This window comes from Kitasatospora sp. NPDC023176, from assembly GCF_055560495.1.
Map to the genome: position 1 here is coordinate 1 of NZ_JBVHIP010000006.1, position 221,430 is coordinate 221,430.

216 protein-coding genes and 5 tRNA genes are annotated in these 221,430 nt (G+C 72.9%); 129 read left to right on the top strand and 92 right to left on the bottom strand.

The window, feature by feature from the left end; genetic code table 11:
- The first annotated feature begins 158 nt into the window (after positions 1-158).
- The 3 genes from ACZ3YL_RS11085 to ACZ3YL_RS11095 all read left to right on the top strand — a co-directional run bounded on the left by ACZ3YL_RS11085 (position 159) and on the right by ACZ3YL_RS11095 (position 1,604).
- A complete protein-coding gene (locus ACZ3YL_RS11085; RefSeq protein ID WP_188303118.1) occupies positions 159-566 on the top strand; it encodes a helix-turn-helix domain-containing protein in 408 nt (135 codons plus the stop codon).
- A gap of 2 nt (positions 567-568) precedes the next feature.
- A complete protein-coding gene (locus ACZ3YL_RS11090; protein ID WP_465656741.1) occupies positions 569-1,129 on the top strand; it encodes a hypothetical protein in 561 nt (186 codons plus the stop codon).
- 124 nt (positions 1,130-1,253) lie between these two features.
- The gene (locus ACZ3YL_RS11095) at positions 1,254-1,604 is read left to right on the top strand and encodes a DUF2516 family protein (protein WP_188303120.1); all 351 of its coding nucleotides are present in this window, start codon (positions 1,254-1,256) and stop codon (positions 1,602-1,604) included.
- A 60-nt stretch (positions 1,605-1,664) separates the two neighbouring features.
- Here ACZ3YL_RS11095 and ACZ3YL_RS11100 read toward each other — a convergent pair whose 3' ends face one another.
- Complete coding sequence (locus ACZ3YL_RS11100; protein WP_465656743.1) at positions 1,665-3,182, bottom strand: PP2C family protein-serine/threonine phosphatase; 1,518 nt, start codon at positions 3,180-3,182, stop codon at positions 1,665-1,667.
- A 239-nt stretch (positions 3,183-3,421) separates the two neighbouring features.
- Between ACZ3YL_RS11100 and ACZ3YL_RS11105 the strand changes: the two genes are divergently transcribed.
- The gene (locus ACZ3YL_RS11105) at positions 3,422-3,982 is read left to right on the top strand and encodes an O-acetyl-ADP-ribose deacetylase (RefSeq protein WP_465656998.1); all 561 of its coding nucleotides are present in this window, start codon (positions 3,422-3,424) and stop codon (positions 3,980-3,982) included.
- Positions 3,983-4,145: 163 nt separating this feature from the next.
- Here ACZ3YL_RS11105 and ACZ3YL_RS11110 read toward each other — a convergent pair whose 3' ends face one another.
- Positions 4,146-4,979: a methyltransferase domain-containing protein gene (locus tag ACZ3YL_RS11110; protein ID WP_188303123.1), complete on the bottom strand. Its 834-nt coding sequence runs from the start codon at positions 4,977-4,979 to the stop codon at positions 4,146-4,148.
- A gap of 227 nt (positions 4,980-5,206) precedes the next feature.
- On the opposite strand from ACZ3YL_RS11110, the gene mshA reads away from it, so the two are divergent.
- Both mshA and ACZ3YL_RS11120 read left to right on the top strand, forming a co-directional pair.
- Positions 5,207-6,574, top strand: a complete 1,368-nt coding sequence (gene mshA, locus ACZ3YL_RS11115; protein WP_411292884.1) for a D-inositol-3-phosphate glycosyltransferase — start codon at positions 5,207-5,209, stop codon at positions 6,572-6,574.
- Between the two features lie 78 nt (positions 6,575-6,652).
- Positions 6,653-7,165, top strand: a complete 513-nt coding sequence (locus tag ACZ3YL_RS11120; RefSeq protein ID WP_188303124.1) for a type III secretion system chaperone family protein — start codon at positions 6,653-6,655, stop codon at positions 7,163-7,165.
- A 33-nt stretch (positions 7,166-7,198) separates the two neighbouring features.
- Here ACZ3YL_RS11120 and ACZ3YL_RS11125 read toward each other — a convergent pair whose 3' ends face one another.
- The gene (locus ACZ3YL_RS11125) at positions 7,199-8,527 is read right to left on the bottom strand and encodes an MDR family MFS transporter (protein WP_465656747.1); all 1,329 of its coding nucleotides are present in this window, start codon (positions 8,525-8,527) and stop codon (positions 7,199-7,201) included.
- Positions 8,528-8,677: 150 nt separating this feature from the next.
- On the opposite strand from ACZ3YL_RS11125, the gene ACZ3YL_RS11130 reads away from it, so the two are divergent.
- Both ACZ3YL_RS11130 and ACZ3YL_RS11135 read left to right on the top strand, forming a co-directional pair.
- Positions 8,678-9,436, top strand: coding sequence for a phosphoglyceromutase (locus tag ACZ3YL_RS11130; protein WP_188303126.1), 759 nt, complete (start codon positions 8,678-8,680; stop codon positions 9,434-9,436).
- A 259-nt stretch (positions 9,437-9,695) separates the two neighbouring features.
- Entirely contained in the window at positions 9,696-10,292 is a 597-nt protein-coding gene (locus ACZ3YL_RS11135) for a lytic polysaccharide monooxygenase (protein WP_188303127.1), read from the top strand.
- A gap of 87 nt (positions 10,293-10,379) precedes the next feature.
- On the opposite strand, the gene ACZ3YL_RS11140 is transcribed toward ACZ3YL_RS11135, so the two are convergent.
- The gene (locus tag ACZ3YL_RS11140; RefSeq protein WP_188303128.1) at positions 10,380-10,559 is read right to left on the bottom strand and encodes a hypothetical protein; all 180 of its coding nucleotides are present in this window, start codon (positions 10,557-10,559) and stop codon (positions 10,380-10,382) included.
- 166 nt (positions 10,560-10,725) lie between these two features.
- Entirely contained in the window at positions 10,726-11,415 is a 690-nt protein-coding gene (gene phoU, locus ACZ3YL_RS11145; protein ID WP_188303129.1) for a phosphate signaling complex protein PhoU, read from the bottom strand.
- A gap of 305 nt (positions 11,416-11,720) precedes the next feature.
- Between phoU and ACZ3YL_RS11150 the strand changes: the two genes are divergently transcribed.
- Positions 11,721-13,151, top strand: coding sequence for a sensor histidine kinase (locus ACZ3YL_RS11150; protein WP_465656750.1), 1,431 nt, complete (start codon positions 11,721-11,723; stop codon positions 13,149-13,151).
- 2 nt (positions 13,152-13,153) lie between these two features.
- Complete coding sequence (gene phoP / locus ACZ3YL_RS11155) at positions 13,154-13,849, top strand: two-component system response regulator PhoP (protein ID WP_031069385.1); 696 nt, start codon at positions 13,154-13,156, stop codon at positions 13,847-13,849.
- Between the two features lie 160 nt (positions 13,850-14,009).
- Here the strand turns inward: phoP and ACZ3YL_RS11160 are convergent, their stop codons facing one another.
- Positions 14,010-14,702, bottom strand: coding sequence for a DUF461 domain-containing protein (locus ACZ3YL_RS11160; protein WP_465656753.1), 693 nt, complete (start codon positions 14,700-14,702; stop codon positions 14,010-14,012).
- Positions 14,703-15,126: 424 nt separating this feature from the next.
- Here ACZ3YL_RS11160 and ACZ3YL_RS11165 point away from each other — a divergent pair, with 424 nt between their 5' ends.
- The 7 genes from ACZ3YL_RS11165 to ACZ3YL_RS11195 all read left to right on the top strand — a co-directional run bounded on the left by ACZ3YL_RS11165 (position 15,127) and on the right by ACZ3YL_RS11195 (position 22,162).
- Positions 15,127-15,609, top strand: coding sequence for a CarD family transcriptional regulator (locus ACZ3YL_RS11165; protein ID WP_030244332.1), 483 nt, complete (start codon positions 15,127-15,129; stop codon positions 15,607-15,609).
- Positions 15,610-15,900: 291 nt separating this feature from the next.
- The gene (ispD, locus tag ACZ3YL_RS11170; protein ID WP_188303131.1) at positions 15,901-16,626 is read left to right on the top strand and encodes a 2-C-methyl-D-erythritol 4-phosphate cytidylyltransferase; all 726 of its coding nucleotides are present in this window, start codon (positions 15,901-15,903) and stop codon (positions 16,624-16,626) included.
- Entirely contained in the window at positions 16,616-17,107 is a 492-nt protein-coding gene (gene ispF, locus ACZ3YL_RS11175; protein WP_188303132.1) for a 2-C-methyl-D-erythritol 2,4-cyclodiphosphate synthase, read from the top strand. Before ispD ends, ispF begins: the two co-directional genes overlap by 11 nt.
- Positions 17,108-17,253: 146 nt before the next feature.
- The gene (locus tag ACZ3YL_RS11180; protein ID WP_188303133.1) at positions 17,254-17,649 is read left to right on the top strand and encodes a PPOX class F420-dependent oxidoreductase; all 396 of its coding nucleotides are present in this window, start codon (positions 17,254-17,256) and stop codon (positions 17,647-17,649) included.
- A 114-nt stretch (positions 17,650-17,763) separates the two neighbouring features.
- Positions 17,764-19,158: a cysteine--tRNA ligase gene (gene cysS, locus ACZ3YL_RS11185; protein WP_188303134.1), complete on the top strand. Its 1,395-nt coding sequence runs from the start codon at positions 17,764-17,766 to the stop codon at positions 19,156-19,158.
- Between the two features lie 136 nt (positions 19,159-19,294).
- Positions 19,295-20,287, top strand: coding sequence for a 23S rRNA (guanosine(2251)-2'-O)-methyltransferase RlmB (rlmB, locus tag ACZ3YL_RS11190; protein WP_465656756.1), 993 nt, complete (start codon positions 19,295-19,297; stop codon positions 20,285-20,287).
- A 246-nt stretch (positions 20,288-20,533) separates the two neighbouring features.
- A complete protein-coding gene (locus ACZ3YL_RS11195) occupies positions 20,534-22,162 on the top strand; it encodes a DoxX family membrane protein (RefSeq protein ID WP_465657000.1) in 1,629 nt (542 codons plus the stop codon).
- Positions 22,163-22,315: 153 nt separating this feature from the next.
- On the opposite strand, the gene ACZ3YL_RS11200 is transcribed toward ACZ3YL_RS11195, so the two are convergent.
- The 3 genes from ACZ3YL_RS11200 to ACZ3YL_RS11210 form a co-directional block, all read right to left on the bottom strand.
- Positions 22,316-23,137: a nucleotidyltransferase family protein gene (locus ACZ3YL_RS11200; protein ID WP_465656758.1), complete on the bottom strand. Its 822-nt coding sequence runs from the start codon at positions 23,135-23,137 to the stop codon at positions 22,316-22,318.
- Between the two features lie 77 nt (positions 23,138-23,214).
- Positions 23,215-23,658, bottom strand: a complete 444-nt coding sequence (locus ACZ3YL_RS11205; RefSeq protein ID WP_188304118.1) for a hypothetical protein — start codon at positions 23,656-23,658, stop codon at positions 23,215-23,217.
- Between the two features lie 178 nt (positions 23,659-23,836).
- The gene (locus ACZ3YL_RS11210; protein WP_188304117.1) at positions 23,837-24,934 is read right to left on the bottom strand and encodes an ABC transporter ATP-binding protein; all 1,098 of its coding nucleotides are present in this window, start codon (positions 24,932-24,934) and stop codon (positions 23,837-23,839) included.
- Positions 24,935-25,213: 279 nt separating this feature from the next.
- Between ACZ3YL_RS11210 and ACZ3YL_RS11215 the strand changes: the two genes are divergently transcribed.
- A tRNA-Thr gene (locus tag ACZ3YL_RS11215) sits at positions 25,214-25,287 on the top strand.
- Between the two features lie 39 nt (positions 25,288-25,326).
- Here ACZ3YL_RS11215 and ACZ3YL_RS11220 read toward each other — a convergent pair.
- The 5 genes from ACZ3YL_RS11220 to ACZ3YL_RS11240 all read right to left on the bottom strand — a co-directional run bounded on the left by ACZ3YL_RS11220 (position 25,327) and on the right by ACZ3YL_RS11240 (position 29,706).
- Positions 25,327-26,577, bottom strand: coding sequence for a sensor histidine kinase (locus ACZ3YL_RS11220; protein WP_465656761.1), 1,251 nt, complete (start codon positions 26,575-26,577; stop codon positions 25,327-25,329).
- A gap of 11 nt (positions 26,578-26,588) precedes the next feature.
- Positions 26,589-27,365 (bottom strand): response regulator transcription factor, encoded by a 777-nt coding sequence (locus ACZ3YL_RS11225; protein WP_188304100.1) that lies wholly within the window; start codon positions 27,363-27,365, stop codon positions 26,589-26,591.
- Entirely contained in the window at positions 27,362-28,213 is an 852-nt protein-coding gene (locus ACZ3YL_RS11230; protein ID WP_465656764.1) for a hypothetical protein, read from the bottom strand. Before ACZ3YL_RS11230 ends, ACZ3YL_RS11225 begins: the two co-directional genes overlap by 4 nt.
- Before the next feature lie 229 nt (positions 28,214-28,442).
- The gene (locus ACZ3YL_RS11235) at positions 28,443-29,252 is read right to left on the bottom strand and encodes a class F sortase (RefSeq protein WP_465656766.1); all 810 of its coding nucleotides are present in this window, start codon (positions 29,250-29,252) and stop codon (positions 28,443-28,445) included.
- Positions 29,245-29,706, bottom strand: coding sequence for a hypothetical protein (locus ACZ3YL_RS11240; RefSeq protein ID WP_465656768.1), 462 nt, complete (start codon positions 29,704-29,706; stop codon positions 29,245-29,247). Before ACZ3YL_RS11240 ends, ACZ3YL_RS11235 begins: the two co-directional genes overlap by 8 nt.
- A gap of 451 nt (positions 29,707-30,157) precedes the next feature.
- On the opposite strand from ACZ3YL_RS11240, the gene ACZ3YL_RS11245 reads away from it, so the two are divergent.
- Genes ACZ3YL_RS11245 through ACZ3YL_RS11255 form a run of 3 tightly spaced genes read left to right on the top strand, consistent with a single transcriptional unit; the run spans position 30,158 to position 33,025 of the window.
- Positions 30,158-30,298 carry a hypothetical protein gene (locus tag ACZ3YL_RS11245; RefSeq protein ID WP_188307609.1) on the top strand — a complete coding sequence of 47 codons (141 nt, stop codon included), beginning with the start codon at positions 30,158-30,160 and terminating at the stop codon, positions 30,296-30,298.
- A 42-nt stretch (positions 30,299-30,340) separates the two neighbouring features.
- Entirely contained in the window at positions 30,341-32,173 is a 1,833-nt protein-coding gene (locus ACZ3YL_RS11250; protein WP_465656770.1) for an ABC transporter ATP-binding protein, read from the top strand.
- 36 nt (positions 32,174-32,209) lie between these two features.
- Positions 32,210-33,025 (top strand): serine/threonine-protein kinase, encoded by an 816-nt coding sequence (locus ACZ3YL_RS11255; RefSeq protein ID WP_465656772.1) that lies wholly within the window; start codon positions 32,210-32,212, stop codon positions 33,023-33,025.
- On the opposite strand, the gene ACZ3YL_RS11260 is transcribed toward ACZ3YL_RS11255, so the two are convergent.
- On the bottom strand, positions 33,022-33,843 hold the full coding sequence (locus tag ACZ3YL_RS11260; protein WP_465656774.1) for a hypothetical protein: 822 nt from the start codon (positions 33,841-33,843) through the stop codon (positions 33,022-33,024). The two genes, ACZ3YL_RS11255 and ACZ3YL_RS11260, sit on opposite strands and share 4 nt — an antisense overlap.
- A gap of 224 nt (positions 33,844-34,067) precedes the next feature.
- Here ACZ3YL_RS11260 and ACZ3YL_RS11265 point away from each other — a divergent pair, with 224 nt between their 5' ends.
- From ACZ3YL_RS11265 to ACZ3YL_RS11285, 5 genes are all read left to right on the top strand, one after another.
- Positions 34,068-35,333: an MFS transporter gene (locus ACZ3YL_RS11265; protein ID WP_188305808.1), complete on the top strand. Its 1,266-nt coding sequence runs from the start codon at positions 34,068-34,070 to the stop codon at positions 35,331-35,333.
- A gap of 181 nt (positions 35,334-35,514) precedes the next feature.
- Positions 35,515-35,763: a hypothetical protein gene (locus tag ACZ3YL_RS11270; protein WP_465656776.1), complete on the top strand. Its 249-nt coding sequence runs from the start codon at positions 35,515-35,517 to the stop codon at positions 35,761-35,763.
- Between the two features lie 149 nt (positions 35,764-35,912).
- Positions 35,913-36,458, top strand: a complete 546-nt coding sequence (locus ACZ3YL_RS11275; protein WP_317621147.1) for a methylated-DNA--[protein]-cysteine S-methyltransferase — start codon at positions 35,913-35,915, stop codon at positions 36,456-36,458.
- 266 nt (positions 36,459-36,724) lie between these two features.
- Complete coding sequence (locus tag ACZ3YL_RS11280) at positions 36,725-38,146, top strand: family 2B encapsulin nanocompartment shell protein (RefSeq protein ID WP_188305805.1); 1,422 nt, start codon at positions 36,725-36,727, stop codon at positions 38,144-38,146.
- A gap of 175 nt (positions 38,147-38,321) precedes the next feature.
- Positions 38,322-39,371, top strand: a complete 1,050-nt coding sequence (locus ACZ3YL_RS11285) for a family 2 encapsulin nanocompartment cargo protein polyprenyl transferase (protein WP_188305804.1) — start codon at positions 38,322-38,324, stop codon at positions 39,369-39,371.
- Positions 39,372-39,465: 94 nt separating this feature from the next.
- Here the strand turns inward: ACZ3YL_RS11285 and ACZ3YL_RS11290 are convergent, their stop codons facing one another.
- Positions 39,466-40,506, bottom strand: coding sequence for an NAD-dependent epimerase/dehydratase family protein (locus tag ACZ3YL_RS11290; RefSeq protein ID WP_465656778.1), 1,041 nt, complete (start codon positions 40,504-40,506; stop codon positions 39,466-39,468).
- Between the two features lie 261 nt (positions 40,507-40,767).
- On the opposite strand from ACZ3YL_RS11290, the gene ACZ3YL_RS11295 reads away from it, so the two are divergent.
- The gene (locus ACZ3YL_RS11295; protein WP_465656779.1) at positions 40,768-42,105 is read left to right on the top strand and encodes a DUF1254 domain-containing protein; all 1,338 of its coding nucleotides are present in this window, start codon (positions 40,768-40,770) and stop codon (positions 42,103-42,105) included.
- 104 nt (positions 42,106-42,209) lie between these two features.
- The gene (locus ACZ3YL_RS11300; protein ID WP_188305801.1) at positions 42,210-43,565 is read left to right on the top strand and encodes a DUF1254 domain-containing protein; all 1,356 of its coding nucleotides are present in this window, start codon (positions 42,210-42,212) and stop codon (positions 43,563-43,565) included.
- On the opposite strand, the gene ACZ3YL_RS11305 is transcribed toward ACZ3YL_RS11300, so the two are convergent.
- Positions 43,562-45,382, bottom strand: coding sequence for a BACON domain-containing protein (locus ACZ3YL_RS11305; protein WP_465656781.1), 1,821 nt, complete (start codon positions 45,380-45,382; stop codon positions 43,562-43,564). The genes ACZ3YL_RS11300 and ACZ3YL_RS11305 overlap by 4 nt on opposite strands.
- A 250-nt stretch (positions 45,383-45,632) precedes the next feature.
- Between ACZ3YL_RS11305 and radA the strand changes: the two genes are divergently transcribed.
- Positions 45,633-47,156, top strand: a complete 1,524-nt coding sequence (radA, locus tag ACZ3YL_RS11310; RefSeq protein WP_188306271.1) for a DNA repair protein RadA — start codon at positions 45,633-45,635, stop codon at positions 47,154-47,156.
- A gap of 202 nt (positions 47,157-47,358) precedes the next feature.
- Positions 47,359-48,417, top strand: a complete 1,059-nt coding sequence (disA, locus tag ACZ3YL_RS11315) for a DNA integrity scanning diadenylate cyclase DisA (protein ID WP_188306273.1) — start codon at positions 47,359-47,361, stop codon at positions 48,415-48,417.
- 174 nt (positions 48,418-48,591) lie between these two features.
- Here the strand turns inward: disA and ACZ3YL_RS11320 are convergent, their stop codons facing one another.
- Complete coding sequence (locus ACZ3YL_RS11320) at positions 48,592-49,458, bottom strand: hypothetical protein (protein WP_465656783.1); 867 nt, start codon at positions 49,456-49,458, stop codon at positions 48,592-48,594.
- 214 nt (positions 49,459-49,672) lie between these two features.
- Between ACZ3YL_RS11320 and ACZ3YL_RS11325 the strand changes: the two genes are divergently transcribed.
- On the top strand, positions 49,673-50,590 hold the full coding sequence (locus ACZ3YL_RS11325; RefSeq protein ID WP_188302604.1) for an A/G-specific adenine glycosylase: 918 nt from the start codon (positions 49,673-49,675) through the stop codon (positions 50,588-50,590).
- Positions 50,591-50,643: 53 nt separating this feature from the next.
- Here ACZ3YL_RS11325 and ACZ3YL_RS11330 read toward each other — a convergent pair whose 3' ends face one another.
- Complete coding sequence (locus tag ACZ3YL_RS11330; protein WP_188302603.1) at positions 50,644-52,239, bottom strand: MDR family MFS transporter; 1,596 nt, start codon at positions 52,237-52,239, stop codon at positions 50,644-50,646.
- Between the two features lie 225 nt (positions 52,240-52,464).
- On the opposite strand from ACZ3YL_RS11330, the gene ACZ3YL_RS11335 reads away from it, so the two are divergent.
- Positions 52,465-53,097 (top strand): TetR/AcrR family transcriptional regulator, encoded by a 633-nt coding sequence (locus ACZ3YL_RS11335; RefSeq protein ID WP_465656786.1) that lies wholly within the window; start codon positions 52,465-52,467, stop codon positions 53,095-53,097.
- 256 nt (positions 53,098-53,353) lie between these two features.
- Here ACZ3YL_RS11335 and ACZ3YL_RS11340 read toward each other — a convergent pair whose 3' ends face one another.
- From ACZ3YL_RS11340 to ACZ3YL_RS11410, 15 genes are all read right to left on the bottom strand, one after another.
- Complete coding sequence (locus ACZ3YL_RS11340) at positions 53,354-55,705, bottom strand: immune inhibitor A domain-containing protein (RefSeq protein ID WP_223241687.1); 2,352 nt, start codon at positions 55,703-55,705, stop codon at positions 53,354-53,356.
- 274 nt (positions 55,706-55,979) lie between these two features.
- Positions 55,980-58,499 carry an ATP-dependent Clp protease ATP-binding subunit gene (locus ACZ3YL_RS11345; protein WP_188302600.1) on the bottom strand — a complete coding sequence of 840 codons (2,520 nt, stop codon included), beginning with the start codon at positions 58,497-58,499 and terminating at the stop codon, positions 55,980-55,982.
- 667 nt (positions 58,500-59,166) lie between these two features.
- Positions 59,167-59,517, bottom strand: a complete 351-nt coding sequence (locus ACZ3YL_RS11350) for a histone-like nucleoid-structuring protein Lsr2 (RefSeq protein ID WP_188302599.1) — start codon at positions 59,515-59,517, stop codon at positions 59,167-59,169.
- A gap of 91 nt (positions 59,518-59,608) precedes the next feature.
- A complete protein-coding gene (locus tag ACZ3YL_RS11355; RefSeq protein WP_188302598.1) occupies positions 59,609-60,145 on the bottom strand; it encodes an amino-acid N-acetyltransferase in 537 nt (178 codons plus the stop codon).
- A 9-nt stretch (positions 60,146-60,154) separates the two neighbouring features.
- Positions 60,155-60,607, bottom strand: coding sequence for a BlaI/MecI/CopY family transcriptional regulator (locus tag ACZ3YL_RS11360; RefSeq protein WP_188302597.1), 453 nt, complete (start codon positions 60,605-60,607; stop codon positions 60,155-60,157).
- Positions 60,608-60,856: 249 nt separating this feature from the next.
- Positions 60,857-62,413 (bottom strand): bifunctional lysylphosphatidylglycerol synthetase/lysine--tRNA ligase LysX, encoded by a 1,557-nt coding sequence (lysX, locus tag ACZ3YL_RS11365; protein WP_465656789.1) that lies wholly within the window; start codon positions 62,411-62,413, stop codon positions 60,857-60,859.
- A 104-nt stretch (positions 62,414-62,517) separates the two neighbouring features.
- On the bottom strand, positions 62,518-63,267 hold the full coding sequence (locus tag ACZ3YL_RS11370; RefSeq protein WP_188302595.1) for a hypothetical protein: 750 nt from the start codon (positions 63,265-63,267) through the stop codon (positions 62,518-62,520).
- A 140-nt stretch (positions 63,268-63,407) separates the two neighbouring features.
- Positions 63,408-64,193, bottom strand: a complete 786-nt coding sequence (locus ACZ3YL_RS11375; protein WP_188302594.1) for a type III pantothenate kinase — start codon at positions 64,191-64,193, stop codon at positions 63,408-63,410.
- Between the two features lie 47 nt (positions 64,194-64,240).
- Positions 64,241-65,209 (bottom strand): carboxylating nicotinate-nucleotide diphosphorylase, encoded by a 969-nt coding sequence (gene nadC, locus ACZ3YL_RS11380; RefSeq protein WP_188302593.1) that lies wholly within the window; start codon positions 65,207-65,209, stop codon positions 64,241-64,243.
- Positions 65,210-65,213: 4 nt separating this feature from the next.
- Positions 65,214-66,887 carry an L-aspartate oxidase gene (locus ACZ3YL_RS11385; RefSeq protein WP_188302592.1) on the bottom strand — a complete coding sequence of 558 codons (1,674 nt, stop codon included), beginning with the start codon at positions 66,885-66,887 and terminating at the stop codon, positions 65,214-65,216.
- Positions 66,888-66,902: 15 nt separating this feature from the next.
- Positions 66,903-67,382, bottom strand: a complete 480-nt coding sequence (panD, locus tag ACZ3YL_RS11390) for an aspartate 1-decarboxylase (protein ID WP_188302591.1) — start codon at positions 67,380-67,382, stop codon at positions 66,903-66,905.
- Positions 67,383-67,469: 87 nt separating this feature from the next.
- Positions 67,470-68,375 (bottom strand): pantoate--beta-alanine ligase, encoded by a 906-nt coding sequence (gene panC, locus ACZ3YL_RS11395; protein ID WP_188302590.1) that lies wholly within the window; start codon positions 68,373-68,375, stop codon positions 67,470-67,472.
- Positions 68,376-69,347 carry a Rossmann-like and DUF2520 domain-containing protein gene (locus ACZ3YL_RS11400; protein ID WP_188302589.1) on the bottom strand — a complete coding sequence of 324 codons (972 nt, stop codon included), beginning with the start codon at positions 69,345-69,347 and terminating at the stop codon, positions 68,376-68,378.
- Between the two features lie 75 nt (positions 69,348-69,422).
- Positions 69,423-70,112: a response regulator gene (locus tag ACZ3YL_RS11405; RefSeq protein ID WP_188302588.1), complete on the bottom strand. Its 690-nt coding sequence runs from the start codon at positions 70,110-70,112 to the stop codon at positions 69,423-69,425.
- Positions 70,113-70,193: 81 nt separating this feature from the next.
- A complete protein-coding gene (locus ACZ3YL_RS11410) occupies positions 70,194-71,423 on the bottom strand; it encodes a sensor histidine kinase (RefSeq protein WP_465656794.1) in 1,230 nt (409 codons plus the stop codon).
- 129 nt (positions 71,424-71,552) lie between these two features.
- On the opposite strand from ACZ3YL_RS11410, the gene ACZ3YL_RS11415 reads away from it, so the two are divergent.
- Entirely contained in the window at positions 71,553-72,587 is a 1,035-nt protein-coding gene (locus ACZ3YL_RS11415; RefSeq protein WP_188302586.1) for an SAM-dependent methyltransferase, read from the top strand.
- On the top strand, positions 72,584-73,753 hold the full coding sequence (locus ACZ3YL_RS11420; protein ID WP_188302585.1) for an NADH-quinone oxidoreductase subunit D: 1,170 nt from the start codon (positions 72,584-72,586) through the stop codon (positions 73,751-73,753). The genes ACZ3YL_RS11415 and ACZ3YL_RS11420 overlap by 4 nt, the downstream gene beginning before the upstream one ends.
- Before the next feature lie 57 nt (positions 73,754-73,810).
- On the opposite strand, the gene ACZ3YL_RS11425 is transcribed toward ACZ3YL_RS11420, so the two are convergent.
- Positions 73,811-74,632: a DUF3109 family protein gene (locus tag ACZ3YL_RS11425; protein WP_188302605.1), complete on the bottom strand. Its 822-nt coding sequence runs from the start codon at positions 74,630-74,632 to the stop codon at positions 73,811-73,813.
- Positions 74,633-74,881: 249 nt separating this feature from the next.
- On the opposite strand from ACZ3YL_RS11425, the gene ACZ3YL_RS11430 reads away from it, so the two are divergent.
- Positions 74,882-75,319: a hypothetical protein gene (locus ACZ3YL_RS11430; RefSeq protein WP_465656795.1), complete on the top strand. Its 438-nt coding sequence runs from the start codon at positions 74,882-74,884 to the stop codon at positions 75,317-75,319.
- A gap of 28 nt (positions 75,320-75,347) precedes the next feature.
- Positions 75,348-78,071 (top strand): toxin glutamine deamidase domain-containing protein, encoded by a 2,724-nt coding sequence (locus ACZ3YL_RS11435; RefSeq protein WP_465656796.1) that lies wholly within the window; start codon positions 75,348-75,350, stop codon positions 78,069-78,071.
- Positions 78,072-78,104: 33 nt separating this feature from the next.
- Here ACZ3YL_RS11435 and ACZ3YL_RS11440 read toward each other — a convergent pair whose 3' ends face one another.
- Together ACZ3YL_RS11440 and ACZ3YL_RS11445 are read right to left on the bottom strand one after the other, a co-directional pair.
- Positions 78,105-78,395, bottom strand: coding sequence for a hypothetical protein (locus ACZ3YL_RS11440; protein ID WP_188304355.1), 291 nt, complete (start codon positions 78,393-78,395; stop codon positions 78,105-78,107).
- Positions 78,392-78,673 carry a hypothetical protein gene (locus ACZ3YL_RS11445; RefSeq protein ID WP_188304356.1) on the bottom strand — a complete coding sequence of 94 codons (282 nt, stop codon included), beginning with the start codon at positions 78,671-78,673 and terminating at the stop codon, positions 78,392-78,394. Before ACZ3YL_RS11445 ends, ACZ3YL_RS11440 begins: the two co-directional genes overlap by 4 nt.
- Before the next feature lie 124 nt (positions 78,674-78,797).
- Here ACZ3YL_RS11445 and ACZ3YL_RS11450 point away from each other — a divergent pair, with 124 nt between their 5' ends.
- From ACZ3YL_RS11450 to ACZ3YL_RS11480, 7 genes are all read left to right on the top strand, one after another.
- Positions 78,798-80,090, top strand: coding sequence for an SUKH-4 family immunity protein (locus tag ACZ3YL_RS11450; protein WP_465656799.1), 1,293 nt, complete (start codon positions 78,798-78,800; stop codon positions 80,088-80,090).
- Positions 80,091-80,229: 139 nt separating this feature from the next.
- Positions 80,230-81,084 carry a glycerophosphodiester phosphodiesterase gene (locus ACZ3YL_RS11455; protein ID WP_465656801.1) on the top strand — a complete coding sequence of 285 codons (855 nt, stop codon included), beginning with the start codon at positions 80,230-80,232 and terminating at the stop codon, positions 81,082-81,084.
- Between the two features lie 130 nt (positions 81,085-81,214).
- Positions 81,215-82,177 (top strand): Ppx/GppA family phosphatase, encoded by a 963-nt coding sequence (locus tag ACZ3YL_RS11460; protein ID WP_188304359.1) that lies wholly within the window; start codon positions 81,215-81,217, stop codon positions 82,175-82,177.
- Between the two features lie 604 nt (positions 82,178-82,781).
- Entirely contained in the window at positions 82,782-83,585 is an 804-nt protein-coding gene (locus ACZ3YL_RS11465; RefSeq protein ID WP_188304369.1) for a sugar phosphate isomerase/epimerase family protein, read from the top strand.
- A gap of 46 nt (positions 83,586-83,631) precedes the next feature.
- Entirely contained in the window at positions 83,632-84,402 is a 771-nt protein-coding gene (locus ACZ3YL_RS11470) for a class I SAM-dependent methyltransferase (protein ID WP_465656803.1), read from the top strand.
- A 140-nt stretch (positions 84,403-84,542) separates the two neighbouring features.
- Positions 84,543-86,387, top strand: coding sequence for a dihydroxy-acid dehydratase (ilvD, locus tag ACZ3YL_RS11475; RefSeq protein ID WP_188304361.1), 1,845 nt, complete (start codon positions 84,543-84,545; stop codon positions 86,385-86,387).
- Between the two features lie 81 nt (positions 86,388-86,468).
- Positions 86,469-86,981, top strand: coding sequence for an EamA/RhaT family transporter (locus tag ACZ3YL_RS11480; protein WP_465656806.1), 513 nt, complete (start codon positions 86,469-86,471; stop codon positions 86,979-86,981).
- 6 nt (positions 86,982-86,987) lie between these two features.
- Here the strand turns inward: ACZ3YL_RS11480 and ACZ3YL_RS11485 are convergent, their stop codons facing one another.
- Both ACZ3YL_RS11485 and ACZ3YL_RS11490 read right to left on the bottom strand, forming a co-directional pair.
- Positions 86,988-88,331 (bottom strand): SCO2583/SCO2584 N-terminal domain-containing protein, encoded by a 1,344-nt coding sequence (locus ACZ3YL_RS11485; protein WP_188304363.1) that lies wholly within the window; start codon positions 88,329-88,331, stop codon positions 86,988-86,990.
- Between the two features lie 160 nt (positions 88,332-88,491).
- Entirely contained in the window at positions 88,492-88,941 is a 450-nt protein-coding gene (locus ACZ3YL_RS11490) for a hypothetical protein (protein WP_188304364.1), read from the bottom strand.
- Between the two features lie 168 nt (positions 88,942-89,109).
- Here ACZ3YL_RS11490 and proC point away from each other — a divergent pair, with 168 nt between their 5' ends.
- The 7 genes from proC (at position 89,110) to ACZ3YL_RS11525 (ending at position 95,565) form a co-directional block, all read left to right on the top strand.
- A complete protein-coding gene (gene proC / locus ACZ3YL_RS11495; protein WP_465656808.1) occupies positions 89,110-89,937 on the top strand; it encodes a pyrroline-5-carboxylate reductase in 828 nt (275 codons plus the stop codon).
- Positions 89,938-90,080: 143 nt separating this feature from the next.
- Positions 90,081-91,331, top strand: a complete 1,251-nt coding sequence (locus ACZ3YL_RS11500; protein WP_188304366.1) for an MFS transporter — start codon at positions 90,081-90,083, stop codon at positions 91,329-91,331.
- A gap of 50 nt (positions 91,332-91,381) precedes the next feature.
- Positions 91,382-92,578, top strand: a complete 1,197-nt coding sequence (locus tag ACZ3YL_RS11505; RefSeq protein WP_465656811.1) for an acetoin utilization protein AcuC — start codon at positions 91,382-91,384, stop codon at positions 92,576-92,578.
- A gap of 225 nt (positions 92,579-92,803) precedes the next feature.
- Positions 92,804-93,013, top strand: coding sequence for a helix-turn-helix domain-containing protein (locus tag ACZ3YL_RS11510; protein ID WP_045699258.1), 210 nt, complete (start codon positions 92,804-92,806; stop codon positions 93,011-93,013).
- 190 nt (positions 93,014-93,203) lie between these two features.
- Positions 93,204-93,302, top strand: a complete 99-nt coding sequence (locus tag ACZ3YL_RS11515; protein WP_003948845.1) for a 30S ribosomal protein bS22 — start codon at positions 93,204-93,206, stop codon at positions 93,300-93,302.
- Positions 93,303-93,452: 150 nt separating this feature from the next.
- Positions 93,453-94,550 carry an NAD-dependent epimerase/dehydratase family protein gene (locus tag ACZ3YL_RS11520; RefSeq protein WP_188304368.1) on the top strand — a complete coding sequence of 366 codons (1,098 nt, stop codon included), beginning with the start codon at positions 93,453-93,455 and terminating at the stop codon, positions 94,548-94,550.
- A 7-nt stretch (positions 94,551-94,557) separates the two neighbouring features.
- Positions 94,558-95,565, top strand: coding sequence for a lysophospholipid acyltransferase family protein (locus ACZ3YL_RS11525; protein WP_223242132.1), 1,008 nt, complete (start codon positions 94,558-94,560; stop codon positions 95,563-95,565).
- Positions 95,566-95,671: 106 nt separating this feature from the next.
- Here ACZ3YL_RS11525 and ACZ3YL_RS11530 read toward each other — a convergent pair whose 3' ends face one another.
- The 3 genes from ACZ3YL_RS11530 to ACZ3YL_RS11540 all read right to left on the bottom strand — a co-directional run bounded on the left by ACZ3YL_RS11530 (position 95,672) and on the right by ACZ3YL_RS11540 (position 99,750).
- Positions 95,672-96,967, bottom strand: coding sequence for a DUF5667 domain-containing protein (locus ACZ3YL_RS11530; RefSeq protein ID WP_465656814.1), 1,296 nt, complete (start codon positions 96,965-96,967; stop codon positions 95,672-95,674).
- 276 nt (positions 96,968-97,243) lie between these two features.
- A complete protein-coding gene (locus ACZ3YL_RS11535) occupies positions 97,244-98,065 on the bottom strand; it encodes an ECF subfamily RNA polymerase sigma factor, BldN family (RefSeq protein WP_188307914.1) in 822 nt (273 codons plus the stop codon).
- A 614-nt stretch (positions 98,066-98,679) separates the two neighbouring features.
- On the bottom strand, positions 98,680-99,750 hold the full coding sequence (locus ACZ3YL_RS11540; RefSeq protein WP_465656816.1) for an HAD family hydrolase: 1,071 nt from the start codon (positions 99,748-99,750) through the stop codon (positions 98,680-98,682).
- Between the two features lie 113 nt (positions 99,751-99,863).
- On the opposite strand from ACZ3YL_RS11540, the gene ACZ3YL_RS11545 reads away from it, so the two are divergent.
- From ACZ3YL_RS11545 to hemB, 7 genes are all read left to right on the top strand, one after another.
- Entirely contained in the window at positions 99,864-100,139 is a 276-nt protein-coding gene (locus ACZ3YL_RS11545; protein ID WP_465656818.1) for a glutaredoxin family protein, read from the top strand.
- Positions 100,140-100,326: 187 nt separating this feature from the next.
- Entirely contained in the window at positions 100,327-101,040 is a 714-nt protein-coding gene (locus ACZ3YL_RS11550) for a 3'-5' exonuclease (protein WP_465656820.1), read from the top strand.
- A gap of 107 nt (positions 101,041-101,147) precedes the next feature.
- Positions 101,148-102,044, top strand: coding sequence for a redox-sensing transcriptional repressor Rex (locus ACZ3YL_RS11555; protein ID WP_188309851.1), 897 nt, complete (start codon positions 101,148-101,150; stop codon positions 102,042-102,044).
- Positions 102,045-102,069: 25 nt separating this feature from the next.
- On the top strand, positions 102,070-103,410 hold the full coding sequence (locus ACZ3YL_RS11560) for a glutamyl-tRNA reductase (protein ID WP_188309843.1): 1,341 nt from the start codon (positions 102,070-102,072) through the stop codon (positions 103,408-103,410).
- Positions 103,411-103,451: 41 nt separating this feature from the next.
- A complete protein-coding gene (hemC, locus tag ACZ3YL_RS11565; RefSeq protein WP_465656822.1) occupies positions 103,452-104,456 on the top strand; it encodes a hydroxymethylbilane synthase in 1,005 nt (334 codons plus the stop codon).
- Positions 104,453-106,099, top strand: coding sequence for a bifunctional uroporphyrinogen-III C-methyltransferase/uroporphyrinogen-III synthase (locus tag ACZ3YL_RS11570; RefSeq protein WP_188309841.1), 1,647 nt, complete (start codon positions 104,453-104,455; stop codon positions 106,097-106,099). The genes hemC and ACZ3YL_RS11570 overlap by 4 nt, the downstream gene beginning before the upstream one ends.
- A gap of 76 nt (positions 106,100-106,175) precedes the next feature.
- On the top strand, positions 106,176-107,156 hold the full coding sequence (hemB, locus tag ACZ3YL_RS11575; protein WP_188309840.1) for a porphobilinogen synthase: 981 nt from the start codon (positions 106,176-106,178) through the stop codon (positions 107,154-107,156).
- Positions 107,157-107,218: 62 nt separating this feature from the next.
- Here the strand turns inward: hemB and ACZ3YL_RS11580 are convergent, their stop codons facing one another.
- The 3 genes from ACZ3YL_RS11580 to ACZ3YL_RS11590 form a co-directional block, all read right to left on the bottom strand.
- A complete protein-coding gene (locus ACZ3YL_RS11580) occupies positions 107,219-107,485 on the bottom strand; it encodes a hypothetical protein (RefSeq protein ID WP_188309839.1) in 267 nt (88 codons plus the stop codon).
- Positions 107,486-107,699: 214 nt separating this feature from the next.
- On the bottom strand, positions 107,700-108,044 hold the full coding sequence (locus ACZ3YL_RS11585; RefSeq protein WP_188309838.1) for a rodlet layer protein: 345 nt from the start codon (positions 108,042-108,044) through the stop codon (positions 107,700-107,702).
- A gap of 82 nt (positions 108,045-108,126) precedes the next feature.
- Positions 108,127-108,471, bottom strand: a complete 345-nt coding sequence (locus tag ACZ3YL_RS11590; protein ID WP_031063477.1) for a hypothetical protein — start codon at positions 108,469-108,471, stop codon at positions 108,127-108,129.
- A gap of 327 nt (positions 108,472-108,798) precedes the next feature.
- Between ACZ3YL_RS11590 and ACZ3YL_RS11595 the strand changes: the two genes are divergently transcribed.
- Positions 108,799-109,506, top strand: a complete 708-nt coding sequence (locus ACZ3YL_RS11595) for a hypothetical protein (RefSeq protein ID WP_465656826.1) — start codon at positions 108,799-108,801, stop codon at positions 109,504-109,506.
- A gap of 88 nt (positions 109,507-109,594) precedes the next feature.
- On the opposite strand, the gene ACZ3YL_RS11600 is transcribed toward ACZ3YL_RS11595, so the two are convergent.
- From ACZ3YL_RS11600 to ACZ3YL_RS11615, 4 genes are all read right to left on the bottom strand, one after another.
- Complete coding sequence (locus ACZ3YL_RS11600) at positions 109,595-109,981, bottom strand: hypothetical protein (protein WP_188309836.1); 387 nt, start codon at positions 109,979-109,981, stop codon at positions 109,595-109,597.
- A gap of 149 nt (positions 109,982-110,130) precedes the next feature.
- Positions 110,131-110,400 carry a chaplin gene (locus tag ACZ3YL_RS11605; protein WP_188309835.1) on the bottom strand — a complete coding sequence of 90 codons (270 nt, stop codon included), beginning with the start codon at positions 110,398-110,400 and terminating at the stop codon, positions 110,131-110,133.
- A 108-nt stretch (positions 110,401-110,508) separates the two neighbouring features.
- A complete protein-coding gene (locus ACZ3YL_RS11610; RefSeq protein ID WP_188309834.1) occupies positions 110,509-110,751 on the bottom strand; it encodes a chaplin in 243 nt (80 codons plus the stop codon).
- A 232-nt stretch (positions 110,752-110,983) separates the two neighbouring features.
- Entirely contained in the window at positions 110,984-111,187 is a 204-nt protein-coding gene (locus ACZ3YL_RS11615; protein ID WP_188309833.1) for a hypothetical protein, read from the bottom strand.
- Positions 111,188-111,318: 131 nt separating this feature from the next.
- Here ACZ3YL_RS11615 and ACZ3YL_RS11620 point away from each other — a divergent pair, with 131 nt between their 5' ends.
- Both ACZ3YL_RS11620 and ACZ3YL_RS11625 read left to right on the top strand, forming a co-directional pair.
- Positions 111,319-111,558: a chaplin gene (locus tag ACZ3YL_RS11620; RefSeq protein ID WP_188309832.1), complete on the top strand. Its 240-nt coding sequence runs from the start codon at positions 111,319-111,321 to the stop codon at positions 111,556-111,558.
- A gap of 244 nt (positions 111,559-111,802) precedes the next feature.
- Entirely contained in the window at positions 111,803-113,479 is a 1,677-nt protein-coding gene (locus ACZ3YL_RS11625; protein ID WP_317621510.1) for an RICIN domain-containing protein, read from the top strand.
- Positions 113,480-113,487: 8 nt separating this feature from the next.
- Here the strand turns inward: ACZ3YL_RS11625 and ACZ3YL_RS11630 are convergent, their stop codons facing one another.
- Complete coding sequence (locus ACZ3YL_RS11630; RefSeq protein WP_188309831.1) at positions 113,488-114,075, bottom strand: DUF4291 domain-containing protein; 588 nt, start codon at positions 114,073-114,075, stop codon at positions 113,488-113,490.
- Positions 114,076-114,230: 155 nt separating this feature from the next.
- Between ACZ3YL_RS11630 and ACZ3YL_RS11635 the strand changes: the two genes are divergently transcribed.
- The 3 genes from ACZ3YL_RS11635 to ACZ3YL_RS11645 all read left to right on the top strand — a co-directional run bounded on the left by ACZ3YL_RS11635 (position 114,231) and on the right by ACZ3YL_RS11645 (position 117,602).
- On the top strand, positions 114,231-115,517 hold the full coding sequence (locus ACZ3YL_RS11635; protein WP_465656829.1) for a glycosyltransferase family 39 protein: 1,287 nt from the start codon (positions 114,231-114,233) through the stop codon (positions 115,515-115,517).
- A gap of 63 nt (positions 115,518-115,580) precedes the next feature.
- Positions 115,581-116,069, top strand: coding sequence for a MarR family winged helix-turn-helix transcriptional regulator (locus tag ACZ3YL_RS11640; protein ID WP_188309829.1), 489 nt, complete (start codon positions 115,581-115,583; stop codon positions 116,067-116,069).
- A 93-nt stretch (positions 116,070-116,162) separates the two neighbouring features.
- Positions 116,163-117,602, top strand: a complete 1,440-nt coding sequence (locus ACZ3YL_RS11645) for a DHA2 family efflux MFS transporter permease subunit (protein ID WP_465656832.1) — start codon at positions 116,163-116,165, stop codon at positions 117,600-117,602.
- Between the two features lie 57 nt (positions 117,603-117,659).
- Here ACZ3YL_RS11645 and ACZ3YL_RS11650 read toward each other — a convergent pair whose 3' ends face one another.
- Positions 117,660-118,289 (bottom strand): hypothetical protein, encoded by a 630-nt coding sequence (locus tag ACZ3YL_RS11650; protein WP_411293105.1) that lies wholly within the window; start codon positions 118,287-118,289, stop codon positions 117,660-117,662.
- Between the two features lie 333 nt (positions 118,290-118,622).
- Here ACZ3YL_RS11650 and hemL point away from each other — a divergent pair, with 333 nt between their 5' ends.
- From hemL to ACZ3YL_RS11685, 7 genes are all read left to right on the top strand, one after another.
- Positions 118,623-119,951 (top strand): glutamate-1-semialdehyde 2,1-aminomutase, encoded by a 1,329-nt coding sequence (gene hemL / locus ACZ3YL_RS11655; protein WP_188309826.1) that lies wholly within the window; start codon positions 118,623-118,625, stop codon positions 119,949-119,951.
- A gap of 52 nt (positions 119,952-120,003) precedes the next feature.
- On the top strand, positions 120,004-120,654 hold the full coding sequence (locus ACZ3YL_RS11660) for a histidine phosphatase family protein (protein WP_465657003.1): 651 nt from the start codon (positions 120,004-120,006) through the stop codon (positions 120,652-120,654).
- Between the two features lie 150 nt (positions 120,655-120,804).
- The gene (locus ACZ3YL_RS11665) at positions 120,805-121,410 is read left to right on the top strand and encodes a TlpA family protein disulfide reductase (RefSeq protein WP_465656835.1); all 606 of its coding nucleotides are present in this window, start codon (positions 120,805-120,807) and stop codon (positions 121,408-121,410) included.
- Positions 121,407-122,195: a cytochrome c biogenesis CcdA family protein gene (locus ACZ3YL_RS11670; RefSeq protein WP_465656837.1), complete on the top strand. Its 789-nt coding sequence runs from the start codon at positions 121,407-121,409 to the stop codon at positions 122,193-122,195. The genes ACZ3YL_RS11665 and ACZ3YL_RS11670 overlap by 4 nt, the downstream gene beginning before the upstream one ends.
- 2 nt (positions 122,196-122,197) lie before the next feature.
- A complete protein-coding gene (gene resB / locus ACZ3YL_RS11675) occupies positions 122,198-123,994 on the top strand; it encodes a cytochrome c biogenesis protein ResB (protein ID WP_317621509.1) in 1,797 nt (598 codons plus the stop codon).
- Between the two features lie 3 nt (positions 123,995-123,997).
- Complete coding sequence (ccsB, locus tag ACZ3YL_RS11680) at positions 123,998-125,128, top strand: c-type cytochrome biogenesis protein CcsB (RefSeq protein WP_188309824.1); 1,131 nt, start codon at positions 123,998-124,000, stop codon at positions 125,126-125,128.
- A gap of 119 nt (positions 125,129-125,247) precedes the next feature.
- On the top strand, positions 125,248-125,655 hold the full coding sequence (locus ACZ3YL_RS11685; RefSeq protein WP_188309823.1) for a hypothetical protein: 408 nt from the start codon (positions 125,248-125,250) through the stop codon (positions 125,653-125,655).
- Between the two features lie 16 nt (positions 125,656-125,671).
- On the opposite strand, the gene ACZ3YL_RS11690 is transcribed toward ACZ3YL_RS11685, so the two are convergent.
- Positions 125,672-126,724, bottom strand: a complete 1,053-nt coding sequence (locus ACZ3YL_RS11690) for a ScbA/BarX family gamma-butyrolactone biosynthesis protein (RefSeq protein ID WP_465656840.1) — start codon at positions 126,722-126,724, stop codon at positions 125,672-125,674.
- Between the two features lie 351 nt (positions 126,725-127,075).
- Here ACZ3YL_RS11690 and ACZ3YL_RS11695 point away from each other — a divergent pair, with 351 nt between their 5' ends.
- The gene (locus ACZ3YL_RS11695) at positions 127,076-127,693 is read left to right on the top strand and encodes a ScbR family autoregulator-binding transcription factor (RefSeq protein WP_465656842.1); all 618 of its coding nucleotides are present in this window, start codon (positions 127,076-127,078) and stop codon (positions 127,691-127,693) included.
- Positions 127,694-127,789: 96 nt separating this feature from the next.
- Here the strand turns inward: ACZ3YL_RS11695 and ACZ3YL_RS11700 are convergent, their stop codons facing one another.
- The 4 genes from ACZ3YL_RS11700 to ACZ3YL_RS11715 all read right to left on the bottom strand — a co-directional run bounded on the left by ACZ3YL_RS11700 (position 127,790) and on the right by ACZ3YL_RS11715 (position 131,469).
- Positions 127,790-128,401, bottom strand: a complete 612-nt coding sequence (locus ACZ3YL_RS11700; protein WP_188309820.1) for a ScbR family autoregulator-binding transcription factor — start codon at positions 128,399-128,401, stop codon at positions 127,790-127,792.
- A 259-nt stretch (positions 128,402-128,660) separates the two neighbouring features.
- A complete protein-coding gene (locus ACZ3YL_RS11705) occupies positions 128,661-128,867 on the bottom strand; it encodes an acyl-CoA carboxylase epsilon subunit (RefSeq protein WP_188309819.1) in 207 nt (68 codons plus the stop codon).
- Positions 128,868-128,939: 72 nt separating this feature from the next.
- Positions 128,940-130,541, bottom strand: coding sequence for an acyl-CoA carboxylase subunit beta (locus ACZ3YL_RS11710; RefSeq protein WP_188309818.1), 1,602 nt, complete (start codon positions 130,539-130,541; stop codon positions 128,940-128,942).
- Positions 130,542-130,992: 451 nt separating this feature from the next.
- Positions 130,993-131,469, bottom strand: a complete 477-nt coding sequence (locus ACZ3YL_RS11715) for a PLD nuclease N-terminal domain-containing protein (RefSeq protein WP_465656845.1) — start codon at positions 131,467-131,469, stop codon at positions 130,993-130,995.
- A gap of 94 nt (positions 131,470-131,563) precedes the next feature.
- On the opposite strand from ACZ3YL_RS11715, the gene ACZ3YL_RS11720 reads away from it, so the two are divergent.
- Together ACZ3YL_RS11720 and mqnP are read left to right on the top strand one after the other, a co-directional pair.
- Positions 131,564-133,021, top strand: a complete 1,458-nt coding sequence (locus ACZ3YL_RS11720) for a menaquinone biosynthesis decarboxylase (RefSeq protein WP_465656847.1) — start codon at positions 131,564-131,566, stop codon at positions 133,019-133,021.
- Entirely contained in the window at positions 133,009-133,914 is a 906-nt protein-coding gene (gene mqnP, locus ACZ3YL_RS11725) for a menaquinone biosynthesis prenyltransferase MqnP (RefSeq protein ID WP_465657005.1), read from the top strand. Before ACZ3YL_RS11720 ends, mqnP begins: the two co-directional genes overlap by 13 nt.
- A 96-nt stretch (positions 133,915-134,010) precedes the next feature.
- On the opposite strand, the gene ACZ3YL_RS11730 is transcribed toward mqnP, so the two are convergent.
- Together ACZ3YL_RS11730 and ACZ3YL_RS11735 are read right to left on the bottom strand one after the other, a co-directional pair.
- A complete protein-coding gene (locus ACZ3YL_RS11730) occupies positions 134,011-134,766 on the bottom strand; it encodes an alpha/beta fold hydrolase (RefSeq protein WP_188305617.1) in 756 nt (251 codons plus the stop codon).
- A 127-nt stretch (positions 134,767-134,893) separates the two neighbouring features.
- Complete coding sequence (locus ACZ3YL_RS11735) at positions 134,894-136,120, bottom strand: FAD-dependent oxidoreductase (protein ID WP_188305618.1); 1,227 nt, start codon at positions 136,118-136,120, stop codon at positions 134,894-134,896.
- A 97-nt stretch (positions 136,121-136,217) separates the two neighbouring features.
- Here ACZ3YL_RS11735 and ACZ3YL_RS11740 point away from each other — a divergent pair, with 97 nt between their 5' ends.
- Together ACZ3YL_RS11740 and ACZ3YL_RS11745 are read left to right on the top strand one after the other, a co-directional pair.
- Complete coding sequence (locus ACZ3YL_RS11740) at positions 136,218-137,012, top strand: TetR/AcrR family transcriptional regulator (RefSeq protein ID WP_465656849.1); 795 nt, start codon at positions 136,218-136,220, stop codon at positions 137,010-137,012.
- 19 nt (positions 137,013-137,031) lie between these two features.
- A complete protein-coding gene (locus ACZ3YL_RS11745) occupies positions 137,032-137,400 on the top strand; it encodes a VOC family protein (RefSeq protein WP_188305620.1) in 369 nt (122 codons plus the stop codon).
- 66 nt (positions 137,401-137,466) lie between these two features.
- On the opposite strand, the gene ACZ3YL_RS11750 is transcribed toward ACZ3YL_RS11745, so the two are convergent.
- Positions 137,467-138,183, bottom strand: a complete 717-nt coding sequence (locus ACZ3YL_RS11750) for an MOSC domain-containing protein (RefSeq protein ID WP_188305621.1) — start codon at positions 138,181-138,183, stop codon at positions 137,467-137,469.
- A 66-nt stretch (positions 138,184-138,249) separates the two neighbouring features.
- Positions 138,250-138,996 carry a cyclase family protein gene (locus ACZ3YL_RS11755; protein WP_188305622.1) on the bottom strand — a complete coding sequence of 249 codons (747 nt, stop codon included), beginning with the start codon at positions 138,994-138,996 and terminating at the stop codon, positions 138,250-138,252.
- 91 nt (positions 138,997-139,087) lie between these two features.
- Here ACZ3YL_RS11755 and ACZ3YL_RS11760 point away from each other — a divergent pair, with 91 nt between their 5' ends.
- From ACZ3YL_RS11760 to ACZ3YL_RS11785, 6 genes are all read left to right on the top strand, one after another.
- Positions 139,088-139,762 (top strand): UbiX family flavin prenyltransferase, encoded by a 675-nt coding sequence (locus ACZ3YL_RS11760; protein WP_465656852.1) that lies wholly within the window; start codon positions 139,088-139,090, stop codon positions 139,760-139,762.
- A 119-nt stretch (positions 139,763-139,881) separates the two neighbouring features.
- Positions 139,882-140,340 (top strand): Lrp/AsnC family transcriptional regulator, encoded by a 459-nt coding sequence (locus tag ACZ3YL_RS11765; protein ID WP_030055719.1) that lies wholly within the window; start codon positions 139,882-139,884, stop codon positions 140,338-140,340.
- Between the two features lie 4 nt (positions 140,341-140,344).
- Entirely contained in the window at positions 140,345-141,352 is a 1,008-nt protein-coding gene (locus tag ACZ3YL_RS11770) for a threonine ammonia-lyase (RefSeq protein ID WP_188305624.1), read from the top strand.
- Positions 141,353-141,502: 150 nt separating this feature from the next.
- A complete protein-coding gene (mqnE, locus tag ACZ3YL_RS11775) occupies positions 141,503-142,666 on the top strand; it encodes an aminofutalosine synthase MqnE (RefSeq protein WP_188305625.1) in 1,164 nt (387 codons plus the stop codon).
- 115 nt (positions 142,667-142,781) lie between these two features.
- Positions 142,782-144,074, top strand: coding sequence for a L,D-transpeptidase family protein (locus tag ACZ3YL_RS11780; RefSeq protein ID WP_465656854.1), 1,293 nt, complete (start codon positions 142,782-142,784; stop codon positions 144,072-144,074).
- A 123-nt stretch (positions 144,075-144,197) separates the two neighbouring features.
- Positions 144,198-145,142: a beta-ketoacyl-ACP synthase III gene (locus ACZ3YL_RS11785; protein ID WP_465656856.1), complete on the top strand. Its 945-nt coding sequence runs from the start codon at positions 144,198-144,200 to the stop codon at positions 145,140-145,142.
- Positions 145,143-145,381: 239 nt separating this feature from the next.
- Here ACZ3YL_RS11785 and ACZ3YL_RS11790 read toward each other — a convergent pair whose 3' ends face one another.
- Complete coding sequence (locus ACZ3YL_RS11790) at positions 145,382-146,029, bottom strand: TetR family transcriptional regulator (RefSeq protein ID WP_188307623.1); 648 nt, start codon at positions 146,027-146,029, stop codon at positions 145,382-145,384.
- 425 nt (positions 146,030-146,454) lie between these two features.
- Between ACZ3YL_RS11790 and ACZ3YL_RS11795 the strand changes: the two genes are divergently transcribed.
- Complete coding sequence (locus ACZ3YL_RS11795) at positions 146,455-148,875, top strand: outer membrane protein assembly factor BamB family protein (RefSeq protein ID WP_465656858.1); 2,421 nt, start codon at positions 146,455-146,457, stop codon at positions 148,873-148,875.
- Positions 148,876-148,907: 32 nt separating this feature from the next.
- Here ACZ3YL_RS11795 and galE read toward each other — a convergent pair whose 3' ends face one another.
- Positions 148,908-149,894 carry a UDP-glucose 4-epimerase GalE gene (gene galE, locus ACZ3YL_RS11800; protein ID WP_188306897.1) on the bottom strand — a complete coding sequence of 329 codons (987 nt, stop codon included), beginning with the start codon at positions 149,892-149,894 and terminating at the stop codon, positions 148,908-148,910.
- Positions 149,895-150,174: 280 nt separating this feature from the next.
- On the opposite strand from galE, the gene ACZ3YL_RS11805 reads away from it, so the two are divergent.
- A complete protein-coding gene (locus tag ACZ3YL_RS11805) occupies positions 150,175-151,272 on the top strand; it encodes a S1C family serine protease (protein ID WP_465657007.1) in 1,098 nt (365 codons plus the stop codon).
- 136 nt (positions 151,273-151,408) lie between these two features.
- On the opposite strand, the gene ACZ3YL_RS11810 is transcribed toward ACZ3YL_RS11805, so the two are convergent.
- A complete protein-coding gene (locus ACZ3YL_RS11810) occupies positions 151,409-152,578 on the bottom strand; it encodes a sensor histidine kinase (protein WP_465657009.1) in 1,170 nt (389 codons plus the stop codon).
- Between the two features lie 338 nt (positions 152,579-152,916).
- On the opposite strand from ACZ3YL_RS11810, the gene ACZ3YL_RS11815 reads away from it, so the two are divergent.
- The 11 genes from ACZ3YL_RS11815 to htpX all read left to right on the top strand — a co-directional run bounded on the left by ACZ3YL_RS11815 (position 152,917) and on the right by htpX (position 164,014).
- Positions 152,917-153,333: an NADH-quinone oxidoreductase subunit A gene (locus ACZ3YL_RS11815; protein ID WP_188306895.1), complete on the top strand. Its 417-nt coding sequence runs from the start codon at positions 152,917-152,919 to the stop codon at positions 153,331-153,333.
- Positions 153,324-153,959, top strand: coding sequence for an NADH-quinone oxidoreductase subunit B (locus ACZ3YL_RS11820; RefSeq protein WP_188306894.1), 636 nt, complete (start codon positions 153,324-153,326; stop codon positions 153,957-153,959). The genes ACZ3YL_RS11815 and ACZ3YL_RS11820 overlap by 10 nt, the downstream gene beginning before the upstream one ends.
- Positions 153,956-155,104 (top strand): NADH-quinone oxidoreductase subunit C, encoded by a 1,149-nt coding sequence (locus ACZ3YL_RS11825; protein ID WP_465656862.1) that lies wholly within the window; start codon positions 153,956-153,958, stop codon positions 155,102-155,104. Before ACZ3YL_RS11820 ends, ACZ3YL_RS11825 begins: the two co-directional genes overlap by 4 nt.
- A complete protein-coding gene (nuoH, locus tag ACZ3YL_RS11830) occupies positions 155,101-156,060 on the top strand; it encodes an NADH-quinone oxidoreductase subunit NuoH (protein WP_411292987.1) in 960 nt (319 codons plus the stop codon). The genes ACZ3YL_RS11825 and nuoH overlap by 4 nt, the downstream gene beginning before the upstream one ends.
- Positions 156,057-156,614, top strand: a complete 558-nt coding sequence (locus ACZ3YL_RS11835) for a NuoI/complex I 23 kDa subunit family protein (protein ID WP_465656864.1) — start codon at positions 156,057-156,059, stop codon at positions 156,612-156,614. Before nuoH ends, ACZ3YL_RS11835 begins: the two co-directional genes overlap by 4 nt.
- The gene (locus ACZ3YL_RS11840; RefSeq protein ID WP_188306059.1) at positions 156,611-157,318 is read left to right on the top strand and encodes an NADH-quinone oxidoreductase subunit J family protein; all 708 of its coding nucleotides are present in this window, start codon (positions 156,611-156,613) and stop codon (positions 157,316-157,318) included. Before ACZ3YL_RS11835 ends, ACZ3YL_RS11840 begins: the two co-directional genes overlap by 4 nt.
- The gene (gene nuoK / locus ACZ3YL_RS11845; protein ID WP_188306060.1) at positions 157,318-157,695 is read left to right on the top strand and encodes an NADH-quinone oxidoreductase subunit NuoK; all 378 of its coding nucleotides are present in this window, start codon (positions 157,318-157,320) and stop codon (positions 157,693-157,695) included. The genes ACZ3YL_RS11840 and nuoK overlap by 1 nt, the downstream gene beginning before the upstream one ends.
- Positions 157,692-159,755, top strand: a complete 2,064-nt coding sequence (locus tag ACZ3YL_RS11850) for an NADH-quinone oxidoreductase subunit 5 family protein (protein WP_465656867.1) — start codon at positions 157,692-157,694, stop codon at positions 159,753-159,755. Before nuoK ends, ACZ3YL_RS11850 begins: the two co-directional genes overlap by 4 nt.
- A 101-nt stretch (positions 159,756-159,856) precedes the next feature.
- On the top strand, positions 159,857-161,413 hold the full coding sequence (locus ACZ3YL_RS11855; protein WP_465656869.1) for a complex I subunit 4 family protein: 1,557 nt from the start codon (positions 159,857-159,859) through the stop codon (positions 161,411-161,413).
- A 56-nt stretch (positions 161,414-161,469) separates the two neighbouring features.
- A complete protein-coding gene (locus ACZ3YL_RS11860; RefSeq protein ID WP_188306063.1) occupies positions 161,470-163,032 on the top strand; it encodes an NADH-quinone oxidoreductase subunit N in 1,563 nt (520 codons plus the stop codon).
- 118 nt (positions 163,033-163,150) lie between these two features.
- Complete coding sequence (gene htpX, locus ACZ3YL_RS11865) at positions 163,151-164,014, top strand: zinc metalloprotease HtpX (protein WP_188306064.1); 864 nt, start codon at positions 163,151-163,153, stop codon at positions 164,012-164,014.
- A 42-nt stretch (positions 164,015-164,056) separates the two neighbouring features.
- On the opposite strand, the gene ACZ3YL_RS11870 is transcribed toward htpX, so the two are convergent.
- Entirely contained in the window at positions 164,057-165,511 is a 1,455-nt protein-coding gene (locus ACZ3YL_RS11870; protein ID WP_465656871.1) for an aminotransferase-like domain-containing protein, read from the bottom strand.
- Here ACZ3YL_RS11870 and ACZ3YL_RS11875 point away from each other — a divergent pair.
- From ACZ3YL_RS11875 to ACZ3YL_RS11885, 3 genes are all read left to right on the top strand, one after another.
- Positions 165,510-166,421: a DMT family transporter gene (locus ACZ3YL_RS11875; protein WP_465656873.1), complete on the top strand. Its 912-nt coding sequence runs from the start codon at positions 165,510-165,512 to the stop codon at positions 166,419-166,421. The genes ACZ3YL_RS11870 and ACZ3YL_RS11875 overlap by 2 nt on opposite strands.
- Positions 166,422-166,598: 177 nt before the next feature.
- The gene (locus ACZ3YL_RS11880) at positions 166,599-167,024 is read left to right on the top strand and encodes a BlaI/MecI/CopY family transcriptional regulator (RefSeq protein ID WP_188307970.1); all 426 of its coding nucleotides are present in this window, start codon (positions 166,599-166,601) and stop codon (positions 167,022-167,024) included.
- 3 nt (positions 167,025-167,027) lie between these two features.
- The gene (locus ACZ3YL_RS11885) at positions 167,028-167,987 is read left to right on the top strand and encodes a M48 family metalloprotease (protein WP_465656876.1); all 960 of its coding nucleotides are present in this window, start codon (positions 167,028-167,030) and stop codon (positions 167,985-167,987) included.
- Between the two features lie 60 nt (positions 167,988-168,047).
- On the opposite strand, the gene mug is transcribed toward ACZ3YL_RS11885, so the two are convergent.
- The 7 genes from mug to ACZ3YL_RS11920 form a co-directional block, all read right to left on the bottom strand.
- Positions 168,048-168,590: a G/U mismatch-specific DNA glycosylase gene (gene mug / locus ACZ3YL_RS11890; protein WP_317620859.1), complete on the bottom strand. Its 543-nt coding sequence runs from the start codon at positions 168,588-168,590 to the stop codon at positions 168,048-168,050.
- A 68-nt stretch (positions 168,591-168,658) separates the two neighbouring features.
- A complete protein-coding gene (locus ACZ3YL_RS11895; RefSeq protein ID WP_465656878.1) occupies positions 168,659-169,657 on the bottom strand; it encodes a phosphatase PAP2 family protein in 999 nt (332 codons plus the stop codon).
- A gap of 148 nt (positions 169,658-169,805) precedes the next feature.
- Positions 169,806-170,885 carry an aminopeptidase P family protein gene (locus ACZ3YL_RS11900; protein WP_465657011.1) on the bottom strand — a complete coding sequence of 360 codons (1,080 nt, stop codon included), beginning with the start codon at positions 170,883-170,885 and terminating at the stop codon, positions 169,806-169,808.
- Between the two features lie 131 nt (positions 170,886-171,016).
- Entirely contained in the window at positions 171,017-172,363 is a 1,347-nt protein-coding gene (locus ACZ3YL_RS11905) for a dipeptidase (RefSeq protein WP_188302342.1), read from the bottom strand.
- A gap of 9 nt (positions 172,364-172,372) precedes the next feature.
- The gene (locus ACZ3YL_RS11910; RefSeq protein ID WP_188302341.1) at positions 172,373-172,810 is read right to left on the bottom strand and encodes a hypothetical protein; all 438 of its coding nucleotides are present in this window, start codon (positions 172,808-172,810) and stop codon (positions 172,373-172,375) included.
- A complete protein-coding gene (locus tag ACZ3YL_RS11915) occupies positions 172,810-174,342 on the bottom strand; it encodes an APC family permease (RefSeq protein ID WP_465656881.1) in 1,533 nt (510 codons plus the stop codon). Before ACZ3YL_RS11915 ends, ACZ3YL_RS11910 begins: the two co-directional genes overlap by 1 nt.
- 138 nt (positions 174,343-174,480) lie before the next feature.
- Entirely contained in the window at positions 174,481-175,956 is a 1,476-nt protein-coding gene (locus ACZ3YL_RS11920; RefSeq protein ID WP_465656883.1) for an MFS transporter, read from the bottom strand.
- A 139-nt stretch (positions 175,957-176,095) separates the two neighbouring features.
- On the opposite strand from ACZ3YL_RS11920, the gene ACZ3YL_RS11925 reads away from it, so the two are divergent.
- From ACZ3YL_RS11925 to ACZ3YL_RS11935, 3 genes are all read left to right on the top strand, one after another.
- Positions 176,096-176,749, top strand: a complete 654-nt coding sequence (locus ACZ3YL_RS11925) for an ArsR/SmtB family transcription factor (RefSeq protein WP_465656885.1) — start codon at positions 176,096-176,098, stop codon at positions 176,747-176,749.
- A 42-nt stretch (positions 176,750-176,791) separates the two neighbouring features.
- A complete protein-coding gene (locus ACZ3YL_RS11930; protein ID WP_188302337.1) occupies positions 176,792-177,280 on the top strand; it encodes a hypothetical protein in 489 nt (162 codons plus the stop codon).
- A gap of 147 nt (positions 177,281-177,427) precedes the next feature.
- Complete coding sequence (locus ACZ3YL_RS11935; protein WP_465656888.1) at positions 177,428-177,970, top strand: hypothetical protein; 543 nt, start codon at positions 177,428-177,430, stop codon at positions 177,968-177,970.
- Between the two features lie 101 nt (positions 177,971-178,071).
- On the opposite strand, the gene ACZ3YL_RS11940 is transcribed toward ACZ3YL_RS11935, so the two are convergent.
- The gene (locus ACZ3YL_RS11940; protein WP_188302335.1) at positions 178,072-178,560 is read right to left on the bottom strand and encodes a YajQ family cyclic di-GMP-binding protein; all 489 of its coding nucleotides are present in this window, start codon (positions 178,558-178,560) and stop codon (positions 178,072-178,074) included.
- Between the two features lie 217 nt (positions 178,561-178,777).
- On the opposite strand from ACZ3YL_RS11940, the gene ACZ3YL_RS11945 reads away from it, so the two are divergent.
- A tRNA-Tyr gene (locus tag ACZ3YL_RS11945) sits at positions 178,778-178,858 on the top strand.
- Between the two features lie 151 nt (positions 178,859-179,009).
- Here ACZ3YL_RS11945 and ACZ3YL_RS11950 read toward each other — a convergent pair.
- The 14 genes from ACZ3YL_RS11950 to ACZ3YL_RS12015 form a co-directional block, all read right to left on the bottom strand.
- Positions 179,010-180,401 (bottom strand): tyrosine-type recombinase/integrase, encoded by a 1,392-nt coding sequence (locus ACZ3YL_RS11950; protein ID WP_465656890.1) that lies wholly within the window; start codon positions 180,399-180,401, stop codon positions 179,010-179,012.
- Positions 180,401-180,586, bottom strand: coding sequence for a helix-turn-helix transcriptional regulator (locus ACZ3YL_RS11955; RefSeq protein WP_465656892.1), 186 nt, complete (start codon positions 180,584-180,586; stop codon positions 180,401-180,403). Before ACZ3YL_RS11955 ends, ACZ3YL_RS11950 begins: the two co-directional genes overlap by 1 nt.
- A gap of 257 nt (positions 180,587-180,843) precedes the next feature.
- On the bottom strand, positions 180,844-182,841 hold the full coding sequence (locus ACZ3YL_RS11960) for a YfjI family protein (RefSeq protein ID WP_465656893.1): 1,998 nt from the start codon (positions 182,839-182,841) through the stop codon (positions 180,844-180,846).
- Positions 182,838-183,125 carry a hypothetical protein gene (locus ACZ3YL_RS11965; RefSeq protein WP_465656895.1) on the bottom strand — a complete coding sequence of 96 codons (288 nt, stop codon included), beginning with the start codon at positions 183,123-183,125 and terminating at the stop codon, positions 182,838-182,840. Before ACZ3YL_RS11965 ends, ACZ3YL_RS11960 begins: the two co-directional genes overlap by 4 nt.
- Before the next feature lie 103 nt (positions 183,126-183,228).
- Positions 183,229-183,399 carry a hypothetical protein gene (locus ACZ3YL_RS11970; protein WP_465656897.1) on the bottom strand — a complete coding sequence of 57 codons (171 nt, stop codon included), beginning with the start codon at positions 183,397-183,399 and terminating at the stop codon, positions 183,229-183,231.
- Between the two features lie 200 nt (positions 183,400-183,599).
- On the bottom strand, positions 183,600-184,280 hold the full coding sequence (locus ACZ3YL_RS11975; protein ID WP_465656898.1) for a hypothetical protein: 681 nt from the start codon (positions 184,278-184,280) through the stop codon (positions 183,600-183,602).
- Entirely contained in the window at positions 184,280-184,714 is a 435-nt protein-coding gene (locus ACZ3YL_RS11980) for a hypothetical protein (protein WP_465656900.1), read from the bottom strand. Before ACZ3YL_RS11980 ends, ACZ3YL_RS11975 begins: the two co-directional genes overlap by 1 nt.
- Positions 184,715-184,730: 16 nt before the next feature.
- On the bottom strand, positions 184,731-185,486 hold the full coding sequence (locus ACZ3YL_RS11985) for a hypothetical protein (protein WP_465656902.1): 756 nt from the start codon (positions 185,484-185,486) through the stop codon (positions 184,731-184,733).
- Positions 185,487-185,630: 144 nt separating this feature from the next.
- Positions 185,631-185,807: a hypothetical protein gene (locus ACZ3YL_RS11990; RefSeq protein ID WP_465656904.1), complete on the bottom strand. Its 177-nt coding sequence runs from the start codon at positions 185,805-185,807 to the stop codon at positions 185,631-185,633.
- Complete coding sequence (locus tag ACZ3YL_RS11995; RefSeq protein ID WP_401079985.1) at positions 185,807-186,052, bottom strand: hypothetical protein; 246 nt, start codon at positions 186,050-186,052, stop codon at positions 185,807-185,809. The genes ACZ3YL_RS11990 and ACZ3YL_RS11995 overlap by 1 nt, the downstream gene beginning before the upstream one ends.
- Positions 186,049-186,171: a hypothetical protein gene (locus ACZ3YL_RS12000; protein WP_400672183.1), complete on the bottom strand. Its 123-nt coding sequence runs from the start codon at positions 186,169-186,171 to the stop codon at positions 186,049-186,051. Before ACZ3YL_RS12000 ends, ACZ3YL_RS11995 begins: the two co-directional genes overlap by 4 nt.
- Positions 186,172-186,318: 147 nt before the next feature.
- Positions 186,319-186,663 carry a hypothetical protein gene (locus ACZ3YL_RS12005; RefSeq protein WP_465656906.1) on the bottom strand — a complete coding sequence of 115 codons (345 nt, stop codon included), beginning with the start codon at positions 186,661-186,663 and terminating at the stop codon, positions 186,319-186,321.
- A complete protein-coding gene (locus tag ACZ3YL_RS12010) occupies positions 186,660-187,664 on the bottom strand; it encodes a DUF2637 domain-containing protein (RefSeq protein WP_465657013.1) in 1,005 nt (334 codons plus the stop codon). The genes ACZ3YL_RS12005 and ACZ3YL_RS12010 overlap by 4 nt, the downstream gene beginning before the upstream one ends.
- A gap of 94 nt (positions 187,665-187,758) precedes the next feature.
- Positions 187,759-188,037, bottom strand: coding sequence for a hypothetical protein (locus tag ACZ3YL_RS12015; RefSeq protein ID WP_465656908.1), 279 nt, complete (start codon positions 188,035-188,037; stop codon positions 187,759-187,761).
- Positions 188,038-188,507: 470 nt separating this feature from the next.
- Here ACZ3YL_RS12015 and ACZ3YL_RS12020 point away from each other — a divergent pair, with 470 nt between their 5' ends.
- Positions 188,508-189,356 carry a GntR family transcriptional regulator gene (locus tag ACZ3YL_RS12020; RefSeq protein ID WP_280675262.1) on the top strand — a complete coding sequence of 283 codons (849 nt, stop codon included), beginning with the start codon at positions 188,508-188,510 and terminating at the stop codon, positions 189,354-189,356.
- Positions 189,353-190,039, top strand: a complete 687-nt coding sequence (locus ACZ3YL_RS12025) for an HAD family hydrolase (RefSeq protein WP_465656911.1) — start codon at positions 189,353-189,355, stop codon at positions 190,037-190,039. Before ACZ3YL_RS12020 ends, ACZ3YL_RS12025 begins: the two co-directional genes overlap by 4 nt.
- Before the next feature lie 46 nt (positions 190,040-190,085).
- Here the strand turns inward: ACZ3YL_RS12025 and ACZ3YL_RS12030 are convergent, their stop codons facing one another.
- From ACZ3YL_RS12030 to ACZ3YL_RS12040, 3 genes are all read right to left on the bottom strand, one after another.
- On the bottom strand, positions 190,086-190,661 hold the full coding sequence (locus ACZ3YL_RS12030) for a hypothetical protein (RefSeq protein ID WP_465656913.1): 576 nt from the start codon (positions 190,659-190,661) through the stop codon (positions 190,086-190,088).
- Positions 190,662-190,665: 4 nt separating this feature from the next.
- On the bottom strand, positions 190,666-191,010 hold the full coding sequence (locus ACZ3YL_RS12035) for a hypothetical protein (protein ID WP_465656915.1): 345 nt from the start codon (positions 191,008-191,010) through the stop codon (positions 190,666-190,668).
- Between the two features lie 61 nt (positions 191,011-191,071).
- Positions 191,072-191,824: a TIGR04255 family protein gene (locus tag ACZ3YL_RS12040; RefSeq protein WP_465656917.1), complete on the bottom strand. Its 753-nt coding sequence runs from the start codon at positions 191,822-191,824 to the stop codon at positions 191,072-191,074.
- Between the two features lie 750 nt (positions 191,825-192,574).
- On the opposite strand from ACZ3YL_RS12040, the gene ACZ3YL_RS12045 reads away from it, so the two are divergent.
- The 7 genes from ACZ3YL_RS12045 (at position 192,575) to ACZ3YL_RS12075 (ending at position 202,862) form a co-directional block, all read left to right on the top strand.
- Positions 192,575-194,404, top strand: a complete 1,830-nt coding sequence (locus tag ACZ3YL_RS12045; RefSeq protein ID WP_188302273.1) for an APC family permease — start codon at positions 192,575-192,577, stop codon at positions 194,402-194,404.
- Positions 194,405-194,801: 397 nt separating this feature from the next.
- Positions 194,802-194,891: a K(+)-transporting ATPase subunit F gene (kdpF, locus tag ACZ3YL_RS12050; RefSeq protein ID WP_045693083.1), complete on the top strand. Its 90-nt coding sequence runs from the start codon at positions 194,802-194,804 to the stop codon at positions 194,889-194,891.
- A 1-nt stretch (position 194,892) separates the two neighbouring features.
- Positions 194,893-196,554: a potassium-transporting ATPase subunit KdpA gene (gene kdpA / locus ACZ3YL_RS12055; protein ID WP_465656919.1), complete on the top strand. Its 1,662-nt coding sequence runs from the start codon at positions 194,893-194,895 to the stop codon at positions 196,552-196,554.
- Positions 196,554-198,671, top strand: a complete 2,118-nt coding sequence (kdpB, locus tag ACZ3YL_RS12060) for a potassium-transporting ATPase subunit KdpB (protein ID WP_188302271.1) — start codon at positions 196,554-196,556, stop codon at positions 198,669-198,671. Before kdpA ends, kdpB begins: the two co-directional genes overlap by 1 nt.
- A 19-nt stretch (positions 198,672-198,690) precedes the next feature.
- A complete protein-coding gene (gene kdpC, locus ACZ3YL_RS12065; protein ID WP_188302270.1) occupies positions 198,691-199,320 on the top strand; it encodes a potassium-transporting ATPase subunit KdpC in 630 nt (209 codons plus the stop codon).
- Between the two features lie 172 nt (positions 199,321-199,492).
- Complete coding sequence (locus ACZ3YL_RS12070; RefSeq protein WP_465656921.1) at positions 199,493-202,165, top strand: ATP-binding protein; 2,673 nt, start codon at positions 199,493-199,495, stop codon at positions 202,163-202,165.
- Positions 202,158-202,862 (top strand): response regulator, encoded by a 705-nt coding sequence (locus ACZ3YL_RS12075; RefSeq protein ID WP_465656923.1) that lies wholly within the window; start codon positions 202,158-202,160, stop codon positions 202,860-202,862. The genes ACZ3YL_RS12070 and ACZ3YL_RS12075 overlap by 8 nt, the downstream gene beginning before the upstream one ends.
- Positions 202,863-203,143: 281 nt before the next feature.
- On the opposite strand, the gene ACZ3YL_RS12080 is transcribed toward ACZ3YL_RS12075, so the two are convergent.
- On the bottom strand, positions 203,144-204,412 hold the full coding sequence (locus ACZ3YL_RS12080; protein WP_465656925.1) for an amidohydrolase family protein: 1,269 nt from the start codon (positions 204,410-204,412) through the stop codon (positions 203,144-203,146).
- A 262-nt stretch (positions 204,413-204,674) separates the two neighbouring features.
- Here ACZ3YL_RS12080 and ACZ3YL_RS12085 point away from each other — a divergent pair.
- From ACZ3YL_RS12085 to ACZ3YL_RS12120, 8 genes are all read left to right on the top strand, one after another.
- Positions 204,675-204,747: transfer RNA gene (locus tag ACZ3YL_RS12085), tRNA-Thr, on the top strand.
- A gap of 43 nt (positions 204,748-204,790) precedes the next feature.
- A tRNA-Met gene (locus ACZ3YL_RS12090) sits at positions 204,791-204,863 on the top strand.
- Between the two features lie 83 nt (positions 204,864-204,946).
- Positions 204,947-205,111, top strand: coding sequence for a 50S ribosomal protein L33 (gene rpmG, locus ACZ3YL_RS12095; RefSeq protein WP_006604855.1), 165 nt, complete (start codon positions 204,947-204,949; stop codon positions 205,109-205,111).
- Positions 205,112-205,254: 143 nt separating this feature from the next.
- The gene (locus ACZ3YL_RS12100; RefSeq protein WP_188308290.1) at positions 205,255-205,713 is read left to right on the top strand and encodes a MaoC family dehydratase N-terminal domain-containing protein; all 459 of its coding nucleotides are present in this window, start codon (positions 205,255-205,257) and stop codon (positions 205,711-205,713) included.
- A gap of 5 nt (positions 205,714-205,718) precedes the next feature.
- Entirely contained in the window at positions 205,719-206,141 is a 423-nt protein-coding gene (locus ACZ3YL_RS12105; protein WP_188308289.1) for a MaoC family dehydratase, read from the top strand.
- Positions 206,142-206,286: 145 nt separating this feature from the next.
- Positions 206,287-206,829, top strand: a complete 543-nt coding sequence (locus tag ACZ3YL_RS12110; protein WP_188308292.1) for a TetR/AcrR family transcriptional regulator — start codon at positions 206,287-206,289, stop codon at positions 206,827-206,829.
- 86 nt (positions 206,830-206,915) lie between these two features.
- A complete protein-coding gene (locus tag ACZ3YL_RS12115) occupies positions 206,916-208,568 on the top strand; it encodes an MFS transporter (protein ID WP_465656927.1) in 1,653 nt (550 codons plus the stop codon).
- 62 nt (positions 208,569-208,630) lie between these two features.
- Positions 208,631-209,674: a UDP-N-acetylmuramate dehydrogenase gene (locus ACZ3YL_RS12120; protein ID WP_465656929.1), complete on the top strand. Its 1,044-nt coding sequence runs from the start codon at positions 208,631-208,633 to the stop codon at positions 209,672-209,674.
- Positions 209,675-209,690: 16 nt separating this feature from the next.
- Here the strand turns inward: ACZ3YL_RS12120 and ACZ3YL_RS12125 are convergent, their stop codons facing one another.
- Together ACZ3YL_RS12125 and ACZ3YL_RS12130 are read right to left on the bottom strand one after the other, a co-directional pair.
- Positions 209,691-210,746, bottom strand: coding sequence for an adenosine deaminase (locus tag ACZ3YL_RS12125; protein ID WP_188308286.1), 1,056 nt, complete (start codon positions 210,744-210,746; stop codon positions 209,691-209,693).
- A 140-nt stretch (positions 210,747-210,886) separates the two neighbouring features.
- Positions 210,887-212,134, bottom strand: coding sequence for a pyridoxal phosphate-dependent aminotransferase (locus ACZ3YL_RS12130; protein WP_188308285.1), 1,248 nt, complete (start codon positions 212,132-212,134; stop codon positions 210,887-210,889).
- Between the two features lie 286 nt (positions 212,135-212,420).
- Here ACZ3YL_RS12130 and ACZ3YL_RS12135 point away from each other — a divergent pair.
- The 11 genes from ACZ3YL_RS12135 to rplL all read left to right on the top strand — a co-directional run bounded on the left by ACZ3YL_RS12135 (position 212,421) and on the right by rplL (position 220,875).
- Positions 212,421-212,493: transfer RNA gene (locus ACZ3YL_RS12135), tRNA-Trp, on the top strand.
- 150 nt (positions 212,494-212,643) lie between these two features.
- The gene (gene secE, locus ACZ3YL_RS12140; protein ID WP_188308284.1) at positions 212,644-212,970 is read left to right on the top strand and encodes a preprotein translocase subunit SecE; all 327 of its coding nucleotides are present in this window, start codon (positions 212,644-212,646) and stop codon (positions 212,968-212,970) included.
- 207 nt (positions 212,971-213,177) lie between these two features.
- Positions 213,178-214,080 carry a transcription termination/antitermination protein NusG gene (gene nusG / locus ACZ3YL_RS12145; protein ID WP_188308283.1) on the top strand — a complete coding sequence of 301 codons (903 nt, stop codon included), beginning with the start codon at positions 213,178-213,180 and terminating at the stop codon, positions 214,078-214,080.
- Between the two features lie 164 nt (positions 214,081-214,244).
- On the top strand, positions 214,245-214,679 hold the full coding sequence (rplK, locus tag ACZ3YL_RS12150) for a 50S ribosomal protein L11 (RefSeq protein WP_188308282.1): 435 nt from the start codon (positions 214,245-214,247) through the stop codon (positions 214,677-214,679).
- A 76-nt stretch (positions 214,680-214,755) separates the two neighbouring features.
- Positions 214,756-215,478 carry a 50S ribosomal protein L1 gene (rplA, locus tag ACZ3YL_RS12155; protein ID WP_360494901.1) on the top strand — a complete coding sequence of 241 codons (723 nt, stop codon included), beginning with the start codon at positions 214,756-214,758 and terminating at the stop codon, positions 215,476-215,478.
- Positions 215,479-215,676: 198 nt separating this feature from the next.
- Positions 215,677-216,459 carry a hypothetical protein gene (locus ACZ3YL_RS12160; RefSeq protein WP_465656932.1) on the top strand — a complete coding sequence of 261 codons (783 nt, stop codon included), beginning with the start codon at positions 215,677-215,679 and terminating at the stop codon, positions 216,457-216,459.
- A gap of 104 nt (positions 216,460-216,563) precedes the next feature.
- On the top strand, positions 216,564-217,409 hold the full coding sequence (locus ACZ3YL_RS12165) for an SCO4651 family lipoprotein (RefSeq protein ID WP_188308279.1): 846 nt from the start codon (positions 216,564-216,566) through the stop codon (positions 217,407-217,409).
- Between the two features lie 105 nt (positions 217,410-217,514).
- The gene (locus ACZ3YL_RS12170; RefSeq protein WP_465656934.1) at positions 217,515-218,465 is read left to right on the top strand and encodes an SCO4651 family lipoprotein; all 951 of its coding nucleotides are present in this window, start codon (positions 217,515-217,517) and stop codon (positions 218,463-218,465) included.
- Positions 218,466-218,599: 134 nt separating this feature from the next.
- A complete protein-coding gene (locus tag ACZ3YL_RS12175) occupies positions 218,600-219,478 on the top strand; it encodes an SCO4651 family lipoprotein (protein ID WP_188308277.1) in 879 nt (292 codons plus the stop codon).
- Positions 219,479-219,837: 359 nt separating this feature from the next.
- Positions 219,838-220,401 (top strand): 50S ribosomal protein L10, encoded by a 564-nt coding sequence (gene rplJ / locus ACZ3YL_RS12180; protein ID WP_188308276.1) that lies wholly within the window; start codon positions 219,838-219,840, stop codon positions 220,399-220,401.
- Between the two features lie 90 nt (positions 220,402-220,491).
- Positions 220,492-220,875 (top strand): 50S ribosomal protein L7/L12, encoded by a 384-nt coding sequence (rplL, locus tag ACZ3YL_RS12185; RefSeq protein ID WP_188308275.1) that lies wholly within the window; start codon positions 220,492-220,494, stop codon positions 220,873-220,875.
- The last annotated feature ends 555 nt before the right edge of the window (positions 220,876-221,430 follow it).

Sequence of the window (221,430 nt, forward strand, 5' to 3'; positions counted from 1 at the left end):
CCCCCCCCCCCCCCCCCCCCCCCCCCCCCCCCCCCCCCCCCCCCCCCCCCGGCACCCACCCTCCCGAGAGCCCCCCGACCACCCCAGAACCCCCCCGGCCGCTTGCGGCCGCTAGCACTGTGCTTGCAATAGCAAGCACCCTCCTGCAAGCTACCCCCATGGCCTCCCTCAACGTCGCCTCGCTAGGCGAGTACATCCGCGAGCAGCGCCGCAACGCGCAGTACTCGCTGCGCCAGCTGGCGGAGGCCGCCGGTGTGTCCAACCCGTACCTCAGCCAGATTGAGCGAGGGTTGCGCAAGCCGAGCGCGGAGATCCTGCAGCAGATCGCGAAGGCGCTGCGGATCTCGGCGGAGACGCTGTACGTCCAGGCCGGGATCCTGGAGGAGCGGCGGGGTGAGGGCCTGGAGTTGCGGGCCTCGATCCTGGCCGATCCGCTGATCAACGAGCAGCAGAAGCAGGCGCTGCTCGCGGTCTACGACGCCTTTCTCAAGGAGAACGCCGCCTCGGCCTCCACCCTGACGACCGACGGCGCGGCCACCCAGAACACCCACCGGGAGGACCGGTAAGCATGCCGATCACCGACGAGATCAAGAAGACCCTCACCGACCCGACCCCGCTGTACGCCCTGGCCGGCGCCGGGGACCTCGCGTACGAGAAGCTGCGCGAGGTGCCGGGCAAGGTCGAGGCCCTGGCGGCGGACCGCCAGGGCGCGCAGGAGATGGCGACCGCCAGGCTGCAGGAGGCGCAGGGGCTGTTGGCCGGTGCGCCGGCCAAGGTCACCGAGGCCGTCACCGCGCTCCCCACCGATCTGAAGGTCCTGCAGGAGCGGGCCCAGGGCTTCGCCCTGCAGCAGGTGGCGCGCGCGGTCGAGCTGGCCGTCCGGGCCAAGGAGACCTACGACGAGTTGGCCGAGCGCGGCAAGGTCGTCGTCGACAAGGCCCGCCCGCAGACCGACCCCGCTCAGGCCGTCGACGCCGCTCAGGCCGTCGACCTCACCCAGGCCGTCGACCCCGCCTCGGAAGCCGTCCGGCCCGACGAGCCCCTCGACGCCGAGCTCGTGGACGAGACCGCCCCCGCCCCGAAGAAGCCCACCAGGGCCCGGAGGAGTGCCCCCGACGCCACGGAGTGACCCCTGCCCGCCGCCCCCCGGGGCACATCCGCCGGCGGCGGGACGTTCACACCGTGCGGGCGGCCGCCGTGCCAGGATGGGCGGCGGCCGGGGCGCAGCAAGCCGAGAGACGTAGGAGATCGCGATGACCGGAGTGTTCCAGATCCTGGCCTTTTCCTACCTGAACCCGTTCTGGTGGATGGCCGTGGCCATCCTCGGCTACAAGTTCTTCGCGCTGGTCGACGCGGCCACCCGCCGGGAGGACGCCTACCGGGCGGCGGACAAGAAGACCAAGGGGTTCTGGCTGGCCGTCCTGGGCATCAGCTTCGGCTGGGACCTGCTGTTCGGGGCGAACTTCCTCGGCAGCATCGGCACCCTGGCCGGCCTGGTGGCCTCCATCGTCTACGTGGTGGACGTCCGCCCCGCGATCAAGGCCCTGACCGGCGGCAGCGGCCGCGACGGCCGGAGCAACACCGGCCCGTACGGCCCCTGGTAGACGGAACGACGCCGCAGCCCGGGAGGGGAGTCACCCCTCCCGGGCTGCGGCGTGTCCGGCTCAGCCCAGAATCAGCTGCACCGGGTTGCGCTCCAGCAGCAGCACCGCGACGTCGTCCGTCAGCGCCCCGCCGTTCAGCTCCTCGACCTCGGCGATCACGCTGTCGACGAGTCGCCCCCGGGTGAGCCCGGCGGACTGGTGGTCGGCGATCAGGTCGGCGAGTCCGTCCTGGCCGAGGCGGCGTGATCCGGCTCCGACCCGGCCCTCGATCAGCCCGTCGGTGTAGAGCAACAGCCGCCAGCCGGGCTGGAGTTCGAACTCGTGGGCGGGCCAGGCGGCCTCCCCGTCGTGGCACGGCAGCAGGCCGAGCGCGGGCCCGGCGAGGTCGGCGGGCAGCGAGGTCGGGGCGTGGTCGCGGCCGAGCAGCATCGGCGCCGGGTGCCCGGCGAGGTAGAGGCGGACCCGTTCGCCGCTGCCGAGTGAGTCGAGTTCGGCGCTCCGGCCGCCGCCGGGTTCGATGACGATCATGCAGAGCGTCGCGAAGATCTCGTCGCTGCGCCGTTCGTGCTCCAGTACGTGCTGGAGGGTGGTGAGCAGGGTTTCGCCGGTGAGGCCGGCGAAGACCAGGGTGCGCCACGCTATCCGGAGGGCGACGCCGAGCGCGGCCTCGTCCGGGCCGTGGCCGCAGACGTCGCCGATCACGACGTGGACGGTGCCGTCGTCGGTGCGCACGGCGTCGTAGAAGTCGCCGCCGAGCAGGGCGCGGCGGCGGCCGGGACGGTAGCGCCGGGTGAAGGAGAGTCCGGCGCCGTCCAGCAGCGGGGTGGGGAGCAGGTGGCGCTGCAGCCGGGCGTTCTCCTGGCCGCGCAACTCGGCCTCGACCAGGCGCCGCTGGGACTCGTCGGCGCGTTTGCGTTCGACGGCGTAGCGCAGGGCGCGGGCCAGCAGCGGGCCGTCCGTCTCGTGCTTGAGCAGGAAGTCCTGGGCGCCCGCGGCGACGGCGGCGGCGCCGAGCTCGGCGCCGCCGGCGTCGGTGAGCACCACGACGGGGAGGTGCGGGGCGCGGCGGAGCAGTTCGTGCAGGGCTTCCAGGCCGTCCGAGGTTTCGCCGGCCTGGGCGGCCGGGGAGGCGAGGTCGAGCAGCACGCAGCCGAACTCGCCGCCGCGGGAGCGTCCGCGCCGGGTGGCGGGGGAGGACTGGGCGAGCAGCGGGGTGGCCTGTTCGAGGCCGCGGGCCCAGTGGATCTCGATCGAGGTGCCGCTGTCGGCGACCGCGGCCTTGATCAGTTGGGCGTCGGAGGCGTCGTCCTCGATGACCAGCAGCCGCAGTGGGGCGGGGGCGCCGTCGACGGGCCTCTCCAGGGGCGCCGGGGCGTGCGCGACCTCGGCGAGGTGGGAGGGGTGGCGCGTGCCGTGCGCGGTCCGGTGCGGCTGTGAGCGGGGGTGGGGTATCGGGGGAGTGGCCGTGGCCGGCCCGGTCGTCGCCTGGCGCGTACGGGCATGGCCGACGGGGGCGCCGTCATGGGCGCCCGGCAGGTCCGCGGCACCAGGTGCCCGCCCGTCTCCCGTTGCGGGCATCGGTGGTTCCTCCCTTTCCCCGACTGCGTAACGGCCGGCGTCCGTTCGCGGTGCCCGCCTGGCACCGCGCGTCGGGGAACTTCTCGCGACCATAACGTGATCTCCGGGGATATCTCTGGCCGACCGGCGCCGTTGTGGTTATTGCCACGCCGGTGGCGGGGTGGTGATCGGATTCGGACAACGGCTCGGATCCCGGTCCGGTGGCTGCCGGACGGGTCCGGGGAAGGGGGCAGGTGATGGTGACGCGGATCACCCTGATCGAGGGTGACATCACGGAACAGCGGGTGGACGCGGTGGTGAACGCCGCCAACTCGTCCTTGCTGGGCGGTGGCGGGGTGGACGGCGCGATCCACCGCAGGGGCGGGCCGCAGATCCTGGAGGAGTGCCGCCGGCTGCGGGCCTCGCACTGGGGCAAGGGGCTGCCCACCGGGCGGGCGGTGGCGACCGCGGCCGGGCGGCTGCCGGCCCGCTGGGTGGTGCACACCGTCGGGCCGGTGTACCAGGCGGAGGAGTACGGGGAGCGGGCTGGGCTGCTGGCCTCCTGCTATCGCGAGTCGCTGCGTACGGCGGCCGGGTTGGGCGCGCGCACGGTGGCCTTCCCGGCGGTGTCGGCCGGGATCTTCGGCTGGCCGCCGGCGGACGCGGCCCGGATCGCGCTCGGTACCGTCGCCGAGGTGCTGGGCGGCGGTGACGCGTCGGCGGGTGCGGAGCTGGCGGAGGTGCGGTTCGTGCTGTTCGGGGCGGAGATGTACGGGGTGTTCGAACGGGCTCGGGAGGAGCTGTTCGGGCCGGAGGGCTGACGACCGGCCGCGCTGCGGGGCTGGGCAGGGTGAGCACCGGGCGGCGTGTGGTGTCGCCGCCCGGCGGTCTCCATCGTGGCGTGACGAGACGTCAACGCGCCAGAGATATTCGATAACTCGTTCGAGTGAATGCGGTGGTTCGCTCTCCAGCGCGGGCGCGCGGCTACGGCGCGAGCGCCGTCCAGGGCAGCGTGACCTCGCCCTGCCGCCACCGCCCGCGCGCGTCCACCAGCGGCCAGCTGCCCGCCAGCGCCGTGCAGGCCGCCACCCAGCGCTGCCGCGCCCCGAACGCCCCGTACGGCGCGGCCGCCGCCCAGGCCCGGTCGAAGTCGGTCAGGAAGGCGTGCACCGGCCGCCCCGGCACGTTGTGGTGGATCAGCGCCTTCGGCAGCCGTTCGGCCAGGTCGGAGGGCTGGCCCAGGCCGCCCAGCCGGGCCGCGAAGGTCACCGTCCGGGGCCCCTCCGGCCCCAGCGCGACCCAGACGTGCCGCCGCCCGATCTCGTCGCAGGTGCCCTCGACCAGCAGCCCGTCCGGGGCGAGCCGGGCGCACAGCCGTTCCCACACCCCGGCCACCGCCGCCTCGTCGTACTGCCGCAGCACGTTGGCCGCCCGGATCAGCTGGGCCGGCCCGCCGCCGTCCAGCGGCACCTCGAAGCCACCGCGCCGGAAGGTGAGCAGCGGCGGCTCGGCGTACGGCAGCGCGGCCGCGACCCGCTCCGGCTCGATCTCGATCCCGACCACCCGGACGTCGGGGCGCACCGTGCGCAGCCGTCCGGCCAGCTCCACGGCCGTCCACGGCGCCGCGCCGTAGCCGAGGTCGACCGCCACCGGCGGCCGTCCGGCGGCGCGCAGCGCCCGGCCCAGGGTGTGGGCGATCCAGCGGTCCATCCGGCGCAGCCGGTTGGTGTTGGTGGTGCCCCGGGTGACCGTCCCGACCGGCCGTCCGGTCCGTCCGCGGGCGGGCGCGGCGGTCGCGGGGTCGAAGGAGGCAGCCATGCCCAGAAGGGTAGTCGGCGCCCGCCGGGCCGGTCGGACACCGTCCTGGCCTGCGCGGATGGCGGCCCGGACGACCGGTCGCCGGGACCGGGAATGCCGGACGACCGTGAGGTGGTTGGCACACTGGTGGTGATGTGTGCCCGGGACGGGGCAGCGCACACCGGACCTGTGGCGGCCCGTTCACGCGGACCGCCGAGACGGGCCGCACACGAGGAGGCTTCAGCCAGGTGATCCAGCACCCCGTCCGTTCGGTACGCCGTGCCCAGTCCGCCGCGCCCGCGCGCGGCCGGCTGCAGTCGCTCGTCCCGGGCCGTCGCCGCCCGCGCCGGATAGCGATGCTCAGCGTGCACACCTCGCCGCTGCACCAGCCCGGCACCGGGGACGCCGGCGGGATGAACGTCTACATCGTCGAGCTGGCCAAGCGCCTGGCCGAGCTCAACATCGAGGTCGAGGTGTTCACCCGGGCGATCTGCTCGGACGACGCGCCGACCGTCGAGCTGGCGCCGGGCGTGCTGGTCCGGCACGTCACCGCCGGGCCGTACGAGGGCCTGGTCAAGGAGGACCTGCCGGCCCAGCTGTGCGCCTTCACCCACGGGGTGCTGCGGACGGAGGCGGGCCACCGCCCCGGCCACTACGACCTGGTGCACTCGCACTACTGGCTCTCCGGGCAGGTCGGCTGGCTGGCCGCGCAGCGCTGGGGGGTGCCGCTGGTGCACACCATGCACACCATGGCGAAGGTCAAGAACGCCGCGCTGGCCGAGGGCGACACGCCCGAGCCCGCGGCCCGGGTGATCGGCGAGACCCAGGTGGTCGAGGCGGCCGACCGGCTGATCGCCAACACCACCGAGGAAGCCGCCGAACTGGCGCTGCACTACGCCGCCCGGCCGGACCAGCTGGCCGTCGTCCACCCCGGGGTCAACCTGGACGTCTTCCGCCCCGGCGGCCCGCGGGCCGGGGCCGACGCCCGGGCCCGGCTGGGCCTGCCGCAGGACGCCGCGGTGCTGCTGTTCGCCGGGCGGATCCAGCCGCTGAAGGCGCCGGACGTGCTGCTGCGGGCGGTCGCCGCGCTGCTGGAGAGCCGTCCGGAACTGCGCGAGCGCCTGGTGGTGCCGGTGGTCGGCGGGCCGTCGGGCACCGGGCTGGCCCGCCCGGAGAGCCTGCACAAGCTGGCCGCCCAGCTGGGCATCGGCGACGTGGTGCGCTTCCACCCGCCGGTCGGCCAGGCCCGGCTGGCGGACTGGTACCGCGCGGCGACGGCCCTGGTGATGCCCTCGTACAGCGAGTCCTTCGGCCTGGTCGCGCTGGAGGCCCAGGCCTGCGGCACCCCGGTGGTGGCGGCCGCGGTCGGCGGCCTGCCGGTCGCGGTGCGGGACGGCGAGTCCGGCACCCTGGTGCACGGCCACGACCCGCTGGCGTGGGCGCACGCGCTGGAGCCGTACGTCACCGACCCGGCGCTGGTGGCCCGGCGCGGCGCGGCGGCGGCCCGGCACGCGGCCGCCTTCGGCTGGGGCACCGCCGCGGCGACCACCGCCGAGGTGTACGCCGGCAGTCTGGCCCGCCCGGCCGGCCGACTGGCGGTGGCCCGCCGGCGCTGACCGCCCGTACGGGCCGGGCGGCCGGCCGCGCTCCCCGGCCCCTGACCCGAGGTCACGGCGCCGGGTAACGTCACCCCCATGGCAATCCGCACCAAGGACGAGGCCCTGACCCTCCTGCGCACCGCCCTGGACGACGCCGGGGTGGCCTGGGAGCCAGCCGCCACCGACCCGTACACCCTGGTGGCGGCCCTCCCGGGCACCCGCAAGCTGAGCACCACCTGCGCGCTGCGGGTCGGCGACCACACCCTGTCGGTGAACGCCTTCGTGATCCGCCGCCCGGACGAGAACCACGAGGCCGTCTACCGCTGGCTGCTGGAGCGCAACACCCGCCTCTACGGCGTCGCGTACGCGATGGACGCGCTCGGCGACGTCTACCTGGCCGGCCGGCTGCCGCTGGAGGTGCTCACCCCGGACGCCGTCGACCGGCTGCTCGGCACGGTGCTGGAGAACGCGGACGAGCCCTTCAACACCCTGCTGGAGCTGGGCTTCGCCTCGGCGATCCGGCGCGAGTGGGAGTGGCGCACCAAGCGCGGGGAGTCCACCCGCAACCTGGCCGCCTTCGCCCACCTGGCCGCCCCGGCCGCCGACTGACCGGCCGCCGGTCGGCCGACCCCGGCCGGGCGCTCAGGCGCCCGCCGGGGTCCTCTCGGTCCTCTCGGTCCTCTCGGTCCTCTCGGTCTCCGACGGGACCGCGACCACGGCCACGGTCCCGGTCCGGCGGCGCCCCGCCGCACCCGTACGGCGGGCCAGCACCACGTACCCGAGCGCGGCGGCCGTCCCGACCGCCCCGCAGACCGACCACAGCACCGCCGGACCGGCGTACTGCAGCAGCAGCCCGCCGCCCGCCGGGCCGAGGAGCGAGGCGAGCGACCAGGACAGCCCGTAGACGCCCTGGTAACGGCCGCGCCCGTGGGTCGGCGCCAGCTCGGCGACCAGGCCCATCATCACCGGGGTGTGGAGGATCTCGCCGACCGTCCAGACCGCCACCGAGAGCGCGAACAGCCAGGCCGAGGAGCCGGCCAGCGCGGCCAGCCCGAAGCCCCAGCCGGTGAGCAGGCAGCTGGCGATCAGCATCCCGGTCCGCGAGCGGCCCTCCATCCACCGGGTCAGCGGGATCTGCAGCACCACGATCAGCAGCCCGTTCAGGCCGATGACCAGCCCGTACTGGGTGGACGGGATGCCGGAGGCGCCCATGTCCACGGCCAGTGTGGTGCTGCCCTGCTGGAACACCAGGGCGACCAGCAGGGTCAGCCCGACCAGCGCCATGAAGGGGGCGTCCCGGAGCACGGTGAGCAGACTGATCCCCGGTTCGGCGGAGCCGTCGGCCGGCCCGGTCGGGGCCTGCGGCCGGGTCTCCGGGATCCGGATGAAGATCACCACGGCGCAGACCAGGGTGGTGAGGGCGTCCAGCAGGAACAGCGTGAGGTAGCCGTGGGTGGCGATCAGCCCGGCCGCGGCGGCGGAGAGGCCGAAGCCGATGTTGATCGCCCAGTAGTTCAGCGAGTAGGCCCGGACCCGGTCCTCGGCCGGGACGAGGTCGGCGATGATCGCCGAGGTGGGCGGCCGGGTGGCGTTGTTGCAGAGGCCGACCACGAAGGCCACCACCGCGATCGCCACCTGGCCGTCCATGAAGCCGAGCACGGTGGTGGACGCCGCGGTGCCGAGCTGGGCGGCGACCAGGGTGGGGCGGCGCCCGATCCGGTCGGTCAGCACGCCCGCGCCGATCGCCGCGATCGCCGAGCCGGCCCCGAACAGCGAGGCCACCAGGCCCGCGTAGGACGCCGAGTAGCCCCGTACGGTGGTCAAGTACAGGGCCAGGAAGGTGACGACGAACGAACCGAGCCGGTTCACCAGGGTGCTCACCCAGAGCCACCAGAACTGCCGCGGCAGCCCGCCCACCGTCTCGCGCACCAGTCTTCGGATCCGGGGATTGGCGGCCAGGGCGACGAGCATGTGGGGGCTCCCGAGGGCAGGCGTCCGCTGAGCGGCGCGGGCAGGCCCGGACAGCCGACGGATGTAAGCGGCAGATGGCAGTTGCACACATTACACAGCAGTCCAAGGTCCCCACCAGGGGTTTTCGGGCCCTCCACTAAGCTGGGCGCCATGGCTGACACGACGTACCGACTCATCCTGCTCCGCCACGGCGAGAGCCAGTGGAACCAGAAGAACCTGTTCACCGGTTGGGTCGACGTCGACCTCAACGAGAAGGGCGAGAAGGAGGCCGCCCGCGGTGGCGAGCTCCTGGCCGCCGAGGGCCTGTTCCCCGACGTGGTGCACACCTCGCTGCTGCGCCGTGCCATCCGCACCTCGCAGATCGCCCTGGACAAGGCCGACCGCCACTGGATCCCGGTCAGCCGTAGCTGGCGCCTGAACGAGCGCCACTACGGCGCGCTGCAGGGCAAGGACAAGGCCCAGACCCTGGCCGAGTTCGGTGAGGAGCAGTTCCAGCTGTGGCGCCGTTCCTACGACACCCCGCCGCCGGCGCTGGCCGACGACGCGGAGTACTCGCAGGCCGGTGACGCCCGCTACGCCGACATCCCGAGCGAGCTGCGTCCGCGCACCGAGTGCCTGAAGGACGTCGTCGAGCGGATGCTCCCGTACTGGTACGACGCCGTCGTCCCGGACCTCGCCGCCGGCAAGACCGTCCTGGTCACCGCCCACGGCAACAGCCTGCGCGCGCTGGTCAAGCACCTCGACGGCATCTCCGACGCCGACATCGCGGGCCTGAACATCCCGACCGGCATCCCGCTGGTCTACGAGCTGGACGCCGACTTCAAGCCGGTCGCCAAGGGCGGCCGCTACCTGGACGCGGACGCCGCCGCGGCCGCCATCGAGGCGGTCAAGAACCAGGGCAAGAAGTAGCCCGCTTGCCGCGAAGGCCCCGCTCCCGGTTCACCGGAGCGGGGCCTTCGTCGTTCAACCCGCTTGCATCGTGCGACAGTTGGGGCTCGGCTCAAAGTGGTTCAGACCATTGACGGGCGCTGCTGCCGACTCCTACCGTGAAGGCGCCGGGCTGGCGCAGGCATGCCAAGGATTCCCCCATGTCCCGGGCCGCCGCACCCCCAACGCGCGCGCGTCTGTGCCCCGGCGCACTCTCCATCCACCCCCACGGAGGAGCACCATGCGCACACGTCATCTGGTCGGGGCGGCCGTCGCCGCGCTGGCCGTCCCGCTCACCCTGGCCTTCCCGGCCCAGTCCCACGGCTACATCACCACCCCGCCCAGCCGGGCCGCGCTCTGCGACGCGGACGCGAGCGCCGTCCCGTGGGACTGCGGCGACATCCAGTGGGAGCCGCAGAGCGTCGAGGGCCCGAAGGGCTTCCCGGCCGCCGGGCCCTCCGACGGCACCATCTGCGCCGGCGGCAACTCCCGCTTCGCCGAGCTGGACGACCCGCACGGCGGGGCCTGGCCGACCACGCCGGTGACGGCGGGCCAACAGCTCACCTTCACCTGGAAGTTCACCGCCCGGCACGCGACCACCGACTTCGAGTACTACCTCACCAAGCCCGGCTACGACGCCGGTCAGCCGATCACCCGGGACAGCCTCGACCTGACGCCCTTCCTGACCGTCCCCTACGGCGGGAAGCAGGTGCCGAGCACGCTCAGCCACACCGCGACCGTCCCGAGCGGGCGCACCGGGCACCAGGTGGTCGTCGCGGTCTGGACGATCGCCGACACCGGCAATGCCTTCTACTCCTGCACCGACGTCCAGTTCTGAGGGTGCGGGCGGCTTCGACGCGAGGCGTCCCGGGGTGCACGGTCGTGCACCCCGGGACGCCCGCGGTCTCCGCCGCGGCGGACTGCCTCAGTGGCCGCCGCAGCAGCCGCCGTCGGCGCCGCCGCACTGGCAGGGCGCGCCGGACTGGCAGCCGCAGCCGCAGCCCGGGCCGCAGCCGCACCCGGCCGCGAGGACGGGCAACAGCTTCGGGGCGGGCGGCTCGACGGTGGTGTGGGCGGATGCCGGTCGGGTCGGGTTGGCCTTCATCGAGCTCTTCCCTCCTAGTGACGGGCGCACTCCGGTGCCCCCACCGTCGAGTGAAGCCGCCGTTCGGAGGGAGCGTCAACAGGCGCGCAGTGGTGGAACGTTCGGACATCCGTGCGCCCGCACCACCCTCGCCACAGGTTTACTCACCCCTGGGGGTGGGCGGGGCTCACTCAGCCCCAGCGGCCTCGGCGGCCTCGGTGGCGGCCACGAACTCGGCCACGTGCTCGCCGGTCACCAGGTAGACCACGCGCTTGGCGACCGACACCGCGTGGTCCGCGAAGCGCTCGTAGTAGCGGCCGACCAGCGTGATGTCGACGGCGGTCTCGATGCCGTGGTGCCAGCGGTCGTCGATCAGGTGCGACAGCAGCTCGCGGTGCAGGGCGTCGATCCGGTCGTCGTCCTGCTCCATCTCCAGGGCCTTGTCGACGTCCTTGGTGGCGATCACCAGGCCCACCTTGGCCACCAGGCGCTGGGCGAGCTGGCCCATCTCCAGAACGGTGGAGTGCAGGTCGGCGGGCACCGCCGACTCGGGGTAGCGCATCCGCGCGACCTTGGCGACGTGCCGGGCGAGGTCACCGCAGCGCTCCAGGTCGGCGCTCATCCGCAGCGAGGTGACCACGATGCGCAGGTCGGTGGCGACGGGCTGCTGCCGGGCGAGCAGATCGATGGCGCGGTTCTCGAGCTCGTGGTGGAGGTCGTTGATCTTCTCGTCGGCGGCGATCACGCCCTCTGCCAGCGCCAGGTCCGCGTCGAGGAGTGCGGTGGTGGCCCGGCCCAGGGCGGAGCCGACCAGCCGGGCCATCTCGATCAGGCTGTCGCTGATCGCATCGAGTTCCTCGTGGTACGCGTCGCGCATGTTCTCTCCTCAGTAGCTGTGTCGGTGGCGGTGCCGACCGGTCAGCCCGTCCGACCGCCGTTCCGGCGTCGGGCGACCGCTGCTGGTGGCGCGAATCGTACGCGCACACCCGAGACCGTGGCCGCTGTTCGGCACGGAGATCTCTCCCACACGGGCTGCATGGCCAACTCTGTGCCGTTCGGGCGACGACGCACGGCCGGTGCGGTGAATCGGCAGCTACGTGAAGGTGAATTCTCGGCAACGCATGGTCGATGCCTTGACTCAGCCCTTGGGGAGTGACCAGGCCGTGCGCTTACGCTGACCACATGGACGTGAATGTGGCCGCTGCCGCTGCCTGTGCCATAGCCGGGCTCGGCGTCGGCCTCACCGCCTCCATCGCCTTCCGCTGGAGCGAGCGCGAGCAGGCCAAGGGCAAGTACACCAGCGGCAAGCAGTACGGCCGGCACCAGACACTGGGCACCGGCAACCCGGAGCCCCCGCTGCCGCCGGGGGTCGACACCGTGCTCTCGGTGCTCCGCTCCTGCGCGATCGTGCTGGGCGAGGGCGACGAGGTGGTCAAGGCCAGCTCGGCGGCGTACGCGATGGGCCTGGTGCGCGGCGGTGCCGTCGCCGTGGACCAGATGCTCGCGCTGGCCCGGGCCACCCGCCGGGACGGCGAGATCCGGCAGGTCGAGCTGGAGGTGCCCCGCCCGGGCGCGGCCCGCGCGGCCGAGCCGCTCGCGGTCTCCGTCCGGGTCGCCCCGCTGGGCTCCCGGCTGGTGCTGGTGCTGGTCGAGGACCAGACCGAGCGCCGCCGGGTGGAGGCCGTCCGCCGGGACTTCGTGGCCAACGTCAGCCACGAGCTGAAGACCCCGGTCGGCGCCCTGTCGCTGCTCTCCGAGGCGGTCGCCGACGCGGCCGACGACCCGGAGGCGGTGCAGCGCTTCGCCGGCCGGATGCAGGTCGAGGCGACCCGCCTGGCCAGCCTGGTGCAGGAGATCATCGACCTTTCCCGGGTCCAGGACGACCGGCTGATGGTCGACCCGGAGCCGGTCGCGGTGGACGAGCTGATCGCCGAGGCGATCGACCGCTGCCGCCAGCAGGCCGCCGCCAAGCAGATCCTGATCGCGGCCGGCGGCATCGCCGGGCTCTACCTGCACGGCAACCGCGGCCAGCTCGCCGCGGCGCTCGGCAACCTGGTGGAGAACGCCGTCAACTACAGCCCGCCCCGCACCCGGGTGGCCATCGCCACCCGCCGGATCTCCAGCGCCGCCGCGCTCGGCGAGGCGGACGGCGAGCTGATCGAGATCTCGGTGACCGACCAGGGCATCGGCATCTCCGAGAAAGACCGCGAGCGGGTCTTCGAACGCTTCTACCGGGTCGATCCGGCCCGCTCCCGGCAGACCGGCGGCACCGGCCTCGGCCTGTCCATCGTCAAGCACGTGGCCGCCTCGCACGGCGGCACCGTCTCGGTGTGGAGCGTCGAGGGGCAGGGCTCGACCTTCACCATCCGCCTGCCCGCCGGCCAGGCCCCCGCCGACGACGACCTCGACGACGAGCTTGATGACGACCTCGACGGCATCGGCCACCTCGACGCCATCGACGACGACGAACCCCGCGACGAGCCCGGCGCCGGGCCCGCCACGGCACCCCGGACCCTCACCACGGACCGCACCGACCGTGCGGCCCGTTCGCTCCCCGCCGGGGAGCGGGAACAACCCCTGACAAAGACAACCCAGCTTGCCCCGGAGGCCTGATCGTGACCCGAGTACTGGTGGTCGAGGACGAGGAGTCGTTCAGCGACGCCCTCTCGTACATGCTCCGCAAGGAGGGCTTCGAGGTGGCCGTGGCCGCGACCGGCCCCGACGCCCTGGAGCAGTTCGAACGCAACGGCGCCGACCTCGTCCTGCTCGACCTGATGCTGCCGGGCCTGCCGGGTACCGAGGTCTGCCGCCAGCTCCGGGTGCGCTCCAACGTCCCGGTGATCATGGTGACCGCCAAGGACAGCGAGATCGACAAGGTCGTCGGGCTGGAGATAGGTGCGGACGACTACGTCACCAAGCCGTACTCCACCCGTGAGCTGGTCGCCCGGATCCGCGCGGTGCTGCGCCGCCGCGGCGAGGACGGCGGCGCGGGCGACAACGGCGGCGGCCCGGGCGCCCTGGAGGCGGGCCCGGTCCGGATGGACGTGGACCGGCACGTGGTGACGGTGGACGGCGCCAAGGTCGACCTCCCGCTCAAGGAGTTCGACCTGCTGGAGATGCTGCTGCGCAACGCGGGCCGGGTGCTCACCCGGATGCAGCTGATCGACCGGGTCTGGGGCGCGGACTACGTCGGCGACACCAAGACCCTGGACGTCCACGTGAAGCGCCTGCGGGCGAAGATCGAGCCCGACCCGGGCGCGCCGCGCTACCTGGTCACGGTCCGCGGCCTGGGCTACAAGTTCGAGCCGTAAACCGCGGTCCCGCGAAGACGCGGAAGGCCCCCGCCGACGACCGTCGACGGGGGCCTTCCGCGTGGCGTGCCACCCGCCGCGGACCGGGCGACCGGTCACGGGGACGCACGAAGCCTCCCGCCGGCCCCGGAAGGGCCTGCGGGAGGCGGGGTGCACCGGGTCAGTGCGCGGCCGGAGCCGTGGTGCCGGAGACCGGCGCGACCGGGGCACCCGTGGTGGCCGGCGTGGTGGCACCGGTCGCCGGGGTGGCCGGCGCGCCCGGGGTGGTGGCGCCGGTGGCCGGGGTGGCCGGGGCGCCCGCGGCGGGGGAGGCGCTCTTGGTGGGCGCGGCCGACGGGGTCGGACCGTAGCCCTGGTAGGGGCCCTTGTCCGAGTCCGGGCTGACGCCGGCCTGGGCGGCGACCTTCTGGCCGTCCTTGAAGGTGAACGTCGTGAGGGCGAAGCCGCCGACGTGGACGGAGGCGGAGCTGACGGAGGCGGACGGGTTGCCCTGTCCGCCGATCGCCACCGCGCCACCCGCCGGGATGACGATGCTGGGCTGCGGGGCGCCCGCGGCGTCCGCGAAGGTCGCGCTGGCAGTGCCGACGGTGATCGACTGCAGCTCGGCCGGGATGTTCGCCGTGTTGGAGATGTTCACGACCACGTTGGCGGGGCCCGTGTAGTCACCCGAGGCGCTGACCCCGGTGACGATCACGATGTTGTTCAGTCGGAGGTTCGTCCCAAGGGTCGCCGCCGCGTTGTCCGGCTTGATCTGCAGGGTGTCCGGCGTGTTGCTGGCGGCGCAGGAAGAAAGCGAGGCGATGGCGATGGCGGCGATGGCGGCGATGCTGCCGCGTCGAAGGCTGCGGCTCACGGCGGCGGCTCCTAGGTCACATGTCGACAGGTCAGGTCTCAGATTATCGACCTCACTTATGCGGTCCTCACGGGGTGGTCCCCGTGTCGCACTCCAGAGGCCCCTCGGGGGCCGGACGGCGGTACCGCCGGCATGAACCGATCATCGGGAGGACAAGCTTCGACCAAGATCGAATAACGATCCGGTCACGACCCGGGAAAGGGTGAAAGCTCAAGATCCAATCATGGCTGCAGGGGTGTTGCGCAAGGGTTTCGTCGGAGGTCGGAACCGCCTCCGACCTGCGGGAAGCCCCTGTCGAACATCGGTCGCAGCACGTCATGGGGGTCCTTGTCAAGCCCCGAGACCGGCCCTGACCTGCGAAAACGCCCTTCGGGTGGGCCGCAAGGCGTGTTATTCTGGAAAGCCACGGAAGGGGTCCTGTCACATGACGTTCAAGGTTGGCGACACGGTGGTCTACCCCCATCACGGGGCCGCGCTGATCGAGGCCATCGAAATTCGCCAGATCAAAGGTGTGGACAAGACCTACCTGGTGCTCAAGGTGCAGCAGGGAGACCTGACGCTCCGCGTGCCCGCCGAGAACGCGGAGTTCGTCGGCGTGCGCGATGTGGTCGGCCAGGAGGGTCTGGACCGGGTCTTCGAGGTGCTCCGCGCACCGTACACCGAAGAGCCGACCAACTGGTCCCGTCGCTACAAGGCGAACCTGGAGAAGCTCGCCTCGGGCGACGTTATCAAGGTCGCCGAGGTCGTGCGCGACCTCTGGCGTCGCGAGCGCGAGCGCGGCCTCTCGGCCGGCGAGAAGCGCATGCTCGCGAAGGCGCGCCAGATCCTCGTCAGCGAACTCGCGCTGGCGGAGAACACCAACGAGGACAAGGCGGAGACGCTGCTCGACGAGGTCCTCGCCTCGTAGTGCGGTCGGGCTGCCGCCCCATCGCCCACAGCGCCCGGTGCCGGCGTGCCGCTCCCAGGACGAACCGTCCGGGAGTGGTGCAGTGGCACTCCGGGCGCTGAGGCGTGTCCGGACGACGCCCCCCACCCGAGCCGGTCCAGGCCCTGCAAGACCGTTTCTGCGCAGTTGTGCGGCGGACAGTGGACCAGTGGTTCTTCGGAAGGGGCCCCCGCGCCCGCCGGGCACGCCATGGCCATACCCACTTCGCCGAAGGAGTGAAACCTGAACGCGTCAGGAGCAGTCGCAGCAGCAGTGGTGCCCGCCGCCGGACGCGGTGAGCGGCTGGGGCCCGGCGCCCCGAAGGCCCTGCGGGAACTGGGCGGAGTGCCGCTCCTGGTGCACGCCGTACGGGCCCTCGCGCGCAGCCGGGCGGTCGGCCTGGTCGTGGTCGCCGCGCCCGCCGACGGGGTGGCCGAGGTGGTCGCCCTACTGGACAGCCACGGGCTGGACGGCAAGGACATCCGGGTGGTGGCCGGCGGCGCGACCCGCCAGGAGTCCGTCCGGCTGGGCCTGGCCGCGATCCCCGAGGAGGTCGGGATCGTCCTGGTGCACGACGCGGCCCGGCCGCTCGTCCCGGTCGAGGTGGTGGACGCCGTCGCGGCCGCCGTCCGGGCCGGGGCTCCGGCGGTGGTGCCCGCGGTGCCGCTGGCCGACACCGTGAAGCGGGTCGAGCCGAACCCGGGCCACCCCGAGCCGGTGCTCGACACGCCCGAGCGGTCCACCCTGCGCGCGGTGCAGACCCCGCAGGGCTTCGACCGGGCCACCCTGGTCGAGGTGCACGCCAAGGCGCTGGCCGAGGAGTCCGCCGGCGGCGCCGACGCCCCGCCCGTCACCGACGACGCCGGACTGGTGGAGCGCTACGGCGGCACGGTCGTCGTGGTGCCCGGCCACGAGGAGGCGTTCAAGGTCACCCGTCCGTTGGACCTCGTGCTCGCCGAGGCCGTACTCGCCCGCCGGAGGGCCGCCGATGCCTACTGAGCCCCTGATCCCCCGGGTGGGGATCGGCACCGATGTGCACGCCTTCGAGGCCGGTCGCCCGCTGTGGGTGGCCGGACTGGAGTGGCCGGACGCCGAGTTCGGGCTCGCCGGGCACTCGGACGCCGACGTCGCCGCGCACGCCTCCTGCGACGCGCTGTTCTCGGCCGCCGGGATCGGCGACCTGGGCGCCCACTTCGGCACCGACCGCCCCGAGTGGGCCGGCGCCTCCGGGGTGAAGCTGCTCGGCGAGGCGGCCCGGCTGGTGCGCGAGGCCGGCTTCGAGATCGGCAACGTCTCGGTCCAGGTGATCGGGGTGCGGCCGAAGATCGGCAAGCGGCGGGCCGAGGCGCAGGCGGCGTTGTCCGGGGCGGTCGGCGCTCCGGTCTCGGTCTCCGGCACCACCACCGACGGCCTGGGCCTGACCGGCCGGGCCGAAGGGCTGGCCGCGATCGCCACCGCCCTGGTGTACGAACGGCGTTGAGCCCCCGTCGGTCGGTCGGCCGGAAATAGACCGGTGTTGACGGGTGTTCACCGGATGTCGCGGGGGCCCGAATCGGTAGGGTTCGGTCCGGGCCCGCGCGGAGCTCACCCTCGGGCCGGACCGCCGCCGACGAGAAGAGGATTTCGATGAGTGCCCAACTCTCCGACCGTGCCAAGGCGTTGATCGACGGCAAGAGTTTCGCCGTGATCACCACGATCCAGCCGGACGGCAGCCCCCAGTCCTCGGTGGTCTGGGTCAAGCGGGACGGGGACGACATCCTGTTCTCGACCGTCGAGGGCCGCCGCAAGCACCTCAACCTGGTGAAGGACCCGCGGGTCTCGCTGCTGATCAACCCGCCGGAGAACCCGTACGAGTACCTGGAGGTCCGCGGTTCGGTGGCGCTGACCACCGAGGGCGGCCGGGAGCTGATCGACGAGCTGGGCCTCAAGTACCGCGGCGAGGAGAAGTACGGCTACGACGGTCCGGACGACGTCCGGGTGGTCGTCCGGCTCTCGCCGCGCAAGGTGGTCGGCAGCATCTGACCGAGCCGGACCAGCCGTGATTCCCCGGGGCGGCCCCGCCGTTCCCCGGGGAACGTCCTGCCGTTCCCGGTTAATGTCGCGGGGCACCCCCCGCCGCCCACTACGCTTGACGCTGTGAGCATTCGTCTGTACGACACCAGCACCCGCCAGGTACGCGACTTCGTCCCGCTTGTACCGGGTTGTGTCTCGATCTACCTGTGCGGCGCTACCGTCCAGTCGGCGCCACACATCGGGCACATCCGGTCCGGGCTCAACTTCGACATCATGCAGCGGTGGTTCGCCTACCGCGGCTACCAGGTGACCTTCGTCCGCAACGTCACCGACATCGACGACAAGATCATCGCCAAGGAGCGCGAGCTCGGCACGCCGTGGTGGCAGATCGCGTACGAGAACGAGCGTGCCTTCAACGACGGTTACAGCGCGCTCGGCTGCCTCTCGCCCACCGTCGAGCCGCGGGCCACCGGGCACGTCCCCGAGATGATCGAGATGATGCAGGGGCTCATCGGGAAGGGCCACGCGTACGCGGTCGACGGCAACGTCTACTTCGACGTGAAGTCGTACCCCGACTACCTCGCGCTCTCCAACCAGAAGCTCGCCGACCTGCGCCAGCCCGAGGGCGACGGCGAGACCGGCAAGCGCGACCAGCGCGACTTCGCGATGTGGAAGGCCGCCAAGCCGGGCGAGCCGAGCTGGGAGACCCCGTGGGGCCGCGGCCGGCCGGGCTGGCACCTGGAGTGCTCGGCGATGGCCCACAAGTACCTGGGACCGGCCTTCGACATCCACGGCGGCGGGCTGGACCTGATCTTCCCGCACCACGAGAACGAGATCGCCCAGTCCAAGGCCTACGGCGACGACTTCGCCGCCTTCTGGGTGCACAACGCCTGGGTCACCATGGCCGGCGAGAAGATGAGCAAGTCGCTCGGCAACTCGGTGCTGGTCTCCGAGATGGTCCGCGCCTGGCGGCCGATCGTGCTCCGCTACTACCTGGGCGCCGCGCACTACCGCTCGATGATCGAGTACAGCGAGGACGCGCTGCGGGAGGCCGAGGCCGGTTTCGGCCGGATCGAGGGCTTCATCCAGCGGGCCGTCGAGCGCTGCGGCAAGGTCGACGCGGCGCCCGAGGTGCCGCCGGCCTTCGCCGAGGCGATGGACGACGACTTCGGCGTCCCGCAGGCGCTGGCCGTCGTGCACACCGCCGTCCGCCAGGGCAACAGCGCCCTGAACGCGGACGACAAGGAGAGCGTGGTGGCGCGACTGGCCGAGGTCCGTGCGATGCTCGGTGTACTGGGCCTCGACCCGCTCGACCCGCACTGGGCCGGGACGGAGCGCGGTGAGGACCTCCACGGCGTGGTCGACTCGCTGGTCCGTCTGGTCCTGGACCAGCGGCAGGCAGCGCGTCAGCGCAAGGACTTCGCCACCGCGGACGCCATCCGCGACCAGCTCGGCCTGGCCGGGCTGGTGATCGAGGACACCCCGTCCGGCCCGCGCTGGACGATCAACAGCCAGTAACCCCATCTGACGATCGGGGTGATGGGTGGGCCGTACCGAACCGGTGCGGCCCTCCCGCATGACGTAGCGCATGCCGTAGGCCGCCGCCGCACCGAGCGGGGCGGCCGGGCATGCCGGACAGACAGGAAGTACAGCCATGGCCGGCAACAGCCAGCGCAGGAACCGCCGCAACCCCGGATCGAAGAAGGGCGCGTCTGTCGGTACCGGCGGGCACAGCCGGAAGGCTCTGCAGGGCAAGGGCCCGACCCCGCCCGGCGCGGAGCGCAAGGGCCACCCCAAGCAGCGGGCCGCCAACGCCGCGATCAAGCGCGAGCGGGACGCCAAGGCCCGGGCCGGCATGCGCCGGGCCGGGGCCGGCGGCCGCGGCGGCCGCGGCGGCGCGGGCAGCGCCGAGCTGGTCTTCGGCCGCAACTCGGTGGTCGAGGCACTGCAGGGCGACGTCCCGGCCAACGCGCTGTACGTCCAGCAGTTCATCGACACCGACGACCGGGTCCGCGACGCCTTCCAGGCCGCCAACGAGCGCGGCATCCCGCTGATGGAGGCCCCGCGCCCGCAGCTGGACCAGATGACCGGCGGGATGAACCACCAGGGCCTGGTGCTGCAGGTCCCGCCGTACGAGTACGCCCACCCCGAGGACCTGCTGGCGGAGGCCTCCGACGCCGGCCAGGACGCGCTGATCATCGCGCTCGACGGCGTCACCGACTCGCGCAACCTGGGCGCCGTGGTCCGTTCCGCCGCCGCCTTCGGCGCGCACGGCGTGGTCATCCCCGAGCGTCGCGCGGCCGGCATGACCGCCGGTGCCTGGAAGACCTCCTCCGGCGCCGCGGCCCGGCTGCCCGTCGCCCGTGCCACCAACATGACCCGCACCCTGGAGGCCTACCAGAAGGCCGGCCTGATGGTGGTCGGCCTGGCCGCCGACGGCGAGGCCGAGCTGGGCGACCTGGAGCTGCTGACCGGCCCGGTCGTGATCGTCGCGGGCAGCGAGGGCAAGGGCCTGTCCCGACTGGTCTCGGAGACCTGCGACATGCGGGTGCGGATCCCGATGAGCGGTCTGACCGAGTCGCTGAACGCCGGTGTCGCGGCGGGCATCGTGCTCTACGAGGCCGCCCGACTGCGCGCCAAGCGCTGAGCACGGCGGGCGTACCGTCCAGCACATCGGACGCCGCGCCCGCAGGAGATCTTCTGAATTCTCCGCGATCCGAGTGAAAAGCGATCGGGCCCGACCGGGTCCGATCGCTTTTCTCATGATCACTTCAAGTATGCGCCGGACATCCACCCGAGAGAGTGTCCTAAGCGGCCGTCACCCGGTTAGACGGGCGTGGACGTGGACACCAGAACACCTCGGCGCCCCCTGTTCGGCGGCGGCAGCACCGGGATGGACGCGGGCCCCGGGCTCGACACCGTCAAGGTGCCGTCGGACCCCGCGCGCCTCAGCAACACCCAGGCGAGCTTCCGGCTCCGGCTCGGCACCCAGGTGGCGCCGCTGATCGAGGCCCCGGCCGGACTGCTGTCCACCGGCGCCGCCTTCGGCGACCCGTACGCCAACCAGGGCCTGATCCGCCGTCCGCTGGTCACCCCGCAGGTCGTCGTACCGGCCTCCGCCGTCCCGGCGCTGGCCGGCGCCCAGGCCGGGACCGCCGGCGGCGCACCGCGCCGCAAGGGCCGGGTCACCGCCGTCACCTGGACCGGCCAGGCGGCCCCCGGGGACCTCGCGGCCACCCGGCTGCTGGAGGCGGTACGGATCAACGGCGCCCCGGCGGGCGTCGACCCGGACGAGACGGACACCCAGGCGCTGCCCGCCTACGCCGGCGCCCGGAGCGTCCCCCGCCAGCCGCGCGAGGGCAGCGGCACCGCCACCGACGCCGGCGTCGGCCCGGTCGGCGAACCGCACGGCTGGACCCCGAGCGGCGAACTGCCCGAGGTCTCCGCCACCGCTGCCGCCGACGGCAAGCAGCCCTGGTACCCCGGCCGCCGGGTCGACCTCGGCCTGGTCCTGCTGCCGCTGCGCGCGGTGCTCGGCTCGCTCTCCGTCTACGCCGGGTTCAGCAAGCTCTGCGACCCGGTGTACTTCGACGGCGGCGAGCGCGGCTCGATGATGCGCTGGCTCTCCTCGCTGCACCCGTGGAAGGTCGCCGAGCCGCTGCTGGCCTTCGCGATGGCCCACCCGGTGGGCTCCGGCCTGGTGGTGTCGTTCACCGAGATCGTGGTCGGCGTGCTGACCGTCCTCGGCCTGTGGCAGCGGCTCGCCGCCGGGGCGGCGATGCTGCTCTCCGCCGCGCTGTTGTTCACCGTCAGCTGGCGCTCCGTCCCCGTGTACGACACCCCCGACCTGATCTTCCTCGCGGCCTGGAGCCCGCTGCTCATCGCCGGGGCGCCCTTCGCCTCGCTCGACGGGCGGCTCAACCTGGAGGCCTGGCGCCGGATCGGCGCGGGCGCGCCGGGCGCCCTGCGCCGCCGGGTGCTGCGGCGCGGCGCGGTGGTCACCACCGTCGTGGTCGGCCTGACCCTGCTGCTCGGCTCGATGCTGGGCGCGGCCGTCCGCACCAGCGCCCGGCCGCACCAGGCGCCCGGCCGCCCGGCCGGCGACTACGGCACCCCGGTCTGGCCGTCGGGCAGCCCCTCCGGCGCCCCCGGCGGCCAGGGCACGTCCACCTCGCCCCCGCCCGCCGCCCCGCGCCCGGCCACCCCGACACCGAGTGCCACCGCACCCGCCACCGCCCCCGCCAAGTCGGCCGGTGCCACGCCCGGCGGCAAGCACTCCGGCAAGGCCGAGACCGGCGGCTCCTCCCCGGCGCCCGCCGCCCCGCCCGCCGGCTCCGGCTCCGCGCCCGCCCAGCGCACCCCGGCCCCCGGCGGCTCGGGCACGGCGCCCAAGCCCAGCCCGAGCAACGGCTCCGGGCTGCTCGGCGGGGTGCTGGGCAGCGGGCCGGTGCTCGGCAGCGGACCGCTGGCCGACCTGTCCGGTGGGCAGTCCTCCCGTCCGGGGACGCCGACGGCCACCTGAGGCCGCCGGGCGCGCTACGGCCGGGTGCTCCGTGGGGGAGCACCCGGCCGTAGCGCTGTGCTGTGCGCGGCGGGGTGCGGCGTCGGGTGCGGCGCTGGGTCCCGCTGGGTCCCGCGGGACCCAGCGAGGTGCTCGCGGGGTGCTCGCTGCTCGTCAGCGGGAGCTGTCGCGGTAGGCCGCGAGCTCCTTGGCCGCCTCGGTGAGGTCCTTCGCGGTGTCGATCGCGCGCCAGTACACGCCCTGCGGCAGCTGGTAGCCCGCGAGCCGCTTGCTGCGGGCGAGTTGGGGGAAGGTGGTGCGCTCGTGGTCGCCCACGTCCGGCAGCAGGTCGGCGAACTCCGGGCTGAACACGTACAGGCCGGCGTTGATCAGGAAGGGCGAGGGCGGGGCCTCGATGAAGTCCAGCACGTTGCCGAACTGGTCGGTCTCCACGGCACCCCAGGGGATCCGCGGCCGGGCCAGCGCGAGCGTCGCCACGGCGTCCCGCTCGTGGTGGAAGGCGGCCATGTCGCGCAGGCTGAAGCGGGTCCAGATGTCGCCGTTGGTGGCGTACCAGGGCTCGTCCGGGCGGGGCAGCGCCTTCGCCGCGTGCTTGAGGCCGCCGCCGCGCCCGAGCGGCTCGGCCTCGACCACCGTGCGCACCCGCAGCGGCAGTTCCGCCTTGTCGAGCCACTCCTCCAGCACGTCCGCGAGATGGCCGCAGGACACCACGACATCGGTGACGCCCTCGGCGGCCAGCCAGGCCAGCTGGTGGCCCAGGATCGGCGTGCCCGTGCCCGGGATCTCGACCAGCGGCTTGGGGCGGTCGTCCGTGTAGGGGCGCAGCCGGGAACCCTGGCCGCCGGCCAGGATCACGGCCTGGGTGACGGGCGTCGTGGTCGGCCGGGTCTGGGACTGCGGGGCCTGCTGGGACTGCAAGGCCTGTTGGGACTGGGGGGACGTGAGGTCGGCGGCGGGGCCGGAGTCAGCGGTCATGCCTGAACAATAGGGCGCCCGGCGGGAGTTGCCGCCGTCCGTCGGTCCGTTTGCGGGCTGCGGTCAGCCGGCGCTCGTCAGCCGGCGATGCCCGCCGCGAAGGAGCCGTCGCAGACCGGGCGGGCGAAGGACCGGGCCCGCTGCACGTCGCCCTGGTACTTGCGCACCGCCGCCTTGCCCAACTCGGTGGCCAGCGAGGTGCAGTACGGCGTCAGCGCCGGCTGCTCGCGCATCGAGCGCTCCAGCAGGTCCAGCGCGGCGGACGGGTTCTTGGCGCGCAGCTCGTCCAGCAGTGCCACCCGCAGCGACTCCTGCGGGGCGAGGCCGTCCGTCGTGGTGGCGGCGGTGGTGGACCGCCCGATGCCGACGCCGTCGCCGCTGGACGCCGCCACGACCTGCTGATCGAGCGCGGTCGGTGGGGCCCAGGGGACCCGGGTCACGGCGAGGGTGCCGGTGGTCACCAGGACGACCGGCAGGGTCAGGGCGACGGTCTGGCCGATACGGCGCACAAGCTGCTTCACCCTCAGGAGAGTAGCGGTGGGTGCGGGCAGGATCGCCCTCCGTCACGCCATCGAGTGACACGGTGTCCGGGTTCGTCCCTGCACCGTGTTGACGTGGGGGTGTACGGACGGAGCCCGCCGGACCGGAGGCGGTCCGACGGGCTCCCCGTCAGCTGCCGGGCGGGCAGCCTCGGTCGCGTCAGTCGCAGACGCTCAGGCGCTGGCCGCTGCTGGTGGCGAAGACGTGGGTCTCCTGCGCGATCGGCACCACGTGGACGGTCTCGCCGCGGGTCGGGATCTGGCGGCCGGGCACCCGGACCACCAGCTCCTTGTCCACGCCGCCGATCTGGGTGGTGCCGTAGACGAAGCCGTCCGAGCCGAGCTCCTCCACCACGTTCACCGTCACCGCGACGCCCTCGATGCCGCCGGACGGGACGATCTGGAAGTGCTCCGGGCGGATGCCGACGATCACCGTCTTGTCGGTGCCGGCGCCGACCAGGTTCTCGCGCGAGATGTTGACCACCGAACCGCCGAACTTCACCCCGCCGTCCACCAGCGGCACCTCGACCAGGTTCATGGCCGGCGAACCGATGAAGCCGGCCACGAACAGGTTCGCGGGCTTGTCGTACATGTTGCGCGGGGTGTCGACCTGCTGCAGCAGACCGTCCTTGAGCACCGCGACCCGGTCGCCCATGGTGAGCGCCTCGGTCTGGTCGTGGGTGACGTACACGGTGGTGATGCCCAGGCGGCGCTGCAGGCCGGCGATCTGGGTGCGGGTGGACACGCGGAGCTTGGCGTCCAGGTTCGACAGCGGCTCGTCCATCAGGAAGACCTGCGGCTGGCGGACGATCGCCCGGCCCATCGCGACGCGCTGGCGCTGACCGCCGGAGAGCGCCTTCGGCTTGCGGTCCAGGTACTCGGTGAGGTCGAGGATCTTCGCCGCCTCCTCGACCTTGGTGCGGATGTCCGTCTTGTTCACGCCGGCGATCTTGAGCGCGAAGCCCATGTTCTCGGCGACGGTCATGTGCGGGTAGAGCGCGTAGTTCTGGAACACCATCGCGATGTCCCGGTCCTTCGGCGGCAGGTGGGTGACGTCCCGGTCGCCGATCCGGATCGCGCCGCTGTTGACGTCCTCCAGGCCGGCCAGCATGCGCAGGCTGGTCGACTTGCCGCAGCCCGACGGGCCGACCAGCACGAGGAATTCGCCGTCCGCGATCTCCAGGTCCAGCGCGTCCACCGAGGGCTTGGTCGCCCCCGGGTAGATGCGGGTCGCCTGGTCGTACGTGACAGAAGCCATGGTCGTTCTCTCCTTCACCGGCAGGAACGTGCCGGACGATCCGAGTAAAGGGGGTTCGTTCGTCTCCGCCGGTCCATCAGTGGTCTGAACCACCATCGGACCGGCTCCCGGCGACGCTACCTGCGCTCCCGTCGCTTGTCAGCCCCCATCGCCCCGATTCAGGCGTCGGTTCCATCACGCCCGCCCACCCCGCCAACCCCCGGATATCCCCCCACCCCACCACCCCGGCCCGGTAGACTGCCCCCGGTGCCGCCGTGATCCGTCGCGGACGGCCACCGTGCCTCCTTAGCTCAGCTGGCCAGAGCACCGCTCTTGTAAAGCGGGGGTCGTCGGTTCGAACCCGACAGGGGGCTCGCGTAGGAAGCAATGCGACCGGCGCCCGAAGGGCCAGCTCACCGGAGTGATCCGAGTGGGCTGGCCCTTCGCTGTTCAGCTGGCCGTGGTCGGCCCGGGGGGAGGGTGAGGGTGGCGAGGGCGCCGCCGTCGGGGTGGTTGGCGAAGGTGAGGGTGGCGCCGATGACGCGGGTGTGGCCGGTGGCGATGGTGAGGCCGAGGCCGTGGCCGCGGCCGCGTTCGGGGGCGTTGGTGCGGAAGCGCTGGGGGCCGTGGTGGAGGAGGTCGTCGGGGTAGCCGGGGCCGTGGTCGCGGACGGTGATGCGGCGGCCGTCGACGTGGAGTTCGACCGGGCTGGCGCCATGGCGGTGGGCGTTGACCAGCAGGTTGCCGAGGATGCGGTCCAGCCGGCGCAGGTCGGTGCGGACCTCCTGGCCGGCCGTGATCTCGACGGAGACGTCGAGGCCGGTGAGGGTGACGGTACGGCGGACCGCGCGTTCCAGCGGGACGGCGGAGAGGTCGGGGGACTCGACGTCGGCGTCCAGCCGGGAGACCTCCAGGAGGTCCTCGACCAGGGCGCGCAGGGCCTGGACCCGGTTCTGCACCAGTTGGGTGGGGCGGCCGGGCGGCAGCAGTTCGGCGGCGGTGACCAGGCCGGTGAGCGGGGTGCGCAGTTCGTGGGCGACGTCCGCGGTGAAGCGCTGCTCGTCGGCCAGCCGGCGGTGCAGGGTGCGGGACATCAGGTCGACGGCGGCGGCGAGGTCGGCTACCTCGTCCTTCCCGTCGACGAGTTCGCCGATCCGGGTGTCGGTGCCGCCGGCCGCGATGCCCCGGGCGGCGGTGGCGGCGGTGCGCAGTCGGCGGCTGATCCGGTCGGCGACGAGGACGCCGGCCAGCACGGTGGTGAAGACCGCGGCGACCACGGTGATCAGGATGATCCGGTCCAGGTCGGCGATCGCCCGGCGGTCCTGGGCGAAGTCCACCCGGACGGAGAGCACCCCGCCCTGGACCGGGCCCGCCGCCCACATCGACTCGCCCTGCTGGTCGGCCGCCAGCAGCGAACCCTGCCGGCCGTCGGCGGCGAGGCCGTGCAGCCGGGCGGGCAGGGCCGGGTCGTCCAGGGCGGCGCCGGGGGCGCTGATGCCGCGGCCGTAGTCGGTCAGGGCCGAGCCGAGGGCGGTGAGGGCCGCTGTGCGGGCCTGGTCGACGTGCTGACGGATCATCGCCTGGTGGACCAGCAGGCCGACGGCCACCGCGACCAGGACGGAGATGGCGGCGACGGCGGTGGCGATCTGGCGGCGCAGGGTCATCCGGCGCAGGATCATGCCGGGCGCCGCAGCTTGTAGCCGAAGCCGCGGACGGTCTCGATCCGGCCGGAGCCGATCTTGGCCCGCAGGCGCTGCACATGGACGTCCACCACCCGGGTGTCGGCGCCCCACTCGTAGTCCCAGACGCGCTCCAGCAGGGCGGAACGTTCCAGCACGATGCCGGGCGCGGTGGTGAACTCCAGCAGCAGGCGCAGCTCCGTGGGGGTGAGCGGGACGAGCCGGCCGTCCACCCGCACCTCCATGCTGTCGGTGTCCACCTGCAGGCCGTCGAAGTGGCGTACGGCGGTGGCGGCTTCGGCGGCCGGCGGGGTGTCAGGCCCGGACTGGGCGACCTGGGCGACCTGGGAGGCCGGAACGGCCGGGGCGGCTTCGGCCGGCGGGGCGACCCGGACGCGGCGCAGCACCGTACGGATCCGGGCGACCAGCACGGCGCTCTCGAACGGCTTGACCACGTAGTCGTCCGCGCCCGCCTCCAGCCCGGACACCACGTCCACCGGGTCGGTGCGGGCCGACATCATCAGGATCGGCAACTGGCTCTCCTCCCGGATCCGGCGGCAGAGGCCGACCCCGTCGAGCAGCGGCAGCATGACGTCCAGCAGCAGGAGGTCGGGGCGGACGGCGTGGAAGGCCTCCAGCCCCTCCAGGCCGTCGGCGGCGGTGGTGACCGGGAAGCCGTAGCGCTCCAGGGCCATCCGGGTGGCCTCCCGGATCACCTCGTCGTCCTCGACGAGCAGGATGTGCGGCTGGGCGGGGGCGGCTGCGGTGGTCATCGCTTCGCTTCCGGGGCGACGGCGGGGCCGGACGGCTGGGCGGTGGCCCGCGACGGATAGGGGAAGGGGACGCCCGCGGCCGGAGGCTGCTTCGGCCCGGCGGTGGGGCGGGCCGGGAACGGCACCTGGGCGGTGCCGGCGCCGGACGTCGGGTCGGCGGACGGGTCGGCGGGCGGGAGCAGGCCGACCCCCTCCACCTTCTTCTCGATCAGGGCGAGCCTGCTCCCGTCCCAGCGGTAGTGGCGGGTGGTGCGGGTGGTGTAGGTGGTCGGCTCGTACAGCCACAGGTCGCAGTCGATGGTCGCGGCGCTGAAGCGCTGGAGCACCTGGACCCGCAGGATCGGCAGGACCCGGTCGTCGGCGAGGGTGTAGACGTGCAGGACGACCGGCCCGGGGGTGGCGACGGCGGCGATCAGCTCGGGCCGCCCGTCGCCGGTGAGGTCGCGGAACTCGGGGGCCCGCGCCTCGCACTCGGTGCAGGATTCGAGCGCGCGCCGCTCCTCCGCGCTAACCCCCGGGTCCTTGGCGAGCAGGGTGCGGACGTCCACCGCGGTGAGGTCGTGCCCGGGGACGGTCACGTCGGGGACGGGCTGCGGCGGGGCCTGGGCGGCGGAATCGGTCGAGGAGGTGGCCGGCGGCGGTGCGGTGGCCAGGCCGGGCCAGAGCGGCTTGGCCGACGGGGACGGGCTGGGCGGGGCGACAGCCTGGCGCGGGCCGTCGTCCCGCAGGCCGCCGGGGGCGGGGCGGCCGAAGGCCAGTACGCCGAGGGCGGTCAGGGCGGCCAGCACGGCGAGGGCGGTCGCGGGCACGGCGGCGCGGCGGGGGCGGGGCGGGGTCGGTGGTGCCACGGTCGGTGCTCGTCCTCCTGGTTCGCCCCGGTGGTGGTCGTCGTGCTGGTGCAGCGGGTGGAGCGGGTCCGTCGTGACGGCTGTTCCGGTGGTAGGTCGCGCGGAGGGTGACCGGTGGTTCCGTTTCGGGTGAGCCGGGCCTGGCATGGCCCGCTCCGCCCCGACCTGCTCCGCTCCGCCCCGACCTGCTCCGCCCCGCCCTGACCCGACCCGGTCGCGCCGGGCCGGGTCAGGCCGGGTCCGCCAGGACGATGATGTTGTCCGTCCAGTGGCCGTCCGAGCCGATCCGCCCGCCGCAGGTGATCAGCCGGAGCGCGGGCCCGGGGGTGTCGCCGTAGACCGTGTCGGTGGGGAAGTGGTCCTTGGCGGCCTGGACCAGGCTGCGGACCGTGAAGTCCACGGTGCCGCCGTCCGCGCGCCCGATCCGGATCAGGTCGCCCGGGTGGAGTTCCGGCAGGCGCTTGAAGACCGCCGGGCCGTGCTTGGTGTCGAGGTGCCCGATCAGGACGGCGGGGCCGGACTCGCCCGGGGTGGGGCCGTTGCGGTACCAGCCGACCTGGTCGGCCTGGTCGGCGGAGGGCACCTGGACCGTGCCGTCGGCGTTCAGTCCCAGGCCGGTGACCGGGGCGTCCACCCCGATGGAGGGGATCAGCAGGTGGTCGGGCGGCGAGGCGGCGCGGGTGGGGGCACCGGTCGTCGGCGCCCCGGCGGGGGCGGACGCGGGGGCGGACGCGGCGGCCGCCGGGTCGTGGCCGGAGGTCTCGATCCGCACCACCGGGGTGTCCCGCCCGGACAGCGCGAGCGAGGCGCCGACGGTGAGGCAGAGCAGGCCGGCCGTGCCGAAGAGGGTCCGCTGCAGCAGGCTCGGGCCGCGCCGGGCGGCGCGCCGGCGCCCACGACCGGCCCGATCGGCGGTCTTCGCGCCGGTCCCTCGGTCGGTCCCCGCCGCCGGGGGCACCCCGGCGCCGCTTCCCCGCCCGGCCGGGTGCGGAGGAAGGGCGCCGGGGTGCCCGGCGGACTCGGGACGGGTGTCAGCCACGCGCGCCGGAACGGCGGCGCAGGAGGGCGAAGCCCAGCGCACCGGCACCGACGGCCGCGACGGCTCCGCCGCCCGCCAGCATCAGGCCGCTGCCGTCGGTCGCGGCCGAGCCGTCACCGGCCTGGGCGGCACCCTTCGGCACCTCGCGGACCTGCGGCTGGGAGCCGACGGGGGCGTGCGGCGGCGCGGGCGTGGCGACGCCCGCGGAGGCGCCCCCGGCCGCCGGGGCCGGCTGGCCGGGCTTGGCGGGGGCGGCGGACGGCCGGGCGCCCACCACAGCGCCGCCCGGGGCGGCGTCGCTGGGGCCGGCGGACGGCCTGGCGGGAGCCGGCTGCGGGCTCCCGTCGGCCCAGGCCTGTCCGCCGGTGACGACGGTCATCAGCGCGGCGCCGGTCAGGGCGCAGACCGCCAGCAGACGGCGGGCGGGCGAACGGTCGGTGCGGGTCCTGCTCATCGGGGGTTCTCCTTCGTGGCTCTGGTGAACGCTTCGGTGGCGAGACCGCGGCTCTCGCCGACGCCTGCGGCCGGTACGGCCCGTGAGGCCCGTGAAGCCCGTACGGCCTGTGCGGTTCGCCGTGCTCGTACGGCCGGTGCGTTGTCAGTGACGGTAGGAGGGCCGTGTCGCGGTCCCCGCCCGGTCGCGTTACGGTCGCTCATCGGCTGCGTAACGGTCTCCGGACCGACCGGAACGGCCTTGTGACGTACGCGGAACCGCGCCCGTGACGCACGCGGAACCGCGCCCGTGACGCACACGGAACCGCGCCCGTGACGCACACGGAACCGCGCCCGTGACGCGCACGGAACCGCGCCCGTGACGCACGCCGGCCGCGCACCCCGCTGAGCATCCCCGCCCGCCCGTGCGTACTTCCCGGTGTGGGGGCGCGACCGAGAGAAAGGTGGCAGTGATGAGCATCCTCGCCAACCTCCTGCCGGCGATGCGGCAGTCCCGCAAGGATCGCGGGAACGGCAAGGAGGACCGGAACACCGACAACACGACCGGCCGCGGCCGTCGTCACGGCCGCAGGAACAAGCACGGGCGGCGTTGACGACTGACGGACCGTTCCACGTTCCCGGGTCAGGACGAGCGCGTGTGGTCGCCGCGGCGGTCGACGGCTGTCGACACCGGTGACGGCGCCGGCCGGGCGGACCCGGTCGTCGCCGCCCCGGCGCCGGCCGTGCCGCTGCGGCGGACGTTCCGACGGTTCTGGCCCTACACCCGAGGGGGACGGCGCTGGCTGACCCTGCTGGTGGTGATCGTCCTGCTCGGCCCGGTGGTCGACGCGGCCATGGTCTGGCTGTTCAAGGTCGTCGTCGACGACGTGCTGGTGCCGCGCAGACTCGGGCTGTTCCTGCCGGTCGCGCTCGGCTACGCCGGGCTGACCCTGCTGGCAGGAGCCCTGGACTTCGCGGACGAGACGCTCTCCGCCTGGGTCAGCGAGCGCTTCCTGCTGGCCCTGCGTACGGACGTGTTCCGGCACCTCCAGGGCCTGCCGCTGGGCTTCTTCGAGCGGCGGCGGCTCGGCGACGTGCTGTCGCGGCTGACCGCGGACGTCGAGGCGGTCGAGACCTTCCTGCTCTCGGGCGTCCTGGACGCGGTCGCGTACGTCGCCGAGCTGGCCGTCTTCCTGGGGGTGCTGTTCTACCTGCGCTGGGACCTCGCGCTGACCGCGCTGGTGGTCGCGCCGCTGTTCTGGATCACGGCCCGGCGGTTCTCGACGAGGGTGAAGGCGGCGTCCCGGGAGCGGCGGCGCCGCAGCGGCTCGGTCAGTGCCCTCGCGGAGGAGACGCTGGGCAACATCGCGCTGGTGCAGGCGTACAACCGGCAGGACTGGGAGCAGGACCGGTTCCTGCGGGAGAACCTGGCGCGGTTCCGGGCGACGATGGCGGCCACCCGGCTGCGCGCCCTGTTCACGCCGATCGTGGAGCAGCTGGAGCTGGTCGGCGCGCTGATCGTCCTCGGGCTGGGCGCCTGGGAGTTGGTCCACGGCCGTCTCACCCTCGGCGAACTCCTCGTCTTCGTCGCCCTGTTGAGCCGGCTCTACAGTCCGATCCAGGGGATCGGGCGGCTCAGCAACGGCTTCTTCTCGGCCTCGGCCGCCGCCGAGCGGATCATCGAACTGCTCGACCAGCGGCCGCGGGTGGCCGATCCGCCGCGGCCGCTGCGCCCGGCCCGGGTGCGCGGCGCGGTGGCCCTCGACGGGGTGTGGTTCCGCTACCCGCACGCGGCCCGCGCGGCGCTGTGCGACGTCTCCCTCCGCATCGAACCGGGCGAGACGGTGGCGCTGGTGGGGGAGAGCGGGGCGGGCAAGTCGACGGTCGCCAAGCTGCTGCTGCGCTTCTACGACCCGCAGCGCGGCGCCGTCCGGCTGGACGGCGCCGACCTGCGCGACCTGGCGCTGACCGACCTGCGCGAGCACATCGCGGTGCTCCTGCAGGAGACCCTGGTCATCCACGGCACCGTCCGGGAGAACATCGCCTACGGCCGCCCGGACGCCACCGACGCGCAGATCGCGGCCGCCGCCCGGGCCGCCGACGCCGACGAGTTCGTCAGCCGGCTGCCGGACGGTTACGACACGGTGGTGGGCCGGCACGGGAGCCTGCTGTCCGGCGGCCAGCGCCAGCGGATCGCGATCGCCCGGGCGATGATCCGGGACGCGCCCGTCCTGCTGCTCGACGAGCCGACCACCGGTCTCGACCCGGAGTCGGGGCGGCGGATCCTGGAGCCGCTGGGACGGCTGATGGCCGGTCGCACGACGATCGTCATTTCGCACGACCTGCTGACCGTACGGAACGCCGACCGGATCGTCCTGCTGCGCGAAGGCCGCGTCGCGGCCTGCGGCAACCACCGCCACCTGCTCGCCCACGACGACGGCTACGCCCGGCTCGCCCGGGCCGCGACCCCGACCGAGGCCGCCCGATGAGCACGGAGGTCGCCCGATGAGCACGGAGGTCGCCCGATGACCGCCGTACGGCCACTGCCCGCCGGGGCGCCGATCGCCCCCGGCTACCAGGTGCTCGCCCACCTCTGCCGCACCGGCTGGCTGGACGTCTACGACGCCTGGAGCGAGGAACGGGACTGCCGCTGCGTGGTCAAGGTGCTCCGGTCTGACCACCGCCGCGACCGCGAACTGCGCGAACGCCTGCTCCGGGAGGGCCGCTGGCTGACCGAGTTCACCCACCCCCACCTGGTGCGCGGCTACGGCACCGGCGAACGCCCCCAGCCGTACGCCGTGTCGGAGACCCTCAGCGGCGAGACCCTCGCCCACCTGCTGGACCGGCGACCGCGCCGCCCGGCCGCCATCGACCTGGCCCTGCTCGGGCTGCAACTCATCTCGGCCGTACGGTACTTGCACGGAAAGAAGCTGCTGCACCTCGACCTCAAGCCGGCCAACATCGTGATCGACTGCCGCCGCGCCAAGGTGCTCGACCTCAGCATCGCCCGCCCGCCGGGCCCGGGCCGCCCGGGCATCGGCACGGTCGGCTACCTCGCCCCCGAACAGGCCTCCGGCGGCCTGTTCACCGCCGCCACCGACGTCTGGGGCCTCGGCGCCACCCTCTACGAAGCCGCCACCGGCGAACCGCCCTTCGACGGCCCGCCGTCGAGCCCGGCCACCCCGGTCTCCCGGCGCCGTCGCCTGCCCCGCCCACTCGCCGAGGCGATCGACGCCGCCCTCCACCTCGACCCGGCCCACCGGCCGACCCTTCCCCGACTGGCCGACACCCTGGACGACGTGCTCCCCCTGGGCCGCCGGGCGGTGCCACCGGACGCTTAGACCGTCCGCCGCCTCCCCGTCCCCGCCCGCAGTTGCCGGAGCGTCCATCCCTCCCCGAGCGTCCGGGTGTGGGCGGTGAACAGCTCGGCCGCGCGGCGGTAGGAGAGCCGGGCGCGGCCGGTGTGGGGGCAGCGGTCGGCGGCGGGGGTGCCGGCCGGGGCGCGGCGGTCGGTGAGGAAGAGCGGGCCGCCGGCGCGGCCGGCGATCAGGAGGGGGAGCAGCCGGGCGGCGCCGGGGCCCCAGTGGAGCGGGGCGCGGTCGGACCGGGGTCGGGTGTGGCGGCCGGGGAGGTCCAACTGGTCGGTGTTCAGGGCGAGTGCGGTCTCGATGGCGGCGCCGGACTCGTGCAGCAGGTGCCAGAGCGCCTGTTCGCGCAGGGGTGCCCGGCGGGCGAACAGGGCGCGCAGCTGCTCGGGGGCCAACGGGGCGGCGGCCTCGGGGAGTCGGGGCAGCGGCAGGGGGCGTAGTCCGGTGCTCGGGTCCCCGTCGATCCAGCCCTGGGCGCGCCACCAGGCCACCGCCGCGCGCAGGGTGGAGAGTTCGCGGTTGAGGGTGCGCGGGTCCGTGCCGGCCGCGCGCCGGGTGGCGGCGGCGCGCAGTCGTTCGGCGGCGTCGGGGTGGTCGAGCAGGGCGAGCGGCAGGACGGGCGGGCGGGCGCGCCGCCGTCCGGGGCCGGTGGGGGCGGGCCGGTCGGCGAGTGCCCAGGCCCAGGTGTCCAGTGCGATCCGGTAGATCCGCCGGGAGCCCGCGGCGAGCCCGGAGGCGGTCAGGTAGCGCTCGACGGCGAGGCCGTACTCGACCGGGGGGAGCTCTGTCACGATCGCCTTCTTCCGCAGTAAATGACCTGACCGGATGCCGTTCAAGGATATCCGGAAAGCGCAGTAAACAGCAGGTGGAAGCCCATATCTGAAGCGATTTACTGCGGCAGCCGTAAATGTCGCCACCCTTGATGCCGAAAGGCTCAGGTTTTTCGCCGGAAACCCTTGAATCCGATTCCCCCGCGCCCGCAGACTGACTGCCCATGGCAATGGACACCGAGGCAATGGACGCAGAACGGATCCCGGCCCGCCCGAGGCGCCTGGGAGCCCGTCTCGCCGTGCTGGGCGAGCGCGACTTCCGCCGGTTCTTCATCGGCTACACCACCTCCCTCCTCGGCTCCTCGATGGCGCCGGTCGCCGTGGCCTTCGCCGTCCTCGACGGCGGCGGGACGGGCACCGAACTCGGCTGGGTGATGGCCGCCCGGATCCTCCCGGTGGTGCTGGTGCTGCTGGCCGGCGGGGTGATCGCCGACCGGCTGGGCAGCCGCCGGCTGATGCTGGGCTCGGACGTCCTGCGCGGCCTGGTCCAGGGGCTGTTCGCCGCGCTGCTGGCGGCCGGGCACGCGTCGGTGGGGGCGATGGTCGCGCTGGTGGCGGTGTGGGGGATCGGTGAGGGGCTGTTCATGCCCGCGTTCGGCGCGATCGTGCCCGGTCTGGTGCGCCGGGAGGAGCTGCTGGCGGACGGCAACACCCTGCTGGGCCTGTCGCGTTCGGCGGCCACGGTGGCCGGGCCGGCGCTGGCCGGCCTGGTCACGGCGGTGCGGGGCCCGGCGGCGGTGCTGCTGGTCGACGCGGTCACGTACGGGGTCGGCGCGCTGGCGCTGGCCGGTCTCCGGCTTCCCGGGCGACCTGCGACGGCCGGCGCCCGGACCTCGATGGTCCACGAACTGCGGTCCGGCTGGTCGGAGTTCGCCGCCCGTCCGTGGCTGTGGATCACCACCGCGCAGATGGGCCTGTTCAACCTGCTGGTCTGGGCCCCGTTCCTGGTGCTCGGCCCGCTCACCGCGCAGCGCGAGCTGGGCGGTGCCCGGGCCTGGGGCCTGGTGATGGGCGTGTACGGGGTCGGCGCGGTGCTGGGCGGGCTGCTGATGCTGGGCCGCCGCCCCGGGCGCCCGCTCGCGGTGGCGACGGTGGCCGGGCTGGCCTGGGCGCTGCCCTCCGCCGCGCTGGCGGCGGAGGCGCCGCTGCCCTGGGTGGTGGCCGGCGCGCTGCTGGCGGGGGTCGGTTCGGCGGTCTGCGGGACGCTGTACGGCACCACCGTGCAGCGGTGGGTCCCGGCGCGGTTGCTGGGCCGGCTGACCTCCTTCGGGGCGCTGGGCTCCTTCGTCCTCGGCCCGCTCGGGCTGGCGGCGGCCGGTCCGCTGGCGGCCCGGTTCGGCACCGGCGGGGTGCTGCTGCTGGGAGCGGTCTGGCAAGTTGCTGCCGGGGCCGTAGTGTTGGGCGTACCGGCCGTACGGAATCGTCGCTGGGACGAGGGCCCGAGCACCTGACTCACCCCTCGGACGGCTCCGGGGCGCACCCCCGGCCACCATCGGTGCGGCCCACCGCGCACCGTGCCCGGCCGGCTCCGGAGTGCCGCCGGTCGCTCCGCCCACGCGTGTGTGCCTCCGCGGCGGGCGGGGTGGCCGGGTCGGTCGTACCGTGGGGGGTGGGGGTCAGAGGAGGTCGACCATGCCCGGTTCGCTCACCATCAGCCACCACCAGGCCCCGGCCACCCTGGACCACGCGGACGCGGAGCGGCTGGCCACCGTGCTGGCCGAACTGGCGTACCTGCTGGAGATCCCGGGGCCGAACCGGATCAACGAGGCACAGCTCACCGTGCTCTGCGAGGGCCGCGCGCCGGACCGCGCCGAACTGTCGCACTGGGCGAGGGCGCTGTCCGCCGAGCTGAAGGGGCAGCACCAGAAGGGGCAGCACTAGAAGGGGCGGCACCAAGGAACAGCGCCGGCGGGCCCGCCGGAGGCACGCCCCGTCCGCCGTACGATGGCGAACGGGGCGGACCGGCCGGTGCCGCACCCCGGTTGCCGGATCGGCCGGTGGCCGGCCCGGTGGAGGGTGGGGGCCCGAGCGTGTCGCAGTCCTGGTCGTTGTCCTGGCTGACCGTGCCGACCCCACTGCCGAGCGGTCCGATGCACATCGCGGTGACGCCGCTGGGCGTGGCGGCGGCCGGCTACGGCGGACGGGACGGCGAGGCGCCGCCGTGCACCGACCCGGCGAAGGTCGCCGCCGTCACCGAGCGGCTCGGCGCCTACCTGGCGGGCCGCACCAGGGACGTGGGCCTGCCGATCGACTGGAGCCTCAGCTCCGGGCCGCACCGCACCGTGCTGCGCACGCTCTGGGAGCAGGTGCCGTACGGCCGGACCATCACCTACGGCGAACTGGCCGCCCGCAGCGGGGTGTTCGAGGACGTCGCCGAACCCGGACTGGCCGCCCGGACGGTCGGGCAGATGATGGCGGCCAACCCGGTCGCCCTGCTGGTGCCCTGTCACCGAGTGGTGGCGGCGGACGGGATCGGCGGCTTCGGCGGCGGCCGGGTCGGGATCGACGTGAAGCGCTGGCTGCTCACCCTGGAGGGGGTGCTGGAGCCGACGCTGGACTGGAACGGCCCGCTGTAGCCGCCCCGCGCCGGGCGCGTACGGGAGGTGTCAAGAGGTGGCGCGGTCGGGGTGGTCGATGGGGGAAGATGGGGGCCGGCGTTGCGATGGTTTTCGAATGAATAGTCGAACACATATCGATCAGGTGATCTAGTCGTACTATTTGTTCGGTTATTCGGAACCACTCGAATGAGTGATTGCGGGACGCCCCCGAACGGGCCCACCATGAAGCTGCAACATGAATGTGCAAGGCGACGCTTTCATCGGGCATGCGAAGGGCTCCCCTTATGTCGACCGAAACCAATGCCGGAATTCCTGCGCCGGGCGCGCAGCCGGAGATCCGGCAGCAGCAGTCCCTGAGCACGGCGGGCGCGCGGAACCTCGCCACGACCACCAAGTCCGCGCCCCAGATGCAGGGCATCAGCCCGCGCTGGCTGCTCAGGATGCTGCCCTGGGTGCAGGTCTCCGGCGGTACCTACCGGGTCAACCGCCGCCTGCGCCACAAGGTCGGCCGTGGCCGGGTGAGTTTCGTCAAGACCGGTTCCGAGGTGCGGATCGTCCCGCAGACCCTGGCCGAGGTGCCGGTGCTGCGCGGCTACCAGGACGAGGCCGTGCTGGAGGAGCTGGCCGGCCGCTTCGTGCAACGGCAGTTCGACGCGGGGGACGTCCTGGTCACCGCCGGCACGCCGATCAGCGAGGTCTTCCTCATCGCGCACGGCAAGCTCGACCGGCTCGGCACCGGCAAGTACGGCGAGGAGACGGTGGTCGGCACCCTCGCCGACGGTGACCACCTGGGCGACGAGGCGCTCCAGGAGGAGGACGGCGCCTGGCCGTACACCGTCCGCGCCGCCACCTCCGGCACCGTACTGGTGCTCTCCTGGCCCTCCTTCCAGGAGCTGCACGACCGCTCCGAGTCGCTGCAGCTGCAGATCATGGAGTACCTGAACGGCTTCGAGCAGGCGCAGAACAAGCACGGCGAGGCCGCGATCGGCCTCTCCGCCGGCCACCAGGGCGAGTACGACCTGCCCGGCGCCTTCGTGGACTACGAGCTCAGGCCCCGCGAGTACGAGCTGAGCGTCGCCCAGACGATCCTCAAGGTCCACAGCCGCGTCGCCGACCTCTACAACCAGCCGATGAACCAGACCGAGCACCAGCTCCGGCTGACCATCGAGGCCCTGCGCGAGCGCCAGGAGCACGAGCTCGTCAACAACCCCGAGTTCGGGCTGCTGGAGAGCGCCGAGTACGACCAGCGGATCCAGACCCACTCCGGCCCGCCCACCCCGGACGACATGGACGAACTGCTCAGCCGCCGCCGCAGCACCAAGATGTTCCTGGCCCACCCCAAGGCCATCGCCGCCTTCGGCCGGGAGTGCAACAAGCGCGGCCTCAACCCGGGCACCGTCGAGGTCGAGGGCAAGCACGTCAACGCCTGGCGCGGGGTGCCGCTCTTCCCGTGCGACAAGATCCCGATCATCGGCGGGCACACCAGCTCGATCATCGCGATGCGCGTCGGCGAGGACAACCAGGGCGTCGTCGGCCTGCACCAGACCGGAATTCCGGATGAATACCAGCCGGGCCTCTCGGTGCGTTTCATGGGAATCGACGAGAAGGCCATCATCTCCTACCTGGTGAGCGCCTACTACTCGGCCGCGATCCTGGTCCCGGACGCGGTCGGCGTGCTGGAGAACGTGGACGTCGCGCAGCGCTGACGACGGGCCCCCGGCTCGGCCTCCGAGCCCGGAACCGCGCCGCCCGGCCAGGGGTACAGCCCCGGCCGGGCGGCGCGCCGCGGTGCGTACGGCCACCGGCCCGCCGCCCCGGCACCACCCGGCCGCCCGACGGGCCGGCCGTCCCACGACAGGCGCCCTACAGGGGGAGGAACCCATGACGAGCTCCACGCTGGAGCGGGACCACAAAGAGGGCCACGAGGCGGCCGACATCCTCGCCCGCGCCCGCGGACTGGTCGACCCGGTGCTGCGGGCCGCCGTCGACTCACTGCCCGGCACGATGCGCAAGGTCGCCGGCTACCACTTCGGGTGGTGGGAGGCGGACGGCACGCCCTCCGAGTCCTCCTCCGGCAAGGCGATCCGCCCCGCGCTGGTCCTCGCCGCCACCCAGGCCCTCGGCGGCACCCCCGGTACGGCCGTCGCCGCGGCCGCCGCGGTGGAGCTGGTCCACAACTTCACCCTGCTCCACGACGACGTCATCGACCGGGACGACACCCGGCGCCACCGGCCCACCGCCTGGCGGGTGTTCGGCACCACCGAGGCCATCCTGGCCGGCGACGCGATGCACTCCCTCGCGCTGCGCCTGGTCGCCGAGGACTCCCACCCGGCCGCCCGGGGCTCGATCCGCCGGCTCGCCGACTGCGTGGTCGAGCTCTGCGAGGGCCAGCAGATCGACTGCGCCTTCGAGCAGCGCAACGACGTCTCGCTCACCGAGTGCCTGGCGATGGCCGAGGCCAAGACCGGAGCCCTGCTCGGCGCCGCCTGCGCGATGGGCGCGCTGTACGGGGGCGGGTCGGAGGAGGCGGCGCGGGCGATGGACGGCTTCGGCCGCGAGATCGGCCTGGCCTTCCAGCTGATCGACGACCTGATCGGCATCTGGGGGGATCCGACGGTCACCGGCAAGCCGGTCGGCGCGGACCTCGTCGCCCGGAAGAAGTCGCTGCCGGTGGTCAAGGCGCTCGGCTCGGGCACCGCCGAGGGCGCCCGGCTCGCCGAGCTGTACTCGCTCGAACGGGCGCTCACCTCCGGGGAGTTGGCCCAGTGCGCGGCCGCGGTCGAGGCGGCCGGGGGCCGCGGCTGGGCGCAGGGCGAGTCCTGCGAGCGGATGGCCGCGGCGATGGCGCAACTGGCCGCGGCCGTCCCGGAGCCGGCCGCGGCGGACGAACTGCTGGCGCTCGCCGAGCTGGTGACCCGCCGCACCCACTGAGTGCGCCTCCGGAGCGGGAAGTCGGCCCGGCCGACTTCCCGCTCCGCGGCTTCGCCCGAGGCGCCGCACCCGGGGAGCTCCCCCCCCGGGAGTCTCACCCGTGCGCGGCCAACAGCCGTTGCTCCTTGGCCGGTTCGATGCCCTGCTTGAACGGCGCTCCCGGGACCAGCTTCCGCCCCTCGGCGTCGGTGTCCTCGGCCTGGCCCCGGGCGCGCAGCCACTCCCAGGTGTCCCGGGCGGTCTCCGCGAACGGACGGCAGCGCAGCCCGGCCGCCTCGGCGCGGGTGCTGTCGACCTGCCAGATGTACCGCCACTCCGGCAGGTCCGGCGCCCAGAAAGGGAGTTCGAGCCAGGGGGCGACCTGGTCCGGCCCCTCGGCGAGCAGCGCGGCGTCGTCGACCGGGACCAGCTCGGTGCCGGCCGCGCCCGCGATCTCCCGGCAGGTCTCCAGCCACTGCCCGAAGGTGAGCCGCCCGGGCGGCGCGGTGGTGATGTAGCGCCCCGCCGTCCCGGCCGTCAGCAGGTCGAGCCCGAAGGCGGCGAAGTCCCGCACGTCGATCACCTGGATGGTCCGCTCCGGATCGCCGGGCGCGAGTACCCGCCCGCCGCGGGCCATCCGCTCCAGCCACCAGGGCAGCCGGCCGCCCAGCTCGTACGGTCCGATCAGCAGCCCGCTGCTGAGCACCAGGGTGCGATCGGCGCCGAAGCCCGCCAGCACCGCGCGCTCGGCGCCCGCCTTCAGCTCGCGGCCGAACGGCTGGTCGGGCGGGGTGTCGGCGGGGCAGGGGAGGAGCGGGGAGTCCTCGCTGATCACCTGGGTGGCCCAGTCGGCGTAGGCGTGCACCGAGGAGACGAAGGTGTAGTGGTCGGCCCGTTCGCGCAGCAGTCGGGCGGAGAGCGCGGCCTGGGCGGGCTGGCGGGCGGAGGTGTCGACGACGGCGTCCCAGTGGCGGCCCTCGATCAGCCGGGCGAGGTCCTCGGCGCTGTCGCGGTCGCCCCGGACGGTCTCGACCCCGGGCAGGTCGGGGGCGCTGCGGCCGCGGTTGAAGGTGGTGACCTGGTGGCCGCGGGCGAGCGCCTCGGTGGCGTAGGCCCGTCCGAGAAAGGACGAGCCCCCGAGCAGGAGGATCTTCATACCGGCCAGCCTGTCCCCGCCGTACCACCCGTACGCCGGGGTTCGCGCTGAGCGGAGCGCCCAGGCGGAGTGCCCGCGCTGAGCACCCGCGCCGAGCACCCAGGCCGAGCACCGAGCCGAGGACCCGAGCCGAGGACCCGCGCCGAGCACCGAACCAGCCCCCACCCGGCCCCGGCGCCGCCCGACATGCCACCCTCATCCACCCCCCTTAGCATCCCAAATATACCGATCTGCCCTGATTCGGCCTGGGAGAGCGACAGCATGGTCAACCCGGCACTCGTCGATCCGGCCACCATCCGCGCGACCGCGGCCGAGGCCTGGATCCGCGCCCACCCCGTCCTGCGCAACTACCGCACCCTCTACGCCCAGGCCCTGGACGACGCGGACCCCGGCTACGTCGGCGGCTTCGGCGTCTTCCGCCACACCTCGCGGCCGGCCACTCCCGCCGACACCGACGCCGTCACCCCCGACAACGACACCCTCCCCTCCCGCGCCTGGCTCGACCTGCGCGCCGAGCCCTGGGTGCTCTCGGTCCCCTCCGACGCCGGCTACCGCGTCCTCGCGGTGCACGAACTCGACACCCTCCAGGCCGGGTTGATCGGCTCCCGGACCACCGGCCAGGAGGCCGGGGACTTCCTGGTGGCCGGCCCCGACTGGACGGGCGAGACCCCGCCCGGCATCGCGGGCGTGATCCGCACCGCCACCCGACTGGTCAGCGTCCTCGCCCACACCCGGCTCACCGGAAACAGCCCCGCCGAGCTCGCCGAGCTGCGGGCCGCCCAGGAGCAGTACCGGCTGCGCCCGCTGCACGAGTACACCGGCAGCCCGGCCCCCGCCCCCGCCCCCGAACCGGTCTGGCCGGTCTGGCGCGACGAGGTCCCGGACGGCGTCGAGTTCCTCACCTTCCTCGACTTCCTGCTCGGGTTCTTCCCGCTGACCGACCGACTCCCGCCGGCCGAGAGCGAGTTGCGCGGCCGCCTGACCGACCTCGGCATCGACGGCCGCGGCGAGTTCGAGCCCGCCGTCCTCCCGCTGGAGACCCGCGCCGAACTCGACCGGGGCATCGCCGACGGCCGCGCCCGGCTGACCCGCGCCGTCACCGAACTCCGTGACTCCGCAGGCCTGTTCGGCACCCGCGAGCAGCTGGGCGGGGACTTCCTCCGGCAGGCCGTCGCCGCCGAGCTCGGCCCGTACGGACTGCCCGTCGAGGAGGTCTGGTACGGCCGTTGGGCGGCGGACAGCGCGGGCCACCGCCCGCCGAACGCCGCCGACCGCGACTACCTGATCCGCTTCGCCCCGGACGCCCTGCCGCCGGCCCGCTTCTTCTGGTCCGCGACCGCGTACGCGCTCCCCGGGCACCGGCTGGTCGACAACACCCTGGACCGCTACTCGATCGGCGCCCACACCCCCGGCCTGGTCCGTGACCGGGACGGCGGCCTCACCCTCTACGTCCAGCACAAGCGCCCCGCCAACGCCGAGCACTCCGCCAACTGGCTGCCCGCCCCGGACGGCCCGTTCGCCGTCGTGCTCCGGATCCGCGGCCCGGAGGACTCCGTCCTGGACGGCCGCTGGCAACCCCCGCCGCTCACCCCGCGCTGATCCGCCGCCCGCCCCGCGCTGGTCCGCCGCCCGCCGCCAATGTCCAGCCAACGTCCAGCCCCCGTCCAGCCCCGCCCCGCTCCGACCCCGACGAAGGACCCCCGATGAACCTGCCCGAGCTGGAGGCCCTGGCCGCCGACGCCTACGTCTACGGCTATCCGCTCGTCGCCGGCCTCACCATGGTCGAGCGCTTCGCCAAGGGCGGCCTGGGCACCCTCCCGGCGGCGCCGTTCAACCACTTCAGCCACGCCACCCGGCTGGCCGGCCCGGCCGACCACTTCGTCTCGGTCAACAACGACACCATCTACTCGATCGCCCAACTGGACCTCTCCGAGGGCCCGCAGGTGCTGCACGTCCCGGACACCGCCGGCGCCTACTACGTGCTGCAGTTCCTCGGCGCCTGGACGGACAACGTCGCCTACCTCGGCAGCCGGGCCACCGGCACCGCGGCCCAGACCTGGCTGGTCGTCCCGCCCGAGTGGCACGGCACCGCGCCGGACCGGGACCGGGTGATCGAACTGCCCACCACCGTCGGCACGATCGTCGGCCGCTTCGCCTGCAACGGCCCCGGCGACCTGCCCCGGGTCAAGGCGCTCCAGGCCGGGCTCGTCCTGGAGCCGCTGGAGCCCGGCGGCCTGGTCGCCGGAGTGCCCGAGCCCGACCCGGACGTCCCCGAGCGGCTGGCCTTCTTCGAACGCCTGCGAGTGTGGATGCAGGCCTTCCCGCCGGCCACCCCCGACATCGAGTACCAGCGCCGCTTCGCCCCGCTCGGCCTGCTGGACGACGGCGCCTCGCCGTACCGCGCGGCCGCCGCGGAGTGGACCCTGGCGCTCGCCAAGGGCCTGGCCGCCGGGCGCGAACGGGTCGAGGACGCCACCCGCCCGCCCGAGGACCACCCGCTCGGCGAGTGGCGCTCCACGCTCCACCTCTTCGACTACAACATCGACCACCTGGGCCCCGGCACCCTGGACGACCCGGAGTGGCGCATCCCCGACCGCCGCGCCGCCTACCTCAGCCGCGCCGCCGCCGCCCGGGCCGGCCTCTGGGGCAACCACGCCTACGAGGCCTCGTACGCGATGACCTACGACGACTCCGACGGCCGCCCGCTCACCGGCGCCAACAGCTACACCCTCCGCTTCGAGCAGCCCCCGCCGGCCGAGGCCTTCTGGTCCGTCACGATGTACTCGGTGCCGGACTACTACCTGGTGGAGAACCCGATCGACCGCTACTCGATCGGCGACCGCACTCCCGGCCTGGTGTACGGGGACGACGGCTCGCTGACCGTGACCCTCCAGCACGAGCAGCCGGACGACCCGACGGCCGCCGCCAACTGGCTCCCCACCCCGCTCGGCGAGTTCCGCCCGATCATCCGGCTCTACCGGCCGAAGCCCGTCGTGCTCGACGGCACCTACCAGGTCCCGCCGATCCACCGCAGCCCTCCCGCGCAAGAGCAGGCCTAGCGCCCCGTCGCGGTGCCCGTCGGGTGCGGGGAGGCGCTCCCGGTCGGTGTCCCCGAGGGGCTCGGCGCTCCGGTCGGCGAGCCGGAGGGCGACGGCGCCCCGGTCCGGCTCGGCGTCGCCGTGGGCGTGGCCGTGGCCGACGACCCCCCGCCCGGTGTCGGCGGGGACGTCGACGGTGACGCGGACGGTGCTGCCGATGCGGACGTCGACGCGGGCGCCGAGGGCTCCGCCGAGGAGGAGGACCCGCCCCGGTTCTCCGGCCCGCCCTCCAGGGTGACCACCGCCTGGGAGGGTGGCAGCGCGATCCGGGCGGTCCAGTGGGTGGTGGGCGCGAGGGTCTCGTCCACGGTGACGATCACGGTGATCCGCTGCCCGGGCGCGAGCGTCCCCGCGTCGCGGCTGAGCCGGAGCCAGCCGGCGTCCGTCACGGCGTGCCAACGGATCTCCGTGGTGCCGGAGTTGGTGAGGGTGAGCACCGTCCGGCTGCCGTACTCCCCGGCCTCGACGGTGAGCAGTCCGGCCGGGGCCGGGTCGCTCGCGCCCGGGGCGGAGGCCCGTTCGACCGCGGGGGCCGGGGCGGCGACCAGGGTGGGGCTGCCGAGCGGGGTGGCGCCCCGGGCGGGCACCGGGACCAGTGGACCCTGGAAGGTGAGCCGCGGAAAGCCGGGAAGCAACGTTTCTGCACCGTTTGCTCCGCCCCCGCCACCCCCGCCCGCACCCGCCAGCTCCAGCCCCGGCATCCCCGCGCCCACCGCCGCCCCCGCGGCCACCCCCGCCGCCCACGGCTGCCCCGGCCGCTGCCCGGCGTCCCGCCCGGCCTCGTCCACCCGCACCGCCGAGACCGAGGCCGCCGACCCCGCCCCGCCACCGCCCCGGTGCCCGGCCCACAGCGCGACCACCGGCGCCGCCAGCACGGCCGCCAGCACCCCGGTGGTCACCACCCGCCGACGGACCGCCAGCCCCCGGCCCGCGTCCGGAGCCCGGTGCCGGGGGAAGCCGCCGTGGTCGAACCGCAGCCCCGGCTCGGCCGCCGCCGAGCCGCGCCGGCCCGTCGCCCCAGCCGGGGCGGGCCGCGCCGGCCCACCCACCGACGGGGGCGCCGCCAGCAGCGGCAGCCCCGACAGCCCCGCCGCACCCTCGGCCGCCTCCCCGGCGGCCACCCGCTCCGCCGTCCCCCGGCAGGTCGGGCACTCCACCACGTGCTGCACCAGCTCCCGCCGCAGCGCCGGGCCGAGCACCCAGTCCCGCCAGGACTCCGCCCCGGCCCCGCCCAGCCGGTCCAGCTCCGGGCAGCTGCCCACCCCGAGCACCAGCAGCGCCGCCCTGGTCCGGGCCACCTCGGCCTCGGCGGCAGCGAGCAGTGCGCGGGTCCGGTCGAACGGCAGGCCCACGACGGCCGCCACCTCCAGCGGGGTCAGCCGGTGCCGGACGGACAGCTCCAGCGCCTCGCGCTGCTCCGGGTCCGTACCGGCCGCCTCGGGCCAGGCGAGCGAGGCCAGCTCGCGTCGTCGCCGGATCGCCTCGGCCTCGGGCATCTGGTCGGGCCGGCCGGCCGCCCCCGGCCCGGTCCCGTCCGCCAGCCGCCGCAGGCAGCAGTACCGGGCCAGCGAGAACAGCCAGGCCCGCACCAGTCCGGGCTCGGCCAGCCGGGCGCCGTGCCGCCGGGCCAGCTCGCGGACATCCCGCAGGGCGTCGGTGGCCGCGTCGTGTTCGCACAGCACCGAGAGGCAGTAGGTGAACAGGCCGTCCACCTGCCGCTCGTACGCCGCGAGTACGGCGTCCGGCGCCCCGACGGGCCCAACAGTTCGCGTTGTCACCCGTCCGACGGTAGGGACACCGGGCGGCCCGTCCCCGCCATTCACCGCGTATGTACTTCTTTCGGGTAACAACATCGCCCATCTGTGTGGGCGCCCGGCATCCTCAGCCGCGAAGCACGGCCTCGAACGGCCGAGCACAGCCGAGAACGGCCGAACACAGCAGAGCACAGCCGAACACAGCAGAGAACGGCCGAGCACGGCGAAGCGCAGCGGACCACCGCTGTCACACCCAGCCGCTACCGTGGGCCGCATGCCTCCGCGTTCCAAGACCACCGCCAAGCCGCGCCCGGCCTACCGCTGCACCGAGTGCGGCAACCAGCTGCCCAAGTGGGTCGGCCGCTGCCCGGAGTGCAACGCCTGGGGCACGGTCGAGGAGTACGGCGCGGTGCCGATCCGCACCACCGCGGCCGGCCCGGTCAGCGCGCCGGCCCGCCCGATCGCCCAGGTGGACGGCCAGGTCGCGACGGCCCGCTCGACGGGCGTGCCGGAGCTGGACCGGGTGCTCGGCGGCGGTCTGGTCCCCGGCGCGGTGGTGCTGCTGGCCGGTGAGCCCGGCGTCGGCAAGTCGACCCTGCTGCTGGATGTCGCGGCCAAGGCGGCCACCGCCCAGCACCGCACGCTCTACGTCACCGGCGAGGAGTCGGCCGGCCAGGTCCGGCTGCGCGCCGACCGGATCGACGCCCTCTCCGAGCACCTCTACCTCGCCGCCGAGCAGGACCTGGGCGCGGTGCTCGGGCACATCGATGCGGTCAACCCCGGGCTGCTGGTCCTGGACTCGGTGCAGACCATCGCCTCCGCCGAGCTGGACGGCGCCCCCGGCGGCCCGGCCCAGGTCCGCGAGGTGGCGGGCGCGTTGATCCGGGCGTCCAAGGACCGCGGCATGGCCACCCTGCTGGTCGGCCACGTCACCAAGGACGGCCAGATCGCCGGCCCGCGCCTGCTGGAGCACCTGGTGGACGTGGTGCTGAGCTTCGAGGGGGACCGGCACGCCCGGCTGCGGCTCATCCGCGGGGTCAAGAACCGCTACGGCGCCACCGACGAGGTGGGCTGCTTCGAGCTGCACGACGAGGGCATCGTCGGCCTCGCTGACCCGTCCGGCCTCTTCCTGACCAGGCGTGACAAGCCCGTCCCGGGCACCTGCCTCACCGTCACCCTGGAGGGCAAGCGCCCGCTGGTGGCCGAGGTGCAGGCACTGATGGTGGATTCGCAGATCCCCTCCCCGCGGCGCACCACCTCGGGCCTGGAGTCGCCCCGGATCGCGATGATCCTGGCCGTGGTCGAGCGGCACGGCGGGGTGAAGCTCGGCAAGCAGGACATCTACACCGCGACGGTCGGCGGGGTGAAGCTGACCGAGCCCTCCGCGGACCTCGCGGTCGCGCTCGCGGTGGCCAGCTCCTCCACCGACACCCCGCTGCCCAGCAACCTGGTGGCGATCGGCGAGGTCGGTCTGGCGGGCGAGGTGCGGCGGGTGACGGGTGTGCAGCGCCGGCTGGCCGAGGCGCACCGGCTGGGCTTCACCCACGCCCTGGTCCCGCCGGACCCGGGAAAGGTGCCGCCGGGCATGAAGGTGGTCGAGGTGGCCGACATCGGTGAGGCGCTGCGGGCCATCCCGGGCCGCCGCCGGGCCGCCGCCAAGCCCCGCGCCGAGGCCCGTACCGAGACGCGTGGTGAGGCTCCGTCGGCCCCGCCGGCGCCCCGCGCGCCCCGGGTCCCGGCGTACCCGGACGAGCTGATGGACGGCTGGGAGCCGCTCGACTCCGACGAAGTGCGCTGACCCAAGCCCTGCCGAAGCCGCACGCAGTTAGACTTCCCCCAGTCTCATTGGCCAGAAGGCAGTACCGAAGCGGTACTGAGCGACAGAGCAACAGACCGCGGACCGGCGCACGGCGCGAGGCGCGCGGCACGGGGTCGACCGGAGGAGTCACGTGGCAGCCAGCGACCGGGGGGCGGACAAGGCCTCCCGTGAGGAGGCCCTGCTGCGGGCCTCCCTCACCGCCATCGCGCCCGGTACCGCGCTTCGTGACGGCCTGGAACGGGTCCTGCGGGCCAACACCGGCGGCCTGATCGTGCTGGGTTTCGACAAGACCGTCGAGTCCCTGTGCACCGGCGGCTTCGTCCTGGACGTCGAGTTCAGCGCGACGCGGCTGCGCGAGCTGTGCAAGCTCGACGGCGCGGTGGTGCTGGACAAGGACATCACCAAGATCGTCAGGGCCGGCGTCCACCTGATGCCGGACTCCACCATCCCCACCGACGAGACCGGCACCCGCCACCGCACCGCCGAGCGGGTCAACCGGCAGACCGGCTATCCGGTGGTCGCGGTCTCGCACTCGATGCGGCTGATCGCCATGTACGTCAACGGCACCCGCCGGGTGCTGGAGGACTCCACCACCGTCCTCTCCCGCGCCAACCAGGCGCTGGCCACCCTGGAGCGCTACAAGCTGCGCCTGGACGAGGTGGCCGGCACGCTCTCCGCCCTGGAGATCGAGGACCTGGTGACGGTCCGGGACGTCACGGCCGTGGCCCAGCGCCTGGAGATGGTCCGGCTGATCGCCACCGAGATCGCCGGCTACGTGCTGGAGCTCGGCATCGACGGCCGGCTGCTCTCGCTCCAGCTGGACGAGCTGATCGCGGGCGTGGAGCCGGAGCGCGAACTGGTCGCCCGGGACTACTTCCCGGAGCGCGCCGCCAAGAAGGGCCGTACGGTCACCGAGGTGCTGGCCGACCTGGAGGCGCTCACCCACGCCGAGCTGCTGGACCTCCAGACGGTCGCCAAGGCGCTCGGCTACTCCGGCTCCCCGGAGTCCCTGGACTCCGCCGTCTCCCCGCGCGGCTACCGCCTGCTGGCGAAGATCCCGCGCCTGCCCAACACGGTGATAGAGCGCCTGGTCGAGCACTTCGGCGGGCTGCAGAAGCTGCTCGCCGCCAGCATCGACGACCTGCAGACGGTCGAGGGCGTCGGCGAGACCCGGGCCCGCTCGGTCCGCGAGGGCCTGTCCCGGCTTGCCGAATCGTCCATCCTGGAGCGCTACGTCTGATCTGACGCGCGGCAGCCCGCGGACGGCCCCCGGAGAAACGCTTCCCCGGGGGCCGTCCCGCGTCTCCGCCCCCCTGGGCCGCTCAGCACCACCTCACGCCCCCCGGACCTGCCCACACCACCGGAGCCCCCGACCGCGCGGCGGTCGGGGGCTCCGTACGAAGATGACGAGCGCTCAGTTGTCCAGCCGGATCGAGGTCCGGGCGGACACCTTGTCCCCGGAGAGCCCGGTGAGCTCGGCGAGCACCACGTACGTCCCGTTCGGCGGCGCGGTCTGGTCGGCGGTCGCGCACTGCGGCTTGCTGCGGCTGCGGTCCCAGGTGAAGGTCTCGGTCTGGCTGCTGTTGGCCGGGATCTGCACCCAGATGTTGCCCTTGTCGGGCGGGCAGTCGCCGGAGGACCAGACCCGGTCGTTGTTGCTGCCGCTGCTGACGGTGATCACCGAGGCGGTGCGGCCCAGGTCCACCCGGCAGTTGGCGCCGGAGGAGTTCTTGACCGTCAGCGCCAGCTTCGGCTTGTCCTTGGCCTGGTAGGAGTTCTGGCTGCCGGCCAGCTCCAGGGCGACCTGCGAGGAGGAGCAGACCGGAAGCGCCATCACCTCGGGGGTGTTCACCGCCGGGGCGCCGCCGCCCTGGCCGCCGGACGCACCGGTCGAGCCGCCCGAACCACCCGGCGCCGGGTTGCCACCGGCTCCGCCGGAGCCGCCCGAACCGCCCGAGCCACCGGCCCCGCCAGCGCCGCCGCCGGTCGCGCCGCCGCTGAGCCCGACCTCGCTGCCGCCGCCGCTGGCGACCGGCCCGCCGCCGGTGCCGCCCCCGGCGGGGTGCGCCGCCGGGCCGCTCGGCGAGGCGCCCGGCGTGATCGCCTGGGCGGGTGTCTGGCTCTGGGACGGTACGGCCTGCGCGGCCTTGCTCGATGAGCCGCCGTCACCGCCTCCGCCCTGATCAGTCATCAGCCAGGCGATCAGCGCGACGACCGCCGCGACGGCGACGAGCACGACGACGCGCCGACGCCAGTAGATCGAGGCCGGCAGCGGTCCCACGGGTTGACGCAAAGAGGGCACGATCAAACTCTATGGGACTGTGTGTGGCGATTGACTCACCAACACCGCACAGTCGCCCCTTCTTTCACATGATCCGCCATTTGATCCGTTCGAGCGAGCCTCCGGATCCGGAGAACCGGGCGGAAACCGGCAGATCCGGAATCGTCATCTCCGCTTCGGTCGGGTCCCGTGGCCGTGGGAGGATCGAAGGGCCATGACTGCCATCACCGCCACCGAAGCCGCCACCGCGCCGCCGATGCCCCTGCCGCTGTTGCACTCGACCGTCATCGACTGGTACGAGGCCAGCAAGCGCGACCTGCCCTGGCGGACGCCCGACGCGTCCCCCTGGGCGGTCATGGTGAGCGAGTTCATGCTCCAGCAGACCCCGGTGAAGCGGGTGCTGCCCGCCTGGCAGGCCTGGATGACCCGCTGGCCCACCCCCGCCGACCTGGCCGCCGAGGCACCCGGCGAGGCGGTCCGGCTGTGGGGCCGGCTGGGCTACCCGCGCCGCGCGCTGCGCCTGCACGCGGCCGCCGTGGCGATCACCGAGCAGCACGGCGGCGAGGTCCCGGACGACCACGCCACGCTGCTCTCGCTGCCCGGGGTGGGGGAGTACACCGCCGCCGCGGTCGCCTCCTTCGCCTTCCGCCAGCGGCACGTGGTGCTGGACACCAACGTCCGCCGGGTCTTCGCCCGCGCGGTGACCGGCGTCGAGTACCCGGCCACCGCCACCACCGCCGCCGAGCGCCGCACCGCGACCGCCCTGCTGCCCGACGACGCCCCGACGGCCGCCACCTGGGCGGTCGGCGTGATGGAACTGGGCGCGCTGGTCTGCACCGCCCGCGGCCCGGAGTGCGGGGACTGCCCGCTGTTCACCGTCTGCGCCTGGCAGCGGGCCGGCCGCCCGCCGTACGAGGGCCCGGCCCGGCGCGGCCAGTCCTACGAGGGGACGGACCGCCAGGTGCGCGGCAAGCTGCTCGCGGTGCTGCGCGAGGCACACGGCACGGTGCCCCAGGCCCGGCTGGACGCGGTCTGGCCGGACGCGGTGCAGCGCGCCCGGGCGCTGGACGGCCTGGTCGCCGACGGTCTGGTCGAGCCGGTCGAGCAGGGCGTCTACCGCCTGCCCCAGTGAACGACGGCGCCCCCGGGAGGACCTCCCGGGGGCGCCGTGCGAAGCGGTGACCGTCAGACGGCCGTCGCCTCCAGCGAGGCCTCGGCCGGCTTCTCGCCGGTGCCGGCGCCGCGCAGCGGCACCTCGCGCAGGAACACCGCGGCGGCGATGGCGATCACGGCCACCCCGGCGCCCCACAGGAAGACGGTGTGCATGCCGTTGGACACCGCGTGGTGGTAGGCGTCCTGGACGGCCTCGGGCAGCTTGCGCAGCTCGGCCGGGCCCATCTGGCCCGGGTCCTTCGCCCCGCCGCCGGCCGAGGCCTGCTCGCCCAGCCGCGCGGTCATGGTGTCCTTCACCCGGTTGTTGAACAGGGCGCCGAACAGCGCGACACCGAAGGAACCGCCGATGGTGCGGAACAGGGTGGCGGTGGAGCTGGCGACGCCCATGTCCTTGAGCTCGACGCTGTTCTGGGCGACCAGCATGGTGATCTGCATCAGGAAGCCCATGCCGGCGCCCAGCACGATCATCCAGCAGGCCGAGGTGAAGCTGCTGGTCTCGGTGCCCATGGTGGAGAGCAGGATCAGGCCGCCGGTCATCACGATGGTGCCGATGATCGGGAAGATCCGGTACTTGCCGGTCTTGGTGACGGCCTGGCCGACCACGAGCGAGACGACCAGCATGCCGAACATCATCGGCATCAGCAGCAGGCCGGAGTTGGTCGCCGAGGCGCCCTGGACAATCTGCTGGTAGAGCGGCAGGAAGACGGTCGAACCGAACATCACGAAGCCGACCACGAAGCCGATGATCGAGACCAGGGTGAAGTTCAGGTTCTTGAACAGGCTCAGCGGCAGCATCGGTTCCTGGGCCCGCTGCTCCACGTAGCAGAAGGCGATCAGCGAGGCGACGGCGAGCGCGGCCAGGCCGAGGATCTCCTTGGAGCCCCAGGCGTACTGCTGGCCGCCCCAGGTGGTGATCAGCACGAGCGAGGTGATGCCGGTGGTGAGCAGCACGGCACCCGGGTAGTCGATCCGGGCGGTGTTGCGGACCTTCGGCAGCTTCAGGGTGACGACGACCACGGCGAGCGCGACGATCCCGAGCGGCAGGTTGATGTAGAAGGTCCAGTGCCAGCTCAGGTGGTCGGTGATGAAGCCGCCGACCAGTGGGCCGCCGATGGTGGCGAGGGCCATCACGGCGGCGAACATGCCCTGGTACTTGCCGCGGTCACGCGGCGGGACGAGCGCGCCCATGATCGACATGACGCCGACCATCAGACCGCCGGCGCCGAGGCCCTGCACGGCGCGGAAGCCGATCAGCTCGTTCATGTTCTGGGACAGCCCGGACAGCGCCGAGCCCACCAGGAAGATCACGATCGAGGTCAGGAAGGTGCCCTTGCGGCCGTACAGGTCGCCGAGCTTGCCCCAGATCGGGGTGGAGGCGGCGGTGGCCAGGGTGTACGCGGTGACGACCCAGGACAGGTGCTCGGCGCCGCCGAGGTCACCGACGATGGTCGGCATCGCGGTGCCGACGATCAGGTTGTCGAGCATGGCCAGCAGCATCGTGACGACCAAGCCGACCATCACGAGGCGGATCTCGCGGGGTGACCGCGGCTGCTCCTCCTCGGCCGTCTTGTCCTCCGGTACCGGGCCGGCGGTCTTGGACTGTGACATGGGGTGGGGTCTCCCGGAGGGGTGTTTCGGACGGGCAGCGGGCCTTGCGGCGGATCACTTACTTGACGCCCGGCTAGTTTATCGATCGTCGGCACGGTAGGTTGTTTCCTAGCCGGTCGTCAAGCCAGTTTTAGGACCGGGCGCCTGGGCAGGGAGAATGAGCCCGGGGCGGACACCACCCCGGAGTCCGCAGCAGTAGTCACCGACGCAGTCATGAGGCAGGCCATGGGCACTCCGCACAGCCCCCGCAGCGACACCAGGGCTCGCATCATCGAGGTGTCGTTGGAGCTCTTCTCGGAGCAGGGCTACGAGCAGACCTCACTGCGCGAGATCGCCGACCGCCTGGGCGTCACCAAGGCCGCGCTCTACTACCACTTCAAGACCAAGGACGACATCGTCCTGGGCATCGTCGAGCGGATGGCCGCGCCGATCGACGAGATCATCGCGTGGGGCCGGGAGCAGGCCTGGAGCCCGGAGATGCGCGATGAGCTGATCCGGCGCTACGCGGACGGGATGACCGAGCGGGCCCCGCTGCTGCGCTTCTTCCACGAGAACCAGCCCGCGCTGCGCGAGTCCCCGGCTGGGCTGGCCTTCCGGGACCGCGTGATCACCATGATGCAGCTGGTGCACGGCCCGGAGGCGGAGTTCCGGGACCGGCTGCGCGCCACGATGGCGCTGTTCACCGCCCACTCGGCGTTCTTCCTGCTCAAGCAGGACACCGCGGACTGCGGCGACGCCGAGAACGTGTGGGGCGAGAAGCTGCCGTCCGCCGACCTGGACGAGGCCCTCGAAGCGGCCCGCGAGGTCGCGCTGGAGATCAGCGGCCGGATCAGCCACCCCGCCCGCACCACCGACTGAGCAGCCTAGAACGCCGTGACGCCGTGCCCGGAGAGGTACGCGATCGGATCGTCAACCGGCCCGGTCCGGCCCGGCGCCCGGCCCGCCCGACTACTAGGCCCGGTCGTACCGCGCCGAAGCGCTGTGACGAGCGCCACCCGGCGGCGGGGTTCGAGCCGCCGCCGGAAAGCGTCCGGCCCGCCCCCGCGCGGTGGCGGGGACGGGCCGGACGGGGAGACTTCAGTGCCGCGCGATCACGGCCTGACCGTCAGGACGATCAGTTGTCGACCGGGCGGACCCGGATCCAGGTCTCCAGGTAGTTCGCGGACTCGTTCTCGACCTCGATGCTGGTGCCGGTCTTCGGCACGTCGACACCGCTGTACGGGTTGTCCTTCGACCACCACGACTTCAGGTCGGAGAACTCGTCGACGCCCTTGGACTTCGGGATGACCGTCTCGACGTCGGCCTTGTGCAGGGTCAGCGCCGGGACGCGACGCGAACCGAAGGTCGAGTCGAAGCCCTGCATGCGCGGGCGCATCAGGGTGCCGTCGGACCACTTGATCGGGGTCGGGTGCGAGTCGACCGGCAGCACCAGGCCGTGGCCCGGGTGGGCGCTGACGTTGTTGTCGGTCTGCGATTCGTCCCAGTACCAGATCAGCAGGCCGGGCTGGTACGAGTAGTGCTCGACCCAGCCGGGCTTGGCGGCCGAACCGAAGTTGTACGGGCCGGTCTTCAGCGTCTGGTCGAACGACACGTACTGCTTGTTCTCCGCGATGTAGTACTGCGCGTAGTCCTTGGTGTACGAGCCGCCGAAGCGGGTGAAGCCGGCGGCGGTCCAGCCGTTGTCGCCGTTCTCCACGTCGTCGCTGAACACGGTGGCGCCGTCGGCGGTCACCGCGATGTTGTCCGCCGCGAAGCCGCGGTAGTGCAGGCCGCCGTCGGTGGTGTTGTGGTAGCGGAACTGGATCTTCTTGCCGGCGTAGGCGTCCAGGTTGAACGACAGGTCACCCCAGGCGGCGGTGAGGCCGCTGAGGGCCGGGCGGCCGTTCTCCTTGGGGAGCGCGGCGCCGTTCCAGGTGCCGTCCACGACGGTCCAGGTCTTGCCGCCGTCGGTGGAGACCTCGCCGAAGGTGTAGTCGAAGTCCGGCTCCAGCTCGTACCAGGCCTTGGCGTTGATGCTGGCCTTGGTCTTGCCGGTCAGGTCGATGTCGCGGGTCAGCGTGACGTTCAGGTTGTCGGCGCTGCCGCTCCACCACTCGTTGTTGCCCCCGAAGGGCTTGTTGATGTCGGTGGTGATGCTCTTCTTCGGCAGGTCGACGATGAGCGCCTGCGGAAGGTTGGAGTTGTACTCCACCGGGCCGATGTGGTGGGTCGACTCGGTGCCGGCCTTGGCGCGGTCGGCCTTCAGCCAGCCGAGCTGGTACTTGCTCCAGGCGTCGAGGTCGTTCGGCATGTCGCCGATGCTGTCCTTGCCCTCGCCGAGCCAGGAACCGGAGGACATCAGCGACCAGAAGCCGACCGAGTTGTCGATGCCCTTGCCGGCGGTGTCGTAGAGGTCCGGCAGACCGAGGTCGTGGCCGTACTCGTGGGCGAAGACGCCGAGGCCGCCGTTCTCCGGCTGCATCGTGTAGTCGCCGATCCAGAAGCCGGAGTCACCGACCTGGACGCCACCGAGCTTGTTGTCGCCCGGGCCGGCCTGGCCGGTCAGGTTGCCGTAGACGTACGAGCGGTGGGCCCACAGGGCCTTGCTGCCCTGCTTGCCGCCACCGGCCGACTTGTCCTCACCGGCGTGCACGATCTGGAAGTGGTCGATGTACCCGTCGGGCTGGTTGAAGTTCCCGTCGTGGTGCGAGCCGTAGCGGTCCCACTGGTCGTACGAGGCCAGCGTCGCCTTGACCTGCTCCTTGGTCTGACCCTTCGCCAGCTGGTCCTTGTACCAGATGTCGACGGCGTCGCGGATCAGGTCCTGGGCGCTCGGGCAGACGTTGGAGCCGCAGTAGTCGGAGCCGTACCGGGCCTCGTTCCACGGCACCCGGACCCAGTCCGAGACCACGCCGTCGACCGAGTAGCGGCCCGAGGACTGCTTCTCGTAGAAGGTCTTCAGCGAGGGCTTGTCCTTGGCGAAGTACAGGTCCTGGTAGTGCTGCTGGTTGTAGTCGGCCTGCCAGGCGGTCGAGTTGTTCGTGGCGCGGTCCGGCGCCTCGATCTGGTTGTGCTTGGGGCCGGCCTCGCCGCCGTACTTGACCTTGCCGTCGGCGGTCTTGGTGGTGTTGTCGACCTGGTCGCCGAAGTCGACGAGGATCGTGAAGATCTTGTCCGTGCGCTCACGGGCGAGCTCGACGTACTTGTCCTTGCCGAGCTTCACGCTGGTGCTGCCGTTGTGCTGCTCGACCTGGGCGGTGCCGTTGAGCAGCTGCTCGGTGGCGGCCTTCTTCTCCGCATCGACCTTGGCGGTCAGCGGGCCCGGGATGTTGTGCTCGGTGTTGACGGACTGGACGGCGTCGGCGGGGTCCTTCGGGACCGGTGCCGAGCCGGACGCGACGGCGCTGCTCGGGAACAGGCCCGCGCCGAGCGTGACTATGACCGCCGCCGCGGTGGTGACCGCAGCGGCTCTCCTGGTGGTCTTCAAGGTTGTGACGCCCTCCCCGACCGAGCCGACTCTTGGCCAAGGCCCGGTAAACCAATATGAAAGACAGGTGGACGTCATTTGACCGAAGTGGGGCTGGAAAAGATAGACCTTGACCCTGACATGGGCACGGCGCTATGCTCGCCGATTTTCCGTCAGCTGATGCCCCGTCGGGAAGCGCCAGGTCCGGGCTGTGCGCGGCGGCCGGGAACGCACCGAGCCCCCGGCGCGAACGCCGGGGGCTCGGTGGCTGTGAAGTTGTCTGTTAAATGTTGGCTTACTTCGTCAGGTCCGGACCGGACGAGGCGACCGCGGCCGGGGTGTCCGCGACGGCCGACTTCTCCTCACCGCGGAAGGTGAACTTGGCTTCCTTGCCCTCGCCCTCCACGTCGACGACCACGATGTGGCCGGCCCGCAGCTCGCCGAAGAGGATCTTCTCGGAGAGGTGGTCCTCGATCTCGCGCTGGATGGTGCGGCGCAGCGGACGGGCACCCAGGATCGGGTCGTAGCCGCGCTTGGCCAGCAGCTTCTTGGCCTCGACGCTGAGCTCCAGGCCCATGTCCTTGTCCTTGAGCCGCTCGTCCACCTTGTCGATCATCAGGTCGACGATCTGGATGATGTCGTCCTCGGTCAGCTGGTGGAACACCACGATGTCGTCGACGCGGTTCAGGAACTCGGGGCGGAAGTGCTGCTTGAGCTCCTCGCCGACCTTCGCCTTCATCCGCTCGTACCCGGTCTGGGTGTCACCCGTGGCCGCGAAGCCCAGGTTGAAGCCCTTGGAGATGTCCCGGGTGCCGAGGTTGGTCGTCATGATGATGACGGTGTTCTTGAAGTCGACCACGCGGCCCTGGGAGTCGGTCAGGCGACCGTCCTCCAGGATCTGCAGCAGCGAGTTGAAGATGTCCGGGTGGGCCTTCTCGACCTCGTCGAAGAGGACGACCGAGAACGGCTTGCGGCGGACCTTCTCGGTCAGCTGGCCGCCCTCCTCGTAGCCCACGTACCCGGGCGGGGAGCCGAACAGCCGGGAGACGGTGTGCTTCTCGGAGAACTCGGACATGTCGAGCGCGATCAGCGCGTCCTCGTCGCCGAAGAGGAACTCGGCGAGCGTCTTGGACAGTTCGGTCTTACCGACGCCGGACGGGCCGGCGAAGATGAACGAACCGCCGGGGCGCTTCGGGTCCTTGAGGCCCGCACGGGTGCGCCGGATGGCCTGGGAGAGCGCCTTGATGGCGTCCTTCTGGCCGATGACGCGCTTGTGCAGCTCGTCCTCCATGCGCAGGAGACGGGACGTCTCCTCCTCGGTCAGCTTGAAGACCGGGATGCCGGTGGCGGTGGCCAGGACCTCGGCGATGAGCTCCTCGTTGACCTCCGCGACGACGTCCATGTCGCCGGCCTTCCACTCCTTCTCGCGCTTGGCCTTGGCCTGCAGGAGCTGCTTCTCGTCGTCGCGCAGGGACGCGGCCTTCTCGAAGTCCTGCGCGTCGATCGCGCTCTCCTTCTCGCGGCGCACGTCGGCGATCTTCTCGTCGAACTCGCGCAGGTCCGGCGGCGCGGTCATCCGGCGGATGCGCATTCGGGAGCCGGCCTCGTCGATCAGGTCGATGGCCTTGTCCGGCAGGAAGCGGTCCGAGATGTACCGGTCGGCCAGGGTGGCGGCGGCGACCAGGGCGGCGTCCGTGATGGAGACCCGGTGGTGGGCCTCGTAGCGGTCGCGCAGACCCTTGAGGATCTCGATGGTGTGCGGCAGCGAGGGCTCGGCGACCTGGATCGGCTGGAAGCGGCGCTCCAGCGCGGCGTCCTTCTCCAGGTGCTTGCGGTACTCGTCCAGGGTGGTGGCACCGATGGTCTGCAGCTCGCCGCGGGCCAGCATCGGCTTGAGGATGCTGGCGGCGTCGATGGCACCCTCGGCGGCGCCCGCGCCGACCAGGGTGTGCAGCTCGTCGATGAACAGGATGATGTCGCCGCGGGTGCGGATCTCCTTGAGCACCTTCTTCAGGCGCTCCTCGAAGTCACCGCGGTAGCGCGAGCCGGCCACCAGGGCGCCCAGGTCCAGCGTGTAGAGCTGCTTGTCCTTGAGCGTCTCCGGGACCTCGCCCTTGACGATCGCCTGCGCCAGGCCCTCGACCACGGCGGTCTTGCCGACGCCGGGCTCACCGATCAGGACCGGGTTGTTCTTGGTGCGGCGGGACAGCACCTGCATGACCCGCTCGATCTCCTTCTCGCGCCCGATGACCGGGTCGAGCTTGGCCTCGCGGGCGGCCTGGGTGAGGTTGCGCCCGAACTGGTCCAGGACCAGCGAGGTCGACGGGGTGCCCTCGGCGGGCCCGCCGGCCGTGGCCGACTCCTTGCCGCCGCTGGTCTGGTAGCCGGAGAGCAGCTGGATGACCTGCTGGCGCACCCGGTTGAGGTCGGCACCCAGCTTGACCAGGACCTGGGCGGCGACGCCCTCGCCCTCGCGGATCAGGCCGAGCAGGATGTGCTCGGTGCCGATGTAGTTGTGGCCGAGCTGCAGGGCCTCCCGGAGCGACAGCTCCAGGACCTTCTTCGCCCGGGGGGTGAAGGGAATGTGACCGGACGGGGCCTGCTGGCCCTGACCGATGATCTCCTCGACCTGCTGGCGCACGGCCTCAAGGGAAATCCCGAGGCTCTCCAGGGCCTTGGCGGCGACGCCCTCGCCCTCGTGGATCAGACCCAGGAGGATGTGCTCGGTGCCGATGTAGTTGTGGTTGAGCATCCGGGCTTCTTCCTGAGCCAGGACGACAACCCGCCGCGCGCGGTCGGTGAACCTCTCGAACATCGTTTATCGCTCCTCAGAGCGGTCGGGCAGTTCGGGGTCCGTCCCCGCCCTGTCCTTCCGCATGCTAGTCCCGCTCAGCGGCGCGGCCCACGGATTCACTCCCCGGTAGAGGAGCGAGATGCTGCGCGACCAGCCGACACCAATCCCAACCTGATGCTGGGAATCGGTGTTCCCACAGGTGGGCCGGATGCACCGGAAACCGCTACGCCATCGGCGAACAAGAGCCGCCGGGGCGGAGCCGGACCCTCTACGGCCGGTCGTACATGCTGCCCCTGGACGGGTCGAAGAACCCGTCCACCTGCATTCATACCCGGTATCGGGGTGGTTCTCGCGCAGTTTCCGCGGTGGCGGTGTTCGCCTGGCGAGAAGTCGGGCCGCAGGGGCGGTGGTTCGACGGCGGCCGGGGCCGGGCCGTACGCCGTCCCGGGGTGTCCGCGTTACCGCTTCGCCCTTACAGCGTTGCACAGCTCGTGATTGTTCCGCCGCCCGAGCCCGCCGCCTCGGCCGCCCGTGCCGACGCGGGCGCCGGTACCGGTGGCGCCGTGGTCGTCCGGGTGCACGCCGCGGGGCGCGGAGGTGTTCCCTCCGCGCCCCGCGCGTGTGTCGTCGGTGCCGTACGCGGTCGCCGGGGCCCCGCATCCGCTCCGGTGGGCCGGTGGCGCCGGGGTCAGGCCGCGTTGGCCTTGTCGTAGGCCTCGCGGACGGTGCTTGGCACCCGGCCGCGGTCGTTGACCTCCATACCCTGTTCCTTCGCCCACGCGCGGACCTTCGCGGTGTCGGGCGCGCTGCCGGACGGGCGTGCCGCGGCGCCGCGGCCCGGACGCCGGGTACCGGCGAGCCGGCCGCTCTGCTTGCGGCCCTTCTCCAGGTAGGGCGCCAGCAGACCGCGCAGCTTGTCCGCGTTGGCGCTCTTCAGGTCGATCTCGTAGGCAACGCCGTCGAGCGCGAACGTCACCGTCTCGTCCGCCGAACCGCCATCGAGATCGTCTTCAAGAATGACCTGCACCCTCTGTGCCACGGGCTTCCCTTTCCGCTAAACGACCCATTGCCTAAGGAAAGGAAAGCGCCTTTCTCCGGAAAACACAAACCCTTGACCGGCTCGGAGCCGCTCAGAGGTGCAGCAGCATGCGCGAGTTGCCCAGTGTGTTGGGCTTCACGCGCTCGAGGTCAAGGAACTCGGCGACACCTTCATCGTACGAGCGGAGAAGTTCTTCATAGACATCCGTAGCGATCGCCGCCGGGTCTGTCGTACCATCATCGGTTTCCTGGAGCTCCCCGATCTCGGCGAAACCGTGTTTCGCGAAGAACGGAACCTCGAACGTCAAGCAGAAAATCCGACGGACGCCCAGCCAGCGCGCGGTCTCCACCAGCTTCTCCAACAGCCGGTGCCCGATCCCGAAGCCCCGGCAGGAGGGATCGACCGCGAGCGTCCGGACCTCGGCGAGGTCCTCCCACATCACGTGCAGGGCCCCGCAGGCCACCACCACGCCGTTGTCGTCGCGTTCCGCGACCCAGAACTCCTGGACGGATTCGAACAGTGTGACTGTGGGCTTGTCGAGCAGAATGCCGTCGCGCGAGTAGGCGTCGATGAGCCCGCGTACGGCCCGTACGTCCGTGGTCCGCGCGCGGCGGATGGTGACCTCCATGGCGGGACGTTATCGCGTCGCGCCCGGCGCGGTCCCGCCGGTATCCGCTCCGCCGGTATCCGGGCCGTCCTCGGGGGATTCCGCGGCGGGCGGATCGGACGGGAAGAGAGCCGCCACCCGCAACGCGTCCCTGAGTGCCTCGCGCTGCTCCGGGGACATCAGGCCGAAGAAGTGGACCAGGGCCGCCGCGGGATTGTCACTGGTGGCCCAGGCGTCGTTCATCAGGGCCGCCGTGTACGCCTCGCGCGAGGAGACCGGTTCATATCGATAGGCCCGGCCGGCCCGCTCGCGGCGCAACCAGCCCTTTCTGTGCAGCTTGTCCAGGACGGTCATCACCGTGGTGTACGCGATTTCGCGTTCCGACTGCAGATCCAGGAGAACCTCGCGAACCGTCACCGGTCGGTTCCACCGCCACACCCGGGTCATGATGGCGTTCTCAAGTTCGCCGAGTTGCCGGACCATAGTCCGGCCAGGATAGGGAGTGAATGGGGCAAATCTTGTGAAGTGCGCCAAACCGGCGCGCCGCCACCCCCGGGAATCGGGAATGACGGCGCGCGGCGGTCGGGGCGGCTGACGGTGCCAGTCGATCAGTCCATGTCTTCCTTGGCCTTCTGGGCCCCGCCCTGGCTGCGGATGATCGCCCGCACCAGGAATCCGAAGCCGATCGCCATGACCAGCGGCGGCACGATCGCGCTGACGTAGTCCATCAGGTCACTCCTCCTCGGTCTTCTCCGCCGTCGCGGCGGAAGCCTTGGGTTCCGGCTTCACCAGCGGGAAGAGCACGGTCTCCCGGATGTTCTTGCCGGTCAGCAGCATGATCAGGCGGTCCACGCCGAGGCCCAGGCCACCGGTCGGGGGCATCGCGTACTCCAGGGCGCGCAGGAAGTCCTCGTCCACCTGCATGGCCTCGACGTCGCCGCCGGCGGCCAGCAGGGACTGCGCGGTCAGGCGGGCGCGCTGCTCGACCGGGTCGACCAGCTCGGAGTAGGCGGTGCCGATCTCGGTGCCGAAGATCACCAGGTCCCACTTCTCGGCCACGCCCGCGATGGAGCGGTGCTGGCGGGTCAGCGGGGAGACCTCGGTCGGGTAGTCCTTGATGAAGGTCGGCCGGACGGCGTTCTCCTCCAGCAGGCGCTCGACCATCTCCAGCACGATCTGGCCGTGGCCCCAGCTCTTCTCGAACGGGATGCCGTGCTCGGTGGCCAGCGCGCGCAGCTCCTCGACGGTGGTCTCCGGGGTGACCTCGGCGCCCAGGCGGGCGGAGATGCCCGGGTAGACGCTGACCTCCTCCCACGGCTCGGCCAGGTCGATCTCGTGCTCCACGCCGTGCGGGTCCACGCCCTTGATCACCGTGGTGCCCAGGGCGTCCCGGGCGGCGTTGACGATCGTCGCGCGGATCAGCTCGGCCTGGGTGTCGTAGTCGCCGTAGGCCTCGTACGACTCCAGCGAGGTGAACTCCGGGTTGTGGGTGGAGTCCGCGCCCTCGTTGCGGAAGTTGCGGTTGATCTCGAAGACCTTCTCGGCGCCGCCGACCACCAGCCGCTTGAGGTACAGCTCGGGGGCGATGCGCATGTACAGGTCGATGTCGTACGCGTTGATGTGCGTCTTGAACGGACGGGCGTTGGCGCCGCCGTGCACCGGCTGCAGCATCGGGGTCTCGACCTCGATGTAGCCGCGGTCCTCGTAGGTGCGGCGGATCGAGCGGACGACCTTGCTGCGCAGGTGCAGGATCTCGCGCGCCTCGGGGTTCACGATCAGGTCGACGTAGCGCTGGCGGACCCGGGCCTCCGGGTCGGTCAGGCCCTTGTGCTTGTCCGGCAGCGGGCGCAGGCACTTGGCGGTGAGCTCCCAGCGGTCCACCATCACCGACAGCTCGCCGCGCTTGGAGGTGATCACCTCGCCCTCGACGCCGACCTGGTCGCCGAGGTCGATGTCGGCCTTCCAGGCCGCCAGCCGCTCGGCGCCCAGCTTGTCCAGGGAGAGCATCACCTGGAGGTCGCCGCTGCCGTCGCGCAGGGTGGCGAAGCAGAGCTTGCCGCCGGTGCGGGAGAGGATCACCCGGCCGGTGATCCCGGCGCGCTCGCCGGTCGCGGTGTCGGGTTCGAGGTCCGGGTGCTTGGCACGCAGGTCCGCGATGGTGGTGGTACGGGGGAATCCGACCGGGTACGGGTCGACCCCGGCCGCCCGGAGCCGGTCCAGCTTCTCGCGCCGGACGCGCATCTGCTCGGGAAGGTCGTCGGTCGCGGGAACAAGGCTCTGATCGCTCACCCCACAAGGGTAGCCAGCCGTACACCGTGCTCCGTGACCGGATCGCACCGGAGGGGAGGCCGTCGGTTCGACGGCCTCCCCTCGCGGTCGGTGGTGCGGGCCGGTCAGCCGGTGCCGGTGGCGAGTTCGATCTCGTCGGGGGACTGCTCGGCCGGTGGGGCGGGGTGGGCCGGGGGCTTGGGGCGGCGGCCGAAGAGTTCGGCCGGGGTGGGCATCCGGTGCGGGCGGGGCGGGGTCTGCGCGGCGGCGGGCTGCTCCGGGCGGGAGTCCCGGGAGTCGGTGCTGCTCATCGTGGTCCGTCCTCCTACAGGGGTGGGGTGACTGCTCGGTGGTGCGGCGGGGTTCGGTACGGCCACCAGGTGGCGCGGGTGCCCGGTGGTGAGTGCGAGCCGCTCGCGGACGGCGGCCTCGGCCAGTGCGTGGCAGCGGCCGGCCAGTCGGGAGCGGCGGGCCCGTTCGCCGTGGCCGCAGGGCTGGCGGGACAGCCCGCGCAGTGCGGTGAGGTCCTCGGGGCCGGGCAGGTAGCCGTCGGTCACCGCCTCCTCCAGGCGCTCCAGGTAGCCGGCGGCACTGCCGGGGAGGGCGGCGCGGTAGCGGCCGAGGTCGGCGAGCAGGAAGGCGCGCAGTCGGCCGCCCTCCTGGACGGCCTCGTCGATCGCCTCGGTCAGACGCAGGGCGTCCTGGACGTCCTCGGCCCAGAGCTCGGCGCCCGGCCCGGCGAGCGCCGTCCGGTCGGGCACCTGGAGGTGGACGGGGACTGCGGGGTGCAGGGCTTGGGCGAGGGCTCGGCGCAGCACGCGGACTTCGTCGGCGCTGAAGGCCATGCCGCCGCGCGATCCGTGTGGCGTAGGCATGGGTTGACACTACGTGAGGAATATCCGATTTGTCGGTAACGTCGCGCGGAATTCCGCACGGTCGGCCCGCTGGAGAAACCTTTCGCCGAGCCCGTGGCGCTGCCCCGTACCCACCCGGGACTCCGCCCGCCGGGCGCCGCTCAGCTCGGCCGGTTGCGCTCGTACACCAGGCGCAGGCCGATCAGGGTGAGCCAGGGCTCGTGCTCGTCGATGGTGGAGGCCTCGCCCAGGACCAGGGGCGCGAGGCCGCCGGTGGCGATCACCTGGACGTCGTCCGGGTCCTTGGCCAGCTCCCGGGCCATCCGCTCGACCAGGCCGTCGACCTGCCCGGCGAAGCCGTAGAGGATGCCGGACTGCATGCCCTCGACGGTGTTCTTGCCGATCACGTTGCGCGGGCGGGCCAGCTCGATCTTGCGCAGCTGGGCGCCGCGGACGCCGAGCGCCTCGACCGAGATCTCGATGCCGGGGGCGATCGCGCCGCCGACGTAGTCGCCGCGGGCGTTGACGGCGTCGAAGGTGGTCGCGGTGCCGAAGTCGACCACGATGCACGGTCCGCCGTACAGGTGGTTGGCGGCCAGCGCGTTGACGATCCGGTCCGCGCCGACCTCCTTGGGGTTGTCCATCAGGACGTGCACCCCGGTCTTCACGCCGGGCTCCACGATCACCGCGGGGACGTCGCCGTAGTAACGGCGGGTCACCTCGCGGAGCTCGTGGAGCACGGCGGGGACGGAGGAGCAGATCGCCAGACCCTCCACCGCGGCGTCCCGGACCGCGGTGCGGCTGCCCGTCAACCCCTGCAGCAGCACCGCCAGTTCATCGGCCGTGCGGCGCGGATCGGTGGAGATCCGCCAGTGTTCCACCACTTCCTCGCCGTCGAACAGGCCGAGTGTGGTCTGGGTGTTGCCGACGTCGATGGTGAGGAGCACGGGGACGCTTTCTGCGAGTCGGGACGGGACTGCTCTCGACCTGACGGTCAGGCGCGCAGGTCCAGGCCGATGTCCAGGATCGGCGAGGAGTGGGTCAGCGCGCCCACGGCCAGGTAGTCGACACCAGTCTGGGCGACCTCGCGCGCGCTGGCCAGGGTCAGTCCGCCGGAGGCCTCCAGCTTCGCCCGGCCGGCCACCAGCGCGACGGCCTCCTTCAGCTGGTCGACGGTGAAGTTGTCCAGCAGGATGAGGTCCGCCCCGGCGTCCAGCACCGGCGGGATCTGCGCCAGCTCGTCCACCTCGACCTCGACCGGCAGCTCCGGGTACGCGGCCCGGACGGCCCGGAAGGCCTCGGCCACGCCGCCGGCCGCGACCACGTGGTTGTCCTTCACCAGGGCGGCGTCCGAGAGCGCCATCCGGTGGTTGGCGCCGCCGCCGCAGCGCACCGCGAACTTCTCCAGCGCGCGCAGGCCCGGGGTGGTCTTGCGGGTGTCCCGGACGACCGCGCCGGTGCCCTCCAGGGCGTCCGCCCAGGCCCGGGTCGCGGTGGCGATGCCGGACAGGTGGCAGAGCAGGTTGAGCGCGCTGCGCTCGGCGGTCAGCAGGTCGCGGGTGCGGGAGCGCACCGACAGCAGCACCTGGCCGGCCTCCACCCGGTCGCCGTCCTGGACGTGCCGCTCGACCTCGAACTCCTCCTCGCAGACCAGCGAGACGACCGCCTCGGCGACCCGCAGACCGGAGACCACGCCGGCTTGGCGGGCGGTGAAGTCGGCGGTCGCGACGGCCTCGGCGGGCACGGTGGCGACCGAGGTGACGTCCTCGCCGCCGGCCAGGTCCTCGGCCAGCGCCAGGGTGGCGATGTCCTCGACCTCGATCGGGTCCAGCCCGGCCTCCTCCAGCAGCTCGGCCAGCTGCGGGTCCAGGCCGGTCTCGTAGCCCTCGCCGTCCCCGCAGGCGCAGCCGTCGCCGCAGCCGCCCTGGTCGGCCAGGGGGAGTTCCTCGTGCGCGTGGGTCATGGTTCTACTGCTCCTCGGGGGTGCTGACGGGGTCGCCGGAGGCGGCGAGGGTGGTGATCAGGTGGCGCCGCCAGTGGGCGTCGTCGCGCTCGGGGAAGTCCTCGCGCCAGTGGCCGCCGCGGGTCTCCTCGCGCTGCGCGGCCGCTGCGACCAGGGCCGTGGCGACCAGCAGCAGGTTGGCGGCCTCCCAGGTCTCCACCCGGGGGTCGGCCGGCTTCTCCTCGGCCACGTGGGACCGCGCCTGCTCGGCGAGCAGGGCCAGCCCGGCCGCGGCCTCGGCCAGCGAGGCAGCCGAGCGCAGCACGCCCGCGCCGCGCGACATCAGCCGCTGGATCTCGGCGCGCGACTCGGAGGTCGGCAGCGGCACGGCCTTGGCGGCCTGCGCGGCGGCGACGTCCACGGTGCGCTCGGGCAGTTCGCCGGCCGCGTGCCGCTCGGCCAGGTCGGCGGCGATCCGCTCGGCGAAGACCAGGCCCTCCAGCAGGGAGTTGGAGGCCAGCCGGTTGGCGCCGTGCACGCCGGTGCAGGCGACCTCGCCGCAGGCGTACAGGCCCGGGACGGAGGTGCGGCCGTGCCGGTCGGTGCGGACGCCGCCGGCGGCGTGGTGCGAGGCCGGGGCGATCGGGATCGGCTCGGTGACCGGGTCGATGCCGTGGGAGCGGCAGGAGGCCAGGATGGTGGGGAAGCGGTGCTCCCACATCTCGGCGCCGAAGTGCCGCCCGTCCAGGTACATGTGGTCGGCGCCCTTCTCCTGCATGCGCCGGGTGATCGCCTTGGCGACGATGTCGCGCGGGGCGAGTTCGGCCAGCTCGTGCTGCCCGACCATGAAGCGCACGCCGTCGGCGTCCACCAGGTGGGCGCCCTCGCCGCGCACGGCCTCGGAGACCAGCGGCTGCTGGCCCGCGGCGTCCACGCCGAGCCAGAGCACGGTCGGGTGGAACTGGACGAACTCCAGGTCGGCGGCGGCGGCGCCGGCCCGCAGGGCCAGGGCCACGCCGTCGCCGGTGGAGACGGCCGGGTTGGTGGTGGCGGAGAAGACCTGGCCCAGGCCACCGGTGGCGAGCACCACCGCGCGGGCCCGGACGGCGCCGACGCCGTCGCGCTGGCCCTCGCCCATCACGTGCAGGGTCAGCCCCGCGGTGTGGCCCGCGGCGTCGGTCAGCAGGTCGAGGACGAGGGCGTGCTCGATCAGTTCGAGGTCCGGGTCGCTACGGACGGCGGCGACCAGGGCGCGGGAGACCTCCGCGCCGGTGGCGTCCCCGCCCGCGTGCACGATCCGGTGGCGGTGGTGGCCGCCCTCGCGGGTGAGCAGGATCTCGCCGTCCTCGCCGCGGTCGAAGGCCGCGCCGACCGCGATCAGCCGGCGGACGGCGTCCGGACCCTCGGTGACCAGGGTGCGGACGGCCTCCTCGTCGCAGACGCCGGCGCCGGCCACCAGGGTGTCGTCCAGGTGCTGCTCGGGGGTGTCCCCCTCGCCCAGGGCCGCGGCTATGCCGCCCTGCGCCCAGCGGGTCGAGCCCTCGTCCAGGACCGCCTTGGTGACCACCATGGCCCGCAGGCCGGCCTTGCGGACGTTGAGGGCGACGGTGAGGCCGGCGATGCCGGAGCCGACCACGACCACGTCGGTGGTGGCGGTCCAGCCCGGGGCCGGGGCGGTGAGGCGGTGGGTGACGGACATGACTCAGTGGCTCCTTCAGCGCGTGGCCGCGGTGGCCGCGCCGTCCTCGTCACGGTACGCGCCCCTGGCCTGGCGGCCGGGGGGTGCCCCCACGTCACCCCGGAGCAGTCCGGTGCCCTCCGGGGCATCCGCCGGGTCCCCGCCGAGGCCGGTGATCCGGTTGTGCTCGTCCACGAAGACGACCTTCGGCTCGTAGCCCTTGGCCTCGGCCGTGTCCATCTGCCCGTAGGCGATGAGTATGACCAGGTCGCCCGGGTGGACCAGGCGGGCGGCGGCACCGTTGATGCCGATCACGCCGGTGCCGCGCGGGCCGGCGATGGTGTAGGTCTCCAGCCGGGCGCCGTTGTTGATGTCGACGATGTGGACCAGCTCGCCGGGGAGCAGGTCGGCGGCGTCGAGCAGGTCCTCGTCCACCGTGACCGAGCCGACGTAGTGCAGGTCGGCCTGGGTCACGGTGGCCCGGTGGATCTTGGACTTGAGCATGGTGCGGAGCATTGCGGGTCACGCCTCCTGTGAGTGCATGCCTGAAGGGGGTTCTTACCGCCGGTGTTGCCGGACGGTTCTGTGCCTGGTGGTCACTGCCTAGCGGCAGATGACGTGGACGTTGTCGATCAGGCGGGTCGAGCCCACCTGCGCGGCGACGGCCAGCACCGCCTCGCCCTGGAAGTCGTCCGCCGCCTCGGAGAAGTCGTGCGGGTCGATCAGGGCGAGGTAGTCGAGGGTGACGCCCTCGGCGCCGTCCAGGACGGCGGAGGCGGCCTCGCGCACGGCCTTGGGGCCCTGCGCGGCGACGTCCCGGCCGGCGAACAGCGCCTTGGACAGGGTCAGGGCGTGGCCGCGCTCCGCCTCGGAGAGGTAGCGGTTGCGCGAGGACAGCGCCAGGCCGTCCTCCTCGCGGACGGTCGGCACGCCGACGATCTCGACGTCGAAGTCCAGGTCGGCGACCATCCGCTGGATGAGGGCCAGCTGCTGGGCGTCCTTCTCGCCGAAGAACGCGAAGTCCGGGTCGGTGATGTGCAGCAGCTTGGCGACCACGGTCAGCACGCCGTCGAAGTGGCCGGGCCGGGTGGCACCCTCGAAGCGCCCGCCCATCGGGCCGGCCGCCAGGCGCACCTGCGGCTCGCCGTTCGGGTAGACCTCGTCGACGGACGGCGCGAAGACCACGTCGGCGCCGTTCTCCTCGGCCAGCTTCACATCGGCGTCCAGGGTGCGCGGGTAGCGCTCCAGGTCCTCGGACGGGCCGAACTGCAGCGGGTTGACGAAGACCGTCACCGCGACCCGGCCGTCCCGGCCGACCTGCTTGCGGGCGGCCCGGATCAGCGCGGCGTGGCCCTCGTGCAGGGCGCCCATGGTCATCACCACGGCGTTGTCCACCGGCTGCTCGTCCGGCCAGAACGCGGCCTCGAAGTCGTCCACGGTGTGGGTGACCACGGCCCGGTGGACCTTCGGCGCCCGCTGGGCCTTGCTCGGCTGCTTACCGCGTGCCATCTAGCGCTTCTCCTCGTTCAGTACGTCCAGCAGCGCCGCCGCCGACGCGTCGTCGATCGTCCCGTTGGCGAGTGCCCGCTGCGCGGTGGCGCGGGCCATCGCGCGGTAGGCCGCCGGGATGTCCGGGGACACCGTACTGAGCTGCGCCAGGTGGCGCCGTACGGTGCCCGCGTCGCCCCGGGCGACCGGGCCGGTGAGGGCGGCGTCGCCGGAGCGCAGGCTGTTGTCCAGGGCGGCGCCGAGCAGCGGGCCGAGCAGTCGGCCGGGCTCGGCGACGCCGGCCGTGCGCAGCAGGTCCATGGCCTGGGCGACCAGGGTGACCAGGTGGTTCGAGCCGTGGGCGAGGGCGGTGTGGTAGAGCGGGCGGACCTCCTCGGGCACCCACTCGGGCTCGCCGCCCATCTCCACCACCAGGGCCTCGGCGACCGGTCGCAGCTCCTCGGGGGCGGTCACCCCGAACGGGCAGCCGGCCAGCCGGTCGAGGTCGACGGAGGTGCCGGTGAAGGTCATCGCCGGGTGCAGGGCCAGCGGCAGTGCCCCGGCCCGGGTGGCGGGCTCCAGGATGCCGACGCCGTGCGCGCCGGAGGTGTGCACCAGCAACTGGCCGGGGCGGACGGCGCCGGTGGCGGCCAGACCGGTCACCAGGTCGGCCAGCGCGTCGTCCGGGACGGTCAGCAGGACCAGGTCGGCGGCGGCCATGACCTGCGGCGGGGTGACGATCCGCACGCCCGGCAGCAGCGCGTCGGCGCGCCGGCGGGAGGTGGCGGACACCCCGGAGGCGGCGACCACGGTGTGCCCGGCCAGCTGCAGGGCGGCGCCCAGCGCGGGGCCGACCCGGCCGGTGCCGATCACGCCGACGGCGAGCCGGGCCGGGCGGTTGCCGGGGTCGTGGGGATCTCCGAAGGCCGGGTCGCCGAGGCCGTCGGCGAGCGGGGCGAACTCACCGGAGTCGGCGAAGTCGGACGAATCCATGTCCACCCTTGTCCTGAATGACCGTTCCGGTCCATCTGCGGGTACCGGACGTACCGCCCCAGTGTACGGGCGGAGCTAGTCGGAGGACCCGGCCCGGATCAGTCCGGCCTCGTACGCGAGCACCACCGCCTGGACCCGGTCGCGCAGCCCCAGCTTGGCCAGGATCCGGCCGACATGGGTCTTCACGGTGGCCTCGGAGAGCACCAGCCGGGCCGCGATCTCGCCGTTCGACAGGCCCTGGGCGACCAGCAGGAACACCTCCCGCTCGCGCTCGGTCAGCGGGCCCAGGACGTCCGGGCCGGGCGCGCTCTGCGGGGTGGGCAGCACCTCGGCGAAGCGGTCGATCATCCGGCGGGTCGTGGTCGGGGCGACCACGGCGTCGCCGCCGTGCACCGCGCGGATCGCGGCCACCAGCTCGGTCGGCGGGACGTCCTTGAGCAGGAAGCCGCTGGCCCCGGCCTTGAGCGCGGCGAAGGCGTACTCGTCCAGGTCGAAGGTGGTGAGGATGAGCACGTGCGGGGCGTCCGGCAGCGGGCTGCCGTCCTCGGCGAGGCAGATCCGGCGGGTCGCCTGCACCCCGTCCAGGCGGGGCATCCGGACGTCCATCAGGATCACGTCCACCTGCGTGTGCCGCAGCCGTTCCACGGCCTGGGCGCCGTCGCCGGCCTCGGCGGCGATCTCGATGTCGCCCTGCGACTGGAGGATCATCCGGAAGCCGGTGCGCAGCAGTTCCTGGTCGTCGACGAGCATCACGCGGATGGTCAAGGTGGCTCCTAACAGGGGAGGGGGGTTGGGGAGTGTCCAGCGGATCCTCGCCGGGGCCCGACGGAATCCACAAGACACTCCCTAGTGCGCCGTCTTGAGCGGGAGGACGGCGCGGATCCGGAAGCCGCCGCCGGGGCGGGGGCCCACGTCGAGGCTGCCGCTGACCATGCCGACCCGCTCGCGCATGCCGATCAGGCCGTGGCCCAGACCGTCCGTGCCGCCGGTGGCCAGCTGTTCGTCGGTGCTGCCGCGGCCGTCGTCCTCCACCAGGACGGCCAGCTCGCGTTCGCCGAAGTCGACCGCGACCCGGGCGTGGACGTCGGGGCCGCCGTGCTTGCGGACGTTGGTCAGCGCCTCCTGGACGATCCGGTAGACCGTCAGCTCGACGCCGCGCGGCAGCTCGCGGGGGTGCCCGGAGGTCGCGTAGTCCACCTGCAGCCCGGCCGTGCGGACCTGCTCCAGGAGGTCCGGCAGCTCCTCCACGCCCGGCTGGGGCACGTACTCCTCGGCGGTGTCCGCGGTGCGCAGCACGCCCAGCAGGCGGCGCATCTCGACCAGGGCCTGCCGCCCGGTGGAGGCGATCGTGCCGAGCGCCTCCTTCGCCTGCTGCGGGGAGTTGTCGAGCACGTAGGCGGCGCCGTCGGCCTGGACGATCATCACCGAGACGTTGTGGGCGACCACGTCGTGCAGCTCGCGGGCGATCCGGGCCCGCTCGGCCGCGACCGCCACCTTGGACTGGGCGTCCCGCTCGCGCTCCAGCCGGGCCGCGCGGTCCTCCAGCTCGGTCAGGTAGGCGCGGCGCACCCTGGTCAGCCGGCCCCAGGCCCAGCAGAGGATGAACGGGGTGCTCATCAGCAGGGCGTACAGCACCGACTCGCCGAACCCGAACGGGCGGGAGACGTAGTGCCCGGAGCCGGTGGAGACCGTCCTGGTCGGGTGCAGCCGCCAGAACTCCAGCGGCCCGGCGGCCAGACCGGCCACCAGGGCGAGCCGGGAGGTCCACTTCTGGCCGAAGGCGGCGCCGGTGTAGGCGAACACCAGGTAGGCGATGGCGGAGGCGCCCGGTTCGACGTCGGCGGCCACCTGGCCGAGGCCGATGCCGGCGGCGGTGGCCACGGTGACGTCGGGGAAGCGCCGGCGGAAGACCATCAGCAGCGGCAGCAGTACCGCGATCAGGATCTCGGAGTCGAGGAGCCAGCCGTCGTCGGGGTAGTTGCCGTTCGGCAGCAGGCCGAGGAGGAGTACGAACGACGCCCAGACGGCGTCGACCACCATGGGGTGACGGCGGAGCCAGGCGTTGAGTCGATGCACGTGTCCAGCCTAGGCAGTCGCACGAGGTGCCCAGGTCCGCCGGTAGGGCGATCCGTCCTACTCCGTAGGTCGGAGACGGGACGGCTCCGGTTGGGAGGGGTCCCCAGGAGCCGGGTAGCGTCGCGCCCCATGACGTGGATGCGCTGGGCGCCCGCCATGGAACGGGCCCTGTACGACCGGGACGGCGGCTTCTACCGCAGGCCGGAGGGCCCGGCCGGGCACTTCCGCACCTCGGTGCACGCCTCACCCCGGTTCGCCCGTGCGGTGGCACGACTGCTGCTGGAGGTTGACGCGGCCCTCGGCCGTCCGGAGGAGCTGGCCCTGGTCGACGTCGGGGCCGGGCGCGGGGAACTGCTGGCCGGCGTGCTGGCCGGACTGCCCGACGGGGTGCTCGCCCGGCTGCGCCCGTACGGCGTGGAGCTCGCGGAGCGGCCCGCCGGACTTCCGTCCACAGTCCTGTGGACGACGGAGCCGCCGCGCGGCGTGACCGGGCTGCTGTTCGCCAACGAGTGGCTGGACAACGTGCCGCTGGACGCCGGCGAGGTGGACGGGGACGGGGTGCTGCGCTACCGGGAGGTGGACACCGCGACCGGCCGGGAGCGGCTCGGCGACCCCGTCTCGGCGGCGGACGCGGCCTGGGCCGAACGCTGGTGGCCGGTCTCCGAGCCCGGGGAGGTGGTGGAGTTCGGGGCGCCCCGGGACGCCGCCTGGGCCCGGGCCGTGGCCGGACTGGACCGCGGACTGGCCGTCGCCGTCGACTACGGGCACACCGCGGGGCGGCGGCCGCCGTTCGGCACCTTCACCGGGTTCCGGGACGGCCGGGAGGTCGCCCCGGTGCCGGACGGCTCCTGTGACGTGACCGCGCACGTCGCGCTGGACGCCGTCGCCGTGCCCGGTCTCCACAGCCTGTGGACAACCCAGCGCGAGGCCCTGCGCGCACTCGGGGTCAGCGGTGGACGCCCGCCGCTCGCGCTCGCCTCCACCGACCCGGTGGCCTACCTGCGGGCGCTGAGCGGGGCCGGGGAGGGGGCCGAACTCACCGACCCGAGCGGGCTCGGGGCCTTCGGGTGGGTCCTGCAGGCCGTCCGCATGCCGCCCCCTGAGGTGTTCGAGAGGGCGGAAAGCCTGGAGCTGCCGCCGGGATGGCAGACTCTGGGGTCATGAGGGAGACCACGGTCGGCATCGGGGCGGGAGCCGAGAACTTCACCGGCGAGGCGGGCACCACCGACATGGTGCTCAACATCGGCCCCCAGCACCCGGCCACCCACGGCGTGCTGCGGCTGCGGCTGCTGCTCGACGGCGAGCGGATCGTCACCGCCGAGCCGGTGATCGGCTACATGCACCGCGGCGCGGAGAAGCTCTTCGAAGCCCGTGACTACCGGCAGATCATCATGCTGGCCAACCGGCACGACTGGCTCTCCGCCTTCTCCAACGAACTCGGCGTCGTGCTCGGCGTCGAGCGGATGCTCGGCATGGAGGTCCCCGAGCGGGCGGTGTGGGTCCGCACCCTGCTCGCCGAACTCAACCGGGTGCTCAACCACCTGATGTTCCTCGGCTCCTACCCGCTGGAACTGGGCGGGATCACCCCGATCTTCCACGCCTTCACCGCCCGCGAGGACCTCCAGCACGTGCTGGAGGAGGCCTCCGGCGGCCGGATGCACTACATGTTCAACCGGGTCGGCGGCCTCAAGGAGGACCTCCCGGCCGGCTGGCTCGGCCGGGTCCGCACCGCCGTCGCCACCGTCCGCTCCCAGCTGCCGGTCTTCGAGGAGCTCGTCCTCGGCAACGAGATCTTCCGCGCCCGCACCGCCGGCGTCGGCGTCCTCACCAAGGCCCAGGCCGAGGCCTACGGGGTCAGCGGCCCGATCGCCCGGGCCAGCGGCCTCGACTTCGACCTGCGCCGCGACGAGCCCTACCTCGCGTACGGCTCCGAGGAACTGCGGCAGGTGCTCACCGTCGTCACCCGCGAGGAGGGCGACTGCCTGGCCCGCTTCGAGTGCCTGCTGGAGCAGACCCTCAACTCGCTGGACCTCGCCGACGCCTGCCTCGACAAGATCGCCACCCTGCCGCCCGGCCCGGTCAACCAGCGGCTGCCCAAGGTGCTCAAGGCGCCCGAGGGCAGCACCTACGCGTGGACCGAGAACCCGCTCGGGATCAACGGCTACTACCTGGTCTCGCGCGGCGACAAGACGCCGTGGCGGCTCAAGCTGCGCTCGGCGTCCTTCAACAACATCCAGGCGCTGACCGAGCTGCTGCCGGGGACGCTGGTGGCGGACATGGTGGCGATCCTCGGGTCGATGTTCTTCGTGGTCGGCGACATCGACAAGTAGGGCCGGCCCGGCGAGGGGCCCGCACCGACCGGCAGGCCGGCCCCGGCGAGGGGGCCGTCAGTCCTTCTTGTTCTTCCTGACCGGGTCCGCCGGGTGCGGGGCCACCTTGCGGTCGCCCTTGGTGGCGATCCGCTCCTCGCACAGCCCGGCCAGCACCTCGTACGCCGCCTTGCCCATCAGCTCGGTGAGCTCGGGGCGGTAGCTGACGTACACCGGCACCGCGCCCTGGTGCGCGGCCGGGGCCCCGGTGCACCACCAGTGCAGGTCGTGGCCGCCCGGGCCCCAGCCGCGGCGGTCGTACTCGCCGATCGAGACCTGGAGGTAGCGGGTGTCGTCCGGGCGGTCGATCCAGTCGTAGGTGCGGCGGACCGGCAGCTGCCAGCAGACATCCGGCTTGGTCTCCAGCGGCTCGCGGCCCTCCTTGAGGGCGAGCGCGTGCAGGGCGCAGCCGGCGCCGCCCGCGAAACCGGGGCTGTTCACGAAGATGCAGGCGCCGTCGACCCGGCGGGTCTGGCGGTCGCCGTCCTCGTCCAGCATGGTGACGCCGCCGTCCGACCGGAGCCGGCCCTTGGCGTCGGTGCCCTCGGCGAAGTTCTCCCACAGCTCGGGCGTCAGCCGGGCCGCGTGCCCCATGACGCGCTTCTCGTCGTCCTCGTCCGAGTAGTGCGCGCCCAGCGTGCAGCAGCCGTCGGACTCGCCGCGGCCCTCGCGGATGCCGTGGCAGCCCTGGCCGAAGACGCAGGACCAGCGGGAGGTCAGCCAGGTGAGGTCGCAGCGGAAGACCTGCTCCTCGTCGGCGGGGTCGGCGAACTCGACCCAGGCACGCGGGAAGTCGAGCGGGACCTCGTCGCGCGGGATCTCGCGGCGCAGGGTCGGCATCGCGAGGTCGACGGGGGCGGGGGAGGCCTTCGGCTTCGCCTTGGCCTTCTTCTTGGACGTTTCAGCTGGTGCCACCCGGCAAGGGTAGAGCTTCCCGGGGGCGTACGGGCCCGTGGTCGCGCCCGGGGCGTGCCCGGGGCGTGCCCCGGGGGTGCCGTGAAGGCGGGGTGAAGAGGTCCGGTCGTCGGCGCCGGCAGGGGCCGGCGCGTGCCTAGGATGGCGGCCGGTCCGCTACGGGGAGGTACGGGGATGGCAGACGGCAGCACCGGGAAGTCCGACGGCGACGGCGGCTCCTTTGCCCTCAAGCCGTGGGAACTGCACGGCGAAGGGCGGGAGTTCGAGAAGCTCGGGCGCGAACTGGGCAAGGCCGTGGGCACCCTGGAGAAGGACCTCGCCGCGCTCGGCACGCCCTGGGGGACCGACCAGCCCGGCAGCGCCTTCGCCGCCGTGTACGGCCCGGCGCACGGCGAACTCCTCGGCGGGCTCAAGGCGTTGGCCGGCCAGGTCGGGGGCGTCGGCACCGGACTGCACACGATGGCCGAGCGGACCACCGACACCGACACCTCGACGGCGGACGGCTTCGGGGGCGGTCCCCGGCCGGCCGTGTACGCCGTCCCGGCGGCGACTTCGGGGCCGGGGGCAACCCCGGGGGCGGCGCCGGCCGTCCCCACGGACATGTCGGTCTGAACGGCCCGGCTCGAAGGGGGAGAAGCGCGTGTCCCGGAAACTGCCCGAGGAACTGGTCCCGCTGCTGGCCCGGACCGGCCACCCGTGGCCGCAGGCCGACGAGGAGGCCCTGCGCACGGCGGCCGCGCACTGGCGGGAGTTCGCCGCCGAGGCCGACCGGATCACCCGCCGCGGCGGCGAGTCCGCCCAGCGGGTCACCGCCGACAACACCGGCCACGCGGTCGACGCCTTCACCGCCTACTGGCGGACGTACAGCGACGGCGGCAAGGGCCGGCTGGCGGACGCCCACACCGCAGTCGGAGTGGTCGCCACCGCCTTCGACGCCGCCGCGCAGGCCGTCGACGGCGGCAAGGCCGAGATCATCGCCACCCTGCAGAACCTGGCCGCCGAACTCGAGCAGGCCCGGGAACAGGCCGCCAAGGTCCAGCAGACCGCCGCCGCGGTCTCCCGCAGCGCCGGGCGGACCGGACGGACCGGGGTGTTCGGCGGCCTGGAGAAGTCCGTCGCCGGCCTCGCGGACGACGTGAAGAACGCCGCCGCCGGCCAGGTCGCCGCAGGCGTCGAGGCCGTCGCGGTGGAGACCGCCGCCCTGAAGATCGCCGGACTGCTCACCGAACTCGGCCGCGGCATGAAGGACGCCCTGGCCACCGCGCTCAAGGACCCCGCCGCCGTCGCCCTGCTGCGGCTCGGCACCGCCGCCACGCCGGGCGTCACCACCGCCTCCTACCGCACCAAGGGCGGCTTCGACCCGCGCGCCGCCGGACTGCCCGCCGCCCTCGGCGAGCCCGGCGTGCTCGGGAAGGACGGCACCGGGCTGATCGTGCTCTCCGGACAGGACGGCAAGCCCCTGGTCGGCGTGCCCGGCCTCAGCGTCAAGCTCGACGACCACGGGCAGCCCGTCCTCGGCCCGGACGGCAAGCCGGTCATCCTGCGCTCCGACGGCACCCCGGTCGCCGACGCCGCCGGGCTGCTGGTGACGACCGGGCCGGACGGCAAACCGGTGGTGGGGGTGGCCGACCTGGCCGTCCGGCTGGACGAGCACGGGCAGCCGGTGCTCACCGACCAGACGGGCCGGGACCTGCACGGGCTGCCGGTGGCGGACCTGACCGACCCGCGCGGCCCTCGGGACCCTCTCGACCCTCGGGACGCTCGCGACCCGAAGGTGCCGGCGGTCGACCCGGCGGCTGCGCCCGTCGTGCCGTCCGTGCTCTCCGCTGTGGACCCCACCCTCGGCCAGGCCTCGGCCCCGGCCGCCGCTCCGGCGGTCGACACCGCCCCGGCGGCCGCGCCGTCGGGCCCCTCGTACACCGGCTCGCACCGGGCGGCGGCCGCCGACTGGTCGCCGCCCGCCCGGGACGACGGGCCGGTGGTCCGCGCGGTCGCCGCGCCCGGCCACCAGGGCGGCTCGGTGGCGGCGAACTGGTCGGACGGGGACTACCCGCTCCAGGCGCCCACGCACAACGGCGGCGGCGGTGGCGGCAGCGTGCCGGTGACCGTACGGACCGACTCGGTCGGCGCGCCGCCCGCGCCCGCCGCCCCGCTCTCCACCGGCGGCCCCGGCTACCACCCGGCGCCGGACGCGCCCCCGGTCGTCCGGCCGGTCGGAGTCGTCGGCGTGTCCGGACAGTTCGGCACCCCGGTGTACTCCGGCGGCTACCCGCCGGCCAGCCCGATCGGCACCGTCGGGCCCGGCCCGCTCGCGGTCGGCGGCGGGTTCCCCGCGCACGTGGCGGCGCCCTTCGGCAGCGGCATCGGTACCGGCCCGCCCGGCGCCGTCGTGGGCGGGACGCCCGTGGCCGGTGCCCCGGTGGCCGGTGCCCCGTTGGTCGGCGCGCCCGTGGTGGGTGCCCCGTTGGTCGGCGCGCCCCGCGCCCCGGTCGGCGCCGCGCCCCACCCGGGCACCGCCCCCGGCCCGGTCGGCACGCCGCAGCCCCCGGTCGAGCCGCCGATCGTCGGCACCACCCCGGTCATCGGCCGGCCCGAACCCCAGCACGCCGACGGCCGCCGCCGGGACACCGCCGCCACCCTCACCGACCCGACCCTGGTCTGGGGCGTCGTCCCGGTCGCCACCGCCCACGCGATGGCCCTCCAGCTCGCCCTGCGCGCCCGCCGCGGCCCGCTCGCCGACGACCCGGAGACCGGGCCGCGCACCATCGCGGACAGCCGCCCCTACGGTCTGCCCGGCGGGCTCGGCCCCGTCGACCCCGCGCACCAGGCCGAACTCGAACGCCGGGTGCCGGTCGACGAGGACGGCCTGCCCGTCCGCCACCCCGACCCGGCCGCCGGCGGCTGGGCCGAAGCCGTCAACGCCGGCGGTCACCGCGAACCCGGCCGGGCCAACAACAGCCTGGAGATCGCCCTCTCCGCCGTCGACACCTACACCGGCCGCCCCACCTGCGCGGCCCCGCGCATCCCCACCGAGGGCGACGCCGGCGAACGCGGCGCCCGCGACCGCGCCGAACGCGAACTCGGCGCCCCCTTCCGCGACCTCGGCGACGGCGGCCAGGCCTTCACCCGCCTCACCGACGAACTCCGCCGGGCCGGCCACGGTGCCCAGGCCGTCCTGCTCACCCTGGACGCCTACGGCCGCCCGCACGCCTGGAACGCCGTCAACCACCGGGACGCCGTCAGCTACCTCGACCACCAGCTCGCCCGCCACAGCCCCACCCCCCTCCACCCCGCCACCCAGGGCCTCTGGGCCATCGCCCTCAGCCCGGAAGGGCGGCCGCTGGACCTGGCGGCGGCCGGGTGATCGTGCTGGAACGATCGCGTCGCAGCGCCTCGATCAGTCCATGCGAAGAATGCGGGAGACGTAGATCCGCGGCGGATCCTGCTCTTCGTCCACCGCGTACTCCACCAGTCCCAGGTCGCGGCGCAGCGGTGCCGAGTGCATGCCAGGCCGGCCTGGCACCGGCATGCTCAGGTGGGGGACGGCGTTCTCGCGGACGTCGACGGGGAACGCCACGACAGCGGGGAACAGATCGGGTGCCGTGCCCGGGTCGTCGAGGAGCTCTTCCACGGCGGGGGAAAGGGTGATCGGATCATCCTCGTCCGGGACCTCGACGTGGTCGCTCACCCCGCGCCGGGCCGGCGCAGGACCGCGGACGCCGGGCTGCCGGGAGCGGTGCCGGACCGGAGGGCGGCGTGGATGCGGTCCCCCTCCGGGGCGCGGTAGAGCTGGGCACGCAGCCACCAGCGGCGAAGGACGCCGCCGATCGTCTCGTCATCGGCTTCTCCCGTCTCCCGGTAGAACTCCCTCCGCTGGGCCGGCGGGAGTGCGGCGGCGACGGCGTCCTGGGTGCGGGCGATGGGCTGGTGACCGTCGTGGTGGCCGTGCGGGGGTGCTGTGCTCATCGTTCCTCCGGAGGCTCTCTTCGGGCGGGACCGCTACCAGCGTCCTCCTCGGACGGAGTGCGCCGGTAGCCGGACGGGGCTGGATGATGGTGGGGATCGGAGTCGGTGTGACGGGGGTGGGCGGATGATCTCGCGGGCGCAGGCGGTGGAGGCGGGGCACCGGTGGATCAACGGGGATCTGCCGCAGGGGGCCGGGGCGGTGCGGCGGGTGTGCGCGCACGAGTTCGAGCTGGGGTGGGTGGTGTGGGCGGAGCCGCCGAGGCCGGAGGTGGATCCGCGGACGGGGGAGCGGCGGGCGCCCGGGGAGGTGGGGGCCGCGTGCGCCGTGGTGGACCGGGAGAGCGGGCGGTTCACCGTCTGGCCGTCCGTCCCGGTGGACGAAGTGGTCGGGCTCTACCGGGACTTCGTCGGCGCGGGCGGCCACGACCCGACCAGGCCGCCGGTCACCGGCCGGGGTGCCCGGGCCGAACTGACGTACCGGGACGGCGCCGACGGCACCCGCTCGCTGGCCCTGCGCTCGGCCGCCGGCCTGCCGCATCCGGCCCTGCGCGGCTGGTGGTGGCTGCGCGAGCAGGGCGTCGCGGCCGAGGACGTGCTCGCGGTGCGGACCGACCTGCGGCCGGCCGCGCTGCCCGGCGGCTACTGGGCGTACGCGCTGGCGGCCGAACTGCCGCACGCCCGGCTGGAGTCCGACCTGCCGTACGGTCCCCGCTTCGACCACCGGGCCTCCGCCGTAAGGGAGTTGCCCGCCGAGCCGGACGGGCCGGGCCGCAACCGGGTACCGTTCCCGCGGGCGGTGCCGCCGCTGCCGCAGGAACCGGACGCCGCCCTGGCGGAGCGGCTGGCCGGGCGGTTCGGCCCGGCGGGCGTGCAGCGCTTCGAGCCGGCGGACGTGGTGCGCGCGGAACTGCCCGGGGACGCGGCCGCGCTGCTGCTGACGGCGGGCGTCCCGAAGGCGGTGGACGGTTTCTTCGCGCTGCACCACCCCGGTGTCGAGGCGATCGCGGACGGCTCCCGCCCGGGCACCGTCCTGCCGCCGCTCGCCTCGCACCTCGCGGCGCTCGGCCTCGGCACCAGGGCGGCCGAACGGGAGCGGCTGGCGCTCGCCGGGCAGCTGGTGCTGGGTACGGACGGCTGGGCGCTGATCACCCTGGACTCCCGCCAGGGCGCCGTCCGGGCCGTCGACCCCGACGACGCGACCGCCCGCCACTGCAACGCCGACCTGCGCGCCTTCCTCCGCTGCCTGGAGCTGTTCGCCGGCTGGTGGCCCGCCCTGCGCGGACTGGACCCGGCCGCGGCGGGCCCGGCGGTGGACGTCCTCCAGCGGGGTCTGGCCCGACTGGACGGCACGGTCTTCGGCGATCCGGAGAACTGGTGGGCCGTCATCGTGGAACAGTTGTGGGACGGCCTGCTCTGATCCGGCCTCGGCCGGCACACCCGACCGGCCCGGGAACCGGACTTCGGTGCGCGGCTGTCAGAGGGATCATCGGAGACACCGGTCGGACCGGGCGGAGCCCGAACCGCCGCCACCGGAACACCAGTTGGAGCGCCGAGCCGTGACCGCCCCGCCCCGCGCCGCCCAGACGGCCCTCCTCGCCGCGCTCGCGGTCCTGGCCGCCGGGTGCGCCTCCGGCGGCCCCGCGCTGCGGGCCCGCGCCGCCGCCGCGCCGCCGGTGTGCGGGTCCCCGGTGGTGATCGGCCACCGGGGGGCGCCGTTCAACGCGCCGGAGAACACCATGGCCTCCTTCGAGACCGCCCTCGACCAAGGCGCCGACTGGCTGGAGACCGACGTCCAGACCACCCGGGACGGCGTCCCGGTGCTGATGCACGACCCGACGGTGGACCGCACCACCGACGGCAAGGGCGCCGTCGCCGACCTGACCGCCGCCCAGATCGCCGCCCTGCGGGTGACCGTCGGCCCCGGAGCCGCCCAGCCCGTCCCGACCCTGGCGGAGCTGCTCGAACGCCTCTCCGGCAGCGGCGCCACGCTGCTGATGGAGATCAAGTGGCAGCGCCCCGAGGACGTCGCCCGGATCGCCCGGATCGCGGCCGGCAGCCGGGCGCACGTCGTCCTCTACTCCTTCTCGGCCGACCACCTGCGCCAGGCCCACGCCGTGGCACCCGCGCTGCCGGTGGTGCTGATCCAGAGCGGCGGGATCGCCGAGGACCCGAAGGACCTCAGGCTGGACGGGATCGCCCTGGACACCGGCCTGGCCACCGCCGCCCGGATCGCCGCCGAGCGCAGGGCCGGGCGCGAGGTCTACGTCTGGACGCTGGACGGCGAGGAGGCCTGGCAGCTGATGACCGCCCGGGACGCCGACGGACTGATCACCGACACCCCGGGCCCGGCCCGCCGCTGGGTGGACGCCAACTGCCGTACCGAGCGCCGGGCCGGACCGCGCGGCCACTGAGCGACGCCGGCCGGACCCACCGGGACGCCACCCGCCGATCGCACCCGGAACGGTCGCGAACGACCGGGACCAGCGCTCATGCCGTCACGACCGATCACCTCCACGGCCGGATCGCGTAGCGTGGAGAGTTATGCGACTCGGTGTACTCGACGTAGGTTCCAACTCGGTCCACTTCCTCGTGGTGGACGCCCATCCGGGTGCCGCCCCGCTGGCCGCGTACTCCCACAAGGCCGAGCTGCGCCTGGCCGAGCTGCTGGACGGGACCGGCGCGATAAGCGAGGCCGGCGTCGAGCGGCTGGTCGGACACATCGCCTCCTCGCTGCGGGTCGCCGAGGACAAGGGCGTGGTCGACATCCTGCCGTTCGCCACCTCCGCCGTCCGCGAGGCTGCCAACGGCGAGCAGGTGCTGCGCCGGGTCGCCGCCGAGACCGGGGTCGAACTGCGGGTGCTCTCCGGGCAGGACGAGGCCCGGCTCACCTTCCTGGCCGTCCGCCGCTGGTTCGGCTGGTCCTCGGGCCGGCTGCTCAACCTGGACATCGGCGGCGGCTCGCTGGAGATCGGCTGCGGCCTGGACGAACAGCCGGACGTCGCCTGCTCGCTGCCGCTGGGCGCCGGGCGGCTGACCGCCCGCTGGCTGCCCGGGGACGTCGCTGACCCGGACGGGCTGCGCGAGCTCAGGCGGCACATCCGGGCCGAGATCGCCCACGTGGTCGGCGAGGTCTCCCGGCTCGGGCCGCCGCAGCACGCCGTCGCCACCTCCAAGACCTTCAAGCAGCTCGCCCGGATGACCGGCGCCGCCCCCGCCGACGCCGGCCCGTACGCCGACCGCCGGCTCACCCGCAGCGGGCTGTCCGCCTGGCTGCCGCGGCTGTCCACGATGACCGTCGCCGAGCGCGCGCAGATCCCCGGGGTCTCCGAGGGCCGGGCCAAGCAGCTGCTGGCCGGGGCACTGGTCGCCGACGCCGCGATGGACCTGTTCGGCCTGGAGGAACTGGACGTCTGCCCGTGGGCGCTGCGCGAGGGCATCATCCTGCGCGAGCTGGACGCCATGGACAGCCCCGCCGACCGCCGTCGGCCCGCGCTCACCTCGTAGGGCCCGCCCCGGCGCGAGCGTGCCGGTGGTCACTCCGCCCGGCATCCGACCCCGTTCGCGGCGTGCTCCGCATACGCTGTCTCCCGTGGTGCAACCAGCGGGCGAGGACGGAACGCAGGAGGGCCGCGCTCCCGGAGACGGGCAGCCGCGGCCGGAGAGCCCGCGCCGCCGGCTGGGCAAGACGGGACTCGGCAAGACGGGTCTGGGTACGGCAGGGCTCGGCAAGGCGGTCAAGGGCGCCACCGCGGCACAGGCCGCCAAGGCCACCAAGGCCGTCAAGGCCGTCAAGGCGGCCCAGCGCACCGCGAAGACGGCCGCCACGAAGAAGACGGCCGCGGCGAAGACGGCGGCGAAGACGGCGACGAAGAAGGCCGCCACCAGGAAGAGCGCCCCGCAGAAGACCGGCACGCAGCAGGCCGCCACCGCGAAGCCGCCCCACGGCGCCGCCCAGCCGCCGCCCAAGGAGACCCGCACCGCCCGGGCCGCCGGCGCCGCCAAGGCCGCCGTCCAGTCCGTCCGCTCGGTCAAGGCCGCCAAGCGGGATGCCGCCCGCCCGCCGCTGCTGCGCACCACCGACCGGCTGGTGCTGCCCCCGCACCCGACCCTGCACATCCCGGACACCAAGGTGGTGCTGTCCACCGCCTCGGTGTACCCGGCCAGCACCGCCGTCGCCTTCGAGCTGGCCGCGAAGCTCGGCTACGACGGGGTCGAGGTGATGGTCTGGAACGACCCGGTCAGCCAGGACCTGGAGGCCCTGCGCCGGCTCTCCGACGCCCACCAGCTGCCGATCCTGGCCGTGCACGCGCCCTGTCTGCTGATCACCCAGCGGGTCTGGACCACCGACCCGTGGACCAAGCTGGTCCGGGCCCGGGCGGCGGCCGAGAAGCTCGGCGCGAGCGCCGTCGTCGTCCACCCGCCGTTCCGCTGGCAGCGGCAGTACGCCCGGGAGTTCGTCGAGGGCATCAACCGGATGGCGGGCGAGACCGACGTCCGCTTCGCCGTCGAGAACATGTACCCGTGGCGCTACCGCGACCGCGAGGTGCTGGCGTACGCCCCCGGCTGGGACGTCACCGACGAGGAGTACCGGCACTTCACCATCGACCTCTCGCACGTCGCCACCTCCCGGATCGACGCCTTCGCCATGGTCGAGCGGATGGGCGACCGGCTCGCCCACGTCCACCTCGCCGACGGCAGCGGCTCCGGCAAGGACGAGCACCTGATCCCCGGCCGGGGCAAGCAGCCCTGCGCCGAACTCCTGGAGCACCTCGCCCGCACCGGCTTCGACGGCCACGTGGTGCTGGAGGTCAACACCCGGCGCTCCGCGTCCCCCGCCGAACGCGAGGCCGATCTGGCCGAGGCCCTCGCCTTCACCCGCCTGCACCTCGCGACCCCCTCGCGCGTACGCTGAGCCGTCGGGCCCGGCCGGGCGCGAACGTCCGTACGGAGGGGGAGAGATGGCGGAGCGTCAGGAGCGGCGGGAGATCGCCCTGAGCTTCGGCGGGGTCGCCTCCGAGTACGACCGGGGCCGCCCCGGCTACCCGGACGAGCTGTTCGACGCACTGGAGCGGCTGTGGGGCCGCCGCCTCAAGGGCGCCAGGGTCCTGGACGTCGGCGCCGGCACCGGCATCGCGACCAGGCTGCTGGCCGCCCGGGGCGCCGAGGTCGTCGCGGTGGAGCCCAGTGACGGCATGGCCGCCCAGTTCCAGGACTCCTCGCCGACCCTGCCGCTGGTCCGCGGCACCGGCGACGACCTGCCCTTCCACGACGCCTCCGCCGACCTGATCGGCTACGCCCAGGCCTTCCACTGGACCCGCCCCGAGCGGTCCGTCCCGGAGGCGATCCGGGTGCTGCGGCCCGGCGGCGCCCTCGCCACCTGGTGGAACGTGCAGGACGAGACCGTGCCCTGGGTCCGGGCCCGGGGCGAGCGGCTTGCCGCGGCCCTGCCCGACCGCTACCACGGCTACCGCGGGATCAGCAGCCACACCAGCCACTTCGCCCCGGCCGGCCTCGCGGTCGAGCGGGCGGCGCTGCGCTGGGAACGGCGGATCACCGTCGAGCACCTGCTCACCGACCTCACCTCCCGCTCCTACCTGGCCTCGCTCAGCCCCGAGGAGCGCGCGCCGGTGCTGGCCGTCGAACGGGAGGCCGCGCTCGCCGAGTTCCCGGACGGCGTGGTGGTCGAGCCGTTCGTCCTGGACCTCACCGTGGCCGTCAAGCCGAACTGACGCGCCGGGCCCGCCCGCTGCCCGCATCGCGGACGCCCCGTCCGCCGGCCGGACGGCGGGCGTAGGCTCGTACCTCACACGGCCCCCGCACCCTCCTCGCCGGCGGGGCGCCGGCGAGAGCCCCGAAGGAGTGGAGCACAGTGCCCGAGCTGAGGTCCCGTACGGTCACCCACGGTCGCAACATGGCAGGCGCCCGGGCGCTTCTCCGGGCCGCCGGCGTAGCCCGCGAGGACTTCGGCAAGCCGATCATCGCGGTCGCCAACTCCTTCACCGAGTTCGTCCCCGGCCACACCCACCTCCAGCCGGTCGGCCGGATCGTCTCCGAGGCGATCAAGGAGGCGGGCGGCATCCCGCGCGAGTTCAACACCATCGCGGTGGACGACGGCATCGCGATGGGCCACGGCGGCATGCTCTACTCGCTGCCCTCGCGCGACCTGATCGCCGACTCGGTCGAGTACATGGTCAACGCGCACTGCGCCGACGCGCTGATCTGCATCTCCAACTGCGACAAGATCACCCCCGGCATGCTGATGGCCGCGCTGCGCCTCAACATCCCGACCGTCTTCGTCTCCGGCGGCCCGATGGAGGCCGGCAAGGCCACCCTGGTCGACGGCACCGTGCGCCGGCTCGACCTGATCGACGCGATGTCCCAGGCGGTCAACGAGAGCGTCTCCGACGAGGACATCGCGATCATCGAGGAGAACGCCTGCCCCACCTGCGGCTCGTGCTCCGGCATGTTCACCGCCAACTCGATGAACTGCCTCACCGAGGCGATCGGCCTCTCACTGCCCGGCAACGGCTCGGTGCTCGCCACCCACACCGCCCGCCGCGCGCTGTACGAGAACGCCGGGCGGACGGTCGTCGAGATCACCAACCGCCACTACGGCCAGGACGACGCCTCGGTGCTGCCGCGCGCGATCGCCGGCCGCGCCGCCTTCGAGAACGCCATGGCCCTCGACATCGCCATGGGCGGCTCGACCAACACCATCCTCCACCTGCTCGCCGCCGCCCAGGAGGCCGAGCTGGACTTCGACATGCGGGCCATCGACGCCATCTCGCGCAAGGTGCCCTGCCTGGCCAAGGTCGCGCCCAACGGCTCGTACTACATGGAGGACGTGCACCGGGCCGGCGGCATCCCGGCCATCCTCGGCGAGCTGTACCGGGGCGGGCTGCTCAACGAGGACGTCCGGACGGTGCACGCCGACTCGCTCGCCGAGTGGCTCAAGACCTGGGACGTGCGCGGCGGTTCGCCCTCCGCCGAGGCCGTCGAGCTGTGGCACGCCGCGCCCGGCTGCAAGCGCTCCGCCGAGGCCTTCTCGCAGTCCGAGCGCTGGGACTCGCTGGACACCGACGCCGCCGGGGGCTGCATCCGCAGCGTCGAGCACGCCTACTCGGTCGAGGGCGGCCTGGCCGTGCTGCACGGCAACCTCGCCGAGGACGGCTGCATCGTGAAGACGGCCGGCGTGGACGAGTCGATCTGGACCTTCAGCGGCCCGGCGGTCGTCTGCGAGTCCCAGGAGGACGCGGTCGAGGCGATCCTCGCCAAGCGGATCAAGGAGGGCGACGTCGTCGTCATCCGCTACGAGGGCCCCAAGGGCGGCCCGGGCATGCAGGAGATGCTCTACCCGACCTCCTTCCTCAAGGGCCGCGGCCTCGGCAAGGCCTGCGCGCTGATCACCGACGGCCGCTTCTCCGGCGGCACCTCGGGCCTGTCCATCGGCCACGCCTCCCCGGAGGCCGCCTCCGGCGGCACCATCGCGCTGGTCGAGGACGGCGACGTCATCGCCATCGACATCCCGGGCCGGACGATCTCCCTGGAGGTCCCGGCCGAGGTCCTCGCCGAGCGCCGCCGCGCGCTGGAGGCCGCGGGCGGCTACCGGCCGAAGAACCGCGAGCGCCAGGTCAGCCAGGCGCTGCGGGCCTACGCGGCGATGGCCACCTCGGCCGACAAGGGCGCCGTCCGGGACGTCAGCAAGCTCGGCTGAACCCCGCCCGAGACAGGAGGAGCCGTCCCGCCCGGGACGGCTCCTCCTGCCATGTGTGCCGCCCGGGTGATAATCGACGATGTGAGCGAGCAGCCCCCCACCCCCGCCCCCAAGCCCGTCGGCGCCCCCGAGCCGGAGCCGATCCGCTTCTTCGGCACCAGCTGGGTCGACCGGGACAACGGCTACTGGCTGCGCCGGGTCGGCGTCTCGGCCGGCGCCCTGGTCGCCACTGCCGCCGCCGTGCTGGTGCTGCGCTTCGGCGTCGAGGGCGTCGCCCTCTCCGACAGCGGCGGCTTCCTGAACGGCCTGCTGACCGCCGCCATCGCGGTCTGCTCGATGATGGCCGTCCGGCGCACCTGGAAGGCGCTCACCGAGGGCAAGGACCAGCTGACCGGCTGGATGGCCGAGGACAAGTCGCTCGGCGCGGTCTGGCTGATCGGCGGGGTCGGCAGCCTGGCCGCCTACTTCGCCCGCAGCCTGGTCGAGGCCCCCGGCGAGGCGGTCGAGCGGGCCGCCCACCGCAAGGCCGTCGAGCAGTACGAGAAGCGCCGGGCCGGCCGTGGCGGCCGACCCGGCGGCAAGCGCAAGCGCTGACGGCGGTCAGCTGCGGCTGATGGTGCCGCACTCGCCCTTCTCCGAGAGGTCCCGGCTGCGGTCGTACGGATCGCTGGTCGGACCGGTCTGCTCGGGGTGGGGCCGGGCGAACTGGCGGAACTGCGGGTGCAGGAAGCCGTCGTAGATGTGGCAGAAGCTGTTGCCCACGTCCGACAGCGTCTTCTCGATGGCCGGCTTCTTCGGCTCGACCTTGTAGCGGTCCGGGTCGTAGAAGCGGTAGTCCTCGGTCCGGCGGACGATCGTCCGGGCCGTCCAGGTGTCACCGGTGGTGTCGGCGGCGCGGACCACCAGGTCCACCGGCTGGGCGGTGCCGCCCTGCCCGGCGGGCGGCTGCGGGGCGTCGGTGGCGGGCCTGCGCTCCTTGGCCAGCTTCTCGGCGTCGGGGCCCGGCTTCAGCGGGTAGACGTAGGTGAAGTCGGTGTGGACCAGGACCCCGCCGTCGCCGTCCCCCTCGTAGCCGATCCGGCCCTGCACCTTGACCACGTCGCCGACCAGCTGCGCCTCGCGCGGGTCGAAGCGGTTGAACCAGCTGGTCGGATCGCTGTCCTTGGAGGGGTGGTCGAACGCGGCGGTGGCGTTCTTCCGGTCCTCGCGTTCGAGCATCGCCAGCGCGGCGTCCGGGCGGGCGCCCCCGATCACCTTGGGGTCGAGGTAGCTCGCCGTCAGGTAGTCCTTGACCTGCCGCAGCTGCCCGGCGACCTCGTCGGCGGAGAAGACGCCGACGGCCTTGGCCTCGGGCAGCACGAAGGCCTCCGCGCCGTTCGGCCAGCCCTCGGCGGGGGAGCCGACCCAGGGGTGAGCGACGGTCGGCTGGTCGGCGGGGGTGGTCGGCGGCGCCGTGGTCGGCCTGGCCGTCTCCGGGGCGACGGTCGGGACGGGCGTGTGGGCGGCCGAGGAGCCCCGCCCGTAGGTGTCCGAGAACCAGGTGCGCAGCGCGTCGATGTTCAGCGCGGCGAGCAGCAGGGCGACCGTCAGCGCGATGAACAGCGGCGTGCGCCATTCGAATCCGCGCCGGCGCTTGGCCGGGCGCGGGTTGCCCCACGGGTCGACCGCCTGGAGCTTCGGCTTGCGGCCGAACCGGCGCTTGGCCGCCGCCGGGCCGTCGTTGACCGAGCGTCGGCCGCCCGGGTCGACGGGCGGGGTGTGCTTCCAGCGGGCGGACAGCATCCGGGTGCGGCCGGACTGTTCCTTGACGCTGGCGCTCCTGATGAACTCCTCGTCCAGGACGAGGTCGGCGAACGGGTCCTTCCCGCCCGCTCCGGACGGGTCGGACCCGCCCGGCTCACGGCCCTCGGAAGGGCGTGGTTCCGGATCTTCGACTATCGGCATCGCGCCAGTATGCCGAGGGGGTGTGACGATTCGTCGATCGGGGGCACACCTTGTGGTGAACCTGTGTTCGGAGCCTGAGGGTTCACCGGTGTTTGTCCGAAAACGTACCCCCGGTCAGAACGTCGCCGCGGTCAGAACGCACCCCCGGGTCGAGGGCGGCTCAGCCCTTGCCGCGGGCCTGCTTCACCGAGCCCACCACTCCGGCGATCGCCAGCAGGATGCCGGCCGGGAGCAGGGAGACGAAGAAGGCGCCGAACAGCCCGGCGTCGCCGAGGAACAGCTGCGCCAGCATGTTCAGCACCAGCAGTCCGCCGGCCGCCGGGAGGGCGGACTTCCAGGGGTGCGCCTCGGCCCAGCGGCGCAGCCGCCGCTCGGCGGTGTCGCGGCGAAGCTGGCCGCCCACGCTGCCGACCAGGAAGAAGAAGAACAGGGCCCAGCCGGCTGGTCCGGCCAGCATGCTCAGCGACCAGTTCCCGGAGATCGCCTCGATCCCCAGGGACGTCGCCCCCACCACCGCGCCGACTCCCGCGGCCGTCCGCCACGGGCCCACCGTCGCCGCGGCGACCGCGAGTTGCCGGTTCTCTCGTCGGGACATTCCGTCGTGTGCCATGGCTCCACGGTGCGCCCGCGCGGGCCGGGAGGCCATAGGGGAAACCCCCGAGTTTTCTCCCTAGGGGCAACGGGACCACCGGCCACCGGGGACCACGGACCGGACGGGCCCGACGGGCGTCGCCGCACAGTGCGAGGATGGCCGCAGTACCGAGGCAAGGAGCGGACCATGGGCAGCAGCGCAGCGCACGGGCGGAAGATCGCCTTCCTGGGCACCGGCAAGATCGGCGAGGCCCTGCTCTCAGGCCTGCTGCGGGCCGGTACGGACCCGTCGGACGTCCTGGTGACCGCTCGCCGACCGGAGCGCGCGGCCGAACTCGCCGACCGCTACGGCGTGGTCGCCGTCTCCAACGCCGAGGCCGCCAAGCTGGCCGACACCCTGATCCTGGCGGTCAAGCCGCAGGACATGGGCAGTCTGCTGGAGGAACTGGCCCCGCACATCAGCCCGGACCGGCTGGTGATCTCGGCGGCGGCCGGCGTCCCGACCGTCTGGTTCGAGGAGCGGCTGGCGGCCGGCACCCCGGTGGTCCGGGTGATGCCCAACACGCCGGTGCTGGTGGACGAGGGGATGAGCGTCATCTCCGGCGGCTCGCACGCGCGGGAGGAGCACCTGGCGCGCGCGGAGGAGATCTTCAGCTCGGTCGGCAAGGCGCTGCGGCTGCCGGAGTCCCAGCAGGACGCGGCCACCGCGCTGTCCGGCTCCGGCCCGGCCTACTTCTACTTCCTGGTCGAGGCGATGACGGACGCGGGCATCCTGCTCGGCCTGCCCCGGCAGGTGGCGCACGACCTGATCGTGCAGTCCGCGATCGGTGCCTCGGTGATGCTGCGCGACTCCGGCGAGCACCCGGTGAAGCTGCGCGAGGCGGTCACCTCCCCGGCCGGCACCACCATCGCGGCCATCCGCGAGCTGGAGAACCACGGGGTGCGGGCCGCGCTGCTGGGTGCCCTGGAGGCGGCCCGGGACCGCTCCCGGGAGCTGGCCTCCGGCGGGAAGTAGCCCGCGGGCACCGGCCGCGGAAGTCCTTGCACGACCCCTCCCGCAAAGGCGGCGCACCGCCTACGCTCTCGGCCAACATCGTTCTACCGGCCGGTAGCGGGGTCCGTACGCGGGCCAGCGCGGGCCCGTGCGTGGAGGTCCGTATGAGTGCCGCACCGCCCGTACCGCCCGGCCGTCCCGCCACGCCCCCGGTGGCGCCCGGCCTGCGCGTCGGGCGGGCCGCGCTCGCCGGCAGCTTCCTGCTGCAGGGCACCACCTTCGCGCTGCTGGTCACCTGCATCCCGGAGATCCAGCACCGGTACGGGCTGAGCGACGGACTGCTGCCGGTCTTCCTGGCCGCGGTGCCGATCCTGGCCGGGGTGGGCTCGATCCTCTCCGAGCAGCTGGTGAAGCGCACCGGCGCCCGGGCCGTGCTGCGGGCCGTCCAGCCGGCCGTCTGCCTCAGCCTGGCGGGCGCCGGGCTCGGCGACTCGCTGTGGCAACTCGCCCTCGCGCTCGGTGCGTTCGGGCTGCTGGTGGGGGCGCTGGACGCCAGTATGAACATGCTCGGCGTGGGCCTGCAGCACCGCTACGGCCGCTCGATCATGATCGGCTTCCATGCCGCGTTCAGCCTCGGCGGCATCCTCGGCGCGGCGATCGCGGGCCTCGGCTCGCACTATGACCTCGGGCTGCCAGTGCTGTTCGGCACGGCCGCGGCGGTGATCGCGCCGCTCGCGGTGCTGACCGGCACCCTCCCCCAGCCTTCGGCCGGGGGGACCCCCACCGCCGGCCCGGCCGAACTCGGCGACGCCGTCCGGGAGGCCGCGGCGGCCGCCGCCCGGTCCATCCCCTGGCGTCCGCTGCTGCCGCTCTGCCTGGCGATGGCCTTCGCCTACATCGCGGACGCCTCGGTCTCCAACTACAGCGTCAAGTACCTCACCGACGGGCTGGGCAGCCGCGAGGACCTCGCCAAGCTGTCCTACCTCGGCTACATGGTCGCGATGCTGCTCGGCCGGGCCCTGGGGGACCGCGCGGTGCAGCGCTTCGGCGCCGTCCCGGTGGTGCGCGGCGGCGCCGCGCTGGCCGCGCTCGGCTTCGGGCTGGCCGCCGTGGCACCCGCCCCCTGGGCCGGCATCGCCTCGTTCACCGTGCTCGGCTTCGGCATCTGCGCGATCATCCCGCAGGTGTTCGCGGCCGGCGGCCGGCTCTTCCCGGCCGACTCGGACGCCGCCGTGGCCCGGCTCAACCTCTTCAACTACGTGGGTTTCCTGGTCGGTTCGCCCCTGGTCGGGGCGATCGCCGCCGCCGGCTCGTACCGCTGGGCGCTGCTCGCCCCGATGTTGCTGGTGCTCGCGGTGCTGCCGCTCGCCGAGCGCTTCGCCCCCGCGCCCGCGGTCGCCCCCGCCGCCGCGTGACGGCGGGGGTTCGGTAGGGCCCGACGCCCCCACCCACTACGGTGGAGGCCATGCCCGAAGCCGAGCGTGACACCCCCTGTGGCCTGCACCTCTTCTGGGACGAGGCCGTCACCGCCTACGACTTCGGCCCCGGCCACCCGATGGACCCGACCCGGCTGGCGCTCACCATGCGCCTGGTCGAGGATCTCGGACTGGCCGCCGGGCCCGGGGTGACCGTCCGGTCCGCGCCGCCCGCAGGCGAGTCCACCCTGCGGCTGGTGCACACCGGGGAGTACGTCGAGGCGGTCAAGCACGCCGCCGCACACCCCGAGCAGACCGACCCCCGGCACGGGCTCGGCACCGACGACAACTGGGCCTTCCCGGCCGTCCACACGGCCTCCGCGCTGATCGCCGGCCAGTCGGTGGCCGCCGCCGAGGCGGTCTGGCGCGGCGAGGCCCCGCACGCCGTCAACTTCGCCGGCGGCCTGCACCACGCGATGCCCGGCAAGGCCTCCGGTTTCTGCATCTACAACGACCCGGCCCTGGCCATCGCCCGGCTGCTCGAACTCGGCGCCGAGCGGGTCGCCTACGTCGACGTGGACGTCCACCACGGCGACGGCGTCCAGGAGGCGTTCTGGAACGACCCCCGGGTGCTGACCGTCTCGCTGCACGAGCACCCGGCCACCCTCTTCCCGCAGACCGGCTGGCCCACCGAGACCGGCGGCCCCGACGCCCCCGGCTCCGCCGCCAACCTGCCGCTGCCGGCCGGCACCGGCGACACCGGCTGGCTGCGCGCCTTCCACGCCCTGGTGCCCGAGCTGCTCGCCGCCTTCCAGCCGCAGGTCCTGGTCACCCAGCACGGCGCGGACACCCACCTGGAGGACCCGCTCGCCCACCTCGCCGTCACCGTGGACGCCCAGCGGCTGATCGCCGAGGAACTGCACGAGCTGGCCCACCGGCTCACCGGCGGCCGCTGGGTGGCCACCGGCGGGGGCGGCTACGCCGTGGTGGACGTCGTCCCGCGGACCTGGACCCACCTGGTCGCCACCGCCGCCGGGAGACCCGTCGACCCGGCCACCGAGACCCCCGACAGCTGGCGCGCCGAGGTCCACCGCCGCACCCGCGGCCCGGCCCCGCTACGGATGACCGACGGCGCCCGGCCGGTCTGGCGCGACTTCGACGAGGGTTACGATCCGGCGGACCGACTCGATCAGGCCATCCTCGCCAGCCGCCGCGCGGTGTTCCCCCACCACGGTCTGCTGGCCTGAAACCGCCTCCCCGGCCACGCGCCGGACGGGCCGTGCGTACGCCCCCTGGGGCGATCCGCCGAGTGACTACGTACTGCAACGGTCCTATCTCTCACCGTACGAGGACTGCACCTCCCCTCTTCCCACTGGTACCACCCATAACTACTCTGGGGATACACGTGTGCCGGTGGAGTCACCGGAGGGGAAGCCGGTGCCTTGCACACGGGTAAGGGTCGGGTGATGGTCATGAGTTCCGTCGAGCGTCCCCTGCAGGAAGTCGTCTTCCTGACCGTGGCCGAGGTTGCCGCGGTCATGCGGGTGTCCAAGATGACCGTGTACCGGTTGGTGCACAGCGGAGAGCTGCCGGCCATCCGGGTCGGGCGGTCCTTCCGGGTGCCCCAGCAGGCGGTGCACGAGTATCTCAAGGAGTCCTACGTGCGGCTTGAGAGCGCGTAGCCGACGGGCGGGCGGGGGCGGGTCCACAGCCGTGGATCCGTCCCCGTTCGCCCCGGATTTCCCCCGAGTTTCCCGGTCACGGGGAGCGCGATTACGGCCCCGGCCACGCGGACGGTAGGCTAGGCCCTCACGTCAGTCGTATGGACTCCGTCTCTCACGGACGAGAGTCTCAGTGAGCGAGGGTTGTTCCGTGGGCTCTGTCATCAAGAAGCGTCGCAAGCGTATGGCCAAGAAGAAGCACCGCAAGCTTCTCAAGCGCACTCGCGTTCAGCGTCGCAACAAGAAGTAAGCGCCCCCGGCCGCGCCCAGCGCGCCCAGCGCTTCCACCGCCCGTCCTGGCCCTCGTGGCCAGGGCGGGCGGTGTCGTCTCCCGGCCCGGTGGCCCGGCGCGGTACGGTGCACGCAGGCCGCTCGGGCCGAGGGAATGGGGTGCAGCACCGTGGGCGTGGTCGTGCTCGTCACCGGCGTGGCACGCCATCTCGGTGCCCGTTTCGCCGCCGAGCTCCGCCGCCGGCCGGGGGTGGACCGGGTCGTCGGCGTGGACGTGCAGCCGCCCCGGCTGCCGGTCGAGGAGCCGGCCGGACCGGCCGCGCCGTACACCTTCCACCAGCTCGACCTGCGCCGGCCCGCGGTCTCCCGGGTGATCGCCGAGCACCGGGTGGACACCGTGGTGCACCTGAGCGTCAGCGCCACCGGACTGGGCTCCACCAACCGCTCCGCGGTGAAGGAGTCCAACGTCATCGGCACCATGCAGCTGCTCGGCGCCTGCCAGAAGGCGCCCGGGGTGCGCCGGCTGGTCGTGAAGTCCACCACAGGCGTCTACGGCTCCGCGCCCCGCGACCCGGCGGTGTTCAGCGAGCGGATCCAGCCGAAGGACCCGCCCGGCGGCGGCTTCGCCAAGGACGCGGCCGAGGTCGAGGGCTATGTGCGCGGCTTCGCCCGGCGCCGGCCGGACGTCGCGGTGACGGTGCTGCGCTTCGCCAACATCGTCGGCCCCGGCGCCGACACCCCGCTCAGCGAGTACTTCGCGCTGCCGGTGCTGCCGACCGTGCTCGGCTACGACCCCAGGCTGCAGTTCGTCCACGAGGACGACGCCGTCGCGGTGCTCTGCCGGGCCGCCGACGAGCCCGTGCCGGGCACCGTCAACACCGGCACCCTCAACGTGGCGGGCGAGGGCGTGCTGCTGCTCTCCCAGTGCGCCCGCCGGCTCGGCCGGCCCACCCTGCCGCTGCTGCTGCCCGCGGTCAGCTGGATGGCCGCGCTGGCCCGGCAGACCCGGCTGGTGGACGTCTCGCCGGAGCAACTGCGGCTGCTCACCCACGGCCGGGTGGTGGACACCACGCGGCTGCGGGAGACCTTCGGCTACCGCCCGGCGTTCAGCACCCCGGAGGCGTTCGCCGACTTCGCCGCCGCCCTGGACCCCGGCCTGCTGCCGCCCGAGCGGCTGGCCGCCGTCACCGACCGGCTGACCGCCCTGCTCGGCCCGGAAAGCCCTGCGACCGCCGTACCGAACCGCCCCCACCGCCCGAGGAGCTGAGCCCGCGATGAGTGCCGCCGCCGAGAACACGCCGGAGACGGCCAAGGTCATCCCGATCGAGTCCGCCCCCAGCTGGACCTCGCCCGAGGGCCCCGGCCTGGCCGACCGGCTCGCCGGGGCCGTCGGCGGGGCGCTGTCCGGGCAGCTCGGCCCGGCGGCCACCCGGCTGTTCGGCAAGGGCTGGGAGGGCCGGGCCACCGAGGGGCTGGCCTTCCTGCGCCGCCGGATCACCGGCGACTACGAGGTCGACGAGTTCGGCTTCGACCGGGAGCTGACCGAGGAGGTGCTGCTCTCGCTGCTGCGCCCGCTGGCCGAGAAGTACTTCCGGATCGACGTCCAGGGGATCGAGAACATCCCGGCCGAGGGCGGCGCGCTGATCGTCGCCAACCACTCCGGCACCATCCCGCTGGACGCCCTGATGACCCAGGTGGCCATCCACGACCACCACCCGCACCACCGGCACCTGCGGATGCTCGCCGCCGACCTGGTCTTCGTGCTGCCGGGCGTCAACGAGCTGGCCCGCAAGGCCGGCCACACCCTCGCCTGCAACGAGGACGCCCAGGCGCTGCTGGAGCGCGGCGAGGTGGTCGGGGTCTGGCCGGAGGGCTTCAAGGGCATCGGCAAGCCGTTCTCGGAGCGCTACAAGCTCCAGCGCTTCGGCCGCGGCGGCTTCGTCTCCTCGGCGCTGCGGGCGCGGGTGCCGATCGTGCCGTGCTCGATCGTCGGGGCGGAGGAGACCTACCCGATGATCGGCAACGTCAAGACGCTGGCCCGGCTGCTCGGCCTGCCGTACGTGCCGGTCACGCCGACCTTCCCGTGGCTGGGGCCGCTCGGGGTGCTGCCGCTGCCGACCAAGTGGACGATCCGCTTCGGCGAGCCGATCGCCACCGACGGCTACCCGGCGGAGGCGGCGGACGATCCGATGCTGGTCTTCGACCTGGCCGACGAGGTGCGGGAGACCATCCAGCACACCCTCTACCAGCTGCTGGTGCAGCGGCGCTCGGTGTTCTTCTGACCCCGATCGGCCCCGATAGACCCCGATCGCCCTGATGGCCCTTGATCGGCCTCGAAGCGGCGGGGCCCCGGCGGAACGCGTCCGCCGGGGCCCCGCCGCATTTCGCTCAGCTGCCGCCGAGGATCCGCAGCCCGGGCAGCAGGCCCGGGACCAGCGGGGGCACGTCCACGCCCTGCTGGGCGCCGCTCGGCGTGCTGGGCGCACCGGACGGCTGCTGCGGCACCTGCGGCGGGGCCGCGTCGGCGCTCGGCGAGGGCCGACCGGCGCCGGTGAGCCCGCTGGTGAGGTCGCCGACCAGGCCGTTGACGGCGTCCGGGGCGCTGCTGGGCAGGGTGCTGGGCAGCCCGCCGCCCTTGGCGCCGCTGCCGGCCGTGCCACCGGCGTCGGCCGGGGAGCGGTCGGTGCTTCCGGGGCGGTTGCCGGTCCCGCCCTGGGGCTGCCCGGAGCCGGGCGCGGCGCCGGAGCCGTTCGCTCCGGGGCCGGCCGGGGATCCGCCGGTCGAGGAGGACGAGTCGTCGCCCGCTCCGGGGCCGGCCGTGCCACCGCTCTTGGCGGGGGGCTGGGCCAGGCGCAGGGGCGCGACGTCCTCGCTTATGTCGTCGAAGAGCCGGTTCACCAGGTCGGCCTGCTCGGTGAGTTGGACCGGCAGCCGGCCCTGCAGTTCGCTCCAGCGGCCGTCCTCGTCGTGGGCGAAGCCCGCCAGCGCGCGCATCGGGTCCAGCGAGCCGTTGCTGCGGTAGACCGAGCGCAGCAGGTCGCGGCCCTTGAGGGCGTCGGCGTGCATGTCGTCCAGCGCCCGGCGGACCCGGTCGACGGTGCCCGGGCTGAGCCCGGTGGTCGAACCGGTCTGCCCGACCAGGGCGTTGGCCTCGCCGAGTCGGGTGGCGGCGTTGCCGAGCAGCAGCTCGCCGCGTTCCGAGTCGGAGTCCGCCAGGTCCAGCCGGAGCCCTTCGAGGCCGCGCTTCATCCCGTACAGCGTGTCCCCGGGGAGGGCGTTGGAACTCGCGGCGGCGGCCCCGGCCAGGCTGCCGACGGCGAGCCCGGCGACCAGCCCGCCGATCGCGAAGCGGCGGCTCCACCGGCCGCGCGGCGCCGTCCGGATCGCCCGGTGGCGGCGCTGGCGGGGCACCGCGGCACCTGGTCCGCCAGCGAAGACCTGCTCGAACGCGGCCATCAGCTGGGCGCGTTGGACCGTCCGGACCTCCTGGTCCAGAGCCGGCCCGGGCAGTGCCCCCAGCGCGTCGGCCAGACCGACCAGCTCGGCCATCGCGACCGAACCGGACTCACCGGCAGCGGTGTTGGCCGATTCGGCGGTGGCCGCGCGGCGTTGCTCCGCCTGGTGGGCCTCCAGCGCCTCGGCGAAGGCCTTCGCCCGCCGGTGCTCCAGCACGTTTGCCGTCACGGGCCACACCTCCCTTCGTCGTTGTCGACACCCCGGCCTGCCGGACGGTTGCCCCGGCGGGCCAAAGCCACTCCATCGGGTGACAGGTCGCAATTCGGCTTGACCGTACGCCTGGTGGGGGCTTGCACGCTGGCCAACGAGCGGTGCGGGCGGTCGGTTACGCACGGCTGATCATCGGACCGACCGTTCACCCGGACGTGTCGGTCGGGCACGAGTGGTGACGGGCCGTCGGGACGGGTCCGTCGCCGGGCTATCGCCCCCTCGGTCACCGCCGCCTCACCGCGCGTCGGGCGGGAGGAGCCGGGCCAGGGTGCGGACGGCGCGGTACTGGAGGGTCTTGATGGCCCCCTCGTTCTTGCCCATGATCCGCGCGGTCTCGGCCACCGAGAGGCCCTGGAGGAAGCGCAGCGTCACGCACTCCTGCTGCTGGGGGTTGAGCCGGTGCACCGCGTCCAGCAGGGCGGCGTTGGAGAGCGACTCCAGCACCGACTCCTCCGGGCTGCGCTCGCACTCGTTGGAGTCGAGCATCTCGCCGGTGGTGACCTCCAGCCGGAACCGGCTGGACTTGAAGTGGTCGGCGACCAGGTTGCGGGCGATGGTGACCAGCCAGGCGCCGAAGTCCCGGCCCTGCCAGGTGAAGGTGCCGATCCGGCGCAGCGCGCGCAGGAACGTCTCACTGGTGAGGTCCTCGGCGGTGGCCCGGCTGCCGACCCGGTAGTAGATGTACCGGTAGACGGTGTCCGCGTAGTGGTCGTAGAGCCGGCCGAAGGCCTCGCTCTCGCCGGCCTGGGCCCGCTCGACCAGCTCCATGATCGGGTTGTGCTCGGTCTCGTAGCCGGGGCTCGGCGCGGTGCGGGTGCGGCTGCGGCCGGCGCCGGTGCTGCCGGTGCGGCCCCGCGAGCCGGTGCCGGCCGAGCCGGCGGCGGTGGTGCGCAGCGCCGTCCCGGGGCCGTGCTGGTGGCCGAACGGCCCGCCGGCGGGCACGAGTTGGGGCGTGACGGCGAACTGGCTGTGGAGCAGCGTGCGCAACAGGTCCAGGCCGGTGGAGATCTGCCGCTCGGCGGCCGGGCGGCCGCGGAGGCCGGTGCGGGGGCGCAGGGGCGCGGACGACGGGCGGGAGGGTGCAGGCGCGTCGTTCCGGACGGGTGGGTACACGGGACTCCCAGAGGCAGAACTGTGGACGGATCACCTCCGCCTGCGCGGAGAGCACTCCCCATGACATCCGTTCGAGCGGGATGCATGGGTGACGTGCATCCAGGAGAGAATAACGCTTTGTGCAATGACAGCTACACCGTGTGGTCGAAGTGGTCGTTTGGGATCCATTTGTTGTGCATATTCGGCTGACACTGACCGGAGATGTCATCGTTCATCCGGCTCAACGTGACCGTTCGGGCGCCCAGGGTGACCAATTCGGCGGTACTGCGGGCGGTTTCCCAGCCTTGGGGCTCGGCAACCCCTGACTTTCCCGGCCTGGCGAACGATCAGAACCGGTCACCGGGTGACAGGTTCGTACAACGCGTCCGGATGGCCGTGTCGGAGCTGGGAGTTCGCTCGTACGAGCGGCCAGGTCAGGGCCATGATTGACGCCTTCTCACCCGTGCGGGGGAGTGGCAGAAACGGTTCCCTGGACGGGAGTCCGGCGGGTTCCGGCCGGGAGCCGGACCGGATCCGACGGGAGTTCAGCCGGAGTTCGTCCGGACTCCGGCAGGAGTTCAGCCGTGCCGACGCCGCCGCCGCAGCGCCACCCCGGCCGCCGCCGCCCCGGCCAGCACCCCGAGCGCGGCCGCCGCCGGCAGCCCCACCCGGGCCGCCTTCCGGCCGGTCCGGAAGTCGCGCACCCGCCAGCCCTGCGCCCGGGCGTGCCGCCGCAGCGCGCCGTCCGGGTTCACCACGTACGGGTGGCCGACCAGCGAGAGCATCGGGATGTCGTTGGCGGAGTCGCTGTAGGCGGCGCAGCGGTCGAGGTCCAGCCGCTCGCGCCGGGCCAGCGCGTTCACCGCGGCGGCCTTGGCCGGGCCGTGCAGCAGGTCGCCGACCAGCCGTCCGGTGTAGTGGCCGTCCCGGGCCTCGGCGACGGTGCCCAGCGCGCCGGTCATGCCGAGCCGCCGGGCGATGATCCGGGCCACCTCCAGCGGGGCGGCGGTCACCAGCCAGACCCGCTGGCCGGCGTCCAGGTGCATCTGGACCAGGGCGCGGGTGCCGGGCCAGATCTTGTCGGCGACGACCTGCTCGAAGACCTCCTCGCAGATCACCTCCAGGTCGGCGGTGCGCTTGCCGGCGACGATGCCGAGGGCGGTGTTCCGGGCGTCCGAGATGTGGTCCGGGTCCTCGGTGCCGTTCAGCCGGAAGAGCGCCTGCTGCCAGGCGAAGCGGGCGATGTCGCGGCGGGTGAGGAAGCCGTGCCGGTAGAGGCCGACGCCGAGGTAGAAGATCGCGGCGCCGCGCAGGATGGTGTTGTCGCAGTCGAAGAAGGCGGCGGCGCGCGGGTCGTCCTGGTCGGGGGTGTGGTTCCCGGCCGGCGGCTTGGGGGCCTTTCCGGGCCTGCCCGCGGCCGGGGTGTCCGGCTTCGCCTCCGCGGCCGCCTCGGGGGCGTCCGTCCCGGGGCCGCTTCCGGCGGTGTCGTTCCCCGCGGGGGCGTCCACGAGGGTGTCGCCGATGGCGGGGGAGAGCAGCGGCTCGGCGCGCAGCGCGGCCTCGGCGGCCGCCGCCGCGGCCTCGCCCGCCAGAGCGCTCCGCTCGGTGGTGGAGCGCCTCGCCTGGGTGAGCCTTCGGAGCACGGCCATGTCATCGAGCATATCCAGCCGGGCGGGGAGCGGCCGTGACGGAGCCGTGCCCGTGCGGTGAACAGCTCCCCGCCGCCCCGGGGCGGCGGGTGGGCAGCCGCCACAATGGCGGGGTGAGCCCACTGCTGCGACGTAAGAGCCCCGAGCCGACGGACCGTACCGTGACCCTGGTCGGCAAGCCCGGCTGCCACCTGTGCGACGAGGCCCGGGAGGTGATCGTCCGGGTGACGGCGGAGCTGGGCGCGGCCTTCGAGGAGAAGGACATCACCCAGGACGAGGAGCTGTACCGCCGCTACTGGGAGCAGATCCCGGTCACCCTGATCGACGGTCGCCAGCACGACTTCTGGCGGGTCGACGAGAGCCGGCTGCGCAAGGCCCTGGGGGCCTGAGCGGGCCCTCGGGCGTGCACCACCGCCCCCGCCGACCGGCGGGGGCGGTTCGCCGAATCGTTGCCAAAGACACTCCGTCCGGGCTTGGGGCGGGGCGCCCCGGTCGGCTTACGATCGAACGCGTTTGCGCCCGTGGGGGGCTGAGCACACGAGGAGTGCCGCCATGCTTCCCCGCCCGGTCCCAGGGATGCCCGGAGGTTCCGAGGGCTTCGCGGTGGTGGACGTGGAGGCGACCGGCCGCAGTCCGTGGCGGCACCGGGTGGTCGAGGTGGCGGTGGTGCTGCTGGACGCCCGGCTCCGCCCCGAGGGCGAGTTCGCGACCCTGCTGGACCCGCTGGGCCCGGTCGGCCCGACCCATGTGCACCGGATACGCCAGGCCGACGTCGAGGGCGCCCCGCGCTTCCGGGAGATCGCCCCCCGGCTGCTGGAGCTGCTGGCCGGCCGGGTGCTGGTCGGCCATCACGTCAGTTGCGACCACGCCTTCCTGGACCGCGAATTCGCCCGGATCGGGGTGGCGCTGCCGCCCGTCCCGCTGCTGTGCACGATGGGGCTGGCCCGCGCCCACCTGCCGGAGGCCCGTGGCCACGGCCTGGCGGCCTGTGCGGAGGCGGCCGGTCTGGGCTGGTTCCCGGCGCACACCGCGCTGGGCGACGCCCGGGTGACGGCGGCGCTGCTGCGGCACTGCGCGGGTGCCCCGTCCTGCCCGCCGGACGACTGGACCGGCCCGCTGCGCGAGGCTGCCCGAGTGCCCTGGCCGCGGCTGGGCCGGGCCCGTTCCCGCCCGTCCGGCGACGCCGTCCCGCTGGTGCGCCGGGAGGCGCCGTACGGCCCCTGGCTGCCCGGTCCCGCGGCCCCGGAGGTCGTTCCGACGCAGGCCGGTGCTATGGGTTCGACGGCGTGATGCGCATCACTGTGCCAGGACAAAACGGACACCATCTTTGTGCACACGTTCACAAACGCTTAGCCTGGCTGCCAAAGCCCAGCTTCACCCACAGGAGCACCGTGGCAATCGGCCGATCACCACAGAGCAGTTCGCAGACGCCCGACCAGGGCGCCGCGCGCCGACCCTCGCGCGCCCGGGGCATCCCGGAGGCGACCGTCGCCCGGCTTCCCCTCTACCTGCGGGCCCTCACCGCGCTCTCCGAGCGCTCGGTGCCGACCGTCTCCTCCGAGGAGCTGGCCGCCGCGGCCGGCGTGAACTCGGCCAAGCTGCGCAAGGACTTCTCCTACCTCGGCTCCTACGGCACCCGCGGCGTCGGCTACGACGTCGAGTACCTCGTCTACCAGATCTCCCGCGAGCTCGGTCTGACCCAGGACTGGCCGGTCGTCATCGTCGGCATCGGGAACCTCGGCCACGCCCTCGCCAACTACGGCGGCTTCGCCTCCCGCGGGTTCCGGGTCGCCGCCCTGTTGGACGCCGACCCCAACGTGGTCGGTTCCACCGCCGCGGGGCTGCCGGTGCGCCACATGGACGAGCTGGAGGCGATCGTCGAGAGCCAGCACGTCTCGATCGGTGTGATCACCACCCCGCCCGGCGCCGCCCAGCAGGTGTGCGACCGGCTGGTCGAGGCGGGCGTCACCAGCATCCTCAACTTCGCCCCGACCGTGCTGACCGTCCCGGACGGCGTGGACGTGCGCAAGGTGGACCTCTCCATCGAGCTGCAGATCCTCGCCTTCCACGAGCAGCGCAAGGCCGGCGAGGAGACCGACCGCACCGAGTCCGTGCTGGACCGCGCCCCCGGCCCGGTCCGGGCGGCCGCGGCCAAGCTGCGCCGGGCGGCCGGCGGCAGCGGCAAGGGCCGCGGCGGCGCCGAGCCGGAGGCCAACGACCAGGCCGAGCAGTCGGCCAAGGGCAAGTCCGCCAAGGGCGGCGAGGGCGAGCTGTCCGCGGTGATGCCCGCATGAACACCGAAAGCTGTGGGGGACGGGCATGAGTCTTCTCGTCGTCGGACTGAGCCACCGGACGGCGTCGGTCGGCGTGCTGGAGCGCGCCGCGCTGACCGGTGAGGTCCCGACCCGGCTGCTGCACGACGCGGCCGCGTCCTCGACCGTCGCCGAGGCCGCGCTGCTCAACACCTGCAACCGGATCGAGCTGTACGCGGACGTGGACAAGTTCCACGCGGGCGTCGCCGAGCTGTCGCTGCTGCTGGCCCACCACAGCGGGGTGGACCTGGAGGAGCTGACCTCCCACCTGTACGTCCACTACGAGGACCGCGCCGTCCACCACCTCTTCTCGGTGGCCTGCGGCCTGGACTCGATGGTGGTCGGCGAGGGCCAGATCCTCGGCCAGCTGCGCGACGCGCTGGCCAAGGCCCAGGACGAGCACACCGCCGGGCGCGGCCTGAACGAGCTGTTCCAGCAGGCCCTGCGGGTCGGCAAGCGGGCGCACAGCGAGACCGGCATCGACAAGGCCGGCCAGTCGCTGGTCACCTTCGGCCTGGAGCAGGTCGCCGCGGGCGCGGGCGGGATCGCCGGCAAGCGCGCGCTGGTGGTCGGGGCCGGCTCGATGAGCTCGCTGGCCGCCGCCACCCTGGTCCGCTCCGGGGTCACCGACCTGCTGATCGCCAACCGCACCCCGGCCCGCGCCGAGCGCCTGGTGGAGATCCTCGGCCCGGACGTGGCCCGCGCCCTGGACCTCGCCAAGGTGCCCGAGGCGCTGGCCGACGTCGACCTGGTGATCTCCTGCACCGGCGCGGCCGGTGTGGTGGTCCGGGCCGAGGACGTGGCCGCCGCCGTCGCCTCCCGCACGTCCCCCGAGCCGCTGGCGCTGCTCGACCTCGCCATGCCGCGCGACGTCGACCACGCCGTGCACGAGCTGGCCGGCGCCCTGCTGGTCGACCTGGAGAGCCTCTCCCACGCGCACGCCGCCAGCCCCGGCGCCGGCGACGTCGACGAGGTCACCCGGATCGTCTCCGACGAGGTGACCGCCTTCGGCGCCGCCCAGCGGGCCGCCCGGATCGCGCCGACCGTGGTCGCCCTGCGGGCGATGGCCTCCGACGTGGTCGCCGCCGAACTGGGCCGGCTGGACTCCCGGCTGCCCGACCTGGACGAGCGCTCCCGCGCCGAGATCACCCAGACCGTCCGTCGCGTCGTCGACAAGCTGCTGCACGCCCCGACCGTCCGGGTGAAGCAGCTGGCCGCCGAGCCCGGCGGCGCCTCCTACGCGGACGCCCTGCGCGAGCTGTTCGACCTCGACCCGGCAGCCGTGCACGCCGTGTCGGGCACGCCCGTCGGCGGCCGCCCCCAGCCTTCGGCCGGGAGCACCAGATGAACCGTCAGCCATCCCACGAGTACCACCGGGACGATCACCTCATGAATGGTCAACCGCTCACCGAGCAGGCTCCGGCCGCCGCCCTGCGCCTCGGCACCCGGCGCAGCGCGCTCGCCATGGCCCAGTCGGGCATGGTCGCCCGCGAGGTGACCAGGCTCACCGGCCGCCCCGTCGAGCTGGTCGAGATCACCACCTACGGCGACACCTCCCGGGAGGCGCTCGCGCAGATCGGCGGCACCGGCGTGTTCGTCTCCGCGCTGCGGGACGCCCTGCTGGAGGGCCGGATCGACTTCGCCGTGCACTCGCTCAAGGACCTGCCCACCGCCGCCCCCGAGGGTCTGGCGCTGGCCGCCGTCCCCGTGCGCGAGGACGCCCGGGACGCCCTGGTCGCCGCCGAGGGCCTGACCCTGGACGAGCTGGTGGAGAAGCTGGCCGGGGCCGGCCGCCCGGCCCGGATAGGCACCGGCTCCCCACGCCGGATGGCCCAGCTGAACGCCTGGGCCCGGGCCCGCGAGGCCCAGCTGGAGACCGTCGCGATCCGCGGCAACGTGGACACCCGGATCGGCTACGTGAGCGCCGGCGAGCTGGACGCCGTGGTGCTGGCCACCGCCGGACTCAACCGGCTCGGCCGCAGCGCCGAGATCTCCCAGCACCTCGACCACGAGCTGATGCTCCCGGCCCCCGGCCAGGGCGCGCTGGCGATCGAGTGCACCACCGCCAACGCTGAGCTGACCGCCGCGCTCGCCCTGCTGGACCACGCCCCCACCAGGGTCGCCGTGGCCGCCGAGCGCGCCCTGCTGGCCGCCCTGGAGGCCGGCTGCTCGGCCCCGGTGGCCGCACTGGCCACCTGGGGCCGGGAGAACGAACTGCAGCTGGACGGCGTGGTCGGCGACCCCGACGGCACCGCCCTGCTGAAGATGTCCGCCAACGGTCCGATCGTCCTCGACGAGACCGCCGAGCGGCAGGCGCGGGCCCTCGGCCACGCCCTGGCCGTCCGGCTGCTCGACGCGGGCGCGGCCACCCTGATGGGGGAGCGAGCCCGATGAGCCCCACCGCCGCCACCGACGCCCTGTTCCCCGCCGGGCAGCCCACCGGACGGTGCACCTTCCTGGGGGCGGGCCCCGGTGACCCGGGCCTGCTGACCCTGCGCGCCGTCGAGGTGCTGTCCTCGGCCGACGTCCTGGTCGCCGACCCGCTGACCGCCGCGGCCGTGCGCACCCACTGCCCGGCCGGCGTGCAGGTGCACGCCCCGGCCGCCGAGGGCACCGACTTCGACCTGGCCAAGCTGGTCGCCGACGCCGTCCGGGCCGGCAAGCACGTGGTCCGCACCGTCGACGGCGACCCGGGCCTGGACGGCTGCGCCGCCGAGGAGATGCTCAGCTGCGCGGGCGACGGGATCCCCTTCGAGGTGATCCCGGGCGTCGCCCAGTCGGTCGGCGTCCCGGCGTACGCGGGCGTCCCGCTGCGCGGCGCGACCGGCACCGACGTCCGCTTCGTGGACGGCGGCCAGCTGCTGTCCGGCGCCCCGGTCGACCTGGGCGCGCCGGAGACCACCCTGGTGGTCCGCACCACCCTGGGCCAGCTGCCGGCCACCGCGAGCGCGCTGGTCTCCAACGGCCGCAAGCCGGAGTCGGCGCTGAGCGCCACCCTCTCCGGCACCACCACCCGCCAGCGCACCTTCACCTCCACGCTGTCCACCATCGCGGCCGACCTCAAGGTGGCCCGGGTGCTGCCCTCGCCGGTCTCCGCCCCGGTGGACCCGGCGACCTCGGTGATAGCCGTGGTGGGCGAGCAGGTCGCCCACCGCGCCTCGCACTCGTGGTTCGAGACCAAGCCGCTGTTCGGCTGGAACGTCCTCGTGCCGCGCACCAAGGAGCAGGCCCACGGCCTGTCCGAGCAGCTGCGCTCGTACGGCGCGGTGCCGCAGGAGGTGCCGACCATCGCGGTCGAGCCGCCGCGCACCCCGCAGCAGATGGAGCGGGCCATCAAGGGCCTGGTCACCGGCCGCTACGAGTGGATCGCCTTCACCTCGGTGAACGCCGTCCGCGCCGTCCGGGAGAAGTTCGAGGAGTACGGCCTGGACGCCCGGGCGTTCGCCGGGATCAAGGTCGCGGCGGTCGGCGAGACCACCGCCCAGGCCCTGGTGGACTTCGGCGTGAAGCCGGACCTGGTGCCCTCCGGCGAGCAGTCCGCCGCCGGGCTGCTGGAGGACTGGCCGCCGTACGACCCGGTCTTCGACCCGATCGACCGGGTGCTGCTGCCGCGCGCCGACATCGCCACCGAGACCCTGGTGGCCGGCCTGGTCGAGCTCGGCTGGGAGGTCGACGACGTGACGGCGTACCGGACGGTGCGCGCCTCGCCGCCGCCGGCCGAGACCCGGGAGGCGATCAAGGGCGGCGGCTTCGACGCGGTGCTGTTCACCTCGTCCTCGACCGTCCGGAACCTGGTCGGCATCGCCGGCAAGCCGCACAACGTCACGGTCATCGCCTGCATCGGTCCGGCCACCGCCAAGACCGCCGAGGAGCACGGCCTGCGGGTCGACGTGATGGCCCCGGCGCCGTCGGCGGCCGCGCTGGCCCAGGCACTGGCAGACTTCGGGGCCAGGCGCCGGGACACCGCGACGGCCGCGGGCGAGCCGGTCTACCGGCCCAGCGAGCGCCGTCCGGGCTCCCGCCGCAAGGCCCGCTGAGGGTACCCCCAACTATGGTGTCGGGGGCGGCGGTTCGCCGCCCCCAGCGCTGCACAACCGTTCGGAGAGAGAAGCCGTGTCCGCTGAATTCCCGTACGTTCGCCCGCGCCGGCTGCGGCAGAGCCCGGCGATGCGCCGACTGGTCGCCGAGACCCGGCTGCACCCGGCGGAGCTGGTCCTGCCGCTGTTCGTCCGCGAGGGTGTCAGCGAGCCCGTCCCGGTCTCCTCGATGCCGGGCGTGGTCCAGCACACCCGCGACACCCTGCGCAAGGCCGTCGTCGAGGCGGCCGAGGCGGGCCTCGGCGGCGTCATGCTGTTCGGCGTCCCGGCCGTGCAGGACGCGATCGGCAGCGAGGGCACCAACCCGGACGGTATCCTCCAGCGGGCGATCCGGGACGTGGTCGCCGAGGTCGGCGACGCCCTGGTGGTCATGTCCGACCTCTGCCTGGACGAGTACACCGACCACGGCCACTGCGGGGTACTGGCCGCCGACGGCAGCGTGGACAACGACGCCACCCTGGAGCGCTACGCCGAGATGGCCCGGGTGCAGGCCGACGCGGGCGTTCACCTGGTCGGCCCGTCCGGCATGATGGACGGTCAGATCGCCGTCATCCGGCGGGCGTTGGACGAGGCGGGGCACCAGGACACCGGCATCCTCGCCTACACCGCCAAGTACGCCTCGGCCTTCTACGGCCCGTTCCGCGAGGCGGTCGGCTCCTCGCTCAAGGGCGACCGCAAGGCCTACCAGCAGGACCCGGCCAACGCCCGCGAGGCGCTGCGCGAGCTGGAGCAGGACCTCGCCGAGGGCGCCGACCTGGTGATGGTCAAGCCGGGCATGGCCTACCTGGACATCCTGCGCCAGATCGCCGACGCCTCCCCGGTGCCGGTCTCCGCGTACCAGGTGTCCGGCGAGTACGCGATGGTCGAGGCCGCCGCCGCGAACGGCTGGATCGACCGGGAGCGGATGATCATGGAGACGCTCACCTCGCTCCGCCGGGCCGGCGCCGAGCAGATCCTCACCTACTGGGCCGTCGAGGCCGCCGGGATGCTCAAGTAGCGGACCCCGCACAGCGGAAGGCCGGGCCACCCCCCGACGGGGGCGACCCGGCCTTCCGGCTGTTACTTCCAGCCGTTGATGTGCGCGAAGCCCTCGCCGCCGCCCACCAGGTCGGTCGCGGTGGCGGCGCCGCCACCGAAGCCGCCGGCGACGACGTCGGAGGTGTGGCCGACGCCCCACTCCATCCCGGCCACGAACGGCTGGTCGCCGGAGGCGACGATGCCGCCGCCGCCCGCCAGGCCGACGTGGGCGAACGCCGGGGTGGCGGCACCCGCGAGCGCGAGCGCGGCGGTGGCGGTCAGGGCGGCCTTGGCCAGCTTGCTCTTCATGGATCTGCCCTCTCTGTGGGGGCGCCCCGCGGGCGCCCTTGCTCTGACTGGTGATCACCTCGGCCGCCCGGCCGACGTCGCACGCGCCGGTCCGGACGGACGGTCACCCGGTCGGCCGCAGTGGTTCGGCGGCCGGGCCGGACACCTCGGTCAAGCCCGGAGGGCCCGGGGAGACCATCCTCCCCGGGCCCTCCGTCCGTGCCATGCCCCTTGATCAGCCGATCAGGTGCGAGACACCCGCGTCGCCCGAGGACTGGGTGTTCTGGCCGACGTTGCAGATCTGCTTCGGGGTGCTGTTCAGGACGGGCACCTCGACCGGAACCGCGACGCCGACGACGGCGACGGCGATGTTGTGGACCTCCGGCAGGCAGATGTTCGCGTTGTCCAGGGTGTGGAAGTTCGGGCTGCCGTTGCCGTGGGTGCCGGTCTGGTTGGTGCCGCCGTTGCCCTGGACGGAGGTGGCGGCGCCGTCCGAGTCGACGATGGCGGAAGCCGAGCCGGCGGACATCGCGATGGCGGCGGCGGCCAGACCGGCGGCGGCGAGGGACTTCTTGATCATTTCCGGTTTTCCTCTCGAGGGTGAATCTGGGAGCGATTCGGGGGTGGTTCAGGGGGTGGTGCGGTGGAGGGCTGTGGGAGCGTCAGCCGACCAGGTGGGACACGCCCGCGTCGCCGTGGCTCTGGGTGCCCTGGCCCTGCGTGCAGTACTGCTTGCCACCGCTGTTGGCGATCGGGACCTCGACCGGGACGGCCACACCCAGAACGCCGACGGCGATGTTGTGGATCTCGGGGAGGCAGACGTTCGCGTTGTCCAGGAAGTGGAAGTTCGGGCTGTTGTTCCCGACCGTCCCGGTGAAGTTGGTGCCGCCGTTGCCCTCGATGGAGGCGGCCGCGCCGTCCGCGTCACCGATGGCGGAAGCGGGTGCGGCGGCAGCGGCCAGCGCGGCGACGGCCAGGCCGGCGGCGGCGAAGGACTTCTGGATCATGGGGAGATCCCTCTCTGAAATGCTTTCGGTTTCCGTGCGTAGCAACGCGTCGAACGCTCAGACCCGGTCTGCAGTCACTGACGTCCAGATCAAAGAATGACGGCACGGAAGGTTACGGGGATTTTTGAAAAGAGTCCGGGAGGCGCGTCCGGGAGTGGTTTCCGGTCGGATTATTAGGCCGAACCGGCTAACGCCCGCAATCCGAACTCCTGGTCACTCGTTGCGCAGATTGCTTTCCGGCTGCGGGCACCGCAGTCCTCCCCGATGGAACTCCGCTACTGGACCACCAGGACGTCCCCAGTACGGACAGGCAGAACGGTGAAAAGCATGAAGTTCTCCAAGCGGGCCGGCGCGATGCTGCTGGCGGTCGGTGCGGGCGTGCTCGCCTCCCAGGGAGCGGCCACCGCCGCCCCGGTGAGCCCCGACCAGGTCGGGGCCCTGGAGGACAAGCTGTCCACCCAGCAGGTCCCGGCGGACGTGCCGCTCACCCCGCTGGGCAGCCACGTCACGGCCGGCATCCCGACCTCGCTGGTGATGCCGCCGGCGTCCGGCCGCACCACCGACAACGGGCTGCTCCCGGACCACCTGGTGCCCCAGCTGGCCACCGGCAAGGTCGGCCCGAGCGCCAAGGCCCAGCTGCCGCTGCCGCTGGTCGACCAGGGCACCGACCTCGGTCAGGTGCTGCTGGAGGCCCCGGCCGCGCCGCTGCAGGCCAAGACCCCCGGCCTGGACGTGGGCAAGCCGCTGGCGCTGGTGCACGACGGCACCGGCCAGCTCGCCGACGGCCGGCTCCGGGTGGACGAGGTGGACCCGCACCTGGTGCCCGGCGCCGTGCAGACCGTCCCCGGGGCCACCGCGAGCCTCGGCGGCGACGAGAGCCGGCTCTCCGTCACCGACGAGGTGAACGACCTGGCCGACACCACCACCGCGACGGCCACCGGTGTGCTGCGGCAGACCGACGCGACCGGCACGGCCACCTCGACCGCCACCGGCCTCGTCCAGCAGAGCGGTCTGGTCGACCTGGCCCGGCTCTGAGCCCGATCGGAGCCGGCGCTGAGCCCGCGCCGGAGCCCGGCACCCCTGGTCACCAGGCGGGGTGCCGGGCTCCGGCGCGTCCGCGTCCTCAGCCGGGCAGGACGCCGGACAGCCCGCCGACCAGCGGGAGGTCCTTGACGCCGCCGCCCGCGCTCAGCGGTCCGGTCAGCGTCCCGGTGCCCACCGGGGCCAGGCCCTGGTCCGGCTGGACGGTCGCACCGTTGTTGAGCACGTCGGCCGAGGAGTTGGCCCACGGGTCCAGACGCAGGCTCTTGATCGGCGCGACGCCGTAACCGAGGCCGGACGTCGTCCCGTTCAGCGCCTGCCCGACGTCGGTCTTGGCCAGGGTGGCCGGGCCGGCCGCGGGCTGCGGGCCCGAGCCGGTGGTGGTGGCGGCCTGCGCCGAACCGGCGCCGAGCAGCACCACGGCGCCCACGGCGGCGGCCAGCCCGGCCCCGCCCTTCTTCGAAACCATGCGGATCACCCTTCGGTGGAGTGGGGCGCGGCCCGACGAAACCCGGGAGACCGGCCCTGGGGTTCCGGACGTCCCGTCCGGGGATGCCGAACTGCCCCCCGGCCGGCTGGTCGGGGGGCAGTACGGCCGAAACGCGTGCCGATCGGGGATCAGCAGTCGTCCGCGGGCTGCGGGTGCATCTCCACGTTGGCGCAGCTGTTGCCGAAGGCCGGGTTCAGCGCACCGATCACGTCGATGGAGTTGCCGCACAGGTTGAGCGGGATGTGCACCGGGATCTGGATCTGGTTCCCGGAGGCGACACCGGGGGAGCCGGCGGCGACGCCCTCGGCGCCCGAGCTGGCGGCGGCGGAGCCGGCCGCGCCCAGGATCAGGCCGGCGGCGGCGGCGGACAGGACGGCTGCCTTCTTCACGTTCTGCATGGGGTTGATCTCCTCGATCACACACGGGTGGAGCGTGCCGCGCCCCGGCGCTGCGGGGCGCGGCACGGGCTCGGTGAATCAGCTGTCGCCGGGTCGGCGACCGCGGGTTCAGCCGGCGTTGAGGCAGCTGTTGCCGAACGCCGGGTTGAGCAGGCCGATGACGTTGATGCTGTTGCCGCAGACGTTGACCGGAATGTGCACCGGGATCTGGATCTGGTTGCCGGAGAGCACGCCGGGGGAGCCGGCGGCCACGCCCTGGGCGCCCGAGCTGGCGAACGCGCCGCCGGCGGCACCGAGCACCAGGCCGGTGGTGGCCAGGGAGAGGGCAGCGGCCTTCTTGAGGTTGCGCATGTCTTTCCTCCGATTTCTGCCCGACGGAAGGTGAATGTCGGGAAACGGGCGAGTAGGAATACTCACCCGAAGGCTTCATGGATTGCCGTGATTGTCACTCCGGCGGCGCACACCGGCGTGTTCCGCCCATGGCTCGGGCGTCGACGCGGCCGCCGCGTTCTTCCAGCGCCTCGCGAACATTTCCCGCACGGCCGGGAACGGTTCGGGCGGAGGCGCGACCAGGAATTCCCGGTCAGGCGTTCAGGCGATGTCGCCGAACGCCGGGTTCTGGGGGGCCCGCCACGTCGACCGACTTGCCGGTGGCCTCGGTGCCGTCGAGGCCGTGGGCGAGCTGCGCATGGGCGGTACTCGATTCATTGAGCAGGGCCGGGTGTTCCGTCTTCGTCAGGGAGAACGAGGCAGTGCGCGAGGGGAAACGGTCCGGTCCGGTGATCACCCGAATGCCGGTCGAGGGTCGCATTGGGCCAGACGGGTGACAGTGCGGGCGCCGTCGCAACCGGTCCGGACGGGCCTCGTTCTAGATGTCGCACTCCCCGTGCATCTCTGTTGATCAGTCAGGAGGCTCGCATGAGCATCAAGAAGACCGCCGCCGTCGGCGCGGCCGTGGTGGGCATCGTGGCCGCCGGCGCCGGCACCGCCATGGCCAGCTCCGGCGCCGAGGGTGTCGCCGCTGGTTCCCCCGGTGTCATCTCGGGCAACCAGATCCAGGTTCCGGTGCACGTGCCGGTCAACCTGTGCGGCAACACCATCGACATCGTGGGTCTGCTGAACCCGGCGTTCGGCAACCACTGCGCCAACCTGGGCTGAACCCACGACCGGTTCGGCCGGTGAGAGCCGCCGTTCCGCGCTTCCCTCCTGGGGCGCGGAGCGGCGGCTTTTTCGCTGCCGCCGGACTGTCCCGGGGTCAGTTCCCGGTGCTGTCACGAGCCTTGTTGTACTACTTGTCAGTACCTAGAATGTGAGACCTGCTCACCTTTTCGGCACTTCTCCTGCTCCGCACCGCTCGGCACCCCCGGCCGGACGGTTCCCCCACCCCCGCAAGGAGTCGCGTGTGATCAGGTTCCGCACGTCCGCGGCGCGGCGGGCGCGAACGGGCTCGTCCCGGTCCGCCGCCCTGCTCGCCACCGGCGTCCTCATCGCCACCCTCGGCCTGGCCGGCGCCCCCGCCGCCCTCGCCGACAACGCCCCGGCGCCGGATCCGGCCGCCACCCGCCCCGCCGCGATCGTCGCCCTCGGCGACAGCGCCATCTCCGGGGAGGGCGCCGGCACCGACACCAACGACGGCTACTTCCCGGAGACCGACACCCCGACCAACTACTGCCACCGCCACCCCAAGTCGGAGATCTTCACCACCGACATCCCCGGTGTCACCCCGATCGACCTCGCCTGCTCCGGCGCCCAGACCGGCGACCTGGTCAGCGACCCCGCGCTGGCCAAGATCACCGGCGGCGGCAGCGGCGACTTCGGCGAGCCCAAGCAGGACGTCAAACTCGCCGACACGGCAAGCAAGTACGACGTCAAGATGGTCGTCGTCACGATCGGCGCCAACGACGACTTCGACTTCAGCGGCATCATGATGCACTGCCTCGCCCAGTACTTCCCGATCCCCAAGGACCAGGGCTGCCGGGACACCATCGGCAGCGACGAGATCCGCCGGCGGGCCCAGGCCGTCCAGCCGAAGGTCGTCGCCGCGCTGCAGAACATCCGGCAGACCATGCGCAAGGCCGGTTACGCGGACACCTCGTACCAGCTGGTCTACCAGTCGTACTTCAACCCGATCACCCCGGACATCCGGCGCAACGACTACCTCGGCAAGATCACCGACGGCTGCCCGGCCTTCCCCGAGGACCTCGCCTGGGGCCACGACTGGGTGGTGCCCACGTTCAGCGACGCACTCCGCGGCGCGGCCGAACAGGTGCCCGGCGTACGGTACTTGGACCAGCGCAGGGTCGCCTTCGGTCACGAGGTGTGCGCGGAGTGGACGACCTCGCCGTACGAGTACAGCAACGGCGACGTCATCAACCTCTCCGAGTGGGCCCGCAACGGCTGCGACTCGCAGATCGGCATCCCCGGGCTGTGCATGAACATGGTCCGCCAGTCGTACCACCTGAGGGTGGCCGGCTACCGCGGTGAGGGCGTCTGCCTCGGCCAGTTCTTCGCCAAGCCCGACCAGGCGGAGGCGTACTGCACGCTCAACCAGCAGAACACCACCTCGATCCAGCCGCTCACCCCCGGGAAGCCCTTCGGCGACACCCCCGAGGACGGCTCCTGGTACCAGCTCACCAACGCGGCCACCGGCAACGCCCTCGACCTCACCGGCGGCGGCAGCTACGGCGACTCCACCAACGGCCGGGCCGCCATCAGCTACCCGGCGACCGGCGGGCTGAACCAGTCCTTCGTCCTGGAGGCCAAGGCCGGCGGCAGCTACGAGCTGGACTTCAGCGGCAACCGCGACATGTGCCTGGACGCCAGCGCGGCCGCCACCGCCCCCGGCACCCGGATCCAGCAGTGGGGCTGCAACGGCGGCGCCAACCAGCACTGGGTCTTCACGCCGGCCGGCAACGGCAACTACAAGATCGCCGACTCCGCCGACCCCACCAAGGTCCTCGCCGCCGGCACCACCCTCGACGCCAAGGGCAACCCCTACGTCGAACTCGCCACCGACACCGGCGCCCCCGCCCAGCTCTGGCAGCTCACCAAGCTCGGCATCGTCTACCTCCACAGCTGACCACCCCGTCAGGCCGTCGCCGCCCCCACCCGGACGGCGACGGCCCCACCCACCGGGTACGGCGTCTCGACCGGCAGCAGTGCCCGGTCCCGCTCCCGCCGCACCCGGTCGGCCAGCGCGGTGACGTCCGTGATCCGCCGGATCCACTCGTCCGCGTACCGCCGCACCGCCTCGCCGGACAGCCCGACCTGGATGGTGCGCCACTCCAGCGCCCCGAGGTCAGGCCCGCGCTCCGGATCCCACTGCACCCGCACCGGGCTCTGCCGCAGCTCTCGCTTCCAGGCCGCCCGCGACACGTGCACCCGCCCGGTGTAGCCGCTCAGCACGGCCCGCTCCAGCGCCCAGTCGAAGCCCTCCCGGCTGATCTCCAGCGCGAGCACCCGCTCCTGGCCCGGGCTCCGCCCCCAGTCGCTGCGGTGCATCATCCAGAGGAACGAGGGCTTGATCCAGGTCATCCGGTCCCGCGAGAACGCCTCCGGGAACCGCCCCTCGGCCGCCGCCGGTTCGGCGATCAGGGGCGGGAAGGCCTGGTAGACGGTGATGGTGTCGGCGGTGTGGCGGGCCCGGATCTGCTGCTTCGGCGGCTGGGTGGACATGGGCCGCATCGTCGTGGCCGACGCCCACCGGGCGCCACTGGTTTTCGGGGTGGGCGGGGACGGTCGGGGGGCCGGGGGTGTGCCGTAGGCTCTCGGGAACGTCGTTGCGCCGGAGCCGCGCGCACCATGAGTGGGGCGGGGAGTACCCAGAGCAGATGAGCACGGCATCGAGCACCGATTCGTCCAGTACCGAGCCGTCCAGCGCCGAGCCGGTGGCCGTCGCGGAGGAGCGGGCCGAGGAGCGGGCGGGCCGTGCGCCCGGTCGCTTCATGGCGCTGGTGGACCGCTTCGCACCCGCGGTCGGCGCGTACGCGGTGGTCAAGGCGATCGGCCTGACGGTCTTCCTGCTACTGCTGGAGCACACCGGCGACTACCTGAAGAAGCAGGTCGGCCGGGGCGGCGGCGCCCACTCCTGGGACGTGCTGGGCACCTGGGACGGCGTCTGGTACCAGCGGATCGCCGAGAACGGCTACGACCCGCAGCTGATTCCGCTGCACGGCTTCCCGCTGGCCACCTACTACGAGAACTCCGCCGCCTTCTTCCCGCTGTACCCCTGGCTGATGCGGCTGGTCGGCGCGGTCACCGGGCTCGGCCCGTACGGCTCCGGGATCGTGGTCTCGGTGCTGGCCTCGCTGGTCGCGGCGGCCGGGATCTTCGCGATCGCGGAGCGGCTCGCCGGCTTCCGGGCGGGTGTGATCGCCGCGGTGATCTGGGGCCTGTTCCCGGGGTCGGGCGTGGAGTGGGCGGTCTACTCGGACTCGCTGTTCGTCGCGCTGTCCGCCTGGGCCTGTTACTGCGTGATGACCCGCCGCTGGGTGGCGGCCGGCCTGATCGCGCTGGTCGCCGGTCTCAACCGGCCGACCGCCGCCGCGCTGATCGCGGCGGTCTCGATAGCGGCGCTGGTCGCGCTGGTCCGCCGCACCGACGGGGTGGCCCGCCCGCTGACGGCGATGCTGATCACCCCGTGGGGCCTGTTCGGCTACGTCGCCTGGGTGGGCTGGCGGATGGGCGACTGGGGCGGCTACTTCAAGCTCCAGCGCGGCGCCTGGAACCGCTACTTCGACTTCGGCGCCTCCACCGCGCGCACGGTGATGGACGTGATCACCGGCCACTGGGACTTCTGGCAGTCCAATCCCGTCCCGGACCTGATCGCGATCGCCCTGCTGATCGCCCTGCCGGGGCTGCTGGTACTGCTCCGGCAGGCCCGTCCGCCGCTGGTGCTGTGGGTCTACACCGCGCTGACCGTCTTCACCGCGCTGAGCAGCAACCAGATCTTCGGCAACATCTCGCGCTACCTGCTGCCGGCCTTCCCGCTGTTCATCGGTCTGGCGGTGGCGCTGCGCCGGCTGCGGACCTCCTCGCTGGTCGGGCTGCTCGCGATGCCGGTGATCGCGGCGGGCTGGTACGCGGGCTATGCGCTGTTCGAGTTGGGTATTCCGTAACCCCGGTGTTGGTTGGCTACGGGATCATCCGGCAGCAGACGGGCCGTTGCTAACCTCGGACGTATGACGACGACCCCGCCCGTGCGGCAGATCCGCGACATCTCCGGCCTGCTGGACCACGCGAGCCACGTGCTGGCGACCCGGATGGCGGCCGCCTTCACCGCGCTCGGGATCACCCCCCGCGCGTACTGCGTGCTGTTCCACGCGCAGGAGGCCGAGCGCACCCAGATCCAGCTGGCCGAGCTGGCGGACCTGGACAAGACCACCATGGTGGTCACCGTCGACGAGCTGGAGAAGGCGGGCCTGGCCGAGCGCCGCCCGTCCGCCACCGACCGCCGGGCCCGGATCATCTCGGTCACCGAGGCGGGCGAGCGCGCCGTCGTGCGGGGCACCGCGATCGCCGACCAGGTGCACCGGGAACTGCTGGAGTCCCTGCCGCAGCCGGAGCAGCAGGCCTTCGTGTCGGCCCTGACCCGGCTGGTGGACGGGCACCTGGCGGAGCCGGTCGAGAGCGAACGGACCGTCCGGCGCGCCCGCCGCGCCCGCGGGTGAGCCGCGCCCGGGATCTGCTCCCGAGATAGATAGTCCCGAACAAAACAATCTGATAGCGTCCTTCCCGGTACTCGACGAACCGGGAGACCCGCCATGACCACGCACGCCCCGGCCGCGCCCGACAGGGCGCCCGCACCCCCTGCCCGCTCCCGCGCCCTGGCCCTCGCGGTGCTCTGCGCGGGCATGCTGATGATCATCCTGGACGGCTCGATCGTCACCGTGGCCCTGCCTGCCATCCAGGACGACCTGCACTTCTCGCCCGCCGACCTCACCTGGACGGTCAACGCCTACCTGATCGCCTTCGGCGGGCTGCTCCTGCTGGCCGGCCGGCTCGGCGACCTGATCGGCCGCAAGCGGGTCTTCGTCGCCGGACTCGCCCTCTTCACCGCCGCCTCGCTGCTCTGCGCCCTCGCCACCTCGCAGGCGATGCTGATCGCCGCCCGCTTCCTCCAGGGCGTCGGCGGCGCGCTGGCCTCGGCCGTCAGCCTCGGCATGATCGTCACGCTCTTCCCCGGATCCGGCGAGCGCGGCCGCGCGATCGGCGCGTTCAGCTTCGTCGGCGCGGCCGGCGCCTCGATCGGCCAGGTCCTCGGCGGGGTGCTCACCCAGGCCCTCGACTGGCACTGGATCTTCCTGATCAACCTGCCGATCGGCCTCGCCGCCGCCCTGCTGGCGGTCCGGGTGCTGGCGCCCGACCGCGGCCCCGGCCTGCGGGCCGGCGTCGACGGCCTGGGCGCCGCGCTGATCACCGCCGCCCTGATGCTCGGGATCTACACCATCGTCGGCACCGGCGAACACGGCTGGGCCTCGGCCCGGACCTCCCTGCTCGGCGCGCTCGCGCTCGCCCTGCTGGCCGCCTTCACGCTGCGTCAGGCCCGGGCCGCCCGGCCGCTGCTCCCGCTGCGGATCTTCCGTTCCCGCGGCCTCGCCGGCGCCGCCGCGGTGCAGGCCCTGATGGTCGGCGGGATGTTCGGCTTCCAGGTCATGATCGCGCTCTACCTGCAGAACGTCCGCGGGTACGGCGCCGCCGCCACCGGCCTCGCGATGCTCCCGGCGGCCCTCACCGGCGGCGCCGTCTCGCTGCTGCTCTCCGCCCGGCTGAACGTCCGCTTCGGCGAGCGCCGGATGCTGCTCACCGGCCTCGGGCTGCTGCTCGCCGGGCTGACCCTGCTGACCAGGCTCCCCGCCGACGCCGACTACGTCCTCGACGTGCTGCCCACCATGCTGCTGATCAGCGGCTTCGGCCTGGCGATCTCGGCGCTCACCGCCCTCGCCATGGCGGGCGTCGACCCGCGCGACGCGGGCACCGCCTCCGGCCTGTTCGGCACCGCCCAGCAAGTCGGCGGCGCGCTCGGCGTCGCCGTGCTCAGCGCCCTCGCCACCGGCCGCGCCCACGCCCTTGCCGACGCCGGCCGGCCCGTCGCGGAGTCGCTCACGGCGGGCTTCCGGCTCGCCTTCACGGTGGCCGCCGGACTGCTCGCGCTGGCCCTGCTGCTGGCCTCGGTGCTGGTCAGGCCCGCCGTCAGGACATGACGGAGGGTCAACTCGTCGAACCCTGGGTCGTGTTCACCGACCCGGGGTGCGCGGGTGCTACGGCCAGACCAGGCAGTACAGCTGGTGTCCGGCGTCGTGCAGCCGGTTGGCGAAGTCCTGCCACTCGTGCAGCATGCTGTAGATCACGAAGGCGTCGCGCGGCCCGCGCCGGTCCGGCACGGTGGACCAGATGAAGGCGGCGGCGCCGAGTTCGGTCTCGTCGGCCTTGCGGAGCGGTTCGACCACGTTGTGCGGGAGTTGGACGACGGCGTAGTCGGGGTGCAGCACCACGAGTTCCAGCGGCGGCACCTGGTGCAGCGGGACGCCCTGGATGCCGGTGAGAACCATGGCGCTCATGGTCTCCGGTTTGATCTTGGTGGAGAGGTGGCCGGTGGGGGAGCCGCTGGTCTCCATCAGGTCGCCGAGCCGCCCCAGCGCGCCGAGCTCACCGGCGTCCAGGCCGAGTCCGCCCGGGCCGAGGGCGGTGGGCACTCTGGCGGCGGTCGCGCGGTCCGGTGCGCCGAAGTACTTGTACGTCACCCCCACGCGTCCCTCACCCCGCCTCTCGCCGCCGCGGCGACCCCGACCCGTACCCGCTCCCGTACCCCCGCGTGCGGTTTCGGCGGGCCTGCGGGGGCCACCCGCTGCCTCGTCGAAGCCGTCCTGCGCCTCGGACACTCGGACCATCCTCACCGGAATTCGCCGGAATCGACAGACCCCCGCACGCCCGGCGTCCCGCCGGACGTGCTCCTTACCCGTCATGCGCCGCCGTACCCACTCGCGGGCCCTACCCACTCGCGGTACGCGGCAGTCCTCTCCACACCCCTGCACACAACCGGAGCGCTCGCGCACTCTGTGCACACAGTCTGACTGGTCCGCGTCGCGGAACAGTCAGCGGCCCCGCCCGTAGACGACCGTCGAGGACGACCGTCAGGGACCACCGTACAGACAACGGTGCCCGGATCATCGTTCCAGATGATCGGGCTGGACATGCAGAGCTCAAGGACACGATTTGAGACCATGTCTCCCGTGAGCTACCCCTACGAAGCCCCCCAGTCCCAGTCGCTGTTCGATCGTGCCTCCGTGGTCACGCCCGGCGGCGTCAACTCCCCGGTGCGCGCCTTCCGCGCGGTCGGCGGCACGCCGCGCTTCATGGTGTCCGGCGCCGGCCCCTACCTCACCGACGCCGACGGCCGCGAGTACGTCGACCTGGTGTGCTCGTGGGGTCCGATGATCCTCGGCCACGCGAACCCCGCCGTGGTCGACGCCGTCCAGCAGGCGGTCTCCCGAGGCACCTCCTTCGGCACGCCCGGCCAGGGCGAGGTCGAGCTGGCCGAGGAGATCGTCGCCCGGGTCGCCCCGGTCGAGCAGGTCCGTCTGGTCTCCTCCGGCACCGAGGCCACCATGTCCGCGATCCGGCTCGCCCGCGGCTTCACCGGCCGGGCGAAGGTGGTCAAGTTCGCCGGCTGCTACCACGGTCACGTGGACGCGCTGCTGGCCGCCGCCGGTTCCGGCGTGGCCACCTTCGGCCTGCCGGACACCCCGGGCGTCACCGGCGCCCAGGCCGGCGACACCATCGTGCTGCCGTACAACGATCTGGCCGCCGTCGAGCGGGCCTTCGCCGCCCACCAGGGCGAGATCGCCTGTGTGATCACCGAGGCCTCGCCCGGCAACATGGGCGTCGTCCCGCCGCTGCCCGGCTTCAACGCGGGCCTGGCCCGGCTCTGCCGGGACAACGGCGCGCTGTTCGTCTCCGACGAGGTGATGACGGGCTTCCGCGTCTCCAAGGCCGGCTGGTACGGCCTGGAGGCGGCGAACGAGGGCTGGGCGCCGGACCTGCTGACCTTCGGCAAGGTCATGGGCGGCGGCTTCCCGGCCGCGGCCTTCGGCGGCCGCGCCGACGTGATGGCCCACCTGGCCCCGGCCGGCCCGGTCTACCAGGCCGGCACCCTGTCCGGGAACCCGGTCGCCACCGCGGCCGGCCTGGCCCAGCTGCGCGGCTGCACCGACGAGGTGTACGCGACGGTGGACCGGGTCTCCGCCGAGATCTCCGGCCTGGTGTCCGAGGCGCTCACCAAGGAGGGCGTGGCGCACCGGCTGCAGACCGCCGGGAACATGTTCTCGGTGTTCTTCACCGACGCCGCCGTCACCAACTACGACGAGGCCAGGACCCAGGAGGCGTACCGTTTCACCGCCTTCTTCCACGCGATGCTGGCCGAGGGCGTCTACCTGCCGCCGTCCGCCTTCGAGTCCTGGTTCGTCTCGGCGACCCACGACGCCCGGGCGATCGAGCGGGTCGCCGCGGCCCTCCCGGCCGCCGCCCGCGCCGCCGCCGCCGCAACGGCCTGAGTTCAGGAGTAGTCGAGAAGTGAGCGCGAAAGAGATCACCGTCGTCCATGTGATGCGCCACGGTGAGGTGCACAACCCGGAGGGCGTCCTGTACGGGCGGCTGCCCGACTACCACCTGTCCGAGCTGGGCCGGCAGATGGCCGACCGGGTCGCCGAGGACCTCGCCGGGCGGGACATCACCCACGTGGTGGCCTCCCCGCTGGAGCGGGCCCAGGAGACCGCCGAGCCGATCGCCAAGGCCCACGGCCTGGACGTCGCGGTGGACGGGCGGCTGATCGAGGCGGAGAACGTCTTCGAGGGCAAGACCTTCGGCGTCGGCGACGGCTCGCTGCGCAACCCGGGCTACTGGAAGTACCTCACCAACCCGTTCAAGCCGTCCTGGGGCGAGCCGTACCTCGACCAGGTGGTGCGGATGATGGGCGCGCTCGGCGCCGCCCGGGACGCCGCCCGCGGGCACGAGGCGGTCTGCGTCAGCCACCAGCTGCCGATCTGGATCCTCCGTTCCTTCGTGGAGCGCCGCCGGCTCTGGCACGACCCGCGCAACCGGCAGTGCTCGCTGGCCTCGCTGACCAGCTTCACCTTCGAGGGCGACAAGATCGTCTCGGTCGGCTACCGCGAGCCGGCCCGCGACCTGCTGCCCGCGCACCTGGTCGGCAAGGGCCGCAAGGGCGACAAGCCGGTGGGCAAGAGCTTCGGCGCGTGAGGCCGTAAGCGGTGCGTAAGTATGACTTCGGGTCACCTGGCGAGCGCCGGGTGACCCGAAGTCTTCGCAGCTCAGACGGGGTGCGGCGCGCAAGGTAGGACCCCGGCGAACCCGCTCGGAACTCCATGCGAAACTTTTCACATGTCTGCCATGAGGCGCCCCCGTCCCCGTGTCGCCGCAGCCGCCGCCACAGCCGCCGCCGCTGCGCTCGTCCTCACCGGCTGTTCCTCCTCGGGCTCGTCGAGCAGCAGCGAAGGACAGGTCGGTTTCGTCACCGTCAAGGGGACCAACCTGGCGAAGGCGGACGCCGGCAAGCGCGGAGACGCGCCGGACATCACCGGGGAGACCCTGGAGGGCAACCAGGTCAAGCTCTCGGACTACCGCGGCAAGGTCGTGGTGCTGAACGTCTGGGGCTCCTGGTGCGGACCGTGCCGAGCCGAGGCGAAGAACCTCCAGGCCGTCGCGGACGAGTACAAGGACAAGGGCGTCCAGTTCCTCGGCATCAACACCCGGGACACCGACAAGACCAACGCCGTCCGCTTCGAGCAGGAGCAGGGCGTCTCCTTCCCGAGCATCTTCGACCCGGCCGGCACCCAGCTGCTCAAGTTCCCCAGGAACAGCCTCAACCCGCAGTCCATCCCGACCACCCTGGTCGTCGACCGCGACGGCAGGCTGGCCGCCCGCGCCGTCGGCGGGACGACCCAGGAGGCGCTGGAGTCGATCGTCCAGCCGGTGGTCGCGGAGCAGCAGCAGTGAGTGGGCCGCTGCCACCCGCCGGACTCCCGCTGGCCGACACCTTCACCACCGTGCAGAGCGGGGCGCTGCTCGCCGCGGCGCCGGTCGCGCTGGCGGCCGGGCTGGTGTCGTTCTTCTCGCCCTGCGTGCTGCCGCTGGTGCCCGGCTACCTGTCGTACGTGACCGGCTTCTCCGCCGCCGACCTCGCCGACGCCCGCGGCGCCAGGCGCGGCCGGATGCTGCTCGGGGCGACGCTGTTCATCCTCGGCTTCACCGTGGTCTTCGTCTCGGGCGGGGCGCTGTTCGGCCAGTTCGGCAACACCCTGCAGGAGCACAAGCGGGTCATCTCGATCGTGCTCGGCGCCCTCACCGTGGTGATGGGCCTGGCCTTCATGGGCCTCGTCCCCGGCCTGAGCATGCGTGAGGTGCGCTCGCACCGCCGTCCGGCCGTCGGCCTGCTCGGCGCGCCGCTGCTGGGCATGGTGTTCGGCATCGGCTGGACGCCCTGCATCGGCCCGACCCTCGCCGCCGTCCAGACCCTCTCCCTGAACCAGGCGGACGCGGCGCGCGGGGCCCTGCTGATGGTCTTCTACTGCCTGGGCCTCGGCGTACCGTTCATCGTGGCCGCGCTGGCCTTCCGCCGGGCGCTGGGCGCCTTCGGGTGGGTCAAGCGGCACTACCCGCTCGTGATGCGGATCGGTGGCGGCATGCTCGTCGCGGTCGGTCTGCTGCTCGTCACCGGGGTCTGGGATTCCTGGATGAGCGAACTGCAGTCCTGGACCGCCGACTCCCAGATCGGAATCTGACCGTGAGCAAGACCACGACCGATACCGAGCTGCCCCCGGCGCCGGACGACACCGCCGCCGAACGGCTCAGCACCGCGCCGGTCGAGTCCGATGGACCGATCGGCATAGGGGTGCTCGGCTGGGCGCGCTGGATGTGGCGTCAGCTGACCTCGATGCGGGTCGCGCTGATCCTGCTGTTCCTGCTGTCGCTGGCCGCCATCCCGGGCTCGCTGATCCCGCAGAACGGCCAGAACCAGTTCAAGGTGCAGACCTGGAAGGCGCAGCACACCACGGTCGCGCCGATCTACGAGAAGCTCCAGCTGTTCGACGTCTACAGCTCGGTCTGGTTCTCCGCGATCTACATCCTGCTGTTCGTCTCGCTGGCCGGCTGCATCATCCCGCGCACCTGGCAGTTCGTCGGCGTGCTGCGCTCCCAGCCGCCGGCCGCGCCGCGCAACCTGACCCGGATGCCGGTGTACGCGGCCTGGCGCACCGGGGCGGACCCGGAGCGGGTGAACGCCGCCGCCCACCGGCTGCTGCGCAAGCGCGGCTTCCGGGCCAACCTGGCCGGCGGCTCGGTGGCCGCCGAGAAGGGGTACCTGCGCGAGGTCGGCAACCTGCTGTTCCACCTGTCGCTGTTCGCGCTGCTCGGCGGCTTCGCCTGGGCCAGCCTGGCCTCCGGCACCGGCGGCAAGCTGATCGTCGAGGGCCAGGGCTACTCCAACACCATCACCCAGCTCGACGACTTCACCGGCACCCGGTTCTACGGCAACCAGGACCTCGACCCCTTCTACCTGAAGCTCGACGACTTCACCTCCAAGTTCCAGAACACCGGTGACCAGATGGGCGCCGCCCGGCAGTTCACCGCGAACGTGGAGTACTACCAGGGCAGCGACGAGTCGAAGCTGAAGAAGGGCTCGATCGAGGTCAACCACCCGCTGGAGATCGGCGGCAGCAAGGTCTACCTGATCGGCCACGGCTACGCCCCGGTGATCACCGTGAAGAACGGCAAGGGCGACGTGGTCTACCACGACGTCGTGCCGTTCCTGCCGCAGGACGCCAACCTGACCTCGACCGGCGTGGTGAAGGTCTCCGACTACGGCGTCGGCCCGGACGGCAACAAGACCCAGCTGGGCTTCTCCGGCTTCTTCCTGCCGACCGCCCCGCTGAGCTTCGCGGGCACCGGCCCGATCTCGCTGTTCCCCGGCGACGCCGCCCCCGAGCTGGTGCTGAACGCCTTCTCCGGCGACCTCGGCACCGACTCCGGCCTGCCGCAGAACATCTACCAGCTGAACACCGCCCGGCTCACCCAGATGAAGCAGGACGACCAGCCGGCCAAGGCCCTGCTCAAGCCCGGCCAGGCCTGGGAGCTGCCGGACGGCTACGGCACCGTCACCTTCGAGGGCTACAAGCAGTGGGCGAGCTTCAACGTCTCGCACCGCCCCGGCAACGAGATCGCGCTCACCGGCGCCGTCCTGGCGATCCTCGGCCTGATCGGCTCACTGTTCATCCAGCGTCGCCGGATCTGGGTGCGGGCGGTGGCCCTGCCGGGCGGCGGCACCCAGGTGGAGCTGGCCGGGCTGGCCCGCAGCGAGTCGGCGAAGATCGCCGAGGAGCTGGCCGAACTCGCGGTGGACCTCCAGGACGACGCCCCGGCGTCGGAGGAGGACCCCCCGGGGTCGGCGGAGGCCGCGGACGAGGAGACCGGCGCGACACCCGAGGGCCCCGCACCCGGGGGCCCCGCACCCGAACAGCCCGCAGCAGAAGACCCCGCAGCAGAAGACCCCACAGCCCCTGCCGACCAGAACTCCAAGGAGTAGACGGTGCACCTCGCCTCGGGAGTCGACCCACACCTGGCCGACCTCTCCAACAAGCTGATCTATTCGGCGATGGCGGTCTACACGATCGCCATGTTCGCCCACATGTTCGAGTGGACGTTCGGCAGCAAGGGCGCGGTCGCCGTCCGCTCCAAGGAGCAGTCGGGCAACCTGGCCGAGACCGTCGCCGCCGCGGAGCCCAAGGCCGCCAAGAAGGTCACCGTCACCGTGGCCGGGGCGAAGGGCGGCACCACCACGCTCACCCGCACTGTCCTGGCGGGCGAGGGCGCGACGGTGGTCACCGGCGGCCGCGGCGACGAGGACGTGGACGGCCCGGGCGCGGCCGGCACCAGCGAGAAGGCCGACCTGGCCGGCCGGATCGCGGTCTCGCTGACCGTCCTGGCGGTGCTGCTGCACGGCGGCGGCATCGTCGCCCGCGGCCTCTCGGTGTCCCGCTGGCCGTGGGGCAACATGTACGAGTTCTCCTGCGCCTTCGCCTTCGCGATGACGGCCGCCTACCTGGTGCTGCTGGCCGCGCGGAAGAACGTCCGCTGGCTCGGCCTGCCGGTCGCCGTCGCGGTGCTGCTGACCCTCGGCATCGCCACCCAGGTGCTGTACACCGACTCCGAGCAGCTCGTCCCGGCGCTGCACTCGTACTGGCTGGCGATCCACGTCTCCACCGCGATCTTCTGCGGCGGCGCCTTCTACGCGGCGTTCATCGCCACACTGCTGTACCTGGGCAAGGACTCCTTCGACAAGCGCATGGCGGCCGGCCTGACCACCGGCCCGCTGGGCACCGCACCCTCGATCTGGCGCCGGCTGCCCGCCGCGTCCACCTTCGACAAGCTGTCGTACCGGATCAACGCCCTGGTCTTCCCGCTGTGGACGTTCACCATCATCGCGGGCGCGATCTGGGCCGAGGCCGCCTGGGGCAAGTACTGGGAGTGGGACCCGAAGGAGACCTGGTCGTTCATCACCTGGGTCGCCTACGCCTGCTACCTGCACGCCCGCGCGACGGCCGGCTGGAAGGGCCGCAAGGCCGCCTACCTGGCGCTGGCGGCCTTCGCCTGCTGGCTCTTCAACTACTACGGCGTGAACATCTTCGTCACCGGCAAGCACTCGTACGCGGGGATCTGACCGGGGCACCCACCCATCGGCCCGGCTTTCCACAGGAGGTGGCCGGGCCGAGGTGTAACGGGGTAGTGCGTGCCGGCCGCCCGTGCCGGTACGGGGAGGAACGAGGAGGAGATCGCGCAATGGAGTGCGACGAGGTCATGCTGACCGTCCGAATCACCGCCGCCGAGCAGCTGCTGCTCCGTCGGCTCGCCCAAGGGCACCGGAGCGACGTGTCCGAAGTGGTGGCCGACGCTCTGCTGGACATCATCCCCACGCTCAGCGCGCCGGGGGACGCCTACCGGCTGCTGAGCGCCCTCGCGACGCCGGCGCCGTGCGCGCTGACGGTCTGGCTGCCGACCGCGCTGGCCGACCTGCTGGCGCCCGGCGCGGCCCGGATCGCCCAGATCACCGACGTCCGGATCGAGTCGGCCAGCGCGGCGCTGGGCGCGGCGCTGCGGCTCTGGCTGGCCCAGGACCCGGTCCGGCTGGCGGCCAACCTCAGCGTGATGCACGCCGGGCGGCGGCCGGCCGCCCTGGTGGCCGCCTGACGGAGGCGGGTGGGGCTCAGCCGGCCAGCGGCAGCAGTCCCGGTACGGCGGGGCGGCCCTCGAAGGCGTCCCGCCGGACCGGCACCCGCGGACCGTCCACCGGCTCGGCGAGCAGTCGGCACTCGGCCGCCGTCCGCCCGTCCTGGTCCAGTCGGACCAGGACGGGGGTGCGGCGGCCGTCCGGTGTCCGCTCCCGGACGGCCCGCACGTAGCAGGGCCGGTCCAGTTCGATGTAGCGCTCGAAGGAGGTCACCAGCTCGACCGGCGCCACCGGCTCGGGGTGGTGCAGTCGCTGGGCGGCCTGCCGGGCGGCCTCCAGCACCAGCATCCCGGGAACGTGGTCCAGCTCGTGGTCGAACAGCACCGGGTGCCGGGCGTCGGCGCGCAGCAGCCAGGTGTCCGGCCGCAGGGTCGGGCTGAGCACCACGTCCGCGGGCTGGGCCCGGCCGACGAGTTCGGGCGCGGCGGGTTCGGGCGGCAGCGGCGGGGTGACGGCGTGCCGGCCGGGGCCGCGCAGCCGCTCGTACGAGGCGGGGGTGATCACCCGCAGCTGGCCGGAGCCGTGGCCGATCCGCAGGCCGTCCCGGGTGATCTCGGCGTGCACCCGCAGCGAGGCCAGCCGGCCGTGCCGCATCCGGACGTCCTGGCAGCCGACGGTGAGCATCAGCGCGGCGGGGCCGCCGGTGACGGCGAGGCCCGGCAGGCCGGCCTCGCCGAGCGCGTAGCCGAGGTCCTCCATGACGAAGTGGTGGTCGCGCGGCACTCCGAAGCCGGCGTGGCCGATCAGCAGCCCGGCCTGCCGGACGGTCTCGGCGATCAGCACCGGGTCGTGGTAGCGGTCCCCGGGCAGCCGGTAGAAGCCGTGCAGCCGGGGCCACTGGGCGCCGAGCAGGAAGTCGTACGGGCCGGTGGCCTGCCAGCCGGTGAGGAAGACCTCGGAGACCGCGGCGCGGTGCACCAGGTGCCGGGAGACGGTCCGGTCGTGGAAGTCGTAGCCGGACGGGGGGCCGGGACGGGGGCCGGGGTTGGCGTACGGGCCGAGGGAGTCCGGCTCTACGATCAATGGCATGACTGGCCCCAGCTCCAGGGTGTCGGTCGAGCGTCCGCACGGACGCCCCACAGCAAAACATACATACCACCCGGTTTGTCTTCTGTGGCCGGGGGTGGACCCGCCGCCAGGCCCGGACAGACCACGCTACCTGGCCCCTGGTCTGCGGTGATGCTTGAAACGGGGGAGGGCAGACCTTGGGCGGGGGGAGGTCCCCCCTGGACGGCGGGGTCGACATAGGCGCTAGATTAGATACCAACCATGCGGTTTCGGCCAGTGCCGTCCGCATGCGAGGCGCCGCCTCCGACCGAGGGCGCGCCGACAGCAGCCGGGTGGGGCGGGGAGCGCGTCCGGCGGAGTCCGGAGGGGTCAGTGGTCAAGCAGGAACGCGCGGGGCGGACCAGGCAGGCCGTGTTGCTCGCTGCCGCGGACGCCTTCGCGGGGGTCGGATTCGAGGCCGCGAGCCTGGTCGACATCAGTCGCCGGGCCGGGGTGAGCAAGGGCGCCCTCTACTTCCACTTCGTGTCCAAGCAGGCCCTGGCCGACGGAGTGCGGACCGCCGCCGGGCGGGAGATCGGTGCGGCCGCCCTGCGCGCGCTGCGCTCCGAGGACCGGGCCGTCCAGGGGCTGATCGACTTCTCGTACGAGTTGGCCCGGCTGCTGCGCGAGGACGTGGTGGTGCGGGCCGGTGTCCGGCTCGGCCGCCAGGGCCCGCGCCCGGACGGCGGCCCAGGCGGGCCGGACACCGCCTGGCGCAGCCTCGCCGCCGTCGTCCACCGCCTGCTGGACCGCGCCGAGCGGGCCGGCGAACTGCGCCCGGGGGCGGACCGGCGGGCCTGCGCCGAACTGCTCACCGCGGTGGTGGCCGGCCAGGTGCTGCTGGCCGCCGAGGAGACCGGCCGTCCGGCGCCGGAGGCCGTCCGGCGGCTCTGGACGGCCGCGCTGGCCGCCCTGGTGGGACCGGACGACTGCGCCGGGTACCGGGTCTAGCGCCCGCCGGCCGGGACCAGCCGCGTTCGGCGACGCTCGGCCGTGTTCCGCGACGCTCAGCCGCGTTCGGCGACGCTCGGCCGTGCTCGGCGGAGCTCAGCCGCGTTCGGCGACGCTCAGCCGGGCGAGCGCGTGCGGCTGGACCAGCCCCGGCAGGATCAGCGTCCACAGGTCGGCCATCCGCTGGATCAGGTCCTGCCGGTCGGCCAGCACCTGGGAGCTCAGCTGGATCCCGGTCACCGCGCCGGTGATCACCCCGGAGGCCGCGGCCAGGTCGACCCCCGGGTGGAGGTCGCCGGCCTCCCGGGCGCGCTCCAGCAGCCCCCGGACGAGGTCCATCCAGCCCTGGTAGGCGGCGATCTGCGGCTGGGTGAAGCTGCCGTGCTCGATCGTCAGCCGGATGCTGCCGCGCACCAGCGGGTCCTCCTGGAGTGCGCGGGCGAACGCGTACCCGAGGTCGATCAGGGTCTGCACCGGGCTGTCCGAGGTCGGCTCCCAGGTGGCGATCCAGGCGCCCTGGCCCTCGATCACGGCGAGCGCCAGCTCTTCCTTGGAGTGGAAGTGGAAGTACAGCGCGCCCTTGGTGACGCCGGCCCGGTCCAGGATCTCGGACATCGTGGCGGCGGCGTAGCCCCGCTCGTCGAACACCTCGGCCGCCGCGAGGAGTACCGTCTGGCGGGTCGCCAGCGCGCGGGCCTGCCTGGCCATCGCAGCCTCCCTGGAAAGTTCTCTACCTCGGCAGCCGCCGATCCTATGGGGGCCGACGGGGCGACGGGCTCGAAACCGTCCGGTAGGTATCCTACCGAGCCGCTTCGGGCCCGGTCGGTCGGCCACGAACGGCGGGTGCCCGCCGCCGGACCGGCCGCGGGCACGCTCCGGCGGGGCCCGCCGGACGGCCCGACGGCCGGTCACCCGAAGGGGGTGACCGGCCGTCGGGGCCTGTCTTCGGTGCCGGGGCACGGAACCGTCAGGCGGCCTGCTGCCAGCTGACCGGGGAGTAGTACGCCGGGCGGCGCTCCAGGCGCTGCCAGCTGGCGATCGGCTCGACCTGCGCGGCGGCGGCCTGCTGCGCGACGGCGGCGCGAGCCGCCAGCACGGCGGTGAGGGCGGCGAGTTCCTCGTCGGAGAGGCTGCCGCGGACGATACGGACGAGGGGTTCGGCGGAAGCGGTCATGTCCTGGTTTCTCCCCCGGTTGGTGTGGCGTGCGGTGGTGGTCGGTGCGGTCCGCAGCGGCGGTCCGCAGCGCTACATCGGCGGGTTGCCGTGCTTGCGGCTCGGCAGGTCGGCGTGCTTGGTACGGAGCATCGCCAGGGCGGAGGCGATCACCTGGCGGGTCTCGGCCGGGTCGATGACGTCGTCCACGAGGCCGCGCTCGGCCGCGTAGTACGGGTGCATCAGCTCGCTCTTGTATTCCTTGATCTTCTGGGCGCGCATGGCGTCCGGGTCCTCGGCGCCGTTGATCTCGCGGCGGAAGATGACGTTGGCGGCGCCCTCGGCACCCATCACCGCGATCTCGTTGGTGGGCCACGCGTAGGACAGGTCCGCACCGATGGAGCGGGAGTCCATGACGATGTAGGCGCCGCCGTAGGCCTTGCGCAGGATCAGCGAGATGCGCGGCACGGTGGCGTTGCAGTACGCGTACAGCAGCTTGGCGCCGTGCCGGATGATGCCGCCGTGCTCCTGGTCGACGCCGGGCAGGAAGCCGGGCACGTCCAGCAGGGTGACCAGCGGGATGTTGAAGGCGTCGCACATCTGGACGAAGCGCGCGGCCTTCTCGCTGGCGTTGATGTCCAGCACGCCGGCCAGCGACTGCGGCTGGTTGGCGATGATGCCGGTGACGTGGCCGTCGACCCGCGCCAGCACGCACAGCACGTTGGTGGCCCAGCGCTCGTGGACCTCCAGGTACTCGCCGTGGTCGACGATCTCCTCGATGACCTTGCGCATGTCGTACGGGCGGTTGCCGTCGGCGGGCACCAGGTCCAGCAGGCTGTCGTTGCGGCGCTCGACCGGGTCCTCGCTGACCACGGACGGCGGCATCTCGCGGTTGTTCTGCGGCAGCAGCGACAGGAGGTAGCGGACCTCCTCGATGCAGGACTGCTCGTCGTCGTAGACGAAGTGCGAGACGCCCGAGACGCCGGCGTGCACGTCGGCGCCGCCCAGGCCGTTCTGGCTGATCTTCTCGCCGGTAACGGCCTGGACCACGTCCGGGCCGGTGATGAACATCTGCGAGGTCTCGCGGACCATGAAGACGAAGTCGGTCAGCGCGGGGGAGTACGCGGCGCCGCCGGCGCACGGGCCGAGCATCACCGAGATCTGCGGGATGACGCCGGAGGCCTTGGTGTTGCGCTGGAAGATGCCGCCGTAACCGGCCAGGGCGGTGACGCCCTCCTGGATGCGGGCGCCGGCGCCGTCGTTCAGCGAGACCAGCGGGGCACCGGCCGCGATGGCCATGTCCATGATCTTGTGGATCTTCTGCGCGTGGGCCTCGCCCAGCGCGCCGCCGAAGATCCGGAAGTCGTGCGCGTAGGTGAAGACGGTGCGCCCGTGCACGGTGCCCCAGCCGACGATCACGCCGTCGGTGTGGGGCTTCTTGGCCTCCAGGCCGAAGCCCTGGGCGCGGTGCCGGCGCAGCGGCTCGACCTCGCGGAAGGAGCCCTCGTCCAGCAGCAGGTCGATGCGCTCGCGGGCGGTCAGCTTGCCCTTCGCGTGCTGGGCCTCCGTGGCCTTGTCGCTCGGGCCGCGGCGCACCTTCTCGCGGAGCTCGTGGAGCTCGGCGACCCGCCCCTTGGCGTCGACCGGGACCTCGGGGACCTCGCCGCCGACCGGCGCCTCATGCACAACCGTCATCTCGAACCACTCCAAGGGTGAGGGAACTGTCCGACAGCCAACGTCTGCTGTGCCCCCAGCTGCGAATCAACTTCTTCACTTATGACTGTACGAGGGGCCGTGCGCTGGTTTCGGCGTCGATTCCGTACAAGGTCGAGTTCGTTTAGCTGTCAGGCCTGTACAGAAGCGGCCGGTTCGAAGGCTGTGCGCTCGGTGTCCGTTCGAATACCGGGGGTTGTCGGGCAGGTGATGGTCCGATGATCTGAGCATGAAGAAAAGCGCAGGTCAGGGCCGTCTCACAGCACTGTAGGACGGCCGTCTAGGGTACGGCTCAAGCGGTGCTCAATCCCGGCGCCGGGAAGGACCCGATACGCGCCAGAGGGTTCACAGTCGTAGGGAAGCGCCAAAAACGCCACAGCCCACCCGTGGGTGCCCGGGTGGGCTGTTCGAGGGAGCGGCCGAACCGCTCCGATCAGCTCTTTCGTCCGTCCTCGGGCTCTTCCCCGCCACGCAGTTCCTGCTCCCGGCGGCGCAGATCGGCCTCCCACTGCCGGAGCATGTCCTCGTGGTCCTTGTCGCCCTTGTGCAAGGACCCGCCCTTCTGCGGCGGCTCGCCCTTCCCCGACGACTCGTTCCCCAGGGACGCCAGGAACTCCGGATCGTCGTCCGGCGCCACCTGCCGCCCGCCGCGCGGGGCGCCGAACCCCGGCCGGCTGCCGGCGGCCGGCAGCCCCGGGCGCCCGTCCGGCCCGCCGGTCCGCAGGAAGCCGCGCTGCTTGCCGGCCACCAGCCAGGCGATCGGGCCGAGTGGCGGGAAGAGCAGCACGATGATCAGCCAGATCGGCTTCGGCAGGTACTTCACCTCGTCCTCGGGCGTGACCAGGCAGTCGATGAACGCCCACACCCACAGCGCGATCGGAAGGACGATGGTCAGAAGAATCCTCAGCACGGCTGCGATCTCCCCCCGGCGAGGGCGGTAGCGGCGGGCGCCTCCCGGGGCCCTTGACGCAAGCCAGGCTATCGGGTGGCGGATACTGACAGGCATGGCATACGACGATCTCCGCTCGTTTCTCCGGGCCCTCGACCGCGAGGGCGATCTCAAGCGCATCAAGGCGGAGGTGGACCCCCACCTGGAGATCGGCGAGATCGTCGATCGGGTACAGAAGGCCAAGGGCCCGGCGCTGCTGTTCGAGAACGTCAAGGGCTCGTCGATGCCGCTCGCGATGAACGTCTTCGGCACCGAACGGCGGCTCGCCAAGTCGCTCGGCCTCAAGGGTCCGGAGGACATCTCCGAGAAGATCGCCGGTCTGCTCAAGCCCGAACTGCCGCAGGGCTTCACCGGGTTCCGGGACGCCTTCGGCAAGCTCGCCTCGATGGCGCACGTCCCGCCCCGGCACGTGAAGCCCGGTGACGCCCCGGTCCAGGAGGTCGTGCTCACCGGCGACGACGTCAACCTGGACGAGCTGCCCGCGCTGTTCACCTGGCCGCTGGACGGCGGCTCCTTCTTCAACCTGGGCCTGACCCACACCAAGGACCCGGACACCGGTGTCCGCAACCTCGGCCTCTACCGGCTCCAGCGGCACGACCGCCGCACCATCGGGATGCACTGGCAGATCCACAAGGACAGCCGCAACCACTACGCCGTGGCGGCCAAGCGCGGTGAGCGCCTCCCGGTCGCGATCGCCTTCGGCTGCCCGCCGGCCGTCACCTACGCGGCCACCGCGCCGCTGCCCGGCGACATCGACGAGTACCTGTTCGCCGGCTTCGTCGCGGGCGAGCGGGTCCGGATGGTCGACTGCAAGACCGTCCCGCTGCAGGTCCCGGCCGACGCCGAGGTGGTCCTGGAGGGCTGGCTGGAGCCCGGCGAGATGCTCCCCGAGGGCCCGTTCGGCGACCACACCGGCTTCTACACCCCGCAGGAGCCGTTCCCGGCGCTGACGATCGACTGCGTGACGATGCGCCGCCGTCCGATCCTGCAGTCCATCGTGGTCGGCCGCCCGCCGACGGAGGACGGCCCGCTGGGCAAGTTCACCGAGCGGTTCTTCCTGCCGCTGCTGAAGATCATCATCCCGGACATCGTCGACTACGACCTGCCCGAGGCCGGCGGCTTCCACAACTGCGTGATCGTCTCGATCGACAAGAAGTACCCCAAGCACGCCCAGAAGACGATGCACGCGATCTGGGGCGCCCACATGATGTCGCTGACCAAGCTGATCATCGTGGTGGACTCCGACTGCGACGTCCACGACTACCAGGAAGTCGCCTGGCGGGCCTTCGGGAACGTCGACTACAGCCGCGACCTCACCGTGGTCGAAGGCCCGGTCGACCACCTCGACCACGCCTCCTACCAGCAGTTCTGGGGCGGCAAGGCGGGCATCGACGCCACCCGCAAGCTCCCCGAGGAGGGCTACACCCGGGACGGCGGCTGGCCGGAGATGGTCTCCTCGGACCCGGCCACCGCCGCACTGGTGAACCGACGTTGGAAGGAATACGGACTGTGAGCACGGCGGCCGTCGAAACCCCGGGGCGCACCAGGGCGTTCCTGCGCCTGGTGATGATCGAGCACTCGGTCTTCGCCCTGCCCTTCGCCTACATCGCCGCGCTGACCGCCATGTTCCTGGCGGACAAGCGGGTGCACTGGGGCCAGTTGTTCATCGTCACCGTCTGCATGGTCGGCCTGCGCACCTTCGCGATGGCCGCCAACCGGATCATCGACCGCGAGATCGACGCCCGGAACCCGCGCACCGCCGGGCGCGAACTCGTCACCGGCGCCGTCTCGTTGAGGACGGCGTACGCCGGCTCGGCGGTCGCCCTGGTGGTGTTCCTCGGCGCGGCAGCGATGCTCAACCCGCTCTGCCTGGCCCTCGCGCCGGTGGCCGTGGTGCCCATGGTCGTCTACCCGTACGGCAAGCGGTTCACCGACTTCCCGCAGGCGATCCTGGGCCTGGCCCAGGCGATGGGCCCGGTGGGCGCCTGGCTCGCGGTGACCGGCAGCTGGTCCTGGGAGGCCGTGGTCCTCGGTGCGGCGGTCGGCATCTGGATCGGCGGCTTCGACCTGATCTACGCCTGTCAGGACGTCGAGTCCGACCGGGAGCACGGGGTCGGCTCGCCGCCGGCCCGGTTCGGCGTCCCGGCCGCCATCCGGGCCGCACGGGTCTGCCACGTCCTGACGACCCTGCTGCTCGGCTGGTTCGCGGTGCTCACCGACGCCGGCCCGGCGTTCTGGATCGGCCTGGCCGTCGTCGCGGGCGCCTTCGTCTACGAGCACACCATCGTGAAGCCGAACGACCTGTCGAGGCTCAACCGGGCGTTCTTCCAGACGAACAGCTTCGTCGGGGTCTCGCTGTTCTTCTTCGCCCTGGTCGACCTGGTCGTTCGCGGCCTCGGGATCTGACCGTCCGGATCCGACTCGCCCTGATCCGGCGGTCCCGGGACCCGACCGTCCCGGGCCGTCGGAACAGCGTGACGTGCTCCGCGGCCCGGGCGCGCGTCAGTTGTGCAGGAAGGCCTCCAGCGAGGAGGCGAGCGCCACCGGCGTCTCGTACATCGGGTAGTGCCCGCTGCCGTCGATCTCCTCCAACTCGGCGTTGGGGTAGTGCTCCAGCCAGGTCGCCCGCATGGCCTCGGCGGTCAGGGCGAGGTCGTGCGCGCCGACGATGACCTTCACCGGGACGGGGTTCCCGCTGATCCGGCGCTCCAGGTCGGCCGTCGTCCAGTCCCGGACGTACCCGTCGAAGGCCTCGGTGGTCGACAGCCGCAGGGACTGGTCGACCATCCGGTCCAGCCAGACCCGGCCGGCCCGCTGCCCGGTGACCAGGTCGAGGATCGCGTACCGCTTCTCCCGGTCCCCGGCGGCGCCGTAGAACAGCGCCTCGCCGGCCTCGTCCAGCGGGTATGCCCCGGCGGGCACCGGCGCCAGGCCGACCAGCTTGCGCACCCGCAGCGGCGCCTCGGCCAGGACCTGCTGGGCCGCCTTGCCGCCCATCGAGTGGCCGACCACGGAGAAGCGGTCCCAGCCGAGTTGGTCGGCGAGGGCGAGCGCGTCGGCGGCGATCTCGGCGAGGGTGTACGCGCCGGTCACGTCCTTGCGTTCGCCGTAGCCGCGGTAGTCGAGGAAGGCGTAGCTGAAGGCCCTGCCGTCGAGGTAGTCGAGGAAGGGGCCCCAGCCCGCGCTGGTGCCGAACCAGTCGTGCAGGACGAGGACGTGGTGGTCGCCGGTGCCGGTCACGCGGTGGGGGATCGTCATGCCGAGGGTCGTTCCCCGGAAAGCGCCCGCCCGAACGGCCGGTCCGCGTCCAGGAGTTCATCGCCGGGTGCGGCGCCGGGCGGCACCGCGGCCCCGCTCCGGGCGAGGCCGCGGTGGCCGGGCCGGTTCAGGCCGAGGGGCGTCGGGCGAAGTCCGGGGCGTGTTCCGGGCGGGGGCCGAGGGCGATCAGGCGGGAGAGGCCGAGCCGGACGGCGGGCACCCGGCGGGAGAGGGTGGCGAAGGCGGTGGGCGGTCCGGAGCGGCGGCCGGTCAGCACCGGGACGAACATCACCCCGTGCAGGACCCGTTGGAGCCGCTGCATGACCACGGTCGGCCACCAGCGGCGCCGCTGCACCCGGGCCAGGGCGGCGACGGTCGGCCGGCCGCGGCGCAGTGGTTCGGCGAGCAGGGTGGCGGCGGCGACGGCGTCCTGGATGGCGAGGTTGATGCCGACCCCGCCGGCCGGGGACATCGCGTGGGCGGCGTCGCCGATCAGCAGCAGCCCGTCGACGTACCAGCGGTCGAGCCGGTTGAGCTTGACGTCGAGCAGGTGGACGTCGTCCATCGCCGTCAACTGGTCGACCCGGTCGGCGTACTGCGGCATGATCCGGGCGATCCGGGCGCGGAAGCCCTCGACGCCCTCGGCGCGCAGCCGGGGGTCGGAGCCCTTGGAGTTGAAGTAGGCGATCTGGAAGTACTCGTCGCGGGTGATGCTGAGCGCCATCTCGCCGTCGCCGAAGCCGGGGATGAGGCTGGGCGGGGTGCTTTGCTCGTGGGCGTGCCGGGGGAGCCGGAACCACCAGACGTCGAAGGGCACCGGGTACTCCTCGGGCACCAGCCCGGCCTCCCGGCGCAGGGTGGAGTGCCGGCCGTCGGCGGCGACGGTGAGCGCGGCGCGCAGCTCGCCCTCCTCGCCGTCCCGGGTGCGGTAGCGGACGCCGACCACCCGGCCGCCCTCGCGGAGCAGCCCGGTCGCCTCGGTGTTCATCCGCACGGTGAAGGTGGGTTCCCGCCGCGCCTCCTCGACCAGGAAGTTGAGCAGGTCCCACTGCGGCATCATCGCGATGTAGTTGTACGGCGCGGGCAGCCGGTCGAAGGCGCTCAGGGTGACCTCGCCGACCCCGGGCACCGGCACCACCATGTTGCCGAGCCGGCTCTGCGGCAGGGCGGCGAACTTGCGGCCGAGGCCGAGCTCGTCCATCAGCCGCACGGTGGACGCGTGGACGGTGTCGCCGCGGAAGTCGCGCAGGAAGTCGCCGTGCTTCTCCAGCACGGTCACCTCGACTCCCGCGCGGGCCAGCATCAGGCCCAGCATCATTCCGGCCGGTCCGCCCCCGGAGACGATCACGCTCATGGCTCTCTCCCCTTCGTTCCTTCGCCGCTCGTGCTTGGAACTTGCTTATAGAGCGTCTCTGGAACCGTCTCAGGTGTCAAGTAGTACGATGTCTCACATGAACGATCTGGTGGCCGCCGCCCTCACGGCGGCGAAGGAACGGGGGCAGGACGTCGCGGACGTCCCGCTGACGGCGATCGCCTCGGCGGCCGGCATCTCGCGCAGCACCCTGCTGCGCCGGCTCGGCGGCTCCCGCGCCCCGCTGGACGAGGCGGTCCGGCGCACCGGCGTCGACCCGGGCGGACGACCGCCGGTACGGGACCGGGCGATCGAGGCGGCGGCCCACCTGGTCGCCGAACGGGGACTGGCCGGGGTGACCCTGGACGCCGTGGCCGACCGGGCCGGGTGCTCACTGCCCAGCCTGCACACCGTCTTCGAGGGGCGGGACGGCCTCTTCGTCGCCGTCTTCCTCCAGTACGGCCCGCTGCCGGACCTGGAGGCGCTCGCCGCGGACCCGCCGGAGCGCCTGGAGGACACCGTCCGGGCGATCCACCACACCTTCGCCGCGGCCTTCGACGGCGAGCCGCGGGTCCTCCCGGCGGTCTTCGCCGACCTCTTCGGCCGCCCGGACGGCCCCGCCGCCCGGATGATGGCGGCCCACCTGCCGCGGATGTTCGACGGCCTCGCCCGGCTGCTGCTGCCGCACGTCGAGGCGGGCCGGCTGCGCCCGCTGCCACTCCCCGTGCTGGTCCAGCTGATGCTCGGCCCACTGCTCAACCACGTACTGTTCAGGCCGGTGCTGGAGCCCGCCCTCGGCGCCGGGCTGCCGCCCCTGGAGGATGTGCTGGACCTGTTCGTCGAGGCCTACCTACGGGCGGTCGCCCTGCCCGGCCCCGGCCACCAGGGCCGCTGAGGAGACCGCGAGGAGAACCGTGATCGGCAAGCTGCAGTGCCTGGTCCTCGACTGTCCGGACCCGGGCCTGCTCGCCCGCTTCTACGCCGGGCTGCTCGGCGGTGAGGTCGACCGCCCGGACCCCCGCTGGTCGCTCGGCGCCGGCTGGTCCACCCTGCACCTGGACGACGGCACGGTGCTCTGCTTCCAGGCCGTCGCCGACCACCGTCCGCCCCGCTGGCCGAGCCCCGACCACCCCCAGCAGGCCCACCTGGACATCGACGTGCCGGACCTCGACGCCGCCGGGCCCGAGGTCCTCGCCCTCGGAGCGGTCCCCCTCCACGACGCCGGCGGCTGGCGCGTCTACGCGGACCCGGCGGGCCACCCCTTCTGCCTGATCCGCGGCTAGCAACGCGGGCCGCGGGTCGGTTCGACGGCTCCGACCCGCGGTTTCGCCGTCGGAGGTGCCGGTGCCTCAGTCCAGTACCAGCCGGTCGCCCAGGCGCAGCCGCCCCGGGGCGGCGACTTCGGCGAGGGCGTCGAGCCGGCCGTCGTGGGCGTGTACGAGCGCCTTGAGGATCTCGGGTGCGTGCGGCAGGCCCGGCTGCGGGGCGCCGGACATCGGGCAGCGTTCGCTGGAGCTGACGAAGGCGAGCCGGGCGCTGTCCGGGGTCTCGCCGTGGGCCCGGCGGCCGAGCCAGGTGTCCTCGACGAAGGGCGGGGTGCCGGGCGGGGTGCGCAGCACGATGTTGGGGCGGAAGCGGCGTTCGTCCACCACGGTGAAGGGGACGGCCTCGCGGACCCAGTCCAGGGTGGCGGTGGTGAGCACGCTGACCGGCAGCCGGTCGAAGTGCGGGACGGCGTCCTCGCGGGCGAGTTCGACGTCCGCGCGCTGGAGGTAGGCGCGCAGGAAGGCGGTCGGGTGGTCGACCGGGCGGCCGAGCGGGTCGAACAGTTCGGGGCCGTCGATCCGGCGGCCGAGGCGGGCGGAGAGCCGGAGCAGGCCGTCCATCCGGCGGAAGCGGCGGGTGTTCTTGCCGGAGCCGAGCTTGCCGGAGGCGTCACGGACGGCGTAGAGGCGGTCGCCGGCCAGGCCGCGCACGTCCACGTCGACGGAGTCGAGCCGCTCGCCGCCGGTGGACTTCACGGGGTAGCGCCAGAGTCGCTCGACCACTCCGATGATCTCAGCCATGGCCGGACAGCCTAGTGGCGCCACCGATGTTGGTCTAGACCAAGTGCGGGCTCCGGCGGCGGCCGGTCAGCCCAGCCGGGCCACCGCCCGCACCGGAGCGCCGTCCGCCGCCACCAGCCGCAGCGGGAACAGCGAGACCTCCACCGGCCGGCCGGCCTCCTGCGCCGCCAGCAGCGCCCGCAGGTCGGTCAGGTTCTCGGCGATCACCCCGCCGCCGCTCGCCCCCAGCAGCACCCGGTGGGCGGCCAGCGTGGGCTCCTCGACGGGGTCGGGCCCGTCGTGCTCGTCGGTGAGGTCGGCGAGCAGCGCGGCCACCGCCGGGTCGTCCGGCCCCGGGTCGGGGGTGGGGTCCACGCTCAGCGCGTCCACACCGACCGTCCGAACCCCGGCGGCCACGATCGCCTCGGCGGCGGCCGTGGTCAGGCTGGGGTGGGCCAGGTAGGTGTCGGTGCCCCAGTGCCGGGCCCAGCCGGTGGCCAGCAGCAGGACGGTGCCCTCGCCGCAGCGCTCCAGCGCGGGCGCCAGCAGTTCGGGGGTGACGGCCGTCCGGGGCTCCAGCCCACGCAGGTCGGCGACCACGGCCGGGCCGGCGAACCGCTCCAGCGGCAGTCCGTCCAGGGTCGGCCAGGTGACGTCCACGTGGTACGGCGCGTCCACATGCGTCCCGGACTGCGAGCCGAGGTGCAGGGCCAGCACGTTCACCCCGGCGGTGGCGGTGGTGAGCGCGGGCTCCAGCAGGACGGCCGGATCGCCGGGGTAGACCGGCATCGCGGTGGTCACCTGATGGGTGAGGTCGACGAGGGTCGCTGCCATGCGCCCATCCTCCCAGGGGGAGCGCGTTCCCGGACCCGGTTGTGCCGTGCCCGGGGCGAACCCGCAGGTGGAGCCGGGACAGAATTGACCCATGGGAACTGCGAAGCGTCAACCGTGGGTGGTCGGGGTCTCGGGAGCGTCGGGGACGCCGTACGCGGCCTCGGTGATCCGGGCGCTGCTCGCCGCCGGTGAGGCGGTGGACCTGATCGTCAGCCGGGCCGCCCGGCTCACCATCCTGGACGAGACCGGCATCTCCTTCCGGGACGCCCACTGGAGCACCGACCTCGCGCGGTGGCTGGGGACGGCGGAGGGCCTGGACGACGTCCGCTACTGGTCCGCCGGGGACTTCGCGGCCGGCCCGTCCAGCGGCTCGTACCCCGCCAAGGGCATGCTGGTGGTGCCCGCGACCACCGGCGCGGTGGCCGGGATCGCGCTCGGCCTGAGCAAGGACCTGCTGCAGCGGGTGGCCAGCGTCACCCTCAAGGAGCGCCGTCCGCTCGTCGTCTGCGTGCGCGAGACACCACTCAACGGGGTGACGTTGAAGCACTTGCTGGAGCTCGACACACAGGGCGCCGTCGTGCTGCCCGCTTCGCCCGGCTTCTACGCGGGCGGCTCCACCGTGCGCGAGCTCGTGGACTTCGTGGCCGGCCGGGTGCTGGACGCGGTCGACGTGCCGCACTCCCTGTACCTGCGCTGGGAGGGCGAGTTGGGCGCGGCGGCCCGCAAGCCGGGCGGCGGGGACGCCGCTCGGGCTGAGGGGGAGTAAGGCGGCCGAGGGCGGGAGAGTATCTTCTCTGCGATATCCGGGTCGGTCAGCGCATGGCGCCTTGGAATCCGGATAATGATCTGTGGGTCTGGCGAGGTTCGGAAGGACGCGGACGGTATATGGACACGGTGGACAGACAGCTCATCCAGGCGCTCCGGGAGAACGGCCGTGCGTCCTACGCCGAGCTGGGCCGGCTGGTCGGACTCTCCGGCCCGAGCGTCACGGACCGCATCAACCGCCTGGAGCAGGCCGGTGTGATCACCGGCTACCGGGCGACGGTCAACCCGGCCTCGCTCGGCTTCGGCGTCACGGCCCTGATCGGCCTTCAGCTCACGGACGCGGCCGACCACGAGGACGTCGCGTTCCGGCTGAAGGACCTCAACGAGGTCGAGGACTGCTGGTTCATCGCGGGTGACGACTCCTACATGCTCAAGGTCCGGGTGGCCGACGTGGCCGGCCTGGAGTCGGTGGTGAAGCGGATCTCGGGCACCAAGGGTGTGGCCCGCACCCGCACCACCGTCGTACTCTCCACGAAGTGGGAGAACCGGGTGAGCGAACTACCCCCCGTAGGAGAGTGACGACATGGCACTGGTCGGTCTGGAGGAGCTGCGCGCGGCCCGGCAGCGGATCGCGGGAGTGGCCGTGCGCACCCCGCTGGTCCCCGCCCCCTGGGCGGCCGAGGGCGAGCGGCGACTCTGGCTGAAGCCGGAGAACCTCCAGCCGACCGGGGCCTTCAAGACCCGCGGCGCCTACAACCGGCTGGCCGCGCTCACCGCGGACGAGCGGGCCCGCGGCGTGGTCGCCCAGTCCAGCGGCAACCACGCGCAGGCGGTCGCCTACGCGGCGCAGCTGCTGGGCATCAAGGCCGTGATCGTGATGCCGGACACCTCGCCGACGGTGAAGGTGGAGGCCACCCGCTCGTACGGCGCCGAGGTGATCCTCGTCCCGCCGGGGGAGCGGGACACCCTGCCGGGCGAGCTGGCCGAGCGGCACGGCTTCGTCTGGGTGCCGCCGTACGACGACCCGTTCATCATCGCGGGCCAGGGCACGGTCGGCCTGGAGATCGCCGAGGACGCCCCGGCCGAACTGGACACCGTCCTGGTGCCGGTCAGCGGCGGCGGCCTGATCGGCGGGACGGCGGCCGCGCTCAAGCTCACCCGCCCGGACATCCGGGTGGTCGGCGTGGAGCCGGAGCTGGCCGCCGACGCGCAGGCGAGCCTGCGCTCCGGGCGCCGGGTGGAGTGGCCGGTCGCCGACACCTACCGCACCATCGCGGACGGGCTGCGCACCCCCGCGGTCGGCGTGCTGCCGTACGAGCACATCACCACCTACGTGGACGACATCGTCACCGTCACGGAGGACGAGATCCGCGCCACCGTCGCCCTGCTGGCCCGCCGCGGCCGGCTGGTCGCCGAGCCCTCCGGCGCGGTCGCCCCGGCCGCCTACTTCCACCGCGCCGCCGAGACCGGTGGCCGGGCGGTGGCCGCCGTGGTCAGCGGCGGCAACATCGACCCGGGTCTGCTCGCCGAGCTGCTGTCCGCCCGCCCCGAGCCGAAGGCCGCGCCGGTGCCGAAAGCGACGAGCGACTAGCGACGGAGGAGCGCCGGAGCGTGGGGGCACCTCCCGGCCGCCAGGCCGGAGGAGAACGTCGGCACCGGGCAGAGCGGTCCGGAGGCGAGCAGGCGAGTGACGTAACCTCATTCCGGCAAGGAATCGAATGTCGGAGGAGGCGGTCACCGCATGGACGCAGGGCTCAAGCGCGAGCTGGAGGCGAAGGTCTACGCGGGTGAGCGGCTGACCCGCGAGGACGGGATCGCGCTCTACGAGAGCGACGACCTGGCCTGGCTGGGCGGGCTGGCCCACCACGTGCGGACGCGCAAGAACGGTGACGTCGTCCACTTCAACGTCAACCGCCACCTCAACATGACGAACGTGTGCAGCGCGTCCTGCGCGTACTGCTCGTTCCAGCGCAAGCCGGGCGAGAAGGACGCCTACACGATGCGCATCGAGGAGGCCGTCCGGCTCGCCAAGGCGATGGAGAGCGAGTCGCTCACCGAGCTGCACATCGTCAACGGCCTGCACCCGACTCTGCCGTGGCGCTACTACCCGCGCTCGCTGCGGGAGCTGAAGGCCGCGCTGCCGAACGTCTCGCTGAAGGCCTTCACCGCCACCGAGATCCACTGGTTCGAGAAGATCAGCGGCCTGTCCGCCGACGAGATCCTGGACGAGCTGATCGACGCCGGCCTGGAGTCGCTGACCGGCGGCGGCGCGGAGATCTTCGACTGGGAGGTCCGCCAGCACATCGTCGACCACGACACCCACTGGGAGGACTGGTCGCGGATCCACCGCCTCGCCCACGCCAAGGGCCTCAAGACGCCCTGCACCATGCTCTACGGCCACATCGAGGAGCCCCGCCACCGGGTCGACCACGTGCTGCGGCTGCGCGAGCTGCAGGACGAGACGGGCGGCTTCCAGGTCTTCATCCCGCTGCGCTACCAGCACGACTTCCACGACTCCAAGGACGGCGTCGTGCGCAACAAGCTGATGGCCCGTACCGAGATGGCCACCGGCGCCGAGGCGCTGAAGACCTTCGCGGTCTCCCGGCTGCTCTTCGACAACGTCCCGCACGTCAAGGTCTTCTGGGTGATGCACGGCGTCACCACCGCCCAGCTGGCGCTCAGCCACGGCGCGGACGACATGGACGGCTCGGTGGTCGAGTACAAGATCACCCATGACGCGGACAACTTCGGCACCCCGAACAAGCTGGGCCGCGAGGACCTGCTCGGCCTGATCCGGGACGCCGGCTTCCGCCCGATGGAGCGCAACACCCGCTACGAGGTCATCCGCGAGTACGACGGCCCGGACCTGACGCGCCGCGAGACCCCGCAGGCAATGCGCCTCTGACCTGCGCACTTCCCGCCGCCCGGACCGCACCCGCGGTCCGGGCGGCGGCGTCTTCACGGCTCCCGCACGTGCCCCGGGTTTACCAACGGGTAGGACGTTTGGCAGGATCGACAGCATGTCCGGTTCCCATCGCGCCACCGAGTACCCGCCGTACGAGCCGATGCAGGAGCCGGTGTACGGGGTGCCGCAGCAGTCGCACGAGGCGCCGTACAGCGTGTACGAGCCCTACCCGCAGCCCGTCCCGCAGCCCGTCCCGCAGTCCGTCCCGCAGGGCGGCTACGGCGAGTACCGGCAGCCGGCTGACGGGTACTTCGAGGCGTACGACCAGCCGTTCCAGCCGTACGGGGTCGAGCCGGACCAGGGCTACCAGGAGCCGGCCCGTCAGGAGCAGGCCTACGCGCACCAGGCCTACGAGCAGCAGGCCTACGGGCAGGCGTACGCGCAGCAGGAGTACGAGCAGCCGGTCCACGAGCAGCTCGCCCCGGTCGTCCCCCTCGCCTCCGTGACCCCCGCCGCCGCCCCCGCCCCGGGCGGCCGGGCCGCCGCCCGGGGCCGGCGGCGCAAGGCGAAGCAGAAGCGCCACGGCAAGGCCGTGATGGCCGGCACCGCGCTGCTGGTCGCGGCCGCCGCCGGCTGGTACACCGTCGGCCAGGACGGCACCAAGTCCGTCGCGGCCGCCGCCGACGGCCCCGGGCCGGAGGGCGTCAGCAAGCCCGACCACCCCGCGTCGCCCGCCCCCGCCGCCGTCCAGGCCGCCGCCGACCGGCAGTCCGCGACCCCGGCGGCCGGCCGCGGCGAGACCCGCCCGGACGGCTCGCTGGCCGCGATACCCGGCCTCGGCGCCGCCTTCACCGCGAAGATCCCCGCCGCGACCAACCAGGTGGTGGTCGCCACCGGCCAGGGCAAGGACACCGACAAGAACAGCGTCACCCTGTGGACCCGCACCCCCGAGGGCCGCTGGCTGGCCGGTGAGACCTGGCAGGGCCACAACGGCAAGAACGGCTGGACCACCGACCACAACGAGGGCGACCTGCGCAGCCCGATCGGCGTCTTCGACCTCACCGACGCGGGCGGCCACAACGACAACCCCGGCAGCAAGCTCCCGTACGACAAGGACGCCGGCTTCGTGGTCTCCGGGACGGGCTTCTTCGGCGACCAGCTGGCCGGCTCCTTCGACTACGTGGTCGCGATCAACTACAACCGGGTCGCCGGCAGCTCCCCGCTCGACATGCGCCGCCCGATGGGCAGCAAGAAGGGCGGCGGTATCTGGCTGCACGTCGACCACGACGGCCCCACCCACGGCTGCGTGTCGATACCCGAGGACAAGATGGCCCAGCTGATCCGCACCCTGGACCCGGCGGCCCACCCGGTGATCGTGATGGGCGACGCCGGCTCGCTGGCAGCCTGACCTCGGCGTACGCCCCGGACCCAGGCGCCCCAAGGGCCTTGTGGAGCCCCTACAGATCACCGGGGCGGATCCTGTAGCCGGTCATGCCCGACTGACCAGCGGGTAACCCGGTTCCATGGCAGCATGAGCGGTTCGCGCATTGTGGCACTCGGGCACTACCAGCCCCCCAAGATCCTCTCCAACGACGATCTGGCGGTTCTCGTCGACACCGATGACGAGTGGATCCGCAGCCGGGTGGGCATCCGCACCCGGCACATCGCCGAGGGTGAGACCGTGATCGACCTCGCCACCGAGGCCGCGCAGAAGGCCCTGGCCCACAGCGGCCGGACGGCGGCGGAGATCGACCTGGTCGTGGTCGCCACCTGCACCGCGATCGAGCGCAGCCCCAACACCGCCGCCGCGGTGGCCGCCCGGCTGGGCGTCCGCTCGCCCGCCGCGTACGACATCAACACGGTCTGCTCCGGCTTCTCGTACGCGCTGGCCACCGCCGACCACGCGATCCGGGCCGGGGCGGCGCGGCGTGCCCTGGTGATCGGCGCCGAGCGGATGTCCGACACCCTCGACTGGACCGACCGCTCCACCTGTGTGATCTTCGGCGACGGCGCGGGCGCCGCGGTGGTCGAGGCCCAGGAGGAGGGCGCCGAGCCCGGCATCGGCCCGGTGGTCTGGGGCTCCGAGCCGGAACGGGGCGACGCCGTGGTGATCACCGGGTGGGACCCGGTGATCAGCCAGCAGGGCCAGTCGGTGTTCCGCTGGGCCACCACCCAGCTCGCCCCGCTGGCCCGCCAGGCCTGCGAGCGCGCCGGGATCGACCCGGCCGAGCTGAAGGGCTTCGTCCCGCACCAGGCCAACCTGCGGATCATCGACGCGATCGCCGCCAAGCTGGGCCTCACCGACGCGGTGGTGGCCCGGGACGTGGTCGACTCCGGCAACACCTCGGCCGCCTCGATCCCGCTCGCCTTCTCCAAGCTGGTCGAGCGCGGCGAGCTCTCCCCGGGCGACCCGGTCCTGCTCTTCGGCTTCGGCGGCGGCCTGGCCTACGCCGGGCAGGTCGTGCGCTGCCCGTGAACTGCCCGAGCTTCCGGTAGCCCGCCCCGAGCCGAAGGGGCGCCCCGGAGGCGAGCGGGCGGACAACAGCACATGCCGGTGGGCGGGCACCCTGTGTGAGGGGTGCCCGCCCACCGGCATGTCTGGCGCGCGTGCGGTACGTCGGCGGACCTCCCCCGAGGACACGGCCGCCGTCCGTCGTTCCCCGGACAGGAGGCCGGGGCTGCGCGCGGAGCGGATGGTGGATCGAACGGATGGTCCTACTTGGGCGCCTTCTTGCCGGTGACGCCCAGGTACACCAGGGGAGCGAGGTTGGGCTTGAGGTCCTTGACCTTGACGCCCCAGGAGGTGAAGGCCTTCTGGTGCTCGGCCGCCGAGGCGAGCAGCGAGACCAGGGCCCCGGCGACGGCGTTCGGGTCGAGCGACTTGTCGGCCTGACCCTTCGCCTGGAGTTCCTTGACGGCCTCCGCGAGTGGCTTGGCGACCGAGTTGAGGACGGTCATGCGGATCTTGAAGAACCGCTTGTCCCCTTCTGCGGCACCGAGCGTGACCACTCGGAGAATGGCGTCGTTCTTGCGCCAGAAGGCGAGGAATCCGTCGACCAGTTCTTCCGAAGTGGTCGGTCCGGACTTCCCTGCCCAGGACTTTCCGGCCACCAGCTCTTTGAGGGTGTCGGAGTCCTTGGCCATTTCCTCGGCGATTTCGAGGACTGCGCCCTCGACATCCGGGAAGTACTGGTAGAAGGTCGCGGGGGAGGTACCCGCCATACGGGCGACGTCGATGACCTTGACGTCCCGATAGGGCGACGTGCTGAGCATCTCGCGGAGGCAGTCGAGCAGCTTCTGCCGCGTCTCCTGTCCGCGTCGCCCGGCGACGCGACCGTCGACGGTGCGAACTTGTCCTGTCATGCCGTCAGCTTACCGTGGCACGATCTTGGCGCGATTCGGTGATGCGACTATTACTCCGCACGGGGGTTGCTATAGCGGTCCCGAACCACTTCGGACGGATATTCACCGGGCCCAGAAGGCGCTGTTGAAGCCCCCCCGTGTGCCTTTGACCCCATAGCGTGACGGCGAGTCCGCTGAGGGGTGATCGAGTGACAGAGCGTGACCGACCGTCCGGGGCTACGCCTCGACGGTCCGGGCGCCGTGGCGCAAGTCGCGGCCGGAGCGGGCGTCAGAATCCGGCCGTTCCGTCCTGGCTGACCAGGGGACCGTCAGCCCGGGGCGGCGGCCGTCTCCCGGTGGGGGAGGTTGGAGATGCGCCGGGCGGCATTGGAGAATCGGGTCCGGCACCACGCGGCGGGTGCGGACAACGGGGAGGTGGCTGCGGAGTGGACCAGCTGACGGCGCACGATCCGAGGCGGATCGGGCCCTTCGAGGTGCTGGGGCGGCTCGGCGCGGGTGGGATGGGGCTGGTCTACCTGGCGCGCTCCGCCTCCGGGCGCCGGGTGGCCATCAAGACCGTCCGGGGGGAGTTGGCCGAGGACGAGCTGTTCCGGGTCCGCTTCGCCCGCGAGATCGCGGCGGCCAAGACGGTCGGCGGCTTCTACACCGCGGCCGTGGTGGACGCCGATGCCGACGCCCGGGTGCCCTGGCTGGCCACCGCGTACATCCCGGCGCCCTCACTGGAGGACCTTGTCGAGGAGTGCGGCCCGCTGCCGGTGGACGCCACCCGCTGGCTGGTGGCCGGCATCGCCGAGGCGCTGCAGTCCATCCACGCGGCCGGGCTGGTCCACCGCGACCTCAAGCCCTCCAACGTCCTGGTGGTCGAGGACGGCCCCAAGGTGATCGACTTCGGCATCGCGGCCGGGGTCTCCAGCACCCGGCTGACCATGACCAACGTCGCGGTCGGCACCCCCGCCTACATGTCCCCGGAGCAGGCCCGGGACAGCCGTACCGTCCGGGGGGCCAGCGACGTCTTCTCGCTCGGCTCGCTGATGGTCTTCTGCGCCACCGGGCACCCGCCGTTCCGCGGCATCAACCCGGTGGAGACGGTGTTCCAGCTGCTGCGCGAGGAGCCGGACCTGACCGGCATGGCGCCCGAGCTGATGGACCTGGTCCGGGCCTGCATGCAGCAGGCGCCGGAGCGCCGGCCCACCCCCGCGCAGATCCAGGCGGAGCTGGCCCCGCACCTGTTCTCCCGGGACGACGCCGGCGGCGAGGTCGGCGACTGGCTGCCCGCGAACGCGCTGGAGCTGATCGAGGGCAAGCGCGGCCGCCGCCCGAGCGCGGCGCCCCGCCCGCACTCCGGCCCGGTCGAGCCGCGGCAGCCGGCGCACCCCCAGGGCCCGCCGCCGCCGCAGCCGCCGGTGCCGCCCCGGCGCCCCGGCGCGGACGACCCGCGCACCTACCCGGGGGCCGGGCACGCGCCGCCGGCCGGGCCGGTGCACGTCGGCTCGCGCCCCGGGGGCCCGGACGACGGGATCCCGACCACGAAGATCCCGTCCAAGAACAAGCACCGCGCGCCCACCGGCGGGATGGCCGTCGAGGTGCAGCTGTCCGGTGCCTCGGTGCGGATAGGCCCGGGGCCGCGGGCCGAGCACGAGCAGCCCGGTCCGGGCACCGCCCCGGCCACCACCGACTGGGTCCGCCGCGCGGCCCCGACCCCGCCGCCGGCCCCGGTCCCGGCCCCGATGCACTCCCCGGCTCCGGCCTCGGCCGCCCGCTGGCGCCCCTGGCGGTTCCGGATGTCCAACGACGTCTGGGGCACCCCGGTGGTCGCCGACGGCACGCTCTTCGTCTCCAGCTTCGAGGTGCACGCGCTGGACATCGCCTCCGGCGAGCGCCGCTACAAGACCCGGGACGTCGCCTGGGCGCTCGCCGTGGACGCCGGCCGGGTGCACGCCGCCGACGGCCCCCACCTGTACACCGTGGACGTCGCGGACGGCACCGAGCGCTGGCGCACCTCGCTGGACGGCTGGGTCTACTCGCTCTCCGCCGCCGACGGCGTGCTCTGCTGCGGTGTGCGCGGCGGCGGCGTCCAGCTGCGCGCGGCCGCCACCGGTGCCGAGCTGTGGCGCGCCGACGACGCCCAGCAGGACTACGAGAACCCCCAGTCCGGCCCGGTCCTGGTGGCCGGCGCGGCCTACTACTACGGCGCCGGACGGCTGCGCTGCGTGGATCCGCGCGGCGCCGGGCTGCGCTGGTCCTTCCAGGTCGGCGAGGACGTCCCCGCGCACCCGGTCGAGCGCGGCGGCGTGCTGTACGTGACGGCCGGCACCCGGGTGTACGCGCTGGACGCGGCCAGCGGGGCGGAACGCTGGCGCTTCGACGCCCCGGTGGTGCTGTTCACCCCGCCGGCGCTGGACGGCGACGCGGTCTACGTGGCCGACTACCTGGGCACGGTCTACGCGCTGGACGCGGCCACCGGCCTGGACCGCTGGCGCGGGGTCACCGGCAGCCGGCAGGGCGCCGAGCCGGTGGTGGTCGGGGACGGCATGGTGCTGGTGGGCAGTGGAGAGGTGCTGTACGCCTTCGAGGCGGCGACCGGCCGGGAGCGCTGGCGCTACACGGCGCGCGGCGAGATCGTCGGCTCCCCGGCGGTGGCCGACGGCCTGGTGCACCTGGGCAGCCGGGACCACTCGCTGCACACCCTGGACCTGGCGACCGGTCAGCTGCGCTGGGAGCTGGGCACCAAGGGCGAGCTCACCGGCTCCCCGGTGGCGGTCGGCGGGCGGGTCTTCGTGGGCTCCAAGGACCGCTGCGTGTACGCGCTGGACGCCTTCTACGGCACGGCGGTGCCCGCCCGCTGAGAGCGGGGCGGACACCGCCGGAAGGGGTTGGCTCAGGCCTTGCGGGCCCCGGGGTGGCGGCTGCACCAGCCGTCCCACGCGGAGGAGACCATGTCCGCCACGTCGTGGGAGGCGCTCCAGCCCAGCTCGCGGTGGATCAGGTCGGCGGCGGCCACCACCCGGGCCGGGTCGCCGGGGCGGCGGGGGGTCACGTCGGCGGTCATGTCGTAGCCGGTGACCTTGCCGATGACCTCGATCATCTCCTTGACGCTGACGCCCTCGCCGCGGCCGATGTTCAGCACCAGCGAGGTCTCCCCGGCCGGGTCGGCGGCCAGCCGCTTGGCGGCGGCCACGTGGGCCGAGGCGATGTCGGAGACGTGGATGAAGTCGCGGACGCAGCTGCCGTCCGGGGTCGCGTAGTCGTCGCCGAAGATCCGCGGGGCCTCGCCGGCGGTCAGCCGCTCGAAGACCATCGGGATCAGGTTGAACACCCCGGTGTCGGAGAGCTCGGGGGAGGCGGCGCCGGCCACGTTGAAGTAGCGCAGGGCGACGGTGGACATCCCGTGGGCCTTGCCGGCCGCGGCGACCAGCCACTCGCCGGCCAGCTTGGTCTCGCCGTACGGGCTCATCGGCGCGCAGGGGGTGGACTCGGTGACCAGGTCGACGTCCGGCATGCCGTAGACGGCGGCGGAGGAGGAGAACAGGAAGCGCTTGACGCCGCCCTCGGCCGCGGCCTCCAGGACCGTCTGCAGGCCGATCATGTTCTCCCGGTAGTACAGGAACGGCTGCTCGACCGACTCGCCGACCTGCTTCTTGGCGGCGAAGTGCAGGATGCCCTCGATGCCGTGCTCGCGGATCGCGGCGTCCAGGACGGCGCGGTCCAGGGTGGAGCCCTCGATCAGCGGGACGCCGGCCGGCACCCGGGAGGCGTCGCCGGTGCTCAGGTCGTCCAGGATGGCGACGCGCTCACCGGCGTCGAGCAGCTGGCGGACGACGTGCCCACCGATGTATCCGGCACCGCCGGTGATCAACCAAGTCATGCGGCAATCCTAGGGTCCGTCTTCGAACTCCCGTCGTCCCCCCGGAGGCGGGGGTTCGAAGACGGGCCCTGGGCGTTCGATTTCGGGCACCGGCCGCGGGCGAGTCGAGTCAGCAAAACGGACAAATCGGTGAAATGCTGACAAAGATTCCCGTGTTCTCATGCCCGCGCCTTCGGCGTGGGGACGAATCGGAGGCAGCCAGGTGAGCCGAACGAAGGAACACAACCGCCCGCTGCCGGCCGGCCCCCGGCCGACCGGCCCCAGGGCGGCGCACCGGCGGCTGGTCGCGCCGGACGCGGTCGCGGCGGTGACGGCGCTCGCGCTGGCGCTGGCCGGGTGCAGCAGTTCGTCCTCCTCGTCCTCCGCCCAGGCCTCCTCGCCGTCGGTCGGCTCCTCCGGCACCAAGCAGGCCTCCTCCGCCCCCGGCGCCCAGCCGGGCGGGGAGAACCAGCTCCAGGACGCCTACCAGAAGGTGATCGCCGACGTGCTGCCCTCGGTGGTCCAGATCACCACCGGCGACAGCCTCGGCTCCGGGATCGTCTACGACGACAAGGGCGACATCGTCACCAACGCCCACGTGGTCGGCACCGCGACCACCTTCACCGTCACGCTGGCCAACTCCACCAAGTCGCTGGACGCCACCCTGGTCGCCAGCTACCCGGACTCCGACCTCGCGGTGATCAAGCTCAGCAACTCGCCGGGCGGCCTCAAGCCGGCCAGCTTCGGCGACTCCGGCAAGGTCCAGCTCGGCCAGATCACCCTCGCCATGGGCAGCCCGCTCGGACTCTCCGGCAGCGTCACCCAGGGCATCGTCTCGGCCACCGGGCGGACCGTCTCCGAGCCCCGCGGCGGCAGCTCGCCGGGCGCCACCATCGGCAACATGGTGCAGACCTCGGCCGCGATCAACCCGGGCAACAGCGGCGGCGCGCTGGTCAACCTGGACAGCCAGGTGATCGGCATCAACACCCTCGCCGCGACCGAGCCGCAGACCAACGGCGCGGCCGCCCCCGGCATCGGCTTCGCCATCCCGGCGTCCACCATCACCAGCATCACCGACCAGCTGATCAAACAGGGCAAGGTCACCAACTCCGGCCGGGCCGCGCTCGGCATCACCGCCCGGACCAGCTTCAACCAGCAGTTCCAGCCGGCCGGCGCGGTCATCGTGACGGTCAGCCAGGGCGGTCCGGCCGCCTCGGCGGGGCTCCAGGCCGGTGACGTCATCACCAAGATCGGCGACAGCGCGGTCGACTCGCTGAACGCGCTCACCACCGCGCTGGCCTCGCTCACCCCGGGCACCAAGGTCACCGTCACCTACACCAGGGACGGCAACGGCAAGACCGCCGACGTCACCCTCGGCACACTGGAGAGCACCTCCTAGCCCTCCCGAGCCCCGGCGCGCCGACCGGCCCGCACACCGCGCAAGGGTGCCGCGGGCCAGCCGCCGCGCCGGACCGGCGCCGGGTCCTCGTCCACTGCCTCGACGAGGGCCCGGCGCCCTTTCACGCCTCCGGGGCTCAGCGGCGGGCGGTGCGGGTGCGCCAGGGCAGCTCGATGGTGACGGTGGTCGGGCCGCCGTCCGGGCTCTCCACCAGGAACACCCCGTCCACCGCCCGGATCCGCTCGGCCAGCCCGGCCAGGCCGCTGCCCGGGTAGGCGGCGGCCCCGCCCTTGCCGTCGTCCTGGACCAGCACCATCAGCTGGTTGTCCGAGCGCCAGACGTCGACCGAGGCGGTGCCGGCGCCCGCGTGCTTGGAGACGTTGGTCAGCAGCTCGCTGACGGTGAAGTAGGCGATGCCCTCGACCGCCGAGTCCGGGCGCTCGGGCTCGCCGTCCGGCCCGGCCAGGTCGACGTTCACCCTGACCCCGCCCGGGACGGTGCAGCGGGCCGCGACCGCGGACAGCGCCGCGTCCAGGCCGCGGTCGGTGAGCACCGCCGGGTGGATGCCGCGGGCCAGGTCGCGCAGTTCCTGCAGGGCCAGCTTCACCTCGCCGTGCGCGTTGTCGACCATCCGGGTGGCGACCGCGATGTCGTCCTGGCTCTCCACCTCGCGCAGCCGCTCCTTGGCCATGCCGAGGTCCATCGCCAGCGCCACCAGGCGGGCCTGGGCGCCGTCGTGCAGGTCGCGCTCGATCCGGCGCAGGTCGGCGGCGGCGGTGTCGACCACGGTGCCGCGGTCGTCCTCCAGCTCGCGCACCCGTTCGGCCAGCGCGCCGGGGAAGAGCAGCGACTCGATCAGGATCCGGTCGGCCGCGGCCATCGCCCGCACGATCACGGGAAGCACCGGCCACAGTGCGATCACCGAGGTCAGGGCCAGGGTGAAGCTCAGGATGCCCCAGGGCAGCATCAGCACGTTGTAGAGCGCCGACCGCCAGTTCAGCAGGTCGGTGAGGTGGGCGATGGTGTAGCCGACCATGCCCGGGCGGCGCGGCTGCACCGGCTGGGGCTCGTCGATCCGGGAGCCGTACGCCGAGCGGGCCCGGCGGCGGCCCAGGGCGCCCAGGGCGCGGGAGCCGGCCAGCCCGGCGGCCAGCACCGGCAGGCCGATCACCGTGATGGACAGGCCGAGGCCGACCGAGAGCGCGGTGACCGACAGCACGAAGCCGGCGATGCCCAGCGGGAGGTTCAGCATCAGCTGTCCGACCTGACGCCACATCCGCGCGCCGTACAGCGGCGGGCGCTCCATCCGAGCGTCCTGCTCCTTGATGGCGTCGACGGCGCGGCGGTGCAGCTTCATCGGATCATCCGTCCCTCGTTCGAGCTGGCGGACCCCAGCATCCCGAACCGGGGCGGGGATGTGCCATGGGGGTGATACATCTTCCCGAGCGGGGGTTAACCCCACCCCCGGCGGGGCCTCCCGGGGTTCGTCCGGGTGTCCACCGGACGTCTTGCGGAGCGGGCGGGTTTCGGGAGGAGTCGAGGCGTCCCCTTAGACTCACGCATTGGCCATGGTTAAGACCGTGTGAGTGAACGTCGTGGAACCGACCCGAGGGCGGGGTCCGCGGCCGAGGTGGAGGCGAAGGCATGGAGGGCCAGCAGGCGGCTGCCGTCGCTGCCGACCCGGCGGTCGGCAGCGGCTACTTCGACGCGTACGCCGCGATGGGCCTGCTGGCCGTCATCGGGGTGCTCTTCGTGGCCGTGGCGTTCACCGCCAACCGCCTGCTGCGGCCGGTGGTGTACTCGCCCGAGAAGCTCCTCACCTACGAGTGCGGGGTCGACCCGGTGGGCGAGGACTGGGCGCACACCCAGGTCCGCTACTACGTGTACGCCTTCCTGTACGTGATCTTCGCGGTCGACGCGATCTACCTGTTCCCGTGGGCAACCGTCTTCGCCACGGCCGGGTACGGTGCGGCAACGCTGATCGAGATGTTCCTCTTCATCGGCTTCCTCGCGGTCGGACTGCTCTACGCTTGGAGAAAGGGCGTTCTGGAATGGACATGACCCACACCCACGCGCACGGCGCCCAGGACGGCCCCGTCCCGCTCGGCCTGCCGGACCCGGCCCGCCCCGGCGCCGTCGAGCGCCGAGGCATCGGCCCGCTCGCCCGGCTCGCGCCCGACCCGGTCAAGGTGGTGCTCAACTGGGGGCGCCGCTACAGCCTCTGGTGCTTCAACTTCGGCCTGGCCTGCTGCGCGATCGAGTTCATCGCCGCGTCCATGGCCAAACACGACTTCATCCGGATGGGCGTCATCCCGTTCGCGCCCGGTCCCCGCCAGGCGGACCTGATGATCGTCTCCGGGACGGTCACCGACAAGATGGCGCCCGCCGTCAAGCGCCTCTACGAGCAGATGCCCGAGCCGAAGTACGTCATCTCCTTCGGCGCCTGCTCCAACTCCGGCGGGCCCTACTGGGACTCCTACTCCGTCACCAAGGGCGTGGACCAGATCATCCCGGTCGACGTCTACGTGCCCGGCTGCCCGCCCCGGCCGGAGGCGCTGCTCCAGGGCATCCTCAAGCTGCAGGAGAAGATCGCCGCCGAGTCGCTGCCCGGCCGCTACACCGCGCCCGCCGCGGCGCTGCGCCGGCCGCTGGTGGCGGGGCCTGCCACCGATGGAGGAGTGTCGTGAGCGAGCGCAGCGAGCCACCTGTCGAGACGCTCACGGCGGAGCAGTACGCGGCGTCGGTCGGGGAGTGGGCGACCGGCGCCGAGGCGTACGGGCTGATCACCGTCGACGTGCCCGCCGAGCGCTGGACCGAGGCGCTCACCCATGCCCGGGACGTCCTGGGCCTGCGCTACTTCGACTGGCTGAGCGCCGTGGACGAACTCGCCGAGGGCTTCTCCGTGGTCGCGCACCTGGCCGCCGCCGAGGCACCGGGCGTACGGCACCTCGCGCTGCGCACCCGGGTGCCGCGCGACAGGGCCGCGCTGCCGAGCGCCGTCACGGTGTACGCCGGGGCGGCCTGGCACGAGCGCGAGACCCACGAGATGTTCGGCATCGACTTCCCCGGGCACCCGTACCCGGCCACCCTGCTGCTGCCGGACGGCTTCGAGGGGCACCCGCTGCGCAAGGAGTTCGTGCTCGCGGCGCGGGTCGCCAAGGCCTGGCCGGGCGCCAAGGAGCCGGGCGAGTCGGACCACGGCGACGGGCCCGCCCGGCGCAAGATGCAGCCGGCCGGTGTGCCGGACCCGAACGAGTGGGGCCCGCTCAAGGGCACCCTGCCGCCGGTCGCCGAGCGGCCCGCGCGCGGTGCGCGGGCGGCCGGGGCGGCGGCGCGCACGCCCCGGGCCGGTGCTGGCGCTGCCGCTGCCGGTGCCGCCAGTGCCCCGGCTGCCGAGGGTGCTCCGCCGGTGCGGGCGGACCGGCCGCGGCGGACCCGGTCGGTGTCCGAGGGGTCGGCGAGCCAGGCGGGCGCCGAGACGCCTGCCACTCCTGAGACCCCTGCTGCCCCGGCCGCCTCTGCTGCCTCTGCTGCCGAGGGTGCTCCGCCGGTGCGGGCCGACCGGCCGCGGCGGACCCGGTCGGTGTCCGAGGGGTCGGTCAGCCGGCCGGCCGACGACGCCGCCGCCGAGCCGACGGCCGAGCCCGCGGCTCCGGCCCGGCCCCGGTCCTCCGACGCGCCCTGGCACAACCCGGTGCCCGCCCACGACGAGAAGCCGTCGGGCGAGCCGGAGGAGCCGAGCGAGCCGGGCGGGCCGGGCGAGAAGGAGCCGGGCGGGACGAAGGACGAGACGTCGGCCGGAGCGGCCGACCAGGACGGAGACGGCGCGTGAACCTGCTCGACACGGTGCTCCGGTGCGTCGCCACCCTGGTCGTCTTCCTGGTCTTCCCGCTGGTCATCGGCCAGACCGAGCACAAGGTGATGGCGCACATGCAGGGCCGCCTCGGCCCGATGTACGCGGGCGGCTTCCACGGCTGGGCGCAGCTCGTCGCCGACGGCGTGAAGTTCGCGCAGAAGGAGGACATCGTCCCGGCCGGGGCGGACCGCCGGATCTTCCAGCTGGCGCCCGCCGTCTCGCTGCTGCCGTACCTGTTCGTGCTGCTGGCGATCCCGGTCGGTCCGGACGGCTTCGTCGGTCAGGCGATCGACGCCGGGCTGTTCTTCGTGCTGGCCGTGATGGGCGTCGGGGTGATCGGCAAGCTGATGGCCGGCTGGGCCTCGGCGAACAAGTTCTCGCTGCTCGGCGGTCTGCGCACGGCCGCGCAGCTGATGTCGTACGAGCTGCCGATGGTGCTCGCGGCGGCCTCGGTGGCGATGGCCGCCGGCACCCTGTCGCTGCCCGGGATCCTGGACGCCTGGCACTGGTACTGGCTGCCCTGGCAGATCATCGGCGCCTTCGTGTTCTTCACGGCCGGGCTGGCCGAGCTCCAGCGGCCGCCGTTCGACATGCCGGTCGCCGACTCGGAGATCATCTTCGGCGCGTACACCGAGTACACCGGGCTGCGCTTCGCGCTGTTCCTGCTGTCCGAGTACGTGGGCATCCTGGTGGTGTCGGCGCTGACGGCGGTGCTGTTCCTCGGCGGTTGGCACGGGCCGATGTCCGACCAGCTCGGCTGGCTGTGGATGATCCTCAAGACCTTCGCGCTGGCCTTCGTGGTCATCTGGCTGCGGGTCACCTACCCGCGCCTGCGCGAGGACCAGCTGATGCGCTTCGCGTGGTTGGTACTGATCCCGCTCGCGCTCGTCCAGCTGGCCCTCACCGGCATCATCAAGGTGGCGATCGCATGAGTTTTCCCGGTGCCGGGCTCGCCAAGGGCCTGGCTGTGACGCTGCGGACGATGACGAGGAAGAGCGTCACCGCGCAGTACCCCGACACGCAGCCGGTGCTGCCGCCGCGTTCGCGCGGCGTCATCGCGCTGCTGGAGGAGAACTGCACGGTGTGCATGCTCTGCGCGCGCGAGTGCCCGGACTGGTGCATCTACATCGACTCCCACAAGGAGACGCTGCCGGCCGCCGACCCGAACGCCCGGGCCCGCACCCGCAACGTGCTGGACCGGTTCGCCATCGACTTCTCGCTCTGCATGTACTGCGGGATCTGCATCGAGGTGTGCCCCTTCGACGCGCTGTTCTGGTCGCCGGAGTTCGAGTACGCGGAGACCGACATCCACGAGCTGACCCACGAACGGGAGAAGCTCCGCGAGTGGATGTGGACCGTCCCGGCGCCGCCGGCGCTGGATCCGGCGGCCGAGGAGCCCAAGGAGATCGCCGCCGCGCGCAAGGCGGCGGACAAGCTGGCCGCGGCCGCCGCCGTGACCCCGGACGAGAAGGGTGACGACGCGTGACCGCCGCTGCCACGCTTCTCGCGGCGACCGGTTCCCTGGAGCCGGCCGCCCGTTCGTTCCTGTCCCCGACCGGCCAGGAGATCGTCTTCCTGCTGGTCGGCATCGCGGTGCTCGGCTCGGCGGTCGTCTCGGTGACCACCAAGCAGCTGGTGCACGCCGCGCTCTGGCTGGTGGTCGCGCTCGGCGGGCTGGCGGTGGAGTTCCTGCTGCTCACGGCCGAATTCATCGCCTGGGTGCAGGTGCTGATCTACCTGGGCTCGGTGATCGTCCTGGTGCTGTTCGGGCTGATGCTCACCAAGGCGCCGATCGGGCGCTCGCCGGACGCCGACTCCAAGAACCGCTGGGTCGCCCTGGCCGTGGCGCTCGCCTCCGCCGGGACGCTGGTGACGCTGGTCGTCGACGCCTTCCGGACCTCCTGGATCGACCTCGGCGCCGGCGGCGGTTCGGCCGCCGTCACCGGGGCCAGCCTGTTCCGTAACTGGGTGCTGCCCTTCGAGGCGCTGTCCGTGCTGCTGCTGGCGGCGCTGGTCGGCGCGATCGTGCTGTCGCGCGGCTCCAAGCGCCGGGTGCCGGCGCCCCGGGCGGGCCGGGTGCGGGCCGGACGGCCGGTCGGGTCGAACGGGACCGTGGCCGCGACCGCGCCCAAGCCCCCCGTACCCGTGTCGTCCGCGTCGGAGGCGTCCGTGCCGGAGGAGGAGAGCTGATGCACCTCGCCTACCCCGTCGTCCTCGCCGCGCTGCTGTTCAGCGTCGGCGTGTACGGCGTGCTCGCCCGGCGCAACGCCGTCCTGGTGCTGATGTCCGTCGAGCTGATGCTCAACGCCGTCAACCTCAACCTGGTCGCCTTCGACGCCTGGCTGCGCGACGCGCTGCACGCCGGGCAGGCGCTCACCCTGTTCACCATCACCGTCGCCGCCGCCGAGATCGGGCTGGGGCTCGCCATCGTCCTGCTGCTGTTCCGGGCCCGGGGCACCGCGGACATCGACCGGGCCACCGCGCTCGGCGACCCGGCCGAGCCGCACACGCCCGCCGAGGAGCAGCCGGTCGCAGCCGAGGCACTGAAGGGCCGGGCCACCGCATGAACCTCGCCCTGCCCGCCCTCGTCCCCGCGCTGCCCGCACTCGGCGCCGCCGCGACCCTGGCCGTCGGCAAGAAGGCGCCCGCACTGGCCCGGCCGCTGGCGATCGCCCCGGTCGCCGTCTCGGCCGTGCTCGCCCTGGTGGTCGCCCTCCAGCTCGGCACCGGCCAGACCCTGGACGCCGCCACCCGGCTCACCCCGACCGGCGGCCCGGACATCGCGCTCTCCCTCCACCTGGACGGCTTCAGCTCGCTGATCTCCGTGCTGGTCGGCCTGGTCGCCACCTGTGTGCAGGTCTACTCGACCGCCTACCTGAAGTCGGATCCGCGCTACCCCTCGTACGCGGCGCTGGTCTCGCTGTTCACCGCGGCGATGTTCCTGGTCGTCTACTCGGGCGACCTGATCGTGCTGCTGGTCGGCTGGGAGGTCATGGGCGTCTGCTCGTACTTCCTGATCGGCCACCACTGGGAGACCGCCGACGCCCGCTCGGCCTCGCTCAAGGCCTTCCTGGTCACCAAGCTCGGCGACGTGCCGTTCCTGTTCGGGATCTTCCTGCTCGGCGCGGACGCCGGCAGCTTCCGGATCCCGGACGTGCTGGCGGCCGCGGGCGAGGGCAGGCTCGCCCACCCGACCCTGACGGCGCTGCTGCTGCTCGCCGGCGTGGCCGGCAAGAGCGCGCAGTTCCCGCTGCACACCTGGCTCCCGGACGCGATGGCCGGCCCGACGCCGGTCTCCGCGCTGATCCACGCCGCCACCATGGTCGCGGCCGGCATCTACCTGGTGGCCCGGCTGATGCCGGTGTTCCTCCAGTCGGGGGCGGCGCTGGTCGTGCTCGCGGTGATGGCCGCCGTGACGATGATCGGCTCGGCGCTCTGCGCGCTCGCCCAGGACGACCTCAAACGGGTGCTCGCCTACTCCACCGTCGGCCAGCTCGGCTACATGGCCGGCGCGCTGGCCAGCGGCGACCGGGAGGCCTCGGTGTTCCACCTGGTCAGCCACGGCGCGTTCAAGGCGCTGCTGTTCCTGGCCGCCGGCGTGGTGATCCACGCCGCGCACAGCAACTCGGTCTCCGCGATGTCCCGGATCCCGGGGCTGCGCAAGCGGGTGCCGGACGCCTACTGGACGATGGGCATCGCGCTGGTCGCGCTGGCCGGGCTGCCCCCGTTCTCCGGCTTCTTCAGCAAGGAGGCGGTGCTGACCGCCGCCGAGCACGCCGCCAACGGCGAGGCGCTGACCAACGGCCTCGGCCCGGCCTCGGCGGTGCCGCAGGCCGCCGGGTGGATCGTGCTGATCTCGGCCGCGCTCACCGCCCTGCTCACCGGCGCGTACGCGACCCGGGTGTTCCTGGTCACCTTCCACAGCCCAGCCGGGGCGGCCGCGGCGGCACCCGCGGTGCTGCCCGCCGCCGACCTGGGCGCGGTGGCCGCCGACCACGAGGCCGACGCGCCGTACTCGCCCGAGCCGGACGAGGCCGACCCGGCCACCGCCGAGCCGCCCGCGATGCGCTGGCCGCTCTGGGTGCTCGCCGTCCCGACCATGGGCCTCGGCGTCGCCGGGCTGCGTTCGGACTGGCTGCCCGCCCTGCTGGACGGCGGCTCGCTGCGCCCCACCGGGGTCACCGCCGTGACCGGCACCGGGCTCGCCGTGGTCGGTGTGCTCGCCGCGTACGGCGCCTGGCGCTCGGCCGGCGCACGGGTGGCCACCGGCCGCCCCACCCCGGCCGAAGGCTGGGGGAGGGTGCCAGAGCAGCCCGGTGCCCCGGCCGCCGAGGTGATCGTCGCCGACCCCGGGCGCACCCTGCTGGGCCCGCTGTTCGGCCCGGCCCGGCACGGCTTCGGCGTCGACCGGCTGTACCACCTGCTGTTCGTCCGCCCGGTGACCGCCGCGGCCCGGCTGGTCCGCTTCCTCGACCGCGAGGTCGTCGAGGGCTATGTGCAGGGCAGCGGGATCGCTGCCAACCTGCTCGGTCGGGCCGTCCGGCTCGCGCAGACCGGCAACGCGCAGACCTACCTCAGCGCGCTGCTGGCCGGAGTCGTCCTGCTGGCCGTCCTGGTGGCGGTGTAGCCGGTGCCGACGCCCCCCGCCTCCGTCCCGTTCGCCCCCGTTGCCTTCACCTCCGTTCCCTTCACCCCTGTTCCGTTCGCCGCCGTCGCTGGGAGCCTCCGATGAACGTGGTCCTCATCGCCCTCCTGGCGCTGCCCCTGTTCGGCGCCGCGCTCACCATGGCACCGGTGTTCGGACCGGACCGGGCCGTCGCCGGCCGACGGGCGCTACGGCTGAACTCCGTGGTCACCGGCGCGGCGCTGCTGCTCTCCGTCGCCCTCGCGGCCGGCTTCGACCACGACTCGCCGGCCCGGATGCAGGCCACCACCGACGTGTCCTGGATCCCGGCCCTGCACGTGCGCCTCCACCTCGGCGTGGACGGCGTCTCGCTGCCGCTGATCGTGCTGACCGCGCTGCTCACCTTCCTCTGCGCGCTGTACTCGGAGAAGCGGCTGCCGGACGGGGAGAACGCCCCGTCGGCGCAGGCCTTCGTCGGGCTGTTCCTCCTCCTCGAAGTCGGCATGCTTGCCACCTTCGCGGTGCTGGACCTCCTGCTCTTCTTCCTGGCCTTCGAGATCGTGCTGATCCCGATGTACTTCCTGATCGCCCGCTGGGGGAGCGGCGCGAGGACCCCGGCCGCCAACCGGTTCATCCTCTACACGCTGCTCGGCTCGGCCGTGATGCTGCTCGGCTTCCTGCTGATCGGCAGCAAGGCCGGCACCTTCGACATGCAGGCGCTGGCCGCCGGGCACGGCCACGGCCTGAGCCACACCACCCAGGTGACCGCCGCGCTGGCGATCATGGTCGGGCTCGCGGTCAAGGCCCCCGCCTGGCCGCTGCACAGCTGGCTCCCCGACGCGCACACCGCCGCCCCGACGGTCGGCTCGGTGCTGCTCGCCGGTGTGCTGCTGAAGATGGGCACCTACGGTCTGGTCCGCGTCCTCCTCCCGGTCGTGCCGGACGGCACCGCGACGCTGGCCCCCTACCTGGGCGCCTTCGCCGCCGTCGGCATCGTCTACGGCTCGCTGGCCTGCCTGGCGCTGGCCCGCTCCGGAGCCAAGGGCGACCTCAAGCGCCTGATCGCGTACTCCTCCGTCGGCCACATGGGCTTCGTGCTGCTCGGCATCGCCTCCCTCACCCCGGTGGGCGTCAACGGCGCGCTGTTCGCCAACATCGCCCACGGTCTGATCACCGGTCTGCTGTTCTTCCTGGTCGGGGCCGTCAAGGACCGCTACGGCACGGCGGACCTCGACACCCTCGCGGGCGCCACCGGCGCGGCCCTGTACGGCCGGGCGCCCCGGATCGGCGCGCTGCTCGCCTTCGCCGCCGTCGCCAGCCTCGGGCTGCCCGGCCTGGCCGGCTTCTGGGGCGAGCTGCTGGCCATGTTCGGCGCCTTCGACCCGGCCGCCGGCCTGTCGCGCCCCGCCTTCGTCACCTACATGGTCCTGGCCGGCCTCGGCACCCTCCTCACCGCCGCGTACCTGCTGATCGTGGTCAAGCGCGTCTGCATGGGCGACCCCGCGCAGCCCGCGCCGGTGGGCGAGGTGCCCGACCTGCGGCCGTACGAGGCCGTCAGCTGGACGCCGCTGGCCGCGCTCACGCTGGTGGCCGGCCTCTGGCCCGCCCTCCTGCTCGGGCTCTCCGACCCCGCCGTCAAGCACCTCCTCGGGGGTGGCTGACCGTGCTCGCAGCCCACACCGCCGCACTCGGACCTCACTCCACGGGGCAGCACACTGTGACCTCCCTCGCCGTAGCCAACCCGGGCAGCCTGATCCAGTCCGTGGACTGGGTGGCGATCGCGCCCCCGCTGATCGCCGCCGTGGCTGCCCTCGCCGTGCTGGTCACCGACCTGTTCCTGCCCGAGCGGCACAAGCAGTGGCTCGGCCGCCTCGCCGCGGCCGGACTCGCCCTCGCCCTCATCGCACTCCTTCCCCTCACCGGGGGATCACCCCGAGCGACGTTCTGCCTCCGGAACGTAGCAGGGGCCACTGACACCGCCGGGTGCTCCTACGTCGCCGACCACTTCGCCCTGGTGTTCCAGCTGCTCGCCCTCGGCGGCGCGCTGATCGCGGCGCTGCTGTCGACCCAGACGGTGGACCGGGAGAAGCTGCCGCGCGGCGAGTACTGGTTCCTGCTGCTCTCCAGCGCCACCGGCGCCGCCCTGCTGCCCGCCTCCCGCGACCTCGCCACCATGGTGATCGCCCTGGAGGTCGCCTCGCTGCCCGCCTTCGCCCTGGTCGCGCTGCGCCGGGACGGGCGGGGCGCGGAGGCCGCGTTCAAGTTCTTCGTCTCCTCGGTGACCGCGACCGCCGTGATGCTGCTGGGCATCGGCTTCGTCTACGCGGCCAGCGGGAGCCTGCACCTCGGCGCCGTCGCCCAGGGCCTGGAGCACGCGCCCGGCCAGCTGCGGCCGCTGGCCGAGGCCGGGGCCGTGCTGACCTTGGTCGGCTTCGCCTTCAAGGTCGCCGCCGTCCCGTTCCACTTCTGGTTGCCCGACACCTACACCGGCGCCCCGCTGCCGGTGGCCGGCTACCTCTCGGTGGTCGGCAAGGCGGCGGGCCTGTCCGGGCTCGCGCTCGCCACCACCATCGCGTTCCGCCCGTACGCCCACTCCTGGGGCCTGGTGCTGGCCGTGCTGGCCGCCGTCACCATGACCGTCGGCAACGTCGGCGCGCTGCGGCAGCGCTTCGACACCCGGTACAGCGCGGTGCGGCTGCTGGCCTGGTCCTCGGTCGGCCAGGCCGGGTACCTGCTGGTGCCGCTGGCCGCGGCCGGCTACGCGCCCACCGGCGCCGACATGCTCGGCGCGACCGCCGCGTACGCGCTGATCTACGGCGTGGTCAACCTCGGCGCCTTCGGGGTGGTCGCCGCCGTCGGCCGCCGGGCCGGGATCAGGGTGGACGACTTCCGCGGCCTGTTCGCCCGCAACCGCTGGACGGCGCTCGCGCTGGCCTTCTTCCTGCTCTGCCTGGCCGGGCTGCCGCCGGGCGTGATCGGCCTGTTCGGCAAGGTCGTGGTGTTCCGCGCGGCGGTGGACGCCGGGCTCGGCTGGCTGGCCGTGGTGATGGCCGTCAACGTGGTCGTCGCCCTGTACTACTACCTGCGGTGGACGGCCCGGCTGTTCGCCCCGGCGGACCCGGCCGACGCGGCGGCCGCGGCGGCCGCGGCTGAGGACGGCGCCGAGCGACGGCTTCCGGTCGGCCTGACCGCCACGCTGGGGCTCACCGCCTCCCTCGCGGTGGTGCTCTCGGTCGCCCCGCAGCTGGTCCTCCAGGTGGCCGGCGGCTCGCTGTTCTGAGCCGCCGACCGGGTGTCGCGTCGGTCAAAAGGGAACAAGGTCCCGGGCCCCGCCCGTTGAGCGGGCAAGAGGGACGAGGCAGAAAGGGCTTCCCCACCGCACCACTGGAGGGCCTGACGTGCACAGCCGGCACAACGGACTGAGGACCGCCGTCCTGCTCGGTGGCCTCTCGGCGCTGATCCTGGTGATCGGCGGTTTCTTCGGTCGGACCGGCTTCGTGATCGCCCTGCTGGTCGCCCTCGGGACGAACGCCTACGCCTATTGGAACAGCGACAAGATCGCCCTGCGGGCCATGCGGGCCCGGCCGGTCAGCGAGTTCGAGGCACCCGGGCTGTACCGGATCGTGCGCGAGCTCTCCACCTCGGCCCGCCAGCCGATGCCCCGCCTCTACATCTCCCCGACCCCGGCCCCGAACGCCTTCGCCACCGGCCGCAACCCGCGCAACGCCGCGGTCTGCTGCACCGAGGGCATCCTGCGGATCCTGGACGAGCGCGAGCTGCGCGGCGTGCTCGGGCACGAGCTCAGCCACGTCTACAACCGGGACATCCTGATCTCCTCCGTGGCCGGGGCGCTGGCCTCGGTGGTGATGTTCCTGGTGAACTTCGCCTGGCTGATCCCGTTCGGCCGGAGCGAGGACGACGACGGCCCCGGGCTGTTCGGGATGCTCGCGATCATGATCCTCGGGCCGGTCGCCGCCGGGCTGATCCAGCTGGCGGTCAGCCGCTCCCGCGAGTACCAGGCCGACGCGGACGGCGCCCGGATCACCGGCGACCCGCTCGCCCTCGCCGGCGCCCTGCGCAAGCTCGACGCCGGCACCCGCCAGCTGCCGCTCCCGCCGGAGCCCCAGCTGCAGACGGCGAGCCACCTGATGATCGCCAGCCCGTTCCGCCCGGGCGAGGCGGGCGCGCGGCTGTTCTCCACTCACCCGCCGATGGCGGAGCGGATCGCCCGGCTGGAGCGGATGGCCGGGTACCGGCAGTAGTGCAGGGCCGGGGGCCGGCCGTGGCGGGCGGACCGGCTCGGCCTACCCGGCCGACTCCTGGTAGGCCGTCCGCAGGCGGTGGATGCCCTCGGCGACCTGGGCGGGGCCGTCCGCGGCGGCGTAGCTGAGCCGCAGGTGCGGGGCCGGGGGCTCGGCGGCGTGGTACGGCCGGCCGGGGGTGACCTGGACGCCGGCGCGCAGCGCCGCGGCGGCGAGGGCGCCGTCGTCGGTGCCGTCCGGGAAGCGCAGCCACAGGTGGTAGCCCCCGGGCCGGTAGGCGCCGAGCACGCCGGGCAGTTCCCGGTGCAGGGCGGCCACGGCGGCGGTGCGGCGGTCGCGCAGTTCGGCGCCGAGGGCGCGCAGGTGGCGGGCCCAGGCGGGGTCGGAGACCAGTTCCAGGGTCGCCTCCTGGAGCGGCCGGGGCACGAAGAAGCTGTCCACCACCTGGGTGGCCCGCAGCCGGGCGAGCGCCGGGCCGCGTGCGGTGAGGGCGCCGACCCGCAGGTTCGGGGAGGCGGCCTTGGTGAGCGAGCGCAGGTGCACCACCACGCCGTCCTGGTCGTCGGCGGCGAGCGGACGCGGCAGTGCCGGGGCGTCCGCGTGGACGAGCAGCCGGGCGAAGTCGTCCTCGATCACGAAGGCCCCGGCGGCCCGGGCGATCCGCAGCACCTCCGCCCGGCGCGCGGGCGAGAGCACCGCGCCGGTGGGGTTCTGGAACAGCGGCTGGCAGACGAACACCCGGGCCCGGGTGGACTCGAAGGCGTCGGCCAGCAGCTCGGTGCGCACGCCGTCGGCGTCGATCGGGACGGGCACCGGCCGCAGCCCGGCGGCCCGGATCACCGCGAGGATGCCCGAGTACGTCGGCGACTCGACCAGCACCGGCGAGCCCGGCGCGGCCAGCGAGCGCATCGCCACGGTGAGCCCGCCCTGCCCGCCGGAGGTGATCAGGACGTCCCCGGCGCCGATCGGCCCGGCGTGGCCGCCGATGTCGCGGGCGAACCAGCCGCGCAGCTCGGTGAGGCCGTCGGTGGGCGGGCGGTCCCAGGCGCCCGGGCGGCGGCCGGCCCGGGCGAGGGCGGCGGCGAGCAGCCGTTCGGGCAGCAGCGAGGAGTGCGGGTAGCCGCTGTTGAGGTCGATGACGTCCGGCGGGGGCACCCGGAGGGTGGCGAAGACCGGGGCGGCCAGCAGGTCGCGCGGGCCGGAGCCGGCGCTGAGCGCGACCTCCTGCCAGGAGAGGTCGCCGGGCCGGGCGGCCGGGGCCGCCGGGGCGCCCGGGGCCGCCGCGAAGGCCGCCGCCCGGAACACCCCGGCGCCCGGCCGGGAGACCACCAGTCCCTCGGCGACCAGCACCGCGATGGCGCGGGAGACCGTCACCGGGCTGACCTGGTGGCGTTCCATCAGCGCCCGGCTGGCGGGGAGCTTTCGACCCTCCGGGTAGCGCTCGACCTCCCGCCGCAGGCTTTCGGCGAGTTCGGCCACGCTGCTACGCTCGTTCATGACGGCACAAGATAGCGCTACCCGCTCTGCGGCGATAGCGCCCCGGCCCGGCGGGCCCGCCTCCGGCACCGCCCTCGCCGCCCTCGGGGTGGCCTCCTTCTCGCTCAGCTTCCCGGCCACCGCGTGGTCCCTGACCGGCTTCGGCCCGTGGACCTCGACCGGGCTGCGCGGCGCCCTGGCCGGGGTGTTGGCCGGTCTCTACCTGCTGGCCTCCGCCGCCCCGCTGCCCAAGCGCCGGCACTGGCCGGGGCTGGTGGTCGTCTCGGCCGGCTGCGTGCTGGTCTTCCCGCTGCTCACCACGCTCGCCCTGCGGACCTCCTCGACCGCCCACTCGGCGGTGGTCATCGGCGTCCTGCCGCTGGCCACGGCGGTGATCGCGGCGCTGCGCACCGGCCGCCGGCCGTCCCGGGCGTTCTGGGCGGCGGCGCTGGTGGGGGCGGTGGCCGTGCTCGCCTTCACGCTGCTGCAGAGCCACGGCCGGCCGACCGTCGCCGACCTCTACCTGGTCGTCGGCCTGCTGGTCTGCGCGGCCGGGTACGCGGAGGGCGGGCGGCTGTCCCGGGACCTCCCGGGCGCCCAGGTGATCGCCTGGGCGGTGGTGGCCGCGCTGCCCGTGATGCTGCTGACCTCCGGGTACGGGCTGGCCGTCGAGCCGGTGCACCCCGGCGCGAAGGCGCTGGCCGGGCTGGGGTACATCGCGGCGGTCTCGCAGTTCGCCGGGTTCGTGCTCTGGTACCGGGGGATGGCGGAGATCGGCGTGCCGCGGGCGAGTCAGCTGCAGCTCGCCCAGCCGCTGCTGACGCTGGTGTGGTCGGTGCTGCTGCTGGGCGAGGACCTGCCGGTGGCCGCGCCGGTGACGGCGGCGGTGGTGCTGGTCTGCATCGCGGTCACCCAGCGGGCCCGGGCGTAGGGCCCGGGTGTAGGGCCCGGGCCCGCTCGTACACCCCGGGCCCGCTCGTACGCCCCCGGCCAGCTCGTACGCCCCCGAACCCTCGGTCCGAGCCGTCCGGAGGAGCCCTCCGCTCGTTAGGATGAGCCCGCGCCCCGCGTCGGTCCGGGGTGCGGCATCCGGAGGGAGTGGGCCGTCATGGCAGACGAGAGGCACGCCCCGGCGTCCGGAGACGCGCCGGCCCGACGGCGCGGCCAGGGCGAGCTGGAGGCGCAGGTGCTGGCAGTGCTCCAGCGGGCGCCCGGCCCGGCCACCGCGGGGTGGGTCCAGGAACGCCTGGAGGGCGATCTGGCGTACACCACGGTGATGACCATCCTGTCCCGGCTGCACGCCAAGAACGCCGTCTCCCGGAGCCGCGCCGGCCGCTCGTACCTGTGGCAGGCCTCGGCCGACGCCGCCGGGCTGGCCGCGCTGCGGATGCGGCGGATGCTCGACGGCGAGGCGGACCGGGACGCCGTGCTCGCCAGCTTCGTCACCGCGCTGCTGCCGCACGACGAGGAACTGCTGCGGGCGCTGTTGGACGCCGCGTCCGCGGATCCGGCACCGGCCGACCGTGAGAGCTGACCCGTGGGCTTCTTCGTCTTCCTCCCGCTCATCCTGCCGCTGACCGCGGTGCCGATCGCCCGGCTGACCGAGCAGCACCTGCACCCGCGCGGCGCCGCCCGGCTGATGACCGTGATCAGCGCCGTGATGGCGGTGTGCAGCGTGCTCTGCCTCGGGCTGATCGGCGTGGTGGGCACCGCGCAGATCCCAGGCAACCCGCTGCCGGACAGCTGGTCCGACCCGGAGGTGCGGCACGCGCTGCCGTACCACGAGACGGTCGGCACGGCGGCGATGTGGCTGCTGGTGCTGGTCGGCTTCGCCTGCTGCCGGACGGTCGTACGGCACCTGCGGGTCCGCTCCCGGGCCCGGCGGGCGCTGGCCGGGCTGCCCGACGGGCCGGCCGAGGCCGGTGACCTCGCGGTGCTGCCGGACCGCAGCCCGTACGCCTACGCGCTGCCCGGCTCGCCCGGGCGGGTGGTGGTCTCCACCGGGATGCTGGACGGGCTGGCCGAGGACGAGCGGGAGGCGCTGCTCGCCCACGAGCGGGCGCACCTGCGCCACCGCCACCACCGCTACCTGCTGACCACCCAGCTCGCCGCCTGCGTCAACCCGTTCCTGCGGCCGTTGCAGGACGCGGTGGCGTTCAGCGCGGAGCGGTGGGCGGACGAGGAGTCGGCCCAGGCGGTGGGGGACCGGCGGATCACCGCCCGGGCGGTGGCCCGGGCGGCCCTGGTCTCGCACGCCGCCCCGGCGCCGGGCTTCGCGGCCTTCGCGGCCCCGGCCGCCGCCCAGCCCGGCCCGGTGCCGCGCCGGGTGGCGGCGCTGCTCGGCCCGGTGCCGACGGCCCGCAACTGGCCGCCGGCCAAGACCCCGGCGGGCCTGGCGGCGATGGTCGCCGCGGTCGGCACGGCGGCCTCGGCGCTGTGCGCGCTGAACGCGGCGGTGGCGCTGCTGGTGGTGCTCAAGGCCGTCACCCCCTTGTAGGGGCTCGGAAACCCGCCCGGGCCGGCCGTCACCACGCAGGTGGGAGCTCGAAGACCGGCCCTAGCCGTCGAGGCTCTCCCGGAGCACGCGGAACTCCGCGGCCAGCGCGTCCAGGGTGTAGTGGGCGTTGAGGCCGCTGGGGTTGGGCAGGACCCACACCTCGGTGTCGCCGATGCCCTCCGGCTGGCGCCCGATCGCGGCCTGCCGGTGCCCGAAGGCGGTGCGGTAGGCGCCGATGCCGAGCACCGCGAGGACGCGGGGCCGCAGCCGCAGGACGCGCTCGCGCAGCGCCGCGCCGCCCGCGCGCAGCTCCTCGGCGGTGAGTTCGTCCGCCTTGGCGGTGGTGCGCGGGGCGACGTTGGTGATGCCGAGGCCGAGGGCGGGCAGTTCGCCCTGTTCGTCGGGCCGGTACTGGCGCTCGGTGAAGCCGGAGCGGTACAGGGCGGGCCAGAAACGGTTGCCGGGGCGGGCGAAGTGGTGCCCGGTGGCGCCGGACCACAGGCCCGGGTTGATGCCGCAGAACAGCACCCGCAGCCCGGGCCCGGTGATGTCCGGGATGGTGGTGTCCTGGGCGGCCCGGAGCTGTTCGGGGGTGGGCTTCACCGGCTTCACCTGCTGTGTGGGCTTCGTCGGTGGCGTAGTCGGTGGCGTGGTCGGTGTCGGCGTGGGCTTCACCGGGCCAAGTCTGCCGTGGCGGCGGTCCGCGCCGTGCGGCGGTCGCGCAGCCGGCGCAGCCCGAAGACGACCACGGCGGCGTACGTCCAGCCGACGAGGACGTCCACGATGAAGTGCTCGGCGCCGTAGATCAGGGTGAACGCCATGGCGAGCGGATAGGCGACCAGCAGGGCGCGCAGCCAGGGCCGGGCGGTGGGCCAGAAGAGGAACAGCAGCATCGCCGGGTAGGCGGAGTGCAGCGAGGGCATCGCGGCGACGTCGTTGGCGAACTGGCTGCCGTTCTCCAGCAGCGAGTCGGCCTGTGGCAGCCCGGTGTGGGAGATGGTCTCCCAGACCACCCGGTGCAGCTGGGGCATGTTGCCCTGCTGGCCGACCAGCCACGGCGGGTCGGCCGGGTAGAGCAGGTAGGTGGCGAAGCCGGCGAAGGTCAGGGTGAAGTAGCAGGCGAGCAGTTGCCGGAAGCGCTGGTGGGAGCGCCGCCAGAGGACGGCGAGCAGGACGAAGACGACGAGGAAGTGCGAGAGGTAGACGACCGTCGCCGCGTAGTCGTACCAGTGCGGTGAGCCGGGGGTGTAGAGGGCGTGCTGGATCCGTACGGTCCAGGTCTGGCCGAAGCCGAGCAGTTCGTCTGCGCGCAGTTGGGGGAGCCAGTGCGGGGCCCAGGGGGTGTGGGCGCCGTAGCCGCGCAGCAGCGAGTAGGCCCAGACCACGGCCATCACCGGGACCCAGTCGCGCAGCACCGGCAGGAAGCCGCGGGTGCCGTGGCCGCTGTGGACGGCGGCGGTGAGCAGGGCGCCGATCAGCCAGAGGAACACCACGTCGTTGGCGAAGGCCATGCCCTGGGTGGCCAGGAACCAGACGAAGGCGGTGAGGTAGGCCGGCCAGGCCAGCAGCCGCAGTCTGGACAGGCCGGTTCGGCGGGTGCGGTCGGTCACGGGACGCAGTCGTCCGGCCCGTACCGGGGGCGGTGGGGCCGGGCTCAGCAGCTTCGTCATGCTCACCGAAACTAGCAACGCAAGCTTGGAGGACTCTGGGTGAACTATGACCGGCTCGTAAGAAAATCGCACTGGTGGGTCACATCTTGGCGGACGAAGGTCCCGAAACTCGGACGAACGGCCCGTCGGCCCGGCCTCGTCGGCCGGGTCAGGCCACGGTGCCGAGCTCATGCGGAGTGTTGTTGAAGCGCCGTCCGCCGTTCGCCGTCACCATGACGATGTCCTCGATCCGCACCCCGAACCGGCCGGGCAGGTAGACGCCGGGCTCGATCGAGAAGCACATCCCGGGCACCAGCGGCCGCTCCTCGCCCTCGACCAGGTACGGCGGCTCGTGGGTGGTGATCCCGATGCCGTGGCCGGTGCGGTGGATGAAGTACTCGCCGTAGCCGCCCTCGGTGATCACCCGTCGGGCGATCCGGTCGATCTCCTGGCAGCTCACCCCGGGCCGGACCGCCTCGAAGGCGGTCTGCTGGGCGAGCCGGACCAGGTCGTGCACCGTGCGCACCTCGTCCGGGACGTCCGGGCCGACGTGCACGGTGCGGGTGGTGTCGGAGCCGTAGCCGTCCTTGAGCCCGCCGAAGTCCAGCACCACGGTGTCGCCGGTGCGGATGATCCGGTCCCCGGCCTCGTGGTGCGGGTTGGCGCCGTTGGGGCCGGAGCCGACGACGGTGAAGTCGACCTGGCTGTGCCCGTACTGGATCAGCAGCGCGCCGAGGTCGGCGGCCACGTCGGTCTCCCGGCGGCCGGCGAAGGTGACCTCCAGGATGCCCCGGTAGGCGGCGTCCGCGGCGCCGCCGGCCGCGGCCAGCCGCTCCAGCTCCTCCGGGTCCTTGACCGCGCGCAGCATCGGCAGGGACTCGGTGAGCGAGGTGAAGACGGTGCCGGGCAGCGCGGACTGGAGGCCGAGCAGGTGCATCGCCCAGGCGTTGTCGGAGACGCCGTACCGGCCGGCCGGCTCGAACAGCGGACGGGCGGTGGCGTACGGGTCCTCGCCATCGGACCAGTCGAGCAGGTCGACGGCGGGGGCGCCGAGCGCCTTCTCGGCGTCCGGGCGCTCCAGCTTGGGGACGATCAGCGCGGGCCGGCGCCCGGCGGTGAGCACGAGGGCGGTGAGCCGCTCGGTGATCGCGGTGGGCTGGTAGCCGCACAGGTAGGTCAGGTCGGGGCCGGGGGCGACCACCAGGCCGGCCAGCCCGGCCGCGGTCGCCTCGGCGCCGGCCCGGGCCATCCGGGCGGTGTGGTCCTCGGTGGTGAACGGACGGGGCACGGTCGCTCCTCCTCGGGGCCGGGCTTCGCCGGACCGGGCCGGACGGACTACGGTTCTACGATGTTCGCCGACTTCCCGCAACCGCGCCACGGTCAGCGGCTGTTGGCGAAGTGCCGGAGGAACAGCGCCTCCACGTGGGCCATCCGCCGGATCTCCTCCGGGGCGACGCTCTCGTTCGGCGCGTGGATCAGGCAGCGCGGCTCCTCGACGCCCATCAGCACGATCTCCGCCTCGGGGAAGGTGGTGGCGAGGACGTTGCAGAGCGGGATCGAGCCGCCCTGGCCGAGGAAGGACATCGGCTTGCCGTAGACCTCCTGCATCGCCTTGTCGAGCGCGGCGTACGCGGGCCCGCCGGTGTCCGCCCGGAACGGCGCGCCGGCGCTCTCCCGCTGCACCTCGACCCGTACGCCCCAGGGCGCGGCGGCCTCCAGGTGGGCGACCAGGGCGTCCTGGGCGGCGCGGGCGTCGGTGCCGGGCGGCACCCGCAGGCTCACCCGGGCCCGGGCGGTGGCCGGGACGGCGGCCGCGGAGCCGACCACCGGCGGGCAGTCGATGCCGAGGACGGTGACGGCGGGGCGGGCCCAGAGCCGGTCGGCGACCGTGCCGGAGCCGGTCAGCCGGACGCCGTCCAGCACGCCGGCGTCGGTGCGGAACCGGGTCTCGTCGTACCCGACGCCGCTCCAACTCCCTTGGCAGTCCAGGCCGTCGATCCTGGTGCCGCCGTCGGCGCCGCGCAGCGAGTCCAGCATCCGGATCAGCGCGGCGAGGGCGTCCGGGGCGGGGCCGCCGAACATGCCGGAGTGCACATCGCCGTCGAGGGCCCGGACGCCCACCACCACGGTGACCACCCCGCGCAGCGAGATGGTCGCGGTGGGGACGCCGACGGCGGCGTTGCCGGTGTCGCAGATCAGCAGGGCGTCCGCGTGCAACTCCCCGGCGTGCGGGGGCACGTACTGCTCCAGGCCGCCGGTGCCCTGCTCCTCGGAGCCCTCGACCACCAGCTTGAGGCCGACCGGGACCTCCTCGCCGAGCGCTCGCAGCGCGGTGAGGTGCATGACGATGTTGCCCTTGCAGTCGGCGGCTCCGCGCCCGTACCAGCGGCCGTCGCGCTCGGTGAGCCGGAACGGCGGGGAGGTCCAGGCGGCGGCGTCGAGCGGGGGTTGGACGTCGTAGTGGCTGTAGAGCAGCACGGTCGGGGCGCCGGGCGGGGGCGGGCGGTGGCCGACCACGGCGTGGCTGCCGTCCGGGGTCTCCTCCAGGTGGACGTCGCGCAGCCCGGCCTCGGTGAAGGCGGCGGCGACCCACTCAGCGGCCTCCCGGCACTTCTCCGGCGGGTACTGCCGGGGGTCGGCGACGGACGGGATGGCCACCAGCTCGGCCAGGTCGGCCTGCGCTCGGGGCATCAACTCATCGATCCGGCGGGCGAGTTCGTCGGTCATCTGAAGCTCCTACTTGCGGACGGTGTCGCGCAGGTCGAGGTCGTCGATCCGGTCCTGGAGGGCGGCGAGCCGGTCCGGGCAGTACACCGAGAGCACGATCGCCTCGGCCCGCACCACCTCGCGGTCGGACAGCACCGGGCGCTGGCCGGGCCCGCCGGCGCCGTTGGACATCCCGTACGTCCACTGCGCCTGGTTGAGCGCGTTCGCCGGGTCGGCGCAGACCGCGCCGCCGTCCTCGCCCAGGGTGTGGACGATCTGGTCCCGGGTGGGCACCGGGTAGCCGGCCGAACTCAGCGCGGCGGAGAGCTGGTCGGCCTTCCGGGCGGCCAGGTCGGTGGCGTGCAGCTGGGTGAACGACAGCAGGCCGGTGATCAGCATCGCGACCAGCAGGGCGATCGAGCCCAGGTAGATCCAGCGGTGCCGGGAGGCCATCGGACTCCTGGTCATCACGCCGCACCCCCTTCGGTGCCGCGCAGTTCCTGCGCCTCCTGGGCGGCCAGCTCGGCCGCGGCCTCGGGTGAGCGCCAACTCGGCTTGCGCAGCCGCAGGAAGAGGTAGGGGATGACCAGGCCGAGCAGCAGCAGGCCGCCGCCGACGATCCCGACGTACGACCAGACGCTGCCGCTGCCGAACTGCGAGGACGGCACGAAGCCGATCCCCATCGCGGCGGCCGAGGCGAGCAGGCCGATCACGCAGATCGGCACCAGGGCCGGGGCCCGGTAGCCGCGCGGATGGTCCGGCTGGGTGCGGCGCAGCCGGATCGCCGCGGTGAACATCAGCAGGTAGACGATCAGGTACACCTGGGTGGTGATCACCGAGAAGATCCAGTAGGCGCTGGAGACGTTCGGGATCAGCGCGTACAGCAGGGCGATCGCGGTGGTGAGCACGCCCTGGGTGACCAGCAGGTTCTGCTGGACGCCCTCCCGGTTGAGCCTCTGCAGGAATGGCGGCAGGTAGCCCTCCTGGCGGGAGATCATCAGCAGGCCCTTGGAGGGCCCGGCCAGCCAGGTCAGCATGCCGCCGAGCGAGGCGGCGATCAGCGCCACCGCGATGACCGGGGTGAGCCAGCCGATGTCGAAGTACTGGAAGAAGGCGTCGAAGGCCTGCATCACCCCGGCGGTGAGGCTCAGTTCGCTGGACGGCACCACCCAGCTGATCGCCAGCGCCGGCAGGATGAAGATCGCCAGCACCATCGCGGAGGCGGTGAACATCGACCGCGGGAACTCCCGGGCCGGGTCGCGCAGCGAGGAGACGTGCACCGCGTTCATCTCCATGCCGGAGTAGCTGAGGAAGTTGTTGACGATCAGCACCAGGCTGGCCAGGCCGGTCCACTGCGGGAACAGGTGCGCGGCGTCCATCGGGGCGGCGGACGCGTTGCCCTGCCCGAGGAAGACGAAGCCGAGCACGACCAGCAGGGTGCCGGGGACCAGGGTGCCGATCACCAGGCCCATCGAGGAGAGCCCGGCCACCGCCTTCGTCCCGCGCGAGGACACCCAGACACCGGTCCAGTACAGCACCATGATCACGACCGCGGTGTACGGGCCGTTGCCGGCCAGCCGCGGGTTCACCACGTACGCGACGGTCGAGGCCACGTACGCCAGCAGCGACGGGTAGTAGAAGATCGTCATCGCGAACTGGCACCAGACGGCCAGGAAGCCCAGCGGCTTCGACAGGCCCTCCGAGACCCAGCGGTAGACGCCGCCCTCCCAGCCGGAGGCCAGCTCGGCGGAGACCAGCGCGGTCGGCAGCAGGAACACGACCGCCGGGACGAGGTAGAGGAAGACGCAGGCCAGCCCGTAGACCGCCATGGTCGGGGCGGAGCGCAGGCTGGCCACCGAGCTGGTGGTCATCAGGGCCAGGGTGATCCAGGACATCCGCGGGGCGGTGGCCAGCCGGCTGGCCACCGAGCCGGTGCGCTCCCGGGTGGCCGGGCCGGCGGCGTCCCCGGAGCCGGGCGGGGGCGCGTCGGTGGAACTCATCGGTCCTCCTCCGGTACGGCCCCGGTCGGCTGCGCGGAGGCGCCGGGGGAGGGGCCCCGGGGGCGGGCCGTACCCGGTCAGTTCACCCGGTTGCCCCGCCCGCCGCATGCGGCGGGCGGCCGTGCGGGTGACCGGTGCTCAGCCCCGGGGCCCGTCCTCGGACTCCCGCCTGCGGGGCGACGCCGGGCCCTGGGCGGACGTGGGCGCGGTGGCGGACGTCGGTGCGGTGGCGGACGTGGGCGCGGTGGCGGACGTCGGCGCGGTGGCGGACGTTGGCGCGGTGGCGGACGTCGGTGCGGTGGCGGGCCAGACGGCGCGGCGCAGCGTACGGTTCGCGGTCGCGGGCAGCAGGGCGACGGCGAGCACACCGGCGATCGCGGTCAGCGCGGTGGCGGGGGAGAAGCGGTCCAGCAGCAGGCCGGCGGCGAAGGCCCCGGCGGGCATCCCGGCGGTGAGCAGCGTCATGGTCGCCGCGATCACCCGGCCGCGGAGCCCGTCCGGCACCTGACGGAAGACCAGCAGGTCGAGCATCACCCGCAGGGCCGGGACGCCCGCGCCGACCACGAACAGGGCGACGAAGACGGTGGCCGCCCCGCCGGGCAGCAGCGGCGCCAGCGGCACCGGCACGGCCGTCCAGGCCACGGTCAGCAGCAGCACACCGGGCCCGGCCAGCCGGTGCAGCCGGGAGACCAGGGTCGCCCCGGCCAGCGCCCCGACCGCCTCGCCGGCCAGCGCCAGGCCGATCCCGCCGCTGCCGGTGCCGTGCTCGCGCAGCAGCACCATCACGGGCAGGGTGAGCGCGGCGCCGGTCAGGTTGATCACCAGCAGCACGGCCAGCGCGGGGCGCAGCAGCGGGGAGGCGGCGAGGAAGCGGAAGCCGGCCAGGGCGCCGCCCTCCTCCCGCGTGGGCTCCGGGGCCGTCCGGGACGGTCGGGTCGGGCTGGGGAAGCGCACCACCAGCGCGGTGACCAGCGCGATCAGCGAGGCGAACGCGGCGCCCAGGAAGGGCACCGAGCGGCCGAGCCCGAACAGCAACCCGGCCAGCGGCGGACCGACCAGCGCGGCGCCGCTCATCCGGGCCTCGTCCTGGGCCAGTGCCTGCGACAGCTGCTCCGGTGCGACCACCGAGCGCAGGGCCAGCAGCCGGACCGGGCCGCTGTAGGCGATGGTCGCGCCCACCAGCGCGGCGACCAGCAACAGGTGGACCAGGGTCAGTTGGTCGAGCGCCAGGGCGGCCAGGACGCTGGCCAGGGCCAGCAGCCGGGCGGCGTCGGAGACGACCAGCACCCGGCGGCGGTCCCACCGGTCGGCGACCGAGCCGCCGTGCACGCCGAACAGCAGGGTGGCGGCCATCTGGACGGCGCCGAAGGCCCCGGCGGCGGTGGAGGAGCCGGTGAGGGCGAGGACCAGCAGGGGGAAGGCGGTCTCGCCGATCATCAGGCCGAGCGTCGCGCAGGAGGTGCCGGCCCAGAGGGCCTGGAAGCGCAGGTTGCGCCGCAGCGGTACGGGCGGCGGCGGGGTATCCGTCGGTCCGGGGTCGGTCGGTCTGGGGCCTGCTTCCGTCGCTCCGGGGTCCGCCGTCCGTTCGGCCGTCGTCGTGGAGTGCTCCGCCATGTCCCGCCCCCGTCGTTCTCGCCAGCCAGCATCGTTCACGATATCGTGAATGATGGCGTGAATGTGAGCGCTTGCGCAAGGGTGAGTGCTCACCCAGGTGTGATTGCGCCCGCGGCGGACGATCTGCGAGGGTGGGCCCGTGGCCGAGCACGAACGGGAACCCGCCGACGGGGACGAGCAGCCCACCACCTGGGTCAAGGAGCGCCAGGTGGGCGATGTCGCGGTGCTCAAGGCGCTGGCCGACCCGCTGCGCCTCGCCATCCTCGGCGCCCTGAAGACCTCCGCGGACCGCCCGCTCACCGCCAAGGAGCTCGCCGCCGAGCTCGGCGAGCCGCAGACCAAGCTCTACCGGCACATCAAGCAGCTGGAGAAGGCCGGACTGATCCTGGTCGCCGGCACCCGGTTGGTCTCCGGCATCGTGGAGAGCCGCTACCAGGTCGCCCAGGACTCGATCCGGCTCGCCCCGGAGATGTTCACCGCCGACTCCCCGGCCCGCTCCGAGGCGTACGACGCCATGCAGGCCGCGATGGACCGGGTCCGCGGCGACTTCCGCGCCCATGTGGCCGACGGGCGGCTGGACTTCGGCCGCTCCCAGGACGGTACGGGCACTCCGTCCGGCCTGTTCGCGGACTTCGCGCTGCGGCTCGAGCCGGCGCGGCTGGCCCGGCTGCAGTCCCAACTGAAGGAACTCCTGGACGAGCTGACGGCGGAAGGTCCGAGTACGGCCGATGACGCCGTGGACGTGACCCTCTTCACCCTGCTCTACGGTCTCCGGGCGGGCACGGAATCATAAATTCCGGGCCGACTGTCAGTGCGGTGGGACAGCATGTCCGGCATGTCGTATGAACTCCAAGCGCTGATAGGCATGGTGGAGCTGCTGTCGGTGGCGGCGGCGGAAGTGCCGGCGGCCCGGGTGGTGCCGCTGGCGCAGGGGCTGGCGCTGATCCCGGTCACCTCCGCCGTGCTGGCCGCGCTCCAGGGCGACGCCGCCGTGCCGAAGCCCGGCAGCGGGGCGGGCTTCGGCTGGCACCCGGACGGTTTCGAACTCCGGCTCGCCGCCTGGTCGAAGGCCGGTCCGATCGCCTGCGTCGAGGCCGAGTACTTCGGCGGCAGCGGCACCCAGCGCGCCGCCGTCTGGTCGGACGGCCGGGTCGTCCTGGGCCCGCTCACCAGTGGCGGGTTCGAGCCCGTCCCGGCCGAGGGCACCCCGATCTCCCGGGCCCTGCGGCGGCTCGGCGGGCACGTCGAGCCGGGCCGGGTGGACGAGTTCGACTCCGTCGGGCTGGGTGCGCGCCGCCGCACCGCCGACTGGGCGGCGGGCTGAACCGACGTGCCGCCGTTCGGCGTACCTGCGGCGGGCTGAACCGACGCGCCGCCGTTCGGCGTACCTGCGGTGGCTGCGTCCGGACGACGCCCGCACGGTGTGAGTCAGGCGATCTCGCCTGACTCGTACTGAGAGGAAGCAGTACCCATGCGTGCCACCCGGATGGCCGTCGTGCTGACCACAGCCCTCGCGCTGACCACGGTCGCCACGGCGTCCGCCACCGCCGCCGGCAATGGAGCCGCGGCCCCCCGTACCACCGTCCCGGCCACCGTCACCGCCGCCGTCCCGGTCATCCCGGTCACGGTCCCGGCGCCGCCGGCCACCCTCCCGGCCGCCGACGACCCGGCGCTGCCGACAGTCCCCGGTGTTCCCGCGGTACCGGCCCTCCCGGCCACGCCGGACCCGAGCGCGGCCCTCGGCGATGTCGTCAAGCTGGTCACCGGCCTGCTCTCGGCGGTGACCTCCGCCGTCCCCGACCCCGCCGCCATCCAGCAGCTGGTCGCCTCCCTGCAGAGCCTCCTGCAGGGCCTGCTCGGCCAGCTCCCGGCCGTGCCGGCGCCGCCCACCGTCCCGGCCCCGCCCAAGCTTCCCGGCTCCGCACCTGCGGGCCTCCAGGAGCAGCTCGACACCCTGCGGGCCCAGGCGCAGGCCCTGACCGCCACCACCCACTCCCTCCCCGCCGCCGGCTGACCCGCCGCGCCGACGCGAACGGCCCCGCTCCCGGATCCGGGAGCGGGGCCGTGCCGTCCTGTTCCCCGCGCGCGGGGGCGGGTGGGCAGGAGCGGGGTCGACTAGCGGTAGTTCACGTACTGGATCGCGAACTCCAGGTCCTTGCCCTTGAGCAGCGCCTGGACGGTCTGGAGGTCGTCGCGGCTCTTGGAGCTGACGCGCAGCTCGTCGCCCTGGACCTGGGCCTTGACGCCCTTCGGGCCCTCGTCCCGGATGATCTTCGCGACCTTCTTGGCATCCTCCGTGGTGATGCCCTCCTTGATGTCCGCGAAGATCTTGTACTCCTTGCCGGACAGCTGCGGCTCACCGGCGTCCAGGGCCTTCAGCGAGAGGCCGCGCTTGATGAACTTCGTCTGCAGCACGTCCAGGATGGCGCGCACGCGCTCCTCGCCGTTGGCCTTCATCTCGATCTTCTCGCCGGAGCGGCTGATCTCGCCGCCCACGCCCTTGAAGTCGAAGCGGGTGGCGATCTCGCGGGAGGTCTGGTTGATCGCGTTGTCGACCTCCTGCCACTCGACCTTCGAGACGATGTCGAAACTGGAGTCGGCCATGGGTGTTGGTCTCCTTGATGCTCTGGCTTCACTGACACGGCCCGCCCCACCGGGCGCCCGCCGCCCCAGCCTATCCAGCGCCACCCCGGCCCCGCCCGTGACCGCCGCGCGGCGGTTCTTGATCGTCGCGTGATCTATCGAGTGGCGTAGCACCCCCGGGAATCAGGTATGGTTTACCACGTCGAACGGGGCGTGAGCCCCCGGAAACGAAGATCCTGGCTGGTTGCCCGAGCGGCCAAAGGGAGCAGACTGTAAATCTGTCGCGCAAGCTACGCAGGTTCGAACCCTGCACCAGCCACAGGATAGAAAACAGGCCCTGATCTGCGGAAACGCGGATCAGGGCCTGTTTTGTTGTGTTCGAACGCCGGTCATGCCGGATGGTCGTTTTGGGTGGTTTGTCTCACCTCGTTTCGCCCGGATCCCAGTCCTGACCAGCGCACACGGACCAGCTACGGACCAGGATCCGGGGCCGGCGGCGCCGGGCGGTTCCGGTTGAGCCGCTTCGAGATCAGCTCGTTGGCGTACTCGACGGTGCCGTGCAGGCACTTCGCGTAGACCCGGAGCATGACGGCGACGCTGTGCCCCGCCCGGCGGGCGACCTCGGTCGGGTCGACCCCGGAGTTCAGCCCGAGCGAGATCCCGGCGTGCCGTAGGTCGTACGGTCGCTTGCCGAGCTTCGTCGCGCAGTCGGCCGGCGACAGCACCTCGGCGCGGGCCCGCTGCCAGACCACCCCGTAGCCGCTCTCCTGCACCATCCCGCCCCGGGAGGTCCGGAACAGCCGCCCGTCGGGCGCGGCGCCGAAGGCCGCGATGTGCTCCCGCAGGATCGCCACCAGCTCGGGCGGGATCGGAACGCGGCGGGTCGCCTTCTCGGCCCGGTGCTTCAGCCCGCGCTTGTCGTGCGACGTCCCGTCGTCCGTCCAGGACGAGCCGACCCGCGGCCGGGTCTCGTCCAGGACGACGTAGCCCCACCCCTCGACCGGGAGGTGGCAGCGGGCGAGGGTGAGGAACACGGCCTCGGCCGGCCGCAGCCACCCGTAGTAGAGGCAGGCGAAGAAGGCCCGGAGGTGGGCCCCGCGCTTCCCCTGGCGTCCGGCCGCCTCGATCAGCGCCGCGGCCTGGTCCTCGTTGACCACCACGCCGGGGTCGACCTCCTCCTCGGTCTCCGGCGGCTGCCATTGGACGGTCGGGAAGGGGTTGGCGGCCAGGTAGCCCTCCTCCACGGCGTAGCCGAAGAGGTGGCCGAGGATGCGGCGCTTGCGCAGGATGACCGAGGGGGCGGCCTTCTTGCCGTCGAGCTTCACCGCGAGGGCGTTCAGCAGGCGGCGCACCATCGGCGGCTCCTCGAAGGCGGAGACCGGCACGGACTGCTTCTGCACCCACGCCAGGGCCTTGGCCCAGTCCGCCGGCGGCTCCTCGCCCCACGCGTTCACGTTGAAGGCCCAGCTGTAGAGCGCCCGCCGGACGATCCGCTTGTCCGGCATGCCGGCCTTCGACTTCACCAGCTCGAACGTGACCGTGGCGAGGGCGTCGGCCCAGGTCGTGCGGGTCTTGGCCGGAGCCCCTTCCCACCGGGCCTCGACGTACCGTCGGCCGAGCTCGTACCAGGTGATCTGCTTCTCCCTGCGGAGCTCGGAGAGCGGCAGGCCTCGGTCGATGTCGAACGGCTGCCCGTCGCGGAGGGCGGAGATCAGCTCGGACTTCCGGCCGTCGGCCGCGGTCTTGGTCAGGAAGGACTCGGAGAACTCCCTCCCGGCGACGGTCCAGCGGACCATCCAGGGGGCCCGCCGGTCCGGGCGGTGTCGGTGGTCCCAGAACTTGACCTTGTACGAGGTGGGCATCAGGCGGCCACCTCGCAGGCGGCGAGCCACGCGTCCAGGTCGACCCGGTCTACCCGGACCTGGCCGTTGGGGAGTTTGATGAGGCGCGGCGCCTGGCCCCGGGCGCGCATCCGGTAGAAGGCGGCACGGGACATGCCGAGTTCGGCGAGCACGACGGGGAGCTTGAGCAGTTCGCGCTTGGGCATGGCGAAGTCTCCTGCTGTGGGTGCGGAGTGAAGGCTGTGGCGTGTTGCGATCCCTCGCGCGGGCGGATGCGGAGGGCGGAAAGCGTCAGGGATGTCAGGGGAACTCGCTGACCTGCGGATATGGCCCATGCCGGGGCGTCAGGAGTTGTCAGGGCTGTCAGGGGATCCCGGTTATCCCCTGACAGCCCTGGCGTTTCCTGGCGGGCCGTCTGGTGGCGATTGGCCTGGTCAGGGCTTTGCCCTGACATCCCTGACGGTTACGCAGGCGCGTCTGCGGCGGTGGGGGTGCTCACGGCCGGGTGGACGCGGTAGGTGACGGCCTGGGGCCGGCCGCGCTGACCGTTGGCGGTGGGCTGGTCGGTGCGGAGCCAGCCGTGCTGTTCGAGCAGGTGCAGGGCGGGTTCGACGTCGGCGACCTTCTTGAACCGCCGGGACGACGCGACGGCGTCGTGGGCCTTGATGTGGGTGCGGTGGGTGCCGTCCTTCTTCGGCCGCTGGAGCCATTGGAGGAGGGCGTGGGCGTCCTCGGTGGCGGGGTCGGCGGCGATGAGGTCGAAGACCGCGAGGGTGTGAGCCGTGTAGTAGTCCGCGATCTCGGCGGCGCGCTCGACGGTGGCGGCCTCCAGGCCGGCACGCCAGGCGTTGCTGTCCCGGTCGGAGGCGATGTGGTCGGCGAGGTGGAGCAGAACGGCGATCCGGGCGATGTGGCCGACGAGCTTGCCGGCCCAGTCCTTGATATGGGCGAGCGGCTGGTCGGGGCGGAGCTGGACCTCGACGCGTTCCTGGAGGCGCTCGATGGCGAGGTCGGCGGCCTGGTCCATGAGCACGGTGACCGGCTCGGTGAGGTCGGTCATGGCGCGGAGCAGGCGGGTCAGGTTGCGGTCGTAGGCGTTCGCGACCTTGTCGGGGATCGGGGCGGTGCGGACCTTGCGGTAGCCCAGGTTGGAGGGCGGCAGGGAGTAGAGGAAGCGGGCGAGCAGGCCCCGGTCGCGGGCTCCGGGGGCGGTGCCGAGTTCCTGGAGGACGGCGGGCTGCGGGGTCACGCCGATGGTGAGGGCGGGCTTGTCGACCGTGGGCTGCTCGCGGGTGATGCGGTCGGACTGGAGCCGCTCGCCCTTGTGGGCCTGGAGGAACACGCCCAGGTTCGGCTTGCTGCTGTAGCGGCCGACCATGCTGTCGAACAGGTCGCCCTCCGGGGAGAGCGCGGCCAGGCACCGGTGGACGGCGAGCTGGCTGGTGACGGTCTCCGGGGTGATGTCCCCGGACAGCGTCAGCCGCGGGCTCGGCGGGACGGTGATCTCCTCGGCGAGCATCTTCGCAGCGGAGATCTCCGCGATGAGCCGGGTGCGGTCGAGGTCGGGGTTCTTGCGGGCTTTGGCCATCAGGGCGTCGACCTCCGCCAGTGCGGCGTCCTTGGCGGTCTCGGCCTCGATGATCACCGCCCTGGCGCCGGCCTGGAGCTCCGCCTCGACCTTGTAGACCGGGCCCATCGTGAACGCGAACACGTCGGATTTGCGGCTGGCCGGGGGCATCGCGCAGGTCAGGTAGAGGTTGGACTGCTCGCGCCAGCCGGGCCGGATCTCCACGTTCACCCGCCCGCCGGCAGCGGTCGACAGGGCGGCGAGGGCCATGGTGGCGGCGGCGTCGGGCGGGGTCTGGGTGAACTCGGCGACCGCGGCGACGTAGGCGCCGACCCACCCGGGCAGGGCCTGGACGGGGAAGGTCGGCAGGGCGCCGTGGGAGCCGAGCGGAACGGGGTCGAGCCAGGTGTCTCCGGCGGCGAGGTCGGCGAGCATCGAGAGGGCAGCGGTGCGGACGGCGTCCAGGTCGGCCTGGTCCTCGCCGGCCATGGCCATGTTGGCGAGGCGGCTGGTGGCGGTGCCGATCCGGCGGCGCTCGGCGGCGAGGCGCACGATCTCGGCGTAGTAATCGCCGTTGGCGGCGGTCGGGGTCGCCTCGACGCAGGCGTGCAGGTAGCCGGGCCCGCCGACGCGGCCCAGGTCGCCCTGGGCGCGCAGGACGCCGGCCAGCAGCATCGGGTCGACCGGCCGCTCGCCGCCAGCCATCCGGGTGATGGCGCGCCAGATCGTCTCGTGCACAGGGTGGTAGAACGCGCTCGGATCGCCGAGCTGGGCGGCAAGCGCGGGGATCTGGACGGGGTCGAGCAGGGCGGCGCCGATGACGGCCTGCTCGGCGGCCTTCACGTCGGCGGGCTCCGGCCGGAACGGGATCACGTTCAAGGAGTTCTCGGTCACCGCTCCTCCTCGTCGGGGAGCTGGTGGTGGTCGAGCCAGGCGAACGTGGAGGTGGTCTGGGCGCGGTAGTAGACCTCGATGGCAGCGTCGGGGACGCTGCCGACGTGGACGCGCGGGTCGACGAGGCTGGCGTACAGGCGCGCGCCGTGGTGCACGCAGGCCTTGGCGGCGTCGCCGTGCCGGTCGAGGACGGTCACGGCGTCGCGCGGGCCCTCGCAGGGGCTGGCGTCGCCGAGGTGGGCGGCCTCGCAGCGGGGCTGCGGCGAGGTGGTGTTTCCGGGCATGCTGGAGTCCTCTGGTCTCTGAGAGGGGATCGGATTGGCCCCGCAGCAACCGCATGTCACCCGGAAAGGTCGGCGGTTGCTGCGGGGCTTCGTGCTGTGTCGGTCAGTCGTCCTCGGGGCCGCAGAGGCAGTACTCGGGGGTGGCGCCCTGGCCGATCTGGCAGGCGCAGTAGATGAGTCCGAGCGGGGTTTCGAGGGGCTCGCCGCCGGTGCAGTGGTCGCACTCACCCGGCGCCCAGCCGGCGGCGTCGAACTCGTCGTAGTCGTCGTACACGGTGATGCCTTTCAGCGGGCAGCCCGTCGCGGCGGCCGTCGCGGGGCCGCGACGCCAGGCTGCTGAGGGGGTGTCGATTGGTGGGGTAGGGCGGTAGGTAGGGGCCGGTAGGGAGGGCGGTAGGCGCGCGCTGACCTGCGGTTCCTACCGCCCTACCGGCGTCCGAGAGGGGGTGTCAGGAGGGGCTGGGGGAGAGGGGTTCAGGCGGCCTTCTGGACGACCGCCGGGACGGTGCCCGGGGCGGCCTCGGGAAGGGCGTCCAGCAGCACCGCGAGGCGGTTGCGCTGGCGCCCGTTGAAGGTGAGCTTCTTGCCCTCGACCAGGGCCACCCCCAGGCCCTCCAGGTGGGCCCTCAGGTCGGGGACCTTCCAGCCACCGAAGAGACCCCTCGCCTGGCCCTCCTCCAGGACCTGGGAGAGGTGTGCGGCGGTGCCCTGGTCGGACATCGCGGCGACGTACCGCACGAGGGCGTACAGGTCGGCGTCGGCGGGGGCGTCCTGGAGCTCGTCGTCCTGGTCGTCGGAGTCGTCCGGCCCGGCCTCGGCGGAGACCTCTTCCTGGCTCCCGGCCTTGGCCTTGGCCGCCCTCTCCTTCGCGGCCTGGTCGGCCTCGGCCAGTTCGGCGGCGGCCTCGGTGTTGCCGACCACGACCGCCACGACCACCCACAGGACGAGGAGGACGGTGATCGTGGTCGGCGCGTACCGGGCGACGGGCCGGGCCAGGACGGGGGAGAGGAAGAGGCCGAGGGCGAGCGCTCCACCGACCTGCTGGCGGGTGATGGTGACCTTCTCGGCGTGGGGCCGGACGGCCCGGATGATCAGCCTGTTGCCCAGGCCGAACGCGGTGACCGACACACCTTCGAGGTAGCGGTGCAGCTTCATCAGGCACCGACCAGGCCCTTGAGGACCGAGCCGATCACGGTGAGCGGCAGGGCCCAGATCCCGCCGGCGGCGGCGTAGACGGACGGCACGGTGGCGCCGAGGATGCTGTCCTTCCACGGGCCGGGCTTGGTGCCGAACAGGGCGAGGGTCAGGATCGCGGCGACCGCCCCGGCGCCGACGTTGCCGAACGCCTGGCTCTGCGAGGTGAAGGCGTGGGCGAGGGCGTCGCCGACCGTGCCCGGTGCGCTGAAGGCCTGTCCGGCACCGGCCGCGAAGATACCGAAGACGATCATGAGCCAGGCGGTGTGCTCGTCCTTGTGCTTCTTGGCGAGCTTGCCCTGCTTCTCGGCCTTGCGGCTGCCGAGGATGATCCACACGGCGATGGCCAGGCAGAGGCCGCCGGAGCCGAACGAGCCGAGCAGCTGGGTGTCCATGGCGATCTCCTGACGGTCAGTGGTGGGAGCTGGAGAGGAGGGTGATCAACGGGGCCAGGCCGAGGGCGCCGACCAGGGCGGAGGCGAGCGGCACTCGGACGAGGACCAGGACGGTGAGGGCGCCGGGGCCGCGGACCTCGGACACCCGGACGTGGCCCCACCTGCGCATGCGCAGGTCGAGGACCCAGGCGCCGGCCGCGGCGAACGCGGCGACGGTGAGGGGCAGGTGGGCGGCCAGCTGGACGGCGCCGACGTTGAAGCCGACCACGGCGGAGGCCGTGGTGAGGATGCACCAGCGGCGGAAGCGGCGGGCGCGCTCGGACTGGGGCTGGCGCCACAGCACGGAGGCCTTGTGGCGCTGGGCCAGCCGCTCGGACCGGTGCCGGGCCTTGCGTTGCTCGGGGGTCTCTCCCTGTCGTTGGTACCAGTCCTCGCGCTCGTTGCGGATCCGCTCGGCCCGCTCTTCCGGCGTCTCACTGATCAGCAGGCCCAGGCGGTTCACCAGGCTGTCCACGTCGTAGGAGGGGGCGGGCGGCGGGACGGGCTGCTGCGGGTCGGCGGGGCCGGCCTCGTCGACCAGGTCCTCGTCGGCCTGGTCCTCGCCGGCGTCGTCGGGGGCGGTCTTGCCGAGGTCGACGGGCGCGGCCTCGGCCTCGGGAGCGGTGCGCTGGTTCCACGGACCGCTCTTGCGCCACCACTCGGCAACGGGCTCGGGTTCGGCGTCGGGCATGCCGACGGTCGGCGGCTGGGTCGGGGGCGGGGGGACGTTCACCGGTACCACCCCCGGCGGGCCAGCTCGCGCAGGGCCCACAGGCCGATCCCGGCGTCGACCAGGATCAGCAGCAGAACCAGGTAGATCACGGTCTGCCTCCATTGGCAGGTAGCGGGCCCGGCTGTAGCCGGGCCCGACAGCGGGTCAGGAGGAGAGCCACCAGCGGCGGGGGATGGGTCCGGGGCCGGGGGTGGTGCTGCGGTTCTCCGGGCGGGCGTTGATCGCGGCGCGCCCGGCCCGGTCCGCCTCGCGGACGGCCTTCGCCCTCTGCTGCTGGCGGGACTGCGGCTGGGCGAGCTGCTTCTTGCCGAGGCCGAACATCAGGCGCCCTCCCCGATCCGGCCGACAAGGACGAACGGCTCGCCGTCCAGCTCGCAGAGCGCGCGGAACTCGGCGGGGCGCTCGCCGTCGGCGGAGGCGTCGGAGACCGTCAGGCGGCGGCACCAGGTCTCGCGGAGCAGGCCGGCGACCTCATCGATCGTCAGCGGCTCGGCGAGCCGGTAGGCGAGGCCGCCGTGGTCGAGGCGGGCGATGCCCAGGCCGGGCACCTGCTTGAGCGTGTTCACCGGGCACCGCCCGTCTTGCCGACCTGGACGGTCAGCACGCGGTCGGCGCCGGCGGCGGCGCGGGTGCGGTCTTCGGGAGTGATCGGGGGGACGGGGGGTGCGATCATGGTCAGGGCCATGACAGTGATCTCCTTGCTGAGGATCAGCCGAGCAGGTGTGGGGAGGCTGCGGGCCGCGGCGGCGGTGCTGTCGGCGCAGGTCAGGCAGGTGCCGTCCGGCGGGTGCCGTCCGGCGGGTGCCGTCCGGGTCCCAGCGCTGTCGGCGACCTACCGCTCGTCGTCCGTGTCGTGCGGGTAGAAGCCGTACAGTTCGACCGGGACGCCACTGTGGGTGCCGGTGGCGATCAGCCAGGTGGTCGCGCCGTGCTGCTTCTGCTCGACGGTGGCGGGGTCGAGGCCGAGGGCGGCCCGCCACTGCTCGAACTGGCCGAGGCCGTAGTGCAGGGCGATGTACAGCCCCCACTTCCAGTCGTACGTGCCCGGTACGGACGTCACCTTCAGCTGGACGTCCGGGGCGGGCAGGCTCGGGTGAGCGGCGAGGATGGCCAGCAGGGCGCTGGCGGCGCTGACCTGGTCGCTGGCAACGGCGGTGGTCTCGATGCTGGTGGTCACGATGCCTGTTCCTCGGGCGCGGTGGTCTCGTCGGTGCCGGGTACGGCGTGCAGGGCGGGGCGCTCGGTGGAGCGCAGTTCCTGGTAGCGACTGGCGATCCAGCCGGCGGACCAGCCGGTCAGGTCGACCGCCCGGCGCTGCGGGATGCGGGCCACGACGCAGTCCTGGACCGTCATCCGGGCCTGGTCCTCGGGCAGTCGCCCGTCCACGGCGGGGGCGGTGAGGAGTTTCTTCCGGAGCTGCTCGATCTCCCGCTCGGCGTCCTGCTCACGCTCGCGCTCACGGCGCTCACGCTCGCTCACCTCGCGCTCACGGTGTTCACGCTCGACCCGCTCGGCGTCCTGCCGGCGCTGCCGCTCGTCGCGGTCGGCGGCGTCCCGGCGGGCCTGCTCGTCCCGCTGTTCGCGGGCCAGGCGCTCCTCGTGCTCACGCTGCTTGTCGGCCATCCGCTCGTCGTGCTCACGGCGCTCACGCTCGCGCTGCTCGGCCCGGGCGAAGTCGGCCAGCCGGTCCTCGCGTTCCTGCTTCCGGCGGTCCTCCTGACGGCGCTCGCGCTCGGCCCGCTCATCGCGCTCTCGGGCCGCTCGTGTGGCCAGCGCGGCGGCGATCGCCCGCCGGTAGGCGAGAGAGGTCTCCGCCGTGACGATCAGCAGCAGTGGCGCCACCGAGTGGACCGCCACCCCGACTTTGTCGTTGTCCAGGGCGGATTGACCCACGTTGAGCAGCACCGTCATGGCGCCGGTCATCCAGCGCAGCACGGCCGGCCACCGACCGCCGTCGCCGTCGAGGCGGGCGAGGGTGCTGTCCATCCGGACCACGATCACCACCGCCGCGTCCACGACCAGCGGCAGGATCGGAGCCGTCCACCCCCAACCCTTCGGGGTGTGGTGGGACATCAGCGGGGTCACCGTGAGCACGCTGTACAGGACCGCGCCGAGCGTGATCGTCCACGTGCCGACCGCCAGCGCCTTCTCGGCCGAGCGGATCTGCTCCGGGCTCATCGGCACCTTCACCACGACCACCGCCCGGCGAGCGGAGAACACGTCGTGAGCGAGTCGTGAGCGGACGTGAGCGCCGTGAGTGCGAGTCCGGTGCTCACGCGGCCACCCGCTCGATGCTCGCGGTGCGGCGGATGACCGCCGGGCGCCGCAGCGGCACCGGCGCCATCTTCATCTGCTGCTCGGCGAAGGCGGCCAGCTCCGGGTCCTCCCGGCGCAGGTCCGCCAGGACCGCGTACGCCACGTCCAACCGGGCCTGGCGCTCGATCGCCGACTCGCCGACCACGCCGGCGAACAGCTCCTCGTCCACGCCCAACGCCAGCTCCGCGAACTCCTCGGTGCCCAAGGCGTGTTGACCTGCAACAATCGACTTCACGGGTCTACCTCTTCCAGTGGGAGGCGGGCCCCAGGGGCTGCCGCGCGCCCGGCCAAGGAAAGCGCGGCGGCCCCGAATCCAGGGCCAGCTACTCGTCATGTCACGAGCAGCCATGACCCCCGATCCGCCGCAGGCGGCGCGGATCGGGGACCAAAGACACTCGTTCGCTGAGACCGCGCCGGTCCGGCGCCGAGGAGTTCGGCGGCGAGCTGGCGGGGGGTGCGTCTTTCAGGGCAGACGCGGACCTCTCGGTCCATGCCAAGGCGCGGTCGACCTCGGCCCGATCTGTCCCGGGCCCCTTCGCCTATCCCCATAGGCACATTTGTGCAGCTCAGAGCAGCCCAAAGAAGGCCCCTCTGTGTCGCCCCTGTCTCACTTGGCGCGACACCCACAACATAGACAACCTGCTTAGGCAGGTCAAGAGAGTTGGGTTTCTCGCGCCTGTTGGGCACCTCCCCTAGCATTGGTCCATGGCCCTAGACCCGGATGACTCTCGCCCCCCGTATCAGCAGGTCGGCAGCTCTCTGCGGGCCTCGATCCTCACGAAGAAGCCGGGCTTCGAGACCGGCGACAAGCTCCCCTCCGGCCCCGAGCTGGCGAAGCACTTCGGCGTGGCGCGCGGCACGGTGGACAAGGCGCTCGACCTGCTCCGCACCGAGGGGCTGATCGTGACCCGGCAGGGGAGCGGCTCGTTCGTGCGGGAGCGCACATCGCGGCCGGTCGGGCTGCGGCCGCACCTCGAAGCGGCCTTCGAACAGCAGCAGGTGACCCTCGACTTCGCCGGCTTCTCCAGCGAGACGCTGCACAACGCGCTGCAGGAGCCGCTCGACAAGGTCCGCTCCGGCCGGCTGGCGCCGGAATCCATCACGGTCCGCCTGCTGCTGCCGGACACCACGGCGCCGATGGCCGTGCCGGTCCTGGTCGACGGGCTGCAGGACGAGGCCGCCCTCCGGGAGCGCGCCCGCAACATCGCCCTGACGAACGCCGGCGGGATCGCCCACTCGGTGGAGATGTTGGCCGAGCTGGGCCTGGTCCAGAAGGCGAGCGTCCAGGTCAAGGTGCACCGGGCGTCCAGCCTGTTCAAGCTGTACATCCTGAACCGGTCGGAGGCCTTCTTCGGCTTCTACCCGCTCCGCGAGCGCACCGTGGCGATCGACGACACCGCCCACACCTTCTACGACGTGACCGGTAAGGACACCACCCTGTTCCACCACGCCGCCGGCCCGGACGACGCGTCGCTTGGGTCGCAGTACGTCCAGCAGGCGCAGATGTGGTTCGACAGCGTGTGGAGCACGATCGCCTACGAGCGGCAGCCATGACCGCCACGCCTCAGCAACTCGCCGACGTGCTGCGGCCGGTGAAGCACGTGCTGCTCGACTTCGACGGCCCGGTGTGCTCGGTCTTCGCTGGCCTCCCCGCTTCGGTGGTCGCGCAGCGACTCCGCGAGGGTCTGCTCGCCGGTGGCGAGCAGGTGCCAGCCGGGGCGGAGGAGGGGGACGATCCGCTCGCCCTGCTCCGGCTGATCTCGGAGGCTCGGCCCGATCTGACGGAGAGTACGGACACCGCGTTGGCCGCGCTGGAGACTGAAGCTGTCCGGGGAGCCCGCCCGACCCCGGGCGGAGAATCGGTTTTGAGTGCTGCTGTCCGCTCAGGTCGGCTGGTCTCTGTTGTCAGCAATAACGCGAGCGTGGCCATCGAGGCCTACCTAGCCGAGCACGGTCTCGATGGCTACGTGGCCGGCGTCTTCGGACGAGCCCCCGGCGACCCCTCGTCCATGAAGCCGAACCCGCGCCTCCTGCTTGAAGCGATGGAAGCTGCAGGTGTCAGCCCGGAGTACTGCGTCTTCATTGGCGACGCGGCCCGCGACGTCGAGGCCGGGGCCGCCGCCAGCGTCCCGACGATCGGCTACGCCAATAAGCCGGGGAAGGATGTCAGGCTCACGGCCGCTGGTGCCGTAGTAGTTGTGGACTCGATGGGGCTCATTGCGGACGCCCTGAGTTGACGCTCAAGCCACGCGGGGGTAGTAAACGCTGGCGCGGTCCGGCTGGCTACGACTTGTATGAGGAAAAATCGTGGCAGGTCTTCGGCAAGGCAACGCGCATGAAGTACCTCGCAAATGACTGGGCGAGGTGCTCCTTGTAAGGGGGCTGCAGTCGCAAGCGAAGGCCCTGCTTTTCTGCAAGCCCCTGAAGCGTTGCCTTCGGGAGCAGGTATAGGCGGTAGAAGTTTACGAGCGACCAGGGAATGGATATCTCTCCGTCATGCGGGCGAATAAGTGCATAGCCCGGGGCGTTCCCTTGAATACACAGGTCGCGAAACTTTTTGCTTGCCACCATTCCATTTCCCCGTGCTGACTCCTCAGCCACCAGGGAGTCGTAGGATATGACTTGCGCTGCAAGTATCTCCGTTATCTTGTCATTCTCAATGTCGCAAGTCTGACTAAGAATGGTTATGTCGGTGATATACTCCTCAAACTCAAGATCTGATTCGCTGTGGGCTGTGCCGCGTGTAGGCTCCTGGAGATTCTCCACATGGCACGGTCGGAAGACACTGCAGTTGAATATGAGATCCCCCTGCTCCAGGTCTCTGCCGCATATCGTCTCATACCATGCAGGCATGCTCACTGAGTCACTCATTGTCGGCCAGGATTAGCAGCGCCGACAGTTCATCGTCGGGGATGGATAGGGAGTTCGACTCTCGTGTCACCCGTCGTATGCGGGCCTTGAAGTTCCGAACCTTCCGTTCTCCGCTGAGGGTGGGCGCGTTTTCTTTGGGGGCCTCGCGCCGATGGCAGCTCAGCACAAGCTGATCCCTGAGCTCGTTCTCCCGCAGGGCGCGCTCGATCTCGGCGGCTGCTGACGAGAGTCCTGCAGTGACGGCGGCAGCTCGGCTTGCGTACGCCGTGGCTACGCTGGTCGCTACAGTGAACGGACTTGCCGCCATCGGGGACACGTCCACGGTCAGCGACGGCATGTAACTCCCGGGCGCCGTCAGGCTTGAAGTTCTGATGGAATCCCGTTGTGCTCGGGAGCGCTCAATTGTCGGCATCGAAGATCCCTCGCAAGTTGTCGGTGATCAGCGATTCGAAGGCAACCTTTTCTCGAAGCCGCAAATCTTCGAGGCGGCTCTCCATCTCTTCGAAATCAACTTCATCGTTCCAGCTGACATCTAGATCAAGAATGAAGGCGGAGGTTCCGGGATCTGATGCTTGACTGGTCCAGGTGAATGAGATTTTTGCGGCCGGATTGTCTTCGTACTGAATCTCCATCCTGTCGAAGAATGAAGCGATCGATCCGGGGAATCCGTCGGGTGGGAGGCCCTGTGCCACCGTAAAATATTCAGCAAAGGAAATCGCTGGACTGGGAATTGCGATCTTGTTGATGTACCTGACACTCATTGCGCTAATGGAGGTCGGGCTGGCAACTTCTCGGTAGCTAGAAACTGCCCGTAGCGTTCTCGGGCGGAACTTCTCCCAGCCTTCATAAGGGGCGAGGCTGTGAATGCTAATTCTGTCGGGTCCAACTGTGGCCGCCTTGTTGTCGCCCTTAAAGACGGCCATAGGCGACTGGGTTTGCTGAATCATTAGAGCCGATGTGCTGTCACCGGTTTGGATTCCCAGGTTCGCCTGAATTGGTGCAAATTGCTCGGGTTCGCCCGGGTAGTCGGCACTGATTCGCTCATAGAGTCGTCCGGGGACTGTGAGATTCCATGCTGGTCCGGGGATAAACGCAAAGGTGCAGATCGCTTCGATGATTGGCGGGTTCTTGTAGCTCTTGCGATCGCTCACCGGAGCAGTCCTCTCGCCAGGTCTCGCTATCCATGCCACCGTGCGGCGCTCGCCGCATCGTCGTGGCCTATCATCGCGCAGCGCACCTGGTCGTGTCTTCCCCCTCGCACAGCGTCGACGGCAGCTACGTCGGCATCTAGCGGACCGTGCGGGAGTTGGTGCTACCGGACTGCTGCGAGGCCTCGGGCCGTCGGCTTTCAAATGACCGCCGAGCCACTCATCGCGTGATCCTTCTAGTGCACTCTGGGCGGCAAGTTGTTGGGCAGTCGCGCCAAGATCCGGACCGGTGGCGGACCACGAGCGGCAGGCAGGAGCTCCACTGCAGGTCAGCGCTGGTCCAGTCAGCGGCCTGTAAATCTGTCGCGCAAGCTACGCAGGTTCGAACCCTGCACCAGCCACAGGATAGAAAACAGCCCCCGATCTGCGGAAACGCGGATCGGGGGCTCTTTCGTGCGCCCCGGCGCGGGTGGGGGTAGTTGTTGCACATTGCTTGCAATTGCCTCTGACAGGCAGCAAAGTGGGGAGCCGGGGGTGGGAGTCCTTCGACCGAGCTGATCGTCTTCCCAACCGGCGCCCGCCGGGACAACGGCTCACCCCACCCCCGCCAAGACCCCTCCCGTCGTGCCGCGCCGCGTCAAGACCGCGTCAAGGGCACTGGTGGCGGCGTCAGGAACACGTAGGGGACGGGCCCGGCCGGGGCGCGCGAACCGCAGGATTCGGAGCAACTACCCGACTGCGGAGGTCCGTCCGATGTCCAGCGCCATCTCCACCCCGGCCGTGACGGCCGACGAACCGCCGGATACCGGGGCGGGCGACGAGCGGCACCGGCTCAGCGCGCTCGGCGGGCTGGCGGCCCTGTCGCTGGACGCGATGGCCTCGGTGGCGTACGGCCCGGAGTCGATCGTGCTGGTGCTGGGCGCGGCCGGTGGGTACGGGCTGGGCTTCACGGTGCCGGTCACGGTGGCGATCGCCGTCCTGCTCGCGGTGCTGGTCGCCTCCTACCGGCAGGTGATCGCGGCCTTCCCGGACGGCGGTGGCTCCTACGCGGTGGCCAAGGCCCACCTGGGGCGCCGGACGGCGCTGACCGCCGCCGCCTCGCTGGTGATCGACTACATCCTGAACGTCGCCGTCTCGGTGACCGCCGGCGTGGCCGCGCTGACCTCCGCCGTCCCGAGCCTGTACGACGACCGGGTGTGGCTCTGCCTGGGCGTGCTCGCCCTGGTGACCGCCGTCAACCTGCGCGGCATCGCCGAGTCGGCGCGCTGGTTCATGGTGCCGACGGCCGTGTTCGTGCTGTCGATCCTGGCGATCATCGTGGTCGGCCTGTTCCGCGACGCCCCCGCCAGCACCGCGGCCGCCGCCGGCCACGCCTCGGTGCTGGCCGAGAACGCCACCGCGGTCGGCGCAATGCTGCTGCTCAAGGCCTTCGCGGCCGGCTGCTCGGCGCTGACCGGCGTCGAGGCGGTGGCCAACGCCGTCCCCTCCTTCCGCACCCCGCGGGTGAAGCGGGCCCAGCACACCGAGGTCGCGCTCGGCGCCCTGCTCGGCGTGATGCTGATCGGCCTGGCCGTGCTGATCGGCCGCTTCCACCTCCAGCCGGTCGACGGCGTCACCGTGCTCGCCCAGCTCGCCGACGCCTCGCTCGGCCACGGCCTCGGCTTCTTCGTCGTCCAGTTCGCCACCGTGGTCCTGCTCGGCCTGGCCGCCAACACCTCCTTCGGCGGCCTGCCGGTGCTGATGGACCTGCTCGCCCGGGACAACCACCTCCCGCACGTCTTCGCGCTGCGCGCCGACCGCCAGGTGTACCGGTACGGCGTGCTGTTCCTGGCTGCCGTGTCGGCCGCGCTGCTGGTCGGCTCCGGCGGCGACGTCAACAGCCTGGTGCCGCTGTTCTCGATCGGCGTGTTCGTCGGCTTCACCATCTGCCAGGTCGGCATGGTCCGGCACTGGTACCGGAACCGCCCGGCCGGCTGGCGCCGGAAGGCCGCGCTGAACGGCTTCGGCGCGGTGCTGACCGGCGTCGCGACCCTCGTGGTGACCGGCACCAAGTTCACCGAGGGCGCCTGGGGCATCGTGGTGGCCCTGCCACTGCTGGTGGTGCTGTTCGAGGCGATCCACCGCAGCTACGGGCGGATCGGCGAACGGCTGGAGCTCGGCCGGGTGCCGGGCGCGGTGACCCGCCAGCGCAGCCTGGTGGTCGTCCCGGTGACGGCGATCACCCGGCTCACCCGGGACGGCCTGTCGGCGGCGCTGTCGCTGGGCGACGAGGTGTTCGCGGTGACCGTGGTGCACGACCCGGCCGACGCCGAGGCGCTGCGCCGGGACTGGGAGCTGTGGCAGCCCGGGGTGCCGCTGCTGGAGATCCCGGAGGGCCACCGGCGGCTCGGCCAGCCGATCGCCGACTTCGTCAACCGGCTGGGCGAGGAGCACGCCTACGACCGGCTCACCGTGCTGATCCCCGAGGTCGAGCCCGCCCACTGGTACCAGCGCGCGCTGCAGAACCGGCGCGGCGCGGTGATCGACCGCGCCCTGCGTCGGCACACCGACGCGGTGGTCTGCCGGCTGCGGATGCGGATGTGACGGCGGGAGCCGGCGGGCTCGGACACTGACGGGTGAACCCACGGGCCCCGGTACGGCTGCGAAGCCGTACCGGGGCCCGACGCATGTCTCCCGCTCAGCCCGGGCACGGCCGGTCTCGGCCTGGTCACGACGGTCTCGGCCCGGTGAAGCGGGCGTCAAGGTCGCGTCAACGGACCGCATTCACCCGTATGGAGGGCGTCAGGGCGCCCTAACGCGGCCTAGACGGCTGGTTTGCTGCATCTGCCGGCCGTCCGCCGGTGCCGCACGGAGCCACTCGGCCCGTCCGCGGCATCTCCCGAAGCACGCTGGTGGAGCCCATGTCCGATCTCATCTACGTCGGTGTCACGGTTGCCGTGTTCGCCGTCATCGCCCTGATCGCGCGGGGGGTGGAGAAGCTGTGAGTGCCGAAAACATCGCTGGTCTGGTCGTGGCCGTCGCTCTCGTCGGCTACCTCGTCGTGGCGCTGATCTTCCCGGAGAAGTTCTGACATGGGATCCACTCTCGCGGGCTGGATGCAGGCCCTCGCCCTCGTCGGCGCGCTGGCCCTGTGCTACCGCCCCCTTGGCGACTACATCGCCAAGCTCCTCACCACCGCCAAGCACCTCAGAGTCGAGCGCGGCATCTACAAGGTGATCGGCGTCGACGGTGACGCCGATCAGCGCTGGCCCGTGTACCTGCGCTCGGTGCTGGCCTTCTCGGCCGTCTCGGTGCTCTTCCTCTACGGCCTGATCCGCCTCCAGGGCTACCTGCTGCTGAACCTGGGCGTCAAGCAGATGGAGGGCCACCAGGCCTGGAACACCGCGATCTCCTTCGTCACCAACACCAACTGGCAGTCCTACGCCGGTGAGTCCGCGATGGGCCACCTGGTGCAGATGTCGGGCCTGGCGGTGCAGAACTTCGTGTCCGCGGCCGTCGGCATCGCCGTCGTCGCCACGCTGATCCGGGGCTTCACGCGGAACAAGACGGACCGGATCGGCAACTTCTGGGTGGACCTGGTCCGCATCAACCTGCGGCTGCTGCTGCCGCTCGCGCTCGTGTTCGCGCTGGTCCTGGCCGCCAACGGCGTCATCCAGAACTTCCACGGCTTCCACGAGATCACCGGCCTCGCCGGTGACGTCCAGAAGATCCCGGGCGGCCCGGTGGCCTCCCAGGAGGTCATCAAGGAGCTCGGCACCAACGGCGGCGGCTTCTTCAACGCCAACTCGGCCCACCCGTTCGAGAACCCGACCGGGCTCACGAACTGGCTGGAGATCTTCCTCATCCTGGTGATCCCGTTCGCACTGCCGCGGACCTTCGGCCGGATGGTCGGGGACAACCGCCAGGGCTACGCGATCGTCTCCGTAATGGGCCTGTTCTGGATCGCCTCGGTCGCCCTGCTGACCCTCGTCGAGTCCCAGCACCACGGCACCGCCCTGCAGGCCGCGGGCGGCGCGATGGAGGGCAAGGAGCAGCGCTTCGGCATCGCCGCCAGCACGCTGTTCGCCGCCTCGACCACGCTGACCTCGACGGGTGCGGTGGACTCCTTCCACGACTCGTTCACGCCGTTCGGCGGTGGCATCACGATCTTCAACATGATGCTGGGCGAGATCGCGCCCGGCGGTGTGGGCTCCGGCCTGTACGGCATGCTGGTCCTGGCCATCGTCGCGGTGTTCGTCGCCGGCCTGATGGTCGGCCGCACCCCCGAGTACCTGGGCAAGAAGCTCGGCGGCCGCGAGATGAAGTTCGCCTCGCTGTACATCCTCACCACCCCGACCATCGTGCTGGTCGGCACCGGTGTGGCGATGGCCCTGCCGGGCGAGCGGGCCGGGATGCTCAACTCGGGTGCCCACGGCTTCTCCGAGGTGCTGTACGCCTTCACCTCGGCCGCCAACAACAACGGCTCGGCCTTCGCCGGCATCACGGTCAACACCGACTGGTACGACACCGCGTTCGGCCTGGCGATGGTCCTCGGCCGCTTCCTGCCGATCGTCTTCGTCCTGGCGCTGGCGGGCTCGCTCGCCCAGCAGCAGCCGGTTCCGGCCACTCCGGGCACCCTGCCCACCCACAAGCCGCTGTTCGTGGGCCTGCTGTCGGGCGTGATCCTGATCGTCGTCGGCCTCACCTACTTCCCGGCCCTGGCCCTCGGGCCGCTCGCGGAAGGTCTCTCCTGATGTCCACCCCTACGCTCAACCCCGCACCGGCCGACAACCCGGCCGAGCCCGCCGCGCCGCACAGAGTGCAGAGCGGCCTCCTCGACCCGAAGCTGATCGTCGCGTCGCTGCCGGACGCGGTGAAGAAGCTCGACCCCCGGGTGATGGTCAAGAACCCGGTGATGTTCGTGGTCGAGGTGGGCTCGGTGGTCACCACCGTCTCCGCGATCGCCAGCCCGTCCGTGTTCGCCTGGGCGATCACCGTCTGGCTCTGGCTCACCACGATCTTCGCCAACCTGGCGGAGGCCGTGGCCGAGGGCCGCGGCAAGGCCCAGGCCGACACCCTGCGCAAGACCAAGACCGAGAGCGTCGCCCGCCGGCTCACCAACTGGCCCGCCACCCAGGACGAGGAGGAGGTGCCCGGCACCGCGCTCCAGCTCGGTGACCACGTGGTGGTCGAGGCCGGGCAGGTCATCCCCGGCGACGGCGACGTGGTCGAGGGCGTCGCGTCCGTCGACGAGTCGGCGATCACCGGTGAGTCCGCGCCGGTCATCCGCGAGTCCGGCGGTGACCGGTCCGCGGTGACCGGCGGCACCAAGGTGCTGTCCGACCGGATCGTGGTGAAGATCGCCTCGGAGCCCGGCAAGTCCTTCATCGACCGGATGATCGCCCTGGTCGAGGGCGCCGCCCGGCAGAAGACGCCGAACGAGATCGCGCTCAACATCCTGCTGGCCTCGCTGACCATCGTCTTCCTGGTCGCGGTCGTCACCCTCCAGCCGATGGCCACCTTCGCGGGCGCCCCGCAGTCGATGATCGTGCTGGTCGCCCTGATCGTGGCGCTCATCCCGACCACCATCGGCGCACTGCTCTCCGCGATCGGCATCGCGGGCATGGACCGCCTGGTCCAGCGCAACGTGCTGGCGATGTCCGGCCGCGCCGTCGAGGCCGCCGGCGACGTCAACACCCTGCTGCTCGACAAGACCGGCACCATCACCCTGGGCAACCGCCAGGCCGCCGAGTTCCTGCCCGCCCCGGGCGTGGACACCGACGAACTGGCCAGCGCCGCCCAGCTCTCCTCCCTGGCGGACGAGACCCCCGAGGGCCGCTCGATCGTGGTCCTGGCCAAGACCGAGTACGGTCTGCGGGCCCGCGCCCAGGGCGAGTTGACGCACGCCACCTGGGTCCCGTTCACCGCTCAGACCCGCATGTCGGGGGTGGACCTGGACGAGGCCGACGGCGTCCACCAGGTCCGCAAGGGCGCCGCCGGGTCCGTCTCCAACTGGGTTACGGAGAACGGTGGTTCGGTCGGCGACGAGGTCGCCACCCTGGTCGACGGCATCTCCGCCGCCGGTGGCACCCCGCTGGTCGTGGCCACCAAGGTCGGCAGCAAGCCGGCCCGCGTCCTGGGTGTCATCCACCTCAAGGACGTGGTCAAGGAGGGCATGCGGGAGCGCTTCGACGAGCTTCGCCGGATGGGCATCAAGACCATCATGATCACGGGCGACAACCCGCTGACCGCCAAGGCGATCGCGGAGGAGGCCGGCGTGGACGACTTCCTCGCCGAGGCCACGCCCGAGGACAAGATGGCCCTGATCAAGAAGGAGCAGGAGGGCGGCAAGCTGGTCGCGATGACCGGCGACGGCACCAACGACGCCCCCGCGCTCGCCCAGGCCGACGTCGGCGTCGCGATGAACACCGGGACCATGGCGGCCAAGGAGGCCGGCAACATGGTCGACCTGGACTCCAACCCGACCAAGCTGATCGAGATCGTGGAGATCGGCAAGCAACTGCTGATCACCCGCGGTGCGCTGACCACCTTCTCGATCGCCAACGACGTGGCCAAGTACTTCGCGATCATCCCCGCGATGTTCGCCGGGGTCTACCCGGGCCTGAAGCACCTCAACATCATGGGCCTGCACAGTCCGCAGTCCGCGATCACCTCGGCGATCATCTTCAACGCCCTTGTCATCATCGGCCTGATCCCGCTCGCCCTGCGCGGTGTGAAGTACCGCCCCTCCGACGCCAGTTCCCTGCTGCGCCGCAACATCGGGATCTACGGCTTCGGCGGTCTGGTGGTGCCGTTCGTCGGCATCAAGCTGATCGACCTGATCGTCCAGTTCATCCCCGGCCTCAGCTGACGCGGGAAGGAGAAACACCATGTCCAAGCCCCTGCCGACGACCATCCGTACGCACTGGACCGCGCTGCGCGCGCTGCTCGTGCTCACGGTGATCCTGGGAGTCGCCTACCCGCTGCTGGTCACCGGGATCAGCCAGGTCGCGTTCAGCGACAAGGCCAACGGCTCGATCGTGAAGTCCGACGGCAAGGAAGTCGGTTCCAGCCTGCTCGGCCAGAACTACAACCTGCCCAAGGTCAACCCGGACGACCCGAAGGAGGACCCCAAGCCGGACCCGAAGTTCTTCCAGCCCCGGCCCTCCGCCAACAACTACGCCGGCGACAACTCGGGCGCCTCCAACCTCGGCCCGAACAGCGACGACCTGCTCAAGGCCGTCAACGACCGCCGCGCCGCCGCCGCCGAGTTCGACGGCGTCGACCCGGCCAGCGTCCCGGTCGACGCGCTGACCGCCTCCGGCTCCGGCCTCGACCCGCACATCTCGGTGGCCTACGCCAAGGAGCAGGTCAACCGGGTCGCCAAGGAGCGCAACCTGCCGGTGGAGACGGTCGCCAAGCTGGTCGACACGTACACCGAGGGCCGCTCGGTCGGCTTCCTCGGTGACGAGGGCGTCAACGTCGTGCTGCTCAACAAGGCCGTCAGCGAAGCGAAGTGACCGAGCAGACGTGACCGAGCAGAAGTGACCGAACAGTGACACCGCACCCCGTGCCGGGGTGACCGGGCCGACCCGGGCGCGGGAGGATGCCTCCCGCGCCCGGGTCGGCTGCCCCGTATCCGCAGACGCGTACCGCCCAGCCGTCGACTCCTGATGGAAAGAAGCAGTGCTCATGGCCCGCGACCTCACCCCCGGCTCCGGCACCCGCACCGGCCGCCTGAGGGTGTACCTCGGCTCCGCCCCGGGGGTCGGCAAGACCTACCGGATGCTGGACGAGGCCCGGCGCAGACAGGAGCGCGGGGCCGACGTCGTGGTCGGGTACATCGAGTGCCACGGCCGCCGTCACACCGAGGCCATGATCGACGGCCTGGAGGTCCTGCCGCGCGTCCACCGCTCCTACCGCGACGCCGAGTTCGAGGAGATGGACCTCGACGGGCTGCTCGCCCGCCGCCCCTCCGTCGTCCTGGTCGACGAACTGGCGCACACCAACATCCCCGGCGGCCGCCACGCCAAGCGCTGGCAGGACGTCGAGGAACTGCTCGCCGCCGGGATCGACGTCATCACCACCGTCAACATCCAGCACCTGGAATCGCTGAACGACGTCGTCCAGAAGATCACCGGCATCCCGCAGCGCGAGACCGTCCCGGACGAGGTGGTCCGTCGGGCCGACCAGCTCGAACTCGTCGACATGGCGCCGCAGGCGCTGCGCCGGCGCATGGCCCATGGCAACGTCTACAAGGCGGAGAAGGTGGACGCCGCGCTCTCCAACTACTTCCGGGTCGGCAACCTCACCGCCCTGCGCGAACTCGCCCTGCTCTGGGTGGCCGGGCGGGTCGACGAGGGGCTGCGCGACTACCGGGCCAGCCACAACATCGACCGGGTCTGGGAGACCCGCGAACGGGTGGTGGTCGCCCTCACCGGCGGCCCGGAGGGCGAGACCCTGGTCCGCCGCGCCGCCCGGATCGCCGTCGCCGCGGGCGGCGAGCTGATGGCCGTGCACGTCTCCCGCAGCGACGGCCTGGCCGGCGCCTCCTCCGCCGCGCTCGCCCAGCAGCGCCAGCTGGTCGAGAGCCTCGGCGGCAGCTACCACGTGGTGGTCGGCGACGACGTCCCCATCGCGCTGCTGGCCTTCGCCCGCGCCCACGACGCCACCCAGCTGGTGCTCGGCACCAGCCGCCGCGGCCGGATCAACCGCTTCCTCACCGGCCCGGGCACCGGGCAGACCACCGTGGACGCCTCCGAGGACATCGACGTCCACATGGTCACCCACGAGTTCACCGGCCGCGGCCGGCTGCCCTCGCTGGGCCGGCGCCACTCCAGGCGCCGCACCATCCTCGGCTACGCGGCCGGCTTCGTGGTGCCCTGGCTGCTCACCGCCGTGCTCTCCCAGGCGCACCGGACCATCAACCTCACCACCGAGGCGCTGATCTTCCAGCTCGGCGTGGTCATCGTGGCCCTGCTCGGCGGCGCGATGTCCGCCCTGCTGGCCGCGTTCATCGCCTCGGTGCTGCTGAACTACTACTTCATCCCGCCGGTCCACAGCCTGACCATCGGCGAGACCAACAACATCGTCGCCCTGGTGGTCTTCGCCGCCATCGCGCTCACGGTCTCCACGGTGGTCGACCACGCCGGCCGGCTCACCACCCGGGCCGCCCGCGCCACCGCCGAGGCCGAGACCCTCTCCACCCTGGCGGGCAGCGTGCTGCGCGGCGCCGACGCGCTGCCCGCCCTGCTGGAGAAGTCCCGGACGGCCTTCGGCATGCAGACCGTCGCCCTGCTCTCCCGCTCCGACGGCGAGGTGCTCGCCCACTGCGAGGCCGAACACCCGGACGACGCCGGGGCGCGGCACGAGACCACCGAGGTCCCGGTCGGGGCCGATGCCCTGCTGGTCCTCACCGGCCGCCGGCTGCCCGCCGCCGACCAGCGGGTGCTCACCGCCTTCGCGGCCCACGTCGCCGCCGCACTGGAGCGGGACCGGCTGGCCGTGGTCGCCGCCGAGGTCGAGCCGATCAAGGCCGCCGACCGGATGCGCACCGCGCTGCTCGCCGCCGTCAGCCACGACCTGCGCACCCCGCTCGCCGCCGCCCGCGCCTCGGTCGGCTCACTGCGCAGCCCCGACGTCGAGTTCTCGCCCGAGGACCAGGCCGAACTCCTCGCCACCGCCGACGAGTCACTGGTCAAGCTCACCCGGCTGGTGGACAACCTGCTCGACATGAGCCGCCTCCAGGCCGGCGCGCTCACCCTGCACCTCACCGAGACCCACCTGGACGAGATCCTGCCCAGGGCGCTGGACAGCCTCCCCGACCCGTACGCGCCGGTCCAGCCGCTGGACCTGGACACCGCCCCGCCGGTGCTCGCCGACCCGCCGCTGCTGGAGCGGGTGCTCGCCAACGTGATCACCAACGCGCTGCGCTACAACGCGCCCGGCGCGCCCGTCCTGGTCACCGCCAGCCACCACGCCGACCAGGTCGAGATCCGGGTGATCGACCGCGGCCCCGGCATCGCCCCCGAGGACCGCGACCGGGTCTTCCTGCCCTTCCAGCGCCTCGGCGACACCGACAACACCACCGGCGTCGGCCTGGGCCTGGCGCTCTCCCGCGGCCTCGCCGAGGCCATGGGCGGCAGCCTGGAGGTGGAGGACACCCCGGGGGGCGGCACCACCATGCTGCTCACCCTGCCCGCCGCCACCTCGCAGTTCACCACCGAGCAGCTCACCACCGAGCAGCTCACCGAGCAGCTCACCACCGAGCAACTCACCGCCGAGCAACTCACCGAGCAGTTCACCACCGAGCAGTTCACCGCCGAGCACTTCGCCACCGGGGAGGAACCACCGCACCATGAGTGAACGAAGTGAACGGACCGTCGACAACTGCGAGATCCTCGTCGTCGACGACGAACCGGCCCTGCTGCGCACCCTGCGGATCAACCTCAGCGCCCGGAAGTACGCCGTGCGCACCGCCGCCAGCGGCGGCGAGGCGCTCGACCGGGCCGCGCACTCCGCCCCGGACGCCGTCCTGCTCGACCTCGGCCTGCCGGACCTCGACGGCATGGACGTGCTGCGCGGACTGCGCACCCACAGCGCGGTGCCGATCATCGTGCTCTCCGGCCGTTCCGACGCCGCCGACAAGATCGGCGCCCTCGACGCGGGCGCCGACGACTACCTCACCAAGCCGTTCCTGATGGACGAACTGCTGGCCCGGTTGAGGGCGGTGCTGCGCCGGCCGCTGAACCCGGTCCCGTCGGGCCGGCCGGTGATCGGCGACCACACCGTCGACCTCGCGGCCACCACGGTGCTCGGCCCGAGCGGCCCGGTGCGGCTCACCCCGACCGAGTGGCGGATCCTCGGCCTGCTGCTCGCCAATCCCGGCCGGCTGGTGCCCGGACGGCAGATCCTGCGCGAGGTGTGGGGCCCGGCCCAGGAGGCGCGCGGCAACTACCTGCGGGTCTACCTCGCCGGGCTGCGCCGGAAGCTGGAGCGAGATCCGGCCCGGCCGCGGCACCTGATCACCGAGCCGGGGATCGGCTACCGCTACGTGCCGTGACCGCGCGGGGCGTCAACGGGCCGTCAAGAGGGGCCCGGTGGGCGACAGGAGAGCGTCAAGGCCGGTCGGGGCGGTGCTCCGTGGTCGTAGTGTCAGTGCTGGAACGAGCGGGCCCTGCTCCATGTGGGGGAAGCCTGGGGCCGCTCCAGCCGCCATCCAAGGGCGGCCAGTAATGGGGGAGGGGCGCGCGATGCGAATCGCGCGCCCCTTTGGTTTCCGCCGCTCCACCCGCTCGTCGCGCCTGTTCAGCAGCCTGTTCAGCGGTCCGTTCAGCAGTCGGTTCAGCAGTCCGTGCCGCCGGATTGCCGGGGCAGCGCCAGCGCCACGGTGTCCGCGAACTCCCGTACCGCACTGGTCCGGCTGACCACCCGGCCGCTGTGCACCACCAGCCGGCTGTGCCCGCCCGCGAGCGCCCCGGCCAGGCTGTCCCCGCGCACCGCCAGCAGCTCCGCCGGGAACCCGGCGTCCACCCGGACCGGCGGCAGTCCGAGCGTCGCCCGCGCCTGGTTCGCCACCGCGTCGTACGCCGCGCCCGGGTCCAGCTCCCCGCCCGCCGCGAGGAGGTAGGCCGACTCCAGCGGATCGGCTCGGCCGACCGGGTTGGACTGGTCCCGCAGAGCACCGCTGCCGGCCGCCATCGGCACCCGGGCCGCGGCCAACTCCCGTACCAGGCCGGGCCGCGGGGCGGCCGGACGGCCCTCCAGCCCGGTGCAGCCGCCGTTCTGCGGCAGCCAGACCACCCGCACCCCGCTGGTGGCCAGCACCGTGGCTGCGCCGCGCGGCAGCGCCCCGCACGGCCCGAGCGCCACCCGCGGCCGCAGCGGCGCCAAGGCGCTTGCCAGTCGCGCGAGTTGGGCCGCGTCCGCGGCGGTGGTGTGCAGGTCCACCGGGCAGTCCGCGTCCCGGGCGGCCTCCAGCAGCAGCTGTACGTACCCGGCCGGGTCCGGGTCCAGCTCCGGGCAGCCGCCGGCCGCGGTGGCGCCCAGCTTGAGGGCCTCGCGCAGTTGGGCGCGCCCGTCCGCGCCGGCCCGGCCGGTGAGCAGCCGGGGCATCGCCACCGCCTGGAGTTCGGCCAGGCCCCGCAGTGCCTGGCGGGCGGTGAGCACCGCCTCCAGCGGGCGCAGCCCGTGCACGTCGCCGATCCGTACGTGGGTGCGCTGGGCGGTGGCGCCGTAGCCGAGCGAGGTGAGCGCGGCCTCGGTGACCCGGCGGGTGAGGTCGGCGGGGGTGTCCGGCGGCGGGGCGGGCAGGGCGGCGGAGAAGGCGGAGTCGTAGTGGGCGTGCGCCTCGGCGGGGGCCGGGAGCAGCAGGTAGCCCTTGAGGTCGATCCGGGCGCCGGTGGTGACGGTGGGGGTGCCGGGCAGGGCGGGCAGTGGGCCGAGGCTGCCGACGGTGCCGACCGCCTGGATCCGGTCGCCGCTGATCCGGACGTCCACCACCCGCCCGTCGGCCAGTCGGGCTCCGGTGAGCAGCAGGACCGGGCCGTGCCCGAGCGGGTTGGCCGCCGGGCCGGGCCCTGAGTTCGGCCCGTCGGCGGCTGCGCTGTCCATCGCCGGCTCCTTCTCGCGCTGGCCAGTGGGCCCAGTGGGGGGATCGGCCGGTGCCCCGGCCAATGAGCGTCGAGCCTATGGCGCACGGGGGCGGGGTGCCGGGAGGCAAGCAATAGTCGTATCGGCTCGGGGCGCCCGGCTTCGGGGGCGATCGAACGCCCGGCCTTGGATCGTCCGTCCGTGCACCGCGCCGACCTGCGGTCTTCGCCTCGGGATACGGATTTCACCTCTGGGCGCGGAACGTGTAATCTCTTCCTCGTTCGCCCCTATAGCTCAGTCGGTAGAGCGTCTCCATGGTAAGGAGAAGGTCTGCGGTTCGATTCCGCATGGGGGCTCTGGTGAAAGGCAGTCAGCTTCGGCTGTGCTGCTGATCACTGTGGCGGTGTAGCTCAGTTGGTAGAGCAAGCGGCTCATAATCGCTGTGTCACCGGTTCAAGTCCGGTCACCGCTACCCCGCGTAGTCGGTCGGGAGATCGCACTCCCGGTCGGCTACTCTTGTTGTGTTCTTATTCGTTGTCCAAGGAAGGCACTCCCGTGGCTGCCACCGACGTCCGCCCGAAGATCACGCTGGCCTGCGTGGAGTGCAAGGAGCGGAACTACATCACCAAGAAGAACCGGCGTAATGACCCGGACCGTCTTGAGATGAAGAAGCACTGCCCCCGCTGCAACTCGCACACCGCTCACCGCGAGACCCGCTGACCCTGTCGCAGGGCGCCGGGCCTGTGTGAATCAGGTCTTCGACTCCGGGCCGCATCCCTCAACAGGGGGGTGTGGCCCGGAGTCTTTTTCGTATCCGTCCGCGTTTCCATCCCGCGTTTCCATCCGCGTTCCGAGGAGCTGCCATGGCGCTCGACCCCTCCTTCATCGGGCGTAGTTACCCGCCCACCGAGCCGTACGAGGTCGGCCGGGAGAAGATCCGCGAGTTCGCGGTCGCGATCGGGGACGCCAACCCGGCGTACACCGACGCGGAGGCCGCGAAGGCGCTGGGCCACCGGGACGTGATCGCCCCGCCGACCTTCCCGTTCGCGATCGCCTTCCAGGCGGCCGGCCAGGTCGTCGAGGACCCGGAGCTGGGCCTCGACTACAGCCGGGTGGTGCACGGTGACCAGAAGTTCCGCTACAGCCGCCCGGTGCAGGCCGGAGACCGGCTGACGGTCGCGGTGACCATCGACAACATCAAGTCGCTGGCGGGCAACGACGTGCTCACCGTGCGCGGCGAGGTGGCGGACGAGAGCGGCGAGCACGTGGTGACGGCGATCATGACGCTGGTGGCCCGGGCCGCCGACGAGACGGGGGAGTGAGCGCGATGGCGATCGACTACGACGAGGTCGAGGTCGGCACCGAGCTGCCGGCGCAGTCCTTCCCGGTGACCCGCGCCACACTGGTGCGCTACGCGGGCGCCTCCGGCGACTTCAACCCGATCCACTGGAACGAGAAGTTCGCGCTGGAGGTCGGTCTGCCGGACGTCATCGCGCACGGCATGTTCACCATGGCCGAGGCGATCCGGGTGGTCACCGACTGGGTCGGCGACCCGGCCGCGGTGGTCGAGTACGGCGTGCGCTTCACCCGGCCGGTGCCGGTGCCGAACGACGGGGTCGGCGCGGTGATCGAGGTCTCGGCCAAGGTCGCCAAGAAGCTGGACGACCGCAAGGTGCAGGTCGACCTGCTGGCCACCTCGGGCGGGCAGAAGGTGCTGGGGATGTCCCGGGCGGTCGTCCGGCTCGCCTGAGTCACCCGCTTTCCGGCGCGGACCGCCCGGCAGCCCGTTCCGCGGGCCGCCGGGCGGTCCGTCGTTCGGGGCGGTTCGGGCGAAGGGCTTGCGGAGATAGTGATTGGTCACTAACTTTGATCCCGTGGCGAAGACGAGCATGCGGATGAGTGCGGAGGAGCGGCGCGAGAGCGTCATCCGGGCCGCGATGATCGAGTTCGCCAGGAACGGCTACCGGGGGACGTCCACCGAGGCGATCGCCCGCCGGGTGGGCGTCTCGCAGCCGTACCTGTTCCGGCTGTTCCCGGGCAAGCAGGCGATCTTCACGGCCGCCGCCGAGCGCTGCATCGAGGAGACCTGGAAGGTCTTCGACGTGGCGTCGGCCGGGCTGACCGGCGAGGAGGCCGCCGCCAAGATGTCCGAGGCGTACATGGGCCTGGTCGAGGACGGTGAGCAGCTCATGATGCAGATGCAGCTCTACGTCTCGGTGTTCGCCTCCCGGATGGCCGGCGAGGACGAGATCGGCGAGACCGCCCGGCGGCTGTGGGGGGAGCTGTTCGAGCGGGTCCGGGAGCGGGTCGGCGGCGATGTGCAGGGAACCACGGAGTTCTTCGCCTACGGGATGCTGATCAACACGCTGGTGGCGTTGGGCTTCCCCCGGGAGCACCGGATCTGGGACGGCTTCGGCGAGCACGAGGAAGCCGAGTAGCGGGTCGCACGGCGGAGTCCGTGCGGCCTTTTCTCGGCCCGTGAAAGTTAGTGATCAATAACTATTCAGGAACCCTGGGGGACGTCATGACGGAGAAAACGGCGGAGAACACAGCCGGGAGCACGACCGGGAAGGCGATATCGACGGCGGCCGGGGCCTCGGCCGCCGTCGCGACGGAGAAGCCGGGCCTCGGCCGCACCGGCGTCTGGACCCTGGTGATCACCGCCCTCGCGGGCTTCATGGCCGCGCTGGACAACCTGGTCGTCACCACCGCGCTGCCGTCCATCCGCGAGGAGCTCGGCGGCGGACTGTCCGACCTGGAGTGGACGGTCAGCGCCTACACCCTCTCCTTCGCCGTGCTGCTGATGTTCGGCGCGGCGCTCGGCGACCGCTTCGGCCGCCGCCGGATGTTCCTGATCGGGCTCACGCTCTTCACCGCCGGCTCGGCCGCGGCGGCGCTCTCGCCCGGCATCGGCGAGCTGATCGCCGCCCGCGCCGTCCAGGGCGTCGGGGCCGCGGTGTCGATGCCGCTCACCCTCACCCTGCTGACCGCCGCCATCCCCGCCGCCAAGCGCGGGATGGCCTTCGGCATCTGGGCCGGCGTCAACGGCCTGGCCATCGCCACCGGCCCGCTGGTCGGCGGCACCCTGACCGAGAACTTCTCCTGGCAGTGGATCTTCTGGGTGAACGTCCCGGTCGGCATCGTGCTGGTGCCGCTGGCCGCCCTGAAGCTGCGTGAGAGCCGGGGCGCCAACCCGGCCCTGGACGTGGTCGGCACCGTCCTGGTCAGCCTCGGCCTGTTCGGCGTGGTGCTCGGCCTGATCCGCGGCAACCCGGACGGCTGGACCAGCCCGCTGGTGCTGGCCGCGCTGGCCGGCGGCGTGGTGCTGCTGATCGCCTTCGTGCGGTACGAGCAGCGCGGTGCCCGGCACCCGATGCTGCCGATGCGGCTGTTCCGCAACCGGACGTTCACCGCCGTCAACGCCTCCGGCCTGCTGATGTCCCTCGGGATGTTCGGCTCGATCTTCCTGATCAGCCAGCACCTGCAGACCGTCGGCGGCTACACCCCGGAGGAGGCCGGCATCCGGATGCTCCCGTGGACCGGGGTCGGGCTGATCGTCGCGCCGCTCGCCGGCATCCTGGCCGACCGCTTCGGCGGCCGGCTGATCGTGGTCCTCGGACTGGTGCTGCAGGGCGTCGGCCTGGCGCTGTACGCGGCGATCAACGCCGGACTCGGGCACTACGCGTACGGCCCGGTGGTGCCCGCCGTGGTGATGTGCGGGATCGGCATGTCGATGTACTTCGCGCCGACCGCCGCGATGGTGATGGACAGCGTCCGGCCCGAGGAGCAGGGCATCGCCTCCGGGGCCAACAACGCGCTGCGCGAGGTCGGCGGCGCGCTCGGGGTGGCCGTGCTGGCGGCGGTCTTCTCCGAGCAGGGCGGCGACGGCTCGGTCGGGACCTTCGTGGACGCGATGGTGCCCGCGCTGTACGTCGGCGCCGCGGTGGTGCTGGCGGCCGGGGCCTGCGCGCTGCTGCTGCCGAGCCGGTCGAAGCCGGTCGGGTCGGTCGAGTCGGTCGCGGTGGTCGAAGCCGAGCAGGCCGCGTCGATCGAGCGGGCCGTCGAGGCCGAGGAAGCGGCGGCGGACGTCACGGCGGGCGTGGCGGCCGGCCAGGACGGGGCGGTCACCGGGCCCGAGGACGGGCAGCCCGTCCCGGTCGAGGCCGCGAAGGCCTGAACGGCGGGCGCGGGTCACGGGGGCGGCCGGGCGGTCGCCCCCGTCCCCGTACGCTGGTGGGCGTGCTGGTAGAAAACGACGCCCCCCTCGCCCCGCTGACCACGCTCCGGCTCGGCGGCCCGGCCCGCCGGCTGGTGACCGCCCACACCGACGACGAGGTGATCGCCGCCGTCCGCGAGGCCGACGCGGCCGGCGAGCCGCTGCTGGTCCTCGGCGGCGGCTCCAACCTGGTGATCGGCGACGCCGGCTTCCCCGGCACGGTGCTGCGGATCGCCACCACCGGCTTCGACCTGGCGGGCACGGTGCTGGAGCTGGCGGCCGGCGAGGTGTGGTCGGAGGCGGTCGCCCGTACGGTGCGCGAGCACGGCCTGGCCGGGATCGAGTTCCTGGCCGGCATCCCCGGCTCGGCCGGCGCGACCCCGGTGCAGAACGTCGGCGCGTACGGCCAGGAGGTGGCCCAGACGGTCACCGAGGTGGTCGCGTACGACCGCACGGCGGGCGAGGTGGTCACGCTCGACAACGCCGGCTGCCGCTTCTCCTACCGGCACAGCCGCTTCAAGGCCGAGCCGGACCGCTACGTGGTGCTGCGGGTGCGGTTCGCGCTGGCGGACCACGCGGGGCTCTCCACCCCGGTCAAGTACGCGGAGGTGGCCAGGCACTTCGGCGTCGAGCAGGGCGAGCGGGTGCCGCTGGCCGAGGCGTACGAGGCGGTGCTGGGGCTGCGTTCCGGCAAGGGCATGGTGCTGGACCCGGCGGACCACGACACCTGGTCGGCCGGCTCCTTCTTCACCAACCCGGTGCTCACGGCGGCGCAGTACGAGTCCTTCCGTATCCGCCCGGGGGCCGAGAACGCCCCCGCCTATCCGGCCCCGGAGGGCTGTACCAAGACCTCGGCGGCCTGGCTGATCGACCGGGCGGGCTTCGGCAAGGGCTACGGCGACGGCCCGGCGACGCTCTCCACCAAGCACACCCTGGCGCTCACCAACCGCGGCGCGGCCACCGCCGAGGACCTGCTGGCCCTGGCCCGGGAGATCCGGGACGGGGTCCGCGAGGCCTTCGGGGTGGAGCTGGTGAACGAGCCCGTGATGGTGGGCGTCAAGCTCTAGGGTCCGTCTTCGGACCCTAGGCGGTGCTCCCGGCCGGCACCGGGGTGCCCACCAGCCAGGCGTCGATGTCCGCCAGCAGCTCCTTGCGGACGGCCTCCGGCGCGCACGAGCCGCGCACCGACTGCCGTGCCAGCTCGGCGAGTTCGGCGTCGCTGAAGCCCAGGGCGTCCCGGGCCAGGTCGTACTGGGCGGCCAGCCGGCTGCCGAACAGCAGCGGGTCGTCCGCGCCGAGCGCCAGCGGCACCCCGGCGTCGAACAGCCGGCGCAGCGGCACCTCCTCGGGGCGCTCGTAGACGCCGAGCGAGACGTTGGAGGCCGGGCAGACCTCGCAGGTGATCTGGCGGTCCGCCAGCCGGGCCATCAGCCTGGGGTCCTCGGCGGCCCGGACGCCGTGGCCGATCCGGCCGGCGCCCAGGTCGTCCAGGCAGTCCCGGACGGACTCCGGGCCGGCCAGTTCGCCGCCGTGCGGGGCGGCCAGCAGCCCGCCCTTGCGGGCGATCTCGAAGGCCCGGTCGAAGTCCCGGGCCAGGCCGCGGCGCTCGTCGTTGGAGAGGCCGAAGCCGACAACACCGTGGTCGGCGTAGCGGACGGCGAGCCGGGCGAGCGTCCGGGCGTCCATCGGGGACTTCATCCGGTTCGCCGCGACCAGCACCCGGATGCCCACCCCGGTGGCCGCCGCGGCGTGCTCCACCGCGTCCAGGATCAGCTCCAGCGCGGGGATCAGTCCGCCGAGCCGGGGCGCGTAGGAGGTCGGGTCGACCTGGATCTCCAGCCAGCGGGAGCCCTCCCGCCGCTCGTCCTGGGCGGTCTCCAGGACCAGCCGCCGGATGTCCGACTCGTCCCGGAGCACCGAGCGGGCGGTGTCGTAGAGACGCTGGAAGCGGAACCAGCCGCGCTCGTCGGTGGCGCGCAGTTTGGGCGGCTCGGCGGAGCTGAGGGCCTCCGGCAGCCGGACGCCGTGCTTGTCGGCCAGCTCCAGGAGGGTGGCGGGCCGCATCGAGCCGGTGAAGTGCAGGTGCAGGTGGGCCTTCGGGAGGCCCCTGACGTCTCGCGGGTTCAACAGGCGTTCCATTCGCCGATACTGCCGTATCCGACCCCCAAACGGGAACCGCCCCCTTTCCGTCCCCCGAAGGGGTGAAAGAGGGCGGTGCGGCCATGCGCCCGCTCGCCGGTGCGGCGGGTGAATCCCGGGTGCCGGGTTGACCGGTGAGGTCAGTCGCGGGCCTCGCCGAGCAGCTTCTGGACCCGGCCGACGCCCTCGATCAGGTCGGCGTCACCGAGCGCGTAGGAGAGCCGCAGGTAGCCGGGGGTGCCGAAGGCCTCGCCCGGGACGACCGCGACCTCGGCCTCGTCCAGGATCAGGGTGGCCAGCTCGCCGGAGGTCTGCGGGCGCCTGCCGCGGATCTCCTTGCCCAGCAGGCCCTTGACCGACGGGTAGACGTAGAACGCGCCCTCGGGCTCGGGGCACAGGACGCCCTCGATCTCGTTGAGCATCCGCACGATGGTCTTGCGGCGGCGGTCGAAGGCCTCCCGCATCTCGGCCACGGCGTCCAGGTCGCCCGCGACGGCGGCCAGCGCGGCGCGCTGGGCGACGTTGGAGACGTTGGAGGTCGCGTGCGACTGCAGGTTGGTCGCGGCCTTGATCACGTCCTTGGGGCCGATCACCCAGCCCACCCGCCAGCCGGTCATCGCGTAGGTCTTGGCGACGCCGTTGACGACGATGCACTTGTCGGCCAGCTCGGGCAGCAGGGCCGGCAGCGAGGTGAAGGTCGCGTCGCCGTAGACCAGGTGCTCGTAGATCTCGTCGGTGAGCACCCACAGGCCGTGCTCCAGCGCCCAGCGGCCGATCGCCTCGGCCTCGGCCTTGGTGTACACCGCGCCGGTCGGGTTGGACGGCGAGACGAACAGCACCACCTTGGAGTTCTCGGTGCGGGCGGCCTCCAGCTGCTCGACCGACACCTTGTAGCCGGTGGTCTCGTCGGAGAGGACCTCCACCGGGACGCCGCCGGCCAGCTGGACCGACTCCGGGTAGGTGGTCCAGTACGGGGCCGGGATGATGACCTCGTCGCCCGGGTCGAGGATCGCGGCGAAGGCCTCGTAGATCGCCTGCTTGCCACCGTTGGTGACCAGCACCTGGGAGGCGTCCACCTGGTAGCCGGAGTCGCGCAGCGTCTTGGCGGCGATCGCGGCCTTCAGCTCGGGCAGGCCACCCGCCGGGGTGTAGCGGTGGTTCTTCGGGTCGCGGCAGGCTTCGACGGCCGCCTCGACGATGTAGTCCGGCGTGGGGAAGTCGGGCTCGCCGGCTCCGAAGCCGATCACCGGCCGGCCGGCGGCCTTGAGGGCCTTGGCCTTGGCGTCCACGGCGAGGGTCGCGGACTCGGCGATCGCGCCGATCCGGGCGGAGACCCGGCGGTCGGCGGGGCGGATGGACTGGTCGGGCTGCGGGGTGGAAGCGCTCATGCCTGCATCGTCGCAGAATCGGGACGGACCGGGCAGGGCGGTTTCATCATCCGTACGGCTCCGTCCGCATCGCGGTCCCCGGCGATCCGCCGGTGACCGCCCCACCGGGCCTGAGATCCGCCGGGCGGTCGTCGGCTCCGGAAGAAGAGGTTCGACCAAACACCCCTCGACCACGTACACTCGCTCCTCGACGGCCCACCGGAAAAGACCGGAGCTTCCACCGCCTGTACAGACAGCGGGGGGAGATGCGGTAGGTTGGTCGCCACCAGGAGCCGCGAGGTTCTGTAGGGCAATAGCTCAATTGGTAGAGCACCGGTCTCCAAAACCGGCGGTTGGGGGTTCGAGTCCCTCTTGCCCTGCTGCTTGACCCGTATTCAGCCCGTTCGCTCCACAGAGCGAGCGGGCTTGATGCGGAGAGGGCACCGATCAGCACCGCTTAAGCCGACCGCTCGTGCCTGAAACGGGTACGCAGGTGATGTTCGGCCGGACCCGGATTCAGGTGAGGACGAGTGACGGAGACCACGGGCTCCACCGCAACGCCTGAGAGCGGCAACCCCGAGGGGGCCGACGGCGCTGCCGAGACCACGTCTGCCGAGGGCGACAAGAAGTCCGGCAAGCAGAAGAAGTCCGGCAAGCGGGCCAAGATGGGTCCGTTCGCGCGGATGGGCCTCTTCTACCGCCAGATCATCGCCGAGCTGCGCAAGGTCGTCTGGCCCACTCGGAGCGAGCTCACCAACTACACCACGGTCGTGGTGACCTTCGTCGTGGTCATGATGGGCTTCGTCGCCGGCCTCGACTACGGCCTCTCCAAGCTGAGCTTCCTCGTCTTCGGCTGATCGAGCCCGCACCTCCGAACCACCCCCCGACCCGGGCCGAATCATCGGTCCGGGTCGAGCTGTCGGCGGCGGACGTACGCGCGCGTACCGTGGACTCGGTACTGTTGAAGTCTCCGAGACCTCTCCTGGCGCCCGCGTGAGCGGCCGCGCGCCGGTCCGGTTTCGGAGCGCGCCACCTTCACCATCTCCAGGAAAGAAGCAGCCACCGTGTCTGAGTCCCCCCTGTACGACGCCGACGAGACCGTCCGCGAGGCGGATGTCGCCGCCGAGCTGGACGCGGCCGAGCTGGCTGACGACACCGAGTCCGCCGAGCAGATCGTCGACGCCGCGGACGGCGACGAGGACGAGGTCGAGGCGTACGACGAGGCCGAGGCGGGTGAGCCGGCCGAGGAGGCCGCTCTGCACGTGGAGGGCGAGGAGGAGCCCGTCGCCGAGGAGTCGGCCGACGAGGAGCCCGCCGAGGACGAGACCGCTGAGGACGAGGCCGCCGAGGAGGAGGCCGAGGTCGACCCGGTCGCCAAGTTCCGCGAGGACCTGCGCTTCATGCCGGGTGAGTGGTACGTGATCCACACCTACGCCGGCTACGAGAACCGGGTGAAGCAGAACCTGGAGCAGCGCGCCGTCTCGCTGAACGTCGAGGAGTACATCTTCCAGGCCGAGGTGCCGCAGGAGGAGGTCGTCCAGATCAAGAACGGCGACCGCAAGACCATCCGCCAGAACAAGCTCCCCGGCTACGTCCTGGTGCGCATGGACCTCACTCCCGAGTCCTGGGGCGTCGTGCGCAACACCCCCGGTGTCACCGGCTTCGTGGGCAACGCCTACGACCCGTACCCGCTGACCCTGGACGAGGTCGTCAAGATGCTCGCCCCGGACGTCGAGCGCCAGGCGGCCAAGGAGGCCGGCAAGCCCTCGCCGGTCAAGCCCAGCGAGATCCAGGTCCTGGACTTCGAGGTCGGCGACTCGGTCACCGTCACCGACGGCCCGTTCGCGACCCTCCAGGCGACCATCAACGAGATCAACCCGGACTCGAAGAAGGTCAAGGGCCTGGTCGAGATCTTCGGCCGGGAGACCCCGGTCGAGCTCTCCTTCGACCAGATCCAGAAGAACTAGTCCCACGGTCTTCGGATTCGGGGCAGGGCTGAGGCCCTGCCCCGAATCCGTTTTGGTCCAGCGGCGCGGACGCGTTAGCCTGGTCTGATGTGTGTGCTGGCGGCCGGGAGTCGCCCCGGTTCCGCACGCACCAGCAATCACCTCTCGGAAGGACCCGGAGAGACATGCCTCCCAAGAAGAAGAAGATCACGGGGCTTATCAAGCTCCAGATCAACGCCGGTGCGGCCAACCCGGCGCCGCCGGTCGGCCCCGCGCTGGGCCAGCACGGCGTCAACATCATGGAGTTCTGCAAGGCCTACAACGCTGCGACCGAGTCGCAGCGCGGCATGATCGTGCCGGTGGAGATCACGGTCTACGACGACCGTTCCTTCACCTTCATCACGAAGACGCCGCCGGCCGCGCGCCTCATCCTGAAGGCTGCGGGCGTCGACAAGGGCTCCAGCGAGCCGCACAAGACCAAGGTCGCCAAGCTCACGAGCGCCCAGGTCCGCGAGATCGCCACGACCAAGATGCCCGACCTGAACGCCAACGACCTGGACGCCGCGGCGAAGATCATCGCCGGCACCGCCCGGTCGATGGGCATCACCGTCGAGGGCTGACAGCCCCTTCGTCCTCTGTGGTAGGGCCCGCGCAGGCCCGGGACACCACAACTCCATTCACCATTCAGGAGCAGCTATGAAGCGCAGCAAGGCCCTGAAGGCCGCGGACGCCCAGGTCGACCGCGAGCGCCTTTACGCCCCCCTCGAGGCCGTCCGCCTCGCCAAGGCGACCAGCACCACCAAGTTCGACGGCACCGTCGAGGTCGCCATGCGTCTGGGCGTCGACCCGCGCAAGGCCGACCAGATGGTCCGCAGCACCGTGATCCTCCCGCACGGCACCGGTAAGACCGCTCGGGTCCTGGTCTTCGCGACCGGCGAGCGTGCCGAGGCCGCGCGTGCTGCGGGCGCCGACATCGTCGGCTCCGACGAGCTCATCGACGAGGTCGCCAAGGGCCGCCTCGACTTCGACGCCGTCGTCGCCACCCCGGACCTCATGGGCAAGGTCGGTCGCCTGGGCCGCGTGCTCGGCCCCCGTGGCCTGATGCCGAACCCGAAGACCGGCACCGTGACCCCGGACGTGGCCAAGGCCGTGAACGAGATCAAGGGCGGCAAGATCGAGTTCCGCGTCGACAAGCACTCGAACCTGCACTTCATCATCGGTAAGGCCTCCTTCACCGACGAGCAGCTGGTCGAGAACTACGCCGCCGCGCTGGACGAGGTGCTCCGCGCCAAGCCGTCCGCCGCCAAGGGCCGCTACATCAAGAAGACCGCGTTCTCGACCACCATGGGCCCCGGCATCCAGGTGGACCCGAACCGCACCCGCAACCTCCTCACCGAGGAGGACCCGGCCGCGGTCTGAGCCCCAGTGCTCTAGAGCTGTCCGCACGGCGGGCCCGTACCCCCTTCACCGGGGGTGCGGGCCCGCCGTCGTTCGTTCTCCGGGGGCCGCTCGAACGGTTGCCGGATCGGGACACGGAGGAATGGGAACGCGTGCCCGAGTCGTCGTACGCTCTGCCGGTCAGATCATGTGGAGAACCTGTGACCGCCGGAGTGTGCCGTGCCGCCCGCCCTTCGCCCCGCCGCGCTCGCGGCGGCCCTGCTGCTGCTCGGCGTCTCCACCGGATGCAGCGTGCTGGCCGCCCCGGGCACCCGCGTTCCCGGTGCGCCGGCGCCGATCCCGCCCAAGCAGGTGGTGCTCGCGGCCGCCCAGGCCCTGGACGACACCGGCGGCGCCCGGATCGACCTGGTGCGGGAGGGCCCGGACGGCCGCCGCACCGCCGACGGCACCCTGGTCTGGGGCGACCGGGACGAGGCCGCGCTGACCGTCACCGACGAACTGGGCACCGCGCGGCTGGCCCTCCGGGACGGCGGGCTCGACCTCGCCTACCAGGGGGGCGCGGCCAAGCACGCGGAACGCGCCACCGCGGAGTCGCTCGACCCGGCGGCCGGCACCGACCCGGCCGGCTACGCGGGCGGCTGGATGACCGCGCTGGTCACCAATCCGGGCAGCCGGGCGTACGCGATGGCGCAGACCGACCGGCTCGGCTCGCTCGGCGGCGAGCAGCTCGACGGGACGACCGTCGCGCACTACCGGGGCACCGCCCCGGTGGCCGACTACTTCGGCGCGGACCGGGAGTTGACCCCCCAGCAGCTGGCCGTGGTGGTCGGCTGGTACCGGCAGCGCGGGGTCACCGAGATCGGCTACGACGTCTGGGTCGGCCCCGGTCAGCGGCTGCTGAGGCTGCGTGAGAGCGCCCGGGGAAGCGCCGGAACCACGGTGACCACAACGGATGTCTCAGCCGCCGGGGAGGGGGAGACGACACCCGCCGCCGCCGGGTGACGGGAGCGGGATATCCGGTGCGGGCCGGACTTGGCGATCCGTTAGAGTCCGGCTGAGAAGAAGCTGAGGATCGGCTCTTCCGAAGAACTTACGGGGGTACCTCCATGCGTGCTGTCCGCCTCGCCTCGACCGTCGCGACCGCCGCCGTCCTGCTGGCCGCCCTCACCGCCTGCGGCAGCAAGGGCGGCGACAGCAAGGCCACCGCCAACGACGCCAAGGACGCCGGCGCGGCCGCCGCCGCGGCCGGGCTGAGCGCGGACCCGAAGGCCGCGCTCGCCGCCGCCGCCCTGGTGATGCAGAAGGCCGGCAACGGCAAGGTCGCCATGACCTCGCCGGACGCCTCCAGCCCGGGCGGCAGCGGCACCGCCGACTGGAAGGACCCGGGCAAGGTCGCCCTGGACGTGGCCAGCGACATGGACGGCAAGAAGCTCAAGATCCGGGTGATCGGGGCGGACGCCTACGTCGGCGGCGACGACGCCACGACCGCGGCCCTGCAGGGCAAGCACTGGGTCAAGGTGCCCTCCTCGGAGGAGATGGGCGGCGCCTTCGTGGTGATGGGCCAGATGATGAACCCGGTCGCCCAGCTCACCATCGCGGCCGGCAGCGGCAAGCTCAGCAAGGTCGGCCAGGAGAGCGTGGACGGCGTCCAGACCACCCACCTGCGGGCGGTCGAGGACACCGCCACCCTGGTGGCCGGGATGACCTCGCTGACGGCCGAGCAGCGCCAGTCCGTCCAGAAGACGCTGGAGGAGGACGGCAAGACCCTCACCATCGACTTCTGGCTGAACGGCAAGCAGGAGCTCGTCAAGTACCAGGAGTACGGCGACACCAACGGCGAGCAGAAGGCCGTCACCGTCAAGTACTCCGACCTCGGCAAGGGCACCAAGATCGAGGCGCCCGCCGCGGGCGACCTCGGCTCCCAGGCCGACCTCCTCAAGCTGTTCGGCTGATCCGGCCGAACGCTCGAACCGGAGCCCCGCCGGCTCCACCCGCCGCAACACCGGCTACCACCCCGGGCGCGTCGCGCGCCCGGGGGTTCTCAAGGGGGGAACACCATGGCTGGAACCCAGAAGACCGCCGTCGCCGTCGTCCTCGCCGCTCTGGCGCTGACCGCGACCGCCTGCGACAACAACGACTCCGGCGGCAAGAACGCCGCCCCGGCCGCCCCGGCCGCGCCGGCCGGTGCCGCCGCCGCGACCTCCGCCGCCGCCCCGGCCGCCCCGCCGGCCAAGGTGAGCCCGGCGGTCTTCCTGGAGCAGGTCACCAAGAAGACCGGCGCCGCCAAGTCGGCCAAGGTCGCCGAGGAGATCACGATCGGCTCCGTCTCGATGAAGGCCGGCGGCGCGCTGGCCTGGGGCGACGGTCTCCAGGGCGACATGACGATGGACATGTCCGGCACCCCGGGCGCCGAGAAGATGGCCGGCAGCATCGGTGGCACGGCGTTCGTGTACCGGTTCGTCCAGGACGGCATGTACATGAAGCTCGGTGGCGACGCCCTGAAGGCCTCCGACGGGCGGCACTGGGTGCACGTCGGCTACGACGACATGGCCAAGCTGCAGGGCGGTGCCGGCGGCGCGGGCAGCGCCGACCAGCTGAAGAAGGCCGACCCGGTGGAGGCGGTGCGCTCGGTGATCGCCTCCGGCAGCGTGACCGAGGTCGGCCAGGAGACGGTGAACGGCACGCCGGCCACCCACTACACCGGCACCTTGAAGGTGTCCGACCTGGCCGCGGCCAACGCCAACCAGCTGACCCCGGAGCAGCTCGACCACGTGAAGAAGTCGATGACCGCCGCGGGGGTCACCAGCGAGACCGTCGACATCTGGGTGGACGCCGACCAGCTGGTGCTCAAGCAGGCCGCGCAGGCCGACACCAAGGCCGGCGCGATGAAGTTCGCCGTCACCTACTCCGACTACGGCACCCCGGTCGCCACGACCGCGCCGGCCAAGTCCGACACGATCGAGATCGCCGAGCTGGCGCAGCTCGGCAAGAACGCCGCCGGCAGCTGACCCGGCTGCCCGGTCCGGTGCCCGACTCGTCCGTCCCGGTGGACGGGCCGGGCCCGGTGGGGCTCGGCCAGGGGGCCGCCACCGGCCGAGCCCGGTCCGGATGGCAAGGTGGCCCGGTGAGAGAGGAACGGACGATGGCGGGACGGCAGCGGCTGGCGGCACTGGCCGTCGTCGCCGTGCTCGCGGGCGGGCTGACCGGCTGCGGCGGGGGCGAGGACGCGCCCGCCTCGCCGTCCACCGGCTCCAGCGCGAGCAGCGCCCCCGCGACCGCCGCCACCCCGACCGGGCCGGCCAAGCCCACCGACCGCTCGCCGCACGGGGTGCTGCTCTCCGCCCAGCTGGCCATGCAGACCGCCCGCCGGGCCAAGGTCAGCTACCGGCTGGGCGCGGACGCCGGGTCCGGTCCGCTGTTCTGGTCGCCCAAGACGGCGCTGCAGATCAAGCGCTCCACCCCGGGCGACGCCGAACAGCTGATCGTCGTGGACACCGTCGCCTACCAGGGCGGCGACGCCGCCACCGCGGCCAAGCACGGCGGCAAGCACTGGGAGCGCTTCTCCGTCCCGCCCGACCCGGACGGCCACAAGGACGTCCCGTACGCGGGGCTGATCGACCTGCTGAACCCGGTCGAGGCGCTGGCCGCGGCCACCGCCGACGGGGTCGACCCGGCCTTCGTCGGCGAGGAGAAGTACGAGGACTCGACGGTCGAGCACTACCGGGTGACCACCACCGCCGAGCGGTACGCGGCCGCCCAGACCCAGCTGACCCAGTCCCGCCGGGACGGCCTGCGGGCCGCACTGGCCCCCGGCGGCTCGATCTCGCTCACCGTGGACCTCTGGCTGAACGACAAGGACCAGCTGGTCCGGCTCCAGCGCACCGGCAACGGGGACAGCGGCCGGGCGGACGACTCGGTGCTCTACGCCGACCTCGCCGGTCCGCTGCTCTCGGCCCAGGCCCCGGCCGAGACGGACACCGTGGACACCGGGGTCCGGACGGTCTCCCCGCTGGCCCGCTGAGCCCGGTCCGGGCCCGGCGGTTCACCCGTCCGAGGGCGATTTGCTTCGTACGGACGGGTCCGGTTACTGTTGCGGAAGCCAAAGACCGCTGGTTGTCGCCCCGCCCCCGTCAGGGAGTTGGGTGGCCGAAGGATCTGCGATTCGTCGCAGGCAGCCCGCGCAGGTGTGTCTGGAGCTTCGACTTCCGGGTGCCGCGTTCGCGCGAATGCCCGTTGAGGTCGTTTCGAGCCCCGTGCGCCTGCGCACCGGGGCTCATTGCATTTCGCAAGGGCTTTCCTTCCGTCCGGCCGGTTCGAGGCGTGAATGGTCGACTTTCGCGGTCGGCCGGACTTCGACATCACGGAAGGAGGCGTAAGCCTATGGCCAGGCCCGACAAGGCTGCCGCCGTCGCCGAGATCACGGACAAGTTCCGTGGCTCCTCCGCGGCGCTGCTCACCGAGTACCGCGGTCTCTCGGTGAAGCAGGTCAAGACTCTGCGTCGCTCGCTCGGCGAGAACGCCGAGTACGCCGTGGTGAAGAACACGCTGACCAAGATCGCGGCCAATGAGGCCGGGATCTCCGAGCTCGACGACCTGTTCAACGGTCCGACGGCTGTTGCCTTCGTCACCGGTGACCCGGTGGAGTCGGCGAAGGCTCTGCGTGACTTCGCCAAGGAGAACCCCGCTCTCATCATCAAGGGCGGTGTCCTTGACGGTAAGGCGCTGTCCGCCGATGAGATCAAGAAGCTCGCGGACCTCGAGTCCCGCGAGGTGCTGCTCGCCAAGCTGGCGGGTGCCCTGAAGGCCAAGCAGTCCCAGGCTGCCGCGCTCTTCCAGGCCCTGCCGTCGAAGCTCGTCCGCACTGTGGACGCGCTGCGCGACAAGGTCGAGCAGGGCGGTGCCGGTACGCCGGCTCCCGCCGCCGAGGACGAGGCCGCCGAGTAATTCGGCAGGCTCACGCCTCGCTGCGGGCCCGTACGCCCGCCAACCCGTACATCCGGCACCACCTGCCGATTTAGTGGAAGGACGCCAATCATGGCGAAGCTGACCCAGGACGAGCTGCTCGCGCAGTTCGAGGAGCTCACCCTCATCGAGCTCGCTGCCTTCGTGAAGGCCTTCGAGGACAAGTTCGACGTCACCGCTGCCGCTCCGGTCGCCGTTGCCGGCATCGCCGGTCCGGGCGCCGTGGCCGAGGCCGTTGAGGAGCAGGACGAGTTCGACGTCATCCTCGACGGTGCCGGCGACAAGAAGATCCAGGTCATCAAGGAGGTGCGCACCCTGACCTCCCTCGGCCTGAAGGAGGCCAAGGACCTCGTTGACACCGCTGGTGCCAAGGTCCTGGAGAAGGTTGCCAAGGACGTTGCCGAGAAGGCCAAGGCCGCCCTCGAGGGTGCCGGCGCCAAGGTCACCGTCAAGTGACTTCTCGCCCCCTCTGAGGGGGCCTGAGGCCGGGCCGATCACCCATGCGGGTGGTCGGCCCGGTCTTTTGCGTTCCGGGGGCCGGCGGCCTTCGCCCGCCCGGACCAGCGAGGCCACCGGAGTGGCCGATTGCCCACTCGGTACTGTCGGCCACGAGGAGTATGGTGATCACCGTCATCGACGGTGGCCCCCACCACGGCTTCTGTAACGCGGAGGGGCTTCGGTCCGATGAACGGGTCGAGGTCCGCCCCCGTCGGCGGGCCCTTGACGAACCCGGCGAGGCGCGCGATTCTCAAGGCGCGAGTCCGCCCCGGTTGGTCTGCTGCTGGATGCATAACCAGCGGCTCCGGCGGGAAATGACTCCACGTGAGTTAGAGCAGTACCCGGTGGGCGTCCGCGCCCCCGGCTACCGGGAGGAGTCTCCGATTCGGTTTCCGAATCAGAGCTGGACAGCAGTGTGGCCTTTGGCTACACTGTCCCTTTGCGCTGCCTGTTAGCTGCTCCGTGACTCGTCGCCCGGAGTTTGCGTTGCCCTGAAGGGGTCTGGCACCGCCT

Coding starts and splice junctions, on each gene's coding strand:
- ACZ3YL_RS11980 (WP_465656900.1), bottom strand. CDS start 184,714: ATGGACACCCAGCTGCTCGGCTCGTTCGGCTCCGGCGGCCTCTGCCTG.
- ACZ3YL_RS11240 (WP_465656768.1), bottom strand. CDS start 29,706: ATGAGCAGGACCCGCACCGACCGTTCGCCCGCCCGCCGTCTGCTGGCG.
- ACZ3YL_RS11915 (WP_465656881.1), bottom strand. CDS start 174,342: ATGAGTTCCACCGACGCGCCCCCGCCCGGCTCCGGGGACGCCGCCGGC.
- ACZ3YL_RS11225 (WP_188304100.1), bottom strand. CDS start 27,365: ATGACCACCGCAGCCGCCCCCGCCCAGCCGCACATCCTGCTCGTCGAG.
- ACZ3YL_RS11210 (WP_188304117.1), bottom strand. CDS start 24,934: ATGGCTTCTGTCACGTACGACCAGGCGACCCGCATCTACCCGGGGGCG.
- ACZ3YL_RS11685 (WP_188309823.1), top strand. CDS start 125,248: ATGGAGTGCGACGAGGTCATGCTGACCGTCCGAATCACCGCCGCCGAG.
- ACZ3YL_RS11245 (WP_188307609.1), top strand. CDS start 30,158: ATGAGCATCCTCGCCAACCTCCTGCCGGCGATGCGGCAGTCCCGCAAG.
- ACZ3YL_RS11955 (WP_465656892.1), bottom strand. CDS start 180,586: ATGCCCAAGCGCGAACTGCTCAAGCTCCCCGTCGTGCTCGCCGAACTC.
- ACZ3YL_RS11895 (WP_465656878.1), bottom strand. CDS start 169,657: ATGACGAAGCTGCTGAGCCCGGCCCCACCGCCCCCGGTACGGGCCGGA.
- ACZ3YL_RS11360 (WP_188302597.1), bottom strand. CDS start 60,607: ATGGTCCGGCAACTCGGCGAACTTGAGAACGCCATCATGACCCGGGTG.
- ACZ3YL_RS11550 (WP_465656820.1), top strand. CDS start 100,327: ATGCCCGGAGGTTCCGAGGGCTTCGCGGTGGTGGACGTGGAGGCGACC.
- ACZ3YL_RS12110 (WP_188308292.1), top strand. CDS start 206,287: ATGAGTGCGGAGGAGCGGCGCGAGAGCGTCATCCGGGCCGCGATGATC.
- ACZ3YL_RS11585 (WP_188309838.1), bottom strand. CDS start 108,044: ATGATCAAGAAGTCCCTCGCCGCCGCCGGTCTGGCCGCCGCCGCCATC.
- ACZ3YL_RS12130 (WP_188308285.1), bottom strand. CDS start 212,134: ATGAGCGCTTCCACCCCGCAGCCCGACCAGTCCATCCGCCCCGCCGAC.
- ACZ3YL_RS12035 (WP_465656915.1), bottom strand. CDS start 191,010: ATGCCGTCGCTGACCGTGGACGTGTCCCCGATGGCGGCAAGTCCGTTC.
- panC (WP_188302590.1), bottom strand. CDS start 68,375: ATGGCACGCGGTAAGCAGCCGAGCAAGGCCCAGCGGGCGCCGAAGGTC.
- ACZ3YL_RS11485 (WP_188304363.1), bottom strand. CDS start 88,331: ATGCCGATAGTCGAAGATCCGGAACCACGCCCTTCCGAGGGCCGTGAG.
- ACZ3YL_RS12165 (WP_188308279.1), top strand. CDS start 216,564: ATGCGTGCTGTCCGCCTCGCCTCGACCGTCGCGACCGCCGCCGTCCTG.
- ACZ3YL_RS11270 (WP_465656776.1), top strand. CDS start 35,515: ATGCCCGGTTCGCTCACCATCAGCCACCACCAGGCCCCGGCCACCCTG.
- rplA (WP_360494901.1), top strand. CDS start 214,756: ATGAAGCGCAGCAAGGCCCTGAAGGCCGCGGACGCCCAGGTCGACCGC.
- ACZ3YL_RS11950 (WP_465656890.1), bottom strand. CDS start 180,401: ATGCCCACCTCGTACAAGGTCAAGTTCTGGGACCACCGACACCGCCCG.
- kdpB (WP_188302271.1), top strand. CDS start 196,554: ATGTCCACCCCTACGCTCAACCCCGCACCGGCCGACAACCCGGCCGAG.
- ACZ3YL_RS12105 (WP_188308289.1), top strand. CDS start 205,719: ATGGCGATCGACTACGACGAGGTCGAGGTCGGCACCGAGCTGCCGGCG.
- ACZ3YL_RS11430 (WP_465656795.1), top strand. CDS start 74,882: ATGGCAGACGGCAGCACCGGGAAGTCCGACGGCGACGGCGGCTCCTTT.
- mqnE (WP_188305625.1), top strand. CDS start 141,503: ATGGACGCAGGGCTCAAGCGCGAGCTGGAGGCGAAGGTCTACGCGGGT.
- ACZ3YL_RS11100 (WP_465656743.1), bottom strand. CDS start 3,182: ATGCCCGCAACGGGAGACGGGCGGGCACCTGGTGCCGCGGACCTGCCG.
- ACZ3YL_RS12075 (WP_465656923.1), top strand. CDS start 202,158: ATGAGTGAACGAAGTGAACGGACCGTCGACAACTGCGAGATCCTCGTC.
- ACZ3YL_RS11085 (WP_188303118.1), top strand. CDS start 159: ATGGCCTCCCTCAACGTCGCCTCGCTAGGCGAGTACATCCGCGAGCAG.
- ACZ3YL_RS11255 (WP_465656772.1), top strand. CDS start 32,210: ATGACCGCCGTACGGCCACTGCCCGCCGGGGCGCCGATCGCCCCCGGC.
- nuoK (WP_188306060.1), top strand. CDS start 157,318: ATGCACCTCGCCTACCCCGTCGTCCTCGCCGCGCTGCTGTTCAGCGTC.
- ACZ3YL_RS12010 (WP_465657013.1), bottom strand. CDS start 187,664: ATGAGCCCGGAGCAGATCCGCTCGGCCGAGAAGGCGCTGGCGGTCGGC.
- rplK (WP_188308282.1), top strand. CDS start 214,245: ATGCCTCCCAAGAAGAAGAAGATCACGGGGCTTATCAAGCTCCAGATC.
- ACZ3YL_RS11705 (WP_188309819.1), bottom strand. CDS start 128,867: ATGACCGCTTCCGCCGAACCCCTCGTCCGTATCGTCCGCGGCAGCCTC.
- ACZ3YL_RS11875 (WP_465656873.1), top strand. CDS start 165,510: ATGACGGCACAAGATAGCGCTACCCGCTCTGCGGCGATAGCGCCCCGG.
- rplL (WP_188308275.1), top strand. CDS start 220,492: ATGGCGAAGCTGACCCAGGACGAGCTGCTCGCGCAGTTCGAGGAGCTC.
- ACZ3YL_RS11330 (WP_188302603.1), bottom strand. CDS start 52,239: ATGTCACAGTCCAAGACCGCCGGCCCGGTACCGGAGGACAAGACGGCC.
- ACZ3YL_RS12115 (WP_465656927.1), top strand. CDS start 206,916: ATGACGGAGAAAACGGCGGAGAACACAGCCGGGAGCACGACCGGGAAG.
- ACZ3YL_RS11940 (WP_188302335.1), bottom strand. CDS start 178,560: ATGGCCGACTCCAGTTTCGACATCGTCTCGAAGGTCGAGTGGCAGGAG.
- ACZ3YL_RS11295 (WP_465656779.1), top strand. CDS start 40,768: ATGGTCAACCCGGCACTCGTCGATCCGGCCACCATCCGCGCGACCGCG.
- ACZ3YL_RS11730 (WP_188305617.1), bottom strand. CDS start 134,766: ATGACGATCCCCCACCGCGTGACCGGCACCGGCGACCACCACGTCCTC.
- ACZ3YL_RS11490 (WP_188304364.1), bottom strand. CDS start 88,941: ATGGCACACGACGGAATGTCCCGACGAGAGAACCGGCAACTCGCGGTC.
- ACZ3YL_RS11780 (WP_465656854.1), top strand. CDS start 142,782: ATGTCCGGTTCCCATCGCGCCACCGAGTACCCGCCGTACGAGCCGATG.
- ACZ3YL_RS11720 (WP_465656847.1), top strand. CDS start 131,564: ATGGCATACGACGATCTCCGCTCGTTTCTCCGGGCCCTCGACCGCGAG.
- ACZ3YL_RS11525 (WP_223242132.1), top strand. CDS start 94,558: ATGAGTGCCGCCGCCGAGAACACGCCGGAGACGGCCAAGGTCATCCCG.
- ACZ3YL_RS11420 (WP_188302585.1), top strand. CDS start 72,584: ATGAGGGAGACCACGGTCGGCATCGGGGCGGGAGCCGAGAACTTCACC.
- ACZ3YL_RS11300 (WP_188305801.1), top strand. CDS start 42,210: ATGAACCTGCCCGAGCTGGAGGCCCTGGCCGCCGACGCCTACGTCTAC.
- ACZ3YL_RS11790 (WP_188307623.1), bottom strand. CDS start 146,029: ATGACAGGACAAGTTCGCACCGTCGACGGTCGCGTCGCCGGGCGACGC.
- ACZ3YL_RS11905 (WP_188302342.1), bottom strand. CDS start 172,363: ATGACCGACGAACTCGCCCGCCGGATCGATGAGTTGATGCCCCGAGCG.
- ACZ3YL_RS11610 (WP_188309834.1), bottom strand. CDS start 110,751: ATGCGCAACCTCAAGAAGGCCGCTGCCCTCTCCCTGGCCACCACCGGC.
- ACZ3YL_RS11785 (WP_465656856.1), top strand. CDS start 144,198: ATGAGCGGTTCGCGCATTGTGGCACTCGGGCACTACCAGCCCCCCAAG.
- ACZ3YL_RS11930 (WP_188302337.1), top strand. CDS start 176,792: ATGTCGTATGAACTCCAAGCGCTGATAGGCATGGTGGAGCTGCTGTCG.
- ACZ3YL_RS11165 (WP_030244332.1), top strand. CDS start 15,127: ATGACGTTCAAGGTTGGCGACACGGTGGTCTACCCCCATCACGGGGCC.
- ACZ3YL_RS11290 (WP_465656778.1), bottom strand. CDS start 40,506: ATGAAGATCCTCCTGCTCGGGGGCTCGTCCTTTCTCGGACGGGCCTAC.
- kdpC (WP_188302270.1), top strand. CDS start 198,691: ATGTCCAAGCCCCTGCCGACGACCATCCGTACGCACTGGACCGCGCTG.
- ACZ3YL_RS11135 (WP_188303127.1), top strand. CDS start 9,696: ATGCGCACACGTCATCTGGTCGGGGCGGCCGTCGCCGCGCTGGCCGTC.
- ACZ3YL_RS11975 (WP_465656898.1), bottom strand. CDS start 184,280: ATGAAGCTGCACCGCTACCTCGAAGGTGTGTCGGTCACCGCGTTCGGC.
- ACZ3YL_RS11470 (WP_465656803.1), top strand. CDS start 83,632: ATGGCGGAGCGTCAGGAGCGGCGGGAGATCGCCCTGAGCTTCGGCGGG.
- ACZ3YL_RS11635 (WP_465656829.1), top strand. CDS start 114,231: ATGAGCACGGCATCGAGCACCGATTCGTCCAGTACCGAGCCGTCCAGC.
- panD (WP_188302591.1), bottom strand. CDS start 67,382: ATGCTCCGCACCATGCTCAAGTCCAAGATCCACCGGGCCACCGTGACC.
- ACZ3YL_RS11385 (WP_188302592.1), bottom strand. CDS start 66,887: ATGTCCGTCACCCACCGCCTCACCGCCCCGGCCCCGGGCTGGACCGCC.
- ACZ3YL_RS11345 (WP_188302600.1), bottom strand. CDS start 58,499: ATGTTCGAGAGGTTCACCGACCGCGCGCGGCGGGTTGTCGTCCTGGCT.
- ACZ3YL_RS11540 (WP_465656816.1), bottom strand. CDS start 99,750: ATGGCCGTGCTCCGAAGGCTCACCCAGGCGAGGCGCTCCACCACCGAG.
- ACZ3YL_RS12170 (WP_465656934.1), top strand. CDS start 217,515: ATGGCTGGAACCCAGAAGACCGCCGTCGCCGTCGTCCTCGCCGCTCTG.
- proC (WP_465656808.1), top strand. CDS start 89,110: ATGGGCAGCAGCGCAGCGCACGGGCGGAAGATCGCCTTCCTGGGCACC.
- ACZ3YL_RS11595 (WP_465656826.1), top strand. CDS start 108,799: ATGAAGTTCTCCAAGCGGGCCGGCGCGATGCTGCTGGCGGTCGGTGCG.
- ACZ3YL_RS11580 (WP_188309839.1), bottom strand. CDS start 107,485: ATGAAGAGCAAGCTGGCCAAGGCCGCCCTGACCGCCACCGCCGCGCTC.
- ACZ3YL_RS11855 (WP_465656869.1), top strand. CDS start 159,857: ATGAACGTGGTCCTCATCGCCCTCCTGGCGCTGCCCCTGTTCGGCGCC.
- ACZ3YL_RS11180 (WP_188303133.1), top strand. CDS start 17,254: ATGAGTGCCCAACTCTCCGACCGTGCCAAGGCGTTGATCGACGGCAAG.
- ACZ3YL_RS11935 (WP_465656888.1), top strand. CDS start 177,428: ATGCGTGCCACCCGGATGGCCGTCGTGCTGACCACAGCCCTCGCGCTG.
- ACZ3YL_RS11630 (WP_188309831.1), bottom strand. CDS start 114,075: ATGTCCACCCAGCCGCCGAAGCAGCAGATCCGGGCCCGCCACACCGCC.
- ACZ3YL_RS11765 (WP_030055719.1), top strand. CDS start 139,882: ATGGACACGGTGGACAGACAGCTCATCCAGGCGCTCCGGGAGAACGGC.
- ACZ3YL_RS11220 (WP_465656761.1), bottom strand. CDS start 26,577: ATGACCCTGCGCCGCCAGATCGCCACCGCCGTCGCCGCCATCTCCGTC.
- ACZ3YL_RS12000 (WP_400672183.1), bottom strand. CDS start 186,171: ATGGCCCTGACCATGATCGCACCCCCCGTCCCCCCGATCACTCCCGAA.
- ACZ3YL_RS11090 (WP_465656741.1), top strand. CDS start 569: ATGCCGATCACCGACGAGATCAAGAAGACCCTCACCGACCCGACCCCG.
- rlmB (WP_465656756.1), top strand. CDS start 19,295: ATGGCCGGCAACAGCCAGCGCAGGAACCGCCGCAACCCCGGATCGAAG.
- ACZ3YL_RS11285 (WP_188305804.1), top strand. CDS start 38,322: ATGACGAGCTCCACGCTGGAGCGGGACCACAAAGAGGGCCACGAGGCG.
- ACZ3YL_RS11735 (WP_188305618.1), bottom strand. CDS start 136,120: ATGAGCGTGATCGTCTCCGGGGGCGGACCGGCCGGAATGATGCTGGGC.
- radA (WP_188306271.1), top strand. CDS start 45,633: ATGCCTCCGCGTTCCAAGACCACCGCCAAGCCGCGCCCGGCCTACCGC.
- ACZ3YL_RS11710 (WP_188309818.1), bottom strand. CDS start 130,541: ATGACGGTTGTGCATGAGGCGCCGGTCGGCGGCGAGGTCCCCGAGGTC.
- ACZ3YL_RS11500 (WP_188304366.1), top strand. CDS start 90,081: ATGAGTGCCGCACCGCCCGTACCGCCCGGCCGTCCCGCCACGCCCCCG.
- hemL (WP_188309826.1), top strand. CDS start 118,623: ATGTCTCCCGTGAGCTACCCCTACGAAGCCCCCCAGTCCCAGTCGCTG.
- ACZ3YL_RS11835 (WP_465656864.1), top strand. CDS start 156,057: ATGAGTTTTCCCGGTGCCGGGCTCGCCAAGGGCCTGGCTGTGACGCTG.
- ACZ3YL_RS12045 (WP_188302273.1), top strand. CDS start 192,575: ATGTCCAGCGCCATCTCCACCCCGGCCGTGACGGCCGACGAACCGCCG.
- ACZ3YL_RS12175 (WP_188308277.1), top strand. CDS start 218,600: ATGGCGGGACGGCAGCGGCTGGCGGCACTGGCCGTCGTCGCCGTGCTC.
- hemC (WP_465656822.1), top strand. CDS start 103,452: ATGAATGGTCAACCGCTCACCGAGCAGGCTCCGGCCGCCGCCCTGCGC.
- ACZ3YL_RS11620 (WP_188309832.1), top strand. CDS start 111,319: ATGAGCATCAAGAAGACCGCCGCCGTCGGCGCGGCCGTGGTGGGCATC.
- ACZ3YL_RS11910 (WP_188302341.1), bottom strand. CDS start 172,810: ATGACCAGGAGTCCGATGGCCTCCCGGCACCGCTGGATCTACCTGGGC.
- ACZ3YL_RS11460 (WP_188304359.1), top strand. CDS start 81,215: ATGCGACTCGGTGTACTCGACGTAGGTTCCAACTCGGTCCACTTCCTC.
- ispF (WP_188303132.1), top strand. CDS start 16,616: ATGCCTACTGAGCCCCTGATCCCCCGGGTGGGGATCGGCACCGATGTG.
- ACZ3YL_RS12100 (WP_188308290.1), top strand. CDS start 205,255: ATGGCGCTCGACCCCTCCTTCATCGGGCGTAGTTACCCGCCCACCGAG.
- ACZ3YL_RS11650 (WP_411293105.1), bottom strand. CDS start 118,289: ATGGTCCGAGTGTCCGAGGCGCAGGACGGCTTCGACGAGGCAGCGGGT.
- ACZ3YL_RS11425 (WP_188302605.1), bottom strand. CDS start 74,632: ATGCCGACCCTGCGCCGCGAGATCCCGCGCGACGAGGTCCCGCTCGAC.
- ACZ3YL_RS11400 (WP_188302589.1), bottom strand. CDS start 69,347: ATGGATTCGTCCGACTTCGCCGACTCCGGTGAGTTCGCCCCGCTCGCC.
- ACZ3YL_RS11880 (WP_188307970.1), top strand. CDS start 166,599: ATGGCAGACGAGAGGCACGCCCCGGCGTCCGGAGACGCGCCGGCCCGA.
- ACZ3YL_RS11510 (WP_045699258.1), top strand. CDS start 92,804: ATGAGTTCCGTCGAGCGTCCCCTGCAGGAAGTCGTCTTCCTGACCGTG.
- ACZ3YL_RS11110 (WP_188303123.1), bottom strand. CDS start 4,979: ATGGCTGCCTCCTTCGACCCCGCGACCGCCGCGCCCGCCCGCGGACGG.
- rplJ (WP_188308276.1), top strand. CDS start 219,838: ATGGCCAGGCCCGACAAGGCTGCCGCCGTCGCCGAGATCACGGACAAG.
- ACZ3YL_RS11450 (WP_465656799.1), top strand. CDS start 78,798: ATGATCTCGCGGGCGCAGGCGGTGGAGGCGGGGCACCGGTGGATCAAC.
- ACZ3YL_RS11335 (WP_465656786.1), top strand. CDS start 52,465: ATGGGCACTCCGCACAGCCCCCGCAGCGACACCAGGGCTCGCATCATC.
- ACZ3YL_RS11990 (WP_465656904.1), bottom strand. CDS start 185,807: ATGTTCGGCCTCGGCAAGAAGCAGCTCGCCCAGCCGCAGTCCCGCCAG.
- ACZ3YL_RS11570 (WP_188309841.1), top strand. CDS start 104,453: ATGAGCCCCACCGCCGCCACCGACGCCCTGTTCCCCGCCGGGCAGCCC.
- ACZ3YL_RS11265 (WP_188305808.1), top strand. CDS start 34,068: ATGGACGCAGAACGGATCCCGGCCCGCCCGAGGCGCCTGGGAGCCCGT.
- ACZ3YL_RS11810 (WP_465657009.1), bottom strand. CDS start 152,578: ATGGAGCGCCCGCCGCTGTACGGCGCGCGGATGTGGCGTCAGGTCGGA.
- ACZ3YL_RS11355 (WP_188302598.1), bottom strand. CDS start 60,145: ATGGAGGTCACCATCCGCCGCGCGCGGACCACGGACGTACGGGCCGTA.
- ACZ3YL_RS12025 (WP_465656911.1), top strand. CDS start 189,353: ATGACCGCCACGCCTCAGCAACTCGCCGACGTGCTGCGGCCGGTGAAG.
- ACZ3YL_RS11850 (WP_465656867.1), top strand. CDS start 157,692: ATGAACCTCGCCCTGCCCGCCCTCGTCCCCGCGCTGCCCGCACTCGGC.
- ACZ3YL_RS12070 (WP_465656921.1), top strand. CDS start 199,493: ATGGCCCGCGACCTCACCCCCGGCTCCGGCACCCGCACCGGCCGCCTG.
- ACZ3YL_RS12125 (WP_188308286.1), bottom strand. CDS start 210,746: ATGGAACGCCTGTTGAACCCGCGAGACGTCAGGGGCCTCCCGAAGGCC.
- ACZ3YL_RS11560 (WP_188309843.1), top strand. CDS start 102,070: ATGAGTCTTCTCGTCGTCGGACTGAGCCACCGGACGGCGTCGGTCGGC.
- ACZ3YL_RS11445 (WP_188304356.1), bottom strand. CDS start 78,673: ATGAGCACAGCACCCCCGCACGGCCACCACGACGGTCACCAGCCCATC.
- ACZ3YL_RS11965 (WP_465656895.1), bottom strand. CDS start 183,125: ATGCCCGGAAACACCACCTCGCCGCAGCCCCGCTGCGAGGCCGCCCAC.
- ACZ3YL_RS11605 (WP_188309835.1), bottom strand. CDS start 110,400: ATGCAGAACGTGAAGAAGGCAGCCGTCCTGTCCGCCGCCGCCGCCGGC.
- phoU (WP_188303129.1), bottom strand. CDS start 11,415: ATGCGCGACGCGTACCACGAGGAACTCGATGCGATCAGCGACAGCCTG.
- galE (WP_188306897.1), bottom strand. CDS start 149,894: ATGACTTGGTTGATCACCGGCGGTGCCGGATACATCGGTGGGCACGTC.
- ACZ3YL_RS11640 (WP_188309829.1), top strand. CDS start 115,581: ATGACGACGACCCCGCCCGTGCGGCAGATCCGCGACATCTCCGGCCTG.
- ACZ3YL_RS11750 (WP_188305621.1), bottom strand. CDS start 138,183: ATGGCTGAGATCATCGGAGTGGTCGAGCGACTCTGGCGCTACCCCGTG.
- ACZ3YL_RS11150 (WP_465656750.1), top strand. CDS start 11,721: ATGGACGTGAATGTGGCCGCTGCCGCTGCCTGTGCCATAGCCGGGCTC.
- ACZ3YL_RS11120 (WP_188303124.1), top strand. CDS start 6,653: ATGGCAATCCGCACCAAGGACGAGGCCCTGACCCTCCTGCGCACCGCC.
- ACZ3YL_RS11770 (WP_188305624.1), top strand. CDS start 140,345: ATGGCACTGGTCGGTCTGGAGGAGCTGCGCGCGGCCCGGCAGCGGATC.
- ACZ3YL_RS11095 (WP_188303120.1), top strand. CDS start 1,254: ATGACCGGAGTGTTCCAGATCCTGGCCTTTTCCTACCTGAACCCGTTC.
- ACZ3YL_RS11200 (WP_465656758.1), bottom strand. CDS start 23,137: ATGACCGCTGACTCCGGCCCCGCCGCCGACCTCACGTCCCCCCAGTCC.
- ACZ3YL_RS11815 (WP_188306895.1), top strand. CDS start 152,917: ATGGAGGGCCAGCAGGCGGCTGCCGTCGCTGCCGACCCGGCGGTCGGC.
- ACZ3YL_RS11280 (WP_188305805.1), top strand. CDS start 36,725: ATGTCGACCGAAACCAATGCCGGAATTCCTGCGCCGGGCGCGCAGCCG.
- ACZ3YL_RS11140 (WP_188303128.1), bottom strand. CDS start 10,559: ATGAAGGCCAACCCGACCCGACCGGCATCCGCCCACACCACCGTCGAG.
- ACZ3YL_RS11700 (WP_188309820.1), bottom strand. CDS start 128,401: ATGGCCAGGCAGGCCCGCGCGCTGGCGACCCGCCAGACGGTACTCCTC.
- ACZ3YL_RS11760 (WP_465656852.1), top strand. CDS start 139,088: ATGGGAACTGCGAAGCGTCAACCGTGGGTGGTCGGGGTCTCGGGAGCG.
- ACZ3YL_RS11505 (WP_465656811.1), top strand. CDS start 91,382: ATGCCCGAAGCCGAGCGTGACACCCCCTGTGGCCTGCACCTCTTCTGG.
- ACZ3YL_RS11195 (WP_465657000.1), top strand. CDS start 20,534: ATGGACGCGGGCCCCGGGCTCGACACCGTCAAGGTGCCGTCGGACCCC.
- ACZ3YL_RS12080 (WP_465656925.1), bottom strand. CDS start 204,412: ATGGACAGCGCAGCCGCCGACGGGCCGAACTCAGGGCCCGGCCCGGCG.
- ACZ3YL_RS11900 (WP_465657011.1), bottom strand. CDS start 170,885: ATGGCCCGGGCCGGCGCCGAGGCGACCGCGGCCGGGCTGGCCGGCCTG.
- kdpA (WP_465656919.1), top strand. CDS start 194,893: ATGGGATCCACTCTCGCGGGCTGGATGCAGGCCCTCGCCCTCGTCGGC.
- ACZ3YL_RS11415 (WP_188302586.1), top strand. CDS start 71,553: ATGACGTGGATGCGCTGGGCGCCCGCCATGGAACGGGCCCTGTACGAC.
- ACZ3YL_RS11870 (WP_465656871.1), bottom strand. CDS start 165,511: ATGAACGAGCGTAGCAGCGTGGCCGAACTCGCCGAAAGCCTGCGGCGG.
- ACZ3YL_RS11325 (WP_188302604.1), top strand. CDS start 49,673: ATGACTGCCATCACCGCCACCGAAGCCGCCACCGCGCCGCCGATGCCC.
- ACZ3YL_RS11600 (WP_188309836.1), bottom strand. CDS start 109,981: ATGGTTTCGAAGAAGGGCGGGGCCGGGCTGGCCGCCGCCGTGGGCGCC.
- ACZ3YL_RS11740 (WP_465656849.1), top strand. CDS start 136,218: ATGAACGATCTGGTGGCCGCCGCCCTCACGGCGGCGAAGGAACGGGGG.
- ACZ3YL_RS12020 (WP_280675262.1), top strand. CDS start 188,508: ATGGCCCTAGACCCGGATGACTCTCGCCCCCCGTATCAGCAGGTCGGC.
- ACZ3YL_RS11820 (WP_188306894.1), top strand. CDS start 153,324: ATGGACATGACCCACACCCACGCGCACGGCGCCCAGGACGGCCCCGTC.
- ACZ3YL_RS11755 (WP_188305622.1), bottom strand. CDS start 138,996: ATGGCAGCGACCCTCGTCGACCTCACCCATCAGGTGACCACCGCGATG.
- nadC (WP_188302593.1), bottom strand. CDS start 65,209: ATGACCCACGCGCACGAGGAACTCCCCCTGGCCGACCAGGGCGGCTGC.
- ACZ3YL_RS11645 (WP_465656832.1), top strand. CDS start 116,163: ATGACCACGCACGCCCCGGCCGCGCCCGACAGGGCGCCCGCACCCCCT.
- ACZ3YL_RS11920 (WP_465656883.1), bottom strand. CDS start 175,956: ATGGCGGAGCACTCCACGACGACGGCCGAACGGACGGCGGACCCCGGA.
- ACZ3YL_RS11125 (WP_465656747.1), bottom strand. CDS start 8,527: ATGCTCGTCGCCCTGGCCGCCAATCCCCGGATCCGAAGACTGGTGCGC.
- ACZ3YL_RS11665 (WP_465656835.1), top strand. CDS start 120,805: ATGAGGCGCCCCCGTCCCCGTGTCGCCGCAGCCGCCGCCACAGCCGCC.
- ACZ3YL_RS11590 (WP_031063477.1), bottom strand. CDS start 108,471: ATGATCCAGAAGTCCTTCGCCGCCGCCGGCCTGGCCGTCGCCGCGCTG.
- ACZ3YL_RS11130 (WP_188303126.1), top strand. CDS start 8,678: ATGGCTGACACGACGTACCGACTCATCCTGCTCCGCCACGGCGAGAGC.
- ACZ3YL_RS11660 (WP_465657003.1), top strand. CDS start 120,004: ATGCGCCACGGTGAGGTGCACAACCCGGAGGGCGTCCTGTACGGGCGG.
- ACZ3YL_RS11370 (WP_188302595.1), bottom strand. CDS start 63,267: ATGCCTACGCCACACGGATCGCGCGGCGGCATGGCCTTCAGCGCCGAC.
- ACZ3YL_RS11690 (WP_465656840.1), bottom strand. CDS start 126,724: ATGCCATTGATCGTAGAGCCGGACTCCCTCGGCCCGTACGCCAACCCC.